Origin of the sequence: Paraburkholderia phenoliruptrix (assembly GCF_019511605.1) — a bacterium.
In the GTDB taxonomy this organism is placed as follows: domain Bacteria; phylum Pseudomonadota; class Gammaproteobacteria; order Burkholderiales; family Burkholderiaceae; genus Paraburkholderia; species Paraburkholderia phenoliruptrix_A.
Genome location: NZ_JAEUAV010000006.1, coordinates 57,672 through 288,129 on the forward strand (window position 1 = coordinate 57,672; position 230,458 = coordinate 288,129).

196 protein-coding genes, 1 tRNA gene and 1 pseudogene are annotated in these 230,458 nt (G+C 62.8%); 75 read left to right on the top strand and 123 right to left on the bottom strand.

The annotated features are described in order from the left end of the window. The first annotated feature begins 29 nt into the window (after positions 1 to 29). On the top strand, positions 30 to 1,358 hold the full coding sequence (locus JNB89_RS10710; RefSeq protein WP_220362156.1) for an aspartate aminotransferase family protein: 1,329 nt from the start codon (positions 30 to 32) through the stop codon (positions 1,356 to 1,358). 199 nt (positions 1,359 to 1,557) lie between these two features. Here JNB89_RS10710 and JNB89_RS10715 read toward each other — a convergent pair whose 3' ends face one another. Then, complete coding sequence (locus tag JNB89_RS10715; RefSeq protein WP_013342577.1) at positions 1,558 to 2,085, bottom strand: DUF6496 domain-containing protein; 528 nt, start codon at positions 2,083 to 2,085, stop codon at positions 1,558 to 1,560. A gap of 151 nt (positions 2,086 to 2,236) precedes the next feature. Between JNB89_RS10715 and JNB89_RS10720 the strand changes: the two genes are divergently transcribed. Further along, positions 2,237 to 2,488, top strand: a complete 252-nt coding sequence (locus JNB89_RS10720; protein ID WP_220362157.1) for a hypothetical protein — start codon at positions 2,237 to 2,239, stop codon at positions 2,486 to 2,488. Between the two features lie 607 nt (positions 2,489 to 3,095). On the opposite strand, the gene JNB89_RS10725 is transcribed toward JNB89_RS10720, so the two are convergent. From JNB89_RS10725 to JNB89_RS10800, 16 genes are all read right to left on the bottom strand, one after another. Further along, positions 3,096 to 4,505: a hypothetical protein gene (locus JNB89_RS10725; protein ID WP_220362158.1), complete on the bottom strand. Its 1,410-nt coding sequence runs from the start codon at positions 4,503 to 4,505 to the stop codon at positions 3,096 to 3,098. Between the two features lie 11 nt (positions 4,506 to 4,516). After that, a complete protein-coding gene (locus JNB89_RS10730) occupies positions 4,517 to 4,807 on the bottom strand; it encodes a PAAR domain-containing protein (RefSeq protein WP_220362159.1) in 291 nt (96 codons plus the stop codon). A gap of 1 nt (position 4,808) precedes the next feature. Beyond that, a complete protein-coding gene (locus JNB89_RS10735) occupies positions 4,809 to 6,251 on the bottom strand; it encodes a hypothetical protein (protein ID WP_220362160.1) in 1,443 nt (480 codons plus the stop codon). After that, on the bottom strand, positions 6,238 to 8,085 hold the full coding sequence (locus JNB89_RS10740) for a DUF2345 domain-containing protein (RefSeq protein ID WP_220362161.1): 1,848 nt from the start codon (positions 8,083 to 8,085) through the stop codon (positions 6,238 to 6,240). Before JNB89_RS10740 ends, JNB89_RS10735 begins: the two co-directional genes overlap by 14 nt. Then, complete coding sequence (locus JNB89_RS10745) at positions 8,086 to 9,861, bottom strand: type VI secretion system Vgr family protein (RefSeq protein ID WP_220362162.1); 1,776 nt, start codon at positions 9,859 to 9,861, stop codon at positions 8,086 to 8,088. A 704-nt stretch (positions 9,862 to 10,565) separates the two neighbouring features. Continuing rightward, complete coding sequence (locus JNB89_RS10750; RefSeq protein WP_220362163.1) at positions 10,566 to 11,774, bottom strand: ABC transporter substrate-binding protein; 1,209 nt, start codon at positions 11,772 to 11,774, stop codon at positions 10,566 to 10,568. Positions 11,775 to 11,865: 91 nt separating this feature from the next. Beyond that, the gene (locus tag JNB89_RS10755; RefSeq protein WP_220362164.1) at positions 11,866 to 15,501 is read right to left on the bottom strand and encodes a molybdopterin cofactor-binding domain-containing protein; all 3,636 of its coding nucleotides are present in this window, start codon (positions 15,499 to 15,501) and stop codon (positions 11,866 to 11,868) included. Continuing rightward, positions 15,498 to 16,025 carry a (2Fe-2S)-binding protein gene (locus tag JNB89_RS10760; RefSeq protein WP_220362165.1) on the bottom strand — a complete coding sequence of 176 codons (528 nt, stop codon included), beginning with the start codon at positions 16,023 to 16,025 and terminating at the stop codon, positions 15,498 to 15,500. The genes JNB89_RS10755 and JNB89_RS10760 overlap by 4 nt, the downstream gene beginning before the upstream one ends. A gap of 31 nt (positions 16,026 to 16,056) precedes the next feature. Continuing rightward, positions 16,057 to 17,256, bottom strand: a complete 1,200-nt coding sequence (locus JNB89_RS10765) for an amidohydrolase family protein (RefSeq protein ID WP_220362166.1) — start codon at positions 17,254 to 17,256, stop codon at positions 16,057 to 16,059. Between the two features lie 29 nt (positions 17,257 to 17,285). Continuing rightward, positions 17,286 to 17,999: an ABC transporter ATP-binding protein gene (locus JNB89_RS10770; RefSeq protein WP_220362167.1), complete on the bottom strand. Its 714-nt coding sequence runs from the start codon at positions 17,997 to 17,999 to the stop codon at positions 17,286 to 17,288. Next, on the bottom strand, positions 17,996 to 18,805 hold the full coding sequence (locus tag JNB89_RS10775; protein ID WP_220362168.1) for an ABC transporter ATP-binding protein: 810 nt from the start codon (positions 18,803 to 18,805) through the stop codon (positions 17,996 to 17,998). The genes JNB89_RS10770 and JNB89_RS10775 overlap by 4 nt, the downstream gene beginning before the upstream one ends. Beyond that, positions 18,802 to 20,748 carry an ABC transporter permease gene (locus tag JNB89_RS10780; RefSeq protein ID WP_220362169.1) on the bottom strand — a complete coding sequence of 649 codons (1,947 nt, stop codon included), beginning with the start codon at positions 20,746 to 20,748 and terminating at the stop codon, positions 18,802 to 18,804. Before JNB89_RS10780 ends, JNB89_RS10775 begins: the two co-directional genes overlap by 4 nt. Before the next feature lie 162 nt (positions 20,749 to 20,910). Beyond that, positions 20,911 to 21,495 carry an amino acid synthesis family protein gene (locus JNB89_RS10785; RefSeq protein WP_013342562.1) on the bottom strand — a complete coding sequence of 195 codons (585 nt, stop codon included), beginning with the start codon at positions 21,493 to 21,495 and terminating at the stop codon, positions 20,911 to 20,913. An 80-nt stretch (positions 21,496 to 21,575) separates the two neighbouring features. Continuing rightward, positions 21,576 to 22,166, bottom strand: a complete 591-nt coding sequence (locus JNB89_RS10790) for an amino acid synthesis family protein (RefSeq protein WP_220362170.1) — start codon at positions 22,164 to 22,166, stop codon at positions 21,576 to 21,578. Then, positions 22,142 to 23,086, bottom strand: coding sequence for a UPF0280 family protein (locus JNB89_RS10795; protein WP_220362171.1), 945 nt, complete (start codon positions 23,084 to 23,086; stop codon positions 22,142 to 22,144). The genes JNB89_RS10790 and JNB89_RS10795 overlap by 25 nt, the downstream gene beginning before the upstream one ends. A gap of 30 nt (positions 23,087 to 23,116) precedes the next feature. Next, on the bottom strand, positions 23,117 to 24,712 hold the full coding sequence (locus JNB89_RS10800) for a 6-hydroxynicotinate reductase (protein ID WP_220362172.1): 1,596 nt from the start codon (positions 24,710 to 24,712) through the stop codon (positions 23,117 to 23,119). A 414-nt stretch (positions 24,713 to 25,126) separates the two neighbouring features. On the opposite strand from JNB89_RS10800, the gene JNB89_RS10805 reads away from it, so the two are divergent. Beyond that, positions 25,127 to 25,891 (top strand): TetR/AcrR family transcriptional regulator, encoded by a 765-nt coding sequence (locus JNB89_RS10805; RefSeq protein ID WP_223216727.1) that lies wholly within the window; start codon positions 25,127 to 25,129, stop codon positions 25,889 to 25,891. A gap of 96 nt (positions 25,892 to 25,987) precedes the next feature. On the opposite strand, the gene pcaC is transcribed toward JNB89_RS10805, so the two are convergent. The 5 genes from pcaC to JNB89_RS10830 all read right to left on the bottom strand — a co-directional run bounded on the left by pcaC (position 25,988) and on the right by JNB89_RS10830 (position 30,056). Further along, the gene (gene pcaC, locus JNB89_RS10810; protein WP_027214669.1) at positions 25,988 to 26,380 is read right to left on the bottom strand and encodes a 4-carboxymuconolactone decarboxylase; all 393 of its coding nucleotides are present in this window, start codon (positions 26,378 to 26,380) and stop codon (positions 25,988 to 25,990) included. Further along, a complete protein-coding gene (gene pcaD, locus JNB89_RS10815) occupies positions 26,377 to 27,168 on the bottom strand; it encodes a 3-oxoadipate enol-lactonase (RefSeq protein ID WP_013342556.1) in 792 nt (263 codons plus the stop codon). The genes pcaC and pcaD overlap by 4 nt, the downstream gene beginning before the upstream one ends. A 4-nt stretch (positions 27,169 to 27,172) precedes the next feature. Further along, positions 27,173 to 28,552 (bottom strand): 3-carboxy-cis,cis-muconate cycloisomerase, encoded by a 1,380-nt coding sequence (locus tag JNB89_RS10820; RefSeq protein WP_220362173.1) that lies wholly within the window; start codon positions 28,550 to 28,552, stop codon positions 27,173 to 27,175. Between the two features lie 123 nt (positions 28,553 to 28,675). Next, on the bottom strand, positions 28,676 to 29,335 hold the full coding sequence (locus JNB89_RS10825; protein WP_013342554.1) for a 3-oxoacid CoA-transferase subunit B: 660 nt from the start codon (positions 29,333 to 29,335) through the stop codon (positions 28,676 to 28,678). A 13-nt stretch (positions 29,336 to 29,348) separates the two neighbouring features. Beyond that, positions 29,349 to 30,056: a 3-oxoacid CoA-transferase subunit A gene (locus tag JNB89_RS10830; RefSeq protein ID WP_013342553.1), complete on the bottom strand. Its 708-nt coding sequence runs from the start codon at positions 30,054 to 30,056 to the stop codon at positions 29,349 to 29,351. A gap of 360 nt (positions 30,057 to 30,416) precedes the next feature. Between JNB89_RS10830 and JNB89_RS10835 the strand changes: the two genes are divergently transcribed. After that, positions 30,417 to 31,346 carry a LysR family transcriptional regulator gene (locus JNB89_RS10835; protein WP_013342552.1) on the top strand — a complete coding sequence of 310 codons (930 nt, stop codon included), beginning with the start codon at positions 30,417 to 30,419 and terminating at the stop codon, positions 31,344 to 31,346. 129 nt (positions 31,347 to 31,475) lie between these two features. Next, positions 31,476 to 32,114 carry a GTP cyclohydrolase I FolE gene (folE, locus tag JNB89_RS10840; RefSeq protein ID WP_013342551.1) on the top strand — a complete coding sequence of 213 codons (639 nt, stop codon included), beginning with the start codon at positions 31,476 to 31,478 and terminating at the stop codon, positions 32,112 to 32,114. A gap of 52 nt (positions 32,115 to 32,166) precedes the next feature. Here the strand turns inward: folE and JNB89_RS10845 are convergent, their stop codons facing one another. Next, positions 32,167 to 33,072, bottom strand: a complete 906-nt coding sequence (locus tag JNB89_RS10845; protein WP_220362174.1) for a DMT family transporter — start codon at positions 33,070 to 33,072, stop codon at positions 32,167 to 32,169. Between the two features lie 240 nt (positions 33,073 to 33,312). Here JNB89_RS10845 and JNB89_RS10850 point away from each other — a divergent pair, with 240 nt between their 5' ends. Then, complete coding sequence (locus JNB89_RS10850; RefSeq protein WP_220362175.1) at positions 33,313 to 34,407, top strand: VTT domain-containing protein; 1,095 nt, start codon at positions 33,313 to 33,315, stop codon at positions 34,405 to 34,407. Positions 34,408 to 34,461: 54 nt separating this feature from the next. On the opposite strand, the gene JNB89_RS10855 is transcribed toward JNB89_RS10850, so the two are convergent. Beyond that, positions 34,462 to 36,111: a GGDEF domain-containing protein gene (locus JNB89_RS10855; protein ID WP_223216728.1), complete on the bottom strand. Its 1,650-nt coding sequence runs from the start codon at positions 36,109 to 36,111 to the stop codon at positions 34,462 to 34,464. A 53-nt stretch (positions 36,112 to 36,164) separates the two neighbouring features. Further along, positions 36,165 to 37,043, bottom strand: a complete 879-nt coding sequence (locus tag JNB89_RS10860) for a CHAD domain-containing protein (RefSeq protein ID WP_220362177.1) — start codon at positions 37,041 to 37,043, stop codon at positions 36,165 to 36,167. A gap of 219 nt (positions 37,044 to 37,262) precedes the next feature. Between JNB89_RS10860 and JNB89_RS10865 the strand changes: the two genes are divergently transcribed. Further along, positions 37,263 to 38,849 carry an inorganic phosphate transporter gene (locus JNB89_RS10865; protein ID WP_013342546.1) on the top strand — a complete coding sequence of 529 codons (1,587 nt, stop codon included), beginning with the start codon at positions 37,263 to 37,265 and terminating at the stop codon, positions 38,847 to 38,849. A gap of 109 nt (positions 38,850 to 38,958) precedes the next feature. Here JNB89_RS10865 and ppk2 read toward each other — a convergent pair whose 3' ends face one another. Together ppk2 and JNB89_RS10875 are read right to left on the bottom strand one after the other, a co-directional pair. Continuing rightward, complete coding sequence (ppk2, locus tag JNB89_RS10870) at positions 38,959 to 39,885, bottom strand: polyphosphate kinase 2 (RefSeq protein ID WP_218741214.1); 927 nt, start codon at positions 39,883 to 39,885, stop codon at positions 38,959 to 38,961. A gap of 141 nt (positions 39,886 to 40,026) precedes the next feature. Next, entirely contained in the window at positions 40,027 to 40,446 is a 420-nt protein-coding gene (locus JNB89_RS10875; RefSeq protein ID WP_220362178.1) for a VOC family protein, read from the bottom strand. A gap of 204 nt (positions 40,447 to 40,650) precedes the next feature. Between JNB89_RS10875 and JNB89_RS10880 the strand changes: the two genes are divergently transcribed. Beyond that, positions 40,651 to 41,694, top strand: a complete 1,044-nt coding sequence (locus JNB89_RS10880) for a S1C family serine protease (protein ID WP_220362179.1) — start codon at positions 40,651 to 40,653, stop codon at positions 41,692 to 41,694. 102 nt (positions 41,695 to 41,796) lie between these two features. Here JNB89_RS10880 and ggt read toward each other — a convergent pair whose 3' ends face one another. From ggt to JNB89_RS10925, 9 genes are all read right to left on the bottom strand, one after another. Beyond that, a complete protein-coding gene (gene ggt, locus JNB89_RS10885) occupies positions 41,797 to 43,530 on the bottom strand; it encodes a gamma-glutamyltransferase (RefSeq protein ID WP_220362180.1) in 1,734 nt (577 codons plus the stop codon). A gap of 140 nt (positions 43,531 to 43,670) precedes the next feature. Then, positions 43,671 to 45,086 carry an aspartate aminotransferase family protein gene (locus tag JNB89_RS10890; protein WP_013342539.1) on the bottom strand — a complete coding sequence of 472 codons (1,416 nt, stop codon included), beginning with the start codon at positions 45,084 to 45,086 and terminating at the stop codon, positions 43,671 to 43,673. 33 nt (positions 45,087 to 45,119) lie between these two features. After that, positions 45,120 to 46,622: an NAD-dependent succinate-semialdehyde dehydrogenase gene (locus JNB89_RS10895; RefSeq protein WP_220362181.1), complete on the bottom strand. Its 1,503-nt coding sequence runs from the start codon at positions 46,620 to 46,622 to the stop codon at positions 45,120 to 45,122. Positions 46,623 to 46,765: 143 nt separating this feature from the next. Continuing rightward, complete coding sequence (locus JNB89_RS10900; protein WP_013342537.1) at positions 46,766 to 47,257, bottom strand: Lrp/AsnC family transcriptional regulator; 492 nt, start codon at positions 47,255 to 47,257, stop codon at positions 46,766 to 46,768. Between the two features lie 4 nt (positions 47,258 to 47,261). Next, positions 47,262 to 48,284, bottom strand: coding sequence for a N(2)-acetyl-L-2,4-diaminobutanoate deacetylase DoeB (doeB, locus tag JNB89_RS10905; RefSeq protein ID WP_220362182.1), 1,023 nt, complete (start codon positions 48,282 to 48,284; stop codon positions 47,262 to 47,264). A 5-nt stretch (positions 48,285 to 48,289) separates the two neighbouring features. Next, positions 48,290 to 49,516, bottom strand: coding sequence for an ectoine hydrolase DoeA (gene doeA, locus JNB89_RS10910; protein WP_220362183.1), 1,227 nt, complete (start codon positions 49,514 to 49,516; stop codon positions 48,290 to 48,292). Positions 49,517 to 49,525: 9 nt separating this feature from the next. After that, complete coding sequence (locus JNB89_RS10915; RefSeq protein WP_220362184.1) at positions 49,526 to 50,527, bottom strand: cyclodeaminase; 1,002 nt, start codon at positions 50,525 to 50,527, stop codon at positions 49,526 to 49,528. Further along, positions 50,524 to 51,540: a hydroxyectoine utilization dehydratase EutB gene (gene eutB, locus JNB89_RS10920; RefSeq protein ID WP_220362185.1), complete on the bottom strand. Its 1,017-nt coding sequence runs from the start codon at positions 51,538 to 51,540 to the stop codon at positions 50,524 to 50,526. The genes JNB89_RS10915 and eutB overlap by 4 nt, the downstream gene beginning before the upstream one ends. Before the next feature lie 175 nt (positions 51,541 to 51,715). After that, positions 51,716 to 53,113: a PLP-dependent aminotransferase family protein gene (locus JNB89_RS10925; RefSeq protein WP_220362186.1), complete on the bottom strand. Its 1,398-nt coding sequence runs from the start codon at positions 53,111 to 53,113 to the stop codon at positions 51,716 to 51,718. 292 nt (positions 53,114 to 53,405) lie between these two features. Here JNB89_RS10925 and ehuB point away from each other — a divergent pair, with 292 nt between their 5' ends. The 4 genes from ehuB to ehuA all read left to right on the top strand — a co-directional run bounded on the left by ehuB (position 53,406) and on the right by ehuA (position 56,553). Next, complete coding sequence (gene ehuB / locus JNB89_RS10930) at positions 53,406 to 54,260, top strand: ectoine/hydroxyectoine ABC transporter substrate-binding protein EhuB (RefSeq protein ID WP_041729629.1); 855 nt, start codon at positions 53,406 to 53,408, stop codon at positions 54,258 to 54,260. An 87-nt stretch (positions 54,261 to 54,347) separates the two neighbouring features. Continuing rightward, positions 54,348 to 55,007 (top strand): ectoine/hydroxyectoine ABC transporter permease subunit EhuC, encoded by a 660-nt coding sequence (gene ehuC, locus JNB89_RS10935; RefSeq protein ID WP_013342530.1) that lies wholly within the window; start codon positions 54,348 to 54,350, stop codon positions 55,005 to 55,007. Continuing rightward, the gene (gene ehuD / locus JNB89_RS10940) at positions 55,004 to 55,663 is read left to right on the top strand and encodes an ectoine/hydroxyectoine ABC transporter permease subunit EhuD (protein ID WP_220362187.1); all 660 of its coding nucleotides are present in this window, start codon (positions 55,004 to 55,006) and stop codon (positions 55,661 to 55,663) included. Before ehuC ends, ehuD begins: the two co-directional genes overlap by 4 nt. A 62-nt stretch (positions 55,664 to 55,725) precedes the next feature. Beyond that, the gene (gene ehuA, locus JNB89_RS10945) at positions 55,726 to 56,553 is read left to right on the top strand and encodes an ectoine/hydroxyectoine ABC transporter ATP-binding protein EhuA (protein WP_276572770.1); all 828 of its coding nucleotides are present in this window, start codon (positions 55,726 to 55,728) and stop codon (positions 56,551 to 56,553) included. A 76-nt stretch (positions 56,554 to 56,629) separates the two neighbouring features. Here ehuA and JNB89_RS10950 read toward each other — a convergent pair whose 3' ends face one another. The 5 genes from JNB89_RS10950 to JNB89_RS10970 form a co-directional block, all read right to left on the bottom strand. Then, a complete protein-coding gene (locus JNB89_RS10950) occupies positions 56,630 to 58,033 on the bottom strand; it encodes an MFS transporter (protein WP_220362188.1) in 1,404 nt (467 codons plus the stop codon). A gap of 167 nt (positions 58,034 to 58,200) precedes the next feature. Further along, the gene (locus tag JNB89_RS10955; RefSeq protein WP_013342526.1) at positions 58,201 to 58,965 is read right to left on the bottom strand and encodes an NTP transferase domain-containing protein; all 765 of its coding nucleotides are present in this window, start codon (positions 58,963 to 58,965) and stop codon (positions 58,201 to 58,203) included. Positions 58,966 to 58,992: 27 nt separating this feature from the next. Continuing rightward, on the bottom strand, positions 58,993 to 60,021 hold the full coding sequence (locus tag JNB89_RS10960; protein ID WP_013342525.1) for a lysylphosphatidylglycerol synthase domain-containing protein: 1,029 nt from the start codon (positions 60,019 to 60,021) through the stop codon (positions 58,993 to 58,995). After that, entirely contained in the window at positions 60,018 to 60,851 is an 834-nt protein-coding gene (locus tag JNB89_RS10965) for a HalD/BesD family halogenase (RefSeq protein WP_220362189.1), read from the bottom strand. Before JNB89_RS10965 ends, JNB89_RS10960 begins: the two co-directional genes overlap by 4 nt. Next, a complete protein-coding gene (locus JNB89_RS10970) occupies positions 60,848 to 61,558 on the bottom strand; it encodes a CDP-alcohol phosphatidyltransferase family protein (protein WP_220362190.1) in 711 nt (236 codons plus the stop codon). Before JNB89_RS10970 ends, JNB89_RS10965 begins: the two co-directional genes overlap by 4 nt. Positions 61,559 to 61,828: 270 nt before the next feature. On the opposite strand from JNB89_RS10970, the gene JNB89_RS10975 reads away from it, so the two are divergent. Continuing rightward, entirely contained in the window at positions 61,829 to 62,287 is a 459-nt protein-coding gene (locus JNB89_RS10975; RefSeq protein ID WP_220362191.1) for a hypothetical protein, read from the top strand. A gap of 34 nt (positions 62,288 to 62,321) precedes the next feature. On the opposite strand, the gene JNB89_RS10980 is transcribed toward JNB89_RS10975, so the two are convergent. Both JNB89_RS10980 and JNB89_RS10985 read right to left on the bottom strand, forming a co-directional pair. Then, positions 62,322 to 64,277: a PhoX family protein gene (locus tag JNB89_RS10980; RefSeq protein ID WP_135891589.1), complete on the bottom strand. Its 1,956-nt coding sequence runs from the start codon at positions 64,275 to 64,277 to the stop codon at positions 62,322 to 62,324. 184 nt (positions 64,278 to 64,461) lie between these two features. Then, on the bottom strand, positions 64,462 to 65,022 hold the full coding sequence (locus JNB89_RS10985) for a hypothetical protein (RefSeq protein ID WP_220362192.1): 561 nt from the start codon (positions 65,020 to 65,022) through the stop codon (positions 64,462 to 64,464). A gap of 413 nt (positions 65,023 to 65,435) precedes the next feature. On the opposite strand from JNB89_RS10985, the gene JNB89_RS10990 reads away from it, so the two are divergent. Further along, positions 65,436 to 65,792, top strand: a complete 357-nt coding sequence (locus JNB89_RS10990) for a sugar ABC transporter ATPase (RefSeq protein WP_220362193.1) — start codon at positions 65,436 to 65,438, stop codon at positions 65,790 to 65,792. Positions 65,793 to 65,826: 34 nt separating this feature from the next. Next, positions 65,827 to 66,345, top strand: a complete 519-nt coding sequence (locus JNB89_RS10995; RefSeq protein ID WP_220362194.1) for a metal-dependent hydrolase — start codon at positions 65,827 to 65,829, stop codon at positions 66,343 to 66,345. Between the two features lie 211 nt (positions 66,346 to 66,556). On the opposite strand, the gene JNB89_RS11000 is transcribed toward JNB89_RS10995, so the two are convergent. The 3 genes from JNB89_RS11000 to JNB89_RS11010 form a co-directional block, all read right to left on the bottom strand. Beyond that, the gene (locus JNB89_RS11000; RefSeq protein WP_220362195.1) at positions 66,557 to 67,405 is read right to left on the bottom strand and encodes an AraC family transcriptional regulator; all 849 of its coding nucleotides are present in this window, start codon (positions 67,403 to 67,405) and stop codon (positions 66,557 to 66,559) included. Next, positions 67,405 to 68,328, bottom strand: coding sequence for a serine O-acetyltransferase EpsC (gene epsC / locus JNB89_RS11005; RefSeq protein ID WP_220362196.1), 924 nt, complete (start codon positions 68,326 to 68,328; stop codon positions 67,405 to 67,407). The genes JNB89_RS11000 and epsC overlap by 1 nt, the downstream gene beginning before the upstream one ends. A 126-nt stretch (positions 68,329 to 68,454) precedes the next feature. After that, complete coding sequence (locus JNB89_RS11010; protein ID WP_013342515.1) at positions 68,455 to 68,688, bottom strand: hypothetical protein; 234 nt, start codon at positions 68,686 to 68,688, stop codon at positions 68,455 to 68,457. Between the two features lie 278 nt (positions 68,689 to 68,966). Between JNB89_RS11010 and JNB89_RS11015 the strand changes: the two genes are divergently transcribed. Further along, on the top strand, positions 68,967 to 69,419 hold the full coding sequence (locus JNB89_RS11015; RefSeq protein WP_220362197.1) for a DUF3005 domain-containing protein: 453 nt from the start codon (positions 68,967 to 68,969) through the stop codon (positions 69,417 to 69,419). A 209-nt stretch (positions 69,420 to 69,628) separates the two neighbouring features. Next, entirely contained in the window at positions 69,629 to 70,234 is a 606-nt protein-coding gene (locus JNB89_RS11020; protein WP_220362198.1) for a short chain dehydrogenase, read from the top strand. A gap of 57 nt (positions 70,235 to 70,291) precedes the next feature. On the opposite strand, the gene JNB89_RS11025 is transcribed toward JNB89_RS11020, so the two are convergent. The 5 genes from JNB89_RS11025 to JNB89_RS11045 form a co-directional block, all read right to left on the bottom strand. After that, positions 70,292 to 71,221, bottom strand: a complete 930-nt coding sequence (locus tag JNB89_RS11025) for an ABC transporter permease (RefSeq protein ID WP_220362199.1) — start codon at positions 71,219 to 71,221, stop codon at positions 70,292 to 70,294. Next, the gene (locus JNB89_RS11030) at positions 71,221 to 72,117 is read right to left on the bottom strand and encodes an ABC transporter permease (protein ID WP_218741218.1); all 897 of its coding nucleotides are present in this window, start codon (positions 72,115 to 72,117) and stop codon (positions 71,221 to 71,223) included. Before JNB89_RS11030 ends, JNB89_RS11025 begins: the two co-directional genes overlap by 1 nt. Continuing rightward, complete coding sequence (locus tag JNB89_RS11035; protein WP_220362200.1) at positions 72,114 to 73,193, bottom strand: ABC transporter ATP-binding protein; 1,080 nt, start codon at positions 73,191 to 73,193, stop codon at positions 72,114 to 72,116. Before JNB89_RS11035 ends, JNB89_RS11030 begins: the two co-directional genes overlap by 4 nt. 81 nt (positions 73,194 to 73,274) lie before the next feature. Next, positions 73,275 to 74,444: an extracellular solute-binding protein gene (locus JNB89_RS11040; RefSeq protein ID WP_013342509.1), complete on the bottom strand. Its 1,170-nt coding sequence runs from the start codon at positions 74,442 to 74,444 to the stop codon at positions 73,275 to 73,277. Between the two features lie 180 nt (positions 74,445 to 74,624). Continuing rightward, on the bottom strand, positions 74,625 to 75,569 hold the full coding sequence (locus JNB89_RS11045; RefSeq protein ID WP_220362201.1) for an SMP-30/gluconolactonase/LRE family protein: 945 nt from the start codon (positions 75,567 to 75,569) through the stop codon (positions 74,625 to 74,627). A gap of 650 nt (positions 75,570 to 76,219) precedes the next feature. Here JNB89_RS11045 and JNB89_RS11050 point away from each other — a divergent pair. Next, on the top strand, positions 76,220 to 76,924 hold the full coding sequence (locus JNB89_RS11050; protein WP_041729325.1) for a helix-turn-helix transcriptional regulator: 705 nt from the start codon (positions 76,220 to 76,222) through the stop codon (positions 76,922 to 76,924). Here the strand turns inward: JNB89_RS11050 and JNB89_RS11055 are convergent. Further along, positions 76,908 to 77,225, bottom strand: coding sequence for a hypothetical protein (locus JNB89_RS11055; protein WP_013342506.1), 318 nt, complete (start codon positions 77,223 to 77,225; stop codon positions 76,908 to 76,910). The genes JNB89_RS11050 and JNB89_RS11055 overlap by 17 nt on opposite strands. Positions 77,226 to 77,379: 154 nt before the next feature. Here JNB89_RS11055 and JNB89_RS11060 point away from each other — a divergent pair, with 154 nt between their 5' ends. After that, positions 77,380 to 77,973, top strand: coding sequence for an acyl-homoserine-lactone synthase (locus JNB89_RS11060; RefSeq protein ID WP_013342505.1), 594 nt, complete (start codon positions 77,380 to 77,382; stop codon positions 77,971 to 77,973). 390 nt (positions 77,974 to 78,363) lie between these two features. After that, entirely contained in the window at positions 78,364 to 78,843 is a 480-nt protein-coding gene (locus JNB89_RS11065) for a universal stress protein (RefSeq protein ID WP_220362202.1), read from the top strand. A 30-nt stretch (positions 78,844 to 78,873) separates the two neighbouring features. Here JNB89_RS11065 and JNB89_RS11070 read toward each other — a convergent pair whose 3' ends face one another. The 3 genes from JNB89_RS11070 to JNB89_RS11080 form a co-directional block, all read right to left on the bottom strand. Then, complete coding sequence (locus tag JNB89_RS11070) at positions 78,874 to 79,263, bottom strand: response regulator (RefSeq protein ID WP_013342503.1); 390 nt, start codon at positions 79,261 to 79,263, stop codon at positions 78,874 to 78,876. Between the two features lie 238 nt (positions 79,264 to 79,501). Beyond that, positions 79,502 to 82,078 (bottom strand): 2-oxoglutarate dehydrogenase E1 component, encoded by a 2,577-nt coding sequence (locus JNB89_RS11075; RefSeq protein ID WP_220362203.1) that lies wholly within the window; start codon positions 82,076 to 82,078, stop codon positions 79,502 to 79,504. A 231-nt stretch (positions 82,079 to 82,309) separates the two neighbouring features. Next, entirely contained in the window at positions 82,310 to 83,950 is a 1,641-nt protein-coding gene (locus tag JNB89_RS11080) for a methyl-accepting chemotaxis protein (RefSeq protein ID WP_013342501.1), read from the bottom strand. Positions 83,951 to 84,586: 636 nt separating this feature from the next. Between JNB89_RS11080 and JNB89_RS11085 the strand changes: the two genes are divergently transcribed. Both JNB89_RS11085 and JNB89_RS11090 read left to right on the top strand, forming a co-directional pair. Further along, entirely contained in the window at positions 84,587 to 85,243 is a 657-nt protein-coding gene (locus JNB89_RS11085; protein WP_135891152.1) for a helix-turn-helix domain-containing protein, read from the top strand. A gap of 157 nt (positions 85,244 to 85,400) precedes the next feature. Next, complete coding sequence (locus JNB89_RS11090) at positions 85,401 to 86,693, top strand: SUMF1/EgtB/PvdO family nonheme iron enzyme (RefSeq protein WP_220362204.1); 1,293 nt, start codon at positions 85,401 to 85,403, stop codon at positions 86,691 to 86,693. A gap of 100 nt (positions 86,694 to 86,793) precedes the next feature. On the opposite strand, the gene JNB89_RS11095 is transcribed toward JNB89_RS11090, so the two are convergent. After that, positions 86,794 to 87,519 (bottom strand): SDR family NAD(P)-dependent oxidoreductase, encoded by a 726-nt coding sequence (locus tag JNB89_RS11095; RefSeq protein ID WP_220362205.1) that lies wholly within the window; start codon positions 87,517 to 87,519, stop codon positions 86,794 to 86,796. Between the two features lie 99 nt (positions 87,520 to 87,618). Here JNB89_RS11095 and JNB89_RS11100 point away from each other — a divergent pair, with 99 nt between their 5' ends. After that, positions 87,619 to 87,990 (top strand): winged helix-turn-helix transcriptional regulator, encoded by a 372-nt coding sequence (locus JNB89_RS11100; RefSeq protein ID WP_013342497.1) that lies wholly within the window; start codon positions 87,619 to 87,621, stop codon positions 87,988 to 87,990. A gap of 308 nt (positions 87,991 to 88,298) precedes the next feature. Here JNB89_RS11100 and JNB89_RS11105 read toward each other — a convergent pair whose 3' ends face one another. After that, a complete protein-coding gene (locus JNB89_RS11105) occupies positions 88,299 to 88,622 on the bottom strand; it encodes a hypothetical protein (RefSeq protein ID WP_013342496.1) in 324 nt (107 codons plus the stop codon). Positions 88,623 to 88,771: 149 nt separating this feature from the next. Next, positions 88,772 to 89,803, bottom strand: a complete 1,032-nt coding sequence (locus tag JNB89_RS11110) for an AraC family transcriptional regulator (RefSeq protein WP_220362206.1) — start codon at positions 89,801 to 89,803, stop codon at positions 88,772 to 88,774. Positions 89,804 to 90,198: 395 nt separating this feature from the next. On the opposite strand from JNB89_RS11110, the gene JNB89_RS11115 reads away from it, so the two are divergent. From JNB89_RS11115 to JNB89_RS11140, 6 genes are all read left to right on the top strand, one after another. Next, the gene (locus JNB89_RS11115) at positions 90,199 to 91,137 is read left to right on the top strand and encodes a 3-keto-5-aminohexanoate cleavage protein (protein WP_135891146.1); all 939 of its coding nucleotides are present in this window, start codon (positions 90,199 to 90,201) and stop codon (positions 91,135 to 91,137) included. A 108-nt stretch (positions 91,138 to 91,245) separates the two neighbouring features. After that, positions 91,246 to 92,601 carry an MFS transporter gene (locus JNB89_RS11120; RefSeq protein WP_220362207.1) on the top strand — a complete coding sequence of 452 codons (1,356 nt, stop codon included), beginning with the start codon at positions 91,246 to 91,248 and terminating at the stop codon, positions 92,599 to 92,601. 147 nt (positions 92,602 to 92,748) lie between these two features. Next, entirely contained in the window at positions 92,749 to 93,540 is a 792-nt protein-coding gene (locus tag JNB89_RS11125; protein ID WP_220362208.1) for an SDR family oxidoreductase, read from the top strand. A gap of 109 nt (positions 93,541 to 93,649) precedes the next feature. After that, positions 93,650 to 94,390 carry a 3-oxoacyl-ACP reductase FabG gene (gene fabG / locus JNB89_RS11130; protein WP_220362209.1) on the top strand — a complete coding sequence of 247 codons (741 nt, stop codon included), beginning with the start codon at positions 93,650 to 93,652 and terminating at the stop codon, positions 94,388 to 94,390. A 69-nt stretch (positions 94,391 to 94,459) separates the two neighbouring features. Continuing rightward, on the top strand, positions 94,460 to 96,160 hold the full coding sequence (locus tag JNB89_RS11135) for a tannase/feruloyl esterase family alpha/beta hydrolase (RefSeq protein ID WP_220362210.1): 1,701 nt from the start codon (positions 94,460 to 94,462) through the stop codon (positions 96,158 to 96,160). A 455-nt stretch (positions 96,161 to 96,615) separates the two neighbouring features. Next, complete coding sequence (locus tag JNB89_RS11140) at positions 96,616 to 97,761, top strand: porin (RefSeq protein ID WP_013342489.1); 1,146 nt, start codon at positions 96,616 to 96,618, stop codon at positions 97,759 to 97,761. 150 nt (positions 97,762 to 97,911) lie between these two features. Here JNB89_RS11140 and bamA read toward each other — a convergent pair. Beyond that, positions 97,912 to 100,146: pseudogene (bamA, locus tag JNB89_RS11145) on the bottom strand (outer membrane protein assembly factor BamA); the annotation flags it as partial. A gap of 411 nt (positions 100,147 to 100,557) precedes the next feature. On the opposite strand from bamA, the gene JNB89_RS11150 reads away from it, so the two are divergent. The 3 genes from JNB89_RS11150 to JNB89_RS11160 all read left to right on the top strand — a co-directional run bounded on the left by JNB89_RS11150 (position 100,558) and on the right by JNB89_RS11160 (position 103,569). Beyond that, positions 100,558 to 100,734, top strand: a complete 177-nt coding sequence (locus tag JNB89_RS11150; RefSeq protein WP_220362212.1) for a hypothetical protein — start codon at positions 100,558 to 100,560, stop codon at positions 100,732 to 100,734. Beyond that, positions 100,727 to 101,113, top strand: coding sequence for a hypothetical protein (locus JNB89_RS11155; RefSeq protein WP_220362213.1), 387 nt, complete (start codon positions 100,727 to 100,729; stop codon positions 101,111 to 101,113). Before JNB89_RS11150 ends, JNB89_RS11155 begins: the two co-directional genes overlap by 8 nt. A gap of 170 nt (positions 101,114 to 101,283) precedes the next feature. Further along, positions 101,284 to 103,569, top strand: a complete 2,286-nt coding sequence (locus tag JNB89_RS11160; protein ID WP_220362214.1) for an LPS-assembly protein LptD — start codon at positions 101,284 to 101,286, stop codon at positions 103,567 to 103,569. A gap of 187 nt (positions 103,570 to 103,756) precedes the next feature. Here the strand turns inward: JNB89_RS11160 and JNB89_RS11165 are convergent, their stop codons facing one another. The 18 genes from JNB89_RS11165 to JNB89_RS11250 all read right to left on the bottom strand — a co-directional run bounded on the left by JNB89_RS11165 (position 103,757) and on the right by JNB89_RS11250 (position 122,961). Continuing rightward, on the bottom strand, positions 103,757 to 105,076 hold the full coding sequence (locus JNB89_RS11165) for a c-type cytochrome (protein ID WP_220362215.1): 1,320 nt from the start codon (positions 105,074 to 105,076) through the stop codon (positions 103,757 to 103,759). A 16-nt stretch (positions 105,077 to 105,092) separates the two neighbouring features. Next, a complete protein-coding gene (locus tag JNB89_RS11170; protein WP_220362216.1) occupies positions 105,093 to 106,868 on the bottom strand; it encodes a GMC family oxidoreductase in 1,776 nt (591 codons plus the stop codon). A 3-nt stretch (positions 106,869 to 106,871) separates the two neighbouring features. After that, positions 106,872 to 107,591, bottom strand: coding sequence for a gluconate 2-dehydrogenase subunit 3 family protein (locus JNB89_RS11175; RefSeq protein ID WP_220362217.1), 720 nt, complete (start codon positions 107,589 to 107,591; stop codon positions 106,872 to 106,874). Between the two features lie 91 nt (positions 107,592 to 107,682). After that, positions 107,683 to 109,236, bottom strand: a complete 1,554-nt coding sequence (locus JNB89_RS11180; RefSeq protein WP_135891136.1) for a methyl-accepting chemotaxis protein — start codon at positions 109,234 to 109,236, stop codon at positions 107,683 to 107,685. 272 nt (positions 109,237 to 109,508) lie between these two features. Continuing rightward, positions 109,509 to 110,912: an MFS transporter gene (locus tag JNB89_RS11185; protein ID WP_135891135.1), complete on the bottom strand. Its 1,404-nt coding sequence runs from the start codon at positions 110,910 to 110,912 to the stop codon at positions 109,509 to 109,511. 25 nt (positions 110,913 to 110,937) lie between these two features. Further along, a complete protein-coding gene (locus JNB89_RS11190; protein WP_220362218.1) occupies positions 110,938 to 112,203 on the bottom strand; it encodes an NAD(P)/FAD-dependent oxidoreductase in 1,266 nt (421 codons plus the stop codon). Next, positions 112,196 to 113,161 carry a VOC family protein gene (locus JNB89_RS11195; protein ID WP_220362219.1) on the bottom strand — a complete coding sequence of 322 codons (966 nt, stop codon included), beginning with the start codon at positions 113,159 to 113,161 and terminating at the stop codon, positions 112,196 to 112,198. The genes JNB89_RS11190 and JNB89_RS11195 overlap by 8 nt, the downstream gene beginning before the upstream one ends. A 17-nt stretch (positions 113,162 to 113,178) precedes the next feature. After that, positions 113,179 to 114,669, bottom strand: coding sequence for an aldehyde dehydrogenase (locus tag JNB89_RS11200; protein WP_220362292.1), 1,491 nt, complete (start codon positions 114,667 to 114,669; stop codon positions 113,179 to 113,181). Between the two features lie 73 nt (positions 114,670 to 114,742). After that, positions 114,743 to 115,573, bottom strand: coding sequence for an aspartate dehydrogenase (locus JNB89_RS11205; protein ID WP_220362220.1), 831 nt, complete (start codon positions 115,571 to 115,573; stop codon positions 114,743 to 114,745). Then, complete coding sequence (locus JNB89_RS11210; protein WP_220362221.1) at positions 115,566 to 117,224, bottom strand: thiamine pyrophosphate-binding protein; 1,659 nt, start codon at positions 117,222 to 117,224, stop codon at positions 115,566 to 115,568. The genes JNB89_RS11205 and JNB89_RS11210 overlap by 8 nt, the downstream gene beginning before the upstream one ends. After that, on the bottom strand, positions 117,217 to 118,023 hold the full coding sequence (locus tag JNB89_RS11215; protein WP_220362222.1) for an SDR family oxidoreductase: 807 nt from the start codon (positions 118,021 to 118,023) through the stop codon (positions 117,217 to 117,219). The genes JNB89_RS11210 and JNB89_RS11215 overlap by 8 nt, the downstream gene beginning before the upstream one ends. Next, entirely contained in the window at positions 118,020 to 118,904 is an 885-nt protein-coding gene (locus JNB89_RS11220) for an IclR family transcriptional regulator (protein WP_220362223.1), read from the bottom strand. The genes JNB89_RS11215 and JNB89_RS11220 overlap by 4 nt, the downstream gene beginning before the upstream one ends. Continuing rightward, positions 118,901 to 119,830 carry an alpha/beta fold hydrolase gene (locus JNB89_RS11225; protein ID WP_220362224.1) on the bottom strand — a complete coding sequence of 310 codons (930 nt, stop codon included), beginning with the start codon at positions 119,828 to 119,830 and terminating at the stop codon, positions 118,901 to 118,903. Before JNB89_RS11225 ends, JNB89_RS11220 begins: the two co-directional genes overlap by 4 nt. A gap of 36 nt (positions 119,831 to 119,866) precedes the next feature. Next, complete coding sequence (locus tag JNB89_RS11230) at positions 119,867 to 120,394, bottom strand: cupin domain-containing protein (RefSeq protein WP_220362225.1); 528 nt, start codon at positions 120,392 to 120,394, stop codon at positions 119,867 to 119,869. Positions 120,395 to 120,420: 26 nt separating this feature from the next. Then, positions 120,421 to 121,188 (bottom strand): SDR family oxidoreductase, encoded by a 768-nt coding sequence (locus JNB89_RS11235; RefSeq protein ID WP_220362226.1) that lies wholly within the window; start codon positions 121,186 to 121,188, stop codon positions 120,421 to 120,423. After that, positions 121,181 to 122,284 (bottom strand): aromatic ring-hydroxylating oxygenase subunit alpha, encoded by a 1,104-nt coding sequence (locus tag JNB89_RS11240; protein WP_220362227.1) that lies wholly within the window; start codon positions 122,282 to 122,284, stop codon positions 121,181 to 121,183. Before JNB89_RS11240 ends, JNB89_RS11235 begins: the two co-directional genes overlap by 8 nt. A gap of 49 nt (positions 122,285 to 122,333) precedes the next feature. Then, positions 122,334 to 122,645 carry a recombinase-like helix-turn-helix domain-containing protein gene (locus tag JNB89_RS11245; RefSeq protein ID WP_220362228.1) on the bottom strand — a complete coding sequence of 104 codons (312 nt, stop codon included), beginning with the start codon at positions 122,643 to 122,645 and terminating at the stop codon, positions 122,334 to 122,336. Between the two features lies 1 nt (position 122,646). Further along, a complete protein-coding gene (locus JNB89_RS11250; RefSeq protein WP_013342467.1) occupies positions 122,647 to 122,961 on the bottom strand; it encodes a non-heme iron oxygenase ferredoxin subunit in 315 nt (104 codons plus the stop codon). A 379-nt stretch (positions 122,962 to 123,340) separates the two neighbouring features. On the opposite strand from JNB89_RS11250, the gene JNB89_RS11255 reads away from it, so the two are divergent. After that, a complete protein-coding gene (locus JNB89_RS11255; protein WP_222858222.1) occupies positions 123,341 to 124,468 on the top strand; it encodes a porin in 1,128 nt (375 codons plus the stop codon). A gap of 19 nt (positions 124,469 to 124,487) precedes the next feature. Here JNB89_RS11255 and JNB89_RS11260 read toward each other — a convergent pair whose 3' ends face one another. Further along, entirely contained in the window at positions 124,488 to 125,477 is a 990-nt protein-coding gene (locus JNB89_RS11260) for an IclR family transcriptional regulator (protein WP_220362229.1), read from the bottom strand. A 289-nt stretch (positions 125,478 to 125,766) separates the two neighbouring features. Between JNB89_RS11260 and JNB89_RS11265 the strand changes: the two genes are divergently transcribed. Further along, complete coding sequence (locus JNB89_RS11265; protein ID WP_135891123.1) at positions 125,767 to 126,531, top strand: hypothetical protein; 765 nt, start codon at positions 125,767 to 125,769, stop codon at positions 126,529 to 126,531. A gap of 58 nt (positions 126,532 to 126,589) precedes the next feature. On the opposite strand, the gene JNB89_RS11270 is transcribed toward JNB89_RS11265, so the two are convergent. Then, positions 126,590 to 128,152 (bottom strand): FAD-dependent monooxygenase, encoded by a 1,563-nt coding sequence (locus tag JNB89_RS11270; protein WP_135891122.1) that lies wholly within the window; start codon positions 128,150 to 128,152, stop codon positions 126,590 to 126,592. Positions 128,153 to 128,671: 519 nt separating this feature from the next. On the opposite strand from JNB89_RS11270, the gene JNB89_RS11275 reads away from it, so the two are divergent. Continuing rightward, on the top strand, positions 128,672 to 130,228 hold the full coding sequence (locus JNB89_RS11275) for a methyl-accepting chemotaxis protein (RefSeq protein WP_013342462.1): 1,557 nt from the start codon (positions 128,672 to 128,674) through the stop codon (positions 130,226 to 130,228). 24 nt (positions 130,229 to 130,252) lie between these two features. Here JNB89_RS11275 and JNB89_RS11280 read toward each other — a convergent pair whose 3' ends face one another. Then, entirely contained in the window at positions 130,253 to 131,680 is a 1,428-nt protein-coding gene (locus JNB89_RS11280; RefSeq protein WP_220362230.1) for an aldehyde dehydrogenase family protein, read from the bottom strand. Positions 131,681 to 131,780: 100 nt separating this feature from the next. Between JNB89_RS11280 and JNB89_RS11285 the strand changes: the two genes are divergently transcribed. Beyond that, the gene (locus tag JNB89_RS11285) at positions 131,781 to 132,746 is read left to right on the top strand and encodes a LysR family transcriptional regulator (RefSeq protein ID WP_220362231.1); all 966 of its coding nucleotides are present in this window, start codon (positions 131,781 to 131,783) and stop codon (positions 132,744 to 132,746) included. Between the two features lie 89 nt (positions 132,747 to 132,835). Here the strand turns inward: JNB89_RS11285 and JNB89_RS11290 are convergent, their stop codons facing one another. From JNB89_RS11290 to JNB89_RS11300, 3 genes are read right to left on the bottom strand one after another with little or no spacing between them, the layout of a single operon-like run. Further along, the gene (locus JNB89_RS11290) at positions 132,836 to 133,825 is read right to left on the bottom strand and encodes a PDR/VanB family oxidoreductase (protein ID WP_223216729.1); all 990 of its coding nucleotides are present in this window, start codon (positions 133,823 to 133,825) and stop codon (positions 132,836 to 132,838) included. Beyond that, the gene (locus JNB89_RS11295; protein WP_220362232.1) at positions 133,822 to 135,177 is read right to left on the bottom strand and encodes an SLC13 family permease; all 1,356 of its coding nucleotides are present in this window, start codon (positions 135,175 to 135,177) and stop codon (positions 133,822 to 133,824) included. The genes JNB89_RS11290 and JNB89_RS11295 overlap by 4 nt, the downstream gene beginning before the upstream one ends. A 41-nt stretch (positions 135,178 to 135,218) precedes the next feature. Then, positions 135,219 to 136,442, bottom strand: coding sequence for an aromatic ring-hydroxylating dioxygenase subunit alpha (locus JNB89_RS11300; protein ID WP_220362233.1), 1,224 nt, complete (start codon positions 136,440 to 136,442; stop codon positions 135,219 to 135,221). Between the two features lie 286 nt (positions 136,443 to 136,728). Here JNB89_RS11300 and JNB89_RS11305 point away from each other — a divergent pair, with 286 nt between their 5' ends. Further along, positions 136,729 to 137,259 (top strand): DNA-binding protein, encoded by a 531-nt coding sequence (locus JNB89_RS11305; RefSeq protein WP_220362234.1) that lies wholly within the window; start codon positions 136,729 to 136,731, stop codon positions 137,257 to 137,259. Here JNB89_RS11305 and pyrC read toward each other — a convergent pair. From pyrC to JNB89_RS11340, 7 genes are all read right to left on the bottom strand, one after another. Beyond that, positions 137,245 to 138,306, bottom strand: a complete 1,062-nt coding sequence (gene pyrC, locus JNB89_RS11310; RefSeq protein WP_220362235.1) for a dihydroorotase — start codon at positions 138,304 to 138,306, stop codon at positions 137,245 to 137,247. The two genes, JNB89_RS11305 and pyrC, sit on opposite strands and share 15 nt — an antisense overlap. Positions 138,307 to 138,330: 24 nt before the next feature. Further along, positions 138,331 to 139,656 (bottom strand): hydantoinase/carbamoylase family amidase, encoded by a 1,326-nt coding sequence (locus JNB89_RS11315; RefSeq protein WP_220362236.1) that lies wholly within the window; start codon positions 139,654 to 139,656, stop codon positions 138,331 to 138,333. Next, positions 139,653 to 140,630: a dihydroorotate dehydrogenase gene (locus tag JNB89_RS11320; protein ID WP_220362237.1), complete on the bottom strand. Its 978-nt coding sequence runs from the start codon at positions 140,628 to 140,630 to the stop codon at positions 139,653 to 139,655. Before JNB89_RS11320 ends, JNB89_RS11315 begins: the two co-directional genes overlap by 4 nt. Further along, complete coding sequence (locus JNB89_RS11325) at positions 140,623 to 141,477, bottom strand: dihydroorotate dehydrogenase electron transfer subunit (RefSeq protein WP_220362238.1); 855 nt, start codon at positions 141,475 to 141,477, stop codon at positions 140,623 to 140,625. Before JNB89_RS11325 ends, JNB89_RS11320 begins: the two co-directional genes overlap by 8 nt. 82 nt (positions 141,478 to 141,559) lie before the next feature. Continuing rightward, positions 141,560 to 142,807 (bottom strand): MFS transporter, encoded by a 1,248-nt coding sequence (locus JNB89_RS11330; RefSeq protein WP_220362239.1) that lies wholly within the window; start codon positions 142,805 to 142,807, stop codon positions 141,560 to 141,562. A 138-nt stretch (positions 142,808 to 142,945) separates the two neighbouring features. After that, positions 142,946 to 143,269, bottom strand: coding sequence for a hypothetical protein (locus JNB89_RS11335; protein ID WP_220362240.1), 324 nt, complete (start codon positions 143,267 to 143,269; stop codon positions 142,946 to 142,948). A gap of 124 nt (positions 143,270 to 143,393) precedes the next feature. Continuing rightward, the gene (locus tag JNB89_RS11340) at positions 143,394 to 144,449 is read right to left on the bottom strand and encodes a porin (protein ID WP_220362241.1); all 1,056 of its coding nucleotides are present in this window, start codon (positions 144,447 to 144,449) and stop codon (positions 143,394 to 143,396) included. A 391-nt stretch (positions 144,450 to 144,840) separates the two neighbouring features. Between JNB89_RS11340 and JNB89_RS11345 the strand changes: the two genes are divergently transcribed. Continuing rightward, entirely contained in the window at positions 144,841 to 145,752 is a 912-nt protein-coding gene (locus JNB89_RS11345) for a helix-turn-helix domain-containing protein (RefSeq protein WP_013342448.1), read from the top strand. Position 145,753: 1 nt separating this feature from the next. Here JNB89_RS11345 and JNB89_RS11350 read toward each other — a convergent pair whose 3' ends face one another. Continuing rightward, a complete protein-coding gene (locus tag JNB89_RS11350) occupies positions 145,754 to 146,755 on the bottom strand; it encodes a LysR substrate-binding domain-containing protein (protein WP_220362242.1) in 1,002 nt (333 codons plus the stop codon). 139 nt (positions 146,756 to 146,894) lie between these two features. On the opposite strand from JNB89_RS11350, the gene JNB89_RS11355 reads away from it, so the two are divergent. Both JNB89_RS11355 and JNB89_RS11360 read left to right on the top strand, forming a co-directional pair. Then, positions 146,895 to 148,109: an MFS transporter gene (locus JNB89_RS11355; RefSeq protein ID WP_220362243.1), complete on the top strand. Its 1,215-nt coding sequence runs from the start codon at positions 146,895 to 146,897 to the stop codon at positions 148,107 to 148,109. A 234-nt stretch (positions 148,110 to 148,343) separates the two neighbouring features. Further along, the gene (locus JNB89_RS11360; RefSeq protein WP_013342445.1) at positions 148,344 to 149,378 is read left to right on the top strand and encodes a sensor domain-containing diguanylate cyclase; all 1,035 of its coding nucleotides are present in this window, start codon (positions 148,344 to 148,346) and stop codon (positions 149,376 to 149,378) included. Between the two features lie 2 nt (positions 149,379 to 149,380). Here JNB89_RS11360 and JNB89_RS11365 read toward each other — a convergent pair whose 3' ends face one another. The 5 genes from JNB89_RS11365 to JNB89_RS11385 are packed head-to-tail and all read right to left on the bottom strand — an operon-like array spanning position 149,381 to position 154,443. Continuing rightward, positions 149,381 to 150,796 (bottom strand): purine-cytosine permease family protein, encoded by a 1,416-nt coding sequence (locus JNB89_RS11365; RefSeq protein ID WP_220362244.1) that lies wholly within the window; start codon positions 150,794 to 150,796, stop codon positions 149,381 to 149,383. Between the two features lie 42 nt (positions 150,797 to 150,838). Next, on the bottom strand, positions 150,839 to 151,996 hold the full coding sequence (gene argE / locus JNB89_RS11370) for an acetylornithine deacetylase (RefSeq protein WP_220362245.1): 1,158 nt from the start codon (positions 151,994 to 151,996) through the stop codon (positions 150,839 to 150,841). Then, a complete protein-coding gene (locus JNB89_RS11375) occupies positions 151,989 to 152,666 on the bottom strand; it encodes a DUF1028 domain-containing protein (protein ID WP_135891105.1) in 678 nt (225 codons plus the stop codon). Before JNB89_RS11375 ends, argE begins: the two co-directional genes overlap by 8 nt. Before the next feature lie 10 nt (positions 152,667 to 152,676). Further along, a complete protein-coding gene (locus JNB89_RS11380; RefSeq protein ID WP_027214780.1) occupies positions 152,677 to 153,117 on the bottom strand; it encodes a RidA family protein in 441 nt (146 codons plus the stop codon). An 18-nt stretch (positions 153,118 to 153,135) separates the two neighbouring features. Continuing rightward, positions 153,136 to 154,443 carry a flavin-containing monooxygenase gene (locus JNB89_RS11385; RefSeq protein WP_220362246.1) on the bottom strand — a complete coding sequence of 436 codons (1,308 nt, stop codon included), beginning with the start codon at positions 154,441 to 154,443 and terminating at the stop codon, positions 153,136 to 153,138. Between the two features lie 163 nt (positions 154,444 to 154,606). On the opposite strand from JNB89_RS11385, the gene JNB89_RS11390 reads away from it, so the two are divergent. The 6 genes from JNB89_RS11390 to JNB89_RS11415 all read left to right on the top strand — a co-directional run bounded on the left by JNB89_RS11390 (position 154,607) and on the right by JNB89_RS11415 (position 161,192). Next, positions 154,607 to 155,533, top strand: coding sequence for a LysR family transcriptional regulator (locus tag JNB89_RS11390; protein WP_013342439.1), 927 nt, complete (start codon positions 154,607 to 154,609; stop codon positions 155,531 to 155,533). A gap of 136 nt (positions 155,534 to 155,669) precedes the next feature. Further along, complete coding sequence (locus JNB89_RS11395) at positions 155,670 to 156,806, top strand: SRPBCC family protein (protein WP_220362247.1); 1,137 nt, start codon at positions 155,670 to 155,672, stop codon at positions 156,804 to 156,806. A 21-nt stretch (positions 156,807 to 156,827) separates the two neighbouring features. Then, entirely contained in the window at positions 156,828 to 158,009 is a 1,182-nt protein-coding gene (locus JNB89_RS11400; protein ID WP_220362248.1) for an ABC transporter ATP-binding protein, read from the top strand. Between the two features lies 1 nt (position 158,010). Then, the gene (locus JNB89_RS11405) at positions 158,011 to 159,057 is read left to right on the top strand and encodes an ABC transporter substrate-binding protein (RefSeq protein ID WP_220362249.1); all 1,047 of its coding nucleotides are present in this window, start codon (positions 158,011 to 158,013) and stop codon (positions 159,055 to 159,057) included. Positions 159,058 to 159,086: 29 nt separating this feature from the next. Then, positions 159,087 to 160,340, top strand: a complete 1,254-nt coding sequence (locus JNB89_RS11410; protein ID WP_220362250.1) for an ABC transporter permease — start codon at positions 159,087 to 159,089, stop codon at positions 160,338 to 160,340. A gap of 24 nt (positions 160,341 to 160,364) precedes the next feature. Beyond that, entirely contained in the window at positions 160,365 to 161,192 is an 828-nt protein-coding gene (locus JNB89_RS11415) for an ABC transporter permease (protein WP_220362251.1), read from the top strand. An 89-nt stretch (positions 161,193 to 161,281) separates the two neighbouring features. Here JNB89_RS11415 and JNB89_RS11420 read toward each other — a convergent pair whose 3' ends face one another. Then, positions 161,282 to 162,523: a cystathionine gamma-synthase family protein gene (locus JNB89_RS11420; protein ID WP_220362252.1), complete on the bottom strand. Its 1,242-nt coding sequence runs from the start codon at positions 162,521 to 162,523 to the stop codon at positions 161,282 to 161,284. Between the two features lie 291 nt (positions 162,524 to 162,814). Between JNB89_RS11420 and JNB89_RS11425 the strand changes: the two genes are divergently transcribed. Next, positions 162,815 to 163,798, top strand: coding sequence for a LysR substrate-binding domain-containing protein (locus tag JNB89_RS11425; RefSeq protein WP_013342432.1), 984 nt, complete (start codon positions 162,815 to 162,817; stop codon positions 163,796 to 163,798). Beyond that, positions 163,795 to 165,120 (top strand): C4-dicarboxylate transporter DctA, encoded by a 1,326-nt coding sequence (gene dctA / locus JNB89_RS11430; protein WP_220362253.1) that lies wholly within the window; start codon positions 163,795 to 163,797, stop codon positions 165,118 to 165,120. The genes JNB89_RS11425 and dctA overlap by 4 nt, the downstream gene beginning before the upstream one ends. A 56-nt stretch (positions 165,121 to 165,176) precedes the next feature. Here the strand turns inward: dctA and JNB89_RS11435 are convergent, their stop codons facing one another. The 5 genes from JNB89_RS11435 to JNB89_RS11455 form a co-directional block, all read right to left on the bottom strand. Further along, on the bottom strand, positions 165,177 to 165,959 hold the full coding sequence (locus JNB89_RS11435) for a substrate-binding domain-containing protein (protein WP_220362254.1): 783 nt from the start codon (positions 165,957 to 165,959) through the stop codon (positions 165,177 to 165,179). A 78-nt stretch (positions 165,960 to 166,037) separates the two neighbouring features. Next, positions 166,038 to 167,336 (bottom strand): MFS transporter, encoded by a 1,299-nt coding sequence (locus JNB89_RS11440; protein WP_220362255.1) that lies wholly within the window; start codon positions 167,334 to 167,336, stop codon positions 166,038 to 166,040. 225 nt (positions 167,337 to 167,561) lie between these two features. After that, positions 167,562 to 167,897 carry a hypothetical protein gene (locus JNB89_RS11445; protein WP_220362256.1) on the bottom strand — a complete coding sequence of 112 codons (336 nt, stop codon included), beginning with the start codon at positions 167,895 to 167,897 and terminating at the stop codon, positions 167,562 to 167,564. A 66-nt stretch (positions 167,898 to 167,963) separates the two neighbouring features. Further along, positions 167,964 to 168,431, bottom strand: a complete 468-nt coding sequence (locus tag JNB89_RS11450; protein ID WP_220362257.1) for a PRC-barrel domain-containing protein — start codon at positions 168,429 to 168,431, stop codon at positions 167,964 to 167,966. Between the two features lie 218 nt (positions 168,432 to 168,649). Beyond that, positions 168,650 to 169,573, bottom strand: a complete 924-nt coding sequence (locus tag JNB89_RS11455) for a LysR family transcriptional regulator (RefSeq protein ID WP_223216730.1) — start codon at positions 169,571 to 169,573, stop codon at positions 168,650 to 168,652. A 69-nt stretch (positions 169,574 to 169,642) separates the two neighbouring features. Here JNB89_RS11455 and JNB89_RS11460 point away from each other — a divergent pair, with 69 nt between their 5' ends. The 10 genes from JNB89_RS11460 (at position 169,643) to JNB89_RS11505 (ending at position 180,785) form a co-directional block, all read left to right on the top strand. Next, entirely contained in the window at positions 169,643 to 170,893 is a 1,251-nt protein-coding gene (locus tag JNB89_RS11460) for an MFS transporter (protein ID WP_220362258.1), read from the top strand. Between the two features lie 33 nt (positions 170,894 to 170,926). Further along, on the top strand, positions 170,927 to 171,805 hold the full coding sequence (locus JNB89_RS11465; RefSeq protein WP_220362259.1) for an alpha/beta fold hydrolase: 879 nt from the start codon (positions 170,927 to 170,929) through the stop codon (positions 171,803 to 171,805). A gap of 161 nt (positions 171,806 to 171,966) precedes the next feature. Further along, positions 171,967 to 172,845, top strand: coding sequence for a sap1 transcriptional regulator SapR (gene sapR / locus JNB89_RS11470; RefSeq protein ID WP_220362260.1), 879 nt, complete (start codon positions 171,967 to 171,969; stop codon positions 172,843 to 172,845). 2 nt (positions 172,846 to 172,847) lie between these two features. Beyond that, the gene (gene ddpX / locus JNB89_RS11475) at positions 172,848 to 173,414 is read left to right on the top strand and encodes a D-alanyl-D-alanine dipeptidase (protein ID WP_220362261.1); all 567 of its coding nucleotides are present in this window, start codon (positions 172,848 to 172,850) and stop codon (positions 173,412 to 173,414) included. 58 nt (positions 173,415 to 173,472) lie between these two features. After that, positions 173,473 to 175,080 (top strand): ABC transporter substrate-binding protein, encoded by a 1,608-nt coding sequence (locus JNB89_RS11480; protein ID WP_220362262.1) that lies wholly within the window; start codon positions 173,473 to 173,475, stop codon positions 175,078 to 175,080. A 21-nt stretch (positions 175,081 to 175,101) separates the two neighbouring features. Then, positions 175,102 to 176,172 carry an ABC transporter permease gene (locus tag JNB89_RS11485; protein ID WP_220362263.1) on the top strand — a complete coding sequence of 357 codons (1,071 nt, stop codon included), beginning with the start codon at positions 175,102 to 175,104 and terminating at the stop codon, positions 176,170 to 176,172. 58 nt (positions 176,173 to 176,230) lie between these two features. Beyond that, the gene (nikC, locus tag JNB89_RS11490; RefSeq protein ID WP_220362264.1) at positions 176,231 to 177,145 is read left to right on the top strand and encodes a nickel transporter permease; all 915 of its coding nucleotides are present in this window, start codon (positions 176,231 to 176,233) and stop codon (positions 177,143 to 177,145) included. Position 177,146: 1 nt separating this feature from the next. Then, on the top strand, positions 177,147 to 178,037 hold the full coding sequence (locus JNB89_RS11495; RefSeq protein ID WP_220362265.1) for an ABC transporter ATP-binding protein: 891 nt from the start codon (positions 177,147 to 177,149) through the stop codon (positions 178,035 to 178,037). Then, positions 178,034 to 178,804, top strand: coding sequence for an ABC transporter ATP-binding protein (locus JNB89_RS11500; protein ID WP_220362266.1), 771 nt, complete (start codon positions 178,034 to 178,036; stop codon positions 178,802 to 178,804). Before JNB89_RS11495 ends, JNB89_RS11500 begins: the two co-directional genes overlap by 4 nt. A gap of 832 nt (positions 178,805 to 179,636) precedes the next feature. Next, a complete protein-coding gene (locus tag JNB89_RS11505; protein ID WP_135891083.1) occupies positions 179,637 to 180,785 on the top strand; it encodes a branched-chain amino acid ABC transporter substrate-binding protein in 1,149 nt (382 codons plus the stop codon). A 42-nt stretch (positions 180,786 to 180,827) separates the two neighbouring features. Here the strand turns inward: JNB89_RS11505 and JNB89_RS11510 are convergent, their stop codons facing one another. Together JNB89_RS11510 and JNB89_RS11515 are read right to left on the bottom strand one after the other, a co-directional pair. Next, positions 180,828 to 181,145 (bottom strand): DUF4148 domain-containing protein, encoded by a 318-nt coding sequence (locus tag JNB89_RS11510; protein WP_220362267.1) that lies wholly within the window; start codon positions 181,143 to 181,145, stop codon positions 180,828 to 180,830. Between the two features lie 205 nt (positions 181,146 to 181,350). Continuing rightward, positions 181,351 to 182,223 carry a hypothetical protein gene (locus tag JNB89_RS11515; protein WP_013342412.1) on the bottom strand — a complete coding sequence of 291 codons (873 nt, stop codon included), beginning with the start codon at positions 182,221 to 182,223 and terminating at the stop codon, positions 181,351 to 181,353. Positions 182,224 to 183,105: 882 nt separating this feature from the next. Here JNB89_RS11515 and JNB89_RS11520 point away from each other — a divergent pair. The 3 genes from JNB89_RS11520 (at position 183,106) to JNB89_RS11530 (ending at position 187,365) form a co-directional block, all read left to right on the top strand. Next, a complete protein-coding gene (locus JNB89_RS11520) occupies positions 183,106 to 184,143 on the top strand; it encodes a 3-oxoacyl-[acyl-carrier-protein] synthase III C-terminal domain-containing protein (protein WP_135891075.1) in 1,038 nt (345 codons plus the stop codon). 31 nt (positions 184,144 to 184,174) lie between these two features. Then, entirely contained in the window at positions 184,175 to 186,748 is a 2,574-nt protein-coding gene (locus tag JNB89_RS11525) for an ATP-binding response regulator (RefSeq protein WP_220362268.1), read from the top strand. 83 nt (positions 186,749 to 186,831) lie between these two features. Next, a complete protein-coding gene (locus JNB89_RS11530; RefSeq protein ID WP_220362269.1) occupies positions 186,832 to 187,365 on the top strand; it encodes a GNAT family N-acetyltransferase in 534 nt (177 codons plus the stop codon). 182 nt (positions 187,366 to 187,547) lie between these two features. Here JNB89_RS11530 and JNB89_RS11535 read toward each other — a convergent pair whose 3' ends face one another. Then, entirely contained in the window at positions 187,548 to 187,841 is a 294-nt protein-coding gene (locus JNB89_RS11535) for a GYD domain-containing protein (protein WP_013342408.1), read from the bottom strand. Positions 187,842 to 188,064: 223 nt separating this feature from the next. Here JNB89_RS11535 and JNB89_RS11540 point away from each other — a divergent pair, with 223 nt between their 5' ends. Then, entirely contained in the window at positions 188,065 to 188,757 is a 693-nt protein-coding gene (locus JNB89_RS11540) for a phosphatase PAP2 family protein (protein WP_220362270.1), read from the top strand. Between the two features lie 15 nt (positions 188,758 to 188,772). Here the strand turns inward: JNB89_RS11540 and JNB89_RS11545 are convergent, their stop codons facing one another. Beyond that, entirely contained in the window at positions 188,773 to 190,503 is a 1,731-nt protein-coding gene (locus tag JNB89_RS11545) for a ShlB/FhaC/HecB family hemolysin secretion/activation protein (RefSeq protein ID WP_220362271.1), read from the bottom strand. A 94-nt stretch (positions 190,504 to 190,597) separates the two neighbouring features. Then, positions 190,598 to 192,862: a filamentous hemagglutinin N-terminal domain-containing protein gene (locus JNB89_RS11550; RefSeq protein ID WP_220362272.1), complete on the bottom strand. Its 2,265-nt coding sequence runs from the start codon at positions 192,860 to 192,862 to the stop codon at positions 190,598 to 190,600. A gap of 349 nt (positions 192,863 to 193,211) precedes the next feature. On the opposite strand from JNB89_RS11550, the gene JNB89_RS11555 reads away from it, so the two are divergent. Then, positions 193,212 to 195,860, top strand: a complete 2,649-nt coding sequence (locus JNB89_RS11555; RefSeq protein ID WP_220362273.1) for a PAS domain-containing hybrid sensor histidine kinase/response regulator — start codon at positions 193,212 to 193,214, stop codon at positions 195,858 to 195,860. A gap of 258 nt (positions 195,861 to 196,118) precedes the next feature. Further along, a complete protein-coding gene (gene tehA / locus JNB89_RS11560; protein ID WP_220362274.1) occupies positions 196,119 to 197,156 on the top strand; it encodes a dicarboxylate transporter/tellurite-resistance protein TehA in 1,038 nt (345 codons plus the stop codon). A gap of 108 nt (positions 197,157 to 197,264) precedes the next feature. On the opposite strand, the gene JNB89_RS11565 is transcribed toward tehA, so the two are convergent. The 3 genes from JNB89_RS11565 to JNB89_RS11575 all read right to left on the bottom strand — a co-directional run bounded on the left by JNB89_RS11565 (position 197,265) and on the right by JNB89_RS11575 (position 198,841). Continuing rightward, positions 197,265 to 198,011 carry an ABC transporter substrate-binding protein gene (locus JNB89_RS11565; protein WP_167507794.1) on the bottom strand — a complete coding sequence of 249 codons (747 nt, stop codon included), beginning with the start codon at positions 198,009 to 198,011 and terminating at the stop codon, positions 197,265 to 197,267. A gap of 116 nt (positions 198,012 to 198,127) precedes the next feature. Further along, positions 198,128 to 198,203, bottom strand: a tRNA-Lys gene (locus tag JNB89_RS11570). Positions 198,204 to 198,277: 74 nt separating this feature from the next. After that, positions 198,278 to 198,841 carry an Hsp20/alpha crystallin family protein gene (locus JNB89_RS11575; RefSeq protein ID WP_013342401.1) on the bottom strand — a complete coding sequence of 188 codons (564 nt, stop codon included), beginning with the start codon at positions 198,839 to 198,841 and terminating at the stop codon, positions 198,278 to 198,280. A gap of 415 nt (positions 198,842 to 199,256) precedes the next feature. Between JNB89_RS11575 and JNB89_RS11580 the strand changes: the two genes are divergently transcribed. The 3 genes from JNB89_RS11580 to JNB89_RS11590 all read left to right on the top strand — a co-directional run bounded on the left by JNB89_RS11580 (position 199,257) and on the right by JNB89_RS11590 (position 201,684). Further along, positions 199,257 to 199,574, top strand: a complete 318-nt coding sequence (locus tag JNB89_RS11580; protein ID WP_135891066.1) for a co-chaperone GroES — start codon at positions 199,257 to 199,259, stop codon at positions 199,572 to 199,574. Positions 199,575 to 199,607: 33 nt separating this feature from the next. Beyond that, positions 199,608 to 201,230, top strand: a complete 1,623-nt coding sequence (gene groL, locus JNB89_RS11585) for a chaperonin GroEL (RefSeq protein WP_220362275.1) — start codon at positions 199,608 to 199,610, stop codon at positions 201,228 to 201,230. Positions 201,231 to 201,423: 193 nt separating this feature from the next. Then, complete coding sequence (locus tag JNB89_RS11590; RefSeq protein WP_013342398.1) at positions 201,424 to 201,684, top strand: hypothetical protein; 261 nt, start codon at positions 201,424 to 201,426, stop codon at positions 201,682 to 201,684. Positions 201,685 to 201,781: 97 nt separating this feature from the next. Here JNB89_RS11590 and JNB89_RS11595 read toward each other — a convergent pair whose 3' ends face one another. Next, on the bottom strand, positions 201,782 to 202,975 hold the full coding sequence (locus JNB89_RS11595; protein WP_220362276.1) for a GGDEF domain-containing protein: 1,194 nt from the start codon (positions 202,973 to 202,975) through the stop codon (positions 201,782 to 201,784). A gap of 203 nt (positions 202,976 to 203,178) precedes the next feature. Continuing rightward, positions 203,179 to 204,213 carry a transporter gene (locus JNB89_RS11600; protein WP_013342396.1) on the bottom strand — a complete coding sequence of 345 codons (1,035 nt, stop codon included), beginning with the start codon at positions 204,211 to 204,213 and terminating at the stop codon, positions 203,179 to 203,181. Between the two features lie 366 nt (positions 204,214 to 204,579). On the opposite strand from JNB89_RS11600, the gene JNB89_RS11605 reads away from it, so the two are divergent. Beyond that, positions 204,580 to 206,334, top strand: coding sequence for a methyl-accepting chemotaxis protein (locus JNB89_RS11605; RefSeq protein ID WP_220362277.1), 1,755 nt, complete (start codon positions 204,580 to 204,582; stop codon positions 206,332 to 206,334). A gap of 87 nt (positions 206,335 to 206,421) precedes the next feature. Here JNB89_RS11605 and JNB89_RS11610 read toward each other — a convergent pair whose 3' ends face one another. Continuing rightward, complete coding sequence (locus JNB89_RS11610; protein WP_220362278.1) at positions 206,422 to 207,384, bottom strand: substrate-binding domain-containing protein; 963 nt, start codon at positions 207,382 to 207,384, stop codon at positions 206,422 to 206,424. A 94-nt stretch (positions 207,385 to 207,478) separates the two neighbouring features. Next, complete coding sequence (locus JNB89_RS11615) at positions 207,479 to 208,819, bottom strand: leucine-rich repeat-containing protein kinase family protein (protein WP_220362279.1); 1,341 nt, start codon at positions 208,817 to 208,819, stop codon at positions 207,479 to 207,481. 295 nt (positions 208,820 to 209,114) lie between these two features. Here JNB89_RS11615 and JNB89_RS11620 point away from each other — a divergent pair, with 295 nt between their 5' ends. After that, positions 209,115 to 209,720, top strand: coding sequence for a methylated-DNA--[protein]-cysteine S-methyltransferase (locus JNB89_RS11620; protein WP_220362280.1), 606 nt, complete (start codon positions 209,115 to 209,117; stop codon positions 209,718 to 209,720). Between the two features lie 40 nt (positions 209,721 to 209,760). Here JNB89_RS11620 and JNB89_RS11625 read toward each other — a convergent pair whose 3' ends face one another. Both JNB89_RS11625 and JNB89_RS11630 read right to left on the bottom strand, forming a co-directional pair. Further along, positions 209,761 to 211,344 carry an alpha/beta hydrolase family protein gene (locus JNB89_RS11625; RefSeq protein ID WP_220362281.1) on the bottom strand — a complete coding sequence of 528 codons (1,584 nt, stop codon included), beginning with the start codon at positions 211,342 to 211,344 and terminating at the stop codon, positions 209,761 to 209,763. A gap of 211 nt (positions 211,345 to 211,555) precedes the next feature. After that, positions 211,556 to 213,187, bottom strand: a complete 1,632-nt coding sequence (locus JNB89_RS11630; protein WP_220362282.1) for a methyl-accepting chemotaxis protein — start codon at positions 213,185 to 213,187, stop codon at positions 211,556 to 211,558. Positions 213,188 to 213,741: 554 nt separating this feature from the next. Here JNB89_RS11630 and JNB89_RS11635 point away from each other — a divergent pair. Further along, on the top strand, positions 213,742 to 215,250 hold the full coding sequence (locus JNB89_RS11635; RefSeq protein ID WP_220362295.1) for an MFS transporter: 1,509 nt from the start codon (positions 213,742 to 213,744) through the stop codon (positions 215,248 to 215,250). Between the two features lie 93 nt (positions 215,251 to 215,343). Here JNB89_RS11635 and gudD read toward each other — a convergent pair whose 3' ends face one another. Next, positions 215,344 to 216,693 (bottom strand): glucarate dehydratase, encoded by a 1,350-nt coding sequence (gudD, locus tag JNB89_RS11640; RefSeq protein ID WP_220362283.1) that lies wholly within the window; start codon positions 216,691 to 216,693, stop codon positions 215,344 to 215,346. Between the two features lie 45 nt (positions 216,694 to 216,738). Then, the gene (locus JNB89_RS11645) at positions 216,739 to 218,070 is read right to left on the bottom strand and encodes an MFS transporter (RefSeq protein ID WP_013342387.1); all 1,332 of its coding nucleotides are present in this window, start codon (positions 218,068 to 218,070) and stop codon (positions 216,739 to 216,741) included. A gap of 387 nt (positions 218,071 to 218,457) precedes the next feature. On the opposite strand from JNB89_RS11645, the gene JNB89_RS11650 reads away from it, so the two are divergent. Continuing rightward, positions 218,458 to 219,168 (top strand): FadR/GntR family transcriptional regulator, encoded by a 711-nt coding sequence (locus tag JNB89_RS11650; RefSeq protein ID WP_013342386.1) that lies wholly within the window; start codon positions 218,458 to 218,460, stop codon positions 219,166 to 219,168. 36 nt (positions 219,169 to 219,204) lie between these two features. Here JNB89_RS11650 and JNB89_RS11655 read toward each other — a convergent pair whose 3' ends face one another. From JNB89_RS11655 to JNB89_RS11665, 3 genes are read right to left on the bottom strand one after another with little or no spacing between them, the layout of a single operon-like run. Continuing rightward, the gene (locus JNB89_RS11655) at positions 219,205 to 219,522 is read right to left on the bottom strand and encodes an AtuA-related protein (RefSeq protein WP_013342385.1); all 318 of its coding nucleotides are present in this window, start codon (positions 219,520 to 219,522) and stop codon (positions 219,205 to 219,207) included. A gap of 1 nt (position 219,523) precedes the next feature. Continuing rightward, positions 219,524 to 220,882 (bottom strand): acyclic terpene utilization AtuA family protein, encoded by a 1,359-nt coding sequence (locus tag JNB89_RS11660; RefSeq protein ID WP_220362284.1) that lies wholly within the window; start codon positions 220,880 to 220,882, stop codon positions 219,524 to 219,526. A 22-nt stretch (positions 220,883 to 220,904) separates the two neighbouring features. Then, a complete protein-coding gene (locus JNB89_RS11665; RefSeq protein ID WP_220362285.1) occupies positions 220,905 to 222,212 on the bottom strand; it encodes a CitMHS family transporter in 1,308 nt (435 codons plus the stop codon). A 100-nt stretch (positions 222,213 to 222,312) separates the two neighbouring features. Between JNB89_RS11665 and JNB89_RS11670 the strand changes: the two genes are divergently transcribed. The 3 genes from JNB89_RS11670 (at position 222,313) to JNB89_RS11680 (ending at position 224,834) form a co-directional block, all read left to right on the top strand. Next, positions 222,313 to 223,206, top strand: coding sequence for a LysR family transcriptional regulator (locus JNB89_RS11670; protein ID WP_220362286.1), 894 nt, complete (start codon positions 222,313 to 222,315; stop codon positions 223,204 to 223,206). 174 nt (positions 223,207 to 223,380) lie between these two features. Beyond that, complete coding sequence (locus JNB89_RS11675) at positions 223,381 to 224,235, top strand: alpha/beta fold hydrolase (protein WP_220362287.1); 855 nt, start codon at positions 223,381 to 223,383, stop codon at positions 224,233 to 224,235. Positions 224,236 to 224,606: 371 nt separating this feature from the next. Continuing rightward, positions 224,607 to 224,834: a hypothetical protein gene (locus tag JNB89_RS11680; RefSeq protein WP_013342380.1), complete on the top strand. Its 228-nt coding sequence runs from the start codon at positions 224,607 to 224,609 to the stop codon at positions 224,832 to 224,834. A 110-nt stretch (positions 224,835 to 224,944) separates the two neighbouring features. Here JNB89_RS11680 and JNB89_RS11685 read toward each other — a convergent pair whose 3' ends face one another. Together JNB89_RS11685 and JNB89_RS11690 are read right to left on the bottom strand one after the other, a co-directional pair. After that, complete coding sequence (locus JNB89_RS11685; protein WP_220362288.1) at positions 224,945 to 227,173, bottom strand: NADP-dependent isocitrate dehydrogenase; 2,229 nt, start codon at positions 227,171 to 227,173, stop codon at positions 224,945 to 224,947. A gap of 356 nt (positions 227,174 to 227,529) precedes the next feature. Then, positions 227,530 to 228,540, bottom strand: a complete 1,011-nt coding sequence (locus JNB89_RS11690; RefSeq protein ID WP_220362289.1) for a TauD/TfdA family dioxygenase — start codon at positions 228,538 to 228,540, stop codon at positions 227,530 to 227,532. A gap of 390 nt (positions 228,541 to 228,930) precedes the next feature. On the opposite strand from JNB89_RS11690, the gene JNB89_RS11695 reads away from it, so the two are divergent. Then, a complete protein-coding gene (locus JNB89_RS11695; protein WP_220362290.1) occupies positions 228,931 to 230,094 on the top strand; it encodes an iron-containing alcohol dehydrogenase in 1,164 nt (387 codons plus the stop codon). Positions 230,095 to 230,458: the final 364 nt, after the last annotated feature.

A 230,458-nucleotide genomic window follows, 5' to 3' on the forward strand; every position in this document is an offset into this window, starting at 1 on the left:
CGCTTGGGAAACCGCTTCGAGGAGAAACCATGACTTCGCGCCCTGTCATCGACGATCTGTCGTCTTTCTGGATGCCCTTCACCGCCAACCGCCAGTTCAAGGCCGCACCGCGCCTGCTAGAGTCGGCGAAAGGCATGTACTACCGCAGCACCGACGGCCGCGAAGTGCTCGACGGCTGCGCGGGCCTCTGGTGCGTGAACGCCGGCCACGGCCGCGACGAGATTGTCGCGGCGATCACGCAGCAGCTCTCTAAACTGGACTTTGCGCCCACGTTCCAGATGGGCCACCCGCTCGCGTTCGAAGCGGCCACCAAGGTCGCCGAGCTGATGCCCGAGGGCCTCGACCGTATCTTCTTCACGAACTCCGGTTCGGAGTCCGTCGACACCGCGCTGAAAATCGCGCTCGCCTATCACCGCTCGCGCGGCGAAGCGCAGCGCACGCGCCTGATTGGCCGTGAACGCGGTTATCACGGCGTGGGCTTTGGCGGCATTTCGGTGGGCGGCATTGCGCCGAACCGCAAAACGTTTTCCGGTGCGTTGCTGCCGGCGGTCGACCACTTGCCGCATACGCACAACCTCGAGCAGAACGCATTCTCCAAAGGCCAGCCGGCGTGGGGCGCGCATCTCGCGGACGAACTGGAGCGCATCGTCGCGCTGCACGATGCATCGACGATCGCCGCGGTGATCGTGGAACCGGTCGCGGGCTCGACCGGCGTGCTGATTCCGCCGCAAGGCTATCTGCAGAAGCTGCGCGAAATCTGCACGAAGCACGGCATCCTGCTGATTTTCGACGAAGTGATCACGGGCTTTGGCCGCGTGGGCAAAGCCACGGCCAGCGAATATTTCGGCGTGACGCCCGACCTCATCACGATGGCCAAGGCGATCAACAACGCGTCAATTCCGATGGGCGCGGTCGCGGCCAGCCGCACGGTGCACGACACCATCGTCAACGCCGGCGCGCAAGGCGCGATCGAGCTGTTCCACGGCTACACGTATTCGGCGCATCCGGCCGCGGTCGCCGCCGCCATTGCCACGCTGGAGCTGTATCGCAAGGAGGGCCTGTTCGAGCGCGCGGCCACGCTCGCGCCCACGTTCGAAGCCGCCGCTCATTCGTTGCGCGGCACGAAGCATGTGAAGGACATCCGCAATCTCGGGATGATCGCGGGCATCGAGCTCGAATCGCGCGACGGCGCGCCGGGCGCGCGCGCCTATGAGGCGTTCGTCAAATGCTTCGAGGCGGGCGTGCTGGTGCGCTTTACCGGCGACATTCTGGCGTTCTCGCCGCCGCTCATCATCAACGAAGAGCAGATTGCGCACATCTTCAAGACGGTTGGCGACGTGCTGGCCACCGTGCAGTAAGGTTAGGCAAGCCGCGCGGAGCGGCGCGCGGCTTGTGCGAGGTGACTGCTTGCGGCTTGGTGGTGGCGGTTTGCTGGTGGCGGTTTGCGACTCGCTGGTTTCCGGTTGCCGCTCGTGCGAGCTGACTGCTTGTGGCTTGCCGGCTGCCGGGTGCGGCTCGCGGGTGCCGGCGGCCGGCAACCAGCGCCCCGCCGCCAGTTCAATGATGATGCGCGCGTGCGGCTCGCGTCTGCGCCGCCTTCTTGGCTGCGGCTGAGCGTCCGGCTGCGCCCTTGGTCGCAGCGGCCTTCTTTGCCGCCGCCGAGCGGCTCGCGGCCGGACGTTTGGCCGCCGCCGACTTCGCCTGCTTCGACATGGCCGAATGCGAAGCGCCGGCCTTGCTCTCGCGCTTCAACACATTGGTGCTGGTGCGCGAGCGCTTCGCCGTCGACTCCTTGCTGGCTGTCTTTTTCGCGGCGCCCTTGTTCTGTCCCGCGGCGCTGTCCTTCTCCGCCTTCTTGCGCGTGGCCTCGCTCGTTGCGCCCTTCTTCGGCGCCTTCAGATCGACGCCCGCGCGACGCGCTTCGGACAATCCAATGGCGATGGCCTGCTTCGGCGAGCGGACCCCGTGCTTGCCGGCGCGTACCTTGTCCACCTGCTCCTTGACGAACTCTCCAGCTTGCGTGCTCGCCGATTTGCCGGCGCGTTTGTCGGCTTCGGCACGCTTGAGGGTTTTCTTCTCGGGCATGACAGTTCTCCGGTTGACTATGGCCCAACCGGTGCAGCAATGACTGTGCCGAAGGGCCGGTACAGCATCTCAGGACTCGCGCCGTTCACGTGGACAGCGTATGGTGTAGTCAGGGACCGGCGCACCGGACCGGCCCGAACCGGAGACGTCCATGAAGTTCCCCCACGTGCGCGCGGGTGCGCATATCGAAGGCGTTCACTGGATCGCCGAATACGCGGAAGACGTCCACGAGATTCGCATCTTTCGCGAAGGGCAGGAAATCGACGTCCACGATGCGCCTTCGTCGCTGTTCGGCGACGAGCAGAACGCGGGCTCGAAGAGCACCGCCGATCATCGCGCGGCCGAGGCTGCGGTGCTGGCTTATCTGAGGCGCTTTGTGGCGGAGCATGACGCGCAGGAGTAAGCGGGCCCGCGTGGGTTGAGGGTGCGGGTGCGGGGTGCGGTGCGGGACGTCGATCGGGCGATTGAGAGCAGCAGTTCGGTTTCAGCAGCTTCACACCATCGGCCATTCTTCGGTGCCCTTGTGCACGCGCTTGGAGTCCGGCATCGGCTGCAGTCGCCAGGGTGAACCATGTTCCCTGTACCACCGGTCGCACCGCTCCCGTCTGATCGACCTGTCCGTGCACAGGCCGTCTTCAATCGCTTCCATGTACATGACCATTGAGACATAGCGCCGCCAGCGGCGCAGTCTAAAGCACACCGTCCCTACCGCAATCTAGAGCCAGCAGAGCGCTGCCTCGCTAGCCGACAACGACCAGCCCGGGTTCTGCTCCCGCCAGTCCCACAGGGCGAGGGCCGTCACTGGGGCTGCAAGCGCAATGCACATAAGCAGCCACTTCGTTACGCGGGGCCTCATGTGAAGCCTGCGCCACCTTTCACGCGTCTCGAGGCGTGATTCGAATGGGGCGGAATAGAGTACGTGTTTCGGCATGTATCCTTCTGTTTTCAGCGAATGAAGCCCCGCAGAAGCCCGTCAATAATCGCCCTCACAAAAACCGCGAAAGCTCTCGCTACAGCAACCGTAACCAGCACTTCATTTGCCAGTGACGCAGAACGAGAAACCCGATCATTAGGGCCGCAAAGAGGTAAGAGGAGACGGTGAGCTTCAGGTCCCAGGGCGCAACCAGCAGGCAGACCATCCATGCCGCTCCACACAAGATAATCTCGGGCCCCAGGATGGGGTTGTACTCGTATTCCTTCTTCCATGGCACCCCCACGCGATCCGGTTCTTTCGCCACCACATTCAAGACGACTCCCCGCTCATGCGGCAACGCGACGAGCTGTGCGCCTTGGCCGAAGTGGGCCATTCTTGCGGCCAGCGCCTGCAGCACCCATCGCGCCACCGGAGCCTGTGGACCGATAGCCGTCTCAAGCGCATGTTCTTCTACCTTCAGGCCCGACTCCCTCACCGCCCCCAAAGTGGCGTGTTGCGCCAGGCCTTTCAGACGGCTGAACCAGAAGTGACGGATACGTGTACGCTGCACCTGCTCCGAATCCAGCAGCAGTGTGAGCGCCTTCCCGGCCTCGTCGGCTCCGGCAACGATCTGCCGTAACAGCCAGGCGTGAACCTTCGGCTGCTGCCTTGTCGCCATCAGGGCGGGCAAGCCGAACAGCAGCGCGACGGCCGCCTCCGAGACGCCGGGCTTATCGCCCAGCTTTCCGTCATTCAGATGCCAAGCCAGCAGGAGACGGTGCTGCGGTCTCATGGTGATCCCATATCGGTAGTAGGTCGGGCGGTCGTGGTCCTTGAACCAGTCTTCCGCAAATCCGGGGGCCTGGTCGTTGCCGATCCATCTGACGTGCGGCGTGCCCGGCAACCCGGCCTGTTCCCAGACCGCCTGGAAGTCAAGCGATGCTTCAGCCCGGTCGCACTGGATCACGACTTCAAATGACTGGTCTTTCGCCACCAGCGCCAGTTGTGGCGCCAGCGGTGCCAGCATGGTTTCAATCAGCACACGTTCGCGCTGGACGGCATCGCTCCCCTCGATGCTGGCAAGACACATGACCCGCCCGGGATTGTCGGGCGGCTCACCTTCCAGCTTCAGCATGCGCTCTGCAAGGTCGGGCTCGGGTGTCAGAATCACGCTGTCCAGCACCGCCAGGCCCGCACGACTTTCCCTCCGCCAGGCAGTTATCAGAGACCAGCGCGCGGTGTTATCGTGTGCCGCGATGCGATTAGGCTCGTCATACATATGCCAATACACAAGACTACTGAGCGCGACCCAGCAGAAAAACGGCACCGCCAAAGCACCACGGATGATCCTGTCCCACGCCACGGGGCCAACCTTCGGCAGGCCGGACAGGACGATACAGAGTGCGACACCTTCAACGATCAGGTACAGCGCGACAAAGATCCAGACCGACGGCAGTTCCCTCGCCTCATATTCCGCAGGAAATCGCGGCTCCCAGTCAAAAGTCATTTAACCTCCGGTCACACTTCGACTGTCCATTCACGCTGCGACGCGCGCAGCCGTGGTGGCGGACTGCACCTGCAGCGGCACAGATCGTCCTCCAGTGCGTGTTGCCTGCCGCCGAGGTCATCACCGACCAGCCGCGCACTATCCGGCTCGACCACACCAATGGAATTGCAGGCGGGACACTGAACGCGTGCGCCGAGGTAACTCATTTTCCGGTCATCGAGGCCGATATCGTCCACTCCGTCGAGCACGACGCCATTCGCCGTGGTCCGGTCATGCTGGAATATGCAGGCGCGTTCTCGCATGTCAGGCTCCCACCCATTCCCAGCTGGCCCGTCCGCCGGACTCTTTCAGGGTCGGCATGGTCTGTCCGCGCTGCACCGTGACGACGCCCGCGAAGTCGTACCGATAGTTGTTCTCCCATCCCTGCCGCGTGCGGGGCAGCCAGCGGCCACTGCGCGGGCACACCGATCCTGGCTCGCAGAACTGCCGCGTCTCATCAATGAGATCGAAGGAATACTGCTTTACAGGTGTTGGCGCGCTGGCCTCCCACAACCACTGCACCGGGCCGTTGAGGCTCACGCCGTTGCCCCGCTCCATCAGCATTTGCACGGGTTCGGTGGTTGCAACGGCCCCGGCCTTGAACGGCACGAGCTGCAGGCTGCGGTACGTGCTGTAGCCAGTGCGTACGGCGCGGTACAGGCCGTCCTCGGCAAATACCTCACCGGGTTTCACCGGTCGGGACGACATGCTGGCACGATGCGTCGCCTCCCACTGCTCGCGCGCCTCGGGGGTCGAGGGGTAGTCATGGTCGATGGTTATACAGCTTCTAATTGGCCGGAAGTCAACCTGCGATGACAGACCCCAACCATAGCCCTCATACTCGATCCTCATGAAAACGGCACCGGATAGTTCATACTCGCCCTTCGTTATTCGATTATCGGGAATTGATTCCAATTTAAGAATTTTGCGTTCGCCTGGGTGCAAAGTAACAAGGCCCTCAGCAAAATCCCCTTTGTTAATTAACCTTTTTCCTGCCAAACCAAATCCCCAATCATCGCGAGGCTGCATTTTTCCAAGTTCACTAAATGGAGCAACTCCAAGGTCCCCGCCCTGCGTATCGCCGGACCACTGGTCCGGCGTCCTGAATTTGATCCATCTGTTTCCGGAGTTGATGAATTGCACCGATACGATATAATGGCCCTCCTTACGCTCAACACCGACCGTAGTGAAATCCAGTTTGATAATCTTTTTGCCATCGGTCCGCGCTTGCTCGGAAAGGCTGAAAGGGACGTCGAAAACTGGATGCCGAAAACGTTCCGGGATCAACCGCAGAGAACCTGACCTGCTCACAGCTTTGTCCCCTTCGAAACAAACAATAGTAAACGTCGCGGCGGGGTCATGCGCCTCGGGCCCACCGGTCTGAATATCCTTGTCGCACAAGGTTTTCGCTACGTCTTTCAACGCTTGCACATCCTCTTTCTTTGGTTCAAGTTCAAAAACCCCGATACCCGTCTGTGTCTCATCATTGATGGTGTCACCTTTCGCGAAGTAAAACTTGCCTTGCCCATCAAAAGTCATCTGTCGGGAGCCATACTGAAGGCCACCGGACCACGAAAGCGAGAAAGCACCGGGCTTCATCACAGTGTTCTCTGAATCTTTTGCCATTACGCGACCGCCCCAAATCAGCACATAAATAAGAAAATAAAAAAACGCCCGCAGCCTGCTCATGCGATTAGTTTTTGACATTGACGCCACTTCCCTTTCTTGTTGATTTTTCGCCGACCGTACCGGTATTAGATGTCGTCGCAGCAGGCGCGTGGTAGCCCACCCTCCACAACTTGTTCGTGTGAGCAGAAAACCATCTGCGAATATATTCGAGGTAGTATGGCGACGTGGTAGCTGTTGGGCGGAGGGCTCCTTGTCCCATCAGATTGGTTTTCGTTTCGATGACCCAAAACGTATTTTTGTTTTTGTTCGCATCAGCGAGCTGAAAATCTATATCCTTACCGTTCTGAATATAGATTGAATGCACAAAACCACCTTGCTCCCAATACTCATCCGGAAAGTTGAACAGATGTCCCGTCTCATGTGCTTTCGTTTGCGTAATTCTCTCGACGTATCGACCATTCGACATCTGGTAATCTTTTTCAGGCCAATTGTAGGCGTCTGCGCGAGCAGTTGTCGGAAACAAATTGATCGTGATGTTTGGGTTCAGTGTGATAGCCTCCGACGCTCGTACTACATGAACGTCTGCACAAAATCTCACCGAAACCCGACAACCACAAGCACCTTCTTTTCGACACCCAGCAAGAATCAGATTGTAGTTCCCCTGATTTAGTGTCTTTTCAATTTCGTTTTTGTACGTGGAAGCATTAACTTCCTTGGGGTCGCGATCTACCAACATTAATCCTTGTTCAGGATAGGACTTCTGCGAGTTAGCTCCGTTGTTGAACGTTTCATATTGGACGACAACGTAGTTATCGTCCTCGTCGCGAAGTGGTTGCCCCGTTGCACGATTCATCTTCACTAACAATCGTGGTACCAAGGCAGTAACGACCGTCGCTGTCAGCGTTTTGCTATTCGAATCGTAAGTAAACTTACACGTAGTCCGCGCGGTTCCGGAGCACATCACCGGCTGACCACCATCTTCCAGCCGCTCAGTCCTCATCCAGCCATATTTCTGGTAGGTCGGTGTCTCCCGCTCCATAGTGGCAAGCTCGGTGAAATCAGCCAGTTGCCAGCCGCACGAAGCAGGACTTAACAGCGGGATCGGGTCGGGCGCGACGCACTTTTGCTGCTCATTGTCCGGGTCATTGATTGTCAGCCCGCCATTGTTTGGTGCGTCTTCTTTCGCGTTTGGCTTCCCACCGAACAAGCCGTCAATAAACGAGGGCGGCACTGCTCCCGTATTCGCCAGCGACTCCCACTGCGAGGCGTCGGGTGCGGGCGCTGGCGGTGCTGGTCGCGGCACGAAGTGCGGGTTGGTGCGCCACACCTCGCACTGTGTCGTGTACGGCACAAACACCGGAGCGAATGCCGCGCCGCCCAGGTCCATCTGCGCAGGTCCCGTCTTCTTCAGGCCGCTTGTCCTGAACACGGCACCACCGCGCGAGCCGAATTCGATGCCGCCCGGCGTCATGCGCAGGTACGAGCCGCCCACATTCAGCACAATCTCCTTCGATGACTTCACCTGCAGCACGCCGTCCACCGTCTCCATCGTCATGTCGCCCTGCGAGGCGAGCTGCATGCGGCCACGCTGGGCCTGCGCAACGAAGTCCCCCGCAGCCGTGATGAGGCGCATGCCCTTCTGCGAGAACATCGACAGCAGGTCACCTGCTGCCACCGTAAAGCGCCTGAGCGTACTGAAATGCACGCCTTTCTTCGCACTGCCGATGATAGGGCCGTCTGCGGCCACCTGTACGCCGTCGCCCGAGGCGATAGCGACCGGCCCGGGACCACTCACCAGCACGCCAGGCTTTTTCATATCCTTCAGGCCGTCATGGATCGCCTGCTGCGCATCTGGATCGGCGGACGATGCCGTGGACGCCTCCGCAGAACCAGCAAGTGACTTGACGAACATCTAGTGACCCGTCAGTTGCGCGTCCGTCTCGTCCATGGCGAGCACCTTGCCGCCTGCGCCTGGCCCGTTATGCGCGGTCACCATCACGCCCGCGCCGCCCCGGCTAACCAGATGCCCTGACGTGCGCAGTTCCGCTCCCGCCCCCCTCGGCTGCAGATCGCCATCCGGTATGAAGCCCAGGTTCAGCTGCGAGCGGCCCGAGTGTTCGGTACTGAGTTCGATGCCTTCCTGCCCCTGCCAGTCATCGAACCAGAGCTTGTTCCCCGAGCGCGTGCGTATCTCGCTGCGCGATATGCGCCTGCGCGAACTGTTGATAAGGTCCGGGTTCACGCTGTTTGGCAGGAACGCCAGCGCGAACGGCTTGTTTGGGTTGCCTTCATAGAAGCCCGCCACACCGTGATCGCCATCCACGGGCGGCATGTTCAGCCCCGAGCGGCCCTTGCTGGCAAAGGGTTTGGCCATGCGTATGGGGATACTCTCGCCGCCCTTCGGCCAGTTGCCGAAGTCACAGTGAAAGCGCACGACGATCCGCCCTTCCGCGTCCAGATAGGGGTACGTGTATTTGTCCGGCGAAGTGACCGTAAAACCCAGCGTGTGGACACGCGGCCATCTAGACTCGTTTATCGGCAACCGGTAGGGCCGCCCCGCAGGGATCGCACGGAACTTGTTGTAGTAGTTCTGGTTACGCGCCCCCCGGTGTACCACCTTCCAGACGAACAGTCCTTCCTTGGTTTCGAACGCCGTGTTGTCGTCCATTGCGTCCAACTCGTCCGGCTTCACGATGCAGCCTGGCCGGATCGACGGCATGGTGGACTTGCCCCTGAAGACGACCTGCTGCGCCCGCGCCGCTTCGTGCCGCAACACCGCCTCGCGCTTCGCACCTTCTGTGTCCGCGTGCTGGGTGCCCCAGACCACGGGTGTGCCCATCATCGTGCCGGTTTCCTGTCCGGTTACGAACGGGTTGCGTGCACGCCCTTCCTCGCGAAGGACCGTCACCGCATTCTCCGGGTTGTAATCCGCCACGATGAACGACTCGGGCACTGTGCGCGTTCCAACCTCCAGCGAGAGGATCGTCTCGTTGAATGGAGTCAGCAGTCCCGTGGGAGGGCGATTCGGCAGTTCGATAGCCGGACGCGTATAGCCGTCGATGTCATCGGCAATCACCAGGACCTCGCCGTGCCTGCCTTCCTCCGTGAACCAGAACAGGCCCGCCTGCTCCATTTCAAGCTGGCAGTAGGCGAGGTCGCCCATGTTGTACTGGAAACGGAACGGATGCCTGGGATGCTTGCGCCGAAGGCGCTGCTCGATGTGCATCCACGGCCGTATGCCGTTACGTTCGATGACCTCCTTGATGATTTCGGCCGATGTGCTGTTCTGGTACGTGGCACAGTTGCTGGGTCCGTCGAGCATGGCCAGGCGCTGCCGGATTTCAACGCGATAGCTGTAGCCGTCGGGTGAGCGCGAAACTGATCCAACACGCGAAACGAAGCCCTGGAATTTACGAACCGGTGCGGTTTCCTCGGTGTGGAACGCGAAGTCCGCCCACTGTCCGAGAATATCCCTGCGCGACACCCGCTCCGGTGTGAAAACCTTTGCCGTGATCCTGTAGGGCTTGCACACTTGCTCCCGCACTTCCCATTCGATTACCGATACCTCCGGCAGCGGCCGTTTTTCTTCTTCCTTTGATCCCCGGTCGTTCCGGTAACGACGGATCAGTGTGAGGTGCGCCGACTGCCGGCCCGTCAGATTCGTCTGAGGACGATCAGATTCCGCCATGGTTGCCTGCCTGTTTATTTTATGGATTCCTAAATTACAGGCCGGTAGTTCAGAATCGCTTCCGGCCCATCTGTCACCAAATCCGAATCCCCGATGGTTCAGCAAGCTGGCGCGCGGCTCAATAGGACAAGTTCTAAAAAGAGCGTCGTTTTATGCGCGGTGAATGGCCTTCTGCAAAAGGTTCAGCAAGCATTGACGATAATCAATGAGGCTCCTGCTCACCGCCCGACAAATGATCCAGGCGTCAGCACATGACCAAGTCAGCGCCGACGTGTGTCATAGGTAGCAACAGACTGTGCCCAGGGCTGCTCGGACCGTGAGCAGCGACCATTGCAGCATGCCGACCGCCGCCGGCGAACCCCGGTGCGCATCCGCCTGAGCCAGGCGTTATTCACGGAATATGTCGAGGGGTCATCGCAGGGAACTCGCGATCTTTAGCAGGAACGAAAGAACCACCGTGCAGCCTGAGCGGGCGGCGGGCTCCGAACATGGAGTCCGCCGCCCGCATCGCGGTCGTTCAACGCGGTCGTTGTCAGCAACCGCACGGACAGAGAGTCTTCCGCCACGGCCCGCCCATCGAAAGCAAGCCGCGCAAAGGCGTAACGCGCACCGAACACGTCGGCACGCGGACTCAAAAGCTTATCTAGCTACCGCCACGCACGAGAGGCCACCCCGCCAACACCCCACCGCACGCTCCCACCAACTCACTCCCCAGGCCGAAGTTTCTTCACTTCCGCGTCCGACGGCTGTACGCTCGCGCCGTCAATGTAGCGATACGAGGTCATCACGCCCTTGCCGTCCTTCAACCCCGTCACGCCGACATAAGCGCCCATGGTCGACTGATTGTCCTGCGCGCGATAGGTGATCGGCCCAAACGGCGTGTCGACGCTAAGGCCCTTGAACGCCGCCGCGAGCTTGTCGGTATCCGCGGAACCGGCCTTCCTGATGCCCGCCGCAATGGACATGAGCGCGGAGTAGCCGACCACGGAGCCAAGCCGCGGATAGTCGTGATACTTGGCCTGATAGGCATCCACAAACTTCTTGTTCGCAGCGGTGTCGATCGAATACCACGGGTAGCCCGTCACGATCCAGCCAGTCGGCGCTTCGGCGCCGAGCGGATCGAGGTAGTCCGGCTCGCCGGTCAGCAGCGACACCACCGTGCGATCCTTGAAGAGGCCGCGCGTATTGCCCTCGCGCACGAACTTGCCGAGGTCGGCGCCGAACAGCACGTTGAAAATCGCGTCGGGCTTCGCATCGGCAATTGCCTGCGTGACCGCACCCGCATCCACGTTGCCAAGCGGCGTAGCCTGTTCCGCGACGAACTGCACGTCAGGCTGCGCGGCGCTCAGCAGCTTCTTGAAAGTGGCCACCGCCGACTGGCCATACTCGTAGTTCGGATAGACGAGCGCCCAGCGCTTCTTCTTCAGCCTCGCGGCTTCGGGCACGAGCATCGCGACCTGCATGTACGTGGAAGGACGCAGACGGTACGTGTACTTGTTGCCGTCGGCCCAGACAATCTTGTCGGTCAGCGGTTCGGCGGCTAGGAAGAAGATCTTCTTCTGCTTCGCGAAGTCAGTGAGCGCAAGCCCGGTGTTCGACAGAAAGCCGCCGAACAGCAACTGCACCTGTTCGCGGGCAATCAGCTCCTGCGCGACGCGAATCGTGTCGCCGGGGTTGCCGTTGTCGTCGCGCGAAATGACTTCGAGCTTCTTGCCGAGCACGCCGCCCGCGCCGTTGATCTGTTCGAGCGCCAGATTCCAGCCGTTTTTGTAAGGCCCGAGAAAGGCCGGCTGCGCCTTGTAGCTGTTTATTTCCCCGATCTTGATGGTCTGCTGGGCGTTCGCGCCGAACGCAGCAAATGAAAAAACCGTCGATAGCGTAAGGCGAGAGATCCATCCTGCGCGCGTGGTCATGCGTTTCTCCGTATCAAATGGATTGCGGGAATGCGTTGGTTTTCTAGCGGCTTGTCTGCCCGGTTCATCGCTGCGCGCCTTCGTTCGCACCTCATTCAGCGGAGGACATGGCGCGAATCCGGGCGACGCTTTCCTTCACGTCCTGCCATGCGGGCTTGCCGCCCGCGAATTGCTGGCGCAGATATGACACGAGCTCGGCGACCTGGGCGTCGTTGAAACTGTCGCGGTAAGCCGGCATCGTACCGAGTTCGGGCCGCGCAGGCGAGCCGATACCGTCGAGAATCACGCGGATCAGATTATCTGGCGTGGCGCTATGCAGGTTCGTGTTGAGCGCGAGCGACGGATGCGCGCCGAACAGCTGCGGCCCGCTTCCCGTGTGATGACACGCGGCGCAGGCGCCGTCGAAAAGTCGCGCGCCCACGCCCGAGGGCGCGCCGCGAATCGCGCTGGCCGCTTCGTATTGGCGCGCCATCGCCGCCACGTCGACGTTGGGCTCGAGCGGACTCAGCGACGCAAGATACGCGGCCATCGCGCGAATGTCGCTATCGGGCAGCGCCGCGAGATCGGCGACAACCGGCGCCATCGGCCCCGCGGCCACGCCGTGCAACGGCGCGTGGCCAAAGCGCAGATAGCGGAACAGTTCGTCCTCGGTCCACGGCACCGGCGAGTTCGACAGCGACGACAACGCCGGCGCTTCCCACCCTTCCGCGCTGCCGCCGCCCATGAAAACCGCGCCGGTTTTCTCGGCGCCGAATGCATTGCGCGGCGTGTGACACGCGCTGCAATGTCCGAGGCCATTGACGAGATACGCGCCGCGATTCCATTGCGCGCTCTGCGCGGGGCTCGCGGCGAAGCTGTTGCGGGCGAGAAAGAGGCCGTTCCATGCGGCCATGAGCGGACGTGCGTTGAATGGAAACCGCAGCCTGGTTTGCGGCGGACGCAAGCGCACAGGCGTTTGCGACATCAGATACGCGTACAGCGCCTCGAGGTCTTCGTCGGAAGTGTTCTTGAACGATGTGTACGGAAAGGCAGGATACAGCCGGTGTCCGTCGCGGCTAATGCCTTCGCGCATCGCGCGAATGAACGCTTGCAGCGACCACGAACCAATGCCCGTCTGCACATCGGGCGTGAGATTCGTGCTGTACACGATGCCGAAAGGTGTTTCCAGCGGCTTGCCGCCGGCGTTCGGCACGCCGTTGCGCGCGGTGTGGCACACCGCGCAATTGCCGAGCGACGCCAGCACCTTGCCGCGTGCGACGAGGTCGGCAGCGAATGCACTCGCAAGCGGCGGCGCAATCGGCGCGATGGGCTGCGGCGCCAACGACAAGGCCCCGAGCCAGCCCGCCGCGCCTGCTGCCAACGCGCCCAGAAAACCCAGCCGCCAGCGCTTTTTCCGGCGCGCGGCCGCGTCCTCGGCTTGCGCATCCGCGAGCGCGGCGCGAATCGTTTCGGGTGTGAACGGCGGCCTGCGAAAGCGCACACCGGTTGCGTCATACAGCGCGTTGGCAATCGCGGCCGCGCCCGGCAGCGAGGCCGACTCGCCCGCGCCCAAGGGCGCCTCGCCGTGCCGAGGCATCATCACGACGTCGATCACCGGCACTTCGCGGAACGTGAGGATCGGATACGCGCCCCACTCCTGGCTCGTTACCGCGTTATCGCCGAACGTCACGCGTTCTTTCAGCGCGCGGCTCGTCGCCTGAATCACGTTGCCATGAATCTGGTGACGCACGCCGTCGGGATTGATCGTCGTGCCGTTGTCCTGACCGACCACGACGCGCGTTACCGCGAGTTCGCCGCTTCTGCGATTCACTTCCACGTCCGCGACCCACGCACACCAGGCCGCGCCGAAGCCGGGAAACTTGCTGTGCACATAGCGCGCGTAGGCAATGCCGCGGCCCCGCGCAATGTCGCCATCTTCGCGCGGCTCGCCGGTTGCGGCTTGCCGCGCACGCGGCTGCCAGCCCGCGCGCTCGGCAACCGCTTTCACGAGCTCAGCCGCGCGTGGATCGCGCAAATGCTTCAGGCGGAATTCGACAGGATCGGCACCGGCCTCGACCGCCAGTTCGTCGATGAACGACTCGTGCGCGAAGGTATTGGGCAACGCGGACACGCCGCGCAACCACGAGGCGCGCACGATAGGCGGCGTGTCGTCGCAGACAACGCGCATGGCGCGGTAGTCGTAGGGCGGCACGGCCGTGCGGTCGCCCATTTCGAATACCTGCGGTTGCGCCGGCAACGCGCCGGTCAGCAACAGCGCGAGCGTAGGCGCGTCGTTCGATGGGTAACGCGTCGCGAAGTCGTAAGCCGCAAGTTCGCCTTCCGCGCTCAAAGCGCCGCGCACATCCATCAATTGCGCGGCGCCCTTCGGCTCCCATGCATGCTCGTCCTCGCGCGACAGTTGCACGCGCACCGGTGCGCCCGTTGCACGCGAGAGCAAGGCGGCGTCCGCGGCGACGTCGTCCGCGCAATTGCGGCCGTAGCAGCCTGCCGCGTCCATGCGCACGATCTCGATCTGCGCTTCATCCAGAGACAGCAGCAACGCGAGGTCGGCGCGCAGCGAATGCGGGTTCTGCGTCCCGGACCATACCTTCAATGCGCCGTCACGATAGTCGGCCACCGCGCACGAGGGCCCAATCGACGCATGCATCTGAAACGGCCACACGTATGTGCGATTCAGCGTGTGGGCAGGGTCGAGCGCGAGCGCCGTGTCCACATCGCCTTCGATCACGAGGTCGCGCCGCGTCGCCGGATTGGCGCGCAGCGCGGCTTCTACCTGTTCGCTGGTTTCGAGCGGCGGCAATGCTTCGGGGTTTTTCCACCGCACGTCGAGCTGCTTAGCGGCTTGCTGTGCGATTTCCTCACGCTCGGCCACGATGCCGACGAAGTCGCGTATCACCACGACCTTGACGATGCCAGGCAGATCATGGATCGACGCTTCGTCGACGCGCAGCAAACTGTTGCCGACAAAATCGCCCTGCGCGAGGCCCGCATACGGCGGGCGCACGACGCGCCCATGCAGCATGCCGGGCACGCGCACATCGTGCACGAAGCTCAATTCGCCGGTTGCCTTCGCGGGTATGTCCACGCGCGGCGCCTTTTTGCCGACCACCGTATAGCCGCTGGGGTCTTTCAAAGGCGCATCGGCGCGCAGTTTCAATTCGATGCGTTGTCCCGCAATGAGCTCGCCATAAGCGATGCCTCTGGTGCCCGCTCCAACTCCGGCGCCTGCATGATCGCGTTCGACCACGATGCCGTCGCGCACGGCAAGCTTCTCCGCGCCGACGCCAAGCCGCTGCGCCGCCTGGGCGATGAGCCACTGCCGTGCCTGTGCCGCGGCATGCCGCAAGGGCACGGCAGTGATCTGCAACGTGGCGCTGGCAATGGTCGGCCCTTGATTCGGCGTCTCGTTCGTGTGGCCGAGGACGATCGACACGCGCGTCAACGGCACATCGAGTTCTTCGGCAACGATCTGCGCGAGCGCGGTGCCTATTCCCGTCCCCAGATCGACATGGCCATTGAAGGCAACCACGCTGCCGTCGTCGCGCACGGCGAGAAAGAGCTCAGCCTCGCTCGGCACGAACGACGAACGCGAGCCGGGTTGACCGACCGCCGGTTTGACCGGCGCTGGCGGCGGCCGCGTGACGATCAGCACGCTTTGCGCGTCGTAGAGCTGCTTGCGCGACGGCGGCGCGACGCGGCGATCCACGCTGAAGTCCGGCCCGGTCATGCACGCGCTCCTTTGTCGCCGTCATCGTCGTCATCGCGACTCTGGTTCTGCATTGCCAGTAGTTCGGCGGCGCGCTGCACCGCCCGCATGATCTCGACATGCGTGCCGCAACGGCACAGGTTGCGCGACAGTTCGCGGCGAATCGTCTCCATGCCCGGATGCGGATCGCGCTCGAGCAGCGCCTTCGTCGTCATGATCATGCCGCTCAGGCAGTAGCCGCATTGCGCGGCCTGTTCTTCGATAAACGCCTGCTGCACCGGATGCAACGCGGTGCGCGTGCCCAGCCCTTCGAGTGTGGTGATCTCATGGCCCAATGCGACCCTCGCAGTCGTAACGCACGCGCGTGTCGGCATGCCGTCGAGCAGCACCGTGCATGCGCCGCATTCGCCGAGGCCACAGCCAAACTTCGGCCCGTTGAGCGCGAGGTCGTTGCGCAGCAGGTAAAGCAGGGGCGTATCCGCCGACGCGCTGACAAAATGCATCGCACCATTGACCTTCAACGCGAGCGGCGCGGGCCCGTTCATGCGCGCACCGGCCGCGCCGTGCAAAGCGCGTTCATAGCACCACCGGCACTTCGGTAGCGGGGGGCGTGTTGCGGCTGCGCCGGCAGCGGATCAAACCGTCGATCATCACCATGCCCACGCCCGGAATGTCGCCAAGTTGCACGCTTTCCAGCAGCGTATCTGCCGCCGTATGTTGCGCGCGGTCCATGAACACGAGATCGGCGGGACGGCCTACTTCGATGAGCCCCTGGCGCAAGTTGCGTTGGCGTGCCGTGTTGCCGGTGGCAAAGCAGAACGCGATTTCCGCAGGCACGTCCGCAAGACTCGAAATCAGCGCGATCATGCGCAGAATGCCGAGCGGCTGCACGCCGGAACCGGCGGGACTGTCGGTGCCGAGAATGATCCGGTGCGGGCATTTCAGTTCGACCGCATGACGCGCGGTCAGCAATGCAATGCGTTCATTGCCGTTATGGACGATTTCCAGCGCGCGGCTCGACTGCTCGCACAAATCGCAAACATGGCGGTACGACAACGACGTATGCCCGCCATTGATGTGGCCGATCACGTCCGCATCGGCCGCGAGCACCACGTCGCGGTCGATCAGCCCGGAACCCGGAATCGACGGGCCGCCCGTGTGAATCGTGCTTTGAATGCCGTATTTGCGGGCCCACGCGACCATCTGCGCCGCCTCTTCGCCGGCCTTGACGCTGCCGAGCCCCACTTCGCCAAGCAGCTTCACACCGGCCTCGGACAGTTCCTTGAAGTCTTCCTCGACCATGCCCTTTTCGATTACCGGCGCGCCCGCCATCACCTTGACGCCGCCGCCGACGCCCGCGCCGCGCATGCCTTCGAACGAACGCTGCGCGGTAATGGCAAGCGCCTTCACGCCGAGCACATCTTTTGGACGACCAGGCAAATGCACTTCACCGGCCGAAATCATTGTGGTCACGCCGCCGTTCAGATTCGATTCGATCCAGCCAAGCTGATTCTGACGCGGCGTCCAGTCGCCGAATACCGGATGCACGTGTGAGTCGATCAACCCCGGCGCAACCGTGGTGCCCTTGCAATCGACGGTGGTCCGCGCGCCTTCCAGGTCGCAGTCCTTTTCGTTGCCGACAGCCACGATCACACCGTCGTCGATCACGATCGTCGTGGCGTCGAGAATCGGCTGATCGATGTCTCCGGATAACAGCAGGCCGATGTTGGTTACCGCGACCTTGCCCGACAAGCCTGTCAACGTCTCTGCTGCCATCTGCTTCTCCTTTTGCAACGACGGTTGGATCACACGCTCAGGTACGCGCGCCTCACTGTTTCGTTCTTCGCCAGTTCGCCGATAGCGCCGCTAAAGCGGATTTGCCCTTTTTCAAGCACATACGCGCGGTCGCTGACCAGCTCCGCGAAGTGCAGGTTCTGCTCGGACAACAGAATGGACAGCCCCTCGCGCTTGAGCTCGAGAATCATGTTGGCCATCTGTTCGACGATCACGGGCGCGACGCCTTCCGACGGTTCATCGAGCAACACGAGATACGGATTGCCCATCAAGGTGCGCGACACGGTGAGCATCTGCTGCTCGCCGCCGCTCATCTGTCCACCGGGACGCCGCGGCATTTCGCCGAGATTGGGGAAGAGCCGGAAGAGCTTTTCCGGCGTCCATTGCGGCGCGCCTTCGCGCGGCGGCTGGCGGCCCGTGTCGAGGTTTTCCATCACCGTCAGATCGGCGAATACGCGCCTGTCTTCCGGCACGAAGCCCATGCCCATGCGCGCGATCCTGTACGGCGGCAGCGCGGCAATGTCCTGCCCGCGAAACGTGACCTGGCCCCGCCGGCGCGGCAGCAAGCCCATGATGGCTTTCATGGTGGTCGACTTGCCCGCGCCGTTGCGGCCCATCAACGCGACCACTTCGCCGCGCCCGACTTCGAGGCCGACGTCGAACAGAATATGCGCGCGGCCGTAAAACGCGTTGAGGCCCGCAACTTTCAGCATCGGCTCGCTCATTGCAAGGCTCCTTCGCCACCGTGGCCGCCCACTGAGTCGTGCAGCGTGGCGTGCGGCTGAAACGTCTTGCCGGTGCCGAAATACACTTCCTGCACGCGCGGGTCGTTGCGGATCGTGTCGCCGTCGCCCTCCGCAATCAGTTTGCCGCGCGCGAGCACGATCATGCGGTCGGCGTAGGCAAACACCACGTCCATGCTGTGCTCGGTAAACAACACGCCAATTTGCTGCTCGGCGACGAGCCGCCGTGTCAGCGCCATCAGTTCGTTACGCTCCTTCGGTGCCATGCCCGCAGTCGGTTCGTCCATCAACAACAGCTTGGGACGGTTCGCAAGCGCAATCGCCAGTTCGACGCGCTTGACGTCGCCATAGGCGAGCACGCCACATGCGCGATTCGCGTCGGCGGCCATGCCGACCTGTTCGAGCAGTGCGAGGGCTTCATCGGCATAGCGCGAACCGGCGGGCTTCCACAGGCCGAAGGTCTTGCGCTCGCGCGACACGAGCGCCATCTGCACGTTCTCTAGCACGGTCATCGAATTGAAGGTCGCCGCGATCTGAAACGTGCGGCCCACGCCGCGCCGCCAGATATCGCGTGGACGCATGCCGACGAGTTCGTGTCCGTCGAAACGGATGGACCCCGACGACGGCGCCAGCTGGCCATTGACCATGTTGAAGCACGTGGACTTGCCCGCGCCGTTCGGCCCGAGCAGCGCGAGAAGCTGGCCGGCTTCGAGCGTGAACGACACGTTGTCGACAGCCTTCAGTCCTCCGAACGACCTGGAGAGGCCGGATACCTGCAACAAGCTCATAGCCCCTCCTTGATTGCCGCGCGTTGGGACGCGGGTGTCGCGGCGTTCTCCGCGTTGTCGCGGCTGTTCGCGTCGTCGCCGAAACGCTCGCGAATGAAACCGACAATGCCCTGTGGAAACGCAATCACCAGCAGCAGAATGGCGAAGCCGAGCAGCGCCTGCCAATAATCGGTCTGGCGCGCGACGGTGTCCTGCAGCCACGTGAACACGGCCGCGCCGACTATCGGGCCGGCGAGCGTTTGCAGACCGCCGAGCAGCACCATGACCAGACCGTCGACCGAGCGGCTCACACTGATCACTTCGGGCGAGATCGTGCCCTTGGAGAACGCATACAACGAACCCGCGAGTCCGCAGAACAGCGACGCGATCACAAAGGACGCCCACTGCACGCGCTTCACGTCGATGCCGATAGCCTCCGCGCGCAACACCGAGTCGCGCGACGCACGCATTGCGTAACCCAGCGGCGAGAACAGCATGCGCCGCAACAGCCACACGCCGATCACCGCGCAAAAGAGCGTGACGTAATAGAACGCCACCGGCGACGAAAGCCAGTCAGCCGGCCACAAACCGAGAATGCCGTTGCTGCCGCCCGTCACATCGTCCCACTGGAAAACGACCGACCAGACGATCTGCGCGAAAGCGAGCGTGAGCATGGCCAGATAAACGCCCGACAGACGCACGCAGAACCAGCCGAATACCAGCGCGCCCCCCACTGCGAGAAGCGGGGCCAGCAGCAGCGCGGCTTCCATCGGCAGGTTCAGGACCTTGAGGAACAGCGCCGCGCCATACGCGCCGAGCCCGAAGTACGCGGCATGACCGAACGAATGCATGCCGCCCGGCCCCATGATGAAATGCAGGCTCGTTGCAAACAGAACGGCGATCAGTATTTCGACCAGCAGCACCGGCATGTACGGAAACGCATTGGCCGCGAGCGGCGCAAGGAGCAGAACCAGCAGCACGATTGCAGCCAGCCATTTGACGCGCTTGCCCGCGGGACGCAACGGCGTTTCAGGCGCCGCCATGCCCCGCACCGCGGCACTTGCGCGACCGAGCAGCCCCCAGGGTCGCACGACCAGCACCACCGCCATCACGACGAACTCAGCCACGAGCGTGAAGCGGCTCAACGAGAGGCCGACGCCGAAAATCGTCACATGTCCAAGGCCGATGCACAGCGCCTTGATCTCCGCAATGATCAGCGCCGCCACGAAAGCGCCCGGAATCGAGCCCATGCCGCCCACCACGACGACCACGAACGCATTGCCGATGGTCTCGAGATCGAGTGAGAGATTCGCCGACATGCGCGGGCCTTGCAGTGCGCCGCCCAGACCGGCGAGAAACGCTCCGACAAAAAACACCCCGGTAAACAACCACGCCTGATTGATGCCGAGTGCGCCGAGCATTTCGCGGTCCTGCGTCGCCGCGCGCACCAGCGTGCCCCAGCGCGTGCGCGTCAACGCGTACCACAGCAGCAGCAACACCACCGGACCGATCACGATCAAAGCAATGTCATAAGTGGGCAGCGGATGGCCGAGAAAATTTACCGCGCCAGCCAGATGCGGCGCGCGCGGTCCGAACAGATCTTGCGGTCCCCACAGCCATAGCGCGGTGTCGCGAAAAATCAGCACCAGTGCGAACGTGGCGAGCAGATGAAAAAGCTCTGGCGCCTGGTAAATGCGCCGCAAAACGACGACCTCGACCAGCGCGCCGAGCACGGCAACCACCAGCGCGGCGGCCAGCACGGACAGCCAGAAGCCGCCGGCCGTCTGCCCGAAGCGGCTCGCCATGCTGTACGCAATGTAGATGCCGAACATATAGAACGAGCCGTGCGCGAAATTGACGATGCGCGTCACGCCGAAGATCAACGACAAGCCCGCGGCGACCAGAAACAGCGTCGACGCGTCGGCGAGTCCGTTGACCAGTTGTACCAGCAAATTCGAAAGCATCGAGACCCTCGGCAGCTTGCCGACCGCCCGCACGCTGATATCCGTGCGGCCCGGCCAGCAGACGTTGCAGCGCGTGCGGCACCGTGCGCGCACGCATCAACGGCAGCACACTACCTGAAAGAAATCCACTGTGGGGACCCGCCAGGCAAACGCATGCCGATCTCAGCGCAAGCCATCTTCGCCCTTGATCTCGTTCGCCTGCAATCCGCCGATGCGCGGCAACGGCCGGCCGGAAGCCGTCACCGCGACCGCCACCACGATTTCGTTCGCGCGCGGCGCATCGGACACCCGCGCTTCGATCGCGTCGAAATGACTGCGCACGAAGGCCGCGTCCTTGTGGCCGAGCGGCACGTCGATCGCGGTGCCGAGCGTGCCCATTTTTTTCGCCGACGGCACGAGTGCCGCGCCCTTCTCCACCGCTGCGCGCAGCGGCGCGCCGAGCTTCGGATGCAAGATCGCCGCGGCATGCTCCAGTTCGCCAGCCTCGCCGACAATCGCAGCCTTGCCATAGCTTTGCGCTTCACCGGGTTCTATTCCCAGTGCTTCGACGCAGCGCTTGCCGAGCAGCGCGCCCAGTTCCTCGCCTGCGTCGATCAGTGCATCGAGCTTCGCCTCATAGCGGCCCGCATACGGATTGTCGATCACCGCGATAGCGACCGCGCGACGCACGGGCGGATCGACGTTTTGCCCCATTTCCATGCGTGTTTCGTCCACCTGCACGACCAGCTTGCGAAGCCTGATTGCCATTTCGCTCTCCGAGTTCCGATGTATCTGGCGCTGCATTCAGCGCGCTTGAGCATGTATTCACCGCGTTTTTCAGCGCCTTTTCAGCGCAAGCCGTCCTTGCCCACGATCGCCTCTTTGGCGAGCCCGCCGACGCGCGCATGCACGCGCTGCCCGGTGCTCATCGCGAGGATGTAGACCACTTCGTCGGCTGCGGGCGCGCCGGGCACGCGCACTTCTATTGCGTCGAAGTGACTGCGCACGTAGCTTGCATTGACATGCGTAAGCGGCACGTCGAGCGCGCTCGACGATGCACCGACTTTTTTCGTCGACGGCACAATCGCGTTGGTCGGCACGCCGTTCTTTTCCAGCAACTCGCGCATCGCGTAGCCGCCGGGCACATGCCACAGCGCACCGTGCTCGAGCTCGCCGCGTGCGCCGACAATCGCGCCCTTGCCGTAGCCTTCTATCGACGCATGCGCAACGGCCATCGCTGCGAGCAGGCGTTGCGCCATATCGAAGCCGATGGGCTTGAGCGCTTCCATTGCGTGCTCGATCTTGGGCTCGTAGCGGCCCGCAAACGGGTTGGTCATGACAGCGGCAATGGCACCGCGCCGCAGCGGCTTTTCGGGCGCAGGCCCGAACTCGTGAAAGATGTCTTCGACGTGCGTCAGCACGCGGCGTATTTCGAACACGGAGCCTCCGTTGTGAGGTGAGCGCGATGCGTTGCAGCCAAAGCGTCCGGGCGGTGCATGCCTGCTGTACGCACGCGTCCTTGCAGGAACAACGCGGCGCCCGCAATCAGACCGCGCTCCAGCAAGCGCTGCGCGGCTTCTACACCGCGTGCAAGTGCAAAATCTATAAGCGGCTGCGGGAGTGGCGGAACGTCCACGGTGACGGGCCGATCGCCGAGATCCGTATCGTCCTTCAGCGACGAAGCCGGCATACGGACGATGCCCGCATGCTCAAGGTTCACCGCGTTCGCGATCATCGTCGCGGCGGCGTCCGCGCTGGCCGCGTCATGCGCGAGCACGGTCACACTGTCCGCAATGCCGAGGCTGAAACTGCGGCCGCGCCAGCCGCTAGTCGCAATGCCGCGAATCGGCATGCCTGCATCCAGCGTGAAATTGGCGTCCAGCCCGAGACCGTCCGCGCGCTGCATGTTCGCAAGCGATTCAGACAGATCGGCAAACACGCCCACGCGATACTGCTGGCCTTCGGTCAAGTGAAACGCAATGTCGCCGCCGTTGTTGATGTAGGCGCGGGTGATTCCTTCGCGTGCGAAGGCGCTGATCAATTCGTCGGCGACGCTGCCTGCGACGGCGGCCATCGGCGTGATAAAACGCGCGCGATGTGGATGACATGCGCACCACATGCGGCGGGCCACCGCGCCTTCGAGCGGACATTCGTGCACCGAGGCATCCGCTGGCAACGGTTGGCGCAGCCGCTTCAATTCGCCGACGAGTTCGGGCAATACGTCGACAAAACGCGCCCAGCAGCTTGCATAAGCGGATTCGAGCGCGGCGGGCTCGCCGTCGGCGCTGAGAATCAGATCGATCGGGCCATGCTGCCAGTGCCAGCGCGTCGCGTCGATACGGGTGCGGGTCGGGTTCATCGCTTGAAGTGGGCCAGGTGTTCAGGCGGATCAGCCGAGCATCGGCGGCACGGCCGGCGGCCACGGATTGTCCGGATTGCGCGCCAACGTGCGGCGCGCGAGCGGTGCGCCTTCGGTGTGATCCGGGCCGCTCGCCAGTATGCTCTGCAATGATCTCACCGCATCCAGATGGCCGCCCAGGTCGCGATAGGCGTCGTACGTCATGGTGAATTCGATTGGCGCCACAATGGCCGGAGTAGGCACCGTGCCGAACGAACGGTCCGGCATGCGCGATACGTCGACCATTACGGTAATGCCGCCGCCCGGCCACACATAAGCCGGTGCGCCGCCGCAGGTCACGTTCACCAGCTTCTGCTTGATCGCACGCGTCAGCAGCACGGGGTTTTCCGTCGCGCCCGCGCGCAGACTGCCGCCCGCACCGCCGAGAAACAGCACCGTGGCAAGCGAAGGCTCGCAGTTCTCGCCGATCCGTTCCACCGTGCGGCGGACCGCCTCCGGCATGGCCGCTATGCGCGGCACGAGATCATGGTCGAGTTCATACCACTGCGCGTGTTCGCCGGTGGTCGACACCATCAGCAGACGCATGCCGGGCTTCGCGACTGCGGGATCGAAGCCTTCGATAATCGCGAGCGGGTCCTGAATATCCGTGCCGCCCCAGCCAATGCCGGGATTGGCCACCTGAAAATAACGGCCCGGCGTGGACTTACGTCCGCGAATCCTGATGCCCGAGCGTGTCATGCCAAGGCAGCGCCCCGCCTGATGTTCGGTCAGCACGCCGGTAATGTGGTCGTCGACCACCACCACTTCGTCGGCGTGGCCGAACCACTGTTTGGCGAAAATGCCGATGGTCGCGGAACCGCAGCCCACCCGCATGCGCTGCTCTTCGACACCGTCGACCACCGGCGCCGCGCCCGCGCGAATCACGAGGCTCGCGCCACCGTCTATGCTGAGTTCCACTGCCTGCTTGTTGCCGAGCGCGAGCATCATGTCGCAAGTCACGCGACCTTCTTTCTTGCTGCCCCCGGTCAGATGATGCACGCCGCCGAGACTCAGCATCTGCGAACCGTATTCCGCGGTCGTCACATGGCCGACTATTTCGCCCTGGCAACGCACGTTCGCCTGTTCGGGCCCGAGAAAGCGGTCCGTGTCGATCTTCACCTTGAAGCTGCAGTAGCTAAAGATGCCTTCGGTGACGACCGTGACCATGTCCACGTCGTCGAGCTTCGAGGCAACGATAAACGGCGCGGGCTTGTAGTCGGGATAAGTGGACGATGCGCCTACGCCGGTCACGAACAGTGCTTCGTCGGCAACTGGCTCTTGCGTTCCGGACGATGCGGCGAATTCGACCAGCGCGTCCGCGCTTTGCGGATCGGCTTGAGATCGGGAGAGGAACACTACCGGGTCCACGCGAATCAGCCGGCCTTGCGCATTCGCGTAGCGATCGCACGCGCCGGTGCGTCCCTCGGATATCTGGCACAGAACCGGGCAGGCATTGCATTCGATCTTGTTCGACGCCATACGCTCGCTGCGCGGCGCCGCCTTCTCGAGCACGGTGGGGCCCGGCGTCGAGGCAATGTCGCCGTCGACCCGCTCCGCACCGAAATCGACCTTCGTATGTTCTGTCATGGTGGGGTTCCATACGACGACATTACAATCGGTCCCGCCCGGCTGCTGAAAAGCCCTTGTTTCAAGGCATTTTCGTGTGACCCGCATTCTTTCCATGTTGCGGTCACTCACCGTTCGTGTAGTATCTGCTACACCAAACTTGTTGGAAATCTACTCGATCAAAATAGACTGCGCAATGAGTTTCCGGGCTGCGAACGCATGGTGCGTCGCCGCATCGGAACGGCGACAACCGCGGCGCTGCCGCTTCGCCACGGCGCTCGATCTGCGCTGAAGCCGTGCATCGTGCATCGCACGAGAGGCGCCGCGCAGCGCGCGCGGTATGATGAGTCCGGCTGCATGCAGGCCGAATTCAGGTACAAGGAAAAGCAAAGAAAAGAGCCGTTCAACCATGCCAACGAAGAGACCCACATTGCCATGAGTCCTACCGCCGCCCGCAAGCCGGGCGCCACCGGCATCCGCGCGAAACAGGCGCAGGACACGCGCGCCAAGATTCTGAAAGCGGCAATCAAGGTGTTTGCGAAGCAAGGCTATGCGAGCGGCCGCGTGGAGAGCATCTCGAAGGCCGCGCGCTCACACGACCGGATGATCTACTACTACTTCGGCAGCAAGGAACAGCTATTTGTCGAAGTACTGGAAACCATCTACACGCAATTCAACGAAGCGGAAAGCAAGCTCGATCTCGATCTTGAGAACCCGGTGCGTGGTCTTGAGCAGATGGTTGAATTCGTCTGGCAGTACTATCTCGATCATCCGGAATTCGTCACGTTGCTCTCAAGCGAGAACCTGCATCAAGGCAAGCATGCGAAGAAGTCTTCGAAGCTGAAGGAGATTTCGGGCTACGCCATTTCTGTCGTGCAGAAACTGATGGATGCAGGCAAAGCCCAGCATGTATTCCGAACGGACATCAAAGCGCGCGACGTGTACCTGATGATCGCGTCGCTCGGCTATTTCTATAACGCCAACCAGTACACGCTGGGCGCATTTCTCGGCGAACCGCTAATGGATAAGGCGGCGCTCGCGCATTGGCGCGAGGTCATCAAAGACACCGTATTGCGCGCGGTGCGACTGCATTTGCCGGCCGCATCCGATTCGAATGCCGGCGCTGAAACGACGCACGCCGCCAATGTGATGGATGCGGCTACTGCAACCCATACAACGGCGCGCGCACAAGCCGGCTAGCTGAAACGCCGTACAAAATGAAAACGCGCGCCCGGGTGCGGGCGCGCGTTCGTTTTTCAAAGCCTGAGTGCCGCGACAAAAACGCGGCGAAAACACTCAGGGCTTCGCCGCTGCATCGTCCTCGCGGAAAATCTTGTCGGCCAGATGGAAAGCCGAGTTCGCCGCCGGCACGCCGCAGTAAATCGCGGTTTGCAGCAGTACTTCCTTGATCTGCTCGCGCGTCACGCCATTGTTTTTGGCAGCGCGCAAGTGCAGTGCGAGTTCCTCGCTGCGATTGAGTGCAACCATCATCGCAATGGTCAACAGGCTGCGCGTGTGTCGCGGCAAACCCTCGCGCGTCCACACCTCGCCCCACGCGTAACGGGTGATGAAGTTCTGAAACTCTTCCGTCAGTTCCGTGCGGTTTGCCAGCGAGCGGTCGACATGCGCATCGCCAAGAACCGCGCGGCGCACGCCAAGTCCGGCTTCGTAGCGGTCTTCGTCGTTCATTTGGACTCCGTCAAAAAGTCGATCACTGTCTTCGTGAAAGCGTCGACCTTCTCGATGTTGGAAATATGCGAAGCGTCGAGCTCGACATAACGCGCGCCCGGAATCGCCTGTGCCAGTTCGCGGCCTTGCGCGGGCGTCGCGGCCACGTCGTGCGTGCCGCTGATCACCAGCACCGGCAGCTTGATGCCGTGCGTTTCGGGCCGCAAATCGGTAGCGTCGATCGCCTCGCAGTTCAGCGCATAGCCTTCCTTGTCGGTATGCACGAACACGTCGCGGACCATCGCGAGCACCACCGGCTCACGTTCTATGTAGTCGGCCGTGAACCAGCGCGGCAACACCGCGTCGGCGAGCGCCAGCATGCCTTCAGTGCGAGCCCGCGCGGCACGCGGCACCCACACTTCTGGCGAACCGATACGCGCCGCCGTGTTGGCGAGCACCACCCGCTCGAAGCGGCTCGCATGACGCGCGGCCAATGCAACGCCGGTGAGTCCGCCCATCGACACGCCGCAGAAATGCGCGCGCGCGATCTTCAGCGTATCCATCAGGCCGAGCACGTCGCCCGCCAGATGCTCTATCGTGTACGGTCCTTTCGGCGCCTCGGAATGGCCGTGGCCGCGCGTGTCGTAACGCAGCACGCGAAAGTGCTTCGATAGCGCCGCGACTTGCGGCGTCCACATGGACAGGTCGCTGCCGAGCGAATTGGACAGAATCACCCATGGCGCATTGCCGTGACGGTCGCCGTCGATTCGATAATGAAGCTCGGTGCCGTTGACTGCGGCGTAAGGCATGCCGTTACTCCTTCGAAATGGCGCGCTCTGAACGCGCGGTATGAAGTGCCAGCGCCGCGTCCACATAAGCGTGCGCCTGGCCGACGTAGTGAGCGGGATCGAGCAGTTGCTTCAGGCGCTCGACAGAAAGATGTTCGGTCACGGCCGCATCCGCCGCGAGCACGTCGAACAGCGTTCGCCCTTCGCGAATGGCGGCTTTAGACGCGTGCTCCACGAGATGATGCGCATCGAGCCGGCCGATGCTGTCGCCAAGCGCAAGCATGACAGCTTCGCCGAGAATCAGACCGTGCGTGACGTCGAGATTCGCGGCAAGGCGCGGCACGTTCACGCTCAGGCCGCTCGCGATCTGCTCGATGTTGGCGAGCGCGCCGCCCGCAAGCCGCGCCAGGTCGGGCAACGCATCCCACTCTGCCTGCCAGCCGCCGAGCGCGCGCTCGTGTTCCTGCACCATGCCTGCGAATACCGTGGCAACCAGTCCCGGCGCGCGCATGGCCGCCGTCAGCACGGCCGCGCAGCCTACCGGATTGCGCTTGTGCGGCATGGTCGACGATCCGCCTTTGCCGGCGGCAGCCGGCTCCGCAAGTTCGTCTATTTCGGTTTGCATTTGCAAGGAGACGTCGCGCGCTATCTTGCCTAGTGTACCGATCAGCATGCCGAAGAATGCCGCGGTCTCCGCAATGCGGTCGCGTTGCGTATGCCACGGCAACGCAGGCATCGCGAGGCCCAATTCCTGCGCGAGCGCTTGCGTGACGCGCGGCGCGGCATCGCGCAGACTGGCGAGCGTGCCGGCGGCGCCGCCGAATTGCAGCACGAGCACACGCTCACGCAATGTGTCGAGCCGGTCGCGTTGGCGCAGCAACGCATCCAGCCATTGCGCGAACTTCAGGCCGAGCGTGATGGGCAGCGCCTGCTGCAGCCAGGTTCGGCCGATCATCGGCGTGGCGCGATGCGTGGCGGCAAGCTGTGCGATCGCGTTGCAGGCGGCCTGCAAACCGCTGTCGAGCAGATCGAACGTGTCGCGCAGTTGCAGCACCGTCGCCGTGTCGATAATGTCCTGGCTCGTTGCGCCCCAATGCACGTATTTCGATGCTTCGGCGTCCGCCGCTTTGACGCGCGCGGTGAGTTGCCTGACGAGAGGAATCGCGAGATTGCCGCCGAGCGCCGCGTCGCGCGCAAGTGCGTCGGCGTCGAGTTGATCGGCATGGCAGGCGGCCTCGATGGCCGGCAGTGCCGTTTGCGGGATCACGTTGTGCGCGGCGCAAGCGCGCGCGAGGGCCGCTTCGACATCGAGCATCCGTTGCAGCGTGGCGCGCGGCGCCCAGATGTCGTTCATCGGCTGCGTGCCGCAAAGGAGGCCGGTCAGCCGGCCGCTGGAGTCGAGCATGATGACTTCGATGATCGGGGAGTTCTGACGAATGTAGCACTGTGCGCGGCAACGCGTTGCGCGCCGCGGCAGGTGGACCGCGGCGCGCGCATGTCACGCATGTTGCCGAACGCTACCGCTCGCTTACGCCGCCCGCGGCGCTTGCGTCCCGTCGATCAGCGGTACGCCCGTGAGCTTCAGCAAGGCGTCGAAGTCGATGTCGGAGAAAATTTCGCGCACCACGAGGCCCTGGTCCGTCACGTCGATCATCGCGAGATCCGTGTAGATGCGGTCGACGCAACCCACGCCCGTCACGGGGTAGCTGCACTCGGCGGTGATCTTGCTTTCGCCCTGTTTGGTCAGGTGCTCCATCATCACGTAGACCTGCTTCGCGCCGATAGCCAGGTCCATCGCGCCGCCCACGGCCGGAATTGCGTCCGGCGCGCCGGTGTGCCAGTTCGCGAGGTCGCCCTTAGCCGACACCTGGAATGCGCCGAGCACGCAAAAGTCGAGGTGGCCGCCGCGCATCATGGCGAACGAATCGGCATGATGGAAGAACGCGCCGCCCGTCAGCAGCGTGACGTGCTGCTTGCCGGCGTTGATCAGTTCGTCGTCTTCCTCGCCCTTCGCGGGCGCGGGGCCCATGCCGAGCAGGCCGTTTTCGCTGTGCAGGAAGATTTCCTTGTCGGCGGCGAGGTGGTTCGCCACCAGCGTCGGCACGCCGATGCCGAGGTTCACATATGCGCCTTCTGGAATGTCTTGCGCAACGCGCTTTGCCATTTCATCGCGGGTCAGTTTCTTCATGTCGGTCTCCGGTTCAGGCAGCGGCGTCGCGCGGGTTGGGTTGCGGCGCGTGAGCCGCTTGCGGCACTTCGATCACGCGCTGCACGAAAATGCCCGGCGTGATGATGTTTTCCGGATCGAGTGCGCCGAGCGGCACCACTTCCGATACCTGCACGATGGCCGTTTTTGCCGCGCTTGCCATGATCGGCCCGAAGTTGCGAGCCGTCTTGCGATACACGAGGTTGCCCCAGCGGTCGCCCTTATATGCCTTGATCAGCGCGAAGTCCGCATGCAGCGGCGCTTCGAGCACATAGTGCCGACCGTCGATCAAGCGGGTCTCCTTGCCTTCGGCGAGCTTCGTGCCGTAGCCGGTGGGTGTGAAGAATCCACCAATGCCTGCGCCCGCCGCGCGAATGCGCTCGGCCAGATTGCCTTGCGGCACGAGTTCCAGTTCGATCTCGCCTGCGCGATAGAGCGCGTCGAACACATACGAATCTGTCTGGCGCGGGAACGAGCAGATGATTTTGCGCACGCGCTTTGCCTTGAGCAACGCTGCGAGGCCGATCTCGCCGTTGCCCGCATTGTTGTTGACGATGGTGAGTTCGCGCGCGCCTTGCTCGATCAGCGCGTCGATGAGCTCCGAAGGCATGCCAGCCGTGCCGAAGCCGCCGATCATGACGGTCGCGCCATCGTGGACGTCGGCAACGGCCGACTGCAGTGACTCGAAAATCTTGTTGATCATGTCGAATTTCCTTGTGGGGCGCTGCGCGCGCCAGGCGGGGCCGGACGGAGCCAGCTTCCTCATGGCTCACCGCCGCGTGGTTCGCGCCTCTGGAACCTAGGTTCGCTATGTTCTTATAGCGAACAGTGATTCGATTAGCGAACGATTCGGCGATTATGGTTGGGCTCGCGCCGCGTTGTCAAGGCGCGGACTTTCCCTTAATGATAGGTTGGCGCCCGCGCAACCGTGCGCCGCTTGTTCGCCTGCGCGGGCGCCGTCGGCAGCGGGAACCAAGCAAACCCCACTATCGCAGCTGGGGATTCTTCCGCTACCCTTTATCGACATATCGAATAGCCTCACGCGCCCTCGCGGCCGAACAGCATGTCGGACACACACCTTGACCTGAACCTGATCCCCTATCTCGTGGCGATGGAGGACACCCGCAACGTCAGCCGCGCGGCCGAGCAGCTCGGCGTGAGCCAGCCGCGCGTGAGCACCGCGCTTGGGCGGTTGCGCGAATATTTCGACGACCCGCTGTTCGTGCGTACGTCCAAAGGCATGGAACCCACGCCGCGCGCGCTCGCCATCCTGCCCGCCGCGCGCGACGCGCTTTTGCGAATCGAAAAAGGCATGCTCGACGTGCAGGAGTTCGACCCGGACACCAGCACGCATACCTTTTCGATCGCGCTTTCCGACGTCGGCGAAATCGTGTTCCTGCCACGGCTGCTGCAGCTCTTCGCCGAGCGCGCGCCGCACGCGAATCTGCGCTCGGTCTCTCTGCCGCCCTCGCACGTCGAACGCGGGCTGGAATCGGGCGACGTGGACCTCGCGATCGGTTACTTTCCGGACCTGTCGGGCAATAACTTCTTTCAGCAGCGGCTCTTCACGCACCGCTTCATCTGCCTGATGCGCGCGGGTCATCCGCTGTCCAGAGCGCCGCTCACGCTCGCGCAATACGTGGCGTCGGGACATGCGGTGGTGCGCGCCGAAGGACGCAGCCAGGAAGTGCTTGAACAGTACCTCGTGAAAAAGCGCATTACGCGGCGCGCGGTGCTGGAAACGCCGCACTTCATGAGCCTGCCGTTCATCCTCGCGCGTACGGATCTGATCGCCACCGTGCCGCATGCGATCGGCTTCGCGTATGTGTCCGAGCATGCGTCGATCACCCTCGTCGAACCGCCGCTGCCGCTGCCGCGCTTCGACCTGCGACAGCACTGGCATCGCAAGTTTCATAACGATCCGCGCGGCACCTGGCTGCGCGGCGTGGTCGCCGAACTTTTCAACGACGCACTCGACGAATGGCCGAAATGAAAAGTAAAAGAGTCAGCCCGCGCGCCGGAAGGGGCATCGGCACGACGCGGCGTAAACATGGAACAATAACTGTACTCATGAACCCGCGCGCGCTCCCTGGGCAACGCGCGATTCCCGCAGGAGCGACGGATGACCAGCAGCAATAAAGAACACACCACGCCCGCGGCCGGCAACGGCCGTCCGAGCCGCGAAGAAGCCGAAGCAGCCGTGCGCGTGCTGCTGCGCTGGGCCGGCGACGATCCCTCGCGCGAAGGCCTGATCGACACGCCGGCGCGCGTGGTGCGCTCCTACGAAGAGTTCTTCGCGGGCTATCAGGTCGACCCGCGCGAAATTCTCGCGCGCACCTTCTCCGAGGTGGACGGCTACGACGAGATGATCGTGCTGAAGGACATCCGCTTCGAAAGCTATTGCGAGCATCACATGGTGCCGATTATCGGGCGCGCGCATGTTGCCTATCTGCCGGGGCATCGCGTGGTTGGTATTTCGAAGCTCGCGCGGCTGGTGGACGCATTCGCGAAGCGCCTGCAGATCCAGGAAAAGATGACGGTTCAAATCGCCGATACGCTGAACGAGGTGTTGCAACCGGTGGGCGTCGGCGTGATTCTGGAAGCCGCGCATCAGTGCATGTCGACGCGCGGCGTGCACAAGGCCGGCGTGACGATGGTCACGTCGCGCATGCTCGGCAGCTTCCGCACGGACCCTTCCACGCGCCGCGAGTTTCTGTCGATTGTCGGCAACCCCGGCGCGGTGGCCGTGCCGAATACGTAAGAGCACAACCGCCGTACTCCGCACTCCACGCGACACATACGCGCATCCGGCATCAAGCCGCTCTGCGCGCGCCGAACGTTTGCCCGAAAGTCGCGAGCATGACGGCCGCGAGCACGCACGCCACGCCCACCAACTGCGCCGCGCTGACGGGTTCGCGCAGCAGCAGGGCGGCCAACGCCAAAGCACTGACCGGCACGAGCGCGGTCATCAGGCCGGCCTCCGCGCCGCTCACGCGTGCGGCACCCTCATACCAGAGGACGAAGCCTGCCACGGTGGGCACCAGCGCGTAATAGATCACGCCGGCAATGGCCGCGGCGTCGAGCGGCAAGCTCCAGGGTTTCTCGAAGCAGGCCGGCACGATGCAGACCGCGAAGCCTATGCCGCACATCAACGCCGACAAGGGCAACGGCGCGACCGGCGTGCGCAGCTTGCGATTGAGCAGAATGAAGAGCGCCTCGCAAACAACCGCCGCAAACACCAGCAGGTTGCCGGGCAGCGAACCGCCTTCATGCGGCGCAACGCCGGCGCCCGAACCCACGGTGCACACGAGCACGCCCGCCGTGGCGAGAACGATCGCACCGAGCAGCGCCGGCGAGGGGCGCTCGCCCAGCGCGAGCATGGCGACCACTGCCGACACTGCCGGCAAGGTGCCGGCGATCACGCCGGCATCGCCCGCCGAGGCGAGCTTCATGCCGCTTATCAGCAAGACCGTATAACCCACGCTGCCCGCCGCGGCTTGCGCGATGACCAGCGCGGCGTCGCGGCGGCCAAGCCGCGGCCAGCGTACGCCGCGCCAGCGCATGACGAGTACGAACAACGGAAAGGCAATCGCAAAGCGCAGCGCGGTCGCGCTAAAGGGCGGCAATCCGGCCGCAATGGACTTGCTCACCACCACGGTGCTGCCCACGCCGAGCATCGCCAGCGCGCAGCAGACGTAGCCGACATAACGTGAATTCATCGTGCGTCTCCTTCGCAAAGAAAGAGCCCGCAGAATAGAGACGCTTCCGGCATCACGTCTTGAACGAAATTGCAGCGCGTCGCGGGTGGCCGCGCCCGGGGTCCATCGGGTATCCTCGGCGATCGGGACGCCCCGGAGCCACAGGAACGCGTTTTGCGTGAGCGGACCCGCCGGGCTGCCGGAACGGCGCACCCAGCTTGCCAACCAGACAAACGCAACATAGCGACAGGAGCCGCGCAATTGGTAGAGTTTCCGTCCTCGGCGGTGTCCACCTGGGGCGGCGCGGTTGTGTTCGCCAACGTGCTGATGACGCGCCTCGGCGTGCCGATTCCCGCCGTGCCGGTTTTGCTGTTCGCCGGCTCCGCGATCGCGGCTGGCACCTTGTCGTTCTGGCCGGTGCTGTGCGCGGCCGTGCTCGGCGCGCTGATCGGCGACGGCGTCTGGTTCACCGCAGGCCGTCTGTATGGGCGCAAGCTGATCGGCGTGCTCGGCCGGATGCTGCCTGCCGTCGACGCCCGCATCGAACAGGCGCGTGCGCTCTTCGAGCGCTTCGGCGTGCCGCTCGTGTCGATCTCGAAGTTCGTGCCTGGCCTCGCGCTCGTCACACCGCCGCTGATGGGCACCACCGCTGTCGACGCCCGCATCTACGCGATCTGGGATCTCACAGGCGCGACCGCGTGGGCGACGTTCTGGCTGCTCGGCGGCGCAGCGGCCGAACGGCAGTTGCATATGCTGCTGGAGTTCGTGCGGGCGCGCGGCGGCACCGTGATCGACGTGCTGATAGCCGCCGCGTTGCTGTATCTCGCGTATCGGCTCGGGCAGCAGCGGCGGGCGCGCCGCCAGGCCGCCCTCCTCGAGAGCGCCGATACAGCCAGGACCGCCGCCGAGGCGAGGCAAGCGCGAGCGTCCCGCTACGCCGGCGGCCGCAAGGCAACGCCCAAGGTCCTCGACGCCCGTCCGCAGAGCGCGGCACCCGGCGCGGCGTCGCCGATTCCCGGCGCATTGCCACTCGATCCCCATTCGCCGGAACAGATCGACGGCGCGCTGCGTACTTTCGACAGCGTGATCTACTGCGTGTGTCCGGACAGTGGGACAGCCGCCGAGATCAGCGTGCGTATGCGCAATTACGGCTACACGCGGATTCGCGCGCTGCACGGCGGGCTGGAGGCTTGGCAGCGGCGCGGCTTTCCGGTGGGCTTGCTGCTTGCAGAAGAGATGCCCTTGGGCGAGTGGACGCGCTCACGCGGCGACGCGTCAAAAACATCGGGCACGTCGAGCGCCTCAAACACTGTAACGTTGCGCGGCTTCGCACCGCGAAGCCGCGCAAGCGCCTAAGCATGAGCGCCGGTCCATTCGTCGAGGCGCGTTCCGCGTGCATATGAGGCGCGCTTACGACGGCGAGTCCTGTGCCACCGAGCCCACCGCCGACGGTCCGCAAGCAACGCGATTGCGCCCCGCCGCCTTTGCCACGTAAAGCTGGCGGTCGGCGGCCGCAAGCAGATCCAGCGCGTTCGCGCCCTGCGCCGGCACGATCGTCGCGCAGCCCACGCTGACCGTGACCGTCACCGGGTCGGCGCCGCCATGCAGAATGTGCTGGGCCTGCACGCTGCGCCGGATCTTCTCGGCCACAGCACGCGCGCCATCGGCCGAGGTGTCCGGCAGGATCACGGCGAACTCCTCGCCGCCATAGCGCGCGACCAGGTCGACCGCACGGCGCACCGTCGACGATATGCACTCGGCCACCGTGCTCAGTGCCTCGTCGCCACTTGCGTGGCCGTAGGTGTCGTTAAAGCGCTTGAAATGATCAATATCGATGAACAGCGCGGATAGCGGCTGGCCGGTGCGCCGCGCGCGCCGCCACTCTTCATCGAGCCGGTTATCCAGCACACGCCGGTTGCTGAGCCCAGTCAGCGGGTCGGTGGCGGCAAGACGCACCAGCGCTGCCTGTGCGCGCAGCTTGCCGTGCAATGCATAGGCGAGCAGCCACGACACCAATACGAACACCGCGCCGAACGCAAGCGTCAACGCGCCGCTGATCATCGCCCGGTGGCGCCACGGCTCGAGCACGTCGTCGACCGCGGGCGCGACGACTGCAATCAGCGGCGTACCGGGCACGTGCACATACGTGAACATGCGCTGCACGCCGTCCACTGCGGACTGCGCCACATAGGAACCCGCGTCGTGCGCGGCCATTCTGATAAAGGTCGGCGACTTCGCTATGCTCGTGCCGATATCGCTCGGCGAGTACGGCTTGCGCGCGATCAGCGTGCCGTCATTCATCGCGATGAACACGGAACCCTGTTTTCCAACGCTGATCCGCTCGAGCAGCCGCTGGAAGTATTCGATGCGAATGGCGAGCAGCGCGACTCCGGCGAAGCGGCCGTTCTTATCGTTGATACGCCGCGTAAGTCCGATCGACAACTTGCCGTCGCGCAAGCGCGAGTGGAACGGATGCGACAGATACAGTCCGACTGCCGGGTTGCGTTGATGCACGACGAAATAGTCGCGGTCGCTGAAGCGAATGTTGGGGTTGATCTCGCCGCTTTGCGAGGCGAGCACCTCGCCGTTCGCGCCCAGAATATACGCGCCGCCCAGAAAAGCGGCCGTTGTCGCGCGGTCGAACAGCACTGCGCGGCGCGCATCGTCAGGCAACCCGGCGCTCAGATCCAGATGATGCTCGGCGCCGTCCACCATTGCCTGCAACGAAAGCGCATAGATCTCCACGTTTCTTTCAAGGTCGCTGGAAATGATCGAGACGAGATTGCCGGATGTCTCGCGCGCATGATCGAGCGCGTCGGTGCGGCCATTGGCGAGCGTAAGCAGCGTGAGGCCCGCCATCGCGACGGCCACCAGCGTGCCGGCGAGACCCGCCAGCACTGGATGGTTGCCCACGTAACGCGCGGCCCCGGCTCCCTTGTGCAGCAGTTTCCGGCGCCAGCGCCGCCTCTGCGAATGAGCCCGATATGAATGAGCCCGATATGCCACCTGCGCGTTGCCTCCGTTGCAAACGGGCCGCGCGAAAAGCGTGCGGCCCGCCATCAGATGTTATATGCCGGCGCTGCGCCTGCCCTGCGCTGCGCCGCCTTCACGCGTCATAGTTTGCGCAGCAGGCCCGCGGCCGAGCGCATCCGGCGTTTGCGTTCCTTGTGCAGCGAGCGCAGCACGCTGCCGGTGTCGCCCGCGCCGGAGAACAGATCCGCGTTGTCGCGCAACAGCATTTCGCTCGCGACAACATCGTTTAGCGTACCGAAACGTTTCTGCACCTGCTTCAAACGTTTGAGCGTTTTCTTGTGGCTGCCGCTCAGAACCGGCTCGAAAAATTCCAGCAGGTAACGCAGCTTCTTACCGGCCTTTCTCACGTCGTGGAAGGCGGCGTAGTTCGAGCGCCTGGCATGGCGGGCGCGTTTCGCGCGCTTCGTCAAAGAGCGCTCCGAAGCGGCAATCCGTTTGTTCGCGAACTTGCACAGCGAAACGCGTTCGTGCGCCGTGTTCAGCTCCGTGGAAGCGCTCGTCAGCGCATCGCGCAGCAGATGCTTGACGTCTGCGTTGCTCAGCGTCTCGCGGCTCGTCGCCAGCGCGTTGCGGCGCGCTTCTTCGAGCGCGGGGGCGAAGTTACCGGCGCCGTCTTCATGCCGGATCAGCTCGATCAGGATGTCCCAGTCGCGCGTCTTGCCCGCTGCCGTGGCGAGATACTTGTAGAGCGCCCGTTGCCGGGTGTTTTCGCCCTTCTCGAGCAGCGGCGCGAACGCCCACCACAGCGAACGCAAGCGGCGCAGCGAAACGCGAAGCTTGTGCAGCGCTTCTGGCGACGGATCGTCGCGCACCGCATTGGCGTACGCAATCGCTTCGCTCACGAGCGGTGCCGCATACGACGCGAACGCCGCCTGCGCCGTGGGTTCCGGCGTGCTGGAGCCGGCGGCCGCAGGCCCGCCATTTGTCTTACGGCTTTCCTTCTGACCGTCGCGCTTCATGGGGACTCCTGGAAGGTGCGTGTTTCAGCGTAGCAAAAAAGATTCCTACCGGCTATGAACCGGCTGCCGCAGTCCGGCAAAACCGAGGCTGCTTCCGCCATCGCGGCGATGCGCGCTGCATTCGGGCGCGCGGGCGGCCAGGGTATTCGACTGTCATCGTACCGACATGCGCGCCCCGCACGATCCAAAGTTCCGCGACTTTTTTCAGGGGCACACGTCATGCCGGAACTTTCATACCCTCAACCCAGTGGGGTCAGTGGCAAGGGGCGCAATTTCGGCCTCGTGATTTTCCTCGCCGTGATCGCAGTGGGCATCGGCTATTGCAGCACGCAACTGGTGGGCGACCTGCAACCGGTGCGTGAAGGTTCCATGCTTCCTTATCTGCTGCTCGGCATCGCGCTGCTGATCGCACTCGGGTTCGAATTCGTCAACGGCTTTCACGACACCGCCAACGCTGTCGCCACCGTCATCTACACGCATTCGCTCGCACCCAATCTTGCAGTGGTGTGGTCGGGCGCGTGGAATTTTCTCGGCGTGCTGACCTCGAGCGGCGCCGTCGCGTTCGGCATCCTGCAACTGCTGCCGGTCGAACTGATTCTGCAAGTGGGCAGCAGCGCGGGCTTTTCGATGGTGTTCGCGCTGTTGATCGCGGCGATCATCTGGAACCTGGGCACGTGGTACTTCGGCCTGCCCTCGTCGAGTTCGCATACGCTGATCGGCTCGATAATCGGCGTCGGCCTGATGAATCAGTTGATGCATGGCGTAAACGGCACGAGCGGCGTGGACTGGAACCAGGCGCTCGGCGTCGGCAAGTCGCTGCTGTTTTCGCCGCTCGTCGGCTTTCTCGCGGCCGGCCTGCTGCTCATGATTCTCAAAGCCGTGGTGCGCGTTCCCGCGCTCTACGCCGAGCCCAAAGGCAAGGAACCGCCGCCGTTCTGGATTCGCAGCCTGCTGATCCTGACGTGCACGGGCGTTTCGTTCGCGCACGGGTCGAACGACGGCCAGAAGGGCATGGGCCTCATCATGCTGATCCTGATCGGCACGGTGCCCACGGCGTATGCGTTGAACAAGGCGGTGACGCCCGCACAGACGCAAACCTTCGTGGCGGTCGCCGAGCAGACCTCGGCCGCACTTGCGCGATATACGAACGGCGCGCCGCAGTCGGCCAATCCGCGCGCGGATGTCGAAGCCTATGTGCGCACGCATCAGCTCACGCCCGCCACGTTGCCCGCGCTGAAACAGCTGACGGACGTCATTGCGCAGCAAGTCGGCGCATCCGGTTCGATGGCCGCGGTGCCGCAAGGCATGGTGGATAACGTGCGCAACAACATGTATGTCGCCTCTGAAGCGATTCGCCTGATGGAAAAGGCGAAACAACCGGCCTTTGCACCAGCGGATGCCAAAGCCATCGCGAACTTCAAGGCGCAAACGGACCATGCGACCAAGTTCATTCCGACATGGGTGAAGGTCGCAGTGGCCATTGCGCTCGGCATGGGCACGATGGTCGGCTGGAAGCGCATTGTCGTGACCGTCGGCGAAAAGATCGGCAAGCAGCATTTGACGTATGGACAGGGCGCGTCCGCTGAACTCGTCGCGATGATGACGATTGGCGCGGCCGACATGTACGGCCTGCCCGTTTCCACCACACATGTGCTGTCTTCCGGCGTGGCCGGCACGATGGCGGCCAACGGCTCGGGCTTGCAATGGGCGACCGTGCGCAGCCTGGTGCTTGCGTGGGTGCTGACGCTGCCCGCCTCCATTGCACTCGCGGCGGGTTTGTATTGGCTGTTTCGGGCAGTGTTCTAAAGTTCTGAAACGCCGTCCGGGGGAGCGCCGCGGTTCTTCGCGGCCGTTCCCCCGGCTAGCCAGGGCTGAACTAAAACAAACGCCTGCCCGATGCCGGTCATTCGAGCGCTCAATACACCTCGGGCACGATCATCGAAGCGGGCACCGGCTGACGGCTGTACTCGTCGTGATAGACCCGAGCGGGCAACTGGATAGTCGGGTGCTCGATCTCGTGGTACGGCACCTGGCTTAGCAGATGGTGAATGCAGTTCAGCCGCGCGCGCTTCTTGTCGACGGCCTGCACGACCCACCACGGCGCTTCGGGAATGTGCGAGCGTTGCAGCATCACCTCTTTGGCCTGCGTATAAGCCTCCCAGCGGCGGCGGCTTTCCAGGTCCATCGGGCTTAGCTTCCACTGCTTGAGCGGATCGTGAATACGGTTCTGGAAGCGGATTTCCTGCTCCTCGTCGGTAATGGAGAACCAGTACTTGACGATCTGCACACCGCTGCGCACGAGCATTTTTTCGAACTCCGGCACGGAGCGGAAGAACTCTTCGTATTCTTCGTCGGTGCAGAAGTTCATCACCCGCTCGACGCCCGCCCGGTTGTACCAGCTACGGTCGAACAGCACCATCTCGCCGCCGGCCGGCAGATGCGAGACATAACGCTGAAAGTACCATTGGGTGCGCTCGCGGTTGTTCGGCGCCGGCAGCGCCGCGACGCGGCACACGCGCGGATTGAGCCGCTGCGTGATGCGCTTGATCGCGCCGCCCTTGCCGGCGGCATCGCGTCCCTCGAAAATCACGACCAGCCGGTGCCCCGTCTCCACGATCCAGTCCTGCAGCTTGACGAGTTCGCCCTGCAAGCGGAACAGCTCGCGGAAATACACCTTGCGCGCTTCGCGGTTCTCGCGCGTGAAGGTCTCGGCACCGTCGAGAATGCGGTCGTCGACCTCCATTTCGAGTTCCTCGTCGTAAGCGTCGATGAGGTCTTCCTCGAAACGGCGTTGCCGCTCAATCAGCAACTCGGCTTCAGGTCTCGGATCCTGCTCTTTCATTGCGGCTCTCCTCGCGGCGGAAATGATCGGGCGCGCGGCGGCATGCGCGACGCGGACGCGCCCGATTATCGGTGCGCCCGGTGTCAGCCGTGTTACCGCCCGGCCGCTTCATGATAGCGAGTTTTACGCAGAGAGCCGCCGCTAGCGCAGGGGTTTGGCAAAGCTCACTTCGTGCCCGTCGGGGTCCGTGATGTGGAAGTAGCGCTCGCCCCACGGCGCGTCGGACGGCTCCAGCGAGGGCGTCAAACCCGCCGCCAGTGCCTTGCGATAGACGGCATCCACATCCGATACATAAACGATCACGCGGCCCCACCAGTTCACTGGCGCACGCGGGTCGGCGATCAGGTTCAGGAACGTGCCGCCAAACGCGAACGACGTGAACGCAGCGTCTTCGCCGCCGAATTTGAGCGGAAAGCCGAGTGCCTCATAAAAGCGCACCGCGTGCCGCATGTCGCTGGTGGCAAGGGTGATCGCACTGAGCGACTCGATGCGCGGTTCGTCTGGCGCGCTGCCGGTCGATGGTGCGGTTTTCGTGGAAGACGCGGCGGATGGGTCGATCATGGCTCTCTCCCGGACGTGACGGACTGGCATGACGCGGCGTGAGATGACGTAGCGTCGCGCGGCATGCAAGCCGCAAAGGGCGCGCAGTCAGCCCGCCAGCACAAAGTGTCTCACACGGTACGGCGTGTCAGGCGTGCGCCGTTTCACACTTGAAAACCCTACGCGCGCCCCGCATCTGGTTGTCCGTTTATCCGGAGCATCGCCATGGGAAGCCGTCCACGCTTCATTGATGACCTGTCGCGCGCCGCATCCGACGCCCCCGGGCCGAACTCATTCACCCCTCTATCCGACGACGCCCTGCTCGACGCCTATTCGCGCACGGTAATCGGCGCGCTGGAGCGCGTGCAGCAGGCCGTCGCCTTCATTTCCGTCGAACGCCGGCTGCCCGGCGCCGCGCCCGGCCGCGAGCGCGGCGCGCGCGGCGGCACTGGCTCGGGCTTCATCTTCACGCCGGACGGCTATCTGCTGACCAATAGCCACGTCGTGCACGGCGCAACGCACATTCAGGTGACGCTGGCCGACGGCGCGAGGTTCGACGCCGACCTGGTCGGCGACGATCCCGGCAGCGACCTCGCGGTGTTGCGCATCGGCTCGCCGGAGCCGCTGCCTCACGTCGAACTCGGCGAATCGTCGAAGCTGCGCGTGGGGCAGATCGCCATCGCTGTAGGTAATCCGCTCGGTCTCGCGCAGACCGTCACCACGGGCGTGGTGTCGGCGCTGGGCCGCTCGCTGCGCTCGAACTCCGGCCGCATGATCTACGACGTGATCCAGACCGATGCCGCGCTCAATCCAGGCAACTCCGGCGGCCCGCTGATCAATTCCGCAGGCCAGGTGGTCGGCGTGAATACCGCGATCATTCCCGGCGCGCAGTCCATCTGCTTCGCCACCGCAATCGACACGGCGAAGTGGGTCATCATGCAGATATTCGCGCATGGCCGCGTGCGGCGTGCGTATATCGGCGTAGCGGGCACCACCACGCCGCTGTCGCGCCGCGTGCAGCGCTACTTCGGCCTGAGCGCGCAAAGCGGCGTGCATGTGATGGAAATCGTCAAAGGCAGTCCCGCAGCGGCGGGGGGCTTGCGCACGGACGACAACATTGTCGCCATCGACTCGCAACCCGTGCAGGACGTGGATGCGCTGCAACGCACGCTCGACGCCTCGCGCATCGACAAGCCCGTGAACGTGACGGTGCTGCGTGGCGCGCAACGGCTCGAACTCACGTTGACTCCGGTCGAGCAGGCAAGCTGATTCGCAGGCAAAAAAAGACCTCGGGCTCTTTCGGGCGCGAGGTCTTTTGCGTTGCGAGCGGAGCATGCAAGCAGAGGCCCACGCCCGTCGCCAGAACCACGCTTACTGGATGATGCGCGTCACGCCACGGCCACGCGGATCCGCTGCCGGCTCGGGCGTGTTGTCGTTGATCTTGATTGCCTGGATGTCGCCGTTGAAGTTCTGCGCCTTCAGCGTATAGCCCTTGGCCTCCACGGCCTTGGCGAGCTCGCCGTCGATCGGCTGGTACGGCTCCCAGAAGATCGTGTTCGGCGGCAGCAGCTGATGATGGAAGCGCATCGCAGCGACTGCGTCCGGCAGCGGCATGTTGAAGTCGTAGATGTTGTTGATCACCTGGAAGATCGACGTGAAGATGCGCGAGCCGCCAGGCGTGCCGATCACGAGCGATACCTTGCCGTCTTTGGTGAGGATCGTCGGGCTCATGGAAGAGAGCGGGCGCTTCTTCGGTTCGATCGAATTCGCGTCGCTGCCCACCACGCCGAACATGTTGGCTACGCCCGGCTTGGCCGAGAAGTCGTCCATTTCGTCGTTCAGCACGATGCCGGTGCGGTCCGCGACCACGCCCGAGCCGAAGTAGCCGTTCACCGTATAGGTGTTCGACACTGCGTTGCCCCACTTGTCGACCACGGAGAAATGCGTGGTCTCAGCTTTTTCCGGCATCGACGTGCCGAGCCCAGGCTGCACGCTCTTCGTGTCCGACGGCGTTTCCGGATTCACTTCGGCGGCGCGTTTGGCGATGTATGCGTCGTCGGTCAGCTGCGCGACCGGTACCTTGTAGAAGTCCGGATCGCCGAGATATTGCGCGCGGTCGGCGAATACGCGCTTTTCGATCTCTGCAATCAGATGAATGTACTGCGGCGAATTGAGCGGCACGTCCTTGAAGTCCGCCGCGCGGTCGGCTTTCATCTTCAACAGCTGGACGAGGCCGATGCCGCCCGAACTCGGAGGCGGTGCGGTGTACACGCGGTAGCCCTTCCAGTCGGCCGCAATCGGCTGGCGCCAAACGGCCTTGTACTGCTGCAGGTCGGCCTTGGTGATCAGACCATGACCGCGCATGGACTCTGCAATCAGGTCAGCCGTCTTGCCCGAATAAAAGTCTTTCGCGCCCTGGTCGGCAATGCGCTGCAGCACCGCGGCAAGGTCGGGCTGCTTGAAGTTTACGCCCTGCTTCAGGTTGCCGAAGTAGGTGTCGAAGTTGGTTTTGCCGGCGAATTCCTTGGCCGCCGCATCGCGGCGCTGCTGCAACTGCTCGCTCACCTCGAAGCCGTCGCGCGCATAGTGGATGGCCGGCGCGAGCACCTGCTTCCACTTGAGCTTGCCGAACCGGCGCTGCGCCTGCCACATGCCGTCCACGGTGCCGGGCACGCCCACGGCGCGGTAGCCATACAGGCTCATGCCTTTAATGACCTCGCCCTTGTCGTCGAGATACATGTTCTTGGTCGCGGCGAGCGGCGCGCGTTCGCGATAGTCGAGGAAGTACGGCTTGCCGGCCACGTACAGCGTCATGAAGCCGCCGCCGCCGATGTTGCCCGCTTCCGGATAGGTCACGGCAAGCGTAAAGGCGATGGCCACCGCGGCGTCGACCGCATTGCCGCCTTCCTTGAAGATCTGTTCGGCGGCGTCCGCGCTGTATTCGTCCGCAACGGCGATGGCGGACGCGGTGAGTACTGCCGGTTGCGCTTTCGCGGGCGGCTTCGCGACGGCCGGCGTCGCTTCGAGAAAGCCGAAGGAAACAGACAACACAGTGGCCAGCGCAAATACGCTGGCGGACGCTTTGGCATTGTGGAACAACTTCATTGATATCCCCCAAGACGACTGTTTCACCTGACGATCACTACAGTTCCCTTGGGCTTATAACATGTGAAGCGCCTCTTTGCGAAGCCGCGCGATTCCGTAAGGCGGCTGTTGCGGCACACAAAGAGGCGCACTGCTTCGGGTCAGACGGCGGAGGCGGGCGTCAGAACCTGCGAGGCCACCTCGTCCACAGCCGCGCGCGCGAGCTTCACGATTTCGTCGACATCGGCACGTGAAGTCACGAGCGGCGGTGCGAACCCCAGAATGTCGCCATGCGGCATCGCGCGAGCAATCAGACCGCGTTGCAACGCAGCAGCCGACACGCGCGGGCCGACTTTCAGCGCCGGGTCGAACGGCCGGCGCGCGTCCTTGTCGGCCATGAATTCGAGCGCGGCCAGCATACCTGCGCCGCGCACTTCGCCGACGAGCGGATGCGAGTCGAAAGCCGCATGCAGTTGCTCGAGCAGATACGCGCCGGTTTGCGCCGCGTTTTGCGTGAGATTCTCGCGCTCGAGAATGTCGAGGTTGGCGAGCGCCGCTGCCGCACAGATCGGATGCCCGGAATAGGTCCAGCCGTGACCCATCGGCCCGAGTTCCTGCGAAGCCTTGTCGATCACATCCCACACGCCCTCGCTCACGATCACGCCCGAGAGCGGTGCATAGGCGCTCGTCAGCCCCTTCGCGACGGTAATCAGATCGGGCGTGATGCCGTAATGCTGCGCGCCCATCTTCGAACCGAGCCGGCCGAAACCGCACACCACTTCGTCGCAGATCAGCAGAATGTCGTGCTTTTTCAGTACCTGCTGGATCGCGGCCCAATAGCCGGCCGGCGGCGGCAGAATGCCGCCCGTGCCCATGACGGGCTCGCCGATGAACGCGGCAATCGTGTCCGCGCCTTCGCGTGCGATCAGTTGCTCCAGTTCCTCCACGCAGTACGCGACGAACTGTGTTTCGTTCATGCCGGCCGGCGCATTGCGATACCAGTGAGGGCACGTAGTGTGTTTGACGCGTTCGATAGGCAGGTCGAAGCATTGATGAAAGCTCGGCAAGCCGGTGAGGCTGCCGGTGACGATACCCGAGCCGTGATAGCCGCGTTGCCGCGAGATGATCTTCTTCTTGTTGGGCCTGCCCTTCACGTTGTTGTAGTACCAGACGAGCTTGATCTGCGTTTCGTTCGCGTCTGAACCGGACATGCCGTAGTAGACCTTCTTCATGCCCTGCGGCGCCCATTCGATGATGCGCGACGACAGTTCGATGATGGTGTCCGTCGAGTGGCCCACGTAGGTGTGGTAGTAAGCAAGCTTTTTGGCCTGCTCGTAGATTGCCTCGGCGACTTCGGTGCGGCCATAGCCGATGTTCACGCAGTACAGGCCCGCGAACGCGTCGATGAATGTCTTGCCCTGATGATCTTCAATGCGGATGCCGTTCGCGCCCGTCACGATGCGGCCCGGCAGCGCGCCGCTCGCGTGGTCATGAGCGTGCGTGGAAGGATGCATGAAATGCGCGCGGTCGGCGCTAAAAAGTTGTTCGAGTTGCTGCAGTTGTTCGGGCTGAGTCATGAAAGGCTCCTTCGTTGAATGCATGGATTGGGCTTACGCGGCTGCGGCGCTGCGAGCGGGAAGCGTCGCGGTCAGCGGCAAGCCGAGTTGGCCAAGACAGAAATAGCGCGTTTCGACAAACGGCTCGAAGCCCTCGGCGCCGCCTTCGCGACCCAGACCCGACGACTTGATGCCGCCAAACGGAATCGGCGCGCCCGTGAACTTCGCGCCGTTCACCGAGACCATCGCGAAGTCCAGACGCCGGATCAGCTGAAATACCGTGTTCAGATCGCGCGAACAGATATAAGCGGCCAGACCGTACTCGGTATCGTTTGCACGCTCGATTACTTCGTCTAGCGAATCAAATGCGCTCACCGCGGAAATGGGTGCGAAGTTTTCTTCGTCGTAAATACGCATGCCGGGTGCAGCGTCGGCCACGACGGTCGGTTCGAAGAACCAGCCGCCACGTTCGTGCGCCGAACCGCCCGCGGTGATGCGAGCGCCCTTCGCCTGCGCGTCGGCCACGCGCTGCACGGTCGCGTCGAACGCGGCTTGATGCATGAGCGGGCCCACATCCACGTCGGCTTCGAATGCCGAGCCCACTTTCAACGCGCGAACCGCATCGCTGTATCGCGCGACGAACGCCTCATACAGCGGACGTGCAACGAAAATGCGATTGGCCGCGCAGCAGTCCTGCCCCGACGTCTGGAACTTCGCGGCAACGGCGACACGCACGGCTTCATCCAGGTCCGCGTCTTCGGTCACGATGAACGGCGCGTTGCCGCCCAACTCGAGCGCCGTCTTCTTGATGCCGGCCCGTGCGACGGCCTGCATGACCAGCGCGCCAACGCGAGTGGAGCCAGTAAAGCTCACCGAGCGCACGCGCGAATCGCCAACCAGCGTTTGCATCGCCATTTGCGGTTTGCCGAGCACCACGTTGAAGACGCCCGGCGGAAAACCGGCTTCTTCCGCGAGCTGGGCGAGTGCCAGCGCTGAGAACGGCGTTTCATGCGCGGGCTTTACCACCACGGTGCAACCCGCGGCCAGCGCGGCCGCCGCCTTGCGCGTGATCATTGCGCAAGGAAAATTCCACGGCGTGATCAAGGCGGCCACGCCCACGGGTTCAATCACGGTGCCCAGTTGCGCACCATCGATATGCGTGGGAATGGTGCGTCCATTCAGGCGCCGCACTTCATGCGCGAACCATTCGACGAAGCTCGCGCCGTACGCAATCTCGCCGCGTGCTTCCGCAAGCGGCTTGCCCTGTTCAAGCGAGAGAATCGCGGCCAAGTCGTGCTGATGGCGCAGGATCAGTTCGTGCCAGCGCAGCAGCAACGCGGAACGTTTCGCGATCGGCAGCCAGCGCCATGCGGAAAACGCACGCTGCGCGGCGTCGACTGCCTGGGTGATCTGCGCGGCGTCGAGCATGGGCACATGTCCGAGCACCTGCTGGTCCGCGGGATTGCGCACGGCGACGCTCGCCGCGCTTGCGCTGTGAATCCAGCGCCCGTCGACGTAGCACAGCGATTTGAACAGAACCGGATGACCCAGCAACATGACGACCTCCTGTGTGCGATGTATGTCTGTCACTGTACGTTGAGCAGCAGCGCGGTTTTTTCGGTTCGCGTGGCCTGCGGTTCGCGTTTTTTCCGTAATGCGCAGCGGAGCGTGCTGTTCTTTCGGCAGCTGCGCAGCGCGCGTCAACTGTCCTCGCCTAATGACTCCTCGGCCCACTCGGGCACGCCTTCAGGCATGCTCTTCACGACCTTGGTGACGATGTACGTGAAGTACTTTTCGATACCCAGTTCGTCGGTGAGTAAAGAGTCGATAAAGCGCTGATAGTGGTCGATGTCGCGCGACATCACGTGCATCACGTAGTCCACCCCGCCGCCGGTTGCATGGCATTGCACGACTTCCGGCGAAGCGGCGATGCGCTCCTCGAAACGGCGCATGTCGTGCGCCGTGTGGCGCGCGAGCGTCACCTCCACCACGACACGCGCGCCCTTGAACGCGCGCAGCCAGTCGACGTCGGCGCGATAACCGCGAATCACGCCGCTGTCTTCGAGCCGCTTGACGCGCTCCCATGCCGGCGAAATGGAAAGACTGATCTCTTCCGCGAGACGCGACTTCGTGATGCGTCCGTCGCGCGCCAGAATGCGCAGAATCGCGAGGTCGTAGCGGTCGAGCTTCATGCGCTCAAACGCTCACGGGTATGCCGCGTTCGACGACATCGGCTACCACTGCAACGGTGTCGCCGATCCCCACGAGGCCCGGAAAATGCCGCGCCGCCAGCAGACCGCCACGACGTGCGCGATATTCGACCGGCGCAACGCCAGTGCGCGACGCGTCGTAGATGCGCGCGATCACCTCGCCGCTTTCCACCGTCTCACCGAGGTCCTTGCACATTTCGAGCAGGCCGTCGTGCTCGCTGGTCGTGAAGCAGGTGCCGTCGGGCATGTCGAGCAAGGTCGTGGTGCGCGGCGCATCCTCGGGCGGCTCGTGAGCCAGCACTCCAGCATGCTGCAGGAAGCCGCGTATGCCGCGAGCGGCCACCGCCACGCTTTGCGCCGTGGCCGTGCCGCCGCCGCCGAGTTCCGTCGAGACGAACACCTTGCCCGCTTCTTCCGCTGCCGTATCGAAGAGCCCGACGCTGTCCAGTTCCAGCATTCGCATGGAGTACGGCGCGCCGAATGCACGCATCGCGGCTTCGCAGCGCGCCTGCTGCTGTGCCTCCGGCAGCACGTGAATCGCGGCGAACGGCACGAAGTCGAGCGTGCGGCCGCCGGCATGCAGATCGAGCACATAGTCTGCAAGCGGCAGCAGGTGGCGCTGGAAATAGTCGGCGATCTTCTCGGTGACGGTGCCGTCCGGTTTGCCGGGAAAACTGCGGTTCAGATTGCCGCGGTCGATGGGCGACGTGCGGCTGCCCGCGCGAAACGCCGGGTAATTCATGAACGGCACGATGATGACGCGGCCTTTCACGTCGTCCGCCCGCAGCGTTGCGGCAAGCTGCGAGAGCGCGATAGGCCCTTCGTACTCGTCGCCATGATTGCCGCCCGTGAGGAGCGCGGTTGGTCCGTCGCCGTTGCGGATCACGGTGATCGGAATCATCACGGCGCCCCACGCGGAGGCGTCGTGCGAATACGGCAGTTTCAGAAAGCCGTGCTGTTCGCCGTCTGCGTTGAAGTCGACTGTCGGCTGAATGGGCGATGCGCGCATATGCACTACTCCTTCACGAACAGTTTGCGCGGCGTGTTGCAGAACGGCTCGACGCCGTCCTGGGTAATCAGGATGCTTTCGGTAATTTCGAGGCCCCAATCGTCGAGCCACAGGCCCGGCATGAAGTGGAACGTCATGCCGGGTTCGAGGACCGTCTTGTCCCCCGGGCGCAGGCTCATGGTGCGCTCGCCCCAGTCCGGTGGATAGCTCGCGCCGATCGGATAACCGCAACGGCTGTTCTTTTCGATGCCGTACTTGTGCAGCACCGCGAAGAATGCGTTGGCAATGTCTTCGCACGTGTTGCCGGGTTTGGCCGCGGCGAGCCCCGCCTCGATGCCTTCCACCACCGCGCGCTCGCCCTCGACGAAGTGCCTGGGCGGCTTGCCGAGAAACACCGTGCGCGACTGCGGGCAGTGATAGCGCTTGAAGCAGCCCGCGATTTCGAAGAATGTGCCCGCCCCTTTGACGAACGGTGTGTCGTCCCAGGTCAAGTGCGGAGCGGCGGCGTCCGCGCCGGTCGGCAGCAACGGCACGATGGCCGGATAGTCGCCGCCGTGGCCGTCCACGCCGCGAACGCCCGTCGAGTAAATCTCGGCCACCAGGTCGTTCTTGCGCATGCCCGGCTCGATTCGCTCGACAATGCGCTCGTGCATTGCTTCGACAATGCGCGCCGCCACACGCATGTATTCGATTTCGCGCGGCGACTTTACCGCGCGTTGCCAGTTCACGAGGCTCGTTGCGTCCTGCCATTTCGCTTGCGGCAAATTCGCGACGAGCGAGCGGTAAGCCGCCGCGCTGAAATAGTAGTTATCCATTTCGACGCCGATTCGAAGCGCTCCCCAACCGCGCGCCTCGATTACTTCGCGCGCGAGGTAATCCATCGGATGGCGCACGGCAGACTGAACGTAATGATCTGGATAACCAACTATGTGGTCATGCTGCATGAACACGGTGCGCTTCGCGCCGTTTGCGTCCTGACCGCGGCCGAACCATACGGGATCGCCCTCCAGCGCCAGCAGCACACATTGGTGCACATAGAAAGACCAGCCGTCGTAGCCGGTCAGCCACGCCATATTGGTCGGGTCGGACACGATCAGCAGTTCGATTCCGGCGGCCTGCATCGCCTTCCTCGTCTTGCCGATACGTGCGGCGTATTCGGCCCGTTCGAACGGCAGGCGTACGGTCGACGCCTGATCGCTCACGTTGCGTTCCAGTTGTGTTGTCTCGGACATCGTCCCCTCTTAGCGCTGCACATCGTTACGGAAGATCATTCCTGCGTTGGCCGCACGCGCCCGCTGTAAAGCGAGCGCCGCAATGGCCGTGTCCTGCGCGCCGGTGCCGGTCAGATCGCAGATCGTTACGTCCGCATCGTTCGCCCGCCCCGCGGCCTTGCCCGCGATCACCTCGCCCAGTTCGACGATGCTCGCGTCGGCCTTGATCGCGCGAGCACTCAGCGCATGGTGCAATTCGCCGAGCGCACGCGTTTGCTGCACGCGGTCGCACACGTAGCGCGCCGCAGCCAATGCGGCCGGCGCGATTTCGTTCTTGTGCTCCGCATCCGAGCCCATTGCGGTGATATGCAAACCGGCGTGCAGATGCGCAGCTTCGATCAGGGGCGTGCGGCTCGGCGTCGTCGTGATGGCGACGTCCGCTTCGGCGAGCGCATGCGCAACGTCGCGTGCGGCTTCGCAGCGCACGCCGAGCGCGGCTGTCATTTCTTCGGCAAAGCGCTGCGCACTGGATGCATTGCGCGCCCACACGCGCACGTGTTCGACACGCCTCACGAGCGTCAGCGCCTGCAATTGCAGACGCGCCTGCTCGCCGGCTCCGAGCACCGCCACTTGCGGCGTCTTTTGCTTCGCAAGCCAGCGCGCCGCGACCGCGCCGGCGGCGGCGGTACGCACTGCCGTCAGATAGCCGTTGTCCAGCAGCACCGCTTCGGTCAGGCCGGTCTTCGCGGAGAGCACCAGCATCAAGCCATTCAGGCTCGGCAGACCGAGCGCGGGATTGTTGAAGAAGCCGGGGCTGACCTTGATCGCAAAGCTGTCGAAGCGCGGCAGGTAGGCAGTTTTGACATCGACTTCGCCGTTTTGCGCGGGTAGATCGAGGCGCAGGATAGGCGGCATCGCGACGTCTTCGGTCGCCAACGCGAGGAAGGCCGCTTCCACCTGATCGATGGCCGCGAGATCAAGCGGGACCAGTTCGCGAAGCTGCGCTTCGCCAAGCAAAGTAATGGACGTCATGTGGTTTCGTGTGAATGGGACGGCGCGGGCACCGCATTGACGATGCGGCGATGCAGTTCAATGTCGATATTTGCGCCCGTCACGACGATCACGAGCGGACCGCGTGGAGCGCGCGCGTCGTGTAGCGCGTCGTGCAGCGCGCCGTCGAGCAGCGCCGCCATGCCGACGGCCGCTGCGCCCTCCACGACGAGGCGCTCATGCCGATACGCATGGACGATGCCGCGCGCAATGGAGTCCTCGTCGAGCAGCAGCGTGTCGTCGATCAGATCGCGCGTGAGCTGATACGTATAGCGGTTTTCAAGGCCGATGCCGCCGCCAAGCGAGTCCGCGAGCGTTTCCACTTCTTCGACCAGCACCGGCCGGCCGCTTGCGAGACTCGCATGCATTGCGGCGCCGCGCGCCATCGTCACGCCGCTCATGCGAATCGCGCGTTGCGCGCTTTTCGCCGCAAACGCGACGCCTGCAAACAAGCCGCCGCCGGACAACGGCACCACGATATGCGCAACGTCCGGCAACGCTTCGACAATTTCGAGGCCGATGGTCGCCTGCCCCGCGATAACCTGCAGATCGTCGAACGGGGGCACGTACGCAAAGCCTTCTTCGCGGACGAGCCGCAGAGCTTCGCGCTCGGCGTCGTCCTGGCTGTTGCCGACAATGCACGCACGCGCTCCGAGCCCGCGCACTGCCTCGACCTTGTTGCCCGGCACGAGGGCCGACATGCAAACAGTGGCTTCGATACCGAGCGCGCGCGCCGCATGAGCCACCGCGCGCCCATGATTTCCCGTGGATGCAGTGACCACCTTGCGGCAGCCTTGGGCCGCGAGTTCGGTTAGCGCATTGGTCGCGCCGCGTAGCTTGAAGCTGCCGGTCGGCTGCACGGTTTCGAGCTTGAGATAAACCGGCGCGCCCGCGATGGCCGACAGACTCGGCGACTCGACGAGCGGCGTGCGCAGCACGCGCCCCTCGATACGGCGACGCGCGCGGTAGACATCGGCCAGCGACAGAACGGACATGAACTCGGCCCTGCACGAAAGGGGTTTGGTCCGATGCTGCCGGTTCTGCACGACGACTGGAGCGTCGAGCCGCCTGCGGCCGCATCGTTTCGAATGCAGCCCAGTCTAATGTTCTAAAAAGCGATTTCCATTGTCCTAGTTCATTTCACGCACTGCCTCGCAACCCGGCTGCCGGTCAGGTGAAATCGTGCACTTGCGGATACTGCTCGAACACCTCGCGCATGGTTTCCAGCGCGGCCTTGTAGGTCTCGTCGCTCACTTCGGCGCCGACGCAGACGCGCACTGCGCTCGGCCGGTCCGCGCCGCGCACGAGGAACGGTTCAGCGGAAGTCACCGCAATGTCGCGGTTGCGCAGTTCCCTGACGAGGCGGTCCGCCTGCCAATGCTCCGGCACACGCAGCCACGCCGATAAGGCTTGCGGATGTGCACCCAGTACATAAGCGCCGAGCGTTTGCTGCAGGAGCGCCTGGCGTCGCCCTAGGCGTTCGCGCTGAATCTGCACGAGCCGCGCCGCTGTGCCGTCGGCGATCCAGCGCGTCGCGACCTCGGCCATCGGCGAGGTGGCCATCCAGCTGCTCACGCGCAATACGCTCTCCGCGCGCAGCGCGAGGCGGCGCGGCGTAGTCAGGTAGCCGATGCGCAAGCCGGTCAGCACCGACTTCGTCATGCTCGTGCAGTAGAACGACAGTTCGGGGATGAGACTCGCAATCGGTGCGGCCGGCTTCGCGGGCAACGGACCGTACACATCGTCTTCGATCACGTACACGCCGTAGCGCTCGGCAATGCGCGCAATCGCGCGGCGCCGCGAGTCGGGCATCATCGCAACAGTGGGATTGTTCAACGTGGGCGTGCAGACGAGCGCGCTGATCCGCTCGCTGTCGCACATCTCCTCGAAATGTTCGGGATGGATGCCGTATTCGTCGATCTCGAGCCCTTTCAGCGTAAAGCCGAGCACATTGGCCGAACCTATCACGCCGTGATCCGTCAGGCTTTCGCACAGCACCGTGTCGCCGGGGCCGACCAGCGAGGCGAGCGCGAGAAAAATGCCGTGCGCGGCGCCATTGGTGACAAGCAGCGTATCCGCCGAGGCCGGCATGCCCAGCGACGCGAGCCACGCGACGCCCGCCTGCCGATGATGCTCGAAACCCGCAATCGGCCGGAACGCACGAATCCACGGTTGGTCGTCGAGCGTGGAGAGCGTCGCACAAATCTTGCGCCACATCGCGTCGTGTTCCGGAGTGTGAATGATGCGCGCAATAGAAAAGTCGACCACGGAGCGTTCGGCCGTGTCGAGCATGTAGTTGGACATGGTTTCCGTCACGCGTGCCGCCACGAAACTGCCGCGGCCCACTTCGCAGCGTATCAACCCTTGCCGCTCCAGTTCCTTGTACGCATTGGTCACGGTCTGCACGCTGATGGCCAGCTCGGCGGCCACATCGCGCTGCGGCGGCAGGCGCGCGCCCGCGGGCAGCGCCGCGCTTTCTATGTCGCCCGCTATGGCCTTCACCAGCCGTTTGTATTTCGACTCCACGCCGTGCACCGCGCGCACCGCATCACGCCACTGCCCGATCACTTGCGTCCTCCAGCCTCGTTGCCCTCGTCGTAAACCCTTGCTGCCCGCTTCGCGTCAAGCCTGTCATAGCGCCTGCCGACGCCCCTCATACTGCCGCGAAACAGGCCCGGAAAATTATTGTCCTAGAGCAATCGGATTAAAAAATTGGCTTTGTATGCTGCATTCAAGGTTGCAGCGGGAAGCCGTGCAAGAGGCGGTCTGGGCGGATCTTGGCGGTGCCGCCTGCATGATGCGTCGCCACATTCATCACCTTGTTCATTACCTCATTCACCACGTCAACAACGGAATCGATATGAAAGCGAAGCGCACTTCAGGATTGCTCGGAGCCCTCTGCGTCGCCGCGGCGACGCTGACCGTGCCGGCGCAGCATGCGTCGGCGGAAACGACGTTGCAGCGCATCCAGCGCACGGGCGAAGTGCGCATCGGCTATGCCAATGAAGCGCCGTTTGCCTACACCACGCCTGACGGCAAGGTGACGGGCGAATCGCCGGAAATCGCCCGCAAGATCTTCGCGAAGATGGGCGTGAAGAAAGTAGACGGCGTGCTGACCGAATGGGGCTCGCTGATTCCCGGTCTGCGCGCGGGCCGCTTCGACGTGATCGCAGCGGGCATGTACATCACGCCCGAGCGCTGCAAGCAGGTGGCGTTCGCCAACCCGCAGTATCAGATCAAGGACACGCTGCTCGTGCCCAAAGGCAACCCGAAGAACCTCCATAGCTATGCGGACATCGGCAAGCAGCCCGACCTGAAGCTCGCGGTAATGGCGGGCGCGGTGGAACTCGCCAATTCGCGCGATGCCGGCGTGAAAGACGCGCAGTTGATGCAGGTGCCCGACACGACCGCGCAATTGCAGGCGGTGCGCGCGCGCCGTGCGGACGCGGCGGCCGGTACCGCGCTGACCATGAAGGGGCTCGCGGCCAAAGCCTCAGACCAGGTCGAGGCCGTTGCAAACTTCACCGACGACCCGAAGCACACCGGCTATGGCGCGCTCGCGTTCCGCCCGGAAGACACGGATTTGCGCGACGCGGTCAACAAGCAGTTGCACGACTGGCTCGGCACAGCCGATCATCTGCAAACGGTGGAGCCGTTCGGTTTCGACAAATCGAATCTGACTACGCGCACCGCCGCTGACATCTGCGGCAAGTAAGCGAACCGCGGATGCGCCGGCGAAGGCCGGCCCCGAGTCCCCAGGCGCGTGCAGAAGCACACGCCGTCATGCAAGCGAGGAACCGCCATGCGTGAACTGTTTCCCCTGTTGCTTCAAGGCACGCTCGTGACGGTGGAGATTGCCGCCTTCGCAACCGTGCTCGCCATCGTCATGGCGTTCGTTGCCACGGCGGCCAAGCTCGCGCCGTGGGCGCCGCTGCGCTGGCTTGGCAATGCCTACGTCGAGATCTTTCGCGGCACCTCGTTGCTCGTGCAACTATTCTGGTTTTTCTTCGTGCTGCCGCTGCCGCCGTTTCGCATCGAGATGACACCGTTCACGGTCGCCATTGTCGGACTGGGTTTGCATTACGGCGCATACGGTTCCGAAATTCTGCGCGGCGCATTGCGTTCGGTGCCAGGCGGACAATTCGAGGCCGCGCTCGCGCTGAACATGTCGCCGCTCACGCGCATGCGCCGCATCGTGCTGCCGCAAGCGATGATCAACGCGCTGCCGCCCGCCACCAATCTGATGATCGAGTTGCTCAAGGGTACTTCGCTGGTCTCGCTCATCACGCTCTCCGATCTGACGTTTCGTGCGCGGCAACTGGACGAGGCGACCTTCAAGACCGCCGAAATCTTCATGCTGACGCTCGTGATCTACTTCGTGCTCGCGCAGATTCTGGTGGCGTTGATGCGGCACTTCGAACGCCGCGTGAGCCACGGCATTATCCAGAGGGCCGCCCGATGAACAGCTTCTTCGATCTGCATTACGCCGAGCAGATTCTGCCGGCACTGCTGCGCGCGTCGGTGTACACCATCCTCATCACGCTCGTGGGTTTCGCTATCGCGCTGGTGCTGGGGCTCGTTCTCGCCGTGCTGCGGCGCAGCCACGTCAAGGCGGTGTCGCGCACGGTCGGCTTCATAGTCGAATTCATTCGCAGCACGCCTTTGCTGATTCAGGTGTACGTATTGTTTTATGTTCTGCCGGTGTACGGCGTCACGATGTCCGCGTTGACGGCGGGCACGGTCGGCATTGCGCTGCATTACGCGTGCTACACGTCGGAGGTGTACCGCGCGGGCCTCAACGGTGTGGCGCGCGGCCAGTGGGAAGCGGCTTGCGCGCTGTCGCTCTCGCCGTGGCGCACCTACAGCGGCGTGATTCTGCCGCAGGCGATTCGCCCGGTGATTCCCGCGCTCGGCAACTATCTGGTGGCGATGTTCAAGGACACGCCCGTGCTCTCGGCAATCACCGTGGTCGAATTGATGCAGCAGGCCAAGAACATTGGCTCCGAGACGTTCCGCTATCTCGAGCCGATCACGCTCGCCGGCATTTTCTTCCTGCTGATCAGCGTGAGCTTCGCGCAACTCGTGCGGCGGCTCGAATACGGCTTGAGGTTGCCATGAGCGTGAAGACCGACCTCGATGCCCTTACCCCGCCGCCTTCGGCCTTATCCGTGGAGAACCCAATGAAACGAGACGATCCCGCTTCCGTACTGGAGCCTCAGGCCGCTGCGCCGGGCGAGGGGCCCATGGTGCGCTTCGTCGGCGTGACCAAGCGCTACGGCGCGCTCACGGTGCTCGACGAACTCAACCTGGATATCGGCCGCAACGAGAAAGTGGCGATCATCGGCCCGAGCGGTTCGGGCAAATCCACCCTGCTGCGCGTGCTGATGACGCTCGACCCGCTGACGGACGGCATGATCGAAGTAGACGGCGAGCCTCTCACGCATATGCACAAGAACGGCCAACTGGTGCCCGCATCGCTGAAACATTTGCGGCGGGTACGCAGCAAGATAGGCATGGTGTTTCAGAGCTTCAATCTGTTTCCGCACATGACGGCGCTCGCCAACACGATAGAAGCGCCAATGCAGGTGCTCGGCCTCTCGCGCAAGGAAGCGACCGAGCGGGCGCGCGATCTGCTGTCGCTCGTCGGGCTCGAGGACAAATGCAATCACTACCCGTCGCAATTGTCGGGCGGCCAGCAGCAGCGCGTGGCGATTGCGCGGGCGCTGGCGATGCGGCCCAAGGTCATGCTGTTCGACGAAGTGACATCCGCGCTCGACCCCGAGTTGTGCGGCGAAGTGCTGAACGTGATTCGCAGGCTTGGCAGCGAGCACAACCTGACCATGCTGATGGTGACGCACCAGATGGGCTTCGCGCGCGAATTTGCGGACCGCGTATGCTTTTTCTCGCAAGGCAAGATCATCGAGCAGGGCCCGCCGCAGCAGTTCTTCAGCGCGCCGCAGCATGAGCGCACTCAGCAATTCCTGCGCGCGGTGAAGGAAGCGGTGTAGCCACGCAGGGCGTAGCGCGCTGCGCCGGGCAATCATGCGACTGCCCGGCTACGCGGTGCGCGCCTTCGTCAGCGTGTCAGGCGGTGCCGCGCCGGCCGCGTGCGATTTCGTCGCCGGCGTCGTGCGGCAGGCGCGCGGTGACCGGAATTGATAGAAACGAGAACAGTCCGACCACGACGAAGGCCGGCCAGAAGTCGGAGAACACAATGCGCGTGTGGCCCTGCAGGTTGTGCGAGATTTGCAGCACGATGCCCGCAATGGTCACGCCGAGCCCGAGCGAAATCTGCTGGATCACACTGGCCACGCTGGTGGCGCGGCCCACGTCGCGGCTTGGAATGTCGGCATACGCCAACGTGTTGAGCGATGTAAACTGAAGCGACGGAAAGAAACCGCCGAACAGCACCACGCACCAGATCAGCCAGTGCGGCGTGCCTGGAAAGAACAGACCGTAGATGGCAATGGCCACGCCCGCGCAGCCCGCGTTGAACATGAGCACGGTGCGAAAGCCGAACCGTTCGAGTATGCGCGAGGCCGCAGCCTTCATGAAAATCGAACCGAACGCCGACGCGCAGGTGATCGAGCCCGACACGAACGCCGTCATGCCAAGCCCTTCCTGCAACGCAAGCGGCAATAGAAACGGCACCGCGCCCAGACCGATGCGAAACAGCGAGCCGCCGGCCACGCTCGCGTGAAAGCTGGGAATGCGCAGCAGCCGCAGATCGAGCACCGGCATGTCCGCCCGATTCGCGTACAGCACGTAGATCACGAGCAGCACGACGCCGACGGCACACATGCCGAACGACACTGCGTTGGGCACCAGTTCGCCGCCCACGAGTGAAAGCCCGAGCATGAACAGCGACGCGCCGCTCGCGGACAACAGAAAGCCGACCCAGTCGAGCGGGCCCGGATGCGCTTCGCGCACATTGGCAATGTGCTTGTTGGCAAGCCAGATGCCGAGCAGACCGATTGGAATGTTGACGAAGAAAATCAGGCGCCAATGCAGATAGGTCGTGATGAAGCCGCCGAGCGGCGGACCGACCACCGGCCCGAGCAGCGCGGGCACCGTCAGATAATTGACCGCGCGTATGAAGTCCGACTTGGGCACCGAACGGAAAATGATGATGCGGCCCACGGGAACCATCATCGCGCCGCCAATGCCTTGCACGAAGCGCGCGACCACGAACATGCCGAGCGAAGTGGACGCCGCGCACATCAGCGAGCCGGCCATGAAAATGCCGATGGCTGTGCGAAACACAGTGCGCGAGCCGAAGCGGTCCGCAACCCAGCCGCAAATCGGAATGAACACGCCAAGGCCGATCACGTACGCGGTGACGGCGAGCTTCAGAGTGATGGGGTCTTGGCCGAGATCGCGGGCCAGCACGGGCAGCGACGTCACGATGACCGTGCCGTCCACGTTTTCCATGAACATCGCGCATGCGACGATCAGCGGAACGATGAAAGCGCCTAAAGCGAAGGGCATTGACCAGGCGGCTGAGAAAGCCGTCGATATAAAGCTTTGATTATGGCATTGCAGCGCAACGCACGGGACCGGAGTTGCCTCGCCCAATGCAAATGCAACGGACTCGAAAGACGAAGAGCCGGCGTGGAGCCGGCTCTTCGTGTGTGCATTGCAAAGCGCGTCGCAGTTCAGCGAGAAGCGCTGACGAGCGGCTGCAGTTGCGGCAGGATTTCAGTAGTAGCGCGCGCTACGTCGTTGGGGAAGTCGATCTCGATCCACGGCGCGCCGGTCACGTCGGCGGTGTCGAACACCTGGCTGCGCTCGAGCAGCAGATCGCGCACCGCCTCTTCGTGCGGCATGTTCGCCCGGCCGCCGTCGACATAACCTGCCACGATCTGCGCAAAACGCCGCGCCGTTTCCTCGCGAAAACGGAAGAAGCCCACGGATTCGCCAATGGTGTCGTATTCCAGATTCACCGCGAGCTGCTTGCGCAACTCCACCGGCACGCCGTCTTTCAGACACAGCTTCACGGGCTCGTCGCCGGCTTCGAAATCGCGGTCGATCAACAGGCGGTTGACCGTTTCGCCCGCTACCAGCGCGCTCAGAATGCGCTCGTCGTAGAGCACGTCGGCGTCCATCAGCAGCACGTCGCCGCCGCGCGTGAGCGCCTCGGCCACCGTGTGCACCGTCAGCACGCTGCCCAGGTCGTAGCGCGTGTTGAGCACGGTTTCCACCTTGTGCGGCCAGTTGATGCGCGCCAGTTCCCCCTGCACCGACTCCGGCTGAAAGCCGAGCGCCAGCACGACTTCGGTCACGCCGGCGGTTTCGAGCATTTGCAGATGCCGCTCGAGCAGGCTCATGCCGTCGAACTGCAACAGGCATTTCGGGAACTGGGCTTCCGGCGGTTGCTGGAGACGCAGGCCGAGGCCCGCAGCGAGGATGATGGCACGCATGCGCGGTCCTTTGAAAAGATACGGAGTTTAATCGACGGCGGGAACGCGCCCAAGGGCACGCCGCCGTTGCCAGCTTCGTTCGCTGAAATGCAAGACCAGCAGACCCGGCAAGCCTAGCAGGATTTCGCGCGCGCGCTTGGCGAGCGACAGCGCGAGCGCCGCGTCAGGCGGCAAGCCCACCAGCGGAGCAAGCAGCAGATAGCCGCCTTCCTGCACGCCGAGCGAGCCCGGAATCATGAAGGCCGCGCCGCGAATCGCCTGCCCCAGGCTTTCGAGCAGCAGCGCATCGACCCAGTCCACGGGATGACCGAGAAAGCGCAGTGCGAGCCACACTTCCACCGTGCCGACCACCCAACCCGCGAGGCTGAACGCGAAGCTCGCGGCCACCCGGGCGCGCTCGCGGTACATGGCCTGCACGGCGGCGTCGACAGCTTCGGCGCGCGTCATGAGCCCCGACCAGTCGCGCTTGCCGAATACCTTGGACAGTACGCCCAGAAGGCGGCCGAACAGTCCGCGCCGCTGCGCGTAGTAGAAGCCGACGATCATGCCGCCCAGCACGGCGGTTGCAATGAGCGTTGCGGTTCGCAGGTCGTGCAGCGCGCCGTGGGCGGCGTACGCGCCGAACATCAGCAGGCCGAACAGCGCGAAGATAATCTGCGCCAGCGCCTGCGCCGTCGTGCTCACGGTAATGGCGGCTGCCGCGTCGCGCATGCGCATGCCGCGTTGCGACAGTTGCCGCACCATTACGACCGGGCCGCCGATCTGGCCGGCCGGCAGCAGGCTGTTCACGGATTCGCCGATCCAGCGCGCGAACAGCGCGTCGCGCACCGGCAAAGGGTCATGCGCCTGGGCATTGTTGTCGCGATGTCGCGGCAGCAGCGTCGAGATCGCGCCTGCGTCGAGCGCGAGCGGCACGACATGAAAGGCCGCCACGAGCGCGAGCCCCCAGCCGGCCGCGAGCAGCGTCGATGCAACCGAACCGAAGCCCTGCCACGCGAGCAGGCCGACAAAGAGCGCCGTACCGATCGACAGCAGAATCAGGGCCGCCCGAGTCATGCGCGGTCCTCGCCGCGGCTGTTGCCCCGGGTCATTTGACGGAACACCTGGCGAAAGCCGAAATACGCAATGGCGTCTTTCATGTTCGAGATGAAGCGGCGCCACGGACGCATGTTCGGATCAGTAACGTATTCGAACGTAAGGGACACGCGCATTTCGTTCGGACCTGCCGGCGTGATGCGATGGCGCAGCTTGTCGCCGTCGAAAAACACGAGGCCGCCCGGCGGGATCTGCACCGAGCCCGGTTGATCCGGCACGTCCGGGTTGCGCGTATGCAGTTCGTAGTCGAGCCGGCACGACGATTCGTCGATCACGCCCAGCAGCAGCGTGTAGCGGCGGCCGTCGTAGTACGAAGTATCGTAGTGCCAGCCAATGTGGTCGCCCGGCCGCGTGTAGTAATAGAGCGCGTAAGCGTGCGGGTCGTCCGCCGGCGAGACTTGCAGCTTGTCGCCGCTCAGTTGCTCCAGCCAGCCGATCAGTTCCTTCGAGCGATACAGCTCCGCGATAAACGGCGCCAGACGGTCGATGGTATGACGGCTCACGCTGCCGCCCTGCTTGTGGCCCGGCAGGTAATTGCGGTTTACCTCGTCGAGCAGCGCACGCGCGCTGTGCACGAGTTGCGCGGTGACTTCAGGCGCAAGGAAATCCTCCATATAGAGGAACGCGCCTTGGTCGGCGAAGTCCTTGCGCAGGCGCGGATTGTCGAACGTGCGCGTGCGGCTTGCGACCGCGCGGTCGGCGTCGGGCGCTGCCGGGGCCTGCGCCGGCGCAGCGACGGCGGATTCCCGCGTGATCGATGCGGCCAGGTCGTCTTCGGCGTGTGTACTCATTTGCCCGCCCAGACCTGACTCGTTTCCGAAGCCGCCGAAGCCGCCGTGGCCACGGCCGACGGCTTGGCGCTGCGGCGCACGACACGCCGGTAATCGATCATCACCCACACGGCGAAAAGCGGCGCGCCGATAGAGGCGACCACGACGAACGGCAACACCACGCTCGTGAGCGTGACGATGGGCAGCAGGTACAGCACGTCTTCGGTTTCGAAGCCGCCGACTGCCGCCTGCTTCGTGCCGGCCTTGCCCGCCATTTCCTCGATACGCATGCGCAAGAAGAAGATCAGCGCGACGGCAACGCCGGCCACCGCACCGAGCCAGCCCGGCCCGACCACGAGGCCGGCGTGATTCGATGCGCTCGCGCCGACGCCCATGCCGACGAACAGCATGACGGTGACGAGGGCGTCTGCCGCGAGGTCGTAAAAATGACCGATCCGGCTCGTCTTGCCGCCGATGCGCGCGAGTTCGCCGTCGGTGTGATCGACGAAATTGGACAGCACGATCAGCAGCGCGCCGGCATTGGTCCACGCAAAGCCGCCGCGCGCGAGGCAAAGCGCGCCTGCTACGCCGATCAGCAGGCGCAGCGTGGTCAGATGATTGGGCGACACGCGCGTATGGACGAGCGGTACCACGAGCCAGCGGGCCAACCGCGCGTCCCAGGTTCTGGGCGGCGGTACGTTTATAGGAGTCTGCGGTCTTGAATTCATAACCCGGAAATATATACGGGATCGCAAAAGATTGCTTTCTTCCCGTTAGTTTCTTTGCCCTGCCCCAAACCCGCCGCGCTCTCGCTGACGGCCCGCGCGTAAAGCAGGATTGGCCGAATCGCGCTAAAGTGCGGGTCCTGTTGCGCCTGCCCCGCCGAACCTCTTCGATGCGCACCGTGTTCGCGGGCTCGCCGGCCTGCGTCCCATCGCCGGGCCGCGCGTTGTGCGCACACTACATTGCGCTACATTGAACATGCCGCTGTCCATGCTATGAAACGCTTTTTTCCGCTTGCCGCTTCGCGTGCCGTTCGTTGCGCCGCTCTTGCGGTCGCGGCCGGCGCGCTGCCGCTTGCCGCCCATGCGGCCGCTCTCGACGCGCCGCTCGCCTGCAATGAAACCGCCCACCAGTTCATCGCCGATCTGGCCGCCCAGCAACTGATCGATCCGAAACCCACGCGGGTCGAGAGCAATTCGATCAATGCATTTTCACCCGCGCAAGGCGCGGACCTGAGCGCGTTCGGCTTCCACGTGTTCGCGGTGGTCGGCTACGAGAAGGACGATCCGATGTTTCGGGTGGGCGAAGGCGAGCCAGTGGCGCGCTCGGCCTATGGGGTGGTGGTGTTCGGGAGCGAATCGAAGGTGAGGAACGCCGTGACGGCGGCCGGCGGCACGGCGATCGTGCACCGCGTGGCGCCGCTGATCACGGCGATTTTCTGCAAGCGCAGTTAAGGCGGCGCATTGCGGCGCGCCGCCTCACACGCCATTACAGCTTGATGGACGTCGGATCGGCCGTCAGGTAGCCGACCGTTGCGCCAAAGCGGTCCTTGTAGTTCGCGCGCACGAGCGGATCGAGCGTGGCTTTCACCTTGTCGTGCAGCGGGCTTTCCCAATCGCCGACGTGCTGGAAGTTGCTCATCACATAGGTCCAGCCGTTGATTTCGTCGACTGCGTGCAGCCCCGTCGACTCCGCGCCGGCCGGGCACGACAGCACGCGCGAGAGCGTCTTCGTGTCGACGTTGTACGCCCACAGGAAGTTGTTCACGTGCATGCCGCTGTCCTCGCCGATAAAGAGCGTGCGCAGCTTCTCCGAGAACTTCAGGTTATCCGGGTTCGCGATACGCTCGGCATTCGCGGTATTGCCGAGCGCGTCGGCCGTGGCCAGATCCTCGCCGACGAGCGCGGCGGGCGCCGCCATGTCGACCGGCACCCACTCGCTGTTGATCGCGCCGCCGCTGCGGTCGCTCTGGCCGCCCTTCATGTTCAGCGCGTAGACCGCACCGGCGCTGATGGTCTTGTCGACAGCCACGTCCGTCGAAGCGGCATTGCCGCGCACCATCGACTTCTCGATACGCGACATTGCCGAATACAGCACCTTGTCCTTGATATTGACCGTCGTGCCTTCGAGCTTGGTGAAGCCCATGCTGCCGCCGGCGAGCGCCGCGTAGCGATGCGTTTCCAGGAAGGCCGCGGCCTTGGTCATGCCCGGCTTCACGCGGACCCAGTTGAACGTGCCGTTGAAATTGATCTTCGTGTACGACGCGTCGGCGGGGTCCGCCGTCTTGACGTCCATGATGTCGGCGGCGGTCAGCGTGTTCGCGAGCGCCTCGATTTCATCGCTGGTCGCGTGGCCGAGGTTGATCCACGAAAGCGTTGCTGCGCCCGCGCCGCTCGACGACACCTGCGTCCACTTGGCGACATACAGCGTGCCCGCCGACAGGTCGGCCTCGCGATCCGCGACGAACATGAAGAGGCCGCCGTTGGTGGCGTCGTCGCCCATCAGCACCGTGCGTTTGTCCGGCATCACCTGAACGAGTTCGTGCGAGATGCGGCCGAGGCAGTAGTGTTTCTTGATGCTGCCGGTGCCGTCGGGGTTGACGGTGACTTCCGGCAGGTGGCCGTAGTGATACGGGTTGGCCGCTGTCTCGCTGCCGTACAGATTGCGGCTGAAGCCCTTGAACTGGCTGTTGGTGGAGATCGTGGTCGCGTCCGGTTCGTATTCCTCGCTCGACAGATGCGTGTTCCACGGCGAGAGGCTCGCGCCGCAGGTGATCCACAGACCATGCGCCTTCGACGTATCCACGTTGTGATAGCCGACCAGCGTCAGCTTGCCGGTCGCCTGGTCCTGGTCGAGCGTGAGCACGGCGATCGGCGAGGGCAACTGGCCATACATCGACACGAGGCTCTGGTCGCGCGTGGTGTATTCGAACTGCACCACCGCAAACACAGCCTTGCCCTTGATGCCCTTGACCGTGGGATTATCGAGGCGAATCAGCGAGCTGCCGTCCGGGCAATCGGAATAGAACTGGCGTTCCTTGCCGGGCACCGACTTGTCGATAATCGGCTGATTGTTGATGTCCACATAGCCGCCCGCGAGAATCGTCCCGCCCTGGATGTTCGGCACCATGTCGCCGGTGATGAAAAACGGCTGATACGACAGCTTGAAGGTGCGGCTGCTGCCGTCGCTCAATTGCACGGTCAGCGTCGAGCCCACTGTGGTCTTTGCCATCGACGCCGGGTCGGCGAGCGTCGGCGCGGCCATCGAACCGAAGGCCGCCGACACAAAGTTGGCAACCGGCTTGACCGGCGTCGCGAGGTCGTCGCTGCCGCCTCCGCAGGCGCTCAACATGGACGCCGTCGCAAGCCCGCCCAGCGGCAGCATCGGTACACCGGCAAACAGTTTCAGGGCCTTGCGGCGGGAGAGATCGAACGGCTCTGCCATGTTGTCGTAATCCTGGTTGTGGTTGGCGTGGGGTTGACTCACAGCCGGCACGACCTGGATTCAGACCGCATGATTCACGCTCGCGCCGCTATGACGCGAGGATTCTATGAATTGAATGTGAAAGTATATTGACAGGCTCAGGTAAGAATTTCGCCCGAGCAAAGCGGCGCTTGCCGCGCGGAGGTCAGCCCGGACGCCGGAATTCGTTTTCCACCCACGCCGACGCGCTCGCCTTGCTGAGCTTGAAGTTCGGCGCGACCTGCACTTGCGCGAGTTGCTCGCCGTACGCGTCGAGCGCCGTAAGCAGCGCGTAGGGTTCGTCTTCGTCGGGCACGATGTCGAGTGTAATGTCGAGCTCGTCGTTGCCGTCCGCGCTCTCCACGCGCACGGCCTTGTGAAGTTGCGCACGCAACTGCTGTTCATGGCGGCGCAATACTTCAGAGGCGGTTTTCACCAGCGTGTTGAACGCGGCCGCGTCGAGCGGCTTCGGGTCCTTCTTGTTGCGGCCCATTGTCCACGGGCCGACGAGCGCAGGTTCCGCTTCGCCGTCCTTGATCATGGCGACGGCCCAGCCTTCGTCGTCTTCGTTCTTGATCACGCGCGCGGTCCAGCCGTCGTCGCGCCACAGGCGGTCTTCGTGCACCGATTCGGAATCGCCGTCCAACTGCGCGGCGTCCTGTGAGGACGTGCCTTCCGTCGTGGAATCAACAGCAGGGGCGGACGATGGAAGGATGGGATCGGTCATTGCAGGTTCACTCACTTTCGCTGGACATGTACACACTTCGAGCCTGCAATTCTACCCGGCTCACGCATGCAAAGCGCCGCACTCCGACGAACGGACAAGTGCGCGCGGGTATTGCACGGGGACTGCACGGGTATCGCGCGGTTCAGTTTCGACGTGACAGGCCGCTATAAAACCGGCCACAAACCGCAGCGACGTTTCAGCTTGTAACGGGACTGCCGACGCGAGCGTGCGCTGGGTATACTCGGGCGTCCGCTTTCCGGGCGCGATTGCGATCGTGCTTGCAGCACGAGCGCTCTACGCGCGAAAAGCGGCTTCGTCGCGAAGCGTGACGCTGCGTCAATCGTATCTTTGGCGCGCTCGCTTCGCTCGCGCACACGCTCCCACCCAAGACGGGGAACGCCGACGACATCACCATGAAACGAATCTTCCTGCTTGCTCCCGCGGCTGTTGCAGTCGCGACCCTCGCGGCTTGCGGCTCGTCGAGCGGCCCTTCCGCGCACGACCCGTCGCAGCCTATGATGTACGTGTCCTCGCAGCGCGCGCCCGCTTATATCGCCAGTTGCCTCGAAAGCCGCTTGTCGCGCGTGCGGCTCTCGCGCGTGGGCAGCGCAACGCAAATCGCGGTCGGCTCCGACTCGAACAATTCGTACTTCGTCACGCTGACGCCGTCGAACGCCGGCTCTGTCATCAAGGTCATGCGCCCGGCCAATGCGCCGGATGATCCGCCGGAACCGGAAATGCGCTTCAATATTGCGCGTTGCGCGACCTAAGCTCCATATCGCGACCGTCGGCTCGATACTCCGCATGGCATCCAGCAACGCCCACCACGCAACCGGTTTCGCAGCGGGCGTCATTGCTGCGGCGCTCGTGTTGCACAACGGCGGCGGCCACGGCGGCCTCGTTTATGCGAGCGTGCTGCTGAGCTTCGTTGCGGGCGTGGCGGGAAGCACGGCGCCGGACTGGCTCGAAGTCGCCTGGTGGTCGCGCAAGCGTCGGCTGTGGATCGCGCACCGTACGCTGACGCATTGGGGCATCGGCTGGCTTGCGTTGCTCGGGCTTTCGTATCACGCGCTGGGCGATTCGATTTACGCCGCGGCTGCGTTCGGCTTCGCATGCGGCGGCGTGATGCATCTGCTCGCGGACTGGCCGAACCCGCTCGGTGTACCGTGGATCGGCGCACGGCATTCGTTGAACCTGTGGAACAGCGGACATTGCGACCTGATCGTGGTGGCCGCTTCGTGGGCAGCCGCGTGGTTTGTCGGTCGGCACGCGGGGCTGGCGGGCATGCATGGGCTGCAGATGCTTAGGCATCTGCGGCTTTGAATGGCGGCTTTGAAGCGCGGCTTTAAAGCGCGGCTTTGAATGGAGGCTTTGAAGCGCGGCGCTGGATTGTGATTTTGAAAGCGCGGTGTGGAATCGTAGCTCTCACTGCAACTTCGCACCCAGCTTCAAATCGCGCCTTCAGGCGCGCAGTCGAGCCTCATGTCTGCAAGCGGCCACCGCGCTCGTCAACGCGCGACGCCAAACACGCCTCTCAACGCATCGCCGCCGCGTAGTTCGCCGGCGTCACGCCCAACAGGCGCACGAAAGCCCGCGTCATGTGGCTCTGGTCGGCAAAGCCCGCCGCTGCAGCCGAGTCGGCGAGCGATATGCCGCGTGCTATCAGTTGCCGTGCCAGCGCCACGCGCCGCTGCATCCGGTACGCGTGCGGCGGCAGGCCGGTTTCGTGCGCGAACGCTCGCAGCAACTGGAAGCGGCTGATGCCCGCTTCGTCCGCGAGATCGGCCAGCGTGAGCGGCGCGGCCGGATCGTCGTCGATACGCGCCCTGGCACGCGCAATCGGTCCGGCCGAGCGCGACGCCAACGCGTTCGCGTGGCGCGTCGTGCGACGGCTCGCGAGCGCGCACAGCAGATGCGCGATCAGTTCGAGCAACGCGTGCTCGCGCGCGAGGTCATCGCCCGCGCAAGGCGGCTGCACCGCCACCGCAAAGAGCCGCTCGAAAAGACGCTTGAGCAACACATCTTGCACGACGGGCTGCGCGAGTTCGACGTCGCGCACCTCGGCGCCGCTCAATTCGGCCGCGGCGTCGGCCAGCATGGACGGCTCGAAGTACAGCATGTGCCAGGCACGGCCACGCTCGTCGAGCGGGCTGCCGTCGTGCACTTCGCCGGGGTTGACCGTAATCACGTCGTTCATGCGCGCTTCGACAGGCCCGCGGCCGCTCGCGGACTTATGCCCGCCGCTGAGAATCACGCCCACGCCGAAACGGTCGTGCGAATGGCGCGGAAACGCGCGCGCGGTTTCGGCCACCGTCGCCTCCACGCCAGCTATCGCGCAACGGGGCATGTAGACGCGGCCACGCGTCCCGTCGCGCGCGGACATTAGCGCCGCCCTTCGTCGCGCTCGCCTTCGCGCACCTTGCCTTGCGAAACGCTGCTGCCAGGCGGCACGCTATGCGTGAGCCACACGTTTCCGCCAATCACCGAGCCGCGCCCAATGGTCACGCGTCCGAGAATCGTCGCGCCTGCGTAGATCACCACGTCGTCCTCGACGATAGGATGCCGCGCATTGCCCTTGATGAGCGTGCCGTCCACATCCGCGGCGAAGCTCTTGGCCCCGAGCGTCACGGCCTGATACACGCGCACGTGCTCGCCGATAATCGCCGTTTCGCCGATCACGACGCCCGTGCCGTGATCGATGAAAAAACTCGGGCCGATCGTCGCGCCCGGATGAATGTCGATGCCGGTCGCGGAATGCGCGATCTCGTTGATAAAGCGCGCGAGCAACGGCACGCCGAGACCATGCAGCGCATGCGCGAGCCGATGATGCGTCATTGCCCACACCCCCGGATAGCAAAGCAGGATTTCGGTGATGTGCTGCGCAGCCGGGTCGCCGGTGAACGCGGCCTGAATGTCGCTCACGAGCAGCGCACGAATGCGCGGCAACTGCGTGCCGAACTCGCGGGCCACTTCGAACGCGCGCTCGCGCAATTCGGCCTCCGACGTTTGCGCGTGTTCGGGCAGGAAGCGCAACGCGCGGCGAATCTGCTCGGCAAGCAGACGCAACGTGCTTTCGAGCGTGTGGCCGACGTAATAGTCGACGGTTTCGTCAGTCAGATCGGGCGCGCCGTAGTGCGTGGGAAAGAGCGCCGCGCGCAGGCCGGCGACAATGCCGATCACCGCTTCGCGCGAGGGCAGTTCGCGAATGCCGAGCGGATGCCGCGTGCGGTGCAACTCTTCACGCGACGCGCGCAGGTCCGCGACGATCTGTTCAAGGCCCCAGTTGTGGGAAGGCACGTTAGGCATAAAGACAGCGCCGTGCGACGGGGGCACGGTATCGGGTGATTGTCCCGAGAGATTACCGCGTTTTGCGCAGGCTCGCGCAGCGTTGCGCGAAGGCGTGCGGGCGCGCAAGCAGAGGCAGCGCGCCGCTCAGATGGTCACGCTGCTCGCGTCGATCCAGCGCACCGCCCAATCGCGTGCATGGGCGATGGCGGCCGCTTCATCGGGAAAGCGCAGATCGGTAGGAAAAAAACGGTTCGCGACGAGCTCGCCGTCGCTCGATCGCGAGATGACCACGTACGGCTGCCAACTGCCGTCGCCGGCCCGCGCCGGTGCGCAATTTAACAAATAGCCGCGATGTGTAAATGCAGCATCGAAGTGCATATGTCACCCGCCCTGACGGCCCCCGTGGAATGTTTTCAGTAAGCCCGCGTTCGTTGCACACCGCGCCCAAAAAGAGCAGGGAGTATTCCGCACAGTAGAACCGGCGCCGCGCGCATTAACCGCTGCGCTTGAACCTCCCCCCTCTCGCCGGAGTATGATCATACTCTGTAGAAAATGCGCGTTCATTAAAAAAAACGAAAGACGCGCGCTCGCAATCGCCTCGGAAAAGGTACGGACTTTGCTCTCCTCGTACCTGACTTCTTGCAAGGAGAATGCATATGAACAGCCATATCGACAAGTCCACAGACGCGGCCAAACCCATGGGCGCGAGCCGCCCCTACAGCGCGGAGTTGCATAACGACCGCACGCACGACAGCACGGTCGACACCGACGGCAAGAACCACGAAGCCGCGCGCATTGCAGGGCAAAGCCCCATAGCCGTGGACGAGATCACCAACAGCAACGCAACGCTCGTCAACAGCGTGCCGGAAGCGCTCGACGGCATGGCGGGGTTCGACAGCCGGGTGGGCGGCAATCATCTGTTGCTTGCGCTCGCGCCTGGCTACACGGTGATCGACAAGGGCATGCTGGAGCCGCAGGCGCTGCATTCCACGGACGATCTCTTCGACTATTCGCGCGCGGGTGAAAACCGCGGCGAACGCGGCCGCGCCCATTACGCCCTTAATCATTTGCGCCCCACGCGGCTGATCGAAATACATCGCGTGAAATAATCAGTTCTTTCTGCACGTTTTGTTTGAATTGCGCCGGTCAAGCCGATTTGTCGGTGGATACCGGCGCCCTCGTCGTTTAACAGCCCGCGCTTTAAACGAATATCCGCAATTAGAAACTGGCGGTTGCGAGACCTGCTCGCCGCCGGGGCTTTTTGTTGCGGTGCGACGCGGCGCACAATCGCCGCACGTCAAACTCAACGGAGCAGCGAATGAAAAAGATCGTCGTGATCGGCGCCACCGGCACCCTCGGCCAGGCAGTGAGCGCGGAGCTGAAGGCGCGCCATGAAGTCGTCGAGGTCGGTGCTACGCGCGGCCAGTATCAGGTGGACAGCACAGATCCCGCGAGCGTCGAGCGGCTTTTTGGCGAGATCGGCAAGGTGGACGGGGTCGTCACGACCATCGGCAAACTGCATTTCGGTCCGCTGCCGCAAATGAGTATCGAACAGTTCTGGGTCGGCCTGCGGGACAAGCTGATGGGGCAGATCAACGTCGTGCTCACGGCGCAGCACTATGTGAACGACGGCGGCTCGTTCACGCTGACCAGCGGCATTGTTGGCGACGAGCCGATTCGCGAGGGCGCGAATGCGACGACCGTCAATCTGGCATTGGAAGGTTTCGTGCGCGGCGCGGCAATCGAACTGCCGCGCGGCATTCGTATCAACGTAGTCAGCCCGACGGTGTTGAGCGAGTCGATGGAAGCCTACGCGCCGTACTTCCGTGGCTTCGAACCGGTCACGGCGCAGCGCGCTGCGCAAGCGTATCTGCGCAGTGTGGAAGGCGCGCAGACCGGCCGCGTTTATCGCGTGGGCTACTGAGCGAGCTACCGAGCGACCCAGCAATAGGGCCGGCGCGTTCGCAAGTTGCGACGCGCTTCAGTGCTTCTGCTCCTTCACGCGTGAGACGATCTGCGTCGGGCTCACGAACTGCAGCGCGATCAGCACCCAGATCAGCGTGATCGCCATGTAGATCATCGCCATCGCGTCGATGGATTGCGGCGCCCGCACGCCAGTGGAAAACACCGCGTAATACAGTGCGACCACCAGTGTTTGCGTCGCGGGCCCCGCTGTGAAAAACGTCAGCTCGAACATGCCGATGGTCCGCACCAGCACGAGCAACGCGGCCGCCAGCATGCCGGGCACGAGCAGCGGCAACAGCACGTAGCGGAAATAGCGAAACGTGTTGGCGCCGAAAATTCGCGCCGCCGCTTCGAGGTTCGGATCGATCTGCTCGATAAACGGCGTCATGACCAGAATCACGAAAGGCAGCGCGGGTACGAGGTTCGCCAGTATCACGCCGCTTAGCGTACCGGCGAGCCCCACTTTGTACATCACCGTTGCCATGGGTATGCCGTAGGTGACGGGCGGCACCATCAACGGCAGCAGAAAAACCAGCATGGCGATGCGCTTGCCGGGAAACTGCACGCGCGCGAGCGCATACGCCGCGGGCACGCCGAGCAGCACCGACAGCACGACGACTGCGCCCACCACCTCGAGCGTCACCCACAACACGCTCGCCAACTGGAAGTCGCGCCACGCCTGCGCATACCAATGCAGCGTGAAGCCCTGCGGCAGCAGGGTGCCGAACCAGCGCGTCGCGATTGAATTGACCGCCACCGTCGCAATCAGCAACACGACGTTGACGAGGAAGAACACCATTGCGCCCCACACCAGCACGCGCCACGCGCGGCCCGCTGCGCTCTCTTGCGGCTTCGCGCGCTTGCCGGGCTTGCGGGCTCCGTCGCTCGCTTCTGCTGCGGCTGGCGCGGACCAGGCAGACGGCGCGCCGCGATGCTCGGTCCTCATCAGCCTTTGCCTCCTGTTGCCGGGCCGCTGTAGAAGAGCCGTCGCGCGCCAAGCATCGCGGCGACCACCAGCAGTTGCACGAAGCCCATCACCATCGCAATCGCGGAGGCGAGCGAATAGTCATAGCTTTCGAACGCTGCTTCGGCGGCAGCAATCGACATCACGCGTGTCGGTCCCGCGGGCGCGCCCAGCAGCACCGCCGATGGAAACACCGAAAACGCCTGCACGAACGAAAGACACGCGGCCATCGTCAAGCCGGGCACGAGCAGCGGTAAATAGATGCGCAGAAACTGTTGCCAAGGGCTCGCACCGAGCGTGGCGGCAGCGCTCGCGAGCGTGGGGTCGATGCCGGTCACGTACGACAGTGTCAACAGAAATGCGAACGGGAAACCGGACACGATCAGCGAAATCAGCACGCCCCAAAAGTTATGCGTGAGCCGCACTTCGCTCGCATAGAGATGCAGACCGTGCAGCGCTTGCGGGAACCAGCCGTTCGGCCCGAAGTAAGTGAGCATGCCGTCGGCGATCAGCACAGTGCCGAGCGTGACCGGAATCACCAGCAACGTGGTCACGAACTTCTGATAACGCGAATACCGTCGCAACGCGAATGCAACCGGCACCGAGACGCCCACGTTGATCAGCGTCGCGGGCACGGCGAGCTTTAATGTGACGAGAATGGTCGGCCACATCGACGTGTCGGTGAAGAACGTCAGATAGTTGGCCCATGCGCTGCCGCCGTTCATCGGCCGGAACGACAGTGCAAGACCGTAGGCGAACGGATAGATGAACAACGCGACGATAAAGAGCAACGCCGGCGTGACGAGCCAAGCCTTGGCGTCGCGCTGCAGTGTGGGCGCGGTGGGCGGCACGGGCGTGGGCAACGTCGGTGAGTTCATGCCGCCTCTGCGTCATACACCAGCGTGCGCGACGGCGGTACGCGCAAGCTGATGCGCTGGCCCTCTTCGAACTCGCCCGCCACGCGCGCCCACAAGTCGCCGAACGCGGTCTTCACGCGCAGCAACGAACTGTTGCCGCCATATTCGACCACGTTGACCAAGGCGTCGAACGCGTTATCGGTGTCCGGCGCCACGCGCTCCATGTCTTCGGGACGCAACGCCACGCTCACGCGTTTGCTGTTGAACGCTGCCATGGGCGTGCCGATCAGACGCACGCCATTCGCGCTCACCACGACGCCTTCGCCCTGCGTGCCTTCAAGCGTGAATTCGGCGACATTGCGATAGCCCATGAAGCGCGCAACATGCAGATTGCGCGGCCGCGTGTAGACCTCTTTCGGCGTCGCGACCTGTTGCACCACGCCCTCTCTCATCACGACGATGCGGTCGGCCATCGAAAGCGCTTCGTCCTGATCGTGCGTGACGTACAGCGTCGCGCGTTCGAGCTGACTATGAATACGCCGGATTTCGGCGCGCATTTCGATACGCAGCTTCGTATCGAGGTTGGAAAGCGGTTCGTCCATCAGAATGAGCGGCGGCTCGATGACGATGGCGCGCGCAATCGCCACACGCTGTTGCTGACCGCCCGAAAGCTGCCCCGGCAACTTGCGCTCATGGCCGACCAGTTGCACCAGTTGCAGCGCCTCGCGCGCGCGTCGCGCAATGTCGCTTTTGCCGACACCGCGCATTTTCAGACCGAAGCCGACGTTATCGAGCACGCTCATATGCGGAAACAGCGCGTAGTTCTGAAACACCATGCCGAAGCCGCGCTTTTCCGGCGGCAACACGTCGATCCGTTTGTCGTCGAGCCAGATGCCGCCGCCGCTCAACGGTTGCAAACCGGCAATGCAGTTCAGCGCCGTCGACTTGCCGCAGCCCGAAGGTCCGAGCAGCGCGATGAACTCGCCGCGCCGAATGTTCAGGTCGAGTCCTTGCAGCGCCGCGATAGACTGACCTTCCGCGTTCGTGAAATTGCGGCTCACCGAATCGAGCCGCAACTGCTCAAAGTGGTGCTTCATGGGCGGTTTCCTGATGCGCGCGAGCCGTCACGCGCGAATCGCACTGGCATGGATGGTCGAGCGCAGGCGCACAGGGACGGGCTATTTGGTCTTCTGCGCGCCGACTTCCGTGTCCCACTTCCTGAACGCGGCGACCATTGCGGCCGCATTGAGCGGCAAAACGTGCGGACGTTCTGCCAGCAGCTTTGCGTACTCAGGGCGTCCATATTTCTTCAGGACTTCCTGGCTATGCGCGGGAGCCTGTGCCTCGGTGAGGCCCTTGATCGCAGGGCCGGGATAGAAGTAGCCGTCGTCGTAGGTCATGGCCTGCTGCGCGGGCTCCAGCATGAAGTTCATCAGCTTGTAGAGCACCTCGAGTTTTTCTTTCGGCACGCCCTTGGGAATCACCATGTAGTGCGCGTCGTTCACCCACGTCATGTTGTCGAACGCCTGCACGCGGAAATCGGCCGGCACGATGCCCAGCGCGCGTGGATTGATGTCCCAGCCTGTCACCGTGACCGTCATGTCGCGCGTGCCCTCGCCCAGCTCCTTCATGACCGCCGAGGTGCCGCCCGGATAGTACGGAATGCATTCGTTCAGTTGCTTGAGGAAGGCCCAGGTCTTGTCCCAACCGTTGATGGGATCTTGCGGATTCTTGTCGCCGAGTACATACGGCAGGCCCATCAGAAATGTGCGGCCCGGGCCCGAGTTCGCGGGACGCGCGTAGATCAGCTTGTCCGGATGGGCTTTGCACCATTGCAGCAGTTGCTCCGGCGTTTTCGGCGGATCGCTGACTTTCGCGGGGTTGAATTCGAGGAGCGGTCCGGCCGGCATATACGCGACTTCCAGACCGAAGCCCTGCGCGAGCTCCTGCATCTTGCGCGGACCGGGCGCGTATTTGTCGAGCACGCCGGGGAACTGCGCCGCATTGTCGGGCAGCAGCTTCGTCCACAGGTTCTGTTCGATGCCGGCCGCGAGTGCGTCCGTGCCGGTCAGCACGAGGTCGATGTCGGAGCGGCCGGCCGCCTGCATTGCCTTGATCTTGCCGGGCAATTGCGGCGCGGGTGCGTTCGTGTAGGTGATATTGGCGACGAGGTTCGGATACTTCGCCTTGAACGCCTCGAAGCCCTTTTGCGTGAGTTGCAGATCGCCGGCCACGTCGACGATATTGAGTGTGACCGGATCGGCCGCATACGCGGACGATGCGAATGCGGCGCTCGCCGCGAGACATACCGACACCAGCCCGAGCGACAACCTGCACGAAACAGTCATTGCGTCTCCTCGCTTCTTGGTATGAAGTCCGCCGGTCGACTACCCCTTGCGTCTTGTCTCCTTCAACCACTGCAACATAGCGAAGCGGCACAGCCGATGTCAAGCAAATACGCGTGAGCGCGTTTCATCCACTGATCGATGGGCGCGGGCTTCCTGCGCGCCGCGTTGCGCAGCGCGCGTTCAGCCTCCCCTCACGCCTTGCGTGTTCACATACAGGGAATAGAGGCCGTGACTCGCCGCCATGAAAAGCCGGTTGCGATGCCGTCCGCCAAAGCACACGTTCGCGCAGCGCTCCGGCAACGCAATGTGCCCGAGCGGCTCGCCTTGCGCCGTGAAGACGCGCACGCCGTCGAGCTCGTCCGTGCCCATGCCCCAGCCGCACCAGAGGTTGCCGTGGATATCGACGCGAAAGCCATCCGGCGTGCCGGGGCCGGCGTCGATCAGCACGCGGCTGTTCGCGAGCGCCGCGCCCGCGCCGTTGTCCTGCACGTCGAACGCAAGAATCTTGCGCGGCGTATTTCGCGATTCGACGACGTAGAGCACGGACTCGTCAGGTGAAAACGCGAGCCCGTTCGGTCCGCATATGCCGTCGGCAACCATGCTCACTTCGCCCGACTGGCCGTCGATGCGGTATACGCACGCCGGCAGTTCCGATTCCTGCTTCTCGCCTTCGTAGAAGCTGTCGATGCCGAAGGTGGGATCGCTGAACCAGATGGAACCGTCCGACTTCACCACCACGTCGTTCGGCGAATTAAAGCGCTTGCCATGGTAGCGATCCGCCAGCACGGTGATCGAGCCGTCGTATTCGGTGCGGGTCACGCGGCGCGTCAGATGCTCGCAGCTCACCAGCCGGCCCTGCCGGTCGCGCGTATGGCCGTTCGCATTGTTCGACGACTGGCGAAACGTGCTCACGAGGCCGCTCGCTTCGTCCCAGCGCAGAATGCGGTCGTTGGGTATGTCGCTCCACAGCAGATAGCGGCCGTCGCCGAACCAGACCGGCCCCTCGGACCAGCGCGCGCCCTGATAAAGACACTCGACAGACGCCGACGCAAGAGTCAGCGCCTTGAAGCGCGGATCGAACACACGCACGGAAGGGTCGGGGTAACGTCGGCTGTTGTCGGTCATGCTGTCTCTGTAGAGTTGGATTGACGTGCGACGCGTGCGCGCCGCACCGGCGATCTTCGCATGATGTTCAGACGGCGTCGAACTCGCCAGCGGCGACCTTGGCAACAGCGGCAACAGCGGCCGTGGCACGAGTCGCACGAAGCCACGTAACCACTGGACGCACAAAAACTCGCGAAGCCCTCGCGTCAGCAGCGAAACGCTGGCGTACGGACAATAGCTTTTTGTATGACAATAGCGCGTAGTTAGTCCGATTAGCAGATGAAATGAGGATAACCGGCAAATTCGCGAAGTGGGCTAAAAGCAGCCATTCGGCCAATAAGGTTACTTTTGTCCGCTTTATGGACCCGAAATGAATGGCGGATTTGAACAGCACTTGAAGCGGGCTGTGCGCCGCGCGGCTGCCGGTACGCCGTGCAGTACGCTGGGCGCCCACGGCCACAACGCCCGGCGGCGCGATAGGGCATGTCGCACTCGCGTTCGAGCGAAGCACGATAAATGGCGCGAACGAGGGGGACGCGCCGCCTTTGCAAAACGCTTTTTGATGATAGATTGTGCGGAATAAAGCAGTGCACAAAAACCTACGCAAATAGCCGAATTGAATATTTGCGAGTCTGAGAGAGTCGAAATTGTCGCTACATTTTATCGAGCAGATGGCACCGCTACTGAACGCCGCCGACGAGGCCGAGTGGTTCAGTGCAGTGGCCAAGCTCGCCGAGACCTGGGGATTCGACCGGCTCCTGATCGCGATGCTGCCGCGCCCGACCATGCGTCTGGAAGACGCATACATTCGCAGCACCTATGCGCCTGCGTGGCGCCGTACCTACGACGAGCAGGGCCTCGTGCACATCGACCCGACGGTCGCGCATTGCGCGACGCGCTCCACGCCGCTCGTGTGGTCGCCGGAAATATTCACAACTGCGCCGCAGCAGTCGATGTATGAAGAAGCTCGTGCGCACGGCTTGCGCGCCGGCGTGACACTGCCGATTCACGGCCCCAACCAGGAGGCCGGCATGATGTGTTTCGTGAACGACGCCAGTCCGACCGACACCTTCTGGCGTCATATAGACGTGGTATTGCCCAACCTCGTGTTATTGCGCGACCTGGTGATCGACACCAGCCAGCGCCACCTGCATACACACGCGCAATCATTGTTGCCGAAGCTCACGCCGCGCGAGCGCGAGTGCCTTCAATGGACCGCGCGCGGCAAATCCACCTGGGAGATTTCCCATATCCTGAACTGTTCGGAAGCCGTGGTGAACTTCCACATGAAAAACATCAGGACGAAACTCGGTGTGAATTCGCGGCGCGCGGCGGCCGTCATTGCGACTCAACTCGGACTTATTGACCCGGGTTGAGCAACGCGGCGGCGTCGCGGCTGTGCAGAACGCGCTCGGCACGGCCGAGATCTGCGTCGGAAACAGTCTTGGTGAAGTAAAGACCCAGCAGAATGGAAACCGGCGCCGGGATTTCCGCGCCCGACTCGAAGCGGCTGCCGCGCGACTGCGTGACGCCGAAACGGGCCCAGAAGCGCCGCTGGCTCTCTTTCTTTTTCTTGCGATAGGCAATGATGAGAACCCGGTCCACGCCAGTGGAAGGCTCCGCCGGACGCGTTTGGAGGCCGGTTTGCGGTTGCCAGTGATTGTCGAGAAGTTCCATTTTTGTGTCCCGTCGGTTGAGTGCTGTTCCTGTCTCAAATTCTGCGTTATCCGATAAGCATGCACACCTATCCAGGTAGATAGGTGGCGGAACGATTCAGAATGCATAAGTTTTCCTGCGTATTGGTTTCCCCCAACACGTTCAGGAGAACGTCATGCAAACAGCGATACGGATTGGAATGCGTCAGGAATTCGACAACGAGGACATCAACGAGATGTACCGCCTGCGGGCACGGGTGTTCCATGGCCGGCTGGGATGGGACATTCCGACCATAGCGGGCATGGAGATCGACGGCTACGACGCGCTGGGTCCGCATTACATGCTGATCCAGGGCGACGACCGCAAGGTGCGCGGCTGCTGGCGTCTCATGCCCACCGAGGGCCCGAATATGCTGAAGGACACGTTCCCGCAGCTCCTGCATGGTGCGGCGGCGCCGGTGGGGCGGCACATCTGGGAGCTGAGCCGCTTTGCAATCGACACCAGCGGCGAGGAGAAGTCGTTCGGCTTTGCCGATCTGACGATGCAGGCCATCCACGAACTCGTGACTTTCGCGGACCGCATGGGTATCACCCGCTATGTGACGGTCACCACCACGCCTATTGAACGGCTGCTGCGCAAGACCGGCATTGAAATCAGCCGCCTCGGCTCACCGCTGCAGATCGGCGTGGAGCGCGCGGTGGCGCTGGATATTGCAGTCAGTCCAAAAACGCGCACCGCGCTGTTCGGGCCGATGGCCGTGGCCGCTTAGCTGATCAGCGGCTTCGCTATTGCGCCGCCTGGCCGCCCGCCGTGGGCCAGGTGCGCCCGTCGCGCGTACTCGGTACTCGCCTCGGAGGACGGACTTCGGCAGGTGTCCATAGACCTCGTCGGGTCAATGCTTCTGTTTTTGGTGGTCGTTCATCGGCGAGGCGCATTCCACTTGCCGAAGCAGGGGGACGTTTTGAGCAAACGATTCGAGGAATCGGCTAACTGTCACGCAGCGCTGGAGAAGCGAAAGCGGCGGCGCTTCGCTCTGGAAACCGGCCAGAGGAACGCCAGTCACGTCAAAAATATGTGAACCGGTTGATTTACATCCTGTCCGAACGCGAGCGGGACAGTGATGATGGAAACTCTCAACCTGACGTGGAGTGGACCAGATATGTACACACGCATTATTGTAGCCGTCGACGGCAGCCAGACTTCGCGCCGCGCATTCGAGGCGGCGCTCGAACTCGCCGGGTCCACGGGCGCCGTCTTGCAGCCATTCTATGTGGTGGAGAACACCCCGCTGTATTTCGAGGCACCAGGCTATGACCCGGCGGTGCTTCGCAACAGCCTCATCGAGCAGGGCAAGGAACTTGGTGCGCATTTCGCGCGCGAAATGGACGCGAAAGGCGTGAAGGGCGAAATACTGGTGAGCGAAGCAGCATCGCTCGACGATGTCTCAACCGCCATATTGAAGGCAGCCGCGGACTTCAACGCCGACCTGCTCGTCATGGGTACGCATGGCAGGCGCGGATTTCGCCGCCTGATTCTCGGCAGCGTGGCCGAGCGTTGCGTGCGTCAGGCGGGCTTGCCGGTACTGCTTATTCCGTCGGCGGCCGGCCGGTCGTCGGACGATGCTCACGCGCCGGCCTGAACGCGCCGCAGGCAGATGCGGCGACCGGCATCACGACGGACTACCCCGTTGCAATGTGCGGTGAGTCACGTGATCTTCGAGCAGGCGCCGCATCGTGGCGAGCAGCACCGGGCCTTCCACGGGCTTGCGCAGGAACCCGTCGAAGCTGACAAAGGCGGGCGGGCTCGGCTCTCCCGATACGAGTATGAACGCGACGTCGGCAAGACCGGGCAGCGTGCGCAAACGGTGACAGAGTTCGCTGCCTGACATGACCGGCATGCGCCAGTCGGCAACCACCACGTCGACGGGCGCCGCAATGAACTGCGCAAGCGCCGACTTGCCGTCGAGCGCGGTCTTGACGTCATAGCCTTCGGCCGCGCAGATAGCGCTCAATGCATCGAGCGCGCCGGCGTCGTCATCTACAAGCAGTACGGTTGCCATGTGCAATTGTCCTCTCGCTTCGACAACCTGCTTCGCAACCCGCATGCCAACGCACGCGAACCGTTTCGATGAACCAGCAGGCACGCGACAGGCACGCAGCACGCAGGCAAGCTAAGCCGGAACCGGCGACGGCTGCCGTCGGCGGCAGGGTTATCTGCCGCCGGCGACATCGTCGTCCGTCGTTAACAATAGCAACTCAACCGCGACCCCGCCGGCAAACTGCCTGACGCATACACCGTCAGGCGCGCCCGAGAGCAACCTCGACAAGTCGTTGCTGTTCGTCGCGATGCGCGCGTATCGACGAATGCGCGCCCGAGGGGCTCTCGCGCCGGCACACGTCGAGCACGCGGCAGTTCGCGGGAATGGCCTGCTCGAGATCGTCGCGCACGAAATGCCATGCGCCGTGCTTCTTTTCCTCTTCCTGCGCCCACACCACTTCCGCGAGGTTCGGGAAAGTTGCAAGCGCAACGGCAAGCTCGCTGGTCGGGAACGGGTACAGTTGCTCGACGCGAATGAGCGCGGTTCGCGTGTCGCCGCTAGCATCGCGAGCCGCCTGCAAGTCGTAGAAGAACTTGCCGCTCGAGAGCACGACGCGCGTCACGTTTTCGGGCGACGTCACAGCGCTGTCCTGCAACACGGGCATGAACGCGCCGCCGGTCAGCTCGCCGAGCGGCGAGTGCGAGCGCACGTTGCCATACAGTTGGCCTTTCGGCGACATGACGATAAGCGGCTTGGGGTCCGCGCTCAGCGCCTGCTCGCGCAGCATGTGGAACCACTGCGCCGAGGTCGACGGCATCACCACCTTCATATTGCCGCCGGCGCACAATTGCAGGAAGCGGCTGACATAGCCGGTCGAATGCTCCGGGCCTACGCCTTCGTGGCCGTGCGGCAGCAGCATCGTCAATCCGGACGGCTGATCCCACTTGTACTCGCCCGCGGCAATGTATTGATCGATGATGACCTGTGCGCCGTTCACGAAGTCGCCGAACTGCGCTTCCCAGATCGCCAGGTGAGTGCTCGTCTGCACACTGTAGCCATATTCGAAACCGAGCACGGCCTCCTCGGTAAGCGGCGAATTGACGATGTCGAACTCGCCTTGATGCACACCGAGGTTTTGCAGCGGCACATACGGTTCGAGCGCGCCGGAAGTGTCGCCTTGCGAATGCCAGACCGCATGCCGGTGCATGAAAGTGCCGCGGCCGACATCCATACCGGAGATTCGCACGCTATGCCCGTCGTCGAGCAGCGTGGCGTACGCCAGGTTCTCCGCAAAGCACCAGTCCGCAGCGGCGGTTTCATCGGCAACGCTCTTGCGCCACTTCTCTGTCACGTCGCGCACGAAGTCGTGCAACCGCAACTCGGGCGGCGTGCGGGTCAATGCCGCCGTGAGCGACTGCACGCGCGCAAGCGTTACCGGCCGCGTGCGCTTCGTCCGCTTGCCGCGCGGGCGCGACAACGTTTGCGCGGCCGGCACCTGGAGCTTCTTCAACGCATCCGCGCGTAGCACTTCCAGCGGCGTTTCTTCACCGAGGGCCGCGTGATAGAGCTCCGTGACCGTCGGATACGTCGCGATCGCCGCCTGTTGCAACGGCTGCGTGAGCGCGGGAATGTCATGCTCGGAGTGACCCAGACGCCGGTAGCCGATCAGGTCGATCACCACGTCGGCCTCGTGCTCCATCCGGTATTGCAGAGCGAGCTTGGCGGCACGCATCACTTCGTCCGGACGGTCGGCGTTCACGCGGATCACGGGCGCGTCGATCATCCGCGCAATGTCCGTGCAATAGGAGTGCGCTTCGGCATCCATGCGGTTAGGCGTCGTGAAGCCGATCTGATTGTTCACGATCACGTGGATGGTTCCGCCCAATGCATAGCCCGCCTTGCGCGTCATGTTCAGCGTTTCCATCACGATGCCCTGGCCCGCGAACGCGGCGTCGCCGTGCACCACGAGCGGCAGACAGCCGAAGCCGCGATGCTCGTCCTGATACGCGCGCGCCATGCCGCTCACGACCGGATACACGCTTTGCAGATGCGACGGATTGTGCGCAAGGAAGATTGCGACCTCGCCATCGGGCGTCTTTCTGACAGTGTTGCCGCCGAGGTGATAGGGCAGATCGCGCTGCGCAGCCGCGGCATCCGATTGCGGGTCGAGGCAGGCGACCAGCGTCGCCGGGTCCAGACCCATGACGTTGACGAGCACATTCAGGCGCCCGCGATGCGGCATGCCCGCGAACACCTGCCGAACGCCATGAGCCGCGGCCTGATCGACAATCGCTTCGACGAGCGGCACGAGCGCCTCGCAACCTTCCAGCGAGAAGCGTTTTGCATGCTCGAACGTCGCTGCCACGTGACGCTCCCACATCTCCGCGGCCACGAGGCGCCGCAGCAAAGAGCGCCGCTGCTCGCGCGCCGGCAACGGCGCGAGCTGCCCGGCCTTCAGCCATGCGGACAATTGTGCACGGCGCTGGGTGTCGCGTATGCCGGTCAGATCAAGGCCAATTGCGCCGCAATAGACGCGCCGCAACTGCCGCTCCAACTCATGCACGGCAGCCGAAGGCGGCAGCAGCGGGTTTTCGGCGCCGATCGGCTGCGCAGGTTCGAGTCCGTGGAACACGGGGTCGAGTTCGGGCACCTCCGGCACGGGCGTGAGACGTAGTGGATCGAGCGAAGCCTGACGGTGACCGTGCTGACGGAATGCGTCGATAAAGCGCCGGACTTGCAGCGTCCGCGCGACCGAAGCCAGTTCGCCAGCCGGTTCGAGAACCGCGCTGGCCGGCGAGCGTGAAAGAACAATCGATTCGGAATAGACGTGGGACATGTTGGGTAGCGTGCGGAAGAAATCGTTAATTGGATTTCGCTGTCCACGTCCGGATACTCGGGGCAACGCCCCTCGACGGCAACGCGGCGGCCGGCCGCGACCCTCGGCAGACAGCGAAACGGCAAGGAACGCAATGCGGATTGGGGCTTGCAGTAGCGCTCCGTCTTCTGTTTCTTATCGAGCCGGTCCGCGCGACCGGCTCGTGTCTCCGTCCGTTGCCTGCCTCGACTTCTACTGGGCCGTCGCGAGCCACGCACCTGCGTCGCTCATGTCGTTCGCGCGATGGGCGTGCGCGTCGCGCGCGGCGCGCCGTTGTCCGGCCGCGTCGCTGTCGAGCTTGAAGGTGCTGACGGTCTGAGTGAGTTGCTGCGCCTGGTCCTGCAGGGCCTGCGCCGCTGCAGCGCTTTGCTCGACCAGCGCGGCGTTTTCCTGCGTGACCTTGTCCATCTGCGTGACCGCGTGGTTGATCTGCTCGATGCCTTCGCTTTGCTCTTTGCTCGACGAGCTGATCTCGGCGACGATCTCGGTGACATGGCGAATGCTCTTGACGACTTCGCCGATGATCTGCCCGGCCTGCTCGACCATCTTGCCGCCGGTGCCGACCTGATTCACCGAGTCGGCGATCAGTTCCTTGATTTCCTTCGCCGCAACGGCGCTGCGCTGCGCGAGGCCGCGCACTTCGCTCGCGACCACCGCGAATCCGCGGCCGTGCTCACCCGCGCGAGCCGCTTCCACGGCGGCGTTGAGCGCGAGAATGTTGGTCTGGAATGCAATGCCGTCGATCACGCCGATAATTTCGACGATCCGTCGCGACGATTCGTTGATCGCGCTCATCGTGCTCACGACCTGGTTCACCGCCTCGCCGCCCTTTACCGCGACGTCCGACGCGTTCGACGCTAGCTGGTTTGCCTCGCGTGCGTTATCGGCGTTCTGCTTGACAGTCGACGTGAGTTGTTCCATGGCGGCCGCCGTTTCTTCCAGCGAACTCGCCTGGTGTTCGGTGCGGCTCGAGAGGTCCATATTGCCGCTCGCCACTTCACGCGTCGCCTGGCTGATGGTGTCGGTGCCCTGACGCACTTGCGCGACGATGCCGTGCAGATTGCTCGTCATGCGTTCGAGCGCGGTGAGCAGGCGCCCCACTTCGTCGGTCGAATCGATCTGCAGGCGATGCGTGAGGTCGCCCGCCGCGACCGCCTCGGCGAGCACCACCGCGCGGTTGATCGGCCGCGTGATGGTGCGCGTGATGAAGACGCCGGTGGCAATTGCGATGACAGTTGCCAACAGCGCGAGCAGAATCATCTGCAGCTTCGCACTGTGTGCCTCGGAGATGGCATCGGCAACGTCGCGCGCCATGCGGTCGGCCTGCACGTCGACCATTTTGTCGACGAGCACGTAGTAAGCGTCCTGCAGTCGCGCCATGTCGCCCTGGTAGACGTCGCGCGCCTCCTGCTGCTGGTTCTTGCTGACAAGATCGAAAAAGCTCTTCACGCTCACGCCGTACGCCGAACGCGCGTCGAACTGCTGCTTGAAGAGGGCCTTGGTTTCATCGCTCGTCAAATGCTTCTCGAGCTCGCCATAGGCCTGCGCGTTCGCTTTGCGAATGGCCGCGTACTCGTCCATGTACTGCTTCGCCTTTTCCGGCGACGTGGTGAGCAGCAGATTGCTCAGAATGCCGTTTGCCTTATAGCCGTTGCTCTTGATCTGATTGCTGAGCGCAATCAGCGTGTAGCGATTGCTGACGATCTCGTCCATCTTCGTGTTACTGGACTGCAAGTGCTGGATGCCCACCACGGCCGTGCCCACCAGCAGCGCGACCATCAGCGCGAACGCCGAGCCGAGCCGAACCCCGATTCTTAGATTGGAAATCTTCATCTGTCTAATTCCTTACCCCAACAGCCTTGATCAAAATTGTCGCGAAGTGCCCGCGGCGCCGCAGCGACACGGCGCCGCTGCTGCGCTTCGGCGTGAACATTCCGCCCCTCGAAGACGGCTCACCGCTATTGACGCCAGAGGCTCGGCTGACGCCGATGGGGGTACTTTTCCCGTCCGCCCTTCCCGCTGCCGTCTATTTCCTCAGAAGATATGACGACACAAATTCCCAAACCTTGAGAGCGGCTCTTGCGAGAAAGTAAAAAATTTGCCAAACGTTTGCGAGCGCGTGGAAAAGCGCCTATTGGCATGAAAGCTTGAGTAAGGCTATTTGCGACGAAGACGGTGCTTTCGGACGCTTCCGCAGAACTGGCCCGAATCTGACGCCGCTCAATCTGCCTGAACGCGCGAGCGCGGCATTTTGCCGCTAAACGGGGGACAGAGCCGGTGGGACAATCGGTCATCACCCCTGACATTGGCTCAGACATGCTTAATTCCACTGCCGTTGCCCACGCCGCGGATTCCGCGCTTCCCACCGGCCCGGCCGTCAGCGCGCCGCCTCGAACAACCCGCCGGCCGGCCCCGCGTGGCGCCGCGCGTACCCACACACGCAGCGCCGCGCGCTGCTCCAGTTGCGCGATGCGGCAGCTTTGCATGCCGCAGGGTCTGTCCACCGAGGAACTGTCCAAACTCGAAACGCTGATCTGCTCGGCGCGCTCGGTCCATCGCGGAGAAGCGCTGTATCGCAGCGGCGACCGGTTCGACAATCTGTATGCAGTGCGCTCCGGTTCGATGAAAACCCTCATGGCGCACCGCGACGGGCGCGAGCAGGTCACCGGCTTGCGGCTCGCGGGCGAGGCGCTTGGCCTCGACGGCATCAGCGAAGACCGGCATGCGTGCAGCGCCGTCGCGCTGGAAGACAGCACGGTGTGCATCGTGCCGTACACCGCGCTCAAGTCGCTGTGCCGCGAAATCGGCTCGATGCAGGAGCGCCTGCACAAGCTGCTTGGCGAGCAGATCGTGCGCGAGGCCGCCCAGATGATGGTGCTCGGCTCGCTCTCGGCAGACGAACGCGTCGCGGCTTTCCTGCTCGACGTGTCCGAGCGCAACGCGCAGCGCGGCTATTCATCGGCCGAATTCAATCTGCGCATGACGCGCGAAGACATGGGCAGCTACCTCGGCATGACGCTCGAAACCGTCAGCCGCACCCTGTCAAGATTTCAAAAACGCGGCCTGATCGACACGCAAGGCAAACATATTCGTATTGTCGATCTGGACGGCTTGCGGCAGGTCTGAACCGGACTGGTCCGGCGCGGCCCACGCGGCCGCGCCGGCAGTCGTGCGCGCTTGCACCTTCCCTCCACGCTTTTCCGGTGAACCTTTCGGCTTGGCATGCTATCTGCGAGCGGGTACAGTCTTTGTTTAGTCCGTCCCCCGCAAGGAGCCCGGCGAAATGTACCGCGATCCCGGTCCGCATCATCCGCTCGTTCAACGTCTGATCGACGCCCGTCGAGTCACAGACGAACTGTTTGCCATCGTCAAGCCCGAGTTTCTGTACGAAAGACCGATCCGCGAGCGCCATCGCATCGTGTTCTATATCGGGCATCTCGAAGCTTTCGACCGTAATCTTTTCGATCAGCGTCTGTTCGACCTGCCCGCATCCGATCCGCAACTGGATCAGCTTTTCGCTTTCGGCATCGATCCGGTCGACGGCGGTTTTCCCACCGACCAACCCGATGACTGGCCCTCGCTCGATACCGTGCGCGGGTACGGCCTGCGTGCTCGCGAGCAGATCGACCGCGAGTTGCGGGCGCTGACGGACGCCGCGCGTGTCGAGGCGTCGGGGCAATTGCTGAATGTCGCGATCGAACATCGCCTGATGCACGCGGAGACGCTCGCCTACATGCTTCATCAGCTGCCGCTCGAGCAGAAGGTGACCGAACTGCGCGAGCCTGTGGTCACCGGTCCCGCACGGGTGACGAGCCCGTCGGCCATGGTCAGTGTGCCCGCGGGTCCGGCCACGCTCGGCATGCCGCGCAACAGCGGCCGTTTCGGCTGGGACAACGAGTTCGGGGAATTGCGGGTGGACGTGCCGGCGTTCGAAATAGACCGCTATATGGTGACTAACGGCGCGTTCCTGGAATTTATCGAGGCCGGCGGTTATCGCGAGCCCAAGTGGTGGTCGCCGCAGGACTGGGCGTGGAAGGAGGCCGAGCACATCGAGCATCCGGCTTGCTGGTCGCGGCGCGCTGCACCCGGTCAGCAGGACGCATGGACGTTGCGCACAATGTTCGACGAAGTACCGCTGCCGCTCGACTGGCCCGCGTACGTCAGCCATGCCGAGGCAAGCGCGTATGCGCGCTGGGCGGGCAAGGCGCTGCCGACCGAAGCACAGTGGCAACGCGCAGCGCAAGGTGCGCCGCACGCGGGCTCGGGCAACTTCGATTTCCGTCACTGGGATCCGCGGCCCGTGGACGCCTATCCCGAGAACGTGAGCGCCTTCGGCGTGGAAGGTCAGTTCGGCAATGGTTGGGAGTGGACCTCGACGTTGTTCGACGGCCTGCCGGGCTTCGAGCCGTTCCCGTTCTATCTGGGCTATTCGGCAAACTTCTTCGACGGCAAGCATTACGTGCTCAAGGGCGGTTCCGCCCGCACCGCACAGTGCATGTTGCGGCCGACGTTTCGCAACTGGTTTCAGCCTCGCTATCAGTATGTTTATGCGGGGTTCAGGTGTGTCGGCGTTTGACTAGTCAAACGGAAGACCATCGGCCCGCCGCCGGCGGCGGCGGGTCGTCACGCACTAGCAGTGTGGCGACCGGCGCGGGGCCGTTGCGTGCTTAGGGAAATCAAACCTGCGCCATGCCGCCGTCCACCGGCAGATCCACCCCGGTGATGAAGCTCGCCTCTTCGCTGGCGAGGAACAGCGCAGCAGATGCCACTTCTTCGGCCCGACCCATGCGGCCAAGCGGGATCAGTTTGTTCAGCGTCTCACGCACTTCTTCGGACGCTGCCGCCATCATCGCGGTGTCGGTCGGCCCCGGCGCGACGACGTTGACGCGGATGTTGCGTGGGGCAAGCTCATTGGCCCAGGTTCGTGCGAACGAGCGTACCGCCGCCTTAGTCGCCCCGTAGACGCCGTAGCCTTTGGTGCCGATCTCGCCGGCGATCGAGCCGATCAGCACCACCGAGCCGCCGTCGGGCATGATCGCGGTCGCGGCCTTGGCGGCAAACAGTAGCGCGCGCACGTTGAGGCCGAAGTGCCGGTCGAAATGATCTTCGACGACTTGATCGAGGGTCGCGAACTCCGAAATGCCGGCGTTGACGACGAGCACGTCCACCCGCCCCGCCTCGCTGTGTACCGCCTCGAAGAAGGCGGCGAGCGCTGTCGTGTCGGACGCGTCAACGCGGCGCTCGCGCAGCGTGCCGGCACCATGGGCCGCGTCAGCCTCTTCGGCACGGCGGCTGGTTGCATAGACCGTAGCGCCTTCCTCGGCGAAGCGCCGCGCAATGGCGCCGCCGATGCCTTCATGTCCGCCCACGACGACTGCAATCTTTCCTGAAAGCCTGTTCATACTTGTCCCGAGATCATTGCTAACGACTCGAAGCTATCATTTCCCCTATTCAGCAGCAATAACGCACCACGTGGTGCCTAGATATCGAGGTGTATACCCATGTCCGCAGATACGCTTGAACTGCCGATTGATGTGACCGCGACGCGGCCCATTCTCGAACAGCTCGCCAACAAGTGGACCGTGCTGATTCTCAGCGTCCTGTGCACGCAGCCGGCGCGATTCAACGACCTCAAAGGGCGACTCGACGGCATTACTCACAAGGCACTGTCGGACGCGCTGAAGCGCCTGGAGCGTAACGGTCTTGTCGACCGCAGAATACTTCCGACGCAGCCGATCGGCGTTGAGTACACGATCACGGCGCTTGGTGCGTCGCTGCGTGAACCTTTTGCGGCTCTCTACAACTGGTCTCTCGCCAACGGAAAGAAACTGACGGAAGCGCAAATTGCTTATGATGATTCGAAAATGCACTGAGAATTCGCCGGGACAATGGACGCCCACCGACGGCTCTCTGCTCGCGCCCGACACGCCGCCGCAATCGGCTCCGTCCCGGTAATTCGGATCGGTGCGAAACAGCTTCGGCGCAGCCTGCCAATAAGCAGGACTCCGTATGACCAGAATGTGAGAGCGCGCCGCTCGAAAATAGACTGACTGGCCGCTTGCCCGAAAACGCGACCCGCCTCGCCCGTCCACAGGGTACGGGTGAGGCGATGGTCAGCGGTGAGCGAATAAGTGGTGGCGCTCGCGCGTATTCGCGGCTGTTCACCTCTTCCTACTGCATTTTATTTGCCCGAGACCGGCGACTTTACGCTCGGGGTCGCAAGCGTGTTGTTGCTCGTCGGGGCAGCGCTGGTGCCCGAGGTCGAGTCGCTGTTAACGCTGCTCGGCAGCCCCGAGTTCGGTCCTTGGGCCGACATACCGCTACCTGAATTGGTCGTGCCAGGCGTGCCGTAGCCGGCCGTCGCACCGTTCGTCTGGTTTGCCGGGCTGGCCGTGCTGCCTGCCGAACCGTTCCCACCGGGACCGCCTGCTGCCTGTGCAAAGGCGCCGGCCGACACCGTGAGTGCGGCGACAGCCGCGAGAAACGCTCTGTTTGCCTTGCTCATGATTCGTACCTCCTTTAGCAGATCGAATAAGGACGCAGACGATCGCCGCCTCCTCGAAGCAAAGTGACGCAAACATTGTGCCGCGTGGGTAGAGGTCTCGAACTGGAGGAATGCACTGGCGGTTCTCGCGGGAGGCTTCGCCATTGCGCTCACTGTTGATCGCGAATCTCTCCGGGCCCTTTTCCTGTCCATCGCTTCAAGGCCCGGCGGAAATTTGCGGCATCGCTAAATCCGACCAGCATCGCAACGTCGTCCGTGCTGAGCTTCGTGGTTTTCAGGTACTCCGTGGCCAGCGAGCAGCGCACGTCGTCGACAATCGCAACGAACGACGTTCCTTCCGATTCCAGACGCCGCCTCAGCGTTCGGCTCGTCATTTTCAGCGCATCGGCCACTGCTTCCATGTCGGGAAACACGCCGGGCTTACGCATCAGAAGCTGATAGACCTCGCCGGACACGCCCGACGATGTTTTCGCTTGCCCGATCAGCCGGTCGCACGTCTCCTGCAACAGCGCAGCCGAGTGCCGGTGCGCCAGATGCGGCGTCACCTCGAGGATCGCGCTGTCGTAGATGAGCTCGCACTGCTCAGCGTCGAACTCGCAGGGACAACCTAGATACTGCGGATAGATGTGCGCATAGTCCGGCGCCGGATAGGCGAAGCGCGCCAACACCGGAGGGCAGCGGCGGCCGGCCACGTCCTCGAGATGCGTGACGTGCTGCGTGTACTGCTGTTCCAGCAAAAACTGCTGCACGTGGTGCGGCAAGTTGGATGAGAAAGCGTCCGGAAACGTCCACACGGAAGTGTCGGCGTGCTCGGTCCACTCAATAGTGACAGTCGGCGTCGCCAGCCGGTGATATTTGACGCCGAGGCGAAAGTAGTCGCGCAACGAAAGACACGACATCAGCGCATACCCATACATGCCGTAGGCCGCCAGATGGAGACGCGCTCCCGTTCTGAAAGGCGTGCTCGGGTCGGACGACAGCGCGACCGCGTTCCGGCATACCACCGCGTACTGCCGCACCGAGGTCATGACAGACGCATCGTAGATCTGCTCAGGCGTGACGCCGCTGCCCTTCAGGCTGTCCTCGGGCGCAATTCCTTGCTCTGCGAGCACTTCAACCAACGCCGCGATCTTGTACGGCGCGTAAATGCGCTCATTCAACAGCGGAAATCTCGACGACACGGCGCCTCCGGTGCATGTCCTCACGGGACATCGGCTTGTCCGAAATAGACCTTACGCAGCAAATCGTATCTCACTACTATCTATGGAACAAGAGACGAGTCCGAGTGCAGTTGCGCGACTCGCAGATTTTTCGGAGACAAGCATGGTCACCCACCATCGCCGTTCTATCGCGCCCGTGACGCCGCTGCCGCTAGTGCACGCGGCGCCGCCGCGCATTCGGTCCTTGCGGTCCGAGCGCGTGCCGGCTCCCGCCCCGAAGGTATTCGCTGCATCTGCCGCTCGTCTTGCGCTCGTCACCGCAGGCGGCTCTGCTCGCTCCACTGCATCAGCGGCCGGTTTCGACTGAACGTCGCGTCCAACCGCCGTGCTTCAACTGGAAATCGAAAGGTATTGAAATGGGAAATTCAAGCAGCAAAGTCATCATCACATGTGCAGTGACGGGTTCGGCGCACGTGCCGTCCATGTCGGAGTATCTGCCCCTCACGCCCGATGACATCAGAACTCAGGCGCTCGAAGCCGCCGGGGCGGGAGCGGCGATTCTGCATCTGCACGCGCGCGATCCCAAAGACGGCCGGCCAACGCCCTCGCCCGATGTGTTCCGGCAATTCGTGCCGGCCATCGCCGCGCAAACCGACGCGGTAATCAACATTTCCACCGGCGGCAGCACGCGCATGACGCTCGACGAGCGCTTGGCCTACGCGCGCATTGCGAAGCCCGAGATGTGCTCGCTGAACATGGGCTCGATGAATTTTTCGCTGCATCCGGTCGCGGCCAGAATATCTTCCTGGCGATTCGACTGGGAAAAGGAATACGTCGAAGGCATGGAGGACATGATCTTCCGGAACACGTTTCGGGACATCAAGAACATCCTCACCGAGTTCGAGGACTACGGCACGCGTTTCGAGTTCGAGTGTTACGACGTGGGCCACCTATACAACCTCGCGTACTTTGTCGACATCGGGCTCATCAAGCCGCCGTTTTTCATTCAGTCGGTGTTCGGCATTCTCGGCGGCATTGGTGCGGACCCGGAGAACCTTTCGTTGATGCGCTCGACCGCCGACCGCCTGTTTGGGCGCGAGAACTATCAACTTTCGATTCTCGGCGCCGGTCGTCACCAGATGTCTCTCGTGACGATGGGCGCAATCATGGGCGGCAACGTTCGCGTGGGTCTGGAAGACAGTGTCTACCTGTCGCGCGGCGTGAAGGCCAGGTCGAACGCCGATCAGGTCCGCAAGATCAGCCGGATTCTGCAGGAGCTTTCTTTCGACATCGCGACGCCAGCCGATGCGCGCGCAATGCTCGGGTTGAAGGGACGCGAAAACGTCTCGCTTTAAGTACACGGCGCCGCGCGCGATCCGCGCGAGTACCGCACCCCGTTGTCCTGCCGCGCCGCGCGGCGCACCAAAAGAAAAACACAGGCAGGGCCATTTTCTGGAGACATCATGACTGCAACCACTGTTGACGCCGGCCTCGGCGAGACCCACCGGCTAGCGACGCGCAAGGCGATGGCACGACTTCTTCCCTTGATGTGCGCGATCTACTTCATGTCGTTCATCGACCGTACCAATGTGGCGCTGGCAAAGACAGCGCTTGCCGCCGACCTCGGCATCAGCGCAGCGGCATACGGACTTGGCGCCGGAATCTTCTTTATCGGCTATGCGCTTCTCGAAGTACCGAGCAACCTGCTGGCTCATCGTGTCGGTCCGCGCGCGTGGATTGCCCGGATCGCGGTCACGTGGGGAGCGTTATCGACGGCCATGATGTTCGTGCAGGGCGAGTGGTCCTTCTATCTGCTGCGTGTTCTGCTCGGAGTGGCAGAAGCAGGACTCTTCCCCGCGTTGATGTACATGGTGACGCTCTGGTTCGCACCGAAGGACCGGGCAGTCGCCGTCGGCTGGATTTATACCGCGCCGTCTATTGCGCTGATTCTGGGCAACCCGCTCGGTGCCGCCCTGATGCAGCTCGGCGGAATCGGCGGCCTTCACGGCTGGCAGTGGATGTTCCTGCTCGAAGGTTTGCCCACCATCGTGGTTGGCATCATCGTCTTTTTCAAACTGCCGAACCGCCCTTCCGAGGTCAGATGGCTGACGCCGCAAGAAGCCGAGGCGCTCGAAACCCATGCAGTCATCGACACGCACGGTCACACCGAACTCACGTCGGCAGACTGGTTCGCGGCATTGAAACGTCCAACCACCGTATTGATTGCGCTGATTTACTTCCTGAATCAGGTAGCGTTTGTCGGGCTGTACTTTTTCACACCGTCGATCGTTGCGCAGATGCACGTGAAGTCGCCGCTCGTTGTCGGCTTGTTGTCGAGCAGTGTCGGCATCGGCTTTCTGCTTGGCGTGCTGACGCTGCCGCGCATCCACCGCCGGATTACCAACGACTGCGGCTTTCTCGGCGTGCTGACGGCGGGCGTCGTGGTCTCCGCATGTGCGTTCATTGCGATCAGGAATCAGTCGGCGCAAATCACGCTGTTGGGTATTACGGGTTTCTTCGCGGGCGGCATTCTGCCTTCGTACTGGGCTGTCGCAATGAAGCGTCTGCAAGGCGTGCAAGCCGCTGCCGGTCTCGCTTTCATCAATACAGTCGGACTGCTGGGCGGCTTTGTCGGTCCTTATCTGTTCGGGCTTGCCGAAACGATAACCGGCCGCAGCGACTCGGGCTTCAACGTGGTCGTGGTGGCCTCCGTGCTAGGCCTCGCCCTCGTGCCGCTGCTTGCTAAAGCAATCCGGTCCGCAGACCGTCCTGTTGTACCGGCGGGCAACGCGGGACAATTGAAAACGTCGAAAAGCTAGTCGACGTCAATTGATGCCCTGTTCGAAGACGGCGGGCAAAGGCCGTGGTGGACGTAACGCCTAAACCGACCCGCTGCTCGCCTGATTCACGGGCCATTCGTGAATGCCTTTATTCGATATGTAACTTCACAATCGTTGGTGCGACACATGAATACTTTCGAGCTTCTCAAGCCCAGAGCTGGTCTACGCGTACTCATTTCGGGCGCAGCGTCGGGAATCGGCGCTGCCATTGCCGATGCTTTCGTCGAAGCCGATGCGCGGGTCTACATTTGCGACGTCGATCGCTCGGCAGTCGAGAAAGCCAGCAGCAGGAATGCCCGGCTTCATACGGGCGTGGCGGACGTGGCAAGCCGCGAGCAGGTCGACAGCGTGATAGACGACGCACGCGCAAAGCTCGGCGGGCTCGACATTCTGATCAACAACGCGGGCATTGCGGGTCCAACGGGCGAAGTCGAGGCGATTGAACCGGACGGCTGGGATCGGACTGTTTCCACCAATCTGAACAGTCAGTACTACTTTCTTCGCAAAGCGGTGCCGCTGCTGAAGGAGACATCGGATTGCCCCGGCATCATTGCCATGTCTTCTGTCGCCGGGCGGCTCGGCTACGCGTATCGCACGCCCTACGCGGCGACGAAATGGGCAATTGTTGGACTGGTCAAGTCGCTCGCCATCGAGCTTGGTCCGAGCAACATTCGCGTCAACGCAATTCTGCCGGGAGTCGTGCAGGGTGAACGGATGGATCGCGTGATCGCCGCTCGCGCTCAGTCCACCGGCGTCTCGTTCGACGAAATGAAAGAGCAGTACCTCAAGAAGATCTCGCTGCGCCGCATGGTGACTGTGGACGACATCGCCGCCATGGCGCTCTTCCTCGCGTCGCCGGCAGGCCAGAACATTACCGGTCAGGCGATCAGCGTGGATGGCAACGTCGAATATCTTTGAGCAAGCATAGGCACGCGCCGCGTGGCCATGCCAACGCGCGTCCTGTCAGCCACGAACCGCGAGGCCGTCTCGCCCTGAACAACAAACCACTACGAAGGACACAGATCCGATGAGGCTCAAAGAAAAGGTTGCAATCGTGACGGGGGCCGGGCAAGGAATCGGCGCCGCGACCGCACTGAAATTCGCGCAAGAGGGTGCAACGGTCGTGGTCTGCGACATGAACCCCGGCGCGGTGCAATCGGTTGTCGGCGCTTGCCGCGAGGCCGGCGCGCAAGCGGCGGGCTTCACGGTCGATATCGCCGATCGCGAAGCGGTCCGGGACATGGTCGCCGAGGCTCGCGAACAGTTCGGACGGGTCGACATTCTCGTGAACAACGCGGGCATCACGCGCGATGCGCGTCTGCAAAACATGACAGTCGAGCAATTCGAACAGGTCATGGACGTCAATCTGCGCGGCGTCTTTCACGCCACACAGGCGGTGCTCGACTCCATGATCATCCAAGGGGCCGGTGTGATCCTGAACGCGAGTTCGGTTGTCGGCATTTACGGCAATTACGGGCAGACGAACTATGCGGCGTCCAAATTCGGCGTGATCGGCTTCACGAAGACATGGAGCCGCGAACTCGGACCCAAGGGCATACGGGTGAACGCCGTCGCGCCCGGCTTTATCGACACCCCGATTCTCGCCACCATACCCGGCGAAGTACTCGAGAAGATGAGAAGCCAGGTGCCGTTGCGGCGCCTCGGCAAGCCCGAAGAGATTGCCAACATTTACGCCTTTCTCGCAAGCGATGAAGCGAGCTATATCAACGGCGCTGTCATCGAGGCTTCTGGCGGCATGACGCTGTAGTCGGGAAATGGCGCCGAGCGCTCGAGCAGAACCCGCCCCACCTGAAACGTCACTCATAACGGAGACATCATGGTACAAGGTCACTGCTGTAATCCGAGGGTCGCGCGCGTGATCGCGGCTCTCATTACTTCCGCGGTTTCGGCATACAGCATGGGCGCGACTCCGCCTGCCGCACACCACGCCACTTGCGAGCGCCTACAGGGCTTCGTGGTGCCCGCTTCGGACATTGGTGAGCCTACTTCCGGAGCTAGCGTGACTGCCGTGAAGTCGGTTGCTGCAAGCGGCAGCGGAGCAGGCGCACTGCCTGACTACTGTGAAGTGACGGGCAAAATATCTCCGGTCGACCGCGCCGCTCCCGACATCCAGTTCAAAGTGGCACTGCCCGAGGAGTGGAACGGCAAGGTGGTGATGTTCGGCGGAGGCGGTTTCAACGGCACCATACCCAATGTCGCGGGCAACGTACCCAACGGTCCTGTCGACGCAGCCGTGCCGCTCGGTCGTGGCTACGCGACGTTCGCAAGCGATTCTGGTCATCAGGCCAACGCGTTGGGCTCGCAGGACGGACGCTTTGGCTTGAATGACGAGGCGGTGAACAATTTCGGCGGCGACGCGCTGAAGAAAACCCACGACGCGGCATTGGCGATCATCAAGGCTCGCTATGGGCACTGGCCGCGCAAAGCCTATTTCGCAGGCGGATCGACCGGCGGGCGCGAAGCCCTGACGGCAATTCAGCGCTGGCCGTCGGATTGGGATGGTGCCATCGCCTGGTACCCGGCATGGGACGATGCAGCCGCACTGCTCGGAGGTCAGCGCATGAACCGCGCTCTGGCCAAACCGGGCGCGTATCTGTCAGCGGGCAAACGCCAGGCTGTGTACGACGCGGCAATGCAGGCTTGCGACGCGCTTGACGGCGTGGCCGACGGATTGATCAGTGACCAGCGGCAATGCAATGCCCGCTTCGATCCGGCCACCGCTACGCTGAACGGCGCCCCGTTGCGCTGCCCGAAGGGCGCGGACACCGCAGACAATTGTTTGTCCGACGCACAGATCGATGCGTTGAAAACCATCAATACGCCGACCGTGCTGCGCTTTAGGCTCGCGAGTGGCGAGACCCACTATCCCGGCTACAACGTGTGGGGCGCGGACCTTGGCATTACGTCTCGCACTTCGCCGGTCGAGCCGGTGGTCACGTTCCTCGCCTTCGGCACTTCACAGCCGGCGAACCCCATGCCGCTCACGGCGCCTTACATCAGCGTTCTGACCGACCAGTGGATCAAGTATTCGGTCACGCGCGATCCGAACTTCAATTCGCTGTCGCTCGACCCCGAGCAACCCGGCGTGTGGGCGAACCGTATCAGCGACCTGAGCCTCAAGCTCGACGCGAGCACCGATATCTCCGCTTTCAGGCGACGTGGCGGCAAGCTCCTGCTCGTTCACGGGCAATCCGATGTACTTGTCAGTACTCGGGCGACGGAGCTGTACTATCGACGGCTGCAAGCGCAGTTCGGCATTGATCGTGTCGATTCGTTCGTCCGCTTCTACGAGATTCCCGGCATGGGTCATGCCGCGAGCAGCACCTTCAATGCCACTTGGGAATCTCTGTCGGCGCTCGCCGGGTGGGTGGAGAGAGGCAAGGCGCCAGTCGGACAAGTGACAACCGACACTGCCGGCGTGCCGGGCCGCACGCGACCGCTATGCGATTACCCGAAGTGGCCCCGCTACGAAGGCGGCGACGTGAATCAGGCAGCTTCTTTCCGGTGTGTCGAGTGAGCGAAGTGAAAACGAGCGACGCCTCGTTAATCGAGGCGCACAGCTTCGCGCAATAGTTGTCGCCCTCTAATAACGCAAATTGTCTTTTCCATTTCCGCAATAGTCGGTTTAATTGCGCCAGACTCCAACCGGAAATTACCAATTGTCCATATAGAAATCATATGGAAGAATAAACCCGCCGATCTACGTTGCCGCAGACCAGTCTGCATGCTACTCTCGACTTGCCTTTGATTCCGAGCAACGTTCAAAATCAGGCACTTGGGGCGTACTCTCGAGAGAGTACGCCCCATTTCATCTGGACAGCCAATAAAGGCGCCTCCCGAAATGAAATGAAAGTTAAAAACGAATGACGTCGCTAAAACGCAACGCAGTAATTTACTGAAAAATAATTACAAAATTTCTGCGCTATTCTCCGCCGCTCAATAGCAACCGCTATTGGATTCAGGAGATATTCAATGAAGAAATTCGTACTGTCGGGCCTCTCGCTCGCTCTTGCCGGCGCCGCGGGCGTCGCTCACGCACAAAGCTCGGTGACGCTGTATGGCCTGATCGACACAGGTCTCACCTACACCAGCAACTCCGGTGGCAGCAGCAACTTCCAGCAGGCGAGCGGCGTGCTGAACGGCAATCGCTGGGGCCTGCGCGGCTCCGAGGAACTCGGCGGCGGCCTGAAGGCAATCTTCGTACTGGAAAACGGTTTCAATCTGTCCACGGGCAAGCTCGGCCAGAATAGCCGGGAATTCGGCCGTCAGGCATTCGTCGGTCTGTCGAGCAACCAGTTCGGCGCGGTCACGCTCGGTCGCCAGTACGACAGCGTGGTGGACTATCTGGGCCCGCTCGCGCTGAACGGTACGCAATATGGCGGCACGCTCGCTTCGCATCCGTATGACAACGACAACCTCAATAACCAGGTTCGCATTAACAACGCCGTGAAGTTCCAGAGCGTCGATTACGGCGGCTTCAAGTTCGGCGCGTTGTACGGCTTCTCGAATGCAGCGGGCAACTTCGCTGACAGCCGTGCTTACAGCGTCGGTGCATCGTATGTGTTCGGCGGCCTGAAGGTTGCAGCAGGCTACCTGCAGATCAACGGCGGCGGCTCGTCGACGAATTCTAGCGGCGCGGTGGCAAGCGGCGACTCGACCTTCACGGCAGCGCGTCAGCGCACCTACGGCGCGGGCCTGAGCTATGCGTTCGGCCCCGCGAATGTCGGCCTCGTCGTGACGCAAACGCAGTTGAACGGTGCGACTGCGATCAGTTCGTCGGCATCGGGTACGAGCAGCGGGCTCGCTCTGACCGGTGGCAGCGCACGCTTCACGAACTATGAAGTGAACGGCCGTTACGCGCTCACGCCGGCGCTGTCGGTATCGGGCGCTTACACGTTCACCGACGCGCGGCTCGACGGCGTAAGCCCCAAGTACCATCAGGTCACGCTGCAAACCGACTACGCTTTGTCCAAGCGCACCGACGTCTATGCTGAAGCCGCATATCAGCACGTTGGCAGCACGGGCAACTCGGGCATCACGGCGGACATTGTTGGCGTGAGCGCCTCGTCGACGAGCTCGCAAGTGGTCGGCACGGTCGGCATCCGTCACCGCTTCTAAGCCATGCTTTGCGCTGTCTGCATGAGTGCTGCGATGCGCGGCACTTACTAGAAAAAAGCCCGCGAATTGCGGGCTTTTCTCGTTATCGCGCCAATACCGGTGACATGTAGCGCGACACTTTGCCGTGCAGGAACGGAAACGTGTCTACGATCAGAAGGAAGTGCCGATCTGAAACTGGAACTTCTGGTACTTGTCGGTTGCGTGTTTGACGACTGGGAAGCCAAGAGACAGTTTGAGCGGGCCGATCGGCGAAATCCATTCGAGCCCTGCGCCGTAGCTGTAGCGTAGGCCATTCGCACCGTTGCTATTGCCCTCGCTGCCCCACACGTTGCCGGCATCGAGGAACGTGAATACGCGCAATGTTCTATCCCATCCGGTACCCGGCAGCGGGAACGTCATTTCCACATTTGCAACGACCATTCGCGAGCCGCCGATCGGGTCGCCGGTCGTCTTGTCGGTCGGACCGAGCGAGCCCGACTCGTAGCCACGCACAGAGCCGATACCACCCGCGTAGTAGTTCTTGAAGATCGGGTAAGCCTTGCCCGCAAAACCGTTGCCATAACCGCCCTGCAGATTCAGACCGAGAATGAAGCCACGCGAAAAAGAGTAGTAGTACTGCGCCTGAACGTCCGTCTTGTAGTACTGGGTACCGCCCGCCGGTGTACCCACTTCGCCATTGGCTTGCAGGAAATAGCCGCGGCTCGGCACAAGCGCACTGTCGCGATCGTCGCGAGCCCAGCCTGCCGTAACCGGTACATTGTTGACGACATTGCCGAATTCGCTAACGTAGTCCTTATAGCTTTGAGGTGTCGACGAATCGATGCTGAGCCGGTTCTGTTCCAGTCCCAGACCGAAATAGACCGTATCGGCCTCGGAGAACGGAATTCCAAACTTCAGATCGGCTCCGACTGTCACGATCTTGAAGCTCGTGTCGGTGTAGTAATAGAGCGGATAGCTGGTGCGGTAGTACACATCGGTGATGCGCTTGATGCCGTCTACCGTGAAGTAGGGATCAGTCTGTGTCAGCGAAAGCGTGCGATATGTTTTCGCCGTGTTCACGTTCAACGCAATGCTCGTACCGGAACCGAACACGTTGTCCTGCGAGATTCCGGCCGACAAAACCACTTTGTCTGTGGAGGAAAAGCCCGCGCCCAAGGTGATTGCGCCGGTCGGCTTCTCGCTGACCTTCACGTCCACGTCCACCTGGTCAGCCGAACCCTCAACCGGGACCGTCGTAACGTCCACGTCAGTGAAGTACCCAAGACGATTGACGCGGTCTTTTGAAAGCATGAGGCGATTCGAGTCGAACCAGGAACTCTCGAGCTGACGCATTTCGCGGCGCACAACTTCGTCGCGCGTGCGCGTGTTGCCGGTCACGTTGATATGGCGCACATAAACCCGTCGGCTCGGGTCGACCTGTAGCGTGAGATCGACGGTATGGCGCTGCTGGTCGATTTTGGGTACTGCATTGACCGTCGCGAATGCATAGCCGTATTCACCCAGCTTATCCACCACGGCCTTTGTCGCAGCCTGCAGTTTTTCAGCTGAAAAGCGTTCACCGGGTTTGATGTTCACCAGCTTCGTGAGCTCGGCCTCACGATCGAGCAGATTGCCTGCAAGCCTGATTGAAGAAATCGTATAGGGCTCGCCTTCGTGCAGGGTGATCGTCAAATACATATCCTTCTTGTCAGGCGTCACCGATACCTGCGTCGACTCGATATTGAACTCCAGGTAGCCACGATTCAGATAGTAAGCGCGCACGTGTTCCAGGTCGCCGGTAAGCTTGTCCTTGGCGTACAGGTCGTTTTTCGTGTACCACGAGAACCAGTTCGGCGTGGACAGCTGCATTTCGTCGCGCAGGGTATCCGTGCTGAATGTGCTGTTGCCGATGAAATTGATCTGCCGGATCTTCGCGCTCGGTCCTTCCGCTACAGAGAAAAGAATCGCGACTCGATGGCGGTCGATGGGCGTCGTCGTTGTCGTGACTTCAGCGGCGTAATAGCCCCGTGTCAGATATTGGCGCTTCAATTCCTGTTCCGCCTTGTCGACGAGCGCCTTGTCGAAAGAGCGGCCTTGCGACAAACCAACAGCACGCAGCGCCTTCGTCAGATTCTCCTTGTCGAATTCGTGAATGCCCGCGAAGTCTATCGTTCCGACTGCCGGCCGTTCCTGCACGTAAACGGTGACAACGTTGCCTTCTGCAGAAATGCGCACGTCGTTGAAAAATCCAGTGGCATACAGGGCGCGAATTAATTCGGAAGCCTTATCGTCAGTGAACGTCTGACCCTGCTTGATCGGCAGATAGGCGAAAACTGTCCCAGGTTCGATGCGTTGCAGGCCTTCTATCTTGATGTCCTGCACGACGAACGGCTCAGCGGCGCGAGCGGGAACGCTTGCAAGCGTAATGCCGGCGAGTGAAAGTGTGCCTGCCAGCCGGCTGGCTAATGCCTGGAAATTCATCTTGGTTTTTCGGTCCTGATGCAGCGCGCAAAGCGCAGATGAGAACGCTCGAAGGCAAGCGGCGCATTCGAAACGGCGGTCTTTGGCTCTAAAAAGCGCGAAGTATAGGGACGTGTACCGCGGCTATCGTTACTGGAAACTTTCCTCCCCTTAAGGTTGCCGCTGGGCGCAATGTGCGGGTAAGCCGTGCCGCGTGGGTTTGCGCGGCATCCGCTGAAAGAATGCGTTACAGAACCGAAGGAAGCGTAGGGGGCGTGTAACCCAGCGGCGTTCTCGCGCTGATATCTTCAGATCGTCGATTCCGCTACCGGCGTCACGCGATTAGGAGAGTTGGTCATGATGGAATTCTTTTCACCGGCCGTTTGTTCGGCAATCCTGCGCGTCAGTTCGACGCCGATTTTTTCGGTGCGCCTCGCCACAGCGTCATTGCTGATCCGCCGCGAAAGGCCCGCCAATCCAATCAGCGCCGCCAATCGTATTGCCAGCGCGCGGGAGGGTGCGTCCCGTGCCTGAGGTCTCCTTTCTGCTGAACTCGATTACCGACATGCAGTTGACGGCGGACGGTCAATATCTGCTGATTCACGGTGATCAACCCACGGCGGCGCTGCATCGCTCCGTGCTCAACGATCTGCTCGTGGCGCTGCCCAATGCTATCGAGCACGCGGATCGCGTGGCGCACAACAACCAGGAAATGGGCTTCGCACTGCACTGCCAAGGCTGGGAAGTCGGCAGGCTCAATGGAATGGAAATGGTGGTAATCCGCTTCCGCCTGTCCGCTCATGCGGGTCTCTCGTTCTCATTGCCGGCCGAGCAGATTCCGTATCTATTGCAAGCGCTCGGCGGCGTGGTGGCCGCGAGCGAGACACGCGCCGGCGATGTGACGCTTCAGTAATGGAGTCAGGAGAGTCGACAGAGTCACGATCCAGCGCCTTGATCGCGCACTGAGTCCCTTTGCCCACGGCGTCGCCGCATCGCTGCGTCTTTTATCCTTTCCGCCCGTTATTTCTTTTGAAACTGCGCAGTGTATTTCAATGCATCCGTCCGAGACCGCTCGTTTCTTTCATGCTATGCACGGCGGGCTGCGCGCCGCTCGCCGCGTACGCGCAATTGAGCGGCAGCGCTGCAGCGCCGGAGTCGGTTGATGGAGTGTGGGGTTTGCGGCTCGCACCGCAATTGACCGAGCAGCCCTTGCGCGGAAGCGCCAGGCCCACCGTGTGGGCTATCGCCGATTCGCTAACGACTACCGCGGACACAGACGTATCGTTAAAGGGACACGCGCAGTTGCGGCGCGATGTGTCCATCGTGAAAGGCGATGCGCTGCACTACGACGTCGATACTGACAAAGCCGACGCCTATGGCAACGTGCAGCTGGTCCAGAACGGCAATGTATTCGACGGCCCGGACGCGCATGTCTTTGTAGGCGCGAACGAAGGCTTTATCAGCGTGCCCAAGTACCGCTTCCATCTAACAGGCGGGTGGGGCAGCGCGCAGCGCATCGATCTTCTGGATAAGGAGCGCACGGTGGTACGGCACGGTACGTACAGCACCTGTCAATGCGAGGCGGAGCCGGCGTGGTACGTGAAGGCGTCGGAGTTCGAGATGGACAGCGGCAACGACGAGGGCATCGCTCACAATGGCGTGCTGTTCTTTCAGGGTGTGCCGCTCCTCGCCAGTCCGTGGCTTTCTTTTCCTTTGTCGGGAGCGCGGCGCAGCGGCTTACTGCCGCCTACATTCTCCATGAGTTCCACCAACGGCGTGGACGTGGCGTTGCCGTACTACTTCAACCTCGCGCCCAATTACGATTTCACGCTGACGCCGCGCATCATGACCCGCAGAGGCGCGATGCTGACCGCGGACTACCGTTACCTGCGGCCAAACGATTCGGGAACCATCTCGATTGCCTGGCTACAGCACGATGCGATCACCAACACGCGGCGCTACTCAATCGCGTTGAATCAGCACTGGAACCTCGGTTCCGGCTTTGGCGCATACGTCGACTACAACCGCGTCTCCGACTCGACTGTCGTGACCGATCTTGCATCTGGCGTCGCGTTTCCTACGGGCTCCACCACGCTTTACCAGCAGGAGGCCGGGCTCACTTATTCAAATGGGCCGTGGAGCGTGCTTGCGCGCGAGCAGCGCTGGCAGTCGTTTTCCAGCGATTCGACATACAACCGCGAGCCGCAGGTGAACGTGCGTTATGCGCGCTACAACGTAGGCGGTTTTGACTTTGGCGCGGAAGCGGACGCCACGCGTTTCACGATCTCGTCGTCGGATATGACGCAAGGGAACCGCTTCGTCTTCAATCCTTACGTGAGCTATCCGATAGAACGTCCCGGCTGGTTCATCACACCCAAGCTTGCCTGGCACTTTGCCGCATATGATCTGACTTCTATCGGCACAGATGTGCCCGCCGGCGAGCCGAAGTCGTTCAGCGTCAGCGTGCCGACGTTCAGCCTCGATTCGGGTATGCGCTTTGAGCGAAGCGTGCGGCTCTTCGGCAACACCTATATTCAGACACTGGAGCCGCGCCTCTTTTACGTCTACACGCCATATCGCAACCAGGCATACGTGCCGCTATTCGATACTGCCGCGGCCGATTTCGGGCTCACCGAACTTTTCATGGCCAATAGCTTTGTAGGTAACGACAGAGTGTCGGATTCGAATCGTGCCACGGCCGCATTGACTACCCGCTTCATAGATCCAGCAAGCGGCGACGAACGCGCGCGTTTTGTTCTCGCACAGCAATACGACTTTCGCACGCCGCGGGTGACGTTGCAGGCCGACGACTCAATCAGCACGGTCGCGCGTACCGGCATTATTGCGGGCGCGTCGTATAAAGTCGGGCCGAACCTGAGCGCCGAACAGGCGGTCGAGTACAGTCAGGCCAACCACTACCTCACGCATGCAGAAGCGGGACTGGGGTGGGCACCTGGCGCGCACCAGGTGCTAAACATGGCTTACCGCTATACCCGTGCAAACAGTACGCTGGATTATCAGCCCGTGAACCAGTTCATTGTCTCCGGGCAATGGCCGCTGGCACGCAACGTGGTGAGTGTGGCGCGCGTCAATTACGACATGAGTTCACATCGGCTGATTGCCGGTCTGCTCGGTCTGCAATACGAGGCGAACTGCTGGTCATTGGGCGTGGCATTCGAGAAGTACACGAACGCAACCAGTTCGACCACGTCGCCGAGTACCGGCACGCGTGTTCTCATGCAGCTTCAGCTAAAGGGCTTTTCTCAGGTCGATAACGGATTGCTCAATCAGTTCCGCGCGAGCGTACCCGGTTATACGCCGACCTCGACTGTAGAGGCGCCCACCTCGCGATTCAGCGATTACCCGTAAGCACGACCTCCCGTTGTCAGCTATTGGAACCACACGGGCATTCGACCCAGATCACCACGCCATTGGCAATCCGCGAAAGAAGCTGTGCCCATAGGTTTCAGACATCCGGCTATTGAGACACAAACAGCAAATAGCCCGCAAAAGAGCGGGCTATTTGCTTATATCTACGCCGTTGCAATGGCGCGTGTCAGCGGTTCTCAGCGCGCAAAGGCTGGGCGTGTGCGTCAACAGCCTTGCGCACCTTGGCAACCTGATCCACGGTCACCGCCGGCGCTTGATTGCCCCAGCTCGAACGCACAAACGTCAGCACGTCTGCGATATCGCGGTCCGTCAGACGCGACGCGAAATCCGGCATTGCATAGTGCGTCGGCCCGGCTGCTGTCCACGGCATTTCGCCGCCTTGCAGCACGATACGAATCAGCGAGGTCGGGTCTTCCGTGTTGACGACCGTCGAAAGCGCCAACGTGGGGAAAGTGCTTTGATAGCCACTGCCACTTGTGCGGTGACAAGCCGCGCAGTTGTCGACGTAGGTCATCGCACCGTTGCTACGATCGCTGCCCGCGCGCAACGCGTGCCCCGCATTGGGGTTTGCTGCGAGGGCCGCGCCCGATAGGTTAACCGGCGCCAGCGTTTTCAGATATGCGGCAATCGCGGCCAGATCGGCGTCGCTCAGGTGTTGCGTGCTGTTCTGCACGACTTCCGCCATACCGCCGAATGCGGCCGAGTGCGCGGTGCGCCCGCTTTTCAGGAACGCCACGATGTCGGCTTCGCTCCATGTGCCTAGACCGTCCTTGGCGTCACCTCGCAGATTCTTCGCCAGGTAGTGATCGATCACACCGCCCGACAGGAACAGCCTGCCGTCGTCGGTCAACGATTTCTCCTGTAGCCCGACACCTCTCGGCGTGTGACAGGCGCTGCAATGCGCAAGCCCTTCGACCAGATAGCGGCCACGCGCAACGGGACTGTCTGGAAGCGCAGTGCCGTCGCTGGCCACTTCCGGTGCAAACGTCATGCGCCAGAAACGCAGCGGCCAGCGCATGGAAAGCGGCCACGGTATGTCGGACGCACGGTTGCCTTGCTCGACAGGCTCGACGCCATGCATGAAATACGCGTACAACGCCTTCACGTCAGACGGCTTGACCTTTGCATAGGAAACGTACGGCATTGCCGGGTACAGCGTCGAACCGTTCTTCGCAATGCCGTGGCGCACCGCGCGATCGAAGTCGTCGAGCGTATAGCTGCCGATGCCTGTGACCTTGTCCGGCGTGATGTTGGTCGAGTAGATCGTGCCGATCGGCGACGCAATGCCCAGACCGCCCGCAAACGGCTTGCCGCCTTTAGCGGTGTGGCATGCGACGCAGTCGCCCGCCGCCGCAAGGTAGCGGCCCTTCTCGATCAGTTGTGCGTCCGCAGTAACAGGCGCGGCGACGGCCGGGCGTGTAAAGACACTGGCGCAAGTGCCCGCCAGAACAATCGTACATGCAAGAGCAAAACGAATGCTTTTCATGATGTTTGCCGTCTCCTTATGCCTGTACCAGCGGAGCCGGATCTTTCAGATACTGCTCGCGGATTGCCTTCGCCGAGTGGAACGCGAGCGCCGCGACGATGCCGGTCGGGTTGTAGCCCATGTTCTGCGGGAACGCCGAAGCGCCCATTACGAAGACATTGGGCACGTCCCAGCTTTGCAGATACTTGTTGACGACGCTCGTCGCCGGCGATGCGCCCATTACCGCTCCACCCGTGGTGTGGGTGGACTGGTAGACACGCGTGTCGTAGTGCTGCCCCTTCTTGCGGATCGCGCGGAAATACTTCTCCGGATTCATCGCCTTCGCGACTTCCTCCATACGCGTGCCGATGTGGTCGAGCATTGTGTATTCGTTGTCGTGCCAGTCAAACGTCATGCGAAGCAGCGGCAGGCCGTATGCGTCGCGATAGGTCGGATCGAGATCCAGGTAGGCGTCGCGATATGGCATAACCGAGCCGGAGATGCCGATGGTCATATAGCGCTGGTAGGCATCCGTAACGCCGGCTTTCCAGGCGCTGCCCCAGGCCGGCGTGCCGGGTACGGTCGCGGCTTGCTTGATTGGACGGCCACCGGTGCGAATGTGGCGAATGCTCGCGCCGCCGACAAAGCCGAGCGGACCATGATCGAACTGATCGCCATTGAAGTCGTCAAGACCCACACCGCCGGCGCCGCTGCCGACGAACGGGTTGAGCTGCGTGCCCTTGGGCAGCAGCACATTAATGCCGCCGTTCATCTGGTACGCGTAGTTGCGCCCGACCACGCCCTCGCCCGTTTTCGGATCATAGGGCTTGCCGATGCCGGAAAGCAGCAACAGGCGCACGTTGTGCATCTGGAACGCGGCAACGATCACCATGTCAGCGGGCTGCTCCACTTCGCGGCCTTGCGCGTCGATGTACGTCACGCCAGTCGCACGCTTTTTGTCCGGCGAAAGGAGCACCCTGGTAACGTAAGACTTTGTTCGGAGTTCGAAGTTGGGCTTCTTCAGCAGCACGGGAAGGATCGTGGTCTGAGGGGACGCCTTCGAGTACATATAGCAGCCGAAGTCTTCGCAGAAGCCGCAGAAATTGCATGGCCCCAGACGCACGCCATACGGATTCGTGTAAGGCGTCGACGCATTCGCGGCGGGCGCGGGATACGGGTGCAAACCAACTTCGCGCGCAGCCTTCTCGAACAGCGACGCGCCCAGGCTGTTTTTCAGCGGCGGTGTCGGAAACTCGCTACTGCGGCGCCCTTCGAGCGGATTGCCGCCGGCCTGAAGATCGCCGTTCAGATTACCCGCCTTGCCGGAGGTACCGAACACCTTCTCCGCGAAATCGAAGAATGGCTCCATCTCGTCATACGTGACGCCGAAGTCCTGAACCTGCATGCCCTCCGGAATGAATTTCTTGCCATAGCGCTCTTCATAGCGCGTACGCAACTGGAGCTCTTCGGGCAGCATCCGGTAATGCATGCCGTTCCAGTGAAATCCCGCGCCGCCCACGCCATTGCCTAGAAGGAACGATGCGTGTTGGCGATACGGAACCGCGAGATCGTCCACGCCATGCCGGATCGTCACCGTTTCCGACGACAAGTCCTGGAACAGCTCGCCACGCACCGCGTACTTCAGTTCGTCGACAACCTTTGGATAGTTCGCATCGGTAGGCGTGTCACGCATCGCTCCGCGCTCGAGCGCGACCACGTTGAGTCCTGCGTCCGTCAGTTCCTGCGCGAGAATCGCACCGGTCCAGCCAAAACCTACGACAACACAATCGACCTTGTTCTTCTTGATTGCCACTGCTTACCCCCGCCTGCCGTTGATCGACACCGGACCGTACGGGTACTTCGCGCCCGGTTGGTCGATCCAGTCCATGAAGTCCGCTCGTGCGCCCGGAAAACCGAGCATCTTCCAGCCCACCATATCCTTGTTGCCGCCGTAGATAGGATCGGCAAAGAAGCCCTCCTTGGTATTGCCAAGCAGGAACGAGAAGAACGTGCGTGAAGGCACGGATTCGAACGCGGGCTTGCCGTGTTCCATGTCGTGAAGTACCGCGTCCTGCGTGGCCACGTCGAGTTGCGCGAAGGTCTTGCCGCCGTGGTTTTTCTTGCAGTATTCGTCGCAGGCTGCAATGCCGTGACGGTAGACATCACGCGGGGCCAGATTGATCTGATAGCCCATTTCCGCGACCACGTCCGGATGGAAGGGCCCCTGCATGTACCACAGCTTGCCGTGACCGTAAGGCGTTTCCATCTGCCTGTCGATGTACTCCGGCACGCCTGCCTTGAGCGCGCCGGGACCGTGCTCGTCTTCTGGAATTAGCCGATCCACCGCCGCATGCAAAAAGGTCCATTCGGCAGTGGTGAAGTACGTGGGGTGATAGTCGGCGGGAGCAGCGGCGCTCGGCGCCGCGCTATTGCAGGCCGACTGCGTGAGCGCTGCGCCCGACGCGACCGACGCCGCCGGCACGATGGCCAGCACTTGCCGCAGGAAGCGTCGCCGCGGCTCGGGTTGTTTCGACATGGGGTCCTCTTTTTGTACTATGTGTTTACGGTATAACGAGCCAACAAGACGGTCCGGCGATATGTCGGTCCGTCTTATGGGTCTGCCGGTTTCAGCGCGTTTGATCGCCCAGGCTGAACTGCGTCGCGGCTTCGGCGAGTCTTTGTGCCTGGTCTTCGAGCGAACCTGCTGCCGCAGCGGCTTCTTCGACAAGCGCCGCGTTCTGTTGCGTCGCGTTGTCCATGTTGTGCACGGCGATGCTGACCTGGCTGAGTCCGTGGCTCTGTTCCTGCGTCGCGGCGGCAATCTCGGCCATGATCGCGTTGGTCCTTGCAACCGCATCGATCAGCTCGGTCATGGTGTCGCCGGCCTCGTTCACCTGTTTGGCGCCATCGTCGATACGCGTCGTGGAGTTTGCGATCAGCTCGCGAATTTCCTTGGCCGCGGCCGACGAGCGCTGTGCAAGCGTGCGGACTTCGCCGGCCACGACTGCGAAGCCGCGCCCCTGGTCGCCGGCACGCGCGGCTTCGACTGCGGCGTTGAGCGCAAGAATGTTGGTCTGAAACGCAATCCCTTCGATGATCGACGTAATCTCAGCAACCGACGCCGAACTCTGGCTGATCTCGCCCATGGTCTTGACGACGCGCGAAACCGCCTCATGCCCACGCCGCGCAATATCCGACGCCGACGACGACAGTTCGCTCGCGCGCTGCACGTTGTCGGCATTTTGTCGGACCGTGCCGCTCAACTGCTCTGCGCTCGTTGCAGTTTCCTGAAGCGATGCAGCCTGCGACTCCGTGCGGGCAGAAAGATCTGCGTTGCCTGCTGCGATCTGACGCGTCGCGGTCGCGATGGCAGTGCTGCCCTCGGTCAGCGTACGCACGGTGCGCCGCAAATTGGCCTGCATCTCCGCAAGACCGCTCAGCATGCGGCCCATTTCGTCGTGCGTGCGAACTTCGATGTTGCGGCCCAGATTACCCCGTGCGATCTGGCCGAAATGCGCAATAGCATCGTTCACCGGAACCAGAATGGCCTTGCGCAGGAAATACCAGCCGCCTACGGCAGCGCACAAGCCCGCGGCGATCGCCACGAAAGTGCCAGCGAGCAGCAGGTGATAGCGGTGCTCAGTGGCTTCGTATTGCTGCTGCGACTGCTTGAACTGATAGGTCTTTAGCGCATTCGCGGCTTCCTGCATGCTCGTGTAGATCTTGCCCACGCTGAACATCAGCTTGAGTATCTCCTCACGATTGCCGCGCTGCGTCGCCTCGCGAAAGCGTGCGAGTTCCGCCTGGGTCGCCTGATACTGCTGCGTCACGCCCGCTGCAAGCCGGTCTTCTTCTGCATCGCGCGGTAGCGAAAGATACTTCTGCCAGGCTGCGTCGGCGGCGTCGCGAACTTCCTTCTCCTTGCCGTACATGTTCAGCGCGTCCTGCGAGCCGGGATCGATCGCTGCGCGGTCGAGCGAGGTACGTTGACGCCCCACCATGATGGTCATTTCGCCAACGGCAATCGACTTGGGCAACTGTTCGGAATACGTTTGCCGGTTTGCATTGTTGCTGGTGACCATGCCGGACACCCCAAAAACGCCGATCACAACCAGCAGTACTCCAAGAAAGGACATTGCCGCAACGAGGCGGGCATTGATAGAAAGATGGCTGCGTAGCATTTTGGTAAAGGAAGAGTCGCTTAAAAATAAACCGGGGGGCGAGGCATGAAGTTCCGCTATCGTCTAACGCAATATCGGCAAGCTGTCCGTTAGCTTTAGTACTTTCCCGATATGGAATTGCACACGCCTCGCGCGCAACGGCAAATACCGTGTACGCGTTCGTCGTGTGCAATGATCTTCAAACCGCTTGCAGGCCTATCCCTGTTGGCTTTGGTCGACTCTTACAACACCGTAATCTGCGATACGCCTGGCGCTTTTGCGCAAGCGCGGCCTCACGCCTCCAACTGTTCGAGCACCTTACCTTTGGTTTCAATGCCGAGAAAGTGCACGGCTACCGCCGCAAGAAACGGCACAGCCGCGAGTATGTAAAACGCGACCTGCAGATTGCCGCCGATCATCGTCTTCGAAACGATGGCGGGGGCGAAGATTGCCGCCACCTTCAGCCATGCGCCGCCCACGCCGCAGCCCATCGCACGGATGCTGGTCGGGTACAGCTCCGGCGTGTACACATAAGCGGTGATAAAACCGCAAGCGAGAAAGCCCAGCGACAACGCACAGCAGGTGGCCACCACATACACCGACGAATCGTGCAGCACGCCTGCCAGCAGCAGCGAAATTGCGCATGCCACAAACGACAGATTGATAATCGGCTTGCGCCCCACCTTGTCGACGAGCAGCGCGCATGTCAACGAGCCCAGCACGCCCAGCACCGAAGCGGCCACCGCGAGATTCAACGCGAGTTGCAGCGGCGCGTGATAGACCGTGCGGTAAATCGTCGGCAGCCAGGTCGAAAGCCCGTACTGAATGAAGCCGCACGTGATCCACAGCATTGCGACGGCCAACGTGCGCTTGAGATACGCCGGACCGAACAGATCGCTCATTCGTCGCTTCGGGTGACGATTCGCCATTGCTTCGAATTCGGCCGAATCTGCAACCGGCGGCAGCGGGCCTTTCGCGGCGCGCTCGAATGCATGCACCGCGGTATCGGCATCGGCCATGCGGTCACGCTCGGCGAGCCAGCGCGGCGACTCCGGCACGAGCTTGCGCAGCACGAAGAACAGAATCAACGGCACACCGCCGATGAAGTACATGGCCTGCCAGCCAAAACGAGGCACGATCCATGCACCCAGCGCATTCGAAGCAAGCAGGCCCACCGGAAACACGATCTCGTACAACAGCACGAAACGGCCGCGGCCATGAGCGCGGCTGATCTCGTTGATATACGTTGCGGCAACCGGCAGTTCGCCGCCAAGCCCCAGTCCCTGGATCACGCGCAACACCACGAACGCCGCAAAGGTTGGCGCAAAGCCGCAAGCAATACTTGTGATGCCGATAATGCCCGAGCTGAGCGCAATGGCGCGCACACGCCCATGGCGCTCGGCGTACCACGGAAAAACAAATGCACCAATCAGTTGTCCGACCGAACCCGAGCCGATCAGAAAGCCGATTTCCCACGGCGTGAGATGCCACTTCGCAATCAGCACCGGCAACGTGGCCGCAATGGCGATTACGTCGAAGCCGTCGAAGAACGTGGCGAGGCCAATCAGAATACGCGCACGCACCTGCATTGCATTCTTCGGCAGCCGTTCGAGTCGCGCGATAATCGAGCCGCGCGTGACGGGTCCGGAAACGCCCGCGCCGCTGCGCTCCGCAATGGTGTTGTCGATGGTTCTCATGCCGTTGTGCCGTCCGTATGTGTGGTTAGGCAAGCGCCGTTGAGGCGTCGGTCAATGTGGCAAGGTCGATGGTCCGGCCTTGATTCATCCACTTGCGCGAGAGCTTCAGCTCGCGTGGATTGTTGATGGCGATTACGCCGCGAATCGCGCCGTCTTCGAGATGAAACAGCGTCGCGCGTTTGCCCGCCAGATCGCCGCGCACCGCGAGCTGCGCATCTGCCGGAATATCGCCGAGAATTTGCAGGTTGACGTCGTATTGATCGGACCAGAACCACGGAATGTCCGCATACGGTTCGAAGGTGCCGAGCAGCGCTTTGGCCGCGGCAATCGCCTGGTTTTGCGCATTGGCCCACGACTCGAGCCGCACGCGGCGCTTGAGCCACGCACTCGGATGATTTGCCACATCGCCGCACGCGAAAATGCGCGGGTCGTCGGTCGCGCCGAAATGATCGACGACAATGCCGTCTTCCACCTTCACGCCCGCCGCTTCAGCCAACGCCGTATGCGGCGCGAGACCGATGCCGGCCACCGCGAAATCGGCGTCGAGGGTCGAACCATCGGCGAATGTCGCGCGAATCCCGTTCGCGTCGTTCGGATGATCTTCGAGCTTCGAAAGCGACACGTTCAGCCGCACATCCACACCATTCGCGCGATGCAGTCCGAGCAGAAAGTCCGACACGAGCGGCGGCAACGAACGCGCACACAGACGCGGCGCGCCTTCCACCACGGTTGCCTCGACGCCGAGCTTGCGCGCCGTCGCGGCCACTTCCAGACCGATCCAGCCGCCGCCGACCACCAGCACGCGCTTGCTGGCGCGCAGCCGTTCGCCCAATGCCACCGCTTCGTCGAGCGTGCGGAGATACGTAACGTGCGCGGTCTTCACGAGTGCATCGGGCAAGCGGCGCGCCGCGCCACCCGTCGCAATCACGAGGCGGTCGTATTGCACCTCGCGGCCCGCTTGAGTGCTAACGATGCGTGCCGCGCGATCAATCGACGTCGCGCAATCCGGTTGCCATGCTTCGACATTCAGCGCCGCGAAATCGTCCGGCTTCACGAGACGCACGGTGTCGATATTCGCCTCGCCGGCAAGCACTGCTTTCGAAAGCGGCGGCCGCTCGTACGGCAGGTGCACTTCGTCGGCAATCATCACGAGGCGCCCTTCAAAGCCCTCTTTGCGCAGCGTCTTGACGACCCAGCCCGCCGCCTGACCACCGCCAATCACGACAATGGTGCGCGGCGCTTCAAGTCCGGCATGCGCGGCTTGCGCCTTTGCAGTAGCGGCGTCAGTCATTTTTGCGCTCCGTCATGAACTTGCCTTCCGGCGCCTTCGCGTTTTTCTGGCGACGCGTATTGCCGTCGATGCCGCCGTCGATTGCCCATTCGGCGAACACGGTGGGTCCAGGTTCGAAATCGCGCGGTTGCCATTCGGGCGTGAGCTGATCTTCGTCCGCGTAGTACTCGATCAGGCCGCCCGCCGGGTTCTGGAAGTACCAGAAATAAGCCGACGAAACGGGATGACGTCCCGGCCCAAGTTGCGTGTCCCAGCCGCAGCGGCTGATGTGCATGCCGCCGCCAAACACTTCGTGGATGTCGCGCACGGTGAACGCGACGTGATTCAAACCGCGTTTTCCGTTCGGCAAAGCCAGCAGAAAAATATCGTGGTGGCCGCCATGCGGCGCGCAACGCATGAATGCGCCGCGGCCCGGATAACGATCCGACATTTCGAAGCCGAGCAGTTCCTGATAGAACCTCTCCTGTTCCGCGAGTCTGTTCGTGAAGAAGACCACGTGCCCCACTTCGACCGGCTCCGCGCGCTCATACACGGGCGACGGCTGATCGACGCGCAATGTTTGGCCCCACACGTTCGAGGGTGAACCGTGAATGTCGAGCGCACGCTTGCGCGTCACCTCGACGCGAATCGCCATGCCGTTCGGGTCGATGCAGCCCACCGCGTCTTCCGTTTCGAAATGGCCCGGCTGACCCGCAAACCGGCCACGCAGCGCGTCGAGTTCCGCCTGGGTTGCGACGCCCCATGTCACTTCGCGAAGAGTCGGGCCTTCTTCGAAAGCGGGCGGCAGCGAAGGATCGTTTGCATCGACGGCGAGCACCGTGCAGCCGTTCAGCGTTTCAAAGCGTGCGTGCGTTTCATCGTGCGCAACTTCCTTCAAGCCCCAGTCCGCGAAAAAGCGGCGACAGGTAGCGAGATCCGTCACGCCGTAGATAATCTGTTCAATGCCGAGAATAGTCATAACGCGCCTCTTGCGTATCAGTTTGCCCACGCCAGCGGCGCGTCGTTCAAGCCCCAGTACAGACTCTTCTGTTGCATGTATTCGCGGATGCCGAGCCTGCCTTTCTCGCGTCCCATGCCGCTCTCTTTCCAGCCGCTAAACGGCGTCGAGATGGAGAAGAGCTTGTAGGTGTTGATCCAGATGGTGCCCGCTTCCAGCGCGCGGGCAATCCGGTATGCACGCTTGTAGTCGCGTGTCCAGATGCCGGCGGCAAGACCGAACACGCTGTTGTTCGCTTCTTTCAGCAACGCTGCTTCGTCGTCGAACGGCATGGCGACCAGCACCGGTCCGAAGATCTCTTCCTGGCAGATGCGTGCGCTGTTGGTGAGACCTTCGAGAATGGTCGGCTGGTAGTACGTGCCCTCGTCGCGGCCGTCGCCGACCGGGCGCTCGCCGCCGCACAGCAGGCGCCCGCCCTCTTCGAGGCCCAACGCCACATAACGCTCGACTGTTTCGCGATGCGCCTGCGTGATCAATGGACCCATTTGCGTTTCCGCGCGCGACGGATCGCCGACGCGCAATTTGCGCGCGCCTTCCACGAGACGCTTCATGAACGCGTCATAGATGGAGCGCTGCACGAACAGCCGCGAACCGGCAATACACGCCTCGCCCGACGAACTGAAGATGCCGTACAGCACGCCGTTCACTGCGTGATCGAGATCGGCGTCGTCGAACACGATAGTCGGCGACTTTCCGCCCAGTTCGAGCGAGACCGGCATCAGTTTGTCGGCCGCAATGCGGGCGATGCCGCGGCCCACTTCGGTGCCGCCCGTGAACGACACTTTCTTCACGAGCGGATGCCGCACGAGCACGTCGCCGATTACCGAGCCCTTGCCCGGCAACACGCTGATCACGCCCTTCGGCACGCCGGCTTCCTCGCAGATGCGCGCGAGGGCCAGCGAAACCAATGGCGTCACTTCGGCGGGCTTCAGCACCACTGCGTTGCCGCCCGCCAGTGCCGGCGCGAGCTTCTGCGCATCCGAGGCAATCGGCGAATTCCACGGCGTAATGGCAGCGATCACGCCGATGGGCTCATAGACGCTCATCGTCAGATAATCGCCGCGCGAAGGGGTGACTTCTTCATCCAGCGTTTCGAGGCACGCCGCGAAATAGCGGAACGTGTTCGCGGCGCTCGCAACGAGTACCCGCGTTTCGCCAATCGGCTTGCCGTTGTCGCGCCGCTGCAATTGCGCGAGCGCTTCGTGCCGCGCCGTAATCAGATCGGCGATGCGGTAAAGAATCAGCGCGCGCTGATGCGGCTTGAGCCCCGACCAGTCCGCGCGGCGCCACGCGAGGTCCGCGGCCTCCACGGCTTCGCGCGCGTCGTCGGCATTGGCCGTCGAGATTTCCATGTTGACCGACTGATCCGCCGGATACAGGCTTTTATACGGGTTGCCACGCCCTTGCCGCCATTGCCCGCCGATAAAAATATCGCCGGTCGGCACAAGGCTGGTATCGAAGTGAGTCATATCGGTCATTCCGTTTTGCTCAAGCGGTTGGCTCGTTGGCTCGTTGGCTCGTTGGCTCGTTGGCTTAGTCGCCTCAAATCACGCAGCGCGCGGCGCGATTGCGCAGCGCGCGAATCGCGCTGTACGCGGTCAACGCGGATGTCTTCGGGTTCTCGGGCAGCGGCTTGCCGCACATCTCAAGAGACATTTCGCCGAACGCACCGCGCGCGAGAATGCGGTGCACGTTGCGCGTCACGTTCGGATCGGCAATGAGCCGGACCGTCGTGTGATCGAGGCCGAGGCCGGCGAGTGCGATGGTGGCCGCCACGTTGGCGTTCTTCGGGTAAAGACGCGCCGCTTCGCGCGCGCTGCCTTCGAAGATCACCTGCTCTTCCTGCAACGCATTAAGGTCGCAGACCTGTTCGGCGGGCGTGCCGAGCCAACCCGTGGGCGGCTTGCGGCCGGTGTACAGCACTTCGTCCAGTCCGCCGAGCTTGGCCGCGGCCAACGCATCCACGCCGCCTATTGCGCCCGACAGCAGCGTCAAGGTCGCGTCGCCTTCATCGGCTGCGGCCGACAATGCGTCGAGCAACATCACGTCCGACAAGGCGCCGATCGACGCCACCGCGCAGTCGGTGCCGGCTTTGAGAAGCGGCACCACGTGATCGACGAGCGCGCAGTGCCCTGCGCATTCCAATGCGAAATGCGGCTGGCTGCTCAGCGCGGAGACGGAGGCCACCACATCCACCGAAGCGCCGACCACTTCACGCACCGACGCCATGTGCCGCTGCGGCACGATCACGTGCGACACGCGCACTGTCGGATCGGCGGCAACCGAGCGATACACCGCCTGGCCAATCGCGCCGAAGCCGATCATCGCGACATCGACGGGAGCGTGGTGCCCCGCGTAGCCCGCTTCACGCATGTTCAGGCTCCTCTTCTTTCACGGGCGGGCCCGCAAATGCAGTGGCAAACGAGCCGACCGACAGCATGTCCACTTCGACCAGCACCGGACCGGTTCTCGCCATGCCCTCGCGAATGATCGCGTCCGCCTGATCGAGCGACTTGATGCGGTAATGCGTGAGCTTCAGGCTCTCGCAGAACTGCGCAAAATCGGGCTGGTGCAGATCGACGTAGCAGCGGCGCCCGCCGTACTGCGCGTCCTGAATGTTGCGGATCACGCCGTAGCATTGGTCGTTCATCAGCACGATCATCACGTTCGCGTTTTCCTGCACGGCAGTGGCGAGTTCGCCCACGTTCACCATCAGGCCGCCGTCGCCGACGAGGCATACTGTTTTTGCCGCGCTGCCCGCGAGCGCCGCGCCGATGCCCATCTGCATGCCTTGGCCGATGCCGCCGCCCAACGCATGCACGCCCGCGCGCGGCGAGAAGATCTTCAGCATGCGGTTGCCCCACGTGCTGTTCGAAATGGTGACGTCGCGCACCCAGTTGTAGTCGCGGCCCACCGCTGCCTGGAGCGCATCCACCAGACGCTTGTAGGGCCCTAGGCCCTTGCCCACGTCGGCGACGGCACTTTCGCGCGCGGCGGCAAGATCCTGCGCGAATGCGGGATCGACCTTCAGGCGGCCTTCCAGCAGCGTCGCGAGTTCTTCAAGAACCGCTTTGGCGTCGCCGTGCACGAACATCTCGTTGCGATAGCCGCGGTTATCGGCAAGCGCATCGGCGTCGATGCGATAGAGCGGTTGCGGCAGTGCGAGCTTGTATTTGAGCGTCTCATTGCCGCGCAGACGCGAACCGACGACCACCAATGCATCGCACGTCTTATACAAGCTTTCCACTGCGGCGTGCACATTGAAGGCACCGAGCGAGGCCGGGTGATCTTCCGGCAACACGCCGCGCCCCTGCACGCTCGTCACCACGCCGAAGCCGAGTGCGACGAGGCGCTCCACGGCGTGCGTCGCATGACGCGCGCCGCCGCCCAGCCACAACAGCGGGCGCTTCGCCTTCGCGAGTTGCCCGGCGAGATCGGCGACGCGCTGCGTGCTATGCGTGAGCGTGCCGATATGCGGGGCGGCCAGATCGGCGGGCCATTCGATTGCGGCCGCTTGAATGTCGATTGGAATTTCGACGCTCACCGGACCGCTCGGCGCGGTTTGCGCAACGCGCACGGCTTCGCGGATGGTGGGCAATGCAGTTTCGACCGAACGCACGCGATACGCGGCCTTCGAAATGGACTGAAGCATCGACAACTGGTCCGGTGCTTCGTGAATGTAGGCGAGATCTTTGTCGAGGTATTCGGTTTCGATCTGCCCCGTCACATGCAGCAGTGCCGTGCCCGCGGTCAGCGCCTCGACCATTGCGCCCGCCGCGTTGCCCGCAGCGGTGCCCGTGCTCGTAAACGCCACACCTAGGCCGCCGGAGACACGCGCGAGACCGTCGGCCATGTTCACTGCGCCGGCTTCGCCGCGAGCGCCGACGTAGCGGATCTTGCCGCGCTTATGGATCGCGTCGAGAATCGGCATGTTGTGGATCGAGATCACGCCGAATGCGGTTTTCACGCCGCATTGCTCGAGAAAGGCGGCGATCAGCTCGCCAACGGTAGTTTGATTAGACATGTCGTGCAACGCCTCCAGAAACATCGATGTGACTGCCCGTCGTGTAGGACGACAGCGTCGTAGCCAGATAAAAGAGCGCTTGAGCGGCTTCTTCGGGTTTGCCGAAGCGGCCCAGCGGAATGTTCTTCTTGCGCGCCAGTTCGGCGGTCCAGTCTTCCCAGCTCTGGTCCGGCTGCGCTTCTTTCGCGTAACGGCGGCGCCATTGCCCCGACTCGACAATGCCAATCAGAATGGAATTGACGCGAATGCGCCGCGGGGCAAGTTCCACCGCGAGCGACTTGATAAGGTTCTGCACGCCAGCACGCGCCGACGAGGTCGCCACCATATGAGGTTCGGGTTGCAACGCGAGCAGCGAATTCACGCAGACAATCGCCGCATTGCCCGCACTCGCGGCATCGCTTAGCATCGGCAGGAAAGCTCGGCTCGGGCGAATCACGCTGAAGTACTTGAGGTCGAGTTCTTCGCGCCAGGCTTCGTCGCTCGTATTGCTGAAGGTCGACACGCGGCCCTGGCCCGCGTTGTTGATCAGCATGTCCGTGCGGCCAAAGCGTGCCTGTACCGCTTGTGCAAAAGCGCGGACGTCGTCGGCGTCAAGCACGTCGCAACGGCTCGCGAGCAGCCGCGCACCTGGAAACCGCGCGTTGAGCGCGGCCTCGGCTTGCGCGAGGCGCTCCGTGTCGCGCCCGCAAATCGCTACCGACGCACCGGCTTGCAGAAACAGTTCCGCGCACGCGAGGCCGATACCGGACGAGCCGCCCGTTACCACCGCCACCTGTCCGCTCAGATCGATTCGAATCATTTGAGTCCCAGTGCTTTCATGTATTTGCTGCCGGAGTTCGAACCGTTGCCCGGCCGGAAATTGAGCCGCTGCGAAAGTTCGTCGGCCGCGCGGCGCACCTTGTCGACGAGGCCGCTGTCCAGCAGCGACGCGTCGATTTCCTGGCGCGGAATAGTGGTCGTGATCACGGCCACGATGCGCCCCGTGTCGTTGCGCACCGGCGCGCTCACCACCGAAATGCCGCGTTCGAACGACGACTCGCTGATCGCGAAACCACGCCGCGCGTCGTCGCGAATCCGCTCGTACAGGTCCTCCACCGTGGCGGGCGTCTGCCTCGTGAAGCGCTCGAGTTCCGGCTCGGGATAAAGCCTCTTCAGTTCTTCGAGCGTCATGTCGCCCATCAGCACCTGACCGTGCGTCGTGGCATACGCAGGCAGGCGCGTGCCGACGTTGACCTTCACGGAGCTGAAAATCGGCGCGTGGCTTTGCGCTTTCGCGACGAACACGACGTCACGTCCATCGCGAATCACGATGTGCGTGGTCAGGCCCGTCTCGTCGCGCAATGCCTCGATGATCGGCAGGCCCAGATCGGTCAATTCGAGCGAGCTCAGGTACTCGAAACCGAGGCGCAGCACCGCGACGCCGAGCCGATAGTGACGGTCCTTGTCGGCGCGTTCGAGAAAGCCGAGCGACTCGAGCGTTTGCAGCAGACGGAAAACAGTCGTGCGAGGAATTCCGAGTCGCCTGGATAATTCCGGGGCGCCGAGAACCGGCTCGCGCGGCGAAAACTCGGTCAGTATCTTCAGACCGCGCTCCAGTCCCGGCACGCGATAGCTGGAGTCGCTGCTCTCGCTGTTACGCTCGTCGTCTGCGTCGCGTTCGTTAATGGCGTCGGGCGTCATTCATTGGCTCCGCTGATTGGCTCCGCTGATTGGCCCCGTGCTCCGGCGCTTACGCGGCAGAACGTGTCGATGATCGTGTTGTACGCGGCGCCTGCTTCGATATAGCCGGCGTGGCCCGCGCGCGGCACGATCTGCAATTGAGTGCCGGCAACGAGCGCGAGGCGCTCGCAAGCAGCGGGAGTCGTAATGGTGTCGTCTGCGCCGACCGCGACGTTGACGCGGCCTTTGAAGCACGCGAGATCGGCGGCGAGATCCCCGTTGGCGAGCAGTTGCGTGGCCTGCGCATAGCCGTGCGGAATCACGCGCGACATATTCCAGCGCACCCATGCGCGCGCGTCTTCGCTTGCGTGGGCCGACAACATATTGGCGCTGCGCTGTTGCGCGAGCCCCTGTGGGCCGAGTTCGTTCAGCATCGCAAGACGCTGATCGCGCTTCGCGTCGCGCACTTCAGCGCAGGCCGTGCCGTAGCCGCCTGCGGGAGACAACAGCAGCAGACCGGCGACGCGCGACGGCTGAGCCGCAGCAAACGACCCCGCGATGATCGCGCCAAGCGAATGGCCGACCAGCACGCAACGTCCGACACCCAGCGCGTCGAGCCATTCGCCCAGCACGCTCGCGTAATCGCTTGCAACGGGTGACATGGGGGCAACCGGCGTGGACTCGCCGTAACCCGGCGCATCCCACGCCAGTATGCGGCGGCTTGCGCCCTCCGCCTCCAGTTGCTGCACCCATGAAGCGGCGCCGGAACCAATACCGTGCAGCAGCACGAGCGGCAATGCGTCGTGCGCCACGCGGCTCGCATCGTCGGCTTCGCGATAGCCGACCACGCGTTGCGATGCCAAAACAACTGTGCGCGCCGGAAAGCGCGCCACGCGCGCTTGCAGCGTGCGAGGCGCAGCGACGGCGTCGGACGCGACTGCGGACATGGGTTCTATTGCGGCGGTTTTCACGAGGATGCTGGCTTAGCGCTTTAGCTTCGCAAGCGGCGAATCGGGCGGATAGGTCGGCGTGATCGGCTTCGGCGAGCCGAGCATCACGCACATCAGCGCATCTTCTTCACCGATGTTGATTTCCGTGCGATACACGCCGGGCGGCACGGAAATCAGGTCGCGCTCCCCGAGCACCGCCTCCCAGGTCTCGCCGTCTTTCTCGCAGATCACTTTCATCTTGCCGCGCAGCACGAAGAAAATTTCTTCGACGTCCATATGAATATGGCTCGGGCCGATATTGCCGGCCGGGATCAGCATGGTCGAAAACGTAAAACCGCCTGCGGGCACCGTGTTCACGTCCTTCGCGACACCCGTGCCGCCCGTGCCCACATAGCGCATCTGGGCGCGGCGATACTTCGGGTCGTAGTCCGCCTGGAACTTGAGCGCATCCCAGTCGTAGCGGCGCGTTTCCAGGCGCGCGACGCGACTGTCGAGCCACTGTGCAAAGCTCGCATCCGCGGGTTGCTCCCACGATTTGCGTTCGATATCGGCGTCCGCCATCTCTTTCTCCTTTCGATTCGACAAGATCAATTCATCACGAAGCCGCCGTTCACCGGCAGCAGTTGGCCAGTCACGAAGCGCGCGGCGTCGGACAACAGGAACAACGCCGGGCCCGTCACGTCGTCGGGCACCTGCGCGCGGGTAAGCGCACGACCTTGCAGGTAATACTGATGCCGCTCGGCCGGCACGTACGCAGTCGCCTCGACCTCCGTGAGGCCGGGCGCGATCGCATTGACCGTCACCTGGTGCGCGCCGAACTCGCGTGAGAGCGAACGCGTCATCGAGATCACGGCACCCTTGCTGGCCACATAGGCGAGCAGCTTCGGCGCGCCCCACATCGCCGTGTCCGACGCAATGTTCACAATCGCGCCGCGCCCCGAGTCACGCAGATAGGGCAGCGCGGCCGTGCTCATCAACCAGGTGCCGCGCACGTTGACGTTCATGACGGCGTCCCATGTAGCGACCGACAACTCGTCGGCCAACTTGCCGCCCGAATTGGTGATGGCCGCGTTGTTGATGAGTGCGTCGATACCGCCGAGTTGCGCGGCGCCTTGCGCAGCGAATTGCGTAATGCTTTCGGGATTGGCGAGGTCGAGCGGCAGATACGTCGCTGCGTGGCCCTGCTCGCGCAGCGACGTGGCGAGCGCGCCGCCTTCGTCATGCAGCACGTCGCCGAACACCACTTGCGCACCGGCTTGCACCAACGCGCGCACGAACGCCGCGCCGAGCCCGCGCGCGCCGCCCGTCACGAGAACGCGCCGACCATCGAGCGCTATCGGCGTGTGCTCATGCATGACCGTGGCCCGCGGCTGCGGCGTGGACTGCGCCTGCTTGAGGCGGCTGCTGCGCAGTGCTGCGATGCGCGTCGAGCGCGGCAAAGTCCTGTTGCGCACGCTGACGCAGCATGCGGCGAACACGCGTCATGCCGACGTCGTGCTGATAAAGGAACTCGTGCTCGCGCGCATTCGGCGCCATGCTTTCGAGTACATAGCGGTCCTGTTCGAGCACTGCCCAATGCAGACCTTCCAGCCGGTTGCGGTACATGAACCGCCATGCGTCGCGCTGCCAGCCTTGCACTTTGCGGGTGCGCCAGAAATACACCTGGCAGTTGTTTTCGTCGACGGGAACGGCGAAGCCGATGATCCCGAAGTTGCCGCCCGGGCCGAACTTCTTCTTGTACGGAATCGCGAGGCGCATCCACAGGCAGCCGGTTTCACCGAGTTCGACCCAGTCGAAGTTGACGTCGCGCTGACCGACCTTTTCGAACATCAGGCCGGTTTCCGTCTTGCGCACACGCATGTCCGCCTGCTTGTCGCCTTCAGCCATGGAGTGCGACGTCGCGTGCAGATAGGCGCCGTGCATCGGGTCCATCACGTTGTCGATCGCGTACTGGTAATTGCACTTCCAGTTAGACATGCAGAGGAAGCTCGCGTACTCCTCGCCGACCAGTTCCTGCGGCAATTGCAGCGGCGCGGGCTCCTTGTGCGCGTCGTCGCCGAACCACAGGAAGATTGCGCCCGCATGCTCTTGAGCCGGATACGACTTGACGCACTTCTGACCTTCCAGCGGGCACGCGGACACGGCCGGCACTTTGGTGACCGTGCCGCTGCCGTTCACCTCGATGCCGTGATACCAGCACGCGACACTGCCGCCGAGGTTCCAGCCAAGCGACAGACGCGCGCCGCGATGCGGGCAGCGGTCTTCCAGCGCGTGGACTTTGGCTTCCTTGTCGCGCCACAGCACGATCTGATCGCCGAGGCGGGTAATGCCGACCGGCGCATCGCCGACTTGCCAGCTCGGCGCGACGGGATACCAGTAGTTGCGCAGTCCACGATCCAGATACGACTGGATCGGATCGGCTGCGTGTTGACCTGTAGTGGGGGACGTCATGAAGAGACTCCGGGTGCGAATGCGAGAAAACGTGTTCGGAAAAGCGCGCTTATTCGGCGAGCAGACGGAATTCGGCGGCAAGACGCTCGGCGTTCCATGCGTTGCCTTCGGGCGTGCGAAAACCGATGCCGTTCAAACCGTCGACGACTTCCTGCAACTCGAGCGCGCCGGCTTCGAAAACTTTTTCGAGCGCGTCGCCGAAGTCGTTCTCGTACTGCGTCGGCTCGGCCTTGCGCGTTTGCCAGATGAGGTTCTCCGTCTCGCCCGGCTTTTCGATCACGCCCTTGCCGGCGACGTTGTTCGGCTGCGGCGCGAGCCACGGCTTCAGGAAGGGATTGAAGTTCACGGCTACCTCTCGCATGTCATTCCACCTTGATCTGGATTTCTTCACCGGCAAGGCGCACCGAATACATCTTCAGGTCGCGGCCGCCGGGCTCTTTCAGGCATTTGCCCGTCGGAATGTGAAATACGGCCTCGTGCAGCGGGCATTCGACGGTGTCGCCGTCAATGAAACCCTGCGTCAGCAGCGCGTATGCATGGGGGCAGACGTTTTCCAGCGCGTACAACGCGTCGCCCACCTTGTAGATGCCGATCTCCGTGCCGTCGAGCTTGAACTCGAGCGGCGCATCTTCGGACAGGTCGCCGGCATGGCCGGCGCAGCGCCATTGTTCAGTCATTTCTCGCCTTCTCCTGAAGCTCTCTGTTCCATATAAGGAACATTAGTTCGTGTATGGATAATTATAGGAGTGCGTCCGGCGAGAAAAAATAAAAATCTGAAGCGTTAGGGGAAAACACTGACTGTGGCTTTCGCAACACATCATTGCGTGGATGGACCCAAGCCGCCACTCGAGCGTAGAGGCTTACGGGGCGGCGCTTTCACGGTTAGAGGGCGGCAACGGCCGCGGCGGAGCCCCGGGTTTATACGGACACCGAAAATTTATTTTGACCACTTTCGGAGTCTCTATACTTTCCATAGGCGATACGAACGCCCATAGGTGGAACACAAAACGCAGCAGTTCTGGCGCTCGTTCAGAACTGCGTCAACCCCAAGTGAAGATGAGGGACGCCGGAAGGTGCGAGCCATCCGTCGTGCAATCAGGAGAACCAACGGTGAAGCACATCATTGCGGCCGGCTTGACGGCAATCTGCGCCACGACAGGTGCATGGGCGCAGAGCAGCGTCACGCTATACGGCAGCCTGGATGCCGGCATTGCGTACATCAGCAATGCGGGTGGCCACTCGAAGTGGATCGAGGAACAGGGCAACATGCAGCCGGACCGCTGGGGCCTGAAGGGCGTGGAGGATCTCGGTGGCGGGCTGAAGACGATCTTTCAGCTGGAAAACGGCTTCTACACGAACACTGGCGCATTCGCGAAGTCGGGCACGCTGTTTAATCGCCAGGCATTCGTGGGCTTGAGTTCCGACAGGATCGGCACGCTGACGCTGGGTCATCAGACGCCGTTCAGCTTCGACGTGTTGGGCCCGCTCAGCACGGCCTACCTGGCCGCGAGCTGGTATGCGTTCCATCCGGGCAATCTCGACGAACTCGCCGACACGGGAGTCGTGCCGTTCGACAATTCGGTGAAGTTCCGCTCCGCGAGCTTCAGCGGCTTCTCATTTGGCGCGATGATGGGGCTGGGCAACACCACCAACTTTTCAACCGGCAAGACGCTGAGTTTTGCGCTTAGCTATGCGAACGGTCCGTTCAAGGCCGGCGCAACCTATGCGAACGAACACAATCGCACGCCGTCTATCGTGACCACCGGCATTGGAAATTTCCAGGGCGTGGCCGCGGCCAGCTATAGCGCGGACAAAGTGCAGAACATGGGCGCGGGGCTGTCATACCAGTTTGGCAAGCTGCTCGTGCACGGCCTGTACACGCGAGTCAAACTGGAGTCGGCAGGGCATTCGGACACGTTCCAGAGCTACGACGTGGGCGCGAACTACCAGTTCACGCCGTTTAACAGCGTATCCGGCGGCGCCGCGACCACCACCTTGGCCGGACACCGCTGGACCCAGTTCGAGATTGGCGATGTGTACGCGTTGTCCAAGTCGACGCAGTTGTATGTGAACGCGCTGTACGAGCGCGCAAGCTCCAACACCAAAGCCGCGTTCTTCACCGCGGGTGTGTCGAGCGGCCGGAACCAGACCATCGTTCTGACCGGCATCCACCACTCGTTCTGATTCTGATCGCGAAGCTGGACTAGCTCGCCGCGACCGGTTTGCGGCGAGCCTGCAGGGCCGTGGGATCGTCAGGCCGCGGCCGATGGCCGAGCCGCTCGGACAACTCGAGCGCCGCCTGGCAAACCGCGGCGATGAGCGGCTCGCGCTCTTCGGCCTCGCCGAGATCGGAGCGCGGAATGGTGACGGTCAACGCCGCGGCTATCTTGCCGCTCTGATCGCGCACTGGCGCGCTCACCACCGAAATGCCCCGCTCGAACGACGCCTCGCTCAACGCATAGCCGAGCGCCGCGCTTTCGCGCACTCTTCCGTACAGTTCTTCGACAGTGGCGGGCGTGCGTTCGGTGAAACGCTCGAGTTGCGGCTCGGGATATAGCTGACGCAGTTCGTCGAAAGTCAGGTCGCCCATCAGCACCTGACCGTGCACCGTTGCATGTGCCGGCAAACGCGTGCCGACATGCACTTTGACGGAGCTGAACATGGGCTCGTGAGTCTGCGCCTTGCCGACGAACACCACGTCGCGTTGATCGCGAATCAGCAGATGCGTACTCAGGCCCGTGGCGTCACGCAGACGTTCGAGAATCGGCGTGCCGACGTCGGTCAGTTCCAGCGAATTCAGGTATTCGAAACCGAGCCGCAGCACCGCGACGCTCAGGCGGAAGTAACGGTCGCCGTTCACGCGTTCGAGAAAGCCGAGTGCCTCCAGCGTCTGCAACAGGCGGAATGTAGTGGTTCGCGGAATGCCGATGCGCTTGGACAGTTCAGGTGCGCCAAGCACCGGCTCGCGCGCGCTGAATTCGGCAAGAATGCGCAACCCGCGCTCGAGACCCGGCACGAGATACGTCGAGCCAGCGGCGTTGTCTTCGTCGGGGCTCGCGCCGGCCGGTGACGCGGTCCAGTCTGCGCCGCCTGGCTGTGCCCGCGAAATGGCGTCGTCGTGCGAAGCCGGCGCCGTTGCAGCGCGTGGCCTTGCCGGTTTGCGTCCCGCTCCTGTCTGCTCTTCTTTTGCCATCTTGGCTGCCGCTTTCTGCTGTTCGTGGAAGTCAGATCGTCATGATAGCGTCTTTGCGATGCCGTGCCTCATTGCAGCTCCGCAGCGCGAAACCTCGTTGCGGTGACGGGTTCCGGGTAGCTGCCGGACACTAGCGGGATGCCGCCGACAGCAAGCCGGTTTTCACGGCGATTACGCTTTGTGGATTCCACCTTTGGCCAACATCGTCTACTGTTAGACACGGACCAGGGAGCAGGTCCTCGCACACACGCTCGTGGTATCTCAAGACTGGCGATGAAGGGAGAAATTCATGGCAGCATTGGTAGATCATCCGGCAGTGCTTTTCCTGGTTCTTCTCGTGTTGTTCACCGGCGCGGTGGCGTTCGGCGCATTCGTTCTGCGTCGCCTCGTCGAATTGCGCGCCGACGATCGCGAAGACTTCAATCTCATCCAGACATCTACGCTGACACTGTTGGCATTGCTGATCGGCTTCAGTTTATCGATGGCTGTCGGCCGTTATGATCAGCGAAAAAATCTTGAAGAAGGTGAGGCGAATGCGATTGGAACGGAATATGTCCGGGCCGATCTGGCCGGTCCTGCGAACGCGGCCCGCATCAAGGAACGGCTCGCAGACTACCTGCGGTTGCGGCTCGCCCATTATCGAACCCGCGATCCGCACGAACTCGCGCAACTCGATCGCGATACGGCCACTGCGCAAGCCGACCTCTGGAAGCTAGCCACGCAGGTGGCCGAGACGCATGCGACGCCAATAGGCGCTCTCGTGGTCGCAGGAATGAACGACGTTCTGAATTCACAGGACTATGCCGAAGCAGCGCGCATCAACCATATTCCTCTGGGTGCGTGGTTTCTGATGATCGCAATCGCATTATTTGGCTGCACCATTCAAGGCTACGGCGCGAAAGGACGGCTACGACGAGGCGCGTTGCTGGCGATACTGCCGTTCACCGTCGCGTTGTCTCTGGCTCTGATTGCAGACATAGACAGTCCGCGCGGAGGGATCATTCGTGTCGAGCCGCAAGACCTCGTCAGGCTCCAACAATCACTCGGAAAATAGCAGGACCCGCAGCAAGGCTACGCATGTTTGCGTTCACCAACGCCCACGCGCTCGCCGTCTACCAGGTGGCCCCGCCTGTGTCCGCAGGTTCGCCGAACCATTCCGATAAGGCCCGGATAACCTCTTCGTCGTTCGGGACAGTTTCGCTTGCCCACGCAACGAACCCGTCAGGACGCACCAGTACAGCGCTTAAGCCGAGCCGGTCCCGCACGTCGCCCGCGACATAGGTGACCCGCTCGCGCCAATGGCTCGTAAGCGCTTCGAGCGATGCGAGCGCGTCGAAGTCCAGAAAAAGGCCCTTGCCTGCGCGCAGAAGGGTTCCAACCTTCGTCCCGTCGGCCAGTTTGAAATCTGGAACGCTACGGCCCGCGAGCGGATGACTGCCTCCAGAATCGTAGCGTAGAGACACGCCCCACACGCGCTCGGCGAAATACGTCGAGCCATCGCGGGTCTCCATGAGGTCGCGGATGATCGCTTCGAGCGCTCGCGTGCTTTGGGTGGGCCGCATGAGCGCCACTTGCGCGCGTGACCAGTCGAGCACGTTCGCCCCCACTGGGTGCCGCTCTCGCTGATAGCTGTCGAGCAGACCGGCCGGCGCATCGCCACGAATCGTGGACGCCAGCTTCCAACCGAGGTTCATCGCATCGCCAATCCCGAGATTGAGCCCTTGACCGCCCAGCGGAGAGTGAATATGAGCGGCATCGCCTGCGAGCAGCACCCGTCCTTTGCGATACGCCGTGGTTTGGTACGCGCGATCCGTCCAGGTGGTAGCGAGTCGAAGCCTGGTCAGCGCGATGTGCGCGCCGCACACGCGGCGCAATACCGCCTCCACATGTTCGAGCGTGACCGGCTCACGCCGGTGGCACGCGCCGCCGTCGAATTCGACCATCGCAATCGTGCCTGGCTGCGCAAAGGTGTACATGCCGGTCGGCGTATAGTGCCGGCCACGACGCAGCGCTTGCGGATCGGCCATCTCGACTTCAACGGAATAGCCGGTGAATTCAGGTTCGGTGCCCACGAAGTCAAAGGCGCCTGCCTTGCGCACTGTGCTGCGGCCGCCGTCGCAACCGACGAGCCAGCGTCCGCGAAAGGTCGCTCCGCCGGCGTGAACGGTCACGCCGTCGTCCGACATCTGCAATCCGTCCACACCGAAGCCGCGCCGAACCTCGACTCCCATTGCACTGGCCCGGCGGGCCAGCACCGCTTCAAGCGTCTCCAACGTGACAGCCATGCTGGTGTCGGCCGGACCTGGCAGGCGATACGGCCACTTCGACGCGTCGATGTTGTCGTGATAGAACTGTATGCCCGCGAAATGGCCCGCGGGCCGGCGCGGCTGCTGCATCCAGTGCGCGGCCGGGCGAGCCGCACGCGAGTCAGCGTTCGCGCGCTGCGCGTCGATTAGCTCGTCCAGCAAGCCGCGGCGATACAGCGCTTCAAGCGTCGGCGCGGAAAGACCGCGCATTCCGAACGGAAGGCGCTTTAACGGAGAGTTGGGGACTGGGGCGCGCTCCAGCACCAGGACCGACAGGTCCGACAGGCGCAGTTCGCAGGCGAGAAACAGGCCGACGGGGCCGGCTCCGGCGATTACAACGTCGTAGATAGGGTGAAACTGGCTGTGCATGAACGGCTCCTGTGTCGATGTCCGACCGGAGCGTTCCTCAGGTTTGAGAATCACACGGACGAACGTTTGGACGCCTTGTCAGCGTCAGATGTTCGTCGCGGGGATCTCGTGCACGAGGCCAAAGACCAGAGCTTTCGTTACCGAAAGGACTTGGGCTTACCAAACCAAGTCTGCCTTTTCCGACACGGCTTTATAACACTGTGAAGATAAGGCCGCAATGAGCGGCAGCAGTAAAGGTCGCGCGATGCGGCCCCCGTTGGCCCGACATCAACGCGGCCGGATCACAACGGCTCCGCGCTGCAAAAACCATCGAATGGTTGCGCGCGCAACCTTCCAGATAGCACTCAGACGCGGCGCGAGCCCGGCCTTTTCCGGTTCCGCTTAAATCAGACAACATCCTTTTGCCGCGCCAATGGCGTGCAGCAAGGCCTTTGTAATGATTGATTAGGAGCCCCCTTCAGAGCCGCCGATTTGCGCCGTAACCACAGTTTCCTATTTCGAACACAACGGAAGCTGTAAATGTTGAGCAATCTGAAGATCGGGGTTCGCCTCGCCATTGGTTTTGGTATTTCGATGGCATTGATGTGTGCACTTGGGGCGTTCGCTCTATGGCAGATCAATCGGGTCGACAACAGCGCCCGTGACATCGCCGACAACTGGCTGCCGAGCGTGCAGACGCTAGGCGACGTCCGCGGTGCGGCCAACGCCGTGCGCCGCGCATCGTTGCGGATCATGCTCGATCCGTCGAATGAGAGCCGCAAGGCGCTGATGAAGCAACACAGCGCCGCGGTGGACGATCTGACGCGCGCGCTCGACGCCTATGCAAAGCTCGTTTCGTCGGATCGCGAGGCCCAACTGCTGCAGGACATCCGCACGCGGCTCGCAACATACCGCGCGTCCGACGAGCGCATGATGAAAGCCGCCGTTGAGGGCCGGGCCGACGATCCAGAGGAGCGAGCCTTTGCGGCCGGGCCGTCGTCCGACCAGTTCCTCGACCTGATGAAAGCCATCGAGGCCAACGTCGTTCTCAATCGCGAAGGCTCCGAAGCGGCGAAGGCCGAGGCTGCCGCCAGCGATACGTCGGCGCTGTGGGGAACGGGAATTCTGATTGCCGCCTCGTTGTTTGCCGCGGTTGCCGTCGCCATGCTGATCACCCGCTCGATTACACGTCCTATCGAACGCGCGGTTGCGCTGGCGGAGACGGTGGCCAAGGGTGACCTCACGTCGTCGATCGAAGTGGAAGGTCGCGATGAAGCCGCTAATCTGCTGCGTGCGTTGCGCGAAATGAACGGACGCCTGGCTAGTCTCGTCTATGAAGTCCGCACGAGCAGCGAGAACATTGCAACCTCCGCATCCGAAATCGCGGCCGGCAACATCGACCTGAGCCAGCGCACCGAGCAGCAGGCGGCTTCTCTCGAAGAAACCGCCGCCAGCATGGAAGAACTGACTTCGACCGTGCGCCAGAGCGCGGAGAATGCCCTCCAGGGCAACACGCTTGCGCAACAGGCATCTAACGTTGCAGAGCAAGGCGGTGCAGTGGTTGCTCGCGTGGTCGATACGATGAGTGACATATCGAACAGCGCGGGCCGAGTTGCGGACATCATTTCGGTAATCGAAGGAATTGCATTCCAGACCAATATCCTGGCATTGAACGCGGCCGTCGAAGCAGCACGCGCCGGCGAGGAAGGCCGCGGCTTTGCGGTCGTCGCAGGGGAAGTCCGCACACTGGCTCAGCGCAGCGCCAGTGCCGCCAAAGAGATCAAGGAACTGATCGGCGAATCTGTCGACGGCACGCAGCGCGGATGCGCTCTCGTCACCGAAGCGGGCGATACGATTCGCGACGTGGTGTCGTCAGTCGGTCGGGTTACCGGCCTGATGCAGGAAATCAATGAGGCAACCGGCGAGCAGCATCGCGGCATCGAACAGGTGAACATTGCCGTCGCGCAAATGGATCAGGTGACGCAGCAGAACGCGGCGCTCGTCGAGCAGGCCGCCGCCGCAGCCGAATCGCTGGCTGGTCAGGCGGGCAGGCTCAAGGAACTGGTGTCGGTGTTCAGGCTGCCGGCCGCCGCATGAAGATGCGATGTCTCCCTGCCACTCTCACCCGCCCGTAACGCCTAGCACCGCCTTCGGCTCGAGATAGGCTTCGAGTCCATACGTACCATACTCGCGCCCGATGCCCGACTGCTTGAAACCGCCGAACGGCGCGGCAGGTTCGTGCGCGAGTGTGTTGACGAGCACGCGCCCTGCCTCGATGCGCGAAGCGAGCAGGCGAGCCCGTTGCACATTCGTCGAAACCACGTACGCCTGCAGGCCGTACACCGTGTCGTTCGCAATCGCCACGGCTTCCTCCTCGTCGCGATAGGCGATGATCGACAGCACCGGCCCGAAAATCTCCTCGCGAGCGATGGTCATATCGTTGCGCACGTCGCTGAACACGGTCGGGCGAACGAACCAGCCCGCCTGTATGCCCTGCGGCCGCCCTTCGCCGCCCGCAACTAGCCGTGCGCCCTCGTCGATGCCGACGCGAATGTACCGTTGCACTCGCTGCCACTGTTTCGCGCTGACCATCGGACCCACGGTCGTCGCGGGATCGCGCGGATCGCCGGCGCGCACGTCGGCAAGCTGCCTTACCATGCTTGCTTCAAACGCGGCGAGCAGTGCACGGGGTACCAGAATGCGGGTGCCCGCAACGCATGCTTGACCGCTGTTCATGAAGCCGGCGGCAAGCGCCATTTTCGCGGCTTCGTCGAGATCCGCGTCGTCGAGTACGATGAACGGCGATTTGCCCCCCAGTTCCAGCGTCACACGCTTGAGCGTGTCGGCGCCCGTGCGCAAGATCGTCTTGCCGACCGCCGTCGATCCCGTGAACGACAGCTTTGCCACATCGGGATGCGCACTGATGCGCGCGCCCACTCTCTCGCCCTTGCCCGTCACGATGTTGAATACGCCGCGGGGCAAACCGGCTTCGTGCAATGCTTCGGTGACAACCCGCGTCTGCATGGCGCTCATCTCGCTCGGCTTGATGACCGCCGTACAGCCAGCCGCCAACGCCGCCGCGAGCTTGCCGCAGATAAAGCCTGCATCGTTGTTCCAAGGCGTAATGAGGCCGGCCACGCCAAGCGGCTGCATGGTCACCTCCGCACTGCCCGCGCGGCGAGTGAATGGATAGTGTTCGAGCATGCGCGCCGCTTCCATCAGCACGTCGGCGGCGTGCCGCGCCATCCAGCGGGCGCGCGAAACGGGCGCACCGTATTCGTCGACGATCGCGTCGAACAATGCATCTTCGCGCGCCGCAAGCGCGGCGTGCATGCGTTCGAGCATCTCTATCCTCTCGCCACGACTGGTCTGCGAAAAGTCCGCGAACGCGCGCTTGGCCGCTGCAATTGCGTTGTCCGCATCGACTTCGTCCGCAAGCCGCACGCGGCCGATCACGCGTTCCGTCGCCGGATTGAAGAGGTCGAACGCTTCGTCGCCGTGCGGCGTGACGAACGCGCCGTCGATATAGACCGTGTCGATGTTGTGCATGGTTGCTCCAGATTACGTGCTCATGTCGCTCAAGATAGGGCAAACGCATTGTGCCGACTAGCCATACAATCGAGGACGAGTTATTGAACGATTCCGGATAATGGTCAACTCACAGACATCGGGGCTCCTTGAACTGGAGGCCGTGGTCGCGGTGGCAAGGCACCGCAGTTTTCGCGCCGCCGCGCAGGAAATGGGCGTGTCCACTTCCGCGCTCAGTCACGCGGTCGCGGCCCTCGAAGCGCGCATCGGCGTGCGGCTCTTCAATCGCACCACGCGCAGCGTGTCGCTTTCGGAAGCGGGCGTGGCCTTCGTCGCGGAGGTGGCGCCGGCGCTCTCCACGATCCGCTCGTCGCTCGACGCCGCGCGTCACTTTCGCGACACGCCTTCGGGCACGTTGCGCATCAACACATCGGCCGGCGCGGCGAATCAGGTGATGCCGGTGTTCATCGAATACGTGCGGCGTTATCCCGACATGAAGCTGGATATCGTCACGGAAGGGCGGCTGGTGGATATCGTCGTCGGTGGTTTCGACGCGGGCATTCGCCTCGCCCAAGCCGTACCGAAAGACATGATTGCGGTGCCGTTCGGGGACCGTCAGCGCTTTGCCGTCGTCGGAAGTCCCGCGTACTTCGCGCAACACGCACCGCCCGCAAAGCCGGCTGATCTCAAACATCATCAGTGCATTCGCAGCCGCATGCCCAGTGGCTCGATCGATCATTGGGAATTCGAAAAGCGCGACCGGACGCTGCGCATTAGCGTAGAGGGCGCGCTCACGCTCGACGAACCCGCACTCATGCTCGCGGCCGCGCGCGCGGGCCTGGGGCTTGCCTATTTGACCGAGTGGAATGTGCGCGCGGATCTCGAAGCGGGTTCGCTCATGCGCGTGCTGGAAGACTGGACGCCGCCGCTCGACGGCCTGTGCCTGTACTTTCCGGGCAGGCGTCATGTACCCGCCGGTCTGCGGGCGCTGATCGAACTGATTCGTGAGCGGGCTGACGCGCTGCGTGCCTCGGGCGGCGTGGGCGGCACGCACGGCACCCGTGGCACCCGCGGGCGCAAGCGTTAAGCACGCAGGGGCCGTTCAATGAGCGTCACCTAGGCGCGCGCACTTGTACGTTTGTGCGGGTATCAACTCCATTCGTCGAATAGCCCAACTCAAATGTCCAACACGAGTCGCCCCGTCTTGCAGCGCGACACGCACGGCATGATGCAATCATTGCGCGCCTTGTCCGCCGCGCTCAAGAAGTCATCGCGATGATCAGGCGTGCCGTCCAGCACCGGCGTGCGACAGGCACCGCATATTCCGGCTTCACACGACGTTCCTATCGGCACGCCGTGTTCGTAGAGCACGTCGGTAATGGACTTATCGGGCGGCACAGTCAGCACGCGTTGCGAGCGCGCCAGTTGGATCTCGAATGGCCGTTCTTCCGCCACGTCGCCCGTTGCGGCCGAGAAGCGCTCGCAGTGTATCTGCTGCGCCGGAAGATGGGCGCACGCAATAGCATCGGCAGCGTCCATGAAGGGAGCCGGGCCGCAGAAATAGAGATGCTCCTGCGAACTCATGCGTCGCACGAGTTCCGCGAGGGTTTCGCGCGTGAGCTCTGGCGTCAGCCCAACGTGCAATGTAGAGACCTGTGCCAGTTGTTCCTGCAACGTGCGCGCATAGGCGGCATCGTCGAGAGAACGAACAAAGTAGTGAAACTCGAATGCGCGGCCAGCACGCTTCAAGGTATGCGCCATCGCCAGCAACGGCGTGATGCCTATGCCCGCAGCGAGCAATACGGCGCCGCTGCCGTCCGGCGCAAGGGGAAAATAGTTCTCGGGCTTGCCAATGGACAGAATGTCGCCAACCCGAATCTCGTCGTGTACGAAAACTGAACCGCCGCGCGAGGCCGGCTCGCGTTTCACCGCAATTTCATAGAACGCGCGCTCCGACGGATCGCTGCACAGCGAGTATTTGCGCACCAGTCCGTCGCGCAGATGCAGGTCGATATGCGCCCCCGCCTCGAACACGGGCAGCTCGGCATTCGCCTCGCCGCTCGCAAGCCGCAAAGACACCACGTCGCAGGCGACACGCTCTCGTGCGATTACGCGCGCAGCAATCAGATTGTCTTTCATCATCGAATGTTCGATCAGGTCGGTCATAGCAGGCCAAGCAGCCGCCACCAGATTGCGTTCACGGGCAAGACGAAGGCAAGCCCGAGCAGCGCGGTTACGATGCAGTACTTGAGGGCCGCGCGTCGATCGAGGCGCGCCAATTCGTTGCCGAATACAACGGGTGGCGACTGATACGGCATGAACGTGGTCGCGTATCCCATTACCTGCATCAGCAAACCCGCCTTTAGATGCGCGCTTTGCGCCAGCACGCGCGAGACGACCGGTACGAAGAGCGCGGGCTCCGCGTTGGAAGTCACCGCGAAGCACAGCACGATGGATAGAGCCGTCAGCGCGAGATACGCAAAGAAGGGGCTATCACGCAGCGATTCGAGCGCAAGCGTATCCGGAATGCGTATCTCGAGGTGATTGACGAGCGCGGTCACGCCGATAATCGCGGCAATGAACCACAGCAGGTCCATCTTCAGCGTCGCGGTGAATCGCGTGAGTTGCTCCGGTGGTGAAGTCAGGAAATACGCGAGCGTGAAGCCAAGACCCACCCAACCTGGAGCAATATGGTGAATGGAGTCGGTGAACCAGAACGCGAGCGTAATCGTAAGAAGGGCCACGGTATGCAACTCGCGTTTGCTCACGGCCACACGCTCTGTCGACACACTGACTGCGTGCACCGTGTCCGCAAAGAGCCAGTAGGACGCGAATATCAGAACCGCGCCGCGCACCACGACGCCAGCCGGGAAAAAGTAAAGCAGGTACTCGGAGAAGCGCAGATGAATGCCATGCGACTGCTCCAGAATGCCGGCCAGAATCACGTTCGGCAGGTTCGCAGGCAGCACTGCCGCCGCAAGCTCGTACGAGCCGACAATGACCAGCAGCAGGATACCGCGCCGCCCGTTCGCGGACTCGCCCAGTTTGACGACGTCGCAATAGCCGATGGCAATCGGGATCAGAATGGCCACGCGCCCAAACGTGGACGGCATGACGAGCGATAACAGAAAGCTCAACACCGCAAAAGCGAGCAGTGCGCGCAGATAGGAGCCGCCGATGCTGCGCGCGAGCGCCATACCAATGCGCTCGCTCAAACCACTCTCCTTGAGCGCAAAGCCGATGGCCGAGCCGCTGAACACGAGCCAGAATGCGCTCGACGCGAAGCCCGAGAAAATCTCCGCAGCCGGCACGGACGTGAGCGTCGCGGCAAGCAGGAAGAACAGCAACGACACTAGCAGCCCAGCCACGGCGCCCGTCGCCCACAGCACGATGCAGGCAAAGACGATCGCGACGATCCGCGCATCTTCCGCCCTCATCATGCCCCGCCAGGCGAGCAGCGAGATAATGGCCAGCCCTGCTGCCAGCAAGGCCGGCGTGATCCTGGAGCTCGTGTTCAACGGTCTTGCCTCGACTGATGACTGTTGGCGTGCGGTCCGGCTCAACCGCGCATTACCGGAGAATTCGCCGGAATTTCGTACTCGATGTGCGAGTCGTTGAAGATCTCAGTGAAATCGCGGCTCTGGCGGAAAGTGGGATCCGGCGCGCAGCTCATCGGCAAATAGCCGCCCATCCACTCGCGCAGATCGGTGATCGCTGGCGCCTCGCCGTACACGTTCGCCATGGGACGCCCACCTTGCTGCACCGTGGCGATCTGTTCTTGCAGCATCTGCCGGAACATGACGATGCCGCGGTCCGATGCGCCCAGGTTCTCACGCGAACGGTCGAGAATCGCGCCTTGCGTTTCGACCGCCATCGCGTCCTGACTCATGAACGTGTCCATCAAATAGCGGCCGCCTTCGTCGGTGCGAGCGGGCTGGCGAACGATCTTCGGCGGCTCGCCGGTCTGCACGCTGGAACCGTCCGCGCTCGGCGTAAACGAGACCCAGACGATGCGCGTGGTCGTATCGTCGACGGGTACGCGCCAATGCATCTCGGTCATGATGCGCAGCATGTTCGGGAACACCATCAGGTTGCCCCAGCCGCGGCCGGCACTCTCGTATTCCCAGCTCTTCACGATGCCCCAGTCGAAACGCTGAAAGCCGAAACGCTTGAACGGTTTGCCGAAACCAGACTCGTCGCTCATGCCGAGGTGCTCGAAATATTTGGAGTGCGTGTAGAAAGTATGCGTGACGTCCACCGCATTTTCCTGCACTTGAAACCAGTTGCACGCCAGATCGTCCTGCACTTCGAAATGACGTACGCCGTCGTTTCTGACGAGAATGTCCCAATTCGGAAACGCAGGTTTATGCTCCGCTGGACCCATATAGGCGAAAATCAGGCCGCCGCACTCGTGCGTGGCGTAGCTCTCGATCATCTTCTTGCACACGCGGCTTGCCTTCGCGGATTCAAACGGCCGCTCGATGCACTCGCCCGCCGCGTTATAAAGCCAGCCGTGATAGGCGCAACGAATGTTTTCCCCTTCCACGAAACCGTACAGAAGCGATGCGCCGCGATGCGGACAACGCTCCTGTACGAGCAGCACGCCGCCGCTGGTGCGCGCCAACACGAGGTCCTCGCCCAGAATGCGCACACGCCTGGTTTGCCCCGCTTCGCTCAACTCCGACGAGTAGCCGACTGGATGCCAGTAGCGGCGCAACAGGTTGCCGCAGGGCGTATTCGGCCCGACGCGAGTGAGCAGCTCATTCGTTTCATGATCAAGCATTGGTACACCTCTCTCAGGTTTTAGCGGGCTCTTTTGTTTGCCCATGCAACGCCTGCTGTGTCAGCGAAAGTCCTATTCGATCAACAGCGACGTTTGTCTATTTTTCTAGACTAAATAAACTCGGAAGAAAACGCAAGGGCCTAAAACACGGTATTTTTCGCTTTATGCGTGATAGGTCGAACAAACGCGCGGCGCGAAATAGCACATTCTGTATAATTAAAACGACAGATACCATGTGGACTGCCCAAAGTGGTCCCGTCAGACGAGTCGGCAGGAGAGGCAGACAATGGCAATTATTGGCGTGATGGGCTCCGGTAGCAGCGAGTGGCCGGAACTGGCCACGCCCCTCGGCACATGGATCGCCGTGCACGGTTTCGACCTGCTCACGGGCGCCGGACGTGGCGTGATGCTCGCCACCGCGCGCGCGTTCGCCACCGCGCAGCCACGCACTGGCCGCTCGATCGGCATCGTGCCGAGCGAGACGCACCCGGTGTTCGGGTTCATCCCTATCTCCGGGTACCCGAACCCTTTCATTGATCTGCCGATCCTCACGCCGTTGCCGCGCAAGGAGTCAGGCGCGCCAGACAGCGCGCTAAGCCGCAACTATGTGAATGTGCTGACGAGCGACGTCGTCATTGCGCTGCCCGGCAGCAAGGGGACGCTCGACGAAATTCGCCTCGCCACACGCTTTTCCAAGCCGCTCATGTGCATCGGCCCGAGCGCCGCGTTCGAGGGCGCGCCCGAGGGCACGCCCATCGTCTCGAGTCTCGCGGATGTCTACGCGTTCATCGAGGCGCAAACGTCAGGCAGTGGATGAGGCCGGCGTCACCATTTGCCAAGGCAAAGTCATGGACGCCATGAACGGAACGAGTGATTCGTCGTTGCCGTAGTCGATGCGCGGCGCAACCTGTTGCGTAGCGCGCGTTAGCGTTACTGTGCCGGAGTTCAAAGGTAGGCCGTAGAAGCCGCTTCCGTTTTCGCTGGCAAACGCTTCCAGGTGCGCGAGTGCGCCCTCTTCGTCGAACACGGTGGCGTACGCCTCCAGTGCAACCGGCGCGCTGAAGATCCCCGCACATCCGCACGCGGACTCCTTGAACGTGGCCGCGTGCGGCGCAGAGTCCGTTCCCAGAAAGTACGACCGCGAACCTGAGATCGCCGCGCGGCGCAATGCGAGTCGATGCCGCTCGCGCTTGAGCACAGGCAGGCAGTAGTGGTGAGGTCGCAAGCCGCCCGCGAACATGGCATTGCGATTGAGCAACAGATGCTGCGGCGTGATGGTCGCGGCAAGACGGCCGCTTGTGTCGTTGTCGATAAAGGCCACAGCATGCTCTGTGGTGATGTGTTCGAGAACGACCTTTAGCGCAGGAAAAGAGCTCAATAAAGGCTGCAGCGTCCGTTCGATAAAGACCGCCTCGCGATCGAATACGTCCACTTCGGGGTCGGTGGCTTCGCCATGAATCAGAAGCGGCATGCCGATTTCCTGCATGGCCTCCAGCACACGCGCAATCTTCGCGGTGGACGTCACGCCATACTCCGAATGCGTCGTTGCGCCGGCGGGGTACAGCTTCGCAGCAGTGAAGACGCCGCGCGCGTGCCCCTCGCGAAGCTCGTCCGGTTCGCTCGTATCGCATAGATAACACGTCATTAACGGTTCGAACGGAACGCCAGCGGGCAATGCAACGCGGATTCGCTCGCGATAAGCGGCCGCGTCGCGCCATGTCGTCACGGGTGGCTTAAGGTTGGGCATGACCACTGCGCGCGCGAACTGACGCGCGGTAAAAGGCAATGCCGTGCGCAGCAGATCACCGTCACGCAGATGAAGATGGAAATCGTCAGGGCGGCGCAGCGTCAAATGTTCTGTCATGGCAAGGCGAGAATGCGCTTTTACTCATAGACGTTGAATGGTCTCGGCCAGCACGCCGACGCCCAGCATGAAGTCGGCGATATCCATCGCTTCGCGCGGATTGTGCGAACCGTGCTCGTTGCGCACGAACAGCATGCCGCTCGGCACGCCTGCGTTGGCGAACAATGCGGCATCGTGGCCGGCGCCGCTTGGTAGCGTGGCGAACGGAATGTCGAGGCGCGCGCAGGCATCCGCGAGCGCTGCGCGCAGATGCGGGTCCATTAGCGCAGGCGCACTGGCGAGACACCGGTCGAAGTCGAAGCGCACGCCGCGCTCGCGCGCTATCGAATTGCATTCGGCAAGCAGCAACTCGTGAAATACGCTGAGCGTATCGGTGCTTTCGCTGCGTGCTTCGAAACTGAAATGCACCTGGCCGGGAATCCGCGAGATCGAATGTTCTTCCTGATCGGTGGAGACAATGCCCGTGGTCACTACCAGATCGACACCGCGCTCAACCAGCTTGCGCCAATGCTCGTCCAGGCGCGTAATGAGTTCCGCAACGGCAAACATCGCATCGTGACGCAAATCGCGCGGCACCGCGCCCGAGTGGCCCGCTTCGCCAATGCAGCTAATGGAGTTGTGCCGCACATTGCCGCGAATGCCGGACACCACCGCAACCGGCAGGTTGCGCGCGACCATGACCGGCCCCTGCTCGATATGCAGTTCGAGGTACGCGTGCGCGGCGCGAATATCGAAGAGCGGCTTGCCCGCACGCACGGCGTCGACATCCACACCCGCTGCCGCCATGCACTCGGCGAGCGTGCGGCCATTGCTGCGATGTTTCATCTCCAGATCGTCGCGCTTGAGCCTGCCGAAGAGCGCGCTCGAACCCATGTACGCCTTGCCGAACCAGGCGCTTTCCTCACCGCGTAATGCGATGACTTTGAGCGGACGCGCCGACGCCTCGCCCGCACGCCGTTGCGCGACGAGGCACAGCAAACCCGCGATGATGCCGGCGAGACCGTCATAGTTGCCGCCGTGCGGCACCGAATCGAGGTGGGAACCGACCCACACCGCGGGCGTGCGCTCATCGCAATCGGGTAGCCCGAAAACGAGGTTGGCTGCGCGGTCCACTTGCACGGTGAGGCCCTCGTTCCTTGCATATTCAGTGAGCGCGCGTGCCGCCGCGGATTCGCTTTCGCCGTAGCTCTCGCGCGTAATGCCCACGCCGTCGAACGAAAGCGCGCGCAGTTCGCTGAACCACTGCTCGGCAAGCGGGGTGAGCTCGCTCAGTGCAATGGCGCCGCCATTCGCGAGCCGGTCGGATGGGGAAACAGGCTCCGCATGCACAGCTTCAATTTTCGCGTTCATGAGTTGTCGACCACCGCGCCTTCTTCGGTTCGATCCATGCAAAAACGCGCCCAGCGCTCGCCCAGTTGCGCGTCGAGTTCCACCTTTCCGACAAGCGACGCAAGCGACTCGATACCGTAGTCGACGCAATAGCGCCCGAGGCCGTCGATGATCTTCTGCATCACGCCGGGATCGCGAAACGACGCCGTGCCGACCTGCACCGCACTCGCGCCGGCCAGCATGAATTCCACCGCGTCCTCGGCATTCTGAATGCCGCCGCACCCAATGACCGGAATCGATATGGCGCGGTAGCACTGATGCACGAGACGCAGCGCGATGGGCTTGATAGACGGCCCCGAAAGACCGCCCATGACGTTGCCCAGCGAAGGCCGACGGGTGCGCACGTCGATTGACATTCCGAGCACCGTGTTACCCATCACCACGGCGTCCGCGCCGGCATCTTCGACCGCCTTGGCGACCTGCGCGATGTTGCCGGCATTCGGCGTGAGCTTGACCCACAGTGGATGGCGCGTGCGGCGCCGCACAGCGTCCACGACCTGCCACGCGGTTTGCGGGTCCATGCCGAATGCCATACCGTCGGCCTCTAGATTCGGGCATGAGATGTTTGCCTCGATGGCCGCAACTTCCGGCAACGACAAATGTTCGCATGCCGAAGCAAAATCGACGGCCGTATCGGCCGACACCGATACGACAACCGGCGTTTCGAAACGCGTGTAAGCAGGCAGCACGTGCGCGAGATAGTAGTCGAGCCCACGGCTCGGAATGCCGATGGAATTCAGCATGCCGTTGCTGGTCTCGGCGACGCGCGGCGTCGGGTTGCCAGGACGGCTCACCGGCGAGACACTTTTGATGACGAGCGCACCGAGCCGGTTCAGATCGAGCGCTTCACGATACTCGATGGCGAAGCACCCGGAGGCCGGCATCACAGGATTGCGCAGGCTCACATTGCCTACGCGTACGTTGAGATCAGGCAAAGTCCACCTCCCCTACTACGTCGCGAATGGCAAACACGGGGCCCTCACGGCAAACGCGCTGGAATTGCCGCGTGTGGCCGTCGTCGAACATTCGTACGCAAGACAGGCATACACCCATGCCGCATGCCATGCGCTGCTCCAGCGCAACCTCCCCGGCTATTTCCGGATACTCGCTGAGCAGATGCTGCAACAACGCGAGCACACGTTGCGAGCCGCAGGTGTAGACCGCATCCGGGCGGTCACGCTCGATCAGCGTGCGCAGCAGCGTCTCCATGCGTGGCACGGAAGAGGTGCCGTCGCTGTCGAACACGCAATGCGTGTCGGCCTGCGCGCCGCGCAAAAACGCGTCCTTCATCAGGTCCTCCGGTGTGCGCGCCGACATCACGATCGTCAAACCGACGCCCGCGCTCCCGGCACGTTGCACAAGCGGCGCCATGGTCGCCAGACCCACGCCGCGTGCGACCAGCAACAACCGACGTGCATGCCGATCCAGATGGAACGGCCGGCCGAGCGGCCCGACCATCGACATGGCGTCACCCACCTCGAGTTGCGCGAGCGCGCGCGTGCCGAGCCCCGTAACGTTGTAGAGAAACTCGACATCGCCCGCGTCCGGGCCCATACCGTAGACGCTCATCGGCCGCAGCAGAAACGGTTGGTGCTCTTCCGACACCGGGCATTTCAACTGATAGAACTGCCCCGGCTGCGTCGCATGTGCAACGGGTTCGGCCGCACGTACCCGCAAATACCGGTAACGGCGATTGACAGCACGGTGTTCGACCACCTCGCAGGCATGCGCGCTCACACTGGCTTCCCACGGCCCCGCACACGAACATGGTTCGGCATGCATGGCGTCCTCCTTCATCCGATTTACTTAGTGCTTCAAACGCGGGGCAATGTGGTGCCCCGTTGCAATGCTGGGTCACGGCGCGTCATTCGAGCGCCGCGCCTTTCAACTCGGGGATCAGCACGAGCGTGGCCACCATGTCGAGCACGTATAGCGCCGCGAGCAACGCAATCGCAATCTGAAACGAGTACTGAGCGGCGAGCGCGCCGACCACCAGCGGTCCTAGCCCGCCAATTGCACGGCCCACGTTCCACAGCACGTTTTGCGCGGTGGCCCGCACCGCTGTCGGATACGCTTCGGACATCAGCGTGCCGTATCCACCCACCATGCCGTTGACGAACATGCCCATCAGCGCGCCGGCCCAAAGCATCGTGACCGGATCGGACAGCCGCGAATACACGAGCACCATGACCACCGCGCCGATCTGATAAAGAATGAAAGTGGGCTTGCGACCAATGCGGTCGGCCAGATGACCGAAGAGCCACACGCCGGCCATCATGCCGAGAACCGTAACGGCCGTCCAAAGACCCGAGCGTGTCAACGAAAAACCTAGTTGTTTGGAGAGGAACGTCGGCATCCAGATCATGATTCCGTAGTAGCCGAAGTTCTGAACCGAACACAGAATCACAATGCCGAGGCTCGTGCGCGCGGCACGCCCGTTGGCGAACAGCAGCCCAAAGCGGCTCGCGGTACGCGCCGGCTGCTGGCTTCTCACGAAGACCTCCGGTTCATGCAACTTGTTGCGCAGCACCCAGGCGACCACTGCGGGCAACACGCCCACGGCAAACATACCGCGCCAACCAATGTGCAGAAGCAGCAGCGGCGTGAGCAGTGCCGCGAGCAACACGCCGCTTTGCCAACCGAGTGCGACGTACGACGAGACCCGCGCGCGTTTGCTCGCCGGCCACGCTTCCGCAGCGAGCGCCATGCCAATGCCGAACTCGCCGCCCAGACCAATTCCGGCGATGGTCCTGTAGGCGAGCAAGTCCCAGAATCCCTGCGCGAACGCACATAGGCCGGTGAATACCGCGAACAGAAGAATGGTCCACGTCAGCACACGTACGCGGCCATACCGGTCGCTCAGTGCGCCGAAAATCACGCCACCGGCAACCGCGCCGATCAACGTCCACGTGACGAGCGCGCCGGCCTGCTGGCCGCTCAAGTGCAAAGCGGCGGAGATGGCTGGCAACATGAAGCCGAGAATCAGCAAATCGAAACCGTCCATCGCGTAGCCGATTGCGGAGCCGGCCAGCACTTTCCACGCATAACGGGATACGTGCTCAGCGGTTTGTGCCGCTGGCGCGGCTGTCGAAGATTGAAGGCTTGCTTGCATGATCTTTCCGGTGCGTGAGGGGGGGACTTCTCTGACGGCGCATGAGGTCTCGCGTCGAACGATGCTCGCACGGGTTTCATTTTTTGGACAATAGCCCCATGCGGCCAGGCGTCAAAAAAGCGCTTGATGGTTGCAGCGTCACACGAACAGGTCGGCTGACATCTGCGCTGCGAAGCGGTTGAGCGCGGACAGCAGCGCGCTATCCGATGCGCCGCTGGCATCGCTCAGTTCTCGCGCCTGCGCGCGCAGGTCGGCGAGAAACGCGCGCACGGTATCGTTGGTCACGGCCACGCCCTCCTGCCGCTCGGTAAACGTTGCCGCGGCCTGAGCGAGCAGAATCAGCGCTGCCGATTCCCGCCCCTGCGGCGCGGCCGCATCCCGGCATTGCGCGGCGAACCGGTGAATGTCCGAAAACCCGACGATGTCCTGCGAAAGCCATTGGGCAGCAGTTTGAAGATTCATCTGAATACTCCTTTGTCTAAATATTTAGACTACTCGCGCATGTTGCAGATTGCAAGCGCCGATTTGGTGGGACTAACCCCGAGCATTTCCCGGGTCTCGCGAAAAGCGGTGCGTTCATGAGGCGTCAAAAGCGCGTTCTGATGCCGGCGCCATACGTCACGCCCGTGGATTGCCTGCTGAAATGATCGAGCTTGATTGCGGTGTACAGGTCAGTGCGTTTGGACAGCGGATAGTCGTAACCAAGCGCACCGGTGCTGCGATGTTCGCCGTTGCCGAGGCTGCCGCTCGAGCGCGTATAGGCATAGCTGGCCATCAGCGTGCCTACGTCGATGGGTACGGCCGCGCCGATCTGCGCTGTGTCGCCGTGAAAATTGCCGCCGCGCGAGCGGTTCTGGATGTCCATGTACTGCACGAACAGCTTGACCACCCGCAGGTCGTATGACGCATCCAGTTGCACGGTGCTCTGGCTGCGCAGCCCAGGCACGGTGGCAAGCGCGTTGCCGAGATCGCCGGCGCTTACGCTGAAGTTGACGTACTGGTAGATCGCCGCGGCCGCGAATGGCCCGCGCGTGAAATTCGCATTGACGCTCCACTTCTTCGCACCATTCTGGCCCGCCGTGTTGCCGAGCGCATACAAGAGCCCCGCATTGAACCCCGCGAACGTGGGACTGGTGTAGGCCACCGCGTTATTCCATGCGGAATCGCCGACCACGCCTTCGGTGCCGAGGCCCTTGAAGGTGTGGAAGATCATCGGCGAAAACGTGTATGAATTGAACAGCGGATTGAACTGGATGGTTGCCAGATAGAGCGGCGTGGTGATGCGGCCGGCTCGCAGTTGGCCATACTTCGTCGATAGCCCGACAAATGCGTTGCGCGAAAAGAAGCTGTCGCCGGCGTAGCGCCCATATGAGCCGTTCTGCGGCTGGAAATAGCTCTCCAGCACGAAGAAGGCCGAATTGCCGCCGCCCAGGTTCTCGGTACCGCTCAAGCCCCAGAACGACGTCGACATTCCCCCGCCCTGTTCGACCACTGCGGCATGGCCGCCGGGGTTCTTCACCGAGCCGACGAAAACGTCCGCCAGGCCGTAAAAGGTGACGTTGGACTGCGCGCGCCCCGATTGCGCGCCTGCTGCGAGGCACACGGCCAGCAAAGCCGACCAGTGATAGCGTTGCAACTTCATTGCCTTCTCTCCTCCGGTCCTTGTTGGCCGGTGCGTTTTGGCTTGCATGGGTTATGCGCCCGCTCACGCAATGCATCGCGTAAGCGGCGCTTCGTTTCGACGACAGCGAGCGCCTGTTCAGTCTATTTTTATAGACTTAACAGGCATGGCATGGCCAACCGGAACGCGCTCGCGAGCTCCGGGTGAAGGCGAAACCGCAGCGTCACCCCTTGGTCTCTCAGGCTCGCCGATCTGCCGTCTACATTAAAATACACGAGACAAAAAGATAGACAAGCGTTTCATCTGTCTATCGACGTTCGCCCGCACATGACGCAGAATGCCCGCCACAGCCGCTGTCAGTGCGACGAGGACAACCCGCCCGGGTATATTTAAGTAAACGACGAGGGCTTGAATGAACGCCACCACCCGAAAAAAGCGCCCGCACGGTGCACGCTTTGATTTCCAGAGCATCGGCGAACGTTTGCGGGCTTATCGGATCGCCGCGGAGCTGCGCAGCGAAGACGTCGCGGAGCGGCTGAATATTTCGCGCGCCGCCGTCTACAAGCTGGAGCGAGGCGAGATCGTCAAGATCGATACGCTCGAACGTCTGGCGGCGCTGTTCGGCGTCTCGCTCGCCAATCTGCTCGGTGTGGAAGTGGAGTACCACGACTCCGCCGTCAGTTACTTCGAGCGCATGCGGCAACTGGAGAGCCGCTCCGCACGGATCGTCGCTCACTTCGATCCATTCTCTTTCCTGCTGACGTCTGAAGAGTACGACGGCTGGCTGCGGCATATGCTCGAGGAAAGCATTCCGCCCTTGCTGACCGATGCCGCGTGGGAACAGACGCTCACGCGCGTCATGTCCATTCTGGCCGACCGTAAGGCCGCCTTCCGGCAAGCGCGTCCGAACGTCACCAGCCTGATCGGCCTGCGCCAGATCGAGCAGTTCCTGCATCACGGGCTGGTTGGGCGCCTTGGCTTGCCGCCGGGTGTGCAACTGGAAAGAAAACTCGCTGCGCGCCGGGAGGTAGCGAGAATCATAGACATGCTCTCGCGCGATACCGAAGGCATTCGCATCGGCATTGTGAGCGACAACATGCCGAACGAAACCTTCCAGATTTTCGAGGACGCCGAGAAAGCCTATGTCGCCGTCTCGCCGTTCCGGCTCGGAGAACTGCCGAACATTCGCACCGGTATCGCGACCATCACCACCGCACCGGATGCGGTAACGATGTACCGCAAGATGATAGACCGGCTATGGGCAGACGCAGCGAAGGGGGAGGAAGGGGCTGCGCTGCTCGCGGGCTTGCTGGAACGCGTGTGAATTAGCTGCCGCGTCCTTTCTTCTTGCGTTGTACCGTGCTGCGACGGGCTCCGGGCGTAGCGCCACCTGGCGCCGCCCAATCTTGCGCGGCCGCGGCCATGATCCACTTCCTGAAGGCGATGACCGCGTCGTCGTTCGCGCGATCGGTGTTGACGACCAGCGTGTAGTCGGGTCCGCGCCACGCAGGCTCTGCTATCGGACACACGAGGCGCCCGGTTGCGATCTCGCGTTCGATGAGCGGCAGCGACGCCAGCGCGACGCCGAGGCCCGCGGTAGCCGCGCCCAATTGAAGGAACACATGATCGAAGTACAGATGGCGGGCGGCCTGTAGACCCTGCGCGTCGGCTGCGCGCAGCCAGTCGCTCCACGCAGTGCGCGTGCTCGTGGAGTGAAGGAGCGTGTGATTTCGCAGATCGGCGACCGTTCTGATCGGACGGCTTTGCAGCACCGCGGGACTGCAGGCCGGCACGCGCAAGTCGGGCATCAAGGCCGTGGACGTGAGACCAGTTGCCTCCTCGGGCCCGGAGCGTACGCCCACGTCGAACGCATCGCCCACGTAGCGCAACTTGCGCGAGGTCGTGGAGAGTCGCACTTCGATGTCAGGAAAGCGCGCCTCGAAATCGGCAAGGCGCGGTATCAGCCAGCACAGTGCAAAGCTCGCAAGCGCATTGACGCGCACCAGACCCGATACGCGACGCGTAGCGGGTTCGTGGCGCAGCCGGGTGACTGAGCTGCTCAGGCGCGCGAATGCACCGTTGACATCGTTAAGCAGCGCGGCACCTTCGTCGGTTGGAACGACGCCGCGTGAGCGGCGCTCGAAAAGCGGCACGCCGAACCAGTCTTCCAGCAAGCGAATCTGCTTGCCCACCGCCCAATGCGTGACGTGCAGATCGCTCGCCGCGGCGGCGAAACTCCCGAGGCGCGCGACAGCCTCGAAGTGCCGCAACGCATTGAGCGGCGGCAGATTGTCCGCAGCTTTCGCCGTGCCTTTGTGTGTGCCCATCAGTGACTTTTTCTCCCGGGTGACTCAATTTTACTTCAGTTGTGACAGATTGCGGGCGGCCCTAGACTATAGATGCACCCTCCAAACCAGCACTGCGCCGAACGCCCGACAGCCCCGCGCCCGTGCGATCCTCCGAACCATGAGACTTTTTTCTTTCTCTTCCGCAACCGCAAACGCGCCCGGTAAAGCTGCCGAGCCGGCTGCCGCTTCACCCCGGCGCGTATTGTGGCTCTCGTGCACGGCGCACGCGCTGCACGACGGCTACACCGACATGATCTACGCGTTGCTGCCCCTATGGCAGACAGACTTTGGGCTCGGTTACGGTGCGCTGGCCATGTTGCGCGCCATCTATGCCGGCACTATGGCAACGCTGCAACTGCCCGCTGGCCGCATCGCACGCGCCTTCGGCACGCGAGCGACGCTCGCATCAGGTACGCTGCTGGCTGCACTGGGCTATGCAGTCGCGGGCATGTCTGGAACGTTGCTGGGCCTGTGCGTCGCGCTCGCCATCTCGGGAGGCGGCTCGAGCACGCAGCATCCCCTTGCCTCGGGCGCGGTTTCGCGGGCATACGGACGCAACGCCCGAGGGCCGCTCAGCATCTACAACTTCGCAGGCGACCTGGGGAAGTCGGCACTGCCGGCGGCCATTTCGCTTCTCGTTACCGTCATGCCGTGGCGCCATGCGCTATGGGCCATGTCCGCGGTCGGTGTGCTGGTCGCGATAGTGCTTGCACTTTTTCTCCCGTCGGTGCCGCGAGCCGAATCTTCCGCGAAAGAGACCGCAAGCCACGGCAGCGGCAACTCGCGCGCGGGCTTCTCAGTGCTGTTTACGATCGGTGTATTGGACACGGCAGTGCGCATGGGCTTGTTGACCTTCCTGCCGTTTCTGCTGAAAACGAAAGGTATCTCGCAACCGATGCTGGGTACGGCACTCGCTCTCGTTTTCATTGGCGGCGCAGCGGGCAAGTTCGTGTGCGGCTGGCTTGGTGCGCGCATGGGCGTGATCGGAACCGTGTTCGCCACGGAAGGCGGTACGGCTGCGTTGATTCTCGCCGTGATCTATCTGCCGCTCGTGCCCGCGTTGATCTTGCTGCCGCTGGTTGGCGCCATGCTCAACGGCACGTCGTCCGTGCTGTATGGAACCGTGCCGGAGCTCACGCCGGTCGAGCGTACCGAACGAGCATTCGCGCTGTTTTACACAGGCGTGATTGCTTCAGGCGCATTGGCTCCGATCGCTTACGGGTTTCTCGGCGATCGAATCGGCGTATACGGTGCAACCATTGCCACCGCAGCCACGGCGTTGGCCATCTTGCCTCTGGCGCTCGTACTTCGTCCACATCTGCGCACCAGCTGAGCCTTCGGGCAACCCGCGAGGCTTGCAATTCGGCGAAACCCGCAGCGACGGGCGCGGGGCGCTGCTCGACATCGCTTCTTCATCGCACCCGCATAGCCGGCCTCGCAGCCGAAACCTGCATCACAAGTTTCATCCGCAAAGTCGGCCCAGTGGCTATCATGTGCATATTCGCGGTGCTGAAATTACCGCTCTGGCATCGCTGCACAGTCAAAGTCCACTGGAGAGGAAAGACCGATGGAGGAAACGCTGGAAAGCCTGTCGGCCACGGTCGCGAAGGCGAACAGTCTGGAGGCGCTCGCGCGACCGTTGCTCGAAATGCTGGAGGTGGTGACCGGTCTCGAATCGACCTATCTGACCTCGATCGACCTGGAGAACGCCGTCCAGTCGATCACGATTGCCCGCAATACAGGCGAGCTCCTGATTCCCGAGGGATTGTCTGTTCCGTGGTCGGACACGCTGTGCAAGCGCTGCCTCGAACAGGGCAAGCAAGTGGTGTCGAACGTGCGGGAGGTTTGGGGCGACTCGCAGGCGGCGGCCGACCTGGGCATTCAGACGTACGCAAGCGCGCCTGTTTGCGGCAGCAATGGTGAGGTCATCGGCACGCTTTGCGCCGCTGGCAAGACCAGCAAAAAACTCGGCCCGCGGGCGCGCAGTGCGCTCAACATCTTTTCAAAACTCATCGCCCAGCACATTGAACGCGAGCGCCTGCTCGAGGAATTGCGCCGGTCCAACGAGTATCTGGCAAAACATTCTCTCACCGACTCGCTGACCGACCTGCCCAACCGGCGCGCGCTGCACGACGAGCTTGGCCGCTTGCTCGCGCGGGCCGCACGCGACGGCTCGTATGTACTCGTAGGGCTCTTCGATCTGGACGGCTTCAAGGAGATCAACGACGAGTTCGGGCACATCGTCGGCGACCAGGTGTTGACGCAATGCGCGGGCCGCCTCGCGGGCATCGTGCGCGACAGCGACATGCTCGCGCGCATAGGCGGCGACGAGTTCGCTTTCGTCGGACCCGCGCCTGCCGACGAGGCCGCCGCGAACAGCGCGGCCACCGAACTGGCGGCCCGCGCCGAAGCGGTCACGGCCGGCACCTACACACTCCGCGACAGGCGCCTACCATTTGCCGGCGTGAGCGCGGGCGTGGTCGCCGCGCGCTTCGTTTCGGTCGACCAGGCGCTCAACCTGGCCGACACCGCCATGTATCGCGCCAAGCGCGCGCGCAAGCAGTCGCTGAGCGGTACTGTTCCGCCTTCGACAGGCGGGTGATTTTAGGGCTGGCGTGCAACTTCCGCGCGCATTGTCTTGCGCCGATACTGCGTGTCGCGCGTCGCCAGCCAGTAATACAGCGGTGAAGTGAGCACGAGCCCGATGACCCACGACAGGTCCGCACCATCGAGGTACTTGGGTACGGGGCCCGCATACATCGGCGTATTCATGAACGGAATCTGCACGAGAATGCCAATCGCGTAAGCAATCAACGCCTGCGGATTAAAGCGCCCGTAGATGCCGCCATCCACCTTGAAGATGGAGCCGATGTCGTAGTGGCCCTTATGGATCACATAGAAGTCGATCAGATTGATCGCGGTCCACGGCACCAGCACCACGAGCAAGGCAAGCACCAGATCGACCAGATTGCCCACAAAGTTCGTGGATGCGCCAATTGCGAAATAGCAGCACGCAAGCAGAATGACGATCGAGAGCACCGCACGAGCTCTGGCCGTCGGTATCCAGCGGTACGCGAACGTCTGCAATGACGTAATCACTGCGAGCACCGCGCCATACAGGTTCAACGCGTTATGGCTGATCACGCTCAGCAGGAATAGCACGAGCATCAGCGAGCCGAGCGGACCGGTTGCGGTCTTGACGGCATCCATCGCATCGGCGCCGGGCGGCACGGCAAGCACGGCAACCGCACCGAACACGAACGCGAGCGTGGAGCCGATCGTGCAGCCGAGATACGTCGCCCAGAATGTCGACGACACACGCACGTTTTCCGGCAGATAACGAGAATAGTCGGACACGTACGGCGCAAATGCGATCTGCCACAACGCAGAGAGCGACACCGTGGCGAGCCAGCCCGCGATATTGAAGCCGCCGCGGGTGAAGAAGTCGTCGGTGGCAATATGCGTGAGGATATAGACGAACCCAACGCAAATGCCGATGCCAAGAACCCAGGTTCCGATACGGTTCAGAATGTGAATGAACCGGTATCCAATGATGCCGATAAGACCGGACCCAAGTGCGCCGATAACAATGCCTGCCGGCACCGACACGCCATTTTCGATTCCATGCAGCGACTTGCCCGCAAGCACGATATTGGAGGCGAAAAAGCCCACATACATCACACCGGCAATCACAGTGACGAGCAGCGCGCCCCAGGAGCCGAACTGCGCGCGGCTTTGGATCATCTGCGGGATGCCCATTTGCGGACCCTGCGCCGAATGCAGCGCCATCAGCACGCCGCCCACCAGTTGCCCGACGACAATCGCGACAATGCCCCACAACAGGTCCAGATGGAAGATCTGCACGCCGAGTGCGCCGGTCACTATCGGCAGCGGCGCAATGTTGCCGCCGAACCAGAGCGTGAACAGATCGCGCACCTTGCCGTGCCGGTCCTCAGGGGGCACGTAGCCAATCGTATGTTTTTCGATCAACGGTGCAGTGTTGCTTTGCGCAGTGTTCAAATTGCGTCTCCTGCCAATGCCGGCGTGCGGCATCGGCGTTATTCAGATTGAGAGGTGATCGGCCAGGCGGAGCAGCATCGCGTCGCACTCGCGCAATTGCTCGGACGTGATGTATTCGTCGGGCTTATGCCCCTGGTCCATGCTGCCAGGTCCACAGACGACGGTCGGAATGCCCGCCTGCTCGAACAGACCGCCTTCGGTGCCGAACGCCACAGTGCCGAATTCCGTCGATCCGCTCAGCAGCGCGAGCAGACGAGCCGCTTCGCTATCGGGCGAAGTCGCGAGGCCCGGATAGGCCGACAGCGATCGCATGCTGATGTCCGTATCCGCCTTCACGGCGCGCATTTTCGGCAGCAGTTCAGCCTCGGCATAGCTGCGCAGGCGCTGCGCCACCTGATTGGCGTCGAAGCCCGGCAACGCACGCACTTCAAAGTCGAACTCGCACTCGGCGGGCACGATATTGAGCGCACGGCCGCCCTTGATGACACCGGTCTGCACAGTCGAGTACGGTGGATCGAATCGTTCGTCGCGGAACCCCGGCTGCGCGAGTTCCTCGCCGATCTCGTCGAGGTGATTGATAAGACGCGCCGCATACTGAATCGCATTGACGCCATACGGCGCGTAGGCCGAATGACACGCTGCGCCTTTCACGCAGCAGCGCATGGCGAGCTTGCCTTTGTGACCAAGCACAGGTTTTAGCAGCGTTGGTTCGCCGATCAGACACAACACCGGTTTGTGCTCGCGCTGTGCGAGTTGTTCGAGCATTGGGCGCACGCCGAGACATCCCACTTCTTCGTCGTAGGAGAACGCGAGATGCACGGGCATCTTCAGATTACGCACGACGAACGTCGGCACCGCCGCCAGCACGGAAGCAAGAAAACCCTTCATGTCGGCCGTGCCGCGTCCGAAGAGGCGTCCGTCTTTCTCGACCAGACGGAACGGCTCCACGGTCCAGGCCTGGCCATCCACGGGCACTACATCTGTATGACCCGACAGCGCAATGCCACCGCGATCGCGTGGGCCGATGGTCGCGAAGAGGCTCGCCTTGGTGCGCTCGTCGTTATAGAACAATTCGCATTGAACGTCTTGCGCCGCGAGGTAATCGCGAATGAACTCGATCATCGCGAGATTCGACTCGCGGCTGACCGTTGCAAAGCCAATCAGCTTTTCGAGCAATGCGCGGCTCGACATCTCACTCATCGCCAGGCACTCCGTAGCTTGGCGCGGCGGTGGGATTCAAGGCGCGGGTCACATAGTCGTTCATCTGCGGTTCGTAGGCGCTCCACAGGTCGGCGAGCTTGCCGATCGGATCGTCGTCGGCCCAATCGACGCGCAGATCGACGAGCGGCCAGCTCAGATCGCTCACGATCTTCAGCGCCGCCGAATGTACAGGCCCGGCTTCGCCGCCGGCAGCCATTGCAGCCCGCATCGCTGCAAGCAGCCGGTCGGCAAGCTGACCCGTGGCACTGGCAAAAGCTGCGGGCATCGCCTCGATTACATGCTTGCCGGACAGCATGTTGCCGGCGGCGACACATTGATTGCCGGCGACGGCGTGATAGGTGCCTAACGCTTCCTTGCCGCTAAAGAATGCCGTGCGGCCTTGCGCATCGATTACCGTCACTTGCCGGAACTCGCTCCATTCGTTCGCATCCAGCGCGCGTTTGAGGGCCTCGGCAGGAGCGAGTTGCCCGTCAGCGAGCAGATCGAGAATCTGCGGCCCGAGTGCGGGCAACGTGACGTTCTGCGTGGCGACCGCGCCCACGCCTGCCCGAAGCCACGGACAGCGCGCGCCGACGGCAATGCTCGACGAACTGATTGCAATGCCGAGCTGCCCCGTCTTCTCACAACGACCGACGATAGAGAATGTCATGCATCGCTCCTCAAGCTTTGGCGGGCGGCGTCCATCCATCCGGAATGACGGCGATCACGTCGATCTCCATCAACCATTCCGGCTGCCCCAGCGCGACCACGGTCAGACCCGTCGAAATCGGAAACACGCCCTTGAGCCACTTGCCGACTTCACGATAGACCGGCTCGCGAAAACGCACGTCCGTGAGGTACGTCGTCGTCTTGACGATGTGCGAAAGATCGCTGCCCGCTTCTTCGAGCAACTGCTTGACGTTCTTCATCGCCTGTTCGGCTTGCGCGCGCGGATCGCCCAAACCGACGAGATTGCCCGCGAAGTCCGTACCGATCTGTCCGCGCACATACACCGTATTGCCGGCGCGCACGGCCTGGCAAAGATCGTTGTCTAGCGTCTGGTTCGGATACGTGTCCTTCGTGTTGAACATGCGGATGCGGGTATGGGTAGGCTGACTCATCTGTAGACCTCGGATGCTTTAATTGGCTTGAACGCTTTCTTCACGCGGCTGCTCTTGCGCGTCGGTTCGCGGCGCGTCGTAATACGCCTGATATTTGCGTTGCGTGACGATATGATCGGCGACGTGCTTGGCGTCATGCCACACGCCCCAGATGAATGCGGAGCCGCGGCGCGACAACCAGGGAAGCCCGAGGAAATACACACCCAGTTCTTTGGATACACCGCGCTGATGCATAGGCTTGCCCTTCGCGTCGAACGTGTCGACTTGCAGCCACTTGAAATCGGTTGCATAGCCTGTCGCCCAGACGATCGACGTAACGCCCGCTTGCGCCAGATCGAGATCGAGCAGCGGATGCGTCAAACAATCGGGATCCGGCGGAATGACGCGTGCCTCCGGTTCGGCCGGAAGATCGAGTCCGTTTCGCGCCGCATACGAGTCGGCCGCATCGAGCAGAGACAGATAGTTTTCATCGCCACGGGCAATGTTTTCTGCGAGATCCGCGTTGAAGTGGACCACGTTGTCATCGAATGAGCGGGTCAGACCGACTAGCGTAATCCCCTCATTGGCAAGGCGCCGGAAGTCGACGGTGTGGCCGCCGCGGGCACCGCTCACTGCAATCGTCACATGTTCGCGGCCCGGCTTCATGACTTCGGCATCCCACTCGCCGAGCACGCCCAGCCACCAGCAGAAGTCACGGCCGCGATAGGCACGCGGCGGGCGATCGTGCGCGCCGACCGACAGGTAGACGCGGCGGCCTGCGCGGTTCAGCTCATCGGCAATCTGCACGCCCGACGATCCCGCACCCACCACGAGTACGCCGCCCGGCGGCAGTTGCTGCGGGTTGCGATAGTCGGCCGAATGGATTTGCGTGAGCGCAGCAGTCTGCGGGGCGATGGGCGGAATCACCGGCTTCTGGAACGGTCCGGTCGCCACGACCACACGCTTTGCTTCGATCACGCCGTCCGACGTTTCCACGGTAAAGCCTTCGCGACCCGTGTTGCGCACGACCTTTCTCACTTCGACGCCGGTCCGGATAGGCGCGTCGAATTTTTTGGCGTAAGCCACGAAGTAGTCCGCGACTTCTTCCTTGGGCGCAAACGCATCCGGCCCGGTTTCGGGGAATTCGAGCCCCGGAAAGCGGTCGTGCCATGCCGGGCCGTTCGCGACGAGCGAATCCCAGCGTCCCGTGCGCCAGCGCTCTGCTATGCGAGCACGCTCCAGCACCAGATGCGGCACGCCGTGTCGACTCAAATGTTCGCTCATGGCGATGCCGGCCTGGCCTGCGCCCACCACGAGCGTATCAATTGACGTTGTTCCCACTGTCATGGCTATGTCCTTCCGAGAGGCGTTATTGCGTCGTCAGAATCTACGCGCCGGTGGGGGATCAATAAAATATTTTCAAAAAATGCAATGCATCGGAATTACCTATGCAACGTTTTTTGTTCACTTCACAATGCGGCGCATCCGGTCTCAGGAAAGAAACGTCTTGATGGAAAGTCATCCTCTACGGTATTCGCTGCGCCAGTTGCGCTACTTCGTGGTCACGGCGGAAGCGCTGTCCTTCACCGCAGCGGCCCGCAAGCTGCACATATCGCAGCCTTCCATTTCCACGGCCCTCGCGGATCTGGAAGTGTCCTTCGGCGTCCAGTTGTTCATTCGACATCACGCAAGCGGTCTGTCGCTGACGCAGGCAGGGCGCGACCTGCTCGGCCAGGCGCGCAATCTGCTGAAGATTGCAGAAGAACTGCAAATGGCCGCGAAGGAAATGGATGGCGGCATGACAGGCTCCATCGCGTTGGGCTGCCTCGTGTCGCTCGCGCCTCCGCTAATGCCGCGCCTGATCGCCCGCTTTACCGACGACCACGCGGGCATTTCGTTTCGCACGGTCGAAGCGCACCAGGACGAGTTGCTGCGCGGCTTGCACGACGGCTCGCTGGACATCGCGCTCACTTATAGCCTCGATCTCACCGAGGACATTGCGTTTACACCACTGCTCTCGTTGCCGCCGTACGCCATTCTTCCGCGCACTCACCGGCTTGCCCGCGCGCGCAGAATCTCGCTCGCGGACTTACTGCCGGAGCCATACGTGATGCTCGATCTGCCGCATAGCCGCGAGTACTTTGCGGCGCTGTTCGATGCCGTGGGCAGCCGGCCCGTGCCCGCGTTCCGTTCGTCGCAGCCCGAAGTGGTCCGCGGCATGGTGGCAAACGGCCTCGGCTATAGCCTGCTGAACTTCCCGCTCAAATCGAACCGGACAGTGGACGGCGAGGAGTTCGTCATTAAGCGCTTTAAAGACAATGTGAATGCAACGATGCTCGGCATCGCGCAATCGCGCACGATGAAACCCCGGCAGGTCGTGCATCGTTTCGCTTCGTTCTGCGAGAACTACATACGGCGGCTGCATATCGACGCGTGAGCGCCGCTGCATAGCCAAAACCTTTGCTTTGTATCCGAAAACTATATTTTGACTGGCATATTGGCTTGATAGATTGAGTCCATGTCGAGCGCGTTGCCGCACGCGCTCTTGCTCAACGGACGCAGGAATCAACGCCATGGACAACGCCACACTGAGCGAACTGGTCGACGCATTGCGCCTTGGCTGCGATCGGCCGTTCAGCGACGCGCATGCGATGCCGCCTGGCGTCTACACGTCGCCGGAGTTTTTGGCGCTTGAAGAGCGCGATATCTTCGACCATGAATGGCAGTGCGTGGGCCGCGCGAGTGCGCTGAAAGCGCCCGGCGATTACCTCACGGCGCACATCGGCGCGCAGCCCGTCGTCGTGTTGCGCGACGAGCAGATGCAGCTCAAGGCAATGTCCAACGTATGCCTGCATCGCATGTCCGTGCTGCTGGAAGGACGCGGCAATGTGCGGCGCATCGTGTGTCCCTATCACGCGTGGAATTACTCGCTCGACGGCGCATTGAAGGGCGCGCCCTTAATGGAGCGCCAGGAGGGCTTCTGCAAGGAGAAATACGAGTTGCCCGCCGTGCGTTGCGAGCAATGGCAAGGCTGGATTTACGTCACGCTCGACCGTAACGCGCAACCGGTCCGCGAGCAGCTTGCCGAGTTGAGCACGCTGATCGATGCGTACGGCATGCAGGACTACATCGAAACTTTCTATGAAGAACACGTGTGGGATACCAACTGGAAGATCCTCGCTGAAAACTTCATGGAGAGCTATCACCTGCCGATGCTTCATCGCGCGACAGTAGGTCCGCACTCGCGACTCGAAGAAATGGATTGCCCGCCGGGTCGGGCGGCATTCAACTATCACTGGATCACCAAGGAAGCGTCGTTACCCATCGGCAACGCGCATCCTGACAACACGCGTTTGAGCGGGCACTGGCGCAAGACCACCGCGCTGCTAGCCGTCTATCCCACGCATTTGATCACGCTCACGCCGGGCTATTTCTGGTATCTCGTTCTGCAACCGCAAGGCGTCGGCCGTGTGCATATCCGCTTTGGCGGCGGCCTTGCACCGGAATTCATCGCCGACCCGCAAGCGAACGCACATATGGCCACGCTCAAGAAGTTGCTCGATGAGGTCAACGCCGAAGACAGGCGCGGCGTGGAAGCGGTCTTTCGCGGTGTGCATGCGCCGCTCGCAAAGCCCGGACATCTCAGTCATCTCGAACGGCCGAACTATGACTTTGCGCGCTATCTCGCGAGCAAGCTGAAATCGCATTAAGAACGACAGGACGCAATCACGATGTCAAACCCTTCCTTCATCTCGTTCTCGGGCGTGAGCAAGTCGTACGACGGCGCGAACTATGTCGTCGACGATCTGAACCTCGATGTGCGCAAGGGAGAATTCCTGTCGCTGCTGGGTCCTTCCGGTTCGGGCAAGACGACCACGCTGATGATGCTCGCGGGCTTTGAATCGCCGACACAAGGCGAGATTCGGCTCGACGGCAAGCGGCTCGACGACAAGCCGCCGCATCAGCGCGACATCGGCATGGTGTTTCAGAACTATGCGTTGTTCCCGCATCTGACGATTGCGGAGAACGTGGCATTTCCGCTTTCGGTCCGACGCGTGAGCCGCGGCGAGCAGAAGATGCGTGTGAAGCGTGCGCTCGACATGATCGAACTGCCGCATCTGGCCAATCGCCGCCCGGCTCAGCTCTCGGGCGGGCAGCAACAACGCGTTGCGCTTGCGCGCGCGCTCGTATTCGAACCGAGTGTCGTCCTGATGGACGAACCGCTTGGCGCGCTCGACAAGCGTCTGCGCGAAACCATGCAATACGAGATCATGCGGCTGCATCGCGAGTTGGGTCTGACGATCGTCTATGTGACGCACGATCAGGCCGAAGCGTTGACCATGTCCGACCGCGTCGCCGTGTTCTCCGACGGCCGCATCCAGCAGGCGGCCACGCCAAGCGAACTCTATGAGAACGCGCAGAACGCTTTCGTTGCCAATTTTGTCGGCGAGAACAATGGGTTGACGGGACGCGTGGTGAGTTGCGACGACAAGTGGGCGACGCTCGCGCTGTCAGACGGCAGCATGATTCGCGGACGCTACGAACAGGGTTTGCGCGCAGGCGACCAGGCCATGTTGGCGCTGCGCCCCGAGCGTGCCCATATTCCAGGCGCGGAAGGCCTGCAACCCGACGAGCACCACAACGTCGTGCGCGCGCGAGTGGAAGAACTCGTTTATTGCGGCGACCATCATCGCGTGCATCTGAAATTCGGCTCACACGATTCCCTCGTCGTGAAAGTGCCCAATACGCAGCGCCATGCGCTTCCTTCGTCCGGCGACACGATAGAAGTCGTGTGGCGTCATGACGACTGCAAGATTCTCGCGGTGAGCGCACCGCCCCGTGCAATCGAAATCAATAGTCCCGCCACGCCCTCACCTTCACTCATCACGACCGCACCTGCAGGAGCCAACTGACATGCGCACTCAACTCAAAGCACAATGCGCCGCACTCGCTTTATTCGCTTTCGCCAGCGTGACAACGCAAGCAGCGGAAACGCTGAATGTCGTCACGTTCGGCGGCGCATTCGAAGCCGCGGCAAAAAAAGCCTGGATGGACCCGTTCACGCAAGCGAACGGCACGCAGTTCTCGCTCGAATCGTATGACGGCGGTCTCGCCAAGCTCTCGGCAATGGAGCAGGCCAAGAATACGACGTGGGACCTGATCGACCTCGAAACAAACGATGCGATCACCGCTTGCGACGAAGGTCTGCTTAAGAAGTTCGACAAGAAGTCGCTCGGCAACACCAGTGACTTCATTCCCGGTTCAATCAGCGAATGTGCGGTCGCGAGCATGGTGTGGTCGACGGTCTACGCGTACGATTCGAGCAAGCTGAAGAGCGCGCCGACCACCGTCAACGATTTCTTCGACACCCAGAAATTCCCCGGCAAGCGCGGCCTGCGCAAGTCGCCGAAGGTGGCGATGGAATGGGCGTTGATCGCCGACGGTGTCGATCCGAAAGACGTCTATAAAGTGCTCGGTACTCCCGCTGGCGTCGACCGCGCGTTCAAGAAGCTCGACACGATCAAGAAGAACATAGTGTGGTGGGAATCCGGCGCACAGGCGCCGCAATTGCTGGCCGACGGCGCGGTCGTGATGGTGCAGGCCTATAACGGCCGCATCGACGACGCAATCAAAAAAGACCACAAGCCGTTCAAGACCGTGTGGGATGCGCAGGTTTATGACTTCGAATGGTGGGGCATTCCGAGCGGCGCGAAGCATGCCGATCTCGCCTCGAAGTTCATCGTCTCGCAAGCGCAGCCCAAGGCATCGGCGGAACTCGCGAAGTACATCGCCTATGCGCCGCCGCGCAAGCAGGCGGTAGCGCTCGTCGACAAGCAGCGTCTTGCCGACATGCCGACCGCGCCGGACAACTTCAAGCGCGCCGTGCAGATCAACGCGAACTTCTGGGCCGATAACGCCGATGCGATCAACAAGCGCTTCCAGGTCTGGCTGACGCAGTAACCCGCTTCACGCAGAACGAGATCACGAACATGCCCGCATCGATCCATGCAACGACCGCCGGTTCTCCCGCGAGAATCGATGGCCGCGCATCGTATGACAAAGCGCAACGGCGCGCATCGGTGCGGGCGCTTGTGCTCGCGTTACCGCTCATCGTCTTTCTGTTGTCGACATTCGTCGCGCCGATTGCGATGCTTCTCGCACGCAGCGTGCAGAATCATGAGGTTCCGGACAGCATGCCCGCGCTGGCGCAGGCATTGAATGCATGGGACGGCCACGGCATACCGGACGAACGCACCTTCACGCTGCTTGCCCAAGGCCTGAAGCAGGCTCAGGAAAGCGGGCAACTCGGCACGGTCGCGCGCAGACTCAACTTCGCGCAGCCCGAGTTTCGCAGTCTGTTGATGCGCACCGCACGCAACCTTCACGACGCCGCGCCACCAGCGTGGAAACCCGCGTTGATCGAGATCGACGAACGATGGAACTCGCCGGAAGTCTGGCGCCTGCTCAAGCGCGCCGCCGAGTCGCCAACGCCCGACTATCTGCTCGCCGCCGTCGATGCGCAAGTCACGCCCCAAGGCGGCGTCGCCTCAATGCCCGCTAACGCGTCGGTTTATCGCGAAGCATTCATTCGCACCATTTCGATCAGCGCAACCGTCACGCTGCTGTGCCTCGTGCTTGGCTATCCGGTCGCGTGGCTGCTTGCCAATCTGCCGGCGAAAAGCAGTAGCCGTCTGATGCTTTTCGTGATCGTGCCGTTCTGGACCTCGCTGCTCGTACGCACGACCGCGTGGTATGTGCTGCTGCAACCCGGCGGCGTAATCAATAGCGTGTTGTCGGGGCTTGGCCTTGCCACGCATCCAGTACCGCTCATTTTCAATCGCACGGGCGTGCTGATCGGCATGACGCATGTACTGCTGCCGTACATGATTCTCGCCATCTATTCGGTGATGAAAAGCGTCTCGCCTGTTTATGTGCGAGCGGCCAAGTCGCTCGGTGCGCATCCGTTCACGGCGTTCGTGCGAGTGTATATGCCGCAAACGCTGCCAGGCGTGGGCGCCGGATGTTTCCTCGTATTCGTGCTTGCGCTTGGCTATTACATTACGCCCGCGCTGCTCGGCGGCGCAGGCGACGAGATGATCAGTCAGCTCATTGCGATGCAAACCAACACTCAGCTCAACTGGGGACTTGCGGGCGCGCTGTCGGCGTATCTCGTGATCTTCACGGCGATCTTTTACTTCCTGTTCAACCGTATCGTCGGCATCGACCGGCTGCGTTTCGGTTGATCGGCCTGCCCGAAGGACACACTCATGCAAGACAAACGCAACACGGTGTTGACGGAGCGCATCGCCGCGCGCTGGGTGCGCTTGCATACGGCGCTCGTGCTGTTCTTTCTGATCGCGCCTATCCTCGCCATCATTCCGCTCTCTTTCAATTCGGGCTCGTATTTCTCATATCCGATGCAGGGCTTTTCGCTCCGATGGTACGAGCAGGCCTTGACGAGCGCCGACTGGCAGCGCGCGTTGTTGAACAGCGTCGGCATTGGCGCGGCGTCAACGCTGATTGCAACGTGTCTCGGCACGCTCGCTGCGTTGGGGCTGTCGCGCTCACAGTTCCCGCTGCGCTCGCTCATCATGCCGATCATCGTTTCGCCGATGATCGTGCCGATCGTCGTGGTAGCCGCCGGCTTCTATCTGATTTTCGCGCCGCTTGGGCTGGTGAACTCGTACCCCGGCGTGGTGCTCGCGCATGCGGCGCTCGGCACGCCGTTTGTCGTGATTACGGTGACGGCATCGCTGCTGTCGTTCGACCAGAGCCTGTTGCGCGCCGCCTCGGGTCTGGGCGCGAAACCGTGGACCGCGTTCAGTCGCGTGACCTTGCCGCTCATCACGCCCGCTGTTGCAACGGGCAGCGTGTTTGCGTTCGCAACGTCGTTCGATGAAGTCATCGTCATTCTGTTCATCGGCGGACCGGATCAGAAAACCGTGCCGCGCCAGATGTGGAGCGGCATTCGCGACTCGATCGATCCGTCCATTCTCGCGGTCGCCACCATGCTGATTGTCTTTGCAGTGCTGCTCTTTGCCAGCATCAACTGGTTGCGCGCGCGGGCGGCGGCGGCGAATCAGGCGCTAACCTGAGTGCAACCGTTGCGCACCCAGGTAGCGCTCGCGTATTCGCGTCTCACCGCTTCTGCATGACTCGTGTCAGCGCGCTGACGAATCGCACATCAACCCGCCGCCTTCAGCGCCTGCGAGAAATCCGCGATCAGATCGTCAATATCCTCGATACCCACCGACAGCCGCAGCATTCCGTCCGAAATGCCCATAGCCTTGCGCGTTTCGGCTCCGGCTTCGAAGAAAATAGTCGGCGCGACGGGAATGATCAGCGTGCGCGTGTCGCCTAGCCCCGTTGCCTTGATCGGCAATTTGAGTGCGTTGACAACCTCCGCCATGCGCCCGGCGTCGCGCAATTCGAACGACAGCAGCCACGACGCGCCCTTGAAGAGCGCCTGCGCGATGCCGTATTGCGGATGACTCTCCAACCCCGGATAGAACACTTTTCCGACAGCTTCATGTTTCTCCAGGAAACGCGCGAGTGCCAGCGCATTGTCGCTGCTTTGCTTCACACGCAGCGCAAGCGTTTCAGCGCCCATCGCGATGGAGTGCGCGTGCTCGGACGACAACGACGCCCCCATGTCGCGCAAACCCTTCTTGCGAATCTGCAGCAGACCCTGCTCTTTGGGCGCTGCACGCCGATAGTCGTCTGCAATGTTCGGATAGGCGCTCCAGTCGAACGCGCCCGTGTCGGTAACCGCGCCGCCGAGCGCGGCGCCATGACCCGCAATCGTCTTGGTCAGCGAATTGATGACGAGACTGGCGCCGACGGCTTTCGGCCGGAACAATGCCGGCGACGTAATCGTGTTATCGACCACATAAGCGATCGCGCGCTCGCGGCACAGCTCGCCAATGCGCTGCAAATCCGGAATCTGCGTACCGGGATTGGCGACGCTTTCGACGAACACCATGCGCGTATTCGGCCGTAGCGCATTTTTCACATTCTCCGCGTCGCCTGCATCGACAGTCGTGACTTCAATACCGAAGCCGCGCAACGTGCCGAACAGGCTGTTCGTGTTGCCGAACACGTACTGGCTCGACACGAGGTGATCGCCGGCGCGCAAAAGCGTCAGAAAGGTCGCCGTAATTGCAGCCATGCCCGTGCCGAAGCAGACGGTCCCGACGCCCTCTTCCAGGCTTGTAATCTTGCGCTCGAGTGCCGCTGTGGTGGGTGTGCCTTGGCGCGCGTAGTTAAAGCCGCCTTTGCGCGTGCCCTGGAACACGCCGATCAGATCTTCCACGCGCTCAAAGCCGTATTGCACGGACGTGTGAATCGGCTGGCGCACGTCGCCGAATTCGGTGCCCGCAATTCTGTCGCCATGCACGATGCTCGTGGTGAAGCCTTGCTTGTCCATCGTTTTTCGCCTCTGAAGTCGATTGCAGCGGCACATTATGGCCGCTAACCCGCGGTCATGCGATCTTCGTCGCTGCTCCTGGGGTTTCGTATTGGGATCTGCATATTATGCGCTCTGCGGCCGCTGCCCGACTGGGCCGCGTGGGCCGTCGCCGCCGCTGCGGCGGCGAAACGGGACGGCGAAACGCTACTGCGCGCACGTGAGCGCTCGAAGATCGCGCGGGTACTTCATGATGGCCGCCTGACTCCGCGTCATGCAAAATGTGCGCATCCAGGATGTGGAGGGTGCCCCGTGGGTGTGAACTTCGATTTGAATGACTTGCAGGCGTTTCGCGCAGTGGTGGAGTTAGGGAGCTTTCGCAAGGCCGCCGAAGCGGTCAGCATCTCCCAGCCCGCCCTGAGCCGCCGCATCGAAAAGCTCGAGGGAGCACTTGGCGTGCGTCTGTTCGAGCGCACCACGCGCAGTGTCACGCTCACCACCGTCGGCCGCGTGTTCGCCCCGAGTGCGGAACAACTCCTCGACGATCTCGACGTCGCGCTGCTCGGCATTCGCGATGTTTCGTCGAGCCGCCTCGGGCATGTGACTATCGCCTGCGTGCCGTCCGTGGCCTACTATTTTTTGCCGGCCGTGATCGAGAGCTATCATCGCCGCTTTCCGCGCATCCGCGTGAAGCTGCTGGATTCGAGCGCGAACGAAGTGCTGGGCGCCGTTATCAGCGGCGAGGCGGATTTCGGCGTGAGCTTCATGGGCAGCCAGGAACCCGAGCTCGAGTTCAAGATGCTGCTTGAGGAGCGCTTTGTTGCAGCGTGCCGCCGCGATCATCCGCTGGCTGGCAAAAGGCGCGTGACCTGGAGCGAGCTTTACGAGCACGAGTACGTTTCTGTGGACAAGACTTCGGGCAACCGCCTGCTGCTCGACCAGGCGCTCTCGGCGGTAGCGCCGCGCGCACCGAGCGTCTGCGAAACGCGCCATGTCACCACCATGCTCGGCCTGATAGAAGCGGGGCTCGGGGTTGCCGCGGTGCCCTCTATGGCCATGCCCGGACGCGATCATCCGATCCTCACGAGTGTGCCGCTCGTTGAGCCGGTGGTGAAGCGCCGCGTTGGAATCGTAAGACGCCGCGGACGTCCGCTGACGCCGGCCGCGCAGGAGTTTCACAAAACGATTGTCGAACTCAAGCGCGGCGGCCTTGCGAAGAGCGATGCGCCGGGCAATCGCGCATCTGCGAAAAGCGTCCCTGCGAAAAGACAGCCTGCCAGGAAAAATACACCGTGAGGTGGGCAAGACCGCTGCGTTCGCTGTACCTGCAGGTTCTGCTGGGCATGCTTGCCGGCATGGCGCTCGGCCATTTCGTGCCGCACGCGGGCGCCTTGCTCAAACCGCTCAGCGACGGATTCGTCGGCCTCGTGCGCATGATGATCGCGCCGATCGTCTTCTGCACGATCGTCTCGGGCATTACGTCGCTCGCAAGCGGTAAGGCGGTAGGCCGCACGATCTTCCAGGCATTGGCACTCTTCTATTTGCTCACTGCCGTGGCGCTCGCGTTCGGACTTGTGACCGCTTTCGTGCTGCGGCCGGGTGCGGGCATGCATATCGACGTGCATCATCTGGATGCGAGCGTGCTGGCGCAATACGTGAAGAGTGCGCAGCCGCATGGCCTTGTCGCATTTGCGCTCGGCGTCATTCCCGAAACGATGCTTGGCGCCTTCGACAAAGGCGAGGTTCTGCCGGTATTGCTGCTCTCGCTGCTGTTCGGATTTTCGCTCAATGCGTATCCGAACGCTGCAAGGCCGGTGCTCGTGCTGATCGACGGCATTGCGCAGACGTTGTTCCGCATTCTCGCGATGATCATGCGGCTCGCCCCGCTGGGCGCATTCGGCGCGATGGCGTTCACCGTGGGCCGCTTCGGCATCCGCTCGGTCGGCTCGCTCGGCATGCTGATGGGGGCCTTCTACGTGGCGTGTCTGCTGTTCATCGCGCTGGTGCTCGCTCCGCTCGCACGGCTGCACGGATTCGCGCTATGGCGGCTGCTGCGCTATGTGCGCGAGGAATTGCTGATCGTTCTCGCGACGTCGTCGACGGAGCCGGTGCTGCCGCGCCTGATCGCCAAGCTCGAGGCGCTTGGCTGCGAAAGGGGCGTGGTGGGACTGGTGCTGCCCGCCGGCTATTCATTCAATCTCGACGGCACCGCGATCTATTTGACGCTCGCATCCATGTTCATTGCGCAAGCGTGCGACGTGCCGCTTTCGGCGACGCAGATCGCCATGATGCTGGCGGTCATGCTGGTCACCTCGAAGGGAGCGGCAGGCGTGTCGGGCAGCGGGCTCGTCGCGTTGGTTGCGACGCTCACGGTGCTTCCCGATCTACCGGTGGCCGGTGTGGCGCTGCTGGTGGGCATCGACCGCTTCATGTCCGAGGCCCGCGCGCTCACGAGCGTAATCAGCAACGCGTGCGCGGTGATCTTTGTGTCGATGTGGGAAGGCGCTTGTGACCGTACGCGTCTAGCGCAGATGCTTGGCTCGGCAACGCGCGACGGCGCGAACGCTGCGAAGGACCCGGCAAGTGATACCCCGGCGCAGTCACAGGAAGGCCGCTGATGCCTGGCGCACGATGCGCCACGGGGCGACGGCAAGCCTTCCTTACGTCCGGCAACTCAATGAGTGGAAACAGTATCGAGCCCGGTCGATCTCACTTCGGCTTGTACGCCGGGCGAAGCCAGATAGTCGAGCAGCGCTTTCGCTTCCTTCGGATGCTGCGCGGCGACGGGAATGCCGGCGGCGAAACGCGTGACCGACTGTAGCGACTCGGGAATCTTGCCGACGAACGTCACGCCCTTCACCGGCAGCAATTCGCTCACCTGCTGGAAGCCAATTTCGTAGTCGCCGTTCGCCACCACCGAGGCCACCGGAATCCGCTGAATTTTCTGGCTCTTCGCCTTGACCTGATCTTCAATGCCGAGCTTCTTGAACAACTCCCGCTCGATATAGACACCGCTCGCGCTGTCCGAGTAAGCGATGGACTTCGCATGCAGCAGCGTCTGCCGCAAACCTTCGGGCGAGCTGATGTCAGGCTTCGCCGCGCCTTCGCGCACAACCATGCCGATGCGCGAATCGGCCAGCTCGACACGCGATCCGGGAATCACCTTGCCCTTCTGGATCAGGTCGTCCAGTGCATAGCCGACCATGATCACGGCGTCCGCGGGCTCGCCGCGTTCCAGCCGGTTCGGAATTGCTTCGGCGGACTTGCCCATCGACGGGCCGAGCGCGGTTTCGAGCGTGTTGCCCGTTTCGGATGCAAACCTGGGCCCGAGCGCCTTGTACGCGGCAGTAAAGCCGCCGGAGCTCATGACGTGCAGGTCGGCGGCCTGCACGTTCGCCGTGGCAGCCGTCGTCGCGACCAGTGCTGCCGCGCAGAATTTCAGAAGCAGGTTTCTCATGATCGGAATGTGTGTCGGATGATGTGAGTTTGAACAGGCGCCGCGACGCAACCACGTGGCGGCGCAGCGGCACGCGAATCAATGTGCCGGCGTCAGCGTCGGTGCGCGGCGGCGATACAGCGCGAACGTCGCGAGAAGCGCGCATACCGCGGCAAAGCTCATCCAGTAGCCGGGCGCGGCCTTGTCGCCAGTCATGTGAATGAGCGCTGTCGAGATGGCCGGCGTAAAGCCGCCGAACACCGCCGTTGCGAGACTATAGGCAAGCGAGAAGCCCGCGACTCGCACCTGCACCGGCATCACTTCCGTGAGTGCGACGATCATCGCACCGTTGTACATGCCGTACATGAACGACAGCCAGAGCAGCACCAGCAGCATGTTGATGAAGCTCGGCGCGTGAGCGAGCAGCGACAGCGCCGGGTAGGCCGTGGCAATGGCGAGCAGCGTCATGCCGACGAGCAGCGGCCGGCGGCCGATCCTGTCGGAAAGCGCTCCGCCAACAGGAAGCCACACGAAGTTCGACACGGCGACACACAGCGTGACCAGCAGACTGTCCGCGGTGCTCAAGTGCAGGACGGTCTTGCCGAAAGTCGGCGCATAGACCGTGATGAGATAGAAGCTCGCGGTGGTCATTGCGACCAGCATCATGCCGGCAATCACCACGGCCCAGTTCTGCCCCAGTGTGCGGAACACTTCGCCCATGCTCGGGCGATGCCGGCGCGCCTTGAACTCCTGCGTCTCCTCCAGATTACGGCGCAGCAGGAAGATGAACGGCACGATCATGCATCCGACGAAGAACGGAACGCGCCAGCCCCAGGCCGCAATGGCGGACGCGTCGAGCCACTGGTTGAGCGCAAAGCCGAGGCCCGCGGCGACGACAATCGCCACCTGCTGGCTTGCCGACTGCCAGCTCGTGAAGAAACCCTTGCGGCCGGGCGTCGCCATTTCGGCGAGATACACCGACACGCCGCCCAGCTCGGCGCCTGCGGAGAAGCCTTGCAGCAGCCGGCCCACCAGCACCAGCGCGGGCGCCAGAAGGCCGATTGTCGAGTAGCCCGGTACGAACGCAATCAGGATCGTGCCGCTCGCCATGATGGAGAGCGTGACGATCAGGCCCTTGCGGCGGCCCACGTCGTCGATGTACGCGCCGAGCACGATCGCGCCCAGCGGCCGCATCAGGAAACCGGCGCCGAAGACGGCGAACGTCATCATCAACGAGGCGAATTCGCTGCCGGACGGAAAAAAGACGCCGGCAATCTGCGTCGCATAGAAACCAAAGAGAAAGAAATCGAACTGCTCGAGGAAATTCCCGGCGGTCACGCGGAAAACCGCCGCGGCCTTGGAACGTCCGGGCGCAAGAGTGGAAGGCGAGGGGTGCATCGATGTGTCTCCTGAAATCCTGCAACATGCGGTGGTCCGCACTTTGCCGTTTCAGGAATGATGTCTTGTCGCCGGCAAAACGATAAGTGCAATCTTTCGAACGATTGATGTTGGCTGGTTATCAATCGTGGGCGGTATGCGCACTGCCCGGCGGCTTGTCCGGCGCCATTTTTTTCTAGCGGCGGCGCGTTGCGCGGCAACCCCGTTCTGCCGCGCAACGGCTCCTCACTGTGCGGTCGATGCAGCCGTGTCCGACGCCCCCTTCGCATGTGCGCCGCTTTGTGGCATTCGCGTGGGCGCGGTCGTCGACTTGCCGCCTTTCGACATGGAGCTCGAGCCGCCTGCACCGCCCGCACCGCCTGTATTGGGCGGATTCATGCCCGCACCGCCCTGGCCCGCACCATTGGCCCCGTTCACGCCGGCGCCGCCTGCGCCAACGCTCGTGCCGCCGCTGCCGCTACCGCCCCCGCCGCCACCGCCGCCCGCACCTTGTGCGAATGCCGTGCCGGCCAATGCCAGCACACACGCCGAGCAAAGCACTGCTTTCTGTACCGTCTTCATGCTTACCTCCCTCGATAGAACCAACGCCGGCCCGCCTCCGCGCAGGCCGGCAATCATGGTCAGATTTCAGATGTCGCCCGCAGGCAGGTCTTGCGCGCCGCGCGTGGATGACCAGTACGGGTCGCGGTTGTAGTACTGATGGATGGTGGCGCCCCACGTCGCATCCGCCATTGAAGGCCAGTGATCCTTGTCGAAGCCTGGATCGTCCTTGATGCGTTGCGCGTCGATGCTTACACGAAAGCACTTCGCGTCGGTATCCAGCGTGAGTGCATTCCAGGGTATCGCATGCAGGTTGGCGCCCATGCCCAGAAAACCGCCTTCGGACAGCACCGCATAGGCAATCCTGCCGCTGCGCACGTCGAGCATGATGTCGGAAATCTTGCCGACGTCTTCTCCGTCCGATGAAATGACCTGCGTGTCGTCGAGGGTCGCCGCCGCCATGACCTCCGGTCCCGGGCCTTCTCCGACGCCACTGCCGACAATGTCCGCACCACCCGCGCCCGATGCAGTGCCTTGCGGGTCTAATGTGCTCATGATGTCCTCCACGTTTAATAGGTGTGGACGTTGACCCGCAACGACTATGCCCGCGCTGGCACAGCCGCGCGTGCCGACATGAGGCGCGCCATTGAGCGCTGCTAAGCGCCGGCGAGCGCAGTTGAGAACAGACAATGCGAAGAGCGCGTAAAGATTTCTAGCGGTCGGAACGAGGCTACGCGACCTGCAAGCGCGCCGATTGAATTCCACCGGCCGCGCTAGAGCGCCACGCTTTCGAGCCGCGCCGCGAGAAACTCGACGAAAAGACGCGTGCGCGCCGGCAGGCGCCGCGTGGGCAGCCACAGCGCCTGCAGCGGCAGTGGCGACAGCTCGTAGTCGGTCAGAATCAATTCCACGCGCCGCTGCTGCACCAGTTCGCCGATCTGCCAGTACGCCGCCCGGCCGATGCCAAGGCCGCTCACCACCGCCTCGTTGATGGCCGCCGTGCTGTTGCTTTCGAAGCGGCCGCGCACCTGTACCGCTTCCTCCTCGCCGCGTTTGCTGCGGTAGCGCCACAGCGATGCCTCCGGCAAAGCGGAGCGGACCACGCAATCGTGCTGCTTCAGATCCGCGGGCCGCAGCGGACGCCCGCGCGCCTCGAGGTAAGCCGGCGACGCGAACGTGACTCGGCGTATCGTGCCGAGCCGCCGTGCAACAAGATTCGAGTCAGGGGTTTCGCCAATGCGGATCGTGACATCCGCGCCGCTGGTTGCCGGGTCGTCGTACTCTTCCGACAAATCCAGCGACGCCGTGAGCTGCGGATAACGCGCGAGAAATGCCGCAAGCAGCGGCGCGATATAACGCGGCCCGAACAGCGTCGGCCCGCAGATGCGCAAGCGCCCCGACACTGTGGTCGCGTATTCCGCGAGTTCGGCGCGCGCCATCGCCAGATCGGCGAGCACCTGCTTGACGCGCGCATAGAACTGCTCGCCTGGCGTGGTCAAACGGCACTGGCGCGTGGTGCGCGCGACCAGCAAGGTGCCGGCTTCGCGCTCGAGTACCTGCAGCGAACGGCTAACCGCCTGCAACGAGCGGTCGAGCCGCCGGGCCGCGCCGGTCAGGTTGCCTTCCTCGGCAATCGCGACGAACACTTCCAGGTCGCGCAGCGATCCATTATCCATTTTTGCGGGAGAAAGAGTCATTTTTCCTCCCGATTATCTATCAGGTCGGCGCGAGTAGCATACGCAGCATCGACCTCACGGAGTCCGCGCATGTCTCACAACGAAGAAAGCGCTGCCGCTGCTGCTGCGCCCGCGTCGGTCGCCACGCGCCCCTACGCGATTGCAGTCGGCATTGCGGTGCTCGGCTTGTACGCTTCGCAGGCGCTCGTGAACGATCTCGCCACATCGGTCGGGCTCGGCGCGTGGGCCAACATGGTGACCATGCTCACCTTGACCGGCTACGCCGCCGGGTTGCTGCTTCTCGTGCCGCTCGTCGACCTGTTGCCGAACAGGCGGCTCATTATCGCGACGCTCGGCGCGCAGGTGCTGTCGCTCGCCGTGCTTGCGGCTTCGCGCGATCCGGTAGCCTTCCTCGCCGCGTCGTTTTGCGTCGGCCTGACCTCGAGCGCGATCCAGATGCTTGTGCCGGTCGTCGCATCGCAAGCGCCGGAGGCCGAGCGCGGCCGCGTGGTCGGCGACGTGATGAGCGGGCTGATGGTCGGCGTGTTGCTGTCGCGGCCGGCGGCGAGCCTGATCGCTGGCGCCTTCGGATGGCGCAGCTACTATGCGATCGACGCCGCCGCGCTCGCCGCGATGTCCGCGTGGCTCTGGACGCATCTGCCCGAGCGGCGGCCGCTTCATCAAAGCTCGTATGGCGCGCTGCTCGGCTCGCTGCTGCATCTGGTCCGTGACGAACCGGTGCTGCGGCGCCGCGCGCTCTATCAAGGCTTGCTAATGGTGTCGTTCAACCTGTTCTGGACGAGCGTTGCCCTGAAGCTCGCGAACGCGCCGCTGCGGCTAGGGCATCTCGGCATCGGCCTCTTTGCGCTGGCGGGAGCGGGCAGCACGATCATCGCGCCGGTCGCGGGACGCCTCGGCGACCGTGGTCTCGACCGGCAGGCCACCATCGCCTTTCACACTATCGTGGTGGTTGCGGCCGGCATCGGCTTGCTTGGCGGCAGCGAGAGCCTGCCGCCCGCGGTATCGCTTGCGCTACTCGTGGTTGCAGCGCTGCTGCTCGATCTCGGCGTGATCGGCGATCAGGCAATGGGGCGGCGCGCGGTCAATCTGCTGAACCCGCAGGCGCGCGGCCGGGTGAACGGCCTGTTTACCGGACTGTTTTTTGTCGGCAGTGCAATCGGTGCGCTGCTCGCCGGCCCGGCGTGGGCGCTCGGCCACTGGACCGGCATCTGCATCGCCGCGGCTGCCTTTGCGCTCACAGCCAACGTGCTGCATGTATGGCAGACCGCGCCGTCTGCGCGCTCGTCGCAAACGGGCTCGGTTGCCGACCCGCGCTGCTGAACACCGCCCCTTCCCACTCGAGGAAAACCGATCATGGACGCAACCCGCTCTACCTTCCGCTACGAGACCGTCAACGTCGATGGTGTCGACATGTTCTATCGCGAGGCCGGTCCCAAAAACGCGCCGACCGTCCTGCTGTTGCACGGCTTTCCCTCGTCTTCGCGAATGTACGAACCGCTGATGCCGTTTCTCGCGCCGGAGCTGCACCTCGTGGCGCCCGACTATCCCGGCTTCGGCAGCAGCGCGACGCCCGCGCCTGAACGCTATGCGTACACGTTCGAGAATCTCGCCCGTTCCATCCAGCTGTTCACCGACGCGCTGCATCTCGACCGCTACGTTCTGTTCATGGCGGACTACGGCGGCCCGGTAGGACTCCGCCTTGCAATGGCGCGCCCGGAAAAGGTGATGGGCATGGTGATCCAGAACGCGGTTGCGCACGAGGAAGGACTCGGGCCCCTGTGGGAAACGCGCAAGGCATTCTGGCAAGACCGTGCGCAGCACGAGGCGAGCTTGCGGGCCAACCTTGCCTCGCCGGATGCGTTGAAGCTGCGGCACGTAGGCACGAGCCCCAATCAACACCGCTACGATCCGGACAACTGGCGCGACGAAGAACATTTCCTCGCACGCCCCGGACAGGCAGCCATACAAACCGACCTCTTCTACGATTACCGCACGAATCTGCAAGCGTATCCGCGCTGGCAGGCCTGGCTGCGCGAGCATCGGCCGCCCATGCTCGTGACCTGGGGCAAGTATGATCCGTCGTTCACGGTAGCGGGCGCGCATGCATATCAGCGCGATGTTCCGGATGCCGAAGTACATGTGCTCGAAGCAGGCCACTTCGCACTTGAAGAAGCAAGCGACGAGATCGCGGCATTGACGCGGCGTTTCGTGCAACGGGTGGCGGCCCGCTGAACTACGCACGTGCGCGCGGCGGCTCACCCGTTGCAGCGGTGCGGCCACGGCTATTGACTCGCAGTCCTCGATTAAAAAATTGATGTAGCGCTCGCTTTATTGTCCTTGTCAGATAGCTACCAGAGCACGCTTTTCTGACAGCCAAATAACGAGCCGCCCAGATGCGCACTGCGTTTACCGATACGGTCGAGCAGAGCTTCCCCACGCTCACGCCTACTGCCAAGCGCATTGCCGCGTACATGCTGGCGAATCTCGACCGTCTCGGTCTTGAAACGGCCGACCAGATCGCGCAGCAAACAGGCACGAGCGGCATTTCGGTGGGCCGCTTTCTGCGCAGTGTCGGCTATCGCAATCTGGACGATCTGAAACGCGAGCTGCGCGGTACGTCAACGCGCCCCTGGTTCATTACGGACCGTCTCGAGGAATATCGCAGCGAGCGTCCCCTCGACGATTCGCAAAGTCCAGGCCGTCAACGGGCCGCACTCGCGCGGTCGCTGGAACTGGAAACGGAGGCGGTACGCTATGTGTACGGCCTCGCAGAAGGCGAAGCGTTCGGCTGCGTGGCAGACCGCGTGGCCACTGCGGATGCGGTCTATATCGTCGGCATTCAGTCGACGCGTGGCATATCGAACGCGTTCTTCAGTTACCTCGAATATCTGCGGCCGCGCGTGTTCTACTCGGACGGCATGTCGGGTTCGTATGTGGATTCACTGAACTCCGAATTTGCCTCGCCGTATCTGATCGTGACCGACACACGCGCCTATTCGCGCATCGCGCGCCGCTTTTGCGAAGCCGCGGCACAGCGCAGCATCGCGTTTGCGCTCGTCACCGACATTTACTGCCCGTGGGCACGCGACTTCAACTGCGACCTGTTGCAAGTGAAAACGGATGTCGGCCAGTTCTGGGACTCGCTTGCGCCGCTCACCTGTCTTTTCAATCTGCTGCTGACCTCGATAGTCGAGCGCCTAGGCCCCGCCATCGACGAGCGCGTTGCCCGCAATCGCGAACTGCAGCACGAGCTCGATCAATTCGAATTCTGACCATGACCGACACCCCTCGTTTGATACACATTACGCGCGACTCGCATCGTGTGGACATCGACCTTGTCTACGCGACGCCACGCAACTTTACCGGCAAGCCGATCTACCGTGAAGCGCATTGCCTGCTGCTCGAGCCCGCCGAAGCCGCACTGCGCAAGGCCGTGGAGCTGGCTGAGAGCATCGGCATGCGGCTGCGCATTTTCGACGCCTACCGGCCGCCGCAAGCACAACAGATGTTATGGGATTTCCTGCCCGACCCGACGTACATCGCCGAATTGGGCCGCGGCTCGAATCACAGCCGGGGGACGGCCGTCGATCTCACGCTGATCGGCGGCGACGGCCAGGAACTGGACATGGGCACGGGCTTCGACGAGATGGTGAAAGCCTCCGAGCACTTCCACCACGGCCTGCCGCAGCACGTGCAGCGCAACCGCCTGCTGTTGCTCGGCCTGATGCACGCAGCCGGCTTTACGCACATTGCAAGCGAATGGTGGCACTACGAACTGCCCGGCTCGCGCGCGCTGCCCGTCATCGACAACAGCGAAAGCGGCCCGTTGAAGTTGATGTGACCCGGCAGGTTTGCGGCTGTCCGTTTGCAGGTTCTCTTCCTTTAGATACGGAGCGAGTATGAATCTGGTTTTGCGCAACGCACTGGCAGCGGTCGCGGTGGTCTGCACGCTGACATTTTCCGTCACCATGACAGGCAGCGCGCTCGCCGCGACGCCGAAAGACATGCTTGTGATTGCCACGACGCTCGACGAGTTCTCGACGCTCGATCCCGGCGAAGTCTACGAACTGGTGCCTGAGGAATACGTCGCGAACACCTACGACCGGCTGGTGCGCGTCGACCTGAAAGATCCGTCCAGATTCAATGGCGACGTCGCGCAATCCTGGACCGTGAGCCCCGATGGACTGACGTTCACCTTCAAGCTGCGTTCGGGCCTCAAGTTTCATTCCGGCAATCCGCTCACGGCCGACGACGTAGCGTGGTCGATACAGCGCTGTGTGCTGCTCGACAAAGGCGCGGCCGCCGTGTTGCAGGGAATCGGCCTCACCAAAGACAACGCGTTGCAGAAAGTCCGCAAGATCGACGACTCGACGGTGAGCATTACCACCGATCAGAAGTACGCGCCCACGTTCGTGCTCAACGTGCTCGGCGCGTGGCCGGCATCGGTGCTCGACAAGAAGCTGTTGATGTCGCACCAGAAAGGCAATGACTTCGGCAACGAATGGCTGCGCACCAACGAAGCGGGCTCGGGCGCGTACAAGCTCGTCAAATGGACCGCAAACGACAGCATCATTCTGCAGAAGTACGACGATTACCGGATGCCGCTTGCCATGAAGCGCATCGTGCTGCGCCACGTTCCCGAAGCGTCGAGCCAGCGCCTGCTGCTGGAAAACGGCGATGCCGACGTGGCGCGCAACCTGAGCCCCGACGACCTCGCCGCGTTGACGAAGTCCAACAAGGCACACGTGAGCGCCGTGCCGCAAGCCACGCTGCTGTATCTCGGCCTGAACGTGAAGAATCCGAATCTCGCGAAGCCTGAAGTGCAGGAAGCGATGAAGTGGCTGATCGATTACAAGGGCATTCAGACGAACGTCGCAAAGACCACCTATCAGGTGCATCAGACTTTCCTGCCGGAGGGCTTTCTCGGCGCGCTCAACAGCAACCCGTATCACCAGGACGTTGCAAAGGCGAAAGCGCTGCTTGCCAAGGCAGGTTTGCCCAACGGCTTTAACGTGACGATGGACGTGCGCAGCGCGTACCCGTACAACGAAATCGCGCAAGCCGTGCAAGCGAACCTTGCGCAAGGCGGCATCAAGGTGGAGATCATTCCCGGCGATAACAAGCAGACGCTCGCCAAGTATCGCGCACGCCAGCACGACATTTATATCGGCGAATGGTCAGCCGACTATATCGACCCGCACAGCAACGCCCAAGGCTTTGCGTGGAATCCGGACAACTCGGACAAATCCTCGTACAAGATGCTGGCATGGCGCAATTCATGGGACATTCCCAATCTGACGAAAGAATCCAATGCCGCGCTGGCCGAGTCGTCTACGACGAAACGCGCAGAGCTTTATCAGACCATGCAGAAAGAGATGCTCGCGCGCTCGCCGTTCGTCATCATGTTCCAGCAGGTCTCGCAGGTGGCCATGCGGCCCGGCGTGTCCGGGCTCGAAGTCGGGCCGATCAACGACCTGGTTTCGTACCTGCACGTGAAGAAACAATAAGCGCGCTGCGGTGTCCTGACCATGTCGACCACCATCACGCCAATCGACCGCATTCGCGCCGCTTCCGCGCGCCGCCCCGGCGTGCGCTGGACGCTGCGCGTTCTGCGCTGGGTGCTGACGCTCGCCGTCACGTTCACCGGCTTGCTGGCGGTGACATTCGTGATTGGCCGCAAGGTGCCCATCGACCCAGTGCTGGCCGTGCTCGGCGACCGCGCGTCGGCGAGCGCCTACGCGGCAGCACGCATCCAGCTCGGTCTCGACAAGCCGCTTGCCGAGCAGTTTCTGATCTATGTGAATGCGGTCTTGCACGGCAACCTGGGGGTGTCGCTGCTGACCGCCAACCCGGTACTGGACGATATCCGGCGCGTGTTTCCGGCCACGCTGGAACTCGCCACGCTCGCCACCATTGCCGGCGTGCTGGTCGGCGTGCCGTTAGGCGTGGTGGCCGCGACGCGTCATAACCGCTGGATCGATCACGTCGCGCGTTTCGTGGGGCTGATCGGCAGTTCCGTGCCGGTGTTCTGGCTCGGCCTGATGGGCTTGCTGCTCTTCTACGCGAAGCTGCATTGGGTCTCTGGGCCCGGCCGCCTCGATCCGGTATTCGACGGCATGGTGGACGCACGCACTGGCAGCCTGCTCGTCGATTCGCTGATCGCGGGCCAATGGGACGTGTTTTTCAATGCGCTCTCGCACGTCGCACTGCCTGCCGCGATACTCGGCTATTACTCCGTTGCGTACCTGAGTCGCATGACGCGCTCGTTCATGCTGGAACAACTGAACCAGGAGTACATCACGACGGCGCGTGCGAAGGGCGTTCCCGAGCGGCGCGTGGTGTGGGTGCATGCGTTCGGCAATATTGCCGTGCCGCTGCTCACGGTGATCGCGCTCTCGTACAGCTTCCTGCTGGAAGGCTCGGTGCTCACTGAAATTGTATTCGCATGGCCTGGCATCGGTTCGTATCTGACGGGTGCGCTGCTCAATGCGGACATGAACGCCGTGCTCGGCAGCACGCTCGTAATCGGCGCCACTTTCATTGCATTGAATCTGCTCACGGATGCGCTTTATCGCGTGTTCGATCCGCGCGCCCGCTGATGCAACGGAGACTAACCACGTGCGTCATCCTCTTGAACAATCGACGCAGGACTGGCCGATGAATGCCCCGCGATTCACGTGGAAGCAGTGGCTCCTCACGGACACGCCCGCGTCGCGCAGACAGGCCGCGTTAGGTCTCGCCTATCGCCGCTGGCGGCGTTTCGCGGGCAATCCGCTATCCGTATTCGGCTTTGCGATTCTGATGGTGCTTGTGATCGTTGCAATAGTCGGACCGTGGATCGCGCCGCACGATCCGCTGCGCCAGGTGCTCTCCGACCGGCTGCTGCCACCCGGTTCAACGTCGCATTGGCTCGGCACCGACCAGCTTGGGCGCGATATTCTCTCGCGCATCATCTATGGCTCGCGGCTCACTTTATCCATAGCGATACTGGTGGTCGTCGTGGTGGTGCCCATCGGGCTCATGATAGGCACCACGGCGGGCTTCTTCGGCGGCTGGGTGGATAACGTGCTGATGCGTGTGACGGACATCGCGCTGGCGTTTCCGAAGATCGTGCTCGCGCTCGCCTTCGCTGCGGCGCTCGGACCGGGCGTGATCAACGCGGTGATCGCCATTTCCATCACCGCGTGGCCCGCGTATGCGCGGCTCGCGCGTGCCGAAACCTTGAGGCTCGTGCAGGCCGACTTCATTCAGGTTGCGCGTCTGCAAGGCGCTTCGAATCTGCGCATTCTGCTGCGCTATGTGATGCCGCTATGCATGTCGTCGGTGATCGTGCGCGCGACGCTCGACATGGCCGGCATCATTCTGACCGTTGCCGGCCTCGGCTTCCTCGGGCTCGGCGCACAACCGCCCAGCCCCGAATGGGGCTTCATGGTGGCCTCCGGCCGCAACGTGCTGCTCGATTCATGGTGGGTCGCCACGCTGCCCGGCTTCGCGATCCTGCTCGTGAGCCTTGCGTTCAATCTGCTGGGCGACGGACTGCGCGACGTGTTCGATCCTCGTCATGGAGACTGACATGCGCAACGACGAAGCAAACGCGCCGCTGTGCGAAATCGACGATCTGCGGATTGCCTTTCGCGCGCACGACGGCACGCTGAACGAAGCGGTGCGAGGCGTGTCGCTGACCTTGAGGAAAGGCGAACGGCTTGGCATAGTCGGCGAATCGGGTTCCGGCAAATCGCTCACAGGGCGGGCGCTGCTCGGTCTGTTGCCGCCTGCTGGGCATTGCACGGCAAAGGCGCTGCGCTTCGAAGGCCATGATTTGCTCGCGATGCCCGCCGCACGGCGCCGGCGTTTTTGCGGCTCGCAAATGGGAATGGTGCTGCAGGACCCGAAGTATTCGCTTAACCCGGTCATGACCGTCGAACAGCAGATGCGCGAGGCGTTCGCATTGCATGAGCCGAAGCTGAACCGTCGCGCACTGCGGCAGAAGGTCGTGGCGGCGCTCGAGTCCGTGCACATTCGCAATCCTGAACGGGTTGCGCGCTCGTATCCGCATGAGTTGTCGGGCGGCATGGGGCAGCGCGTGATGATCGCGATGATGGTCTCCACGGGTCCAAGCCTGCTGATCGCCGACGAACCGACGAGCGCGCTCGACGTGCTGGTCTCCATGCAGGTGCTGACCGTGCTCGACGAACTGATCGACAAGCATCAAACCGGCCTTATCTTCATCAGCCACGATCTGCCGCTCGTCATGTCGTTCTGTGACCGCGTGGTCGTGATGTATGCCGGGCGCGTCGTCGAAACCTGCGCAGCGCGCGATCTGGTCAATGCACAGCACCCCTACACGCGCGGGCTGCTTGCCGCCAATCCGCCGCTGACAGACCCGCCTGAGCAATTGCCGGTGCTGTCGCGCGATCGCGCGTGGCTTGACGACCTGGGCGTGCGGCAAGGAGCACCGTCATGATTCGCATCGACGCACTGACGGTGCGCTTCAGGACAGCGGCGGGACTCGTGGATGCCGTGCGCGCCGCAAGTTTTAATGTGGCCACCGGCGAGGTATTCGGTCTGGTGGGCGAATCGGGCTCGGGCAAGTCGACGATTCTTCGCGCGCTGAGCGGACTGGCGCCGGTTGCCGAAGGGTCCGTTCATATCGTCGCAGCGGCGGATCGCGGCTCGCGCAGTCGCCATGTGCAGATGGTCTTTCAGGACCCATATGGCTCGCTGCATCCACGTTTTACGGTCGACAAGACGCTGCGCGAGCCGCTACAGATCAACGCAATCGGCGACGAGGAGGCGCGCATTGTGAATGCGCTGCGCGAAGTCGGCCTCGATCCGTCGTATCGCTTTCGCTATCCGCATCAACTTTCTGGCGGACAACGACAGCGGGTGGCAATTGCACGCGCTTTGATTGTCGAGCCGCGCGTTCTGCTGCTGGATGAACCGACATCCGCCCTCGACGTCTCGGTGCAGGCCGAAATTCTCAACTTGCTGAAGCGGCTGCACCGCGAGCGCAATCTGACGATGATTCTCGTCAGTCACAATCTCGCGGTGGTCGGCTTCTTGTGCTCGCGGGTGGCAATCATGCGCAATGGCGAGATCGTTGAAGAGCTGCCGATCGAAAAGGTACGCGCGCAGCAGGTGGCGAGCGAATATTCGCGCAAGCTGCTGCTTGCAACAGGCGGTTATCAGCGCAAGGCCGCGGCGGTGTTCGGCGTGGACGCGTCGTTATGAGGAGAGCCGCCGTCAGACCGCCGTGGCTTGAATCGCCGGCAAGCTTCTACGGTTGCCGGCCCGGCGTGACGCTGCCGGGAGGCCGGCGGTTGTCTGGCTGCGGCTGCGGCTGCGCGGACCATCTGTCCGCACCTGGCTGCTGCGCTTTGCTGTTGTCGTCCGCCTGGTTCTTTTTTGTTGGCGGGGCCGCTGGCGCCGTACGCTTCAAGGTCTGCAACTGCAGCAGTTTCAGCAGGCGATCGTCCGCGCCTGCATTGCTCATACCTGCGAAGCAGCTTGCGCAAACCAGGCCTAGCCTCGCTAGTGATCGAATCCTCGTAGTCATGAACGTCTCCCTGCGAGCGCAAAACCGTGAGGCGTCTCGCATGACGCCACCGGGTCCGTCCCCGCATGTCTGGCCGCGCGCACGACTCGCGCCGTCAGACGAAATGCTGCGAAAGCGCGCGCTCTTTCATGATACTGCGGCGGCTCGATGGGCGTGCCTGGCCACGCGAGGGACCGTCGGGGTGATGAGTGTGAAGCGTCAGCGCACAGCCGTCGATGTGTTGCCGCTGCGCACCGCGGGTCGTGAAAACGACAGGCGCGGTGACTCGGTGTGACCGGCCCCTGTCGCCATGCGCGGCAGCCGGTGTTTGTCCTGATTGCTACGGTTTACCCCGCCGTGCCGTAATGTGAAGTACATCTACTAATAAGGAGCCCAACGTAGTCGATGCGAACAAGAGCCGTGCACCGGCCGCCGCCTTGCCGCAGCTAGCTGCAACACGCAGCGAGCGGACACGACCGGCATGCACGCCATTGCAGTAACCCGATGCCTGCCGACAAAGGAAACAACATGCGTTTTGCGAAGACTTTCACCCCCATCGCGGTTGCAGTTGGAGCACTTCTCGCAGTTGCACCGCTCGCCTCTCGCGCGGAAACAGTCGTAAAAATCGGCTTTGCCGCTCCGCTGACCGGACCCAATGCCAGTTACGGAAAAGATCTGCAAAACGGCGTCAAAATGGCGCTCGACGACGCCAAGGCGCAAGGCGTCAAGATCAACGGCGAGCCCGTGTCGTTCAAACTCATCTCCGAAGACGACCAGGCGGACCCGCGCGTCGGCGTGCAGGTTGCGCAAAAGCTGGTGGACGAAGGCGTGTCGGTCGTGGTCGGCCACTTCAACTCGGGAACCACTATTCCCGCGTCCGACCTTTACGAAAAAGCGGGCCTGCCCGTTATCGACCCTGCCGCCACGAATCCGGTTATCAGCAGCCGCGGCTACAAGAATGTCTTCATGGTGATTTCGAGCGACGCGCAAAACGCGGGCACGGCGGGCACCTATGCGGTCACCACGACGAAAGCCAAGCGCATTGCCGTAATTGACGACCGCACCGCGTTTGGTCAGGGCGAAGCCGATGAGTTCGTGAAGGCCGTGAAGGCGAGCGGTGGCGACATCATCGATCGCGAATACACGACGAATCAGGCGACCGACTTCAAGACACAGCTCACGAACCTCAAGAGCAAGAACCCTGATCTGATTTTCGTCGGCGCACTGAATCCGCAGGCGGCCGGCATCATCAAGCAGATGAACCAGCTTGGGCTGAAAGCGCAGTTCGTGGGCGGCGGCGGCGTGAAGGACATCGACTTCATCAAGCTCGCGGGCAGCGTAGCCGAAGGCGCGATGGCATGGGAATACGGCCGTCCGCTCGACAGCACCCCCGTAGGCGCGAAGTTCGCCGAGCGCTTCAAGCAGAAGTTCGGCGAGGACGTGCTCTCGTATGCACCGTTTGGCTATGACGCGGCGTGGACCGCCATCAAGGCAATGCAGGCAGCCAATTCGACCAAGCCGGACGACTATCGTCCGAAGCTGCAAAGCATCAGCTTCGACGGCATTACCGGGCATATCGAATTCAATGCGAACGGCTCGCTGAAGCACGGTTCGTCCACGGCGTATCAGGTGAAGAACGGCCAGTGGGTGACCGTGAAGACAGTAAGCGGGCTTTGATTGCGGGGCGCCTCGGTGCGGCACGCCCGATGATGGGCGTGCTTATCGTGGCGCCTGCGCGCACTCCGTCTCGTACCAGATATTTACCTGCCGCTGCGCCGCTTCGAGATCCGCCGGGTAGTACGGATCGAAGCGCCATTCAGGGTGATAGCCCGCCATTCTGAGCGCCGCCAGTTCGCTCATGCTGCGCTCGCGCGTGACGGGCGCCTTGTTCCTGATGTCGGTGAGGTCGCGGCATTGCGTGGCGCTCAGATGTGCTTGCGGACCTCGCTGCATGCCGCCGGTCACGCCGGTCATACAGCCGGCGAGCAATAGTGTCAGCGCGGCAAGAATCGGCTTCGCTTTCGTCGCAATTGTCATTGGGTACCTCGCCTCGGTCGCGCGGAACTGCGGTTTTCAGGGTTGGGTCGCGATGCTTTTATATGCGGGATGCCGCGAGGTGTTGTGTCGCTTCCTTCGCTGTGGGGGGGGGCGCAATTTTTGAGCCTGGGGTGAGTTGAACCGGTTGCACAGGGACCGTTGCGAGGCCACGGCTGATCGACACCCACCGTGGCCCGACAACGCCTTACTGCTTCGACAATTGGCCGTATGCGATCACCGAGTTATCCGCCGCCTTGATCAGATAGACGATGGTCCGTTTGTACAACGTCGTGCTGCCGCTGACGGGCAGGAACGTAATCGCGGCATTGCCGCTGTACGTCACGCCCGAAGCCAGCGTACAGGTGCTCGTCGTGCCGGTCGTCGTCATCGTGTACAGGTTCTTGTTCGAGCCGGGCGTGGTCAAGGTCAGCGTGCCGCTTACGCCGCAGCCGAGGATGTTGCCGGTGAAGCCGCCGGCATCATTCACAGTGAGCGACGTTGAGTTTTGCGCCCAGGTGCCGGTAACGCTCGACTGCGTCACCGCCAGCGCGTTCGCCGGATCATACTGTAGCGACAGGTTCACGGTCGTGCCGTTGGCGACATAGCTGCCGGTCAAGGTCTGGTTCGCCGTGTATGTGCCACTGCCCGCCGTGGCCGTATAGCGCACGTTGCTGCGGGTCTCGAAGCCGCTCGTCAAAGTCCAGTTCGGCGCAGCGGTGGTGGCCGCACCGAAGAACGTAGACGTGACGAACGAAAACAGGCCGGTCACGTACGATATGTTGTTCGCGGGATCGATCATGGCTGTCGTGCGCGACGACGAAGACGCGGGTTCCGTCCAGATGCCTTCAAATCCATTGCCCGTGGCAGCAGTCGACCCCGCCTGCGGCGAACTCAGGCTCGGCAGCGCTTCGCCCGTCACAGTCGGCGTAGATGCAGGGGCCGGGGCGCTGGCGCTCGTCGCCGGTGCAGCGGCTTGAGGGGTTGGCGCACTGTCGCCGCCGCCGCCCCCGCCGCATGCGGCAAGCGCGAATGAACCCAGTAACGACACGATCAAAGGTAGTTTTTCTTTCATTTTCATTATGTAGTCAGGTTTGCGGACAGATAATCCACAAAACGGTTTTCAACTCTCGATAGCCCCGCGCAGAATTGCGCACTGGCTTAAACGGCAGCAGAGAGAAAATCTTTAGGCTGAAAGAAGAAATATCTTTTGATCAATGCAAACTTCTTTAGGGAGTACGCCGGGTCTCTGGAAGATTAAATGCAAGTCGCATAAGTCACTCTGCCGCCGCGAGTTCTGCCGCTTTGGGATTTCAGCGCGAATCGCATTCGACCATCGATGCCAGCAGAATCAAAACCATGATATGGCGCAAATCCCTCAACCGCCTCGCAGTCAGTCCGCAAGCGGCTCGCAGGCCCGCCACTAACACTTCAAGCGACAAGCCTCTGTTTTATTCCGGCAACCCACGCCACTAGAAACGCTTTCCCAAAATCGCACTACTTCTTTCTTGATCCGTCGACACTCTTCGCGCATTGAAATCTGTTCAACTTGATATTGCAGAGCATTCGCTTCCTGCACGCACCGCGCTACGGCATCTTGAACACGTTCATGCAATTCAACGGGAGTTCTGAACCTGGCCTACGCACTGGAGCGCCCGGAAGTTTGCATAAAGCTTGCGCCCGCGCTGCAGCTAGTGGCCGGCGCTGCATTGTGAAATGCGCAGCGGTGACGGGCGTCATTTGCGCACCGTCACCGCGCAAATGGAAATGCTGCACCGATTCCAGTCGACTACCGGTATGAGCCGCCGGCTAAATGATCCAACGAGGAGCGACGCTATTTCGTCAGTCGCGGTGGACGCGTTAATGTACGAGCGCCGTAAAAGCGGGCGCCGCAGTACAGGCGCACGCGCTACGTGCGCGAACGAGACTTCATCCACCGACAAACCTCTTTTATGGATTGTTTATGCTCATCAAGAATGTGGCAGTCAGCCTGCCTTCCAGAATCGTAACGAACGACGAAGTCACCGATATGATCCGGTTTCATTCAACCGGCTATGACGGCGACATCGACCGAGGCATACGCACCATCAAGACCCTGCTCGACAGAAGCGGTCTCGTAAACCGGCGGTGGTGCGACAGCCACGAGTCGCCCATCGACCACGTTGCCATGGCCACACGCAAGGCCCTGGCGGAGACCTATCTGCGGCCGGAGCATATCGAGCTATTTATTTATGTCGGTATCGGCAGGGGCTTTCTGGAACCCGGCAATAGCCATATGATGGCAAGCACGCTCGGGTTCACCAATGCCGAATGCTTCGACGTAGTCGACGCATGCATGAGCTGGACAAGAGCCATGTCGATTATCGACAGTCTGTTCAAATGCGGTCAGTACAAAAACGCGATGATCGTCAACGCAGAATTCAATATGTTGGCTGGCGGTCCACTTTTTCCGGGGAATTTTGCGTTGAAGAATCAGGCGCAAATCGAGTACACGCTGCCATCCTTCACCATCGGCGAAGCGGCCACCGCCACGCTGCTCGTCGCGAAAGAGCCGGATAACTTCAGTTTTGCGTTTCGCGGAAAGCCCGAGGTGTCTGACCTCTGCACCATCCCCATTCCCGGCTATGAAGGGTTTTGCCATCCGTCCGAGCGAATCGGGAAAAACGGCGACATGCGTTTCACATCGTTTGGCCACGAGCTTCATAAGAATTCCGACGAACTCACCGCGGTCCTGGCTAAACTGCCGGTACAGAAGAAAGATATCGACATTGTCTTTACCCATGCCTCTTCGAAAGCGGCGTGGCACGGCTATGGAGAAAAGGCGGGGATCCAGGACAAGATGTATCACATCTATCCGGAGACCGGAAACCTCGTGTCAGCCTCTATTCCTGCCGCAATTGCAATGGCGAAAGACAGCGGAGAACTGAAGCGCGGAGACAGAGTGCTGTGCTGGGTGGGCAGTGCCGGCATGTCGTTCAACGTCAGCAGCTTCAAGTTCTAAAGCTCACGTCAATCAAATTTAGAAGCGCGACATGAAAGCCATTTCAGGGGGCATCCACTACCTTAACCGGGTAGTGTCCGAAGCCGCGAAGGTCTCCGACTACAGCGTATTGGCTGTGGGCCTGATCGGCACCATTGGACATCCGCTGTACTGGTTCTGGTGGACCTTTGTCGATCCCCAACCGAACGAGAACCTGCTGATGCGGGTTGTCGGCACCGTCAGTTGCGCATTGCTGCTTTTGCGGCGCTTCTGGCCGGCTTCGGTAGTGCGCCTCCTGCCTTGGTATTACTTTGCAACGGTGGCGTACACGCTGCCGTTTTTCTTCACTTACTACCTGCTGGTCGGCCATTACTCGATGCTCTGGTCCATGGCCGAGCTGGGTATGGTCTTCTTCCTGATCGCAATCTTTCCGTCGTTCGTTGCGTTGTCACTCAACCTGGCGCTCGGCGTCGGGGCTGCGGTGCTGTGCGCGAGCATTGTGGTTCCGCAAGCCGTCCATGTGGATACGCATCTGTTTCTGTACACCTACCTGCCCGTTTTTACGTTCGGCATTTTCGCCGGCATCACCTTCTCATACAGCAATCTGAAAGGAATCGTCGCGCAGGCGCGCACGGGGGCGCTGCGCGCGCTGGCCGGCTCGATCGCTCATGAAATGCGCAATCCACTCAGCCAGCTCAAGCATGTTCTGGACAGGGTGGAAGAGGTGCTGCCCGCAGCCATGGATCGCCACGCGTCGCCGGTTGCGACGCAGCGCCGGACCGAACTGCTGTACCGGCATCTGGCCCACGGCCAGTTGTCCATTGAGCGCGGCTTGCGCATCATCGCAATGACACTCGACGAGGTCAGCGCAAAAGCCATTCGCTCCGATCAGTTCACGTACGTCAGCGCGGCGGCTGCCACGCGCAAGGCACTGGAGGAATACGGCTTTAGCGACCAGAACGAGCGCGCGCGAGTCAGACTCGTGGTGCTCGAGGACTTTACGTTCAAGGTCGACGAAACGGTTTATCTGTTCACGCTGTTCAATCTGATCAAGAACGCGCTTCATCATATTGCCGCACATCCTGCCGCAACTCTCACGCTGACGGTGGACAGTCAAACGGTGATCGTGCATGACACCGGGCCGGGCATTGCGCCTGAGATGCTGCCGCATCTTTTCGAGCCCTTCCGCACGGCCGGCAATTCCGCCGGCACGGGCCTGGGGCTTGCCTATTGTCAACGCGCGATGCGCGCATTTGGGGGCACCATTCGTTGCCGTTCCGAAGTCGGCCAGTTCACGCAGTTCACGCTGGAATTTCCACCCGTTTCCGACAGCGAGGTCGCGCAGCACGAGCAGGAAGTATTCGAGCGCGCCGCCTCGCTGCTTAACGGCAAGCGTATTCTCATTGTCGACAACGATGCTGAGCAGCGCACGCGAGTGCGGCGAGCGCTGTCGAGGGCGGGAGCACAACTTGGCGAAGCAGCCGACGGCGAGGCGGCGCTCGCCGCGCTCAGCGAACCCACGCCTTGGGATCTGGTGCTGATGGACATCAACATGCCCGCCCTGGACGGCTACACGGCAACCGAGCGGATTCGCGCGGATCGTCGCAATCCGAACTGCAACGCGATGATCGTCGCGTACACGTCGGAGCCCGCTAACGTGGCGCGCGTTCTCGCACGTCGCGCCGGCATGGATGAATATGTCAGCAAATCGGCGAGCATTGCCGAGCTGGTCGGCGTGCTGCACCAGCTCTTCGAGAGCGGTCACAGGCATGGCCGCAGCGAGCGTTTCGATGGCTTCGCGGGCAAAACGATTCTGCTCGCCGACGACGACACCTACAGCAGACTCGTCGCCAAGGGACACCTGGAGCGATTCGGCGCGACGGTCGTCGAAGCCGAGCATGGGCCGGCCGTGCTGGCGCGCTTGCAGGAAGGCGTGACTATCGACGCCATCGTGATGGACATGAACATGCCCGGCATGGGCGGCGTGGAAACCACCGCGCTAATCCGCGCGCGCACCGACGCTTATGCGAGCTTGCCGGTCATTGCGTTGACGAGCCAATCCGACATGGAGGCCGTGGAAAAGTGTCTCGCCGCCGGCATGAACGAAGTGATGACCAAACCGGCACAAGTCGGCGCACTGTATGCGGCGCTGGCGCGGCAGTTCGCCCGCCAGCGCCTCGAGCATGCGCGGGAAAATGGCCTGTCAGCGCATGAAGACGCGTTGCCCGCAGGCAAGCTCGCGTCGCTCAACGAAGGTCCATTGCTCGACGAGAAGCATCTGCAGGAACTCGTTGCGCTCGACCTGCTCGACCAGACGTTCCTGAACGGCATTGAGCAGATTCGCACGACGGTGGTCAAGCTCGCAACGAGCGTCGCGGCACGCGACTTCGACTCGACACGCGAAGCCCTGCACCTGCTGCTCGGCGTGAGCGGCAATATCGGTGCAAAAGCGCTGCATCAGTTCGTGCGACAGATTTATCCGCGCGTATTGGAAGGCGAATGGCCCGCGGAAGCAGACTGGCTTGCGCGCATCTGTTCGCTGAGCGACCGTTCGGCACCCGCATTGCAAACGTATTTTGCATCTGCGAAGGCGCCGGGCAAGCAACCCAAGACAACGAGCGATTGACGATTTCTGCCTGACGCTCAACGCCGACGCGCCGGTTTTCGTGTGGCGCTTACCAGTTTGCCTTTCGACTCACGGAGTCACATATGACCGACACGATAAGCGTTCGACGTCTTCATGCCGACGAAGCGATGACCTATGTCGATTCACTCGCCGATCTGCTGATCGACTGTGTGGAGGGCGGCGCATCGGTCAGCTTCATGTTGCCGATTTCGAAGCAAACTGCGCTGCAATTCTGGCAACACGTCGCTGACGGCGTGGCCCGCGACGAGCGCATTCTGCTCGTCGCCGAATATCCCGAGGGCAAGCTTGCGGGCACCGTGCAACTCGTCACGGCCCAGCCCGAGAATCAGCCGCATCGCGCGGATGTCGCCAAGATGCTCGTGCACCGGGAAGCGAGGCGCAGAGGCATCGCGGCGCGCCTCCTCGCGGCTGTCGACGAAGAAGCCCGACGCGCCGGCAAATCCGTGCTCGTGCTCGACACCGTCACAGGTGGCGACGCGGAACGACTTTACGCGCGGGCGGGCTGGCAACGTGTGGGCGAAGTGCCCAACTATGCGCTGATGCCGGACGGCACATTCTGCGGCACGACTTTCTTTCACAAGCAGCTTTTTGCGTGACCGATCGACGCTACCGCCTGACCTGTGCGCTGCACATCAGCGCTCGTGAGAATCAGCACTCGAAAGACACGGGCGATTCAACGCGTGCCTAAACAACCCGTGCCCAAAGAACAGCCGGATAGCGAACGTTGCTCCCGCTACCCAGCCGCCGCAGTGAATCCAGTGCTTCTATTGCCAACGCTTTACGGCAGCTTGCCAAGGCACGCGCTGAATTCATCTTTCGAGAACGCACGAAGGGTCTGCGTTCTCACATTCCCCGCTGAACCAAGCGCAAAACCAAATGACATGAAGCTCTGTTCATCGGGCGCTTCAATGACGGTGACAATGTCGTACTGCCCCATCGTCCAATAGATCTGCTTCATTTCACAGCCGAAGCTCCTGGCCATTTCCGCTGCCTGGCCGGCGCGCTGCGCGCTGTTCTTTATGTTGCGCATGCCCTGGTCAGTAAATTGCGCAAGAACCACATAAGTCGCCATGACGTTTCCCCTTTCCCGTTGCTTGCCGGGGACCCGGACGCGCAGGACGGGCCTCCGGCGCGTAAGCCCAGTATAGGCAACGCATCTAGTGAAATATCGTCGATCATTAGTCATCAGGTACACTAACCACTAGCCGTTTTGTCACAAATATGGTGTATGCCGCGCAGCAGTACAGGGAGACGGTTCGGCGGCGTCATACAAGTCTTTAAATACCCACAAAACAATGAATAGCTTCGACACAACCATCGAGACGTATCTCTCGAACGTCCACCTTGGCTTCTTCCTCACCCATGCAATTCAGGCAATCGCAGATCTGTACACCTTCAAAGGCCTGCTGCTCATTCCGTTGTTGTGGTGCATGTGGTTCCAGTCAGATGAGCGCAGCACGTGGCGTCGCGAAATGGTCATTGCGACAATACTGAGCGGCGTACTCGCACTGTTCATAGGAAGGGCGCTAACCCATTGGCTGCCGTTCAGGGTACGCCCGGTCTACAGTTCCGAACTGAACCTTCAATTTGCGACCAGCGTGTCGAAAGACGCATTGCTGACATCGTGGAGCTCGTTCCCGAGCGACCACGCCATGCTGTGGATGGCCATTGCCACCGGCATCTTTCTCGTGTGGAGAAGAATCGGCCTGCTGGCGCTCGCGTACACGGTGCTGTTCATCTGCGTTCCGCGTGCGTATCTCGGCTTTCACTATCCCACTGATCTGATCGTCGGCGCCGCCATTGGAATTGTCATCACGTACGCCATGACGCGCGAGGCCGTTCGCGCCCGCACTTCGGCTGTGTTCCTGCGATGGGTCGAGCGCTATCCGGGACCTTCCGCAATGCTGGCCTTCGTGCTGTGCCTTGAACTGGTCACCCAGTTCGACGAGTTGCGCAAGCTGGCAAGCAGCGTGCTCGCTCATATTTAGCTTGCCGTACGCGCTTTATGTGCCGATGGAAACGAACAGCAGCACCATCGGCGCCTTGGATGCGCCGGGAGTCGGCGCACGCAGCGGCACACCGTACGTGCAGCGAAAATCAACGAAGCGCGACCATTGAAAACGCACGCCCGCGCCCACGCTGACGAGCGACGCATTGCCGGCCTCCGCAGGCTGATCGATCCGGTTCCATACATGGCCGGCGTCGACAAACACAAAAGGCTGCGCGGCAGCGCCGCTCACGCCGAAGGGCAAGACCGGCGTGCGCAATTCGGTCTGTACGTTCCAGCCGCGATCGCCCAGCACCACATAGGGCTCGTAGCCGCGCACGCTGGACTCTCCGCCAAGGCCCATTTCCTCGCTCGGCAACAAGGTATTGGGCGTCCACTGAAACGTGCCGCGCGCGTTTAACGTAAAGCCCGCACCGAGTGCGAACGCGCGCTGTGCGGCAATCTGCAGATACGCGTAGCGGGCAGTCGCGCCGTGCCGCGCGGCGTCGAACGCGGTGTCGCTGTTGGAGCCGTCGAGGCCGCCCGGGCTTGCCACGAGCGTCGCCGATGCATGCGCGGCGCCCGCATCGCCGGGCTTGCTGAGATCGTAGGTGAGCAGAAATTGATGCACATGCGTGTTCGAGTTGAACACCTGAAAGCCGCCGAATTCAAGATCGTTGTTGCTGCGTTTGAAGTCATAACCAAACTGCACGAGCTGAGCGGTATCGCTTGTAGTCGGCAAACGCCAGTCGTAGCGAACGCTCATTTGCGCGGAAATGCCGGTTTGCCCGTAACTGTCCGGCAGACGCGGCGTACTTTGCGCATAGACACCAAACAGTTCGATGCTGTCGTGCCACGGCAGCGGCGCAATATAACTGAGCGCGTGAGCCAGGAAGCGAGCGCGATTTGCCCGTCCTTCAATGTCGGGATTGCCGCTGAAAAAGTCGTTGCTCGCCGTGAACTGATACGCGACGTGCTGATCGAGACCGAACAGGTTGCCGTAGTCGATGCCCGCGAAGAAACGGTCGCGGCCGAGATCGCGCACACCGGCGTTGTCGTAGCCGGCGTTCACGCGCAACGGCAAACGGTCGTCGGTCTGCAAAATGACGTCGGTTGAATTCGCGGCTTGCCCTGGCGCGAATACCGCATCCACATGCCGATAGGGATTCGCGTTAAGCACCGCAAGGCCCAGCGAAACGTCCGACTGCAAAATGGGGCCGCCAGCCTCGAGCGGCATTTCGCGTTTCAGCAGATCGTCGGAGAAGTAGCGGTTGCCGCTGGTGCGCACCTCGCCGAGGCGAAACTCCGCCACTGCGATATGCACGACGCCCGCGCTCACGTCCTGCTCGGGCACGTACACGTCCACGAGCGGTTTGCCGGCGGCACGATAACGCTCGACCACGGCGCGGCGTATCTCCGCAAGGCGCGAGAACGTGAGCGGCTTGCCGATGTCGCTGTCGAACCTGTGCAGAAATGCGGCGTCCAGAACCGGCAGATGCGCGGCGGTAACGCGGGCCTGCGTTGCCGTGGAAGGCTCGGTCGTGCCCGCGACTTCGAACACCAGACCTTCGAGCCGGCCCACTGCAATCTGCGTCGCGTTCTCCACGGATGGCGCGGAAGGTTGCGACGGCGCACTACGCGGCGTCGGCGGAGCGGGTTGCGGGGCAACGTCGCGCCAGGCCTGCGCGACCGCAGCCCCAGCGTACAGCGCAAACACCACGCACGGCGCGAGCTTGAACCAACGCATACGTTCTGCGCGCGACGACGGCGCACCCCGGCACGAACCGCGCCGCCTGACGCGCCACCGGATGCGCCGCCCGGTGCGCAGGCCAATGCCCAGGCTAATGCGCAAGCTGCCAGCGCAACACAGGCTGCGTCGCGCCAGACGGCATCGCCCATGCGCCGTCGGCGCCGAAGTCATAGCCCGCGAAGCTGGCGGGGTCGCTCATCTGCGCGGTGGTGAGCCCGTTGGAGGGCGGCAGGCTACCGCCGCTCGCAGGCTGCCCGGTCGTCTCCTTGTTCCAGTAGACGTCCGACGCGAGCGTGCCAGAGCCGAACGCAATTACGCCATGCGTCGGCATGCTTCGCGTTTGAACCTCACCTGTCGCAAACGACTGGCTGACGCTTCCGTCGTTGATACCGACCAGTCCACCGCCGTAGCCGGTCGAGAAAACGGGCTTCACGCTGCCCGTCGCATACGACTGTGCAATCGATCCCAGGTTGTAGCCCACGAGCCCGCCATTCGCGTCCGAGCCCGAAATTGCGGCGCTGCTCCACGAGCGCTCCACGGCGCCTTCATTGCGGCCTACCAGTCCGCCGAAGGTCGTGCCGTTCTGATAGATTTCCATCGCCACGCCGCTCGAATGCGCATTCGCAATCACACCTTGATTCACGCCGGCCAGCAGGCCGCTGCCCAGGTGACTCGTGCTGACATAGCCGTCTTCCACGCCCACGTCGCGCAGCACGCCCGCGAGCCCCACCACGCCGAACAGCCCGGACGAATAATCCTTGCTGAAGTCGGCGACCTCGATGCGCGCGTTGCGCACGCTGTGCCACATGCCGTCGAACTGGCCGGTGAAGGGCGTGGTGTGATTGCCGAGCGGCGCCAAGGTATAGCCGCTCGCGTCAATGTCCGTGCCGAGCGCATAGTTGCCCGCGAGATCCTGCGAAATGTTCTGCAGGTCCGTGACGTTGTTGACGAGCTTGTACGCCGTGATCTGCGTAAGCTGCCCGCTGCCGGGCGCGGCGCTCCATGCAGGGTTGCCGAGCAGGGTGCCGGCGCTGTAGCTGCCGTTCATGTCGTAAAGCGCAGTCACGAGCCCCGTGCTGCGCGACCAGTCGATCACGCCGCGGTTCGCGATGCTGCCGCCGTTATCGAGGCTCGCGGCATCCGCGCGCAGGATCAGGTTGCCACTGCCCTGGTTGGCAAGCGTTGCGCCTTGCGCGATGCTGAGGTTGCCATACGCCGCGAGCGTGAGCGACCCGTTGCCTTGCCACGCAATGCCCGAGTTCACGTCTATGTTGCCGCTGCCGCCGTTCGCGCCGGTCGTCTGCAGATTGACCGATGTGCCGGTGCCGAGGCCCGCCGACAGCGCGCGCGCAGCATTGTCGTCGACGGTGAAGGCGGACGTCGCGATGTTCCATTGATTCGCACGCACCGTCGTGCCGCCCATCGGAAACACCACGTTATCCGCGCTCATGTCGACGGTGCCGCCGCTTGCTTCGATTGCGCCGCCCGGCTGCAACGTACCGTGCCCCGCGATCAGCCACACATGGCCGTCGCGCGTGGCCGTGCCCGTCGCACGAATTGCCTCGCGATTGCCGGCGAGCGCGTAGATGTTGCCGTCCACGGCTTGCAAGCTGACTTGCGCCGCCTGGATCAGGCCGCCGTTCATGATCGTTCCGCCCGCGCCCTGCTGAGTCGGCTGCACGAACACCTGGCGGCCCGTCGACGAATCCTGCAGCAGCACCTGCTGCCCGACCGCCAGTTCGACGGTGCCGTTCGGCGCGCTGATGGTGCCGGCGTTACCAACCTGCTGTCGTGCAATGAGGAACACGTCGCCGCTGCCGGAGGCGATCGTGCCGAGATTGACCACGCCCGCGCTCGAATTGCCCGACAGCGTGAGCGGCCCGCCGTTCATGAAGGCATCGGTGCTCGCAACGTCGAGCGTGGACGCGACGAAGCGTCCGTTCGTCGAAACGACGCCGCGCGGTCCGACAAGAATGCCTTGGGGGTTGATCAGATAAACGCTGCCGCTTGCAGTGAGCGTGCCGAGAATCGCTGACGGCGAGCCGCCGGTCACACGGTTGAGCGTCGCGCCGTTGCCGTTGGCAAACACTACGCGGTTGCCGCTGCCGATCGAAAAGCTGTTCCAGTCGACCACGCCGCGGCTGGAGCCCTGCGTGACTGTCACCGTCGTGCCGTTACTGCCGATCGACCCGCTGCCGCCGACGAATTGCCCGCCCGCGGGCAATGCACCCGCGGCCCGCGCGTCGAATGGACTCGCGCAGCACAGTAGCGCCGCAACAAGCGGCAGGAGCGCTAGTCGCCCCTTGCGCGGACGTGAATGGTTATGGTCGCATGCTGCAAGCGCAATTCTGTTCATCACGTCTCCTGTGCCACGCAAGGCGCGCCGTATGCTCAGATGTCATGCGGCTCTCGCGGGTCGGTCAACTGTGGCACGCCCGTATTATTGCAGCCGGTTTCAGGCGCACAATGAGCAGAAGGAAGCGGCATATCGACGTATTGCGCCTAAAGGTCTGCGGATTTGGCCAAGGCATGAGCGGCGAAGCGTCGCAATGGGGGCGCGAACTCATGGTTTCCCCTATAGCAGCGAGACGGCGCGCACACGACCATTGGCACTAGCCCTGCTTCGGCAGCGCAGTGCCTCAATCTCACTCGCTAACTGAACAGACGTTTTTTCGAGGCGGTAAGACAGTGCGATTGACAACGCAATGAGCAACAACGAAATTGCCGATCAGGTACCGGCTCTCGTGTGGACCGCTGAAGCACGAGGAATCGTCACGTATGCCAACATTGCGTGCCGCAAGTACCTCGGCAATCCGTTCGCGCCGAACACCACGATCCATTGGGACCAGTTCGTTCTCGAACTCGATGTCAAGAAAGTGCTCGACGCGTGGCGCAAGGCGCTGACAGCAGGCGAAAGCGCGAAGGTGAACGCGCGCCTGAAGCGTTTCGACGGTCGCTACCGCTGGCACAAACTCCGTATTCAGCCCATTTTCGACGACGCACGCACGGTCTGCGGCGCGTGCGGCATCGCGATGGACATCGACGACTTCGTGCAGGCCGGCGAAGCCTACGAAGTCGGCGAGCGACGTCTGCGTTTCGCGCTCGACGCAGCGCGCGTCGGCGCCTGGGAATGGGACATGGGTAGCCGCACCGCGCGCATCAGCGCGCAGCTCGCGCAAATCTACGGACTCGAACGGCACGAAGCAGAAGTACCGTTGCAATGGCTGTTCGACCGGATTCCCGAGAGCTATCGTGCATGGTTCGCGCGCGAGTTGACCGGCCGCTTGCACCAGTGCGTTCCGTTCGAGCTCGACTTTCCGATTGAACTCGAGGACGGGCGACGTTTGTGGCTGCGCACGCGCGGCGAAACGGATTGCGGTGCGGGCACGGCGATCGAACGGGTATTCGGCGTCACCTACGACATCACCGAACAGCACGACGCGCAGACTGAACGCGAGCGCAGCGAACAGCGCTATCGCGCGCTTGTCGAAGCGAGTTCGGAACTGACGTGGATAGCGGACGCGGCCGGGCACACGAAACAACTCGGCAACTGGCAGTCGTTCGCTCCCGAAGAGGGCCTGAGCGCGCGTTGCGGATGGCTCGAGCTGGTTCATCCCGACGACCAGGAATGCGCGCGCGACAACTGGTCGGCCATCGTCAAATCCGAAATGCCGGGTTCGATGACTTTCCGGCTGCGCCGGCGCGACGGCAGTTGGCGCACCATGTCCGCGCGTGCCGCGCCCTTGCGCGACGACGACGGCACGCTGCGCGAATGGTTCTGCATGGCAACGGACGTGACTGACGAGCGCGCCGCGGCCGCTGCGCTCGAAGAACGCAATCTGCGTCTGCAGGTGGCCATGCGCGCGGCGAAAATGACCATCGGCTATCTGGCGCTCGATTCATGGACAGTCTGTTGGGACAGCGTCGAGGCAGCGCCACGCGGGCTGGCTGGGCCGACCGGGCTGCCGTACGACGCGGCGCTGCAGCGCGTGCATAGCGACGACCGCGCCGCCGTGGACGCCGCAATGCGGCGCGTCGCGCTTACCGGCGAATTCGACAAGCCGCTGGAATTCCGCATCATGATGCGCGGCCACGAACACTGGCTGCAAAGCCAGGCCGTGTTGCAGCGTGATGCAGACGGCAACCCCTGGCGCGTGATCGCAAGCGCGGTGGATATCACGCAGCGCAAGACGCTCGAACTGGCGTTGCGCGAAACCGACCGCCGCAAGGACGAATTCCTCGCAATGCTCGCGCACGAACTGCGCAATCCGCTCGCGCCGATGCGCAACGCCATTGCACTGCTGCGCCGCGAGAAAGAAGCGGGCATGAAGTCGTGCGAACTTGTCGGCATGCTGAGCCGGCAGGTCGATCATATGGCGCAACTCGTCGACGATCTGCTCGAAGTGTCGCGCATCACGCACGGGCGCATCGTGCTTCGACGCGAGCCAGTGCTGCTTGGCACCGCCGTGTATGGCGCGCTGGAAACGGTGTCGTCGATGGCGGCCTCGCGCAGCCAGCATCTGACCGTGACGCTGCCGCCCGCGCCCGTCTGGCTCCACGCGGACCCGCTGCGCCTGTCGCAGATTCTCGTCAACGTTCTGAACAACGCGTGCAAGTACACCGACCCCGGCGGCAGCGTGTGCGTCACCGCGCTAGCCGACGAGCGCTTCGCTACCGTCACCATCGAAGACAACGGCAGCGGCATTTCATCCGATCTGCTGCCGCACATCTTCGATCTCTTCGCGCAAGGCGAGCGCACGCTCGACCGGGCGCATGGCGGTCTTGGCATCGGTTTGTCGCTGGTGAAGAAGCTGGTGGAACTGCACGGCGGCGGCATCGACATTGCAAGCCCCGGACCGGGCCGCGGCGCTACAGTGTCGATCAGGCTGCCGCTCTCGCACGCGCCCGAAGCGCCCACGTCGTCGCACGACGAACCGTCGGCGCGCCGGGCCTCGCATGCGGAGCGCGCTTCGCTGCACGTGCTGATCGTCGACGACAACAAGGACGCCGCCGACTCGCTCGCGCTGCTTTGCGAGAGCGAGGGCTATCACGTGGATGTCGCGTATGCCGCACAGGAGGCACTGGCCAAAGCGCAAGCGGAGCCTGTGGACGCCGCGCTGCTCGACATCGGCCTGCCGGACACCGACGGCTACGAACTTGCACGGCTGATTCGCCAGAGGGGCGAAACCCGGCCCGTGCTGATCGCGGTGACCGGCTACGGCCAGGCCGACGATCATCTGCGGGTGCAGGCCGCAGGGTTCGATCATCACCTCGTCAAGCCGGTCGACATCGAATATCTGATGTCGCTGCTGGCGGAACTGACGCCTGCGGCCGCCTCGCCGCATGCGGAGTGAGGCCGGGCACTCCGTTCGCCGGTAAAGTCAACCGTTGCGGGGCGCGGCATCCGCTACTCCGGGTTTCGCTGCAGTTGCGCTGCTGCGTACCGGCACTCGCGGCCGGCATGAACGATTCTCCTCTCTCTCCAGATTGAGACGATTGCGCCATTTGTTGAGCGTGCCTCGCGTTCAGCGTTTGCGGTGAGCGTCTTACAGTACGTCATCGACTGCGCGCCCTGGAATCCTGGCGCGCGACGCAACTTCGGAGAATCGGTGATGAACAATACTCGCAGCGCGATTCCGGCCTCGTTCTTCGGCATCGCAGTGGGCGCACTGGCGCTTGCCAATTTATGGCGCGTGGCAATCAGGTTATGGCATCTGCCTGCCGCCATCGGAACAGGGATGACAGTAGCGGCTTTGGTGGTATGGCTCGCGGTTCTGGTCGGATATGCACAAAAGTGGCGAACGCATGCCGCCGACGCCCGCGCGGAATTGCAGCATCCGGTTCAGTCGTCGTTCGTCGCACTGGGGCCCGTGTCGAGCATGCTGGCTGCGCAACTGTTGCAGCCGCATGCGTATGGGTTGGCACTCGCGTTGTTCGGCATTGCCGCGTTCACGCAACTTGTGCTTGGCGTGTATTTGCACGGGCGGCTCTGGCAAGGTGGACGCAAGCCCGAACTCGTCACGCCGGCCATCTACCTGCCGACCGTTGCGCCTAGCTTCGTGGCCGGCGCGACCTCCGCGGCTTTCGGTTTTCACCAGTTGGGCAGCCTGTTTTTCGGCGCGGGCGTGCTGTTCTGGCTCGCTATCGAATCGCTCGTACTGCATCGCGCCGCCGTGCATGAACCGCTGCCCGAGGCATTACGGCCGACGCTCGGCATTCAGTTGGCGCCGCCGGTCGTGGGTGGTGTGGCCTATGTCGCACTGACGAGCGGGACGCCCGACATGTTCGCACTGATGCTGCTCGGCTACGGCCTCTATCACGCGTTGCTGCTGTTGCGCCTGTTGCCGTGGATTCGCCAACAACCCTTCGTGCCTGGCTACTGGGCTTTCAGCTTCGGCGTGGCCGCGTTGCCGACCATGGCGCTGCGTATGGCTGAGCGAGGCGCGGGCGGTGTAGTGGCAGGGGCCGCGCCGGTTCTGTTCGTGCTCGCCAATGTGATTATCGGAATTCTCGCGGTCAAGACATTGGATTTGCTGGTGCGAGGCAAACTGGTTCCGCCGACCGCAGCCCCTCTTGCTGCTTCGAATACGCCGAAGCAAGGACCGGCGGATGCGCGCATCGGACGAACCGGCGAAGCTGCCGGCGTCTAGCTCGCCGCAAGATCCGGCAGGCTTCGGCGGCGCCTCACCGGGCGCTCGCAGCGAGTGCCCGGCGGCCGCAATTCAAGACGCAAATCAGGCCGCAACCGAAGCCGCCACTCAAGCCGCAACCGAAGCCGCCGGCGCGACCGAGGCCCCCGCAATGCCGTGCCGCTTTAGCGAGTCGGCGACGAAGCCCGACGCCTTCATTTCTTCGACAAAGCCGCGCAGGAAAGCAGCCGCCGCTTCGCCTCGGCTCTTCGGCGTACCCATCGCCTGTTGAATCACCATGAAGCGCTCGCCGAGCAGGCGCAGTCCGGGTGTATTGCGCGCATCCGCTTCGAGTTGCTGCTTGACTCCCGCCGCAACTTCCAGCCCCTGTTCAACGAACGTCTTGACGACGGTCGGCGACGTGGGCGCGCGCACGATTTGCGCGGCTTTCAGTTCACGCGTGAGGAAAAGGTCATAGGCGCTACCCTTGCCCACCGCCACGCGATTGTGCGGCTGATCAACGTCCGCATTGGTGCGCACGGGCGAATCGTCGCGCACGAGATAGAAGCCTTCGATCAACACATACGGCGCAGTGAACGCGATGGTCTCGCCGCGCAACGGATCGACCGCGAAAAAACCGAAGTCGGCGCGCTCCTCGCTCACCGCCTGCACCGATTTGCCCGCCGTGTCGAACACGACCAATTCGAGCTCGACGCCAAGCTTCGCGGCAAACGCGCGCGCGAGATCGACGGAAACGCCGAACGGCTCGCCGGTTTGCGGATTTTTGTTGGCGAGAATCGGGTTGCCGAGATTGATCGATGCACGCAGCTTGCCCGTGGGCGCGAATGCGGAGATGACGGTTTGATCGATGTTCATGGTGTCTCGTTGGAGCCGCGCGTTGCGCGCAGGCATTGCGGGGTGCCTGTTCGGTACAGCGCTCGCGGTGTTGCACGAACGGCATGGCGGCGACGAGCAGAGCCAACTCCTCGTCATGGTAGGCCGTGGCGGATTCGAACCGCCGACCAACGGATTAAAAGTCCGCTGCTCTACCAGCTGAGCTAACGACCCGGCCTCCGCGCGCCCGTTGCCCCGAGCGTCTATCAGACATTAACAAAGCCGTGGCGGCTCCAGTGATGCTCCCGCTAGCCGATGTCGATTGTCCGGCTAGCGGCCCGGGGCCGCTCCTGCTTCGGTACCGTTAAAGTTAGCACGCCTTTATCGAATTTGGCCAGTGCACGTTCGGGATCGGCCTCCTCCGGCATCGGGATCGTGCGAACGAAGGTTCCGTATGCACGCTCGAGCCGGTAGCAGCCGTCCTCTTCGCTATTCACGTCCTGCTTTTTCTCGCCGCGCAACACGAGCGCGCCGTCTTCGACGCTCACCGTCAGATCCTCGCGCTCCATTCCCGGCAGTTCAACCGTCACGCGCAGCACCTTGCCTTCGTCGACCACGTCGATACGCGGCTGGAAGCGCGACGAGCTGAAGTCGCCGAACCATCGTTCCAGTGCGCCGCGGCCCGCAAAGGGATCGTGAAAGAACTCCTCGACCGCGCGCCACGGGTCGCGCGGAAAAAGCCGTGAAATGTCAGGCCACGCGGCGCGCCACTGCTCGCTCGCCGACGCCTCGCGCGCACTGTCTGCCTCGGGTTTGCGGCCCGAGCCACGAAGAAACTTGAAAGGATTCCACCTTTTCGGGTCGGTGTTCATCGCATCCTCCTTCCGCTTGATACTGGCACCGCGGAGTCGCCATCGCCCGACGCGCGCCGTCGCGAAGCTGCCCGGAGCCTGAATGGCGACCCATAGCGCGGCTGTCAGCGTACGTTCGAAACATGCAGCGCATACATTGCGACTGCCGAGCCGAAAATAAAATAGTTCGACGTCCAACGAACTTCAAGTTCGCTTTTTGCATCGGCCCAAGGCCGAAAATCCGGCGGCCGCGGCTGAAAAATTTTGTTACAAACTGGCCGCAAAACAGGCTCTTGAACTCGCCCGACACAACCCTATTTCGCTTTCCGCCACCCCACTGGCAACGGCTGCGCCCCGACGCGGGCGTTCAGGCGCGTCGCTCTTTCCGCGCAGCCGGATTCCTTTTTGGTGATCTGTTATCGCATAGGAGATGGAAATGCACATTCGTCCCCTCTACGACCGGGTTGTCGTCAAGCGAATCGAGCGGCAACGCACGACGGCCTCCGGCATCGTGATTCCGGACTCCGCCGCTGAAAAGCCCGAGCAGGGCGAGGTAATAGCGGTCGGCGACGGGCGCCTGCTGACGGACGGCAAACGTCAACCACTCGAACTGAAGGTCGGCGACCACGTTCTGTTCGGCAAATACGCGGGCCAGACGGTCAAGGTCAATGGCGAGGAACTGCTCGTCATGCGCGAAGAAGACGTGATCGGCGTGTTCGAAGCAGACGCCGCCGAGCAGCGCAAAGCCGCGTGATAACCGTTTGAAGACTTTCCCCGGAGCAACAAGATGAGTGCGAAAGATGTCAGGTTCCACGACAGCGCCCGTAGCCGGATCGTCAAGGGCGTGAACGTGCTGGCCGATGCAGTGAAAGTGACGCTCGGCCCGAAAGGCCGCAACGTGGTGATCGAGCGCAGCTTCGGCGCGCCGGTCATCACCAAGGACGGCGTGTCGGTGGCGAAAGAGATCGAGTTGAAGGACCGCTTCGAGAACATGGGCGCGCAGGTCGTCAAGCAGGTGGCCTCGAAAACGGCCGACGTGGCCGGCGACGGCACCACCACGGCCACGGTGCTCGCGCAATCCATCGTGCAGGAAGGCATGAAACACGTCGCCGCGGGCATGAACCCGATGGATCTGAAGCGTGGCATCGACAAGGCGGTCGCGGCCGTGCTGGACGAACTGATGCGGACCTCCAAGCGCATCTCGACCAGCAAGGAAATTGCACAGGTCGCGTCGATCTCTGCGAATGCCGACGAAGCAATCGGCAAGATCATTGCGGACGCAATGGAAAAGGTCGGCAAGGAAGGCGTGATTACCGTGGAAGACGGCAAGTCGCTCGACAACGAACTCGACGTCGTGGAGGGCATGCAGTTCGACCGCGGCTATCTGAGCCCGTACTTCATCAACAATCCCGACAGGCAGGCTGCGTATCTCGACGATCCGCTGATCCTGCTGTACGACAAGAAGATATCCGCAGTCCGCGACCTGCTACCGATTCTCGAGGCATCGGCAAAAGCGGGCAAGCCGCTCTTCATCGTCGCGGAAGACGTGGAGGGCGAGGCGCTTGCAACGCTCGTCGTCAATTCCATGCGCGGCGTCCTCAAGGTGGCGGCCGTCAAGGCGCCCGGTTTTGGCGACCGCCGCAAGGCGATGCTCGAAGACATTGCAGTGCTCACGGGCGCAACCGTCATTTCCGAGGAAACCGGCAAGCAGCTCGAGAAAGCGACGCTCGAAGACCTCGGCAGCGCCAAGCGCGTGGAAGTGCGCAAGGACGACACGATCATCATCGACGGCGCCGGGCAGCAGCAACGCATCGAGGCGCGCGTGAAAGCCATTCGTGCGCAGATCGCGGAAACCACCAGCGACTATGACCGCGAAAAGCTGCAGGAACGCGTCGCGAAGCTCGCGGGCGGCGTCGCCGTAATCAAGGTGGGCGCGGCGACGGAAGTCGAGATGAAGGAAAAGAAAGACCGCGTGGACGATGCATTGCACGCGACCCGCGCCGCAGTGGAGGAAGGCATCGTGCCGGGCGGCGGCGTGGCCCTGCTGCGCGCCCGCTCGGCCATTGCTAACCTGAGGGGCGCCAACGCAGACCAGGACGCGGGCATCCGCATCGTCCTGCGCGCGCTGGAAGCGCCGCTGCGCGTCATTGCCTCGAACGCGGGCGACGAGCCGTCGGTCGTCATCGCGAAAGTGCTCGAAGGGAAGGGCAATTTCGGTTACGACGCGTCGACGGGACAGTACGGCGATCTGGTCGAAGCAGGCGTTGTCGATCCGACCAAAGTGACGCGCACGGCGCTGCAGAACGCGGCGTCGGTTGCGGGCCTCATTCTCACGACGGACGCGACCGTCGCGGAAGCGCCGAAGGAAGAAAAGCCCGCCGCCGCCGCAGCGCCGGAGATGGAGTACTAACGGGTACCCAAGGAGCAACAGTAGAGCAGGTTCGGCTGCCATTGCCGGGCTGGCTTCGGCTTCGGCTTCGGCTTTGGCTTCGGCTCCGGTCCGGCACGGCTCCAGTTCGGCTCCGCCATCTTTACAGCTGGCGGAGCCGCTTTTTGCATGATCCGCAGCCGCCTTGCGTGACATTCGACTCGCTCGAAGACGTATGGAACTGACGCTCAATATCGACTCGCGTCCATTGACCCTGGAACTCGACGACGTAGTGGCCGGCCTGCTTGCCGTGCGCCTGAACGTGCCGTCCGACACCGACATGCGCGCCGCGCTATGCCGTTATCTGAGCGATGCAGGCGGGCCGTGGATGCTCGACGACAATCACATGCGCAAGCGCATCTTGCGGCGCCTGATACTCGATATCGCCGATCCCGCTCTGGTGATCCGCTATCTGATGATCGAGCAGCCGCACTGAGCAGCAAGGCGCACGTGCGCAGCCGCACGTGCTTGCAAGCCCACGCCGACGGAACGTGCGCCTTCCCGCATCCCGCATCACGCTTCCACATCACGTATCAGGGCGCCGTGCCCGCCATGCTGCCCGCCGTTTCGCTCGCGCCTCGCCGTGACGCGAGCTCTATGCGGCATTTGCCGGCCCTTTTCGCGCGATAAAGCATGGCGTCCGCGCCGGCCAGCGCATCACCCAGGCTTTCCGTGCGCAAGCAGTCGTTCAGGCCCGCGCTGAACGCATACGCCGGCTTGTCATGCGACTGGTCGGGCGGGCACCGGACCGCAATCAGCATGTCGCCGATGCGCTGCGCCGCGTCCGCCATAGAAGTGTGCGGAAACAGTATCGCGAATTCCTCGCCGCCGAGGCGCCCGAACACGTCGCCGGCACGCATGTGCCTGCGCACTTGCGCACCGAAATCCGCGAGCACGCGGTCGCCTGCGGCGTGCCCGTGCCGGTCGTTGATCGTTTTGAAATCGTCGATGTCGATAATCGCGACGCTCAACTGCGCCTGCGTGGCACGCGCCGCGCGCGATAGCGCTTCGCCGCGAGCGATGAACGCGCGGCGCACCAGCGCTCCGGTCAGATCGTCGAACGTGGCCAGCTTCTCGACCTGCTGCATGTGCCGGTCGTTGGCAAGCATCACGAGGCCGATGGACAGAATCGGCAACGAAAGAATGCTGATACCGAGAAAGGCGAAGTCAGGAGCGATATGCGCGGGCCACGCGAGCGACGTGTCGACGAAAAACGTGTTCAGCACACCGCGCGCGAAATACACCACGCCGCCGATCAGCGCCGCGCAAAGCACGAGCCAGTGACCGTACTGCGAGCGCCCGCGCACGCGCGAGCTCCAGATGATCCACCCCACGGCAACGCGCGCGTAGGCGAGCGCGAACGACATGAGCGCGGCTCTTGCGCTGATATCCGGCGCCACGCACGTCCAGTACACGAGCGCACAGCCCGCGCCCACCAACGCGGGATGCTCGCCCTTAGGTGCACTGCGCTTGCCGACGAAAGCGCGGCAGCCCTGCAACATCAGCAACGCCCCTGCGAGCACGCACGCGCATGAGGCCAGCATCACGGCGGCCGACGGGCGCGCGTGGGTGACGAACAGCACGCCCGAGGCGAGCGCGAACAGGCAATGCGCGGCCAACCAGCGGCGCAGTCCGGCTACCTCGTAGCGTGCGAGGTAGCCCAGCACGGCCGCGCTGGAGAGGCACGAGACAAATACGGTGGCGAGCAGCGCTGCTGAGCTGGACATGGTCTTCGACGTTATTCTCGGCCCGCCTGCGCGGCGTGCGGCCGTTAGTTTTTACATGGCGTCCGCTTGTGTCGTTCGTTGATGCGGTCCGTTGATGCGGTCCGTTGCAACGCCCCTCGACGGACAAATTCCGCTTCAAGCGTGCCGCTGCGCGGCGCCCCGCACGCGCAGGAGAACACGCAAACCTGCCCCGCCTCGCTGCGCTAGCGCTCCTTCCTGCGTCGGAACGCCCACCATGCCGTCAGTCCCGTGAAGCAGGCCACCAGCACCACCATCACCCAGAAGCCGTGATGGTTGTCGGCAAACGGAATACCGCCCACATTCATGCCGAAAAAACCGGCGACGATATTGATCGGCATCGCGAGAACCGTAACCAGCGTCAGCGTGAACAGCGTGCGGTTATTCTGTTCTTCGAGCCGCGAAATAATCTCTTCCTGTAGCAGCCTGACACGTTCGATCAGCCCTGCCATGTCCGACAGTACCACGGAGAACTCTTCCGTCGACTCGCGCAAATCCTGCACGTCCTCCTGTTGAAGCCAGCGCGGCGGTCTCGCGAGCAGGCGGAAAATCGCGCCGGGTTCCGGTGCGAGCATCCGCTGCAAGCGCGTCAGCATGCGTCGCATCGCGCCGAGGTCGAGGCGGTTTTGCGTGGGCCTTTGCGAAAGAAAACGGTCTTCGATACGGTCGACGTCGGCGCTCGTGCGGCGAACGATCTGCACGAGCAGATCGGCCTGGTCGCGCATCAGATGCACCAGCAGTTCCACTGGCGAGCGAAAGATTTCGCCTTCTTTCACCGACGCGCGCAAGCGGTCCACCGAGCGCAGCGGCTTGAGCCGCGCTGTCACGATGATCCGCTGATGCGCGTAAATCCACAGCGTTGCAATCTCGGACGGGGTGAACTCGAGGTTGAACATCACGTCGTTGACGACCGCACGCAGCGCCCCGTCTGCCTGCTCGATGCGCGTAGAGTGCGAGCCTTCGCGCAGCGCATCGAAAAACGTTTCGGGCAAATCGAGTTGCGCGCGCATCCAACGCTCACTCGCGCTATGTGCGAGATTGAAATGCAGCCATAAAAATTCGTCTACATGAGCCGTGCCGCCGTTCTGGCGCGCGCGCAGCCACTCCAGCGCATCGTCGGCGGAAATGGGCCGGCCCGGCTGCGTGGGCGAAAAGACATAGCCGCACACAATGCCGGACGAATCCGAGCCATAAGTTTGCAGCAGCAGTTCAGATTTCATAGGTCTTTCAGGTCTGTTTCCGCTTTCTGTTTGTCCCAGCCCGCAATTTACCAGCCGAACATGAAGCCGCGATGGCCGCCACGGAAAAGACACGTAAGCGCCATATTGCGTTGACTCGCGGCTCGCCATGACGTTTTACCATTGAGCAGCAATCGCTTCATAGCAAATATCAATCATGCGCAAACCTTTGCGGGCGGTTTACCTGGGATAACCGCCCTACGGCACTCTGCGCGCATGCCGTTATTACGTTTGGCACCGGCGAGAACTGAAGTCCCATCGTGTGCTGGCGGCCCCGGAGATGGTCCGGGCAGCCGAAGCCTTCAACATAGTTTTCGGCCAGAAAAGTGGCGACTGGAGTGCAGAATCATGAATTTCCATAATCTCTCCGAGAAGGCCAAGCTGACGGCCGGTTTCGGCTCGCTTGCGTTTGTCGTATTGATTGTCTCCGCGATCTCGCTGATGGCGCTCAGCGACGAGAACGAGCGCTTCTCCGGCTTTGTCAGCGGCATCAATGCACGGGCGCAAATGGCCGAGTCGTTGCGCGACGCCGTCAATGCCCGCGCGCTCGCGGTGCGCAACCTGGTGCTCGTTTCCTCATCCTCTGACATAGAGGTTGAAAAGGCCGCCGTGCTGGACGCCGAGAAGCAGGTGGAAAGTCGCCTTGAAAAGTTCAACGCGATGGTGGCCAGCGCGAACGACATCAACGAAAACACACGCGCGCTTGCCGGCGAAATCTCGCGTATCGAACAGCTTTATCGACCGGTCGCGCTCGAGATCAACCGGCTCGCGCTGAACGGCCAACGCGACGCCGCCATTGCCGACATCGCCGCGAAATGCCGCCCGCTGCTGACTGCGTTGACGAGAGCAACCAGCGCCTACCTCGACGCCACGCACCAACGCGAGGTGCAGATGGAGCAGCAGTCCGCCGAGCAGTTCGCCCATCAGCGCAATGTGCTGATTGCCTTCTGTATCGGCGCTGTTGCGCTTGCAATCGGCGCGGGCATCCTCATCACACGCGGCCTGATGCGTGCGCTTGGCGCCGAGCCGGTGGCGCTCGCGGAAGTCACGCGGCACGTCGCGCAAGGCGATCTGCGTCCCGTGCCCGGTGCGAGCAAGGCGCCTGCGGGCAGCGTGCTCGCCTCGATGGGCGAGATGCAGGCGAGCCTTGTGCGCCTGATCGGCAATGTGCGCAGCGCGGCCGACAGCATCGCGACGGGCTCCAGCCAGATCGCGTCGGGCAATGTGGACCTTTCGTCGCGCACCGAACAACAGGCGGCGTCGCTGCAGGAAACAGCGTCGAGCATGGAAGAACTGACGGCCACGGTTAAGCAGAACGCGGAGAACGCGCAGCAGGCGAGCACGCTGTCGGCCAATGCGTCCGAGGTGGCGCTCAAGGGCAACGGCGTGGTCGGCGAGATGGTCGGCACGATGGGCGAGATCAGCGCGAACTCAACGCGCATTGCCGAGATCACCGGCATGATCGAAGGCATTGCGTTCCAGACGAACATTCTCGCGCTCAATGCCGCGGTGGAAGCGGCGCGCGCGGGCGAACAGGGCCGCGGCTTCGCCGTGGTGGCAAGCGAGGTGCGCAATCTTGCGCAGCGCTCGTCCAGTGCGGCGAAGGAAATCAAGGATCTCATCAGCACCTCGGTCGAAAAGATCCGGGACGGTTCGTCGCTCGCCGACAAAGCAGGCATGACGATGGCCGAGGTCACTCAGGCAGTGGCGCGCGTGACTGACATCATGGGAGAAATTGCGGCGGCCTCGGCCGAACAGAGCCGCGGCATCGAACAGGTGAACCAGGCGATCACGCAGATGGACGAGGTCACGCAGCAGAACGCCGCACTCGTCGAAGAAGCGGCGGCCGCGTCGAAGTCGCTTGAAGACCAGGGCCGGCAATTGAATCAATCGGTGTCGTTCTTCCGTCTCGATGGTGCATCGGCTACCGCACAGCACGAGTCCGCCGCGGTGCGCTCAGCGCCGCCGCACGCGGGCGGCGCTTCGGCAAGCAAGGAGCCGGCTGCGAAGCGCCGCGCGGCGAGACCGAGCCTGCGGCCGGCCGCTGTGGCCATGGCAGCCCCCGCGGTCGCCGCGGGCACGGATGGCTGGGATACCTTCTAACGCTGTCGGCAGATGTGGCTACAGCATCCTTGCGTGAACGGCGCCGGCAACCCGGCGCTGCACACGCAGGGCCCGCAGCAAAGCAGATCAGCGTTTGACTGCCGTGACCAGTTGCAGCGGCGTCTCTATCGTGCGCGACAACTCGCTCTGCTTTCGCTGCTCCGTCACGGCTTTCAACGCGACGTCCATGCCGAACACGGCCTGACGTTCGGCGAACTGATTGACCGTGGCGAGCACGTGACCGTCTGCGATCAGCGGCTTGATGGCGTCAATCGCGTTATAGCCGGTGATCAACACGCCGCCGGTGCGGCCCGCGTCGCGCACGGCGTCGGCCGCACCCATTGCCATATTGTCGTTTGCACATAGCAAACCGCGAATCTGCGGATGCTGGCCCAGCATTCTCGAGGCAACGTCACGGCCCTTGCCGTACTCCCAGTCGCCGGGCTCGGTTGCGACCACCTGCATGCCCGCGGCGCTCATTGCTTCCTTGTAGCCCGAGTTGCGTTGCTGCGCGTTGCGATCCGCCTGGATGCCGCCAATGATCCCCACCTGATCGCCAGGCTTTAGCCGCTCGGCCAGATAGTTCGCCACCAGCATTGCGCCCTTGCGGTTATCCGGACCGACGAACGGCACCGAGATTTTCGCGGCTTCCTGCAAGGCGTCGTCCAGCGGGTTGTCGATGCTGATAACGATGATGCCCGCCTTGATCGCGCGCGCGACCACAGCCGTGAGCCCTTTCGAGCCCGACGGTGCAATCACGATGGCATTCATCTTCGCGCCGATCATCTCCTCGACAATGCGGATCTGTCCGGCCGTATCGGGCTCTGTCGCGGTTCCGCGCACCGTCAGCACGAATTGGGACGCGTAATGCTGCTGATAGTTTCTGGCGGCGTTCGCCATTGCCACGGTGAAAGGGTCGCTGAGCGACTTCAGCACGAGCGCGATCTTCGGCATGCCGCCTTCCGGCGTTGCCGCGCCGGCCACGCGCGCAAGCCCCGCCGCAGCCAGTGCACCGGCGATCATCACGCGGCGGCGCATTCTCTGCGTCATGGTCGTTCTCCTTTCTGATTGCGCTCGCGAACTGCATGAACGCCAGCGGATGAACCCGGGTCGATGAACCCGCAAGCGGGTCGCCTGTTCGCCATCAACCTGCCTTCAGCGCGAACAGTTCAGAGCCGATCTCTTCGAAAAGAGGCCGGCTGTCGACGTCTTCGCTCAGGCAACGGTCTCGCAGGCTTGCGAGTTTCGCAGCGCCGTCTGCGTGCGCAAACGCATTGCGCTGATCGCAACGCTCCAACAATTCCTCGATCAGGCAGCCGTATGCCCTCACTTCGAGGCGCTCCAGCGCGGTGCGCGACTCGCGATTCCGCGTCGAATAGAACGACGCTGCGCCGAAGTCCCCTAACAATACACGTGCCTGGCCGTCGTACAGAATGTTGTGCGCGTACAGGTCGCCGTGCATTACGCCGCGCCGGTGCAAGTGGCACGCGGCCGATGCAATGCCGTATGCCATATCCACCACGTCGGCGGGCGCAAAACGTGCGTTTGCATCGTAAATGTCGCGTGTGCACGATTCGAAGCTCGGCGGTCCGGCCAGGTTGCGGTATTGCGGGTCGATGAGTTCCATCACCAGGCCGTGCGCGTTTGCCGGGTGGTCCTTCACATTTCCCGCGACGGCGATCAGGTTCGGGTGATTGCCAGAGTGCAGGCAAGCCGCCATTTCGCAGTCGGGCAAACCGTCGCTCGTCACGGCGCCCTTGAACAACTTGAGCGCGACGGGCCGCGTAGCGTTGGCGCTTACGCGCAGTTCGGCGCGATAGATCACGCCCGAGGCGCCCTCGCCCAGCGGCTCGTGCACACGCAAATCGCTCCAGGCAATCTCGGCGAAGGGCGTATCGTGCAGCGCCACGGCTTCCAGTGTCTCGCCAAATGGGTTCCCCGCAAAAGCGAGCCAGGCGAGCCGCGGCATGCGCAGGAGCCACGCGGGCAACGCATCCAGTCGATTCGCGGCAAGCCGCAGAAGCTCGAGGCGCGAGCACGCGGCCAGTTCTTCGGGAAGAAAACGCAGACGATTGCCCGCCAGCATCAACTTCTGCAAATGGCCGCAGTTGCCGATTTCGGGCGGCAGCACCTCGATCTCATTGTCCGTGAGAATCAGCCAGCGCAGGCGCGGCGGCAATGCATTGCCCGTTACGGTGCGAATGCGATTAGCCTTGAATCCGATCATGCTCAATTGTGGACACTGCCCGAGCACTTGCGGCAACTCCGTGAACGGATTGTTCGACGCAAAGAGAATGCGCAGCTTGCGTAGCCGCGCGAAGTCGTCCGGCAGTGTCGTGAGCGCATTGCCTGAAAGATCGAGCACTTCCAGCGTGTCCTCGAGATCGAGAATCTCGCGTGGAAATTCGCTGAGCCCGCACGCAAGCTTGAGATGGCGTGTACCCGCCAGTTGGCCCGCTCGCAGTTGTTCAAGTGTCGTTGTCACAGTAATGGAAAGATCTGGTAGGCGCCGCGCATCGTGCTGGAAGGGTCGATTTTACTGAGTCGCGTCACGCCGCGCTTCTGCAGAGTCCGCCGCGTCGCTCTACTACGCCGCGCCAGATCACCGCACAGCGTCCAAATCCTTCATACTTGACGACGAAACAGACAGCAAGATTCGAAGTGCCTGCGCCCGTCGCAACGTCCACACTGAGATCGTCGCCGCACGTCGTTTCGCGGCGCTCGCTCACGCACCGGACTTGCGGCGCGTGGCCTCCACTTCAACCAGCAGGAGCAGACAAGTGACTTACGCATACAAGCTGATGGATTCTCCAGTCGGCAAACTGAAGCTGGTCGCCCGCGCCGGGCGCTTGACCGCCATTCTGTGGGAGAACGACAAGCCCAATCGCGTACGGTTGGCTGCTGAGTTGTTGCAAGCGGATGATGTGCCTGTTCTGTGCGAAGCCGCGCGTCAATTGAACGAGTACTTTGCAGGCAAGAGGCAGACGTTCGATCTCGAACTCGACTTTCAGGGCACCGCGTTCCAGAAAAAAGTATGGGCCGCTCTGTTGACCATTCCATTCGGTCAGACGCGCACTTATGCGCAAATCGCCGCACAGATCGGCAACAGCAACGCTGTGCGCGCGGTGGGCGCGGCAAACGGCAGGAACCCGATTTCAATCGTGGCGCCCTGTCACCGCGTGATAGGCGCGTCCGGCGATCTGACGGGCTTTGCCGGCGGATTGGCGAACAAGATGCTGTTGTTGTCGCTGGAAGCAGGGCAAACGTCGCTCACAGCGGCGAGTGACGTGCAGGCGCAAGCAAGTGCTCAGGCCGTCAAAGCGCCTGCAAAACGCGCGCATCGTGCGCCGCCGCCCGGAGTACAAAGCTCGTTGTTCGGCAACTGACGTTTTCGCTGCTGCGCAGCCGGGCAAACGGCAGCGTCGCTCACAAGTTGGCGAAGAAGGCCCGCGCCGCCAGCATGCATGAGCCCGCAACCAACCCGCCATGATATGAACGCAGTACCGCAGATGCGCCGCCGTCGGCTGCGCCTGCTGCTATCGCCTGTTTCGCCACTGCCGCCTTCGCATTTGCAAAACCGCGCTTGATGGGCGCGAATGGATCGTCGGCCCCGCTGACGGGCGAGTCGACATCCAGCACCGAAGTCAATCCCGCCGGCGCCCTGGCGTTCAGCCAGTACGCCTGCTCGGCGCGTGCGTTGAAGAAGAACACCATCGGGTCCGCGCCGCCGCCGCACAGCAGAACCGGCGCCTTCGGCACCCAGTTGCGAAGATCGTTGCGCTTGAAAGCCTGACGCAACGGATGCATGGGGCTCGCCGCGGGCGCCATGCCCGGCGTTGCGTTGGGGAACGCGCCGTCAGGATTCGCCGCGGCGTCTTCGAGCAATGCGCCGCGATAGCTGTTGCGCACGAGATTGGCCTCGCCAAAGCCGGCTGCGAAGAGCGGTGCCAACACCGCTGGCGTGAGCGACGGCGACGCAGGCGGCGTGATCTCAGCGAATCGCGGAGCGGGCGGCGTGCTGCTGAAAAGATGCGACGGCGGCAACTTTCCTTGCGAGAACATGGCATCGAGCGATTGCACGCCTGGCAACAGTTGCTCGATATCCGGCGCATAGGCTGCTTCGAAAAACTCGGCCGGTTTGCGATACAGGTTTCCGTAGGCGCGCTGATAACCGGTCACTGCCAAGGTTGTGAAGAGCGTCGAGCCGAGATTGACCTGCCCTGCAATGATGGCGTCCGCCGTAGCGGCAATCGCATACGGACCGGAGCCAGGCGCGGAAGCCGTTACGCTGACGCCTGCCGCCTGCAACGCGCGATGCGTTGCGAGCGCAACGAAACCGCCTTGCGAATAGCCGGTGATGAACAGCTTGCCGTTTTCGCTGATCGCCGCCCGCGAGCGGTCGCCGGTCAACAAGGCGCGCGCCGCGCGCAGCGAGTCGATCATGTCCGCGGACTGCTGGTCGGCGTTCAGGTAAGGGTGGTAGCGAAGATTCGAACCCGCATAACCTGCGTAGTTGCTGGCCGCCACGATGTAGCCGTGCGCCGCGTACATGGCGGCCACGCTCAAGCCCTCGCTGGCGCCGTCGTTCTCGGGGTCACTGCCCGTGACATCCGCGAGATCGTACTTGCGGTAGGCGGTGGTGCCGTGCGCATACAGCATCATCGGACGGGGCCCGCTGCAGGCCGGAGCGTCGCCCTGCGGGATCATGAGCGCACCGCTCGCCGTGGCCGCCTCGCCAGCGCCCCCTATGGTCCGGTAGCCGTAATGCAGAATCTGCACGCCGCACTGCGGCTTGCCCGCCATTTGCATGAGTTGCTGCCCTGAGGCACTGTCGGCAAGCAGGTTCGACAGCGCCGCTGCGTCAAGCCGCAAGGTCGCCCTATGATCCAGCAGTCCGCCACGCTCGCGGCAAGCCTGGTCGCATGCGGAGTCGGCTTGAGCCGACGTGGCAACGATCAACGCAACGGATAACAGCAGAGCGAAGGGCGCGGTACGGGCGGCTTGCGGCATGCGGGCTCCGGGTCAAGGGTCGGCGAGTGGACGGCTCTTGCCGTGCGCGGCTGAAGATGCGCGCGACCACTGCTCGAACCGTAGCATAGCCGCGAGATCAGCCGCCAAAGCGGGCGGCAGCTTGCATAGCAGCGCGATATTGCGCTCCGCATGGGGCCGACCCGCCCTCGTACCGCTCGCCGCAGCCCAGGCCGCCCTACCGCTTTCCCCGCTACGCCGCCCGCAGCCGCGACGCGCCCCAACCATTCTTGCCCGCACGCCCCACCGCGAACGCGGCCTCACGCGTATCCGCCTCCACCTGGAAGGCGTGAATCGACGCCTCCAGCAGCCTTGCCTGCTCGGTCAACGTCTGCGCGACCGCGGCGGCCTGCTCGACCAGCGCGGCGTTCTGTTGGGTGACGCTGTCCATCTGCGAGACGGCGTCGCCCACCTGGTCGATGCCCGCGCTCTGCTCGGCGGCAGCCGCCGCAATATCGCGCATCACGCCCGACAGCTTCGCAATGGCCTCGCTCGCCGCCTGAATCGTGGAGCCGGTCTTGCCGACGAGTTCGACGCCGTTCTCCACGCGCCCCGTCGCGCGGCTGATCAGCGCGCGGATTTCTTTGGCCGCCGACGCGCTGCGCTGCGCCAGCGTGCGTACTTCACCGGCCACCACCGCGAAGCCGCGCCCATCTTCGCCCGCGCGGGCCGCTTCAACAGCCGCGTTCAGCGCGAGTATGTTGGTCTGAAACGCAATGCCTTCGATCACCGCAATGATCTCCACCATCTTGTGCGATTCCGTCGAGATCTCCTGCATCGTCGTTACCGCTTCGGCCGCCATCTGCCCGCCTTGCATGACGATCTGCTCCGCGCTCGCCGTCAGTTGGCTCGCCGTCTGCGCGCTTTCGGAAGTTTGCCGGACCATCGCGGTCATCTGCTCCATGCTGGCTGCGGTCTCTTCGAGCGACGCGGCCTGGCTCTCGGTACGCGCGGACAGATCCGTATTGCCCTGGGCAATCTCGCGTGCGCCGGTTGCCACTTTGTCCGCCGCCCCGCTGATCTGCACGATGGTGCCTGCGAGCGCGTCGCGCATTTGCCGCATGGTGTGTAGAAGGCTGTAGTCGTCGCCGGAACGCAGCGCGATCGGAATGACGAGATTGCCTTTGGAGATTTCACCGGCAACCTGCGCGACGTAGGTCGGGTCGCCGCCGATGGTGCGTTGAATGCTGCGATTGGTGAACGCAACAAGCGCGGACACCAGCAGCGCGACAGCGCCGACCACCGCGCCGAGCATGTACAGCGAGCGCCTGAATGCGGCGTCGATATCGTCGACATAAGCCCCTGTCGCAATGATCCAGTCCCACGGCGCGTAACGCACGACGTAGCCGATTTTCTCGACCGCGGCGGACGGCGGATTGCCCGGATGCGGGAACACATAGTCGACGAAGCCGCCCTCGGGGGCTTGCGCCACCGTCGCGAAGGTCACGTAATGATGACGGCCATCGGCATCCTCGACGCCCGCGAGATCCTTGCCGTTCGTCGCGGGTTTCATCGCGTGCATGATCATGCGCGGCTTCGAATCGAGCACGAGGAAGTAGCCGTCTTCGCCGTAACGTATGTCGCGCAGACGCTCGAGCGCCTGCTTGCGGGCCTCCGCCTCGCTGAGCGCGCCGCTTGCCGCGAGCGCCGCATACTGCTTGACGATGCTAAGCCCGACATGACCGACGTTCACGAGGTCGTGCTTGCGCTCTTCGATGCGGGTCTCGCGCGAGAGCCACGCGGCCGACACCGACACGGCGAGCAGCGCGAGCAGACTGACGACCAGCGGCAACCAGAGCTTCTGCTTGAAATTCAGTCGATGCATGCGCGTGTCCCTGTTCGTCCAGTCGAAGAAAGTCGCTGAAGCGTTACGCGAACCGCCGGCGATTCGAACTCCGCCGTCGCTCCACACGACTACTTGAACTGTCTATCGGCACGCACACAGGCGCGCTGCGTAGAGACAAACCCTTTGCCAGTCTGGTCGCGGTTAGAAGTGCGGGACTCGCCGGGTTCGATCACAGGGTGCCGGCTGGCGCCGCGCATGAAGCGCACCCTTAAGTTCGTGCAGGTGCTGTCGTTTACATCACATGTGGACCTGTCGCGAATGTACTGTCCACTCGCAGTGTCCCTGGGCAGACTGTCTGCGCACCGATCCGATGCCCTCCGCGGCCACGCTTTGGTCCGCCACAAAACGGCACCGCAATAGTTTCGTCTAAGGGGAAACCCGTATAATGCGCCAGTGGTCAGACAACCCCGGCTCCCGCTAGTTGCGACGCCGCCGCGCCGCCTGGCGCTTCACCTTCAATCGCCATCCTGCCAAGACTCGTGACTTCCCCTGCCGCTGCTACCGCGCTGCCTTTCCGGAACGCCCTTTTCGCGATGCTCGGCATCGGTCTCGTCAACATGCTGGTGGCGCTCGATCAGACGGTCGTCAGCACGGCGCTGCCCTCCATCGTGGCGGAACTGCACGGCTTCGAGTATTACGCGTGGATCGCGAGCGCCTACCTGCTGGCTTCAGTGGTGACGGTGCCCGTGTTTGGCCGGCTGGGCGATTACTTCGGCCGCAAGCGCTTCGTGATTGCCGCGGTCATCACGTTCACGGTGGCGTCCGTGCTCTGCGGCATCGCCAACGACATGCTGTTCCTCGTGATCGCACGCGGCTTGCAAGGCGTAGGCGGCGGCATGATGGTGGGCACCGCGTTCGCCTCGATCCCCGACCTGTTTCCCGACCCGCGCGCCCGCGTGCGCTGGCAGGTGGTGATGGCCGCGGCGTACGGCATCGGCACCGCGGCGGGGCCGTCGCTTGGCGGCTGGATGAGCGAGCATCTCGGCTGGCGCTCCACGTTTCTGATCAATTTGCCGGTCGGCGCCGCGGCGCTTTATTTCATCTGGGTGCATTTGCCGAGCTTTGCGCGTCCGCATGAAGGCGAGGTGAAGATCGACTGGCTCGGCGCAGGACTCGTGGCCGCCGTGCTGGGAGGCCTGCAGGCTTTGATCGAGGCTCTACCCAAAGACGGCCTGAGCGCGGGCAACATCGCGCTTGCCGTGTGCGTGCTGGTCGGCGCCATTGCGTTATACAGGTGCGAGAAGCGCGCCACCCATCCCATCATTCCGCTCGACCTCTTCAAAGACTCGCAGCTTGTCACGCTGTTTACGCTCGGCATGCTGTCGGGCTTCGTGATGTTTTCGCTGATCTTTTTCGCGCCGCTGCTGTTGCAGGGCGGGTTTGGTCTGTCTCCGCAGCAGGCGGGGCTGCTGGCCACGCCCATCGCCGCATGTATCGCGCTTGGCAGCGTGCTCAACACGCGCATTGTGATTCACATGAAAAAGCCGACGCGCATTCTCTCCATCGGCTTCGGGTTGCTGTTGTTCGCGTCCATCGGCATTGCATTCGCCAATGCCGACACGCCGCATCTATGGATCGAATTGCCGATGGCCGCTGTCGGCATCGGCCTCGGCTTCATCCTCAACAATCTGAATGTGTTCGGCCAGGAGATTGCGGGCCGCGAGCGCTTCGGCATTACTACGGCGCTGCTGCAGTCCACCCGAATGGTGGGCGGCATGTTGGGCACAAGCATCGTGGCGACGGTCGTGCAGCACCACTACCGCGATGTGGTCACGCGAACCATCAGCGTGCTCGGTGAACCGGCGGCCTCGCAATGGCGGCCCCGCTTCGTCGACCTGCGCATTCTGATCGACGAAGCGTCGCGCCAGAAGCTGATCGCGGACATGAAGCCGACCGCGCTCGACACGCTCGCGTTGATCGACACCGCACGCGACGCGCTCGTGCAGTCCATTCACATCGGCGTGTGGCTGACGGCGGTCGCGGCGCTCGTCGCTGCTTTGCTGGTGCAGCGGATTTCGCACGTGGTGTTCCGCCGCGGCTAGCGCCGCGAGTAGCCGGCCGCGCGCGTTCGCGGGGCCGGCGTCGAAAGTGACTGAACGCGCGCCGGCTGGCAGCGCCTTGCGCGCGTCAGGACATTAGCGCACGAGGCACGGGCGCTTGTTGTCGAATTTCCAGTTGGGAATCAGGTACTGCATGGCGACGCCGTCGTCGCGTGCGCCCAGGCCGTGCTGCTGATAGAGCGCGTGCGCCTTCTCGATCTCGTCCATATCCAGTTCCACGCCGAGGCCGGGCTTCTGCGGCACCTTGACCTTGCCGCCGACAATCTGCAACGGCTCGCGGGTCAAACGCTGGCCGTCCTGCCAGATCCAGTGCGTGTCGATTGCGGTGATCTTGCCGGGCGCGGCAGCCGCAACGTGGGTGAACATGGCAAGCGAAATGTCGAAGTGGTTGTTCGAATGCGAGCCCCACGTGAGTCCCCAGTCATGGCACATCTGCGCGACGCGCACCGAGCCCTGCATGGTCCAGAAATGCGGGTCGGCAAGCGGAATGTCCACGGACTGCAATTGGATCGCGTGGCCCATCTGACGCCAGTCGGTAGCGATCATGTTGGTTGCCGTCGGCAAGCCGGTGGCGCGGCGGAATTCCGCCATGACCTCGCGGCCCGAATAGCCGTTTTCGGCGCCGCACGGGTCTTCCGCGTAGGCGAGCACGTCGTGCTTGCCGCGGCACAGGCGCACGGCTTCAGCGAGTGACCATGCGCCGTTCGGGTCGAGTGTCACGCGTGCGTTCGGAAAGCGTTCGGCGAGCGCCGTCACCGCCTCGATTTCCGCGTCGCCGGACAACACCCCGCCCTTCAGCTTGAAATCGTTGAAACCGTAGCGCGCCTGTGCGGCTTCGGCGAGGCGAACCACCGCTTCGGGCGTCAGGGCTTCTTCGGTGCGCAGGCGTTCCCAGTCGTCGCGTCCGTCGGCGCCGCTCGCGTACTGCAAGTCCGTCTTGTTGCGGTCGCCGATGTAGAACAGATAGCCGAGCATCTCCACTTCGTCGCGTTGCTGACCCTCGCCAAGCAGTGCCGCGACGGGCACGTCGAGATGCTGGCCGAGCAGATCGAGCAGCGCCGCTTCGAGTGCGGTTACCGCGTGAATCGTGGTGCGCAGGTCGAACGTCTGCAGACCGCGTCCCCCGGCATCGCGGTCCGCGAACTGGGTACGCGCTTTGTTCAGGATAGCTTGCAAATTGCCGATGGACTGACCGACGACGAACGGACGCGCGTCGTCGATCGTCTTGCGAATGTTCTCGCCGCCCGGCACTTCGCCGACGCCGATGTGCCCCGCGCTGTCGCGCAGAATCACCACGTTGCGAGTGAAGAACGGACCGTGCGCGCCGCTCAGATTCAGCAACATGCTGTCACGGCCCGCGACGGGCACGACGCGCAGTTCAGTAACGGTGGGCGTATGGTTCGGATTGGAAGGTATCGTGGACATGTGAACTGGACCAGGTAAGTAAGTGGGCCTGACGATGACAAGCGCTCAGTGTGCGCCGCCTTGCAGCGGATCGCGCAGTGCGTTGCCGTCGCCGCGTCGATTGCGTGCGAGGAAAGCCGCTGCCGCAGCGATCAGCGAGGCAACGCCCAGGCCATAAAGACCGCCGGTGATCGAACCGGTGTGCTGCTGCAGATAGCCGAACGTGGCGGGCGCAAAAAAGCCGCCCAGATTGCCGATGGAGTTGATCAGCGCAATGACCGCCGCGGCAACGCGCGCATCCAGATAGCCTTGCGGAATCGGCCAGAACAGCGACGAAGCCGCCTTGAAGCCGATCGCCGAAAAGCAGATGGCGACGAACGACAGAACCGGATTGCCCGACGTCGATGCAAAGAGACCGCAGGCCGCAATCACCAGCGCGACCGCCAGCCACGCCTGCTGGAAACGCCATTTGGCCGAGAGCAACGCGAAACAGTACATGGCGACCATGGCGATAAGCCAGGGAATCGCGTTGAGCATGCCGACTTCGAAATCGGAAAGTCCGCCGATCTTGCGAATGATGGTAGGCAGCCAGAACGTGGCCGCGTAAATCGTCAACTGGATCGCGAAGTACAGGCAGCAGAACAGCACGATCTGCGGGTCTTTCAGCAGCTTGATGGCCGGCAGGTGCGCGCCGCCATGCGCGACGCGCTCGGCCTGTTCGGCGGCAATCGCGTCTTCCAGCGCGCGTTGCTCGTTAGCCGTGAGCCACGATGCGTCACGAATGCGCGACTTCAGGAAAATCCAGCTCACCGCGCACAGCACGACCGAAAAGCCGCCTTCGATGAGGAACATCCATTGCCAGCCGTGCAGGCCGAGTCCGCGAATGGACAGCAGACTGCCGGTGATCGGACCGGATACCACCGAGGCGATGGCCGAACCCGAGAGGAAAATCGCGACCGCCTTGCCGCGCTCCTTTTGCGGCAGCCACTGCGTGAAATAGAACACCACGCCCGGAAAGAAACCGGCTTCCGCCACGCCGAGCAGGAAACGCAGCACATAGAAAGAGGTCTCGTTCGACACGAACGCCATCGCCGCGGCGACCACGCCCCAGGTGCCCATGATGCGCGTGAGCCAGGCCCGTGCGCCGTACTTCTGCATCAATACGTTGGACGGCACTTCGAACAGCGCATAGCCGATGAAAAACAGGCCGCTGCCGAGACCATACGCAGCGGCGCCGATGCCGAGGTCGGCTTTCATGTGAGCGTTGACGAAGCCGATGTTCACGCGGTCGATATAGTTCGCAATGAACATGATGAGGAAAAGCGGCAACACGTGCCGCTTGACCTTGGAAACGGCGGACGCCAATGGGTCCATTGCCGTGGTGAGGGCAGAGTTCATGAAGTCTCCAATGTCGGCCGGGCGGCGGTAGTGGTACGACGTCTCGTGCGGATGACATGTGCTCAAGGCTGCCAGCGCGAGATATGTCGTCAGATGACAGTCTACATTTGGTGATGCACAACTTCCAATGTGGTGTTTACCCTGCCGCCGCCCTGAAACCCAGCAGACGCGGGGTCGACGCGGCTGAGCGCTTGCATTCGGCGCAGTCGCCTCGCCCGAAGCGTCGATAATAAGACGTCTGATGTCTATGCGCGTTTCGCACGCCCGGTCCACGAACAAGTCATCATTTTTGCGACAGACGCTATGATGGCTGATGTCCAGACGTCACCTGACGTCGGCCGCGCCCGCGGGCGCGCATTTCCAGCCGATCAGTCAACCAGCCAAGCAATGAGCAGCCTTACTGAGAAAGTGGTGGCCACCCTTTCCGATGACATCCGCCGCGGCGTCCTGCGACCAGGCGACCGCATCCCCACCGAAGTCGCGATGATGAAGCAGCTGTCGGTCAGCCGCTCCGTGGTACGCGAAGCGATCTCCCGCCTGCAAGCCGCCAAAGTGGTGGAAACACGGCACGGCATCGGCACCTTCGTGCTGGCGCCTGCCGCCGAGAAAGCGATGGAACTGCCCGCCGCCGATCTGTCGAGCATGCTCGACGTGATGGCGATCATTGAATTCCGTATCGACGTGGAAGCGGCGTCGGCTGCGCTCGCCGCCGCGCGGCGCACCGACCAGAGCCTCAAGCAGATGCGCGCGGCGCTGGAGCGCTTCGAGTCCGAACTGGAGCGCGGCAGCACGGACACGCTCGCGCACGACGTCGAGTTTCATTTGCAGATCGCGCGTGCGAGCGGCAATCGTTATTTTTTCGACGTGTTGAGCCAGTTGGGAAGCGGCGTCAGCCCGCGCACGCGTCTTGGCTCGGCCGAGATTGCCAGGCTCGATCAGATCGAAACGCTGCGCCACGTGCTCAACGAACACCAGTTGATCTATCGCGCAATCGAGCGCCAGGATCCCGACGACGCCCGCGCGGCAATGCGCATGCATCTGAGCAACAGCCGCGAACGGCTGCGCCGCGCGCACGAGTCGAGCCGGCCGAAAGCGTAGCCGGAAGCGAACGCGGCCCGCTGCCGGTGTGCGGGTTCAGCCGCGCGGCGGCGCTTCGATCTCGAGCCCCATCAACGCCGAACTCAAGGATTTGCCGTGCGCGTCGAGCGCGAGCGAACGCGTGACGCCTCCGCCGAGCGCCTCGCCGAGCACGAAGTTGAATGCCGCAATGGCAGGCAGCTCATAGCGCATCACGCTGCCGCGCACGACCTCGGCGAGATGCGCCTTGACACGCTCGGCCGTCAACACCGCGCGTAGATGCTCGTAGTGCCGTGCGTCGTAGCAAATTACCGAGATGTTCAGCGTATTGCCCTTGTCGCCGGTTCGGGAATGAGCAAGCTCACGTAGTTTCATCTCACGCCTCCACCATCGTGAACGTCGGCTTCACGAGTTCGCGCGGCAACAGCACGGACTGAACCGCGACGACTTCGCGTGCCGACTTGGTCACTCCGCCGCCGCCGGCCGGACCATTCGTGTACAGAGTTTCCACCTCGTTGCCGATCTGCACGGCCTGTGCGAGCGATGCGGCGCGTCCGCTCACGCGCGCCCGCACTTCGTAGGGCTCGGCAAACCCGGCGGCCAGGGCCTCGCCATGCAACGCATTGACGCCGATGAGATCGAAGCGCACTTCGTGCGCCTGAACGCCCGTCAGCGTGAGCCGCTCACGCACGATGTCGAGCGCGAGGCGAGCGCGCGCCATCGCGCCCGGACCCGCATATGAAATCTGTCCTTCGCCGATGAACCCGTCGAAATACGCGACCGACACCTTCAGCGTGCCGGTGCGCGGCCCGCCGTTGCCGCCGCTCACGCGCACGCGGTCCGGGCCTTCCTGCTCGACGCGCACTCGCGAGAAGTCAGCGGCCACGTCGGGCTGCAGATAGCGCTGGGGATCGTGAATCTCGTAGAGCAACTGCTCCTTGCAGGTCGCCTCGGTCACGCGTCCGCCTGCATCCTCGAGCTTGGTGATGATTACCGCGCCGTTTGCATCGACTTCCGCGATCGGAAAGCCGAGTCTTGCAAGCGCGGGAACGTCCTTGAAACCGGGGTCCGCGAAATAGCCGCCGGTGATTTGCCCCGCGCATTCCATTAAATGGCCGATCGCGGTTGCCTGACCCAGCGTCGGCCAGTCGTCCATGCGCCAGCCGAATTCGTGGATCAGCGGCGCGACGAACAGCGACGGGTCGGCCACGCGTCCCGTCAGGACGATCTGCGCGTTGGCCTCCAGCGCCTCGACGAGCGCACCCGCGCCCAGATAGGCATTCGCGGCAACGAGCCGCGCGCGGTAGTCCGCGACGCGCTCGCCGGACTCTTCAAAGCGGTAGTCGCCGCTGCGCACGGCGCCGAGCACATCGTCGCCGGTCACCGCGGCGATCTTGAGGCCGCCAAGGCCCAGCGAGCGCGCGACCTCGGCCGTCTTGCGCGCCGCCGCCAGCGGATTTGCGGCGCCCATGTTCGAGACGATGCGCACACCATTGCGTACCGCCGCGGGCAGGACCGCCTTCATGCGCGTTTCGAGCAAGGGGTCATAGCCGCGCTCGGCGTCTTTACTGCGCGCCTGCTGCGCGATAGCGATGGTGCGTTCGGCGAGACACTCGAACACGAGATAGTCGAGCGCGCCGCGCTCCGCCAGTTCGACCGCGGGCTCGATGCGGTCGCCCGAATAGCCCGCGCCCGCACCGATTCGCACAAGGCGTTGCCGCTGAGTGACTGTCATGCTGCTCTCTTTTTCGTCAAACTCACAGTGAAAACACTCCCAGCGCGACGCAGGCAATCGTCATCACGATGCTTGCGCCGAACAACAGGGGAAACGTGAAGCGCTGGTGATCGGCGAGCTCGATGCCGCACAAGCCGACCACAAGGAAAGTGGCAGGCGTCAGCGGACTGACGGGAAAGCCCGTCGTCATCTGGCCGAGCAACGCGGCCTGGCCCACCTGCACCGCAGGCACGCCGAGCTGGCCGGCCACTTCCGCGATAACCGGCAGGACGCCGAAGTAAAACGAGTCCGGATCGAACAGCATGCTTAGCGGCATGGACACAATGCCGAGCGCGACGGGAATGTGACTCGCCATCTCGGGCGGGACGAAGCCGACCGCCGCTTGCGCCATCGCCTTCAACATGCCGCTGCCCTGCATGATGCCGGTGAACACGCCGGCTGCGAGCAGAATGCCGGCCATCATCAACGCGGCCCGCGCGTGCGCATCGACACGTTTGCGCTGCATGTCGACGTTCGGGTAATTGACCATTAGCGCGATGCACAGACCCACCATGAACATGATCGCGGGCGGGATTTTCTCGCCCATCACGACCATCGTGCCCAGCACGACGAGCGTAAGCACGATGTTGAACCAGAAGTTCTTCGGACGGCGCAGCGCCTGCTCGTCAGGCGTCAGTTCGCGCCTGGGCATGGGCACCGAGCCGCTCGCGGCGGTGAGACCGAGCCGCTTTTCCTCACGGCGGCCGAGCCAGAACGCGGCGCCGAACACAAAGACAAGGCCGATTGCCTGCACCGGAATGAGCGGGTTGAACAGCGACGAAACCGGCAGATGCAGCGAAGCGGACGCGCGGATCATCGGCCCGGTCCACGGTAGAAAGTTGATGCCCGCCGCCATCGACACCGCCGCGGCCAGCACGCGCCGGTCCATTTTGAGGCGGTCGTACAGCGGCAGCATCGCCGGAATGGTCACGAGAAAGCACACCGCGCCGGAGCCGTCGAGGTGGATCAGCAGCGCGAGCAATGTCGTGCCAACCACGATGCGCGTCGGGCGCGTGCCGACCGCACGCAGAATGCGGTCGATGATCGGATCGAGTGTGCCCGCGTCGGTAATGGTGCCGAAGTAAAGAATCGCGAATACGAACATGCCGACCACGGGCGCGAGGCCCTTTAACCCGTCGATCACGAACTTGCTCGTTTGAAAGCCGAACCCGCCGAGCAGCGACGCGGCGATCGGCACGATGATGAGCGCCACCAGCGGCGACATGCGTTTGGACAGAATGGCGCCCAGCAGCACGACGATGGTGGCGAGCCCCAGCAATGGCAGTGGCATGTGCTTTGTCTCCAATGTTGTTTTTTGCTGTGAGCGAGCGTAAGTTTCTTGCAGCAATAAAACAATTGAAATGATTTGATCGCAGCAATTACAAATTGGTATGGATCTGAACCTTCGAGACATTCGCGCTTTCGTGGCCGTCGCGCAAACGGGCAGTTTTACGCAGGCCGCCACGCGTCTGCATCTTTCGCAGCCGGCGTTGACAGTGCAGATCCGGCGCCTCGAGGAAACGCTTGGCCTGCGGCTATTCGATCGCAATAGCCGCAACGTCATGCTCACGGCTACCGGCCGCGATCTGCTGCCGCTGCTGCAGAAGTCGCTGCACGACATGGAGCAGGTGCTGATCGACGCCAGGGCGCTCGGCCACGGTGCGAGCGGCACCGTGCGCATTGCCTGCTTGCCCACCTTCGCGGCGAGTTCGCTGCCCGAGCTGGTACAGACGCTGAAAAAAGCGGTGCCGCGCGTGAGCTTTCAGGTGCGCGACGTGGTCGCGAGCATGGTCAATACGCTGGTGCGCAATGAAGAGGCCGACATTGGGCTGACGGGCGGCAAGCTCGACGACGAACATCTGGAAGTGCTGCACGCGGGCATAGACAGACTCGTGGTGGTTTGCCCGAAGCGGCATCCGCTTGCGAGGCGGCGGCGCATCGAGTTGGCGGATCTTGCCGCGACGCCGCTGGTGCTCACCGCGCAAGGCACGAGCGTGCGCGCGGTAGTGGACAGCGCCTTTGCCAATGCGCGCTGCGTGCCTGAGATTGCCTGCGAGCCGACTTACATGATGAGCGCGGTGGCGATGGTTCGCGCGGGCCTGGGCGTGACGATACTGCCGGCGTCGGCGCGCGAAGTCAGAGCTGAGCCGGAGCTGGCGACGCGTCCCGTCGACGACCCCGCGTTCACGCGGCCTATCGCGCTCATCAAGAAGCGCGGGCGCACATTGCCGCCGGTCACTGAGACATTCGTGGGCATGCTGATTGAGAAGCTGCAGTCCGCGTGAGCGCCGGGCGGCGCCGCTGGCTTTGACCGGCTAAATTCCGTAGGTTGGATTGCTTTGCGCGCCGCGATGCTGGCACGCTTACGTAGTCTGATAGCGACGCGGCGGCCCCGCCCCCTGCATCGGCCACCAGAACGTCGGCTCCTGCCCGCAATCGACAAAACGGAGACAACCGCAATGGCCTCTTCCCACGAAACGCGAGACGCCCCACAAGACGACACGCTCGAGCATTTCGCGGCGCATGGCGCGCCGCCGCTGCCTGCGCCGAGCGACTCGGGTTGGGTCGAGCGCGAAGGCGCGCGAATCTGGTATGCGTCTTACGACAAAGGCGGAGGCGAACGCAACGGTCAGGGCAAGCCGGTGATCCTGCTGCATGGCGGGCTGGGTCACAGCGGCAACTGGGGCTATCAGGTGCGAGCGCTGCTCGATGCCGGCCGCTCCGTGGCAGTGATCGACAGCCGCGGCCACGGGCGCAGCACCCGCGATGCACGTCCATACAAATACGAACTGATGGCGTCCGACGTGCTCGCCGTAATGGACACGCTCGCTATCCAGCAAGCGGCGCTAGTCGGCTGGAGCGACGGGGCCTGTGTGGCGATGGTGCTAGCCATGATGGCGCCGGAGCGCGTTGCCGGCGTGCTCTTCTTTGGCTGCAACATGGATCCTGGCGGCACAACGGAGTTCGTGGCGACGCCGGTGATCGACCGCTGTTTCAACCGTCACCGTGAGGACTATGCGCGGCTTTCCGCTACGCCGGACGCGTTCGACGCCTTTGTGGCGGCCGTCACCGAAATGATGAGGACCGAGCCCAACTATGCCGCGCACGACCTCGCACGCATCCGCGTGCCTGTCCTCATCGCGCACAGCGAGCATGACGAATTCATCAAGGCCGACCATGCCGAATACCTCGCACACAGTATTCCGGGCGCGCGGTTGCGGGTGCTTGCCGGCGTCAGTCACTTCGCGCCGCTGCAACGGCCCGCGCTGTTCAATGAAGTGATGCTGGACTTTGTTGCCCGCGTGCTTTTATGAGCGAGGTCTGCGCAACGCATTCACACCTGTATCGCCGGAACCCCCGATTTTTCACGATGTGACACGCGCGCTTGCTTCGTAAAAAACCGTGGTGCGTGGCACAAATCCGCCATTTCGCAATGTCGCTCCGCGTTGCATATCGCAAAACGCGACGCGCAACCAACTGTTTTATAAGCGAAATTTTCCCTCCATCGAACCGTCTTTGATCGGCTCGCGCCGCCGCCTGCTGACGTAGACTCTTTTACAAGAGCAGGCGCTTCATGCGGTGCAGTCGAACAAATGGAATGACACGTTTACGACCGCCCTCCAGATGCCGCATATGAAACCGCCCATGCACCGCGATTTTTTTATTGGCAATTGGGAGACTAAAAATGAAAGGCTTTCGCTTTGGATCGACCCAAGGAGCGTTCTACATTCTGCCCGGCCAGGACGGTTGGGAAGCAACCTACGGCAACGACAAACTCGGCGAGTTTTCGAGCCCGCAGCAGGCGGCTGACGACCTCGCGCGCGGCTTGACCTGCCCGCATCTGTCGGAAGTCGATACGTCGACGCTCGAAATTCCGGAGAAACTGAGCGACTGGGAAATCGTTCACGTTTGATGGACCGCATGACGCGCGTCTACGTGACGAAGCCAGAAACGACGATGGCGCCCGAAAGCGCCATCGTCTTTGTTACGGCTTACTGCGCTTACTGGTTAAGCGCCTCGGCCTTACTTGATCGAGTCCACGATGTGATTCAGCGTGGCGCTCGGGCGCATCGCCTTGCTGGTCAACTCGACGTTCGGACGGTAGTAACCGCCAATGTCCACCGGCTTGCCTTGCGCTGCGCGCAATTCTTCCAGGATCTTCGCTTCGTTGTCGGCCATTGCCTTCGCCACGCCGGCGAACTGAGCCTGCAACGCGGCGTCTTCGGTTTGCGCGGCCAGTGCTTCCGCCCAGTACATCGCGAGGTAGAAGTGGCTGCCACGGTTGTCGAGACCGCCAACCTTGCGCGCCGGCGACTTGTCGTTGTCGAGGAACTTGCCGGTTGCCTGGTCCAGCGTCTTCGCGAGAACCTGCGCCTTCGGGTTGTGGTACGCGTTGCTCAGGTGTTCGAGCGACGCAGCCAGCGCGAGGAATTCGCCCAGCGAGTCCCAACGCAGGAAACCTTCTTCCACCAGTTGCTGAACGTGTTTCGGCGCCGAGCCGCCCGCGCCGGTTTCGAACATGCCGCCGCCTGCCATCAGCGGGACGATGGAGAGCATCTTCGCGCTGGTGCCCAATTCCATGATCGGGAACAGGTCGGTCAGGTAGTCGCGCAGCACGTTGCCGGTGACCGAAATGGTGTCCTTGCCGGCGCGGATGCGCTCCAGCGAGAACTTCGTCGCCTCGACCGGGGTCATGATGCGAATGTCGAGCCCGCTCGTGTCGTGGTTCTTCAGATACTGCTCGACCTTCTTGATGATCTGCGCGTCGTGCGCACGTGCTGCGTCGAGCCAGAACACTGCCGGCGTGTTGGTGGCGCGCGCGCGGTTCACCGCGAGCTTCACCCAGTCCTGCACCGGCGCGTCTTTTGTCTGGCACATGCGCCAGATGTCGCCAGCTTCCACCGGCTGTTCGATCAGCACCGCGCCGCTTGCGTCGGTCACGCGGACCACGCCGTCGGCCGGAATCTGGAAGGTCTTGTCGTGCGAGCCGTACTCTTCCGCGGCTTGTGCCATCAGGCCGACGTTCGGCACCGTGCCCATCGTGACCGGGTCGAACGCGCCGTTCTTCTTGCAGTCTTCGATCACGGCCTGATACACGCCCGCGTAGCAGCGGTCGGGAATCACGGCCTTGGCGTCGTGCAGCGCGCCGTCCGCGCCCCACATCTTGCCCGACTCGCGGATCATGGCCGGCATGGACGCGTCGACAATCACGTCGCTCGGCACGTGCAGGCTGGTAATGCCCTTGTCCGAGTTGACCATGGCGAGTTGCGGACGCTGCTCGTACTGTGCCTTGATGTCGGCTTCGATCTGTGCAGCCGTGTCAGCCGGCAGGTCCTTCAGGCGCGCATACAGGTCGCCGATACCGTTGTTCGGGTTAAAGCCGGCCTGCGCCAGCGCGTCAGCATGCTTGGTCAGCACGTCTTTGTAGAACACCGACACCACGTGGCCGAAGATGATCGGATCGGACACCTTCATCATGGTGGCCTTCAGGTGCACCGAGAACAGCACGCCGTTCGCCTTGGCGTCGTTGATCTGCGCCTCGATGAAGCTGCGCAGCGCGTTCTTGCTGAGCACGGAAGCGTCGATGATCTCGCCTGCCTGCACCGCGGTCTTTTCCTTCAGAACCGTCTTCGTGCCGTCGGCGGCTGTCAGTTCGATTTTCACCGTGCCCGCCGCGCCGATCAGCGCCGACTTTTCGCTGCCGTAGAAGTCGCCGCCGCTCATGTGCGCCACGTGCGACTTCGAGTCGGCAGTCCACGCGCCCATCTTGTGCGGATGCTTGCGCGCATAGTTCTTGACCGACAGCGGTGCGCGGCGGTCCGAGTTGCCTTCGCGCAGCACTGGGTTGACCGCGCTGCCCTTGATCTTGTCGTAGCGTGCCTTGACGTCTTTTTCCGCGTCGGTCGTGGCAACGTCCGGATACGGCGGCAGCTTGTAGCCCTGGTCGCGCAATTCGGTAATTGCGGCCTTCAGTTGCGGCACCGAAGCGCTGATGTTCGGCAGCTTGATGATGTTCGCTTCAGGGCGCGTGGTGAGTCCACCCAGCTCCGCCAGATCGTCGGAACCCTTCTGTTCCGCGCTCAGGTAGTCCGGAAATGCAGCGATGATCCGGCCGGCAAGCGAGATGTCGCGCGTTTCAACGATCACGTCGGACGAGCGCGTGAACGCCTTGACGATCGGCAGCAGCGAATAAGTCGCCAGAGCAGGCGCTTCGTCGGTGAGGGTGTAGATGATCTTCGGCGGTGTGGACATGTTTGATGCTTTGCTAGATGAAGTGAGAGACAGAGCGTTGGAAGCGCTGAGCCAGCGAATTGCGGCGAAGCGGCAAAACGCAGCGCGACCCACGGCACTACTTTTTGCGGCCCGAGCGTGAGTATATGCGTGTTTTGCCCTCTTCGCTGCTAAACAAACATGCCGAACAACCGTGCGAAACTAGCCGGATGCCCGCCGGACAAGGGTTTGAGCGATTTCACCTAGTCCGAAAGACATATGTCTTATAGATGACCCAAGGTCAAAAAACTTTCCTTGATGAGAACGGCTCTCAATTTCGGGGCATTGCAGTTCACCGATGTAATCAAACGCTTAAGATCGCGGCGGCGTTCCGCTGCTCAGCCAGTAACTCCGTCGTTTTCGCGATAGCTCTGCGCCATCGCGACCACCACCTTGCGCGGTCCTTCAAAAGGGTCGCGGGCGTGCGCCGTCAACATGTTGTCGAGCATCAGCACGTCGCCGGTCTGCCACGGAAACACGATGCGCTGCTCGTCCAGCACGCCGCGAATCTGCGCGAGCGCGTCGGCCTCGAGCGGCGCGCCGTCGCCGTAATACACATTGCGCGGCACGTTTTCGAGGCCCACCGAATCGATCAATGCGTCCTGCATGTCCTGGTCGAGCGACGAAAGGTGGAACAGGTTCACCTGATTGAACCAGACGCTCTCGCCCGTGCGCGGGTGCCGCGCCACCGCCTGGCAGCGCTCGCGCGTGCGCAGGAGCAACTCGCCGTCTTCACTGTCGCGCCATTCGCATGCAATGCCCCGAGCGCGGCAAATGCGCTCCACCACCGCGGGGTCGTCCGAGCCGAACGCCTGTTCCCACGGCAGGTCCAGCCCTTGCCCGAAGTTGCGCACATAGAGCAGCTCCCGGCTCTCGAAGCGCGCGACGAGCGCCGGGTCGAGCGCGCGATAAATCGCGCGACTGTCCGCGATTGGCGTCGCGCCGCCGGAACGCGCGGCAAGTGCACAGTGAAACCAGATGCGCAACGGCCATTCGCGCGTGTACGACTGTTCGTTATGCAAAGGAATCGACCGGTGCGGCGGATATTCCGTCGACGTGTACACCGCGCCTTCGACCTGGCTGCGCGGCGTAGACGCGAATTCATAACCGATCAGCGGATGCCCGAACGAAGCCGCGAAACCTTGGAACGCGTCAATCGACTCGACCCGAAAGCCGGTGAAGAGCACGCCGCCGGCACGTTCGAGCGTTTCGTCGACGATTGCGTGCAGCAAGGGCGTCGCCTCGCTCAGTGACAGGTCGGCGCCGGCGCGCGGCGAGACCACGGTGGGCAGCCCCGGTTCGATGGAAAGATTGGCAAATGTAGGGTGCGACAACGAAAGCAGGGTCATGGAAAATCCTCTGGCAGACGCGGCGCGCCGGCGTTGGGTAGAGCGCGCGCAGTTGTGCGGTGCTGACGGGAGCGGCCCGGTCCGGCGGCGCGGACCACTAACGACGCGCTGCGCCGCGCCCGACCCTCGCCGTAGCGCATCATGCAGGCAACACCACGAACTAGTCCGGCGAGCAATAACGAGACGGTGACAATCTAACGCAAACGCGAATCATTCTCAACAACCATCTGAAAATACCCGCGCAGATAATGCACAGCGCCCACCTGCGAGGATGAAGATCAACCACCAATCTGGCGGCTGAGCGGCCAAGCCAGATCTGGTACAACTGATACATGCGCCGCCTGACAAACCGGCGCGGCGTCAAAACTAAATGTGTTCTGGAGACGCGACATGACGAACGTATTCCGCTTTCAAACAGTGCCGACGCTCGTCGTCGAATTCGGCGCGGCGCGCCGGCTGGGCGCGCTGTTGCGCGCGCAGTTTCCGGCGCTTGACCGTATATGCGTGGTCACGGACGGCTTTTTGCACCAGAGCGGTTTGCTGGCCCCCGCCCTTGCCGATCTGGCGGCGCATGGCTGGCAAGCGAGCGTGATTGACGACGTGATCGCCGATCCGCCCGAGCACGTGGTGCTTGAAGCGACAGCCCGCGCGCGCAGCGCCGGCGCCGAGATCGTGCTCGGGCTGGGCGGCGGGTCGTCAATGGACGTGGCCAAGCTGATCGCGGTGCTCGCTCCGCAGCAGGAGCAGGCGCTCGGCGACATGTATGGCGTCAACAAGATCACCGTGTCGCGCTTGCCGCTCGTGCAGATGCCGACAACCGCGGGCACCGGGTCCGAAGTGACGGCTGTGTCGATTGTCACGGTCGGCGAGGCGAAGAAAATGGGCGTGGTCGCGCCGCAACTGATCGCCGACCTCGCCATTCTTGATGCCGAACTGACGCTCGGGTTGCCGGTTGCCGCAACGGCGGCGACGGGTATCGACGCCATGGTTCACGCTATCGAAGCGTTCACATCCGCGCACCTGAAAAATCCGATCTCCGACATGCTCGCGATAAAGGCGCTCGAACTGCTGTCGCGCAACCTGCTGCCCGCCTGCCAGGACGGCAGCAACCGCGCGGCGCGTGAGGCGATGCTGCTAGGCGCAACGTTCGCGGGACAGGCGTTCGCCAACTCGCCGGTGGCGGCCGTGCATGCGCTGGCGTATCCGATTGGCGGCATTTACCACGTACCGCACGGGCTTTCGAACGCGCTCGTGCTGCCGCATGTGTTGCGTTTCAACGCTGAAGCGGCAGCCCATCTGTATGCGGAACTCGCGGAGGTGGTGGTGCCCGGGGTGACCGGCGACGCCGAAAACAGGACGCGCGCGCTGATCGACAAGCTCGAAGAGATGATTGCAGCCACGGGCATTCCGGCGCGCTTGCGCGATGTGGGCATCCAGCCGGACGGACTTCCGGGAATGGCAAGCGACGCCATGTTGCAGACACGGCTGCTCGTGAACAACCCGCGGCCAGTCAGTGAGAACGATGCGCTGGCAATTTATCGTGCCGCGTTTTGAAACGCGGCGCGCCGTTACGGGAAACGCTGTGCGTTACGTAGCGCGCGCAGGAACATTGAGGCGCGGACGCCCGGTTTCCCGGAGATCTTTCGCACTTAATTCTGCGAATTGCCCCCACTGACCGTGATTCAAACGCCTTTTGGCCGTTTCGCGCTTTTTCAGACTGATGGCGTAGGACTTGCAGAGATGTCCCCGTTAAACAACTTTCAACGGGGACATCATGATGAAATTCGCTGGCCGCACCGCTATTGCTGTTGCGACGTCGACATTGCTCGCACTTTACGGCTGCGGATCGACGCTCACTACGCCTGGAAAGACCGGGCTCACGCCTAGCACCAGCGGGCTCGGCGGCGGAGGTTTGGGC

Coding starts and splice junctions, on each gene's coding strand:
- JNB89_RS10710 (WP_220362156.1), top strand. CDS start 30: ATGACTTCGCGCCCTGTCATCGACGATCTGTCGTCTTTCTGGATGCCC.
- JNB89_RS10715 (WP_013342577.1), bottom strand. CDS start 2,085: ATGCCCGAGAAGAAAACCCTCAAGCGTGCCGAAGCCGACAAACGCGCC.
- JNB89_RS10720 (WP_220362157.1), top strand. CDS start 2,237: ATGAAGTTCCCCCACGTGCGCGCGGGTGCGCATATCGAAGGCGTTCAC.
- JNB89_RS10725 (WP_220362158.1), bottom strand. CDS start 4,505: ATGACTTTTGACTGGGAGCCGCGATTTCCTGCGGAATATGAGGCGAGG.
- JNB89_RS10730 (WP_220362159.1), bottom strand. CDS start 4,807: ATGCGAGAACGCGCCTGCATATTCCAGCATGACCGGACCACGGCGAAT.
- JNB89_RS10735 (WP_220362160.1), bottom strand. CDS start 6,251: ATGTCAAAAACTAATCGCATGAGCAGGCTGCGGGCGTTTTTTTATTTT.
- JNB89_RS10740 (WP_220362161.1), bottom strand. CDS start 8,085: ATGTTCGTCAAGTCACTTGCTGGTTCTGCGGAGGCGTCCACGGCATCG.
- JNB89_RS10745 (WP_220362162.1), bottom strand. CDS start 9,861: ATGGCGGAATCTGATCGTCCTCAGACGAATCTGACGGGCCGGCAGTCG.
- JNB89_RS10750 (WP_220362163.1), bottom strand. CDS start 11,774: ATGACCACGCGCGCAGGATGGATCTCTCGCCTTACGCTATCGACGGTT.
- JNB89_RS10755 (WP_220362164.1), bottom strand. CDS start 15,501: ATGACCGGGCCGGACTTCAGCGTGGATCGCCGCGTCGCGCCGCCGTCG.
- JNB89_RS10760 (WP_220362165.1), bottom strand. CDS start 16,025: ATGAACGGGCCCGCGCCGCTCGCGTTGAAGGTCAATGGTGCGATGCAT.
- JNB89_RS10765 (WP_220362166.1), bottom strand. CDS start 17,256: ATGGCAGCAGAGACGTTGACAGGCTTGTCGGGCAAGGTCGCGGTAACC.
- JNB89_RS10770 (WP_220362167.1), bottom strand. CDS start 17,999: ATGAGCGAGCCGATGCTGAAAGTTGCGGGCCTCAACGCGTTTTACGGC.
- JNB89_RS10775 (WP_220362168.1), bottom strand. CDS start 18,805: ATGAGCTTGTTGCAGGTATCCGGCCTCTCCAGGTCGTTCGGAGGACTG.
- JNB89_RS10780 (WP_220362169.1), bottom strand. CDS start 20,748: ATGCTTTCGAATTTGCTGGTACAACTGGTCAACGGACTCGCCGACGCG.
- JNB89_RS10785 (WP_013342562.1), bottom strand. CDS start 21,495: ATGGCAATCAGGCTTCGCAAGCTGGTCGTGCAGGTGGACGAAACACGC.
- JNB89_RS10795 (WP_220362171.1), bottom strand. CDS start 23,086: ATGAACCCGACCCGCACCCGTATCGACGCGACGCGCTGGCACTGGCAG.
- JNB89_RS10800 (WP_220362172.1), bottom strand. CDS start 24,712: ATGACAGAACATACGAAGGTCGATTTCGGTGCGGAGCGGGTCGACGGC.
- JNB89_RS10805 (WP_223216727.1), top strand. CDS start 25,127: ATGAGTCCTACCGCCGCCCGCAAGCCGGGCGCCACCGGCATCCGCGCG.
- pcaC (WP_027214669.1), bottom strand. CDS start 26,380: ATGAACGACGAAGACCGCTACGAAGCCGGACTTGGCGTGCGCCGCGCG.
- pcaD (WP_013342556.1), bottom strand. CDS start 27,168: ATGCCTTACGCCGCAGTCAACGGCACCGAGCTTCATTATCGAATCGAC.
- JNB89_RS10820 (WP_220362173.1), bottom strand. CDS start 28,552: ATGCTCGACTCCAGCGGCCGGCTGACCGGCCTCCTTTGCGGCACGCAG.
- JNB89_RS10825 (WP_013342554.1), bottom strand. CDS start 29,335: ATGAAGAAACTGACCCGCGATGAAATGGCAAAGCGCGTTGCGCAAGAC.
- JNB89_RS10830 (WP_013342553.1), bottom strand. CDS start 30,056: ATGATCAACAAGATTTTCGAGTCACTGCAGTCGGCCGTTGCCGACGTC.
- JNB89_RS10835 (WP_013342552.1), top strand. CDS start 30,417: ATGTCGGACACACACCTTGACCTGAACCTGATCCCCTATCTCGTGGCG.
- folE (WP_013342551.1), top strand. CDS start 31,476: ATGACCAGCAGCAATAAAGAACACACCACGCCCGCGGCCGGCAACGGC.
- JNB89_RS10845 (WP_220362174.1), bottom strand. CDS start 33,072: ATGAATTCACGTTATGTCGGCTACGTCTGCTGCGCGCTGGCGATGCTC.
- JNB89_RS10855 (WP_223216728.1), bottom strand. CDS start 36,111: ATGGCGGGCCGCACGCTTTTCGCGCGGCCCGTTTGCAACGGAGGCAAC.
- JNB89_RS10860 (WP_220362177.1), bottom strand. CDS start 37,043: ATGAAGCGCGACGGTCAGAAGGAAAGCCGTAAGACAAATGGCGGGCCT.
- JNB89_RS10865 (WP_013342546.1), top strand. CDS start 37,263: ATGCCGGAACTTTCATACCCTCAACCCAGTGGGGTCAGTGGCAAGGGG.
- ppk2 (WP_218741214.1), bottom strand. CDS start 39,885: ATGAAAGAGCAGGATCCGAGACCTGAAGCCGAGTTGCTGATTGAGCGG.
- JNB89_RS10875 (WP_220362178.1), bottom strand. CDS start 40,446: ATGATCGACCCATCCGCCGCGTCTTCCACGAAAACCGCACCATCGACC.
- JNB89_RS10880 (WP_220362179.1), top strand. CDS start 40,651: ATGGGAAGCCGTCCACGCTTCATTGATGACCTGTCGCGCGCCGCATCC.
- ggt (WP_220362180.1), bottom strand. CDS start 43,530: ATGAAGTTGTTCCACAATGCCAAAGCGTCCGCCAGCGTATTTGCGCTG.
- JNB89_RS10890 (WP_013342539.1), bottom strand. CDS start 45,086: ATGACTCAGCCCGAACAACTGCAGCAACTCGAACAACTTTTTAGCGCC.
- JNB89_RS10895 (WP_220362181.1), bottom strand. CDS start 46,622: ATGTTGCTGGGTCATCCGGTTCTGTTCAAATCGCTGTGCTACGTCGAC.
- JNB89_RS10900 (WP_013342537.1), bottom strand. CDS start 47,257: ATGAAGCTCGACCGCTACGACCTCGCGATTCTGCGCATTCTGGCGCGC.
- doeB (WP_220362182.1), bottom strand. CDS start 48,284: ATGCGCGCATCGCCCATTCAGCCGACAGTCGACTTCAACGCAGACGGC.
- doeA (WP_220362183.1), bottom strand. CDS start 49,516: ATGTCCGAGACAACACAACTGGAACGCAACGTGAGCGATCAGGCGTCG.
- JNB89_RS10915 (WP_220362184.1), bottom strand. CDS start 50,527: ATGACGTCCATTACTTTGCTTGGCGAAGCGCAGCTTCGCGAACTGGTC.
- eutB (WP_220362185.1), bottom strand. CDS start 51,540: ATGTCCGTTCTGTCGCTGGCCGATGTCTACCGCGCGCGTCGCCGTATC.
- ehuB (WP_041729629.1), top strand. CDS start 53,406: ATGAAAGCGAAGCGCACTTCAGGATTGCTCGGAGCCCTCTGCGTCGCC.
- ehuC (WP_013342530.1), top strand. CDS start 54,348: ATGCGTGAACTGTTTCCCCTGTTGCTTCAAGGCACGCTCGTGACGGTG.
- ehuD (WP_220362187.1), top strand. CDS start 55,004: ATGAACAGCTTCTTCGATCTGCATTACGCCGAGCAGATTCTGCCGGCA.
- ehuA (WP_276572770.1), top strand. CDS start 55,726: ATGAAACGAGACGATCCCGCTTCCGTACTGGAGCCTCAGGCCGCTGCG.
- JNB89_RS10950 (WP_220362188.1), bottom strand. CDS start 58,033: ATGCCCTTCGCTTTAGGCGCTTTCATCGTTCCGCTGATCGTCGCATGC.
- JNB89_RS10955 (WP_013342526.1), bottom strand. CDS start 58,965: ATGCGTGCCATCATCCTCGCTGCGGGCCTCGGCCTGCGTCTCCAGCAA.
- JNB89_RS10960 (WP_013342525.1), bottom strand. CDS start 60,021: ATGACTCGGGCGGCCCTGATTCTGCTGTCGATCGGTACGGCGCTCTTT.
- JNB89_RS10965 (WP_220362189.1), bottom strand. CDS start 60,851: ATGAGTACACACGCCGAAGACGACCTGGCCGCATCGATCACGCGGGAA.
- JNB89_RS10970 (WP_220362190.1), bottom strand. CDS start 61,558: ATGAATTCAAGACCGCAGACTCCTATAAACGTACCGCCGCCCAGAACC.
- JNB89_RS10975 (WP_220362191.1), top strand. CDS start 61,829: ATGAAACGCTTTTTTCCGCTTGCCGCTTCGCGTGCCGTTCGTTGCGCC.
- JNB89_RS10980 (WP_135891589.1), bottom strand. CDS start 64,277: ATGGCAGAGCCGTTCGATCTCTCCCGCCGCAAGGCCCTGAAACTGTTT.
- JNB89_RS10985 (WP_220362192.1), bottom strand. CDS start 65,022: ATGACCGATCCCATCCTTCCATCGTCCGCCCCTGCTGTTGATTCCACG.
- JNB89_RS10990 (WP_220362193.1), top strand. CDS start 65,436: ATGAAACGAATCTTCCTGCTTGCTCCCGCGGCTGTTGCAGTCGCGACC.
- JNB89_RS10995 (WP_220362194.1), top strand. CDS start 65,827: ATGGCATCCAGCAACGCCCACCACGCAACCGGTTTCGCAGCGGGCGTC.
- JNB89_RS11000 (WP_220362195.1), bottom strand. CDS start 67,405: ATGTCCGCGCGCGACGGGACGCGTGGCCGCGTCTACATGCCCCGTTGC.
- epsC (WP_220362196.1), bottom strand. CDS start 68,328: ATGCCTAACGTGCCTTCCCACAACTGGGGCCTTGAACAGATCGTCGCG.
- JNB89_RS11010 (WP_013342515.1), bottom strand. CDS start 68,688: ATGCACTTCGATGCTGCATTTACACATCGCGGCTATTTGTTAAATTGC.
- JNB89_RS11015 (WP_220362197.1), top strand. CDS start 68,967: ATGAACAGCCATATCGACAAGTCCACAGACGCGGCCAAACCCATGGGC.
- JNB89_RS11020 (WP_220362198.1), top strand. CDS start 69,629: ATGAAAAAGATCGTCGTGATCGGCGCCACCGGCACCCTCGGCCAGGCA.
- JNB89_RS11025 (WP_220362199.1), bottom strand. CDS start 71,221: ATGAGGACCGAGCATCGCGGCGCGCCGTCTGCCTGGTCCGCGCCAGCC.
- JNB89_RS11030 (WP_218741218.1), bottom strand. CDS start 72,117: ATGAACTCACCGACGTTGCCCACGCCCGTGCCGCCCACCGCGCCCACA.
- JNB89_RS11035 (WP_220362200.1), bottom strand. CDS start 73,193: ATGAAGCACCACTTTGAGCAGTTGCGGCTCGATTCGGTGAGCCGCAAT.
- JNB89_RS11040 (WP_013342509.1), bottom strand. CDS start 74,444: ATGACTGTTTCGTGCAGGTTGTCGCTCGGGCTGGTGTCGGTATGTCTC.
- JNB89_RS11045 (WP_220362201.1), bottom strand. CDS start 75,569: ATGACCGACAACAGCCGACGTTACCCCGACCCTTCCGTGCGTGTGTTC.
- JNB89_RS11050 (WP_041729325.1), top strand. CDS start 76,220: ATGGCACCGCTACTGAACGCCGCCGACGAGGCCGAGTGGTTCAGTGCA.
- JNB89_RS11055 (WP_013342506.1), bottom strand. CDS start 77,225: ATGGAACTTCTCGACAATCACTGGCAACCGCAAACCGGCCTCCAAACG.
- JNB89_RS11060 (WP_013342505.1), top strand. CDS start 77,380: ATGCAAACAGCGATACGGATTGGAATGCGTCAGGAATTCGACAACGAG.
- JNB89_RS11065 (WP_220362202.1), top strand. CDS start 78,364: ATGTACACACGCATTATTGTAGCCGTCGACGGCAGCCAGACTTCGCGC.
- JNB89_RS11070 (WP_013342503.1), bottom strand. CDS start 79,263: ATGGCAACCGTACTGCTTGTAGATGACGACGCCGGCGCGCTCGATGCA.
- JNB89_RS11075 (WP_220362203.1), bottom strand. CDS start 82,078: ATGTCCCACGTCTATTCCGAATCGATTGTTCTTTCACGCTCGCCGGCC.
- JNB89_RS11080 (WP_013342501.1), bottom strand. CDS start 83,950: ATGAAGATTTCCAATCTAAGAATCGGGGTTCGGCTCGGCTCGGCGTTC.
- JNB89_RS11085 (WP_135891152.1), top strand. CDS start 84,587: ATGCGGCAGCTTTGCATGCCGCAGGGTCTGTCCACCGAGGAACTGTCC.
- JNB89_RS11090 (WP_220362204.1), top strand. CDS start 85,401: ATGTACCGCGATCCCGGTCCGCATCATCCGCTCGTTCAACGTCTGATC.
- JNB89_RS11095 (WP_220362205.1), bottom strand. CDS start 87,519: ATGAACAGGCTTTCAGGAAAGATTGCAGTCGTCGTGGGCGGACATGAA.
- JNB89_RS11100 (WP_013342497.1), top strand. CDS start 87,619: ATGTCCGCAGATACGCTTGAACTGCCGATTGATGTGACCGCGACGCGG.
- JNB89_RS11105 (WP_013342496.1), bottom strand. CDS start 88,622: ATGAGCAAGGCAAACAGAGCGTTTCTCGCGGCTGTCGCCGCACTCACG.
- JNB89_RS11115 (WP_135891146.1), top strand. CDS start 90,199: ATGGGAAATTCAAGCAGCAAAGTCATCATCACATGTGCAGTGACGGGT.
- JNB89_RS11120 (WP_220362207.1), top strand. CDS start 91,246: ATGACTGCAACCACTGTTGACGCCGGCCTCGGCGAGACCCACCGGCTA.
- JNB89_RS11125 (WP_220362208.1), top strand. CDS start 92,749: ATGAATACTTTCGAGCTTCTCAAGCCCAGAGCTGGTCTACGCGTACTC.
- fabG (WP_220362209.1), top strand. CDS start 93,650: ATGAGGCTCAAAGAAAAGGTTGCAATCGTGACGGGGGCCGGGCAAGGA.
- JNB89_RS11135 (WP_220362210.1), top strand. CDS start 94,460: ATGGTACAAGGTCACTGCTGTAATCCGAGGGTCGCGCGCGTGATCGCG.
- JNB89_RS11140 (WP_013342489.1), top strand. CDS start 96,616: ATGAAGAAATTCGTACTGTCGGGCCTCTCGCTCGCTCTTGCCGGCGCC.
- JNB89_RS11150 (WP_220362212.1), top strand. CDS start 100,558: ATGATGGAATTCTTTTCACCGGCCGTTTGTTCGGCAATCCTGCGCGTC.
- JNB89_RS11160 (WP_220362214.1), top strand. CDS start 101,284: ATGCTATGCACGGCGGGCTGCGCGCCGCTCGCCGCGTACGCGCAATTG.
- JNB89_RS11165 (WP_220362215.1), bottom strand. CDS start 105,076: ATGAAAAGCATTCGTTTTGCTCTTGCATGTACGATTGTTCTGGCGGGC.
- JNB89_RS11175 (WP_220362217.1), bottom strand. CDS start 107,591: ATGTCGAAACAACCCGAGCCGCGGCGACGCTTCCTGCGGCAAGTGCTG.
- JNB89_RS11180 (WP_135891136.1), bottom strand. CDS start 109,236: ATGCTACGCAGCCATCTTTCTATCAATGCCCGCCTCGTTGCGGCAATG.
- JNB89_RS11185 (WP_135891135.1), bottom strand. CDS start 110,912: ATGAGAACCATCGACAACACCATTGCGGAGCGCAGCGGCGCGGGCGTT.
- JNB89_RS11190 (WP_220362218.1), bottom strand. CDS start 112,203: ATGACTGACGCCGCTACTGCAAAGGCGCAAGCCGCGCATGCCGGACTT.
- JNB89_RS11195 (WP_220362219.1), bottom strand. CDS start 113,161: ATGACTATTCTCGGCATTGAACAGATTATCTACGGCGTGACGGATCTC.
- JNB89_RS11200 (WP_220362292.1), bottom strand. CDS start 114,669: ATGACTCACTTCGATACCAGCCTTGTGCCGACCGGCGATATTTTTATC.
- JNB89_RS11205 (WP_220362220.1), bottom strand. CDS start 115,573: ATGCGTGAAGCGGGCTACGCGGGGCACCACGCTCCCGTCGATGTCGCG.
- JNB89_RS11210 (WP_220362221.1), bottom strand. CDS start 117,224: ATGTCTAATCAAACTACCGTTGGCGAGCTGATCGCCGCCTTTCTCGAG.
- JNB89_RS11215 (WP_220362222.1), bottom strand. CDS start 118,023: ATGATTCGAATCGATCTGAGCGGACAGGTGGCGGTGGTAACGGGCGGC.
- JNB89_RS11220 (WP_220362223.1), bottom strand. CDS start 118,904: ATGACGCCCGACGCCATTAACGAACGCGACGCAGACGACGAGCGTAAC.
- JNB89_RS11225 (WP_220362224.1), bottom strand. CDS start 119,830: ATGTCCGCAGTCGCGTCCGACGCCGTCGCTGCGCCTCGCACGCTGCAA.
- JNB89_RS11230 (WP_220362225.1), bottom strand. CDS start 120,394: ATGGCGGACGCCGATATCGAACGCAAATCGTGGGAGCAACCCGCGGAT.
- JNB89_RS11235 (WP_220362226.1), bottom strand. CDS start 121,188: ATGCATGAGCACACGCCGATAGCGCTCGATGGTCGGCGCGTTCTCGTG.
- JNB89_RS11240 (WP_220362227.1), bottom strand. CDS start 122,284: ATGACGTCCCCCACTACAGGTCAACACGCAGCCGATCCGATCCAGTCG.
- JNB89_RS11245 (WP_220362228.1), bottom strand. CDS start 122,645: ATGCGAGAGGTAGCCGTGAACTTCAATCCCTTCCTGAAGCCGTGGCTC.
- JNB89_RS11250 (WP_013342467.1), bottom strand. CDS start 122,961: ATGACTGAACAATGGCGCTGCGCCGGCCATGCCGGCGACCTGTCCGAA.
- JNB89_RS11255 (WP_222858222.1), top strand. CDS start 123,341: ATGAGGGACGCCGGAAGGTGCGAGCCATCCGTCGTGCAATCAGGAGAA.
- JNB89_RS11260 (WP_220362229.1), bottom strand. CDS start 125,477: ATGGCAAAAGAAGAGCAGACAGGAGCGGGACGCAAACCGGCAAGGCCA.
- JNB89_RS11265 (WP_135891123.1), top strand. CDS start 125,767: ATGGCAGCATTGGTAGATCATCCGGCAGTGCTTTTCCTGGTTCTTCTC.
- JNB89_RS11270 (WP_135891122.1), bottom strand. CDS start 128,152: ATGCACAGCCAGTTTCACCCTATCTACGACGTTGTAATCGCCGGAGCC.
- JNB89_RS11275 (WP_013342462.1), top strand. CDS start 128,672: ATGTTGAGCAATCTGAAGATCGGGGTTCGCCTCGCCATTGGTTTTGGT.
- JNB89_RS11280 (WP_220362230.1), bottom strand. CDS start 131,680: ATGCACAACATCGACACGGTCTATATCGACGGCGCGTTCGTCACGCCG.
- JNB89_RS11285 (WP_220362231.1), top strand. CDS start 131,781: ATGGTCAACTCACAGACATCGGGGCTCCTTGAACTGGAGGCCGTGGTC.
- JNB89_RS11290 (WP_223216729.1), bottom strand. CDS start 133,825: ATGACCGACCTGATCGAACATTCGATGATGAAAGACAATCTGATTGCT.
- JNB89_RS11300 (WP_220362233.1), bottom strand. CDS start 136,442: ATGCTTGATCATGAAACGAATGAGCTGCTCACTCGCGTCGGGCCGAAT.
- JNB89_RS11305 (WP_220362234.1), top strand. CDS start 136,729: ATGGCAATTATTGGCGTGATGGGCTCCGGTAGCAGCGAGTGGCCGGAA.
- pyrC (WP_220362235.1), bottom strand. CDS start 138,306: ATGACAGAACATTTGACGCTGCGCCGCCCTGACGATTTCCATCTTCAT.
- JNB89_RS11315 (WP_220362236.1), bottom strand. CDS start 139,656: ATGAACGCGAAAATTGAAGCTGTGCATGCGGAGCCTGTTTCCCCATCC.
- JNB89_RS11325 (WP_220362238.1), bottom strand. CDS start 141,477: ATGCATGCCGAACCATGTTCGTGTGCGGGGCCGTGGGAAGCCAGTGTG.
- JNB89_RS11330 (WP_220362239.1), bottom strand. CDS start 142,807: ATGCAAGCAAGCCTTCAATCTTCGACAGCCGCGCCAGCGGCACAAACC.
- JNB89_RS11335 (WP_220362240.1), bottom strand. CDS start 143,269: ATGAATCTTCAAACTGCTGCCCAATGGCTTTCGCAGGACATCGTCGGG.
- JNB89_RS11340 (WP_220362241.1), bottom strand. CDS start 144,449: ATGAAGTTGCAACGCTATCACTGGTCGGCTTTGCTGGCCGTGTGCCTC.
- JNB89_RS11345 (WP_013342448.1), top strand. CDS start 144,841: ATGAACGCCACCACCCGAAAAAAGCGCCCGCACGGTGCACGCTTTGAT.
- JNB89_RS11350 (WP_220362242.1), bottom strand. CDS start 146,755: ATGGGCACACACAAAGGCACGGCGAAAGCTGCGGACAATCTGCCGCCG.
- JNB89_RS11355 (WP_220362243.1), top strand. CDS start 146,895: ATGAGACTTTTTTCTTTCTCTTCCGCAACCGCAAACGCGCCCGGTAAA.
- JNB89_RS11360 (WP_013342445.1), top strand. CDS start 148,344: ATGGAGGAAACGCTGGAAAGCCTGTCGGCCACGGTCGCGAAGGCGAAC.
- argE (WP_220362245.1), bottom strand. CDS start 151,996: ATGAGTGAGATGTCGAGCCGCGCATTGCTCGAAAAGCTGATTGGCTTT.
- JNB89_RS11375 (WP_135891105.1), bottom strand. CDS start 152,666: ATGACATTCTCTATCGTCGGTCGTTGTGAGAAGACGGGGCAGCTCGGC.
- JNB89_RS11380 (WP_027214780.1), bottom strand. CDS start 153,117: ATGAGTCAGCCTACCCATACCCGCATCCGCATGTTCAACACGAAGGAC.
- JNB89_RS11385 (WP_220362246.1), bottom strand. CDS start 154,443: ATGACAGTGGGAACAACGTCAATTGATACGCTCGTGGTGGGCGCAGGC.
- JNB89_RS11390 (WP_013342439.1), top strand. CDS start 154,607: ATGGAAAGTCATCCTCTACGGTATTCGCTGCGCCAGTTGCGCTACTTC.
- JNB89_RS11395 (WP_220362247.1), top strand. CDS start 155,670: ATGGACAACGCCACACTGAGCGAACTGGTCGACGCATTGCGCCTTGGC.
- JNB89_RS11400 (WP_220362248.1), top strand. CDS start 156,828: ATGTCAAACCCTTCCTTCATCTCGTTCTCGGGCGTGAGCAAGTCGTAC.
- JNB89_RS11405 (WP_220362249.1), top strand. CDS start 158,011: ATGCGCACTCAACTCAAAGCACAATGCGCCGCACTCGCTTTATTCGCT.
- JNB89_RS11410 (WP_220362250.1), top strand. CDS start 159,087: ATGCCCGCATCGATCCATGCAACGACCGCCGGTTCTCCCGCGAGAATC.
- JNB89_RS11415 (WP_220362251.1), top strand. CDS start 160,365: ATGCAAGACAAACGCAACACGGTGTTGACGGAGCGCATCGCCGCGCGC.
- JNB89_RS11420 (WP_220362252.1), bottom strand. CDS start 162,523: ATGGACAAGCAAGGCTTCACCACGAGCATCGTGCATGGCGACAGAATT.
- JNB89_RS11435 (WP_220362254.1), bottom strand. CDS start 165,959: ATGAGAAACCTGCTTCTGAAATTCTGCGCGGCAGCACTGGTCGCGACG.
- JNB89_RS11440 (WP_220362255.1), bottom strand. CDS start 167,336: ATGCACCCCTCGCCTTCCACTCTTGCGCCCGGACGTTCCAAGGCCGCG.
- JNB89_RS11445 (WP_220362256.1), bottom strand. CDS start 167,897: ATGAAGACGGTACAGAAAGCAGTGCTTTGCTCGGCGTGTGTGCTGGCA.
- JNB89_RS11450 (WP_220362257.1), bottom strand. CDS start 168,431: ATGAGCACATTAGACCCGCAAGGCACTGCATCGGGCGCGGGTGGTGCG.
- JNB89_RS11455 (WP_223216730.1), bottom strand. CDS start 169,573: ATGACTCTTTCTCCCGCAAAAATGGATAATGGATCGCTGCGCGACCTG.
- JNB89_RS11460 (WP_220362258.1), top strand. CDS start 169,643: ATGTCTCACAACGAAGAAAGCGCTGCCGCTGCTGCTGCGCCCGCGTCG.
- JNB89_RS11465 (WP_220362259.1), top strand. CDS start 170,927: ATGGACGCAACCCGCTCTACCTTCCGCTACGAGACCGTCAACGTCGAT.
- sapR (WP_220362260.1), top strand. CDS start 171,967: ATGCGCACTGCGTTTACCGATACGGTCGAGCAGAGCTTCCCCACGCTC.
- ddpX (WP_220362261.1), top strand. CDS start 172,848: ATGACCGACACCCCTCGTTTGATACACATTACGCGCGACTCGCATCGT.
- JNB89_RS11480 (WP_220362262.1), top strand. CDS start 173,473: ATGAATCTGGTTTTGCGCAACGCACTGGCAGCGGTCGCGGTGGTCTGC.
- JNB89_RS11485 (WP_220362263.1), top strand. CDS start 175,102: ATGTCGACCACCATCACGCCAATCGACCGCATTCGCGCCGCTTCCGCG.
- nikC (WP_220362264.1), top strand. CDS start 176,231: ATGAATGCCCCGCGATTCACGTGGAAGCAGTGGCTCCTCACGGACACG.
- JNB89_RS11495 (WP_220362265.1), top strand. CDS start 177,147: ATGCGCAACGACGAAGCAAACGCGCCGCTGTGCGAAATCGACGATCTG.
- JNB89_RS11500 (WP_220362266.1), top strand. CDS start 178,034: ATGATTCGCATCGACGCACTGACGGTGCGCTTCAGGACAGCGGCGGGA.
- JNB89_RS11505 (WP_135891083.1), top strand. CDS start 179,637: ATGCGTTTTGCGAAGACTTTCACCCCCATCGCGGTTGCAGTTGGAGCA.
- JNB89_RS11510 (WP_220362267.1), bottom strand. CDS start 181,145: ATGACAATTGCGACGAAAGCGAAGCCGATTCTTGCCGCGCTGACACTA.
- JNB89_RS11515 (WP_013342412.1), bottom strand. CDS start 182,223: ATGAAAATGAAAGAAAAACTACCTTTGATCGTGTCGTTACTGGGTTCA.
- JNB89_RS11520 (WP_135891075.1), top strand. CDS start 183,106: ATGCTCATCAAGAATGTGGCAGTCAGCCTGCCTTCCAGAATCGTAACG.
- JNB89_RS11525 (WP_220362268.1), top strand. CDS start 184,175: ATGAAAGCCATTTCAGGGGGCATCCACTACCTTAACCGGGTAGTGTCC.
- JNB89_RS11530 (WP_220362269.1), top strand. CDS start 186,832: ATGACCGACACGATAAGCGTTCGACGTCTTCATGCCGACGAAGCGATG.
- JNB89_RS11535 (WP_013342408.1), bottom strand. CDS start 187,841: ATGGCGACTTATGTGGTTCTTGCGCAATTTACTGACCAGGGCATGCGC.
- JNB89_RS11540 (WP_220362270.1), top strand. CDS start 188,065: ATGAATAGCTTCGACACAACCATCGAGACGTATCTCTCGAACGTCCAC.
- JNB89_RS11545 (WP_220362271.1), bottom strand. CDS start 190,503: ATGCGTTGGTTCAAGCTCGCGCCGTGCGTGGTGTTTGCGCTGTACGCT.
- JNB89_RS11550 (WP_220362272.1), bottom strand. CDS start 192,862: ATGAACAGAATTGCGCTTGCAGCATGCGACCATAACCATTCACGTCCG.
- JNB89_RS11555 (WP_220362273.1), top strand. CDS start 193,212: ATGAGCAACAACGAAATTGCCGATCAGGTACCGGCTCTCGTGTGGACC.
- tehA (WP_220362274.1), top strand. CDS start 196,119: ATGAACAATACTCGCAGCGCGATTCCGGCCTCGTTCTTCGGCATCGCA.
- JNB89_RS11565 (WP_167507794.1), bottom strand. CDS start 198,011: ATGAACATCGATCAAACCGTCATCTCCGCATTCGCGCCCACGGGCAAG.
- JNB89_RS11575 (WP_013342401.1), bottom strand. CDS start 198,841: ATGAACACCGACCCGAAAAGGTGGAATCCTTTCAAGTTTCTTCGTGGC.
- JNB89_RS11580 (WP_135891066.1), top strand. CDS start 199,257: ATGCACATTCGTCCCCTCTACGACCGGGTTGTCGTCAAGCGAATCGAG.
- groL (WP_220362275.1), top strand. CDS start 199,608: ATGAGTGCGAAAGATGTCAGGTTCCACGACAGCGCCCGTAGCCGGATC.
- JNB89_RS11590 (WP_013342398.1), top strand. CDS start 201,424: ATGGAACTGACGCTCAATATCGACTCGCGTCCATTGACCCTGGAACTC.
- JNB89_RS11595 (WP_220362276.1), bottom strand. CDS start 202,975: ATGTCCAGCTCAGCAGCGCTGCTCGCCACCGTATTTGTCTCGTGCCTC.
- JNB89_RS11600 (WP_013342396.1), bottom strand. CDS start 204,213: ATGAAATCTGAACTGCTGCTGCAAACTTATGGCTCGGATTCGTCCGGC.
- JNB89_RS11605 (WP_220362277.1), top strand. CDS start 204,580: ATGAATTTCCATAATCTCTCCGAGAAGGCCAAGCTGACGGCCGGTTTC.
- JNB89_RS11610 (WP_220362278.1), bottom strand. CDS start 207,384: ATGACGCAGAGAATGCGCCGCCGCGTGATGATCGCCGGTGCACTGGCT.
- JNB89_RS11625 (WP_220362281.1), bottom strand. CDS start 211,344: ATGCCGCAAGCCGCCCGTACCGCGCCCTTCGCTCTGCTGTTATCCGTT.
- JNB89_RS11630 (WP_220362282.1), bottom strand. CDS start 213,187: ATGCATCGACTGAATTTCAAGCAGAAGCTCTGGTTGCCGCTGGTCGTC.
- JNB89_RS11635 (WP_220362295.1), top strand. CDS start 213,742: ATGCTCGGCATCGGTCTCGTCAACATGCTGGTGGCGCTCGATCAGACG.
- gudD (WP_220362283.1), bottom strand. CDS start 216,693: ATGTCCACGATACCTTCCAATCCGAACCATACGCCCACCGTTACTGAA.
- JNB89_RS11645 (WP_013342387.1), bottom strand. CDS start 218,070: ATGAACTCTGCCCTCACCACGGCAATGGACCCATTGGCGTCCGCCGTT.
- JNB89_RS11650 (WP_013342386.1), top strand. CDS start 218,458: ATGAGCAGCCTTACTGAGAAAGTGGTGGCCACCCTTTCCGATGACATC.
- JNB89_RS11655 (WP_013342385.1), bottom strand. CDS start 219,522: ATGAAACTACGTGAGCTTGCTCATTCCCGAACCGGCGACAAGGGCAAT.
- JNB89_RS11660 (WP_220362284.1), bottom strand. CDS start 220,882: ATGACAGTCACTCAGCGGCAACGCCTTGTGCGAATCGGTGCGGGCGCG.
- JNB89_RS11665 (WP_220362285.1), bottom strand. CDS start 222,212: ATGCCACTGCCATTGCTGGGGCTCGCCACCATCGTCGTGCTGCTGGGC.
- JNB89_RS11670 (WP_220362286.1), top strand. CDS start 222,313: ATGGATCTGAACCTTCGAGACATTCGCGCTTTCGTGGCCGTCGCGCAA.
- JNB89_RS11675 (WP_220362287.1), top strand. CDS start 223,381: ATGGCCTCTTCCCACGAAACGCGAGACGCCCCACAAGACGACACGCTC.
- JNB89_RS11680 (WP_013342380.1), top strand. CDS start 224,607: ATGAAAGGCTTTCGCTTTGGATCGACCCAAGGAGCGTTCTACATTCTG.
- JNB89_RS11685 (WP_220362288.1), bottom strand. CDS start 227,173: ATGTCCACACCGCCGAAGATCATCTACACCCTCACCGACGAAGCGCCT.
- JNB89_RS11690 (WP_220362289.1), bottom strand. CDS start 228,540: ATGACCCTGCTTTCGTTGTCGCACCCTACATTTGCCAATCTTTCCATC.
- JNB89_RS11695 (WP_220362290.1), top strand. CDS start 228,931: ATGACGAACGTATTCCGCTTTCAAACAGTGCCGACGCTCGTCGTCGAA.